This is a genomic window from Domibacillus robiginosus, assembly GCF_000966195.1.
Lineage (GTDB): Bacteria > Bacillota > Bacilli > Bacillales > Domibacillaceae > Domibacillus > Domibacillus robiginosus.
On sequence record NZ_LAHL01000003.1, the window covers coordinates 173,014 to 403,699 of the forward strand.

Genomic DNA, 230,686 nt, shown 5'->3' on the forward strand with positions numbered 1-230,686 from the left:
AATCAGCTATTCCCATCACAAATATGCAGCTGGCCTGCAATCTCCTGTTAGATAAGGGAAGTGATGCTGTGATTCCTCTTATTTCTTATAATGAAGAGCAGAAGGCAGCACAAATAAACGGAAGCGCCTTATTTAACGGGCGTTCGATGAGCGGAGAGCTGACAACAGAAGAAACCTCATCACTTTTAATTATGCTAAATCAAGCAAAACAGGAGCTGCCTCTTACATTCCGTGTAGAGGGAGGAGAGGATATCTCGGTTACACTTATAGATTCAAAAGCAAAGCTGAAGGTGAATGTGCCGAAAAACGGAAACCCGACGGCAGATGTGTCTGTAGATATGCAGGTACAGGTAATTGAGTATCCTCCTCAAAACCTAGAGAAAGAAAAGTTAATGAAGTCTTTAAATCAGCAGCTGACAGAAGAAACGGAAAAATTGCTTCAGAAAACGATCCGAAAAATGCAGGAGGCCAATTCGGACCCATTAGGCATCGGCCGAAGAATTATTGCTAAAGATCCAGACGCTTTTAAAAAGCTCGACTGGGGAGAAATATATCCCGACATGGATATAAAAGTTGAGACAAAAGTAAAAATTGAAAAAACGGGGGCCATCTTTTAATACACACAATTCCATCCCGTTATCTTTCAGACACCCAAAAGCGCTTATCCCAAAGCGCTTTTTTTATTGCCCATTTATGTCGGAAAATGTTACAAAAGGAAACGAATCTGTAACATATTCTTTTCATTGTGACAAAACAAACAGTGCTATAATGTTTTTTGGGCAGGCAGAAAGGGTATAAAAGCCGCCTTAATTGAAGAAACAAGGTGATCAGATGATTGACATGAAAGGCGTGACGAAAAAATACTCGAATGGAGTCACAGCGCTGTCAAGCGTTGACGTCACGATAAAGCAAGGAGAATTTGTTTACATCGTCGGTCCGAGTGGCGCCGGAAAATCGACGTTTATTAAATTAATTTACCGGGAAGAAAAGCCGTCCAGCGGAACTGTGACAGTCGGCGGCATCAATACGGCTACGTTAAGACAGCGCTCGGTGCCAGCCCTGCGCCGCAAAGTCGGTGTTGTATTCCAGGATTTTAAACTTTTGCCGCTTCTCACGGTTTATGAAAATGTAGCTTTCGCACTTGAGGTCATCGAAGAAGAGCCGAATATGATTCGCAAGCGGGTGATGGAAGTACTTGATCTGGTTGGACTGAAGCATAAAGCACGTATGCTGCCAACAGAGCTGTCCGGTGGTGAGCAGCAGCGCGTGGCGATTGCCCGCTCCATCGTTAATAACCCCAAGGTAGTGATTGCAGACGAGCCGACAGGGAATCTGGATCCGGACACTTCGTGGGATATTATGCGGCTGTTCGGAATGATTAATGAACGCGGTACGACGATCGTGATGGCTACACACAATAAAGATATTGTTAACACGCTTCGCCGCCGGGTTATTGCGATTGAAAACGGACGGATTGTCCGGGATGAACAGCGGGGTGACTACGGCTATGAAGCCTAGAACTCTACGCCGCCACTTCCGGGAAAGCTTTAAAAATCTCCGACGGAACGGCTGGATGACGTTTGCCGCGATTTCGGCTGTCACCGTTACGCTCCTGTTAACCGGTATTTTTTTAGTCATTATGCTTAACGTAAACAAAGCGGGAACCGATATTGAAAGAGATGTAGAAGTACGCGTTCATATCAAGCTTGATACAACGGAAGCAGAAAAAGAGCAATTAAAGCAGCAAATTAGCAGTCTGCCAGAAGTAGAAAGTATTACGTACTCTTCAAAGGAGCAGGAGCTGCAAAATCTGATTAAAGATATGGGCAGTGATTACGCTCTTTTTGAACAAAGTAATCCGTTATACGACGTATATGTAGTGAAAACAGCACGTCCACAGGATACACCGGACGCAGCACGGAAAATAGAACAATTTGCGCAAACCGAAAAAGCGGTATATGGAGAAGAAGAAGTGAAAAACCTGTTTAGCTTTATGAAAACAGCGCGCAATGTCGGTGCTGTCCTCGTTGCAGGCCTTCTGTTTACTGCCATGTTTTTAATCTCCAATACAATTAAAATTACTATTTTCGCACGTCGAAAAGAAATTGAGATTATGAAGCTTGTAGGAGCGACAAACTGGTTTATCCGCTGGCCGTTTCTTTTAGAAGGACTGTGGATCGGTTTACTTGGCTCGATTCTTCCAATTGCGGCGATTGCCATTGGATACTATTATGCCGAGCAGGCCTTTTCAGCACAGCTCGCATCGCAGCTGGTAGACTTTATCGACTATCTTCCGCTTGTTTTACCGGTCACAGCGCTTATGCTTGTCATGGCTGTATTTATCGGTATATGGGGCAGCTTTCTTTCAGTCAGACGGTTTTTGAAAATATAAAACAAGTATACAGGGACGAGAGGGGTCAAGCAGTTGAAGAAAAAATCATATGTGGCGCTTGCGGTGGCAGCGTCCATTGGGTTCAGTTTTACGGGAGGCGCTTCAGCAGAAAGCTTATCTGATTTACAAAAGCGCCAGCAGCAGATCCAATCAGAAAAATCCGGTATTGAACAAAATATCAATGAAAAAGAGAAAGCTATTTCTAATCTTCAGCAGCAGCAGGACAGTGTAAACGCGGAAATTCGTAAACTCGATGGTGCGATCACAGATTCCGAGTCAAAGATCCGGGCAAAACAGCAGGAAATTGCTGATACAAGAGCAGAAATTGAACGCTTAAGAGCGGAAATTGAAGAGTTAAAGATTCGTATTGCCGAGCGTACAGAAGTATTGGAAGATCGTGCTCGCTCGATTCAGCAAAGCGGCGGCTCAGCCAGCTACATGGAAGTGCTGCTTGGAGCCGAAAGCTTCAGTGATTTTGTCAGCCGCGCCACAGCGGTCACAACTCTTGTAAATGCAGACAAAGAGATTTTGCAAGAGCAGGAACGGGACAAAAAACAGCTGGAAGCCAGTGAGCAAAAAGTAAAAGAAAAGCTTGCAAGCCTGGAAGATATGCTGAAAGACTTGCAAGAAATGAAAGCAAAGCTGGAAAAACAGCGTGCAGCTAAAAACAATGTGATGAAAGGTCTTGTAGCAGATGAGCATGAAGCGCATGAGCAAAAGCTCAGCCTTGAAGAAGAGCAAAGCCTGTTAAGCTCGCAGGAAGCTTCGATTCAAGCAGCCATCAAGGCAGAACAGACCCGCATTGCCGAACAGAAGCGTTTGGCAGAGGCAGCCGCTAAAAAGAAAGCGGAGCAGGAAGCTGCAGCAGCAAAAGCCGCAGCGTCAAAAGCAGCCGCTGTATCTTCATCACCAGCGCCGTCCGCTCCGGCAGAAAAGGCGGCTCCAGCAGCACAACCGAAGCAGGAAGCCCGTTCGACAGCAGCGCCGGCTGATACGGGTGGTATGTTTATGCGTCCGGCACAAGGAACATTTACATCAGGATTCGGCCAGCGTTCGCTCGGCGATCATAAAGGTGTGGATATCGCCAACAGTGAAAGTGTACCGATTGTAGCCGCTGCGGATGGTGTTGTCAGCCGTTCTTATTACTCAGATTCATATGGAAATGCCATTTTTATCTCGCATTCTATTAATGGACAAGTGTACACGACTGTTTATGGACACATGTCTGAACGTGTTGTACAGGGCGGCAGTGTATCAAAAGGCCAGGTAATTGGCTACATGGGAAATACAGGACGCTCTTACGGGCAGCATCTTCACTTTGAAATTCATAAAGGTCCATGGACGTTAGGTAAAGAAAATGCGGTCGATCCGGCCCAATATATTGATTTATAAAAAAGTGCTTGTTTCTCTGCCCAAAAGCAGGAGGAAACAAGCACTTTTTTCTTCATCTGGGCGGCCGGCCCTTCCAGCTTCTTGCTTCATGCATACGCTGTAAGTGTAACGGACAAGGAGGTGGAGAAGCATGGGTGAATACAACGGAGGCGGAAACGGATACGGCAGCGGCTTTGCGCTTGTAGTCGTATTATTCATTTTGCTTATCATCGTGGGCGCAGCGTATATTGGCTGGGGTGCTTAATGCAGAAAAGCCGCTTTAAGAGCGGCTCAGGCTGTAAACAAACACTCGCTTTCGGCGTCACTTGCCGGCTGTGAATGCTCATGACCCGAAAAAAAGGTCACGCCGCTTCTCGGCCGGCCGCGTTCCTTGAAAGCCAGACATTTTCAAATAGCCTGTTTTCTAGCTTCATCTACACTCTTTAGCCGCTTTAAGAGCGGCTTTTTTTGTTTTTGCCTGTACTGCAGATAAGCGGCGAAAAGCCGTCATATGATATGATGAGAGGAGTGGAGAATGATTATGATCTGCTGGAGGAAAGCATATGTATAAAAAATGGTTAGGTATCGTACTTATCATTCTTTTAATAGGACTTGCCGGCTTTCGTTTATATGAAGACCGAAAAAAGGTAACCGATATTGGAGAAAAAGGCATTGCGGTGACGAACGACAAAAACGGTATCGCAGTTGGTGAAAAAGCACCGGACTTCAACTTGGAAACCCCAGAGGGGAAAAAGGTAAAGCTGTCAGATTATGAAGGAAAAAAAGTGTTTTTAAATTTTTGGGCAACGTGGTGTCCGCCATGTAAAGATGAGATGCCTCATATGCAGGCTTTTTATGAAGAAAAGGCAGACAACGTTGAGATTCTTGCAGTCAATATAGAAGAGAGCGCTGTAAAAGCAAAGGATTTTGCTGATCAATATGATTTAACTTTTCCGGTACCGCTTGATGAAAGCGGTGATATCTCAGAGGCATATGATATTTACACGATTCCGACTACATATGTACTCAACGAGGACGGCACTGTACATCAAAAAGTCGTCGGTCCAATGGATGAATCCATGATGCGAGAATTGATCCGCTCCCAATAGGGCGGATTGTTTTTATGAAATTTTCGGAATATAATGAACGGATAAAAAGGAGTGGACAACAATGGATTCGTTTAACACAAAAGCACTGCATGGCGAAAAGCTGCCAAAAAACATTCAAAGTAAGGCGACGCCGATTTACCAGACGTCGGTATTTTCATTCAATAGTTTAGAAGAAATGGAAGGCTATTATAAAGGAGAGTCACCTTACCTGTATACACGGGTCGGCAACCCCAATGCGGATGAGCTGGCTCATATAACAGCACGGCTTGAAGGAGCGCCAGAGGGGGTGGCAGCAGCATCCGGCCTTGGAGCGATTACAGCTGCGATACTCGCTGTAGCGAAAAGCGGTGATCATATTGTAGCGGCGCAGGATGTATACGGCGGTACCTTTTATGCAATGAAGGAAGAGCTTGCGCGGATGGGCATTGGAACCTCATTTGTGGATTTTGAAGACCTGTCAGCTGTTGAAGAGGCCATTCGTCCGGAAACAGTCATGCTGTATACAGAATCGATTACCAATCCATTCCTGCGTGTGGAAAATATGGCGGAGGTTTCAGCTCTCGCAAAGAAAAAAGAGCTTGTTTTAATAGTGGACAATACCTTTGCCACTCCGTTTTTAATCAAGCCGATCGAATTAGGAGCGGATCTTGTTGTTCACTCAGCGACGAAGTATATCGGCGGACACAGTGACGTGTCAGCGGGCGTCGTCGTTGGAAAGGAAGAATACATAAAAGAGGCACGAGCTCGCGTTGTAAATATCGGTATGAATTTAAGCCCATTTGAATCATGGCTTGCATGCCGCGGTGCCAAGACGCTTGGCCTGCGGATGGAGCGCCAGTCTGCCAATGCTGAAAAAGTAGCCGGCTGGCTTCGTGCTCATTCAAAAGTCGAAAAAGTCTTTTATCCAACCAATGTATCCGAGCGGGGCAACGGGGCGATCGTAACCATTGATCTGGCGAAGGATACAGATGAATTTGCTTTTTTCCGCTCACTTGGCTGGATTGGTATTGTGCCGTCGCTTGCAGGTGTTGAAACATCTGTTTCATGGCCGTTCGGCACTTCCCACCGTTCACTCAATGCAGAAGAAAAAGCAGCCGTTGGCGTTTCCGAAAAAACCATTCGTATCTCCATCGGCATTGAAGAAGCAGAAGAAATTATCGGTCAATTTGAACAGGCGCTCGGTGAAGCTTGATGAAAAAGCGCCATAAGTCTGTTAACGATTGCAGGAGCTTTCTGCTACAATAGAGAGAAAGACTTTTGTGCAACGCTCTGGAGGGACTTTTATGGCTTTGGACTGGCTCACGCAGCTTATCACAGCTGCAGGAAGATTACTGCTTCACCCTGTCTTTTATTTTTCCTTTGTTTTGGCTTTTGTTGTTGGCATGTTCCGTGTCACGCGTGAGCGCAAGGACTTCGGCACACGTGTATATGATATATATCAAGAGATTCGGTTTATTTTACCATCGAGTTTAGCAGTTGGCCTTGTGCTGTCCATTCTTTTTCTCGGCTTTGGCCTGGCTCTTCCGGCCGACCTGCTCAGCTTTATAGCGGCTCTGTTTATTATTTTCAGCATCGGCGGCTTTTTTCTCCTGTCGCCTGCCTGGACTTTAACCGCTGCATATGCTGTATTCCTTTTGGCCGATTACGCGGGATATTCGTTTATTTCCTATAAACCTTTGAAAATAGAAAGCATTTTATCTATTTTAGCCCTTGTTACGGCACTTCTGGTGATAGCAGAAGGGGTGCTTATTCATAAACGCGGTTATCAGGGAACGTCACCGCGCCTGGAAATGAGCAAGCGCGGACAGAAAACGGCGGTTCATCTGGCCCGGCGCCTCTGGCTCGTGCCTGTATTCCTGCCGGTCCCGGGTGCCCGTCCGCTTGAAGCTTTCGCAGATTGGTGGCCGGTTATTCCGCTTGGCGCAGATCATTACTACTTGATGCTGTTTCCATTTTTGGTCGGCTTTTCAATGACAGTCCGCAGTACGCTCCCGGCGCTTGCAGTGAGGGCGACAGGGAAAAGCGTGGTTCGGGCAGGCATGCTTGCCTTGGTTATTGCTGCTGGCTCCTACTGGGTATGGCAGCTGTCTGCAGCCGCCGTTCTTTTTGCGGCTCTGGCACGGATTGCGATTACCCGCCGTCATTTTAGCTATGAAAAGCACCGCCCGTACTTTTTTACAACACAGCCAAAAGGCATTATGGTCGTGGGCGTGCTTCCGGCAGCGCCTGCCCGAAAGATGGGGCTTGAGATCGGTGAAATCATTACAAAGGTAAACGGCATACCCGTTGGTACAGAACCAGAATTTTATAAAGCGCTGCAAAAAAACGCGGCATACTGCAAGCTTGAAGTTATTGGCACAAATGGACAGGTTCGGTTCACACAGGGCTCTATTTATGAAAATGAACACCATGAGCTTGGTCTGTTGTTTGCGCCGGAAGAAAAAGAATATCTGGATGACTCTGTGTTTTCTGATTAAACGCCCCTTGAAAAGGGCGTTTTTTTATCGTGAAAAATTTGTTGTATAACAATAGTTGACTTACCTTATCTGTTATAATACAATGAACGTACAGCAACACATCAACCAAAATAAGAAGGGGGACATGAGCATGATGCCGTTAGAATTTTACCGTAATATCCCGGGGAAAGAGTGCTGCCAGTGCGGGGCACAGATAACAGAGCAGCATGAGTCGTACCATACAGAATGTGAACGCTGTTTAAGTAAAATAGAAGAGTAACTGTTACCGTAAAATGTAATCGGATTCAATACAAAAATCCACCTGTTGTTCCATAACAGAGTGGATTTTTCTTTTTTTTCTGTTTATTTCCCGTTACAATAGTCATCATACCTTGCAGAAATAAACAGGTTTCTTCATTAGAAAAGGAGTGGGTGTCATGGGGGTACATACATATTTTAAAACACTATCGGATCTTGAGCATTTATATCGCCTGCCGGGGAAGTTTAAATTTCAAACCCACAATGTGGCGGCTCATTCATTTAAAGTAACGAAAATTGCTCAATTCCTAGGCACAGTCGAGGAAATGAAAGGCACAACCGTGGACTGGCGGTCCTTATACGAAAAAGCCCTTAACCACGATTATGCAGAGCTGTTTACCGGCGATATTAAAACACCGGTGAAATACGCGACCTCGGAATTAAAAGAGCTGTTTTCAGAGGTGGAAGAAAAAATGGCGCGCCGTTTTATTGAAGCTGAATTTCCACCCGAGTTTCACGAAGCATACTTCCGTCGTTTAAAAGAAGGTAAAGACAAAACACTTGAAGGGCGCATTTTATCTGTAGCTGATAAAGTAGATTTGCTTTATGAAGCGTATGGGGAAATTTTAAAGCGCAATCCGGACCCGCTTTTCTTTGAAATTTACGAAGAAGCGCTTAATACTATTTTGAAATTCCAGGATCTTCACTGCGTAAAATATTTCATCGATCATATCATGCCGGATATGCTGGCCGAGAAATTTATGCCGCACAGTGAGCTTCGTGATTTAACCGAGCGCATTATCAGCCGATCGTAGTAAAATCTGGTCTTTTCGAACAAAGAAAAATCCAGTATGATAAAAGAAAAAACTTAGGAGGACACGATGGTTGATAAGATGATTCTGGCGCTGTTTATGCCCGCTTTGCTTGTGTTGTTGTTTTCACGCGTAACATACAACCAGTTTCTTGGCGTTATCTTGACCGTCGCACTTATTGCCGCATCCGCCTATAAAGGATATACCCATACGTGGGAATTGATCGTAATAGACGCTTTCTCCATTACAGCCGGCCTTTGGATGGCCAATCGCATGATGAAACGGCTGAAAGTAAAGCTAAACTAGCACCGAACCAGGCTTCGGTGCTTTTTTATTGTGACAAAAACACGCATTACGAACAGGTGTGTGCTTTTTGTTGGCTTTTTTTGTTTCGATCATGATAAAATGGGAAGTATAAAAGAAAGAAGAACGGATACAGACAGGGGGACAATGCGTTGGCGCATGAATTTAATTTAGTTTCTAAGTATAAACCGGAGGGCGACCAGCCAGCAGCTATTGCGGAACTTGTTGAAGGCATTCGCAGCGGCAAAAAACACCAAACGCTGCTTGGTGCAACAGGTACGGGTAAAACATTTACCGTTTCAAATGTGATTCAGGAAGTGAAAAAGCCGACGCTTGTCATTGCCCATAACAAGACGCTTGCTGGACAGCTTTACAGTGAATTCAAAGAGTTTTTCCCGGACAATGCGGTCGAATATTTTGTCAGCTATTACGACTACTATCAGCCGGAAGCATATGTACCGCAAACCGATACTTTTATTGAAAAAGATGCCAGCATTAACGATGAAATCGATAAGCTGCGCCACTCGGCAACATCTTCCTTATTCGAACGCGATGATGTGATTATTATCGCGTCTGTGTCGTGCATTTACGGTCTCGGTTCACCGGAGGAGTACAAGGAAATGGTGATCTCACTCCGTACGGGCATGGAGGTGCCGCGGAATGATTTGCTTCGGCGCCTTGTCGATATTCAGTATGAACGGAATGATATTGATTTTAAGCGCGGAACGTTTCGAGTCCGCGGAGATGTTGTAGAAATTTTTCCCGCCTCAAGAGACGAGCGGTGCATCCGTGTTGAATTTTTCGGTGACGAAATTGACCGTATTCGCGAAGTAGATGCCCTGACAGGGGAAATTATGGGTGATCGTGAGCATGTCGCTGTTTTCCCGGCAAGTCACTTCGTTACACGCGAAGAAAAAATGAACATTGCGATTGGGAATATTGAGAGAGAGCTGGAAGAGCGTCTGGCAGAGCTTCGGGCAGAAGAAAAGCTGCTAGAAGCACAGCGCCTGGAGCAGCGGACTCGCTATGATCTGGAAATGATGCGGGAAATGGGTTTTTGCTCGGGCATCGAAAACTATTCAAGGCACTTGACTCTTCGTCCGCCAGGCTCTACCCCTTACACATTGCTGGATTATTTCCCGGACGACTTTTTAATGGTAATCGATGAGTCTCATGTTACGCTGCCGCAGATTCGCGGTATGTACAACGGAGACCAGGCACGAAAGCAGGTGCTTGTCGATCATGGCTTCCGTCTTCCGTCTGCCAAAGACAACCGGCCGCTTACATTTCCGGAATTTGAAGAGCACATCAATCAAATTGTTTATGTATCTGCAACGCCAGGCCCATATGAGCTTGAGCAAACACCGGAAATGACGCAGCAAATTATCCGGCCAACCGGACTTCTTGATCCAACAATTGATGTCCGGCCGATCGAGGGACAAATCGATGATCTTCTAGGTGAAATCAATGAGCGGATCGAACGGGACGAACGTGTACTTATTACAACACTCACGAAAAAAATGTCGGAGGACTTGACCGACTATTTAAAAGAAATCGGCATTAAAGTCCAGTACCTGCATTCGGAAATAAAAACGCTTGAACGAATTGAAATTATCCGCGATCTGCGTCTCGGCAAGTATGACGTTCTTGTCGGAATCAATTTGCTCCGGGAAGGGCTCGATATTCCGGAAGTATCGCTAGTGGCTATTCTTGATGCAGACAAGGAAGGATTCCTTCGTTCGGAAAGATCGCTGATCCAGACGATTGGCCGGGCCGCGCGTAATGCTGAAGGAAAAGTGATTATGTACGCTGATAAAATGACGGATTCTATGACAAAAGCGATCGAAGAAACAAAACGCCGCCGCGAAATTCAAGAAGCGTACAACGAGAAGCATGGCGTTACGCCAATGACAATTCAAAAAGGTATTCGCGATGTGATTCGTGCAACACAGGCAGCGGAAGAAACAGAAACATATGCTTCTAAAAACACCGGAAGAAAAATATCAAAGCAGGAAAGACAAAAGCTTATTACAAGCTTAGAAGCCGAAATGAAAGAAGCGGCGAAAGCACTCGACTTCGAGCGTGCTGCCGAGCTTCGCGATGCATTGTTTGAATTAAAATCAGAATAGAGGTGCCCGAATGGCCATTGATCATATATCTGTAAAAGGGGCACGTGCCCATAACTTAAAAAATATTGATATTACGATTCCACGAGACCAGCTTGTTGTATTGACCGGCTTGTCTGGTTCAGGAAAGTCGTCTCTTGCTTTTGATACGATTTATGCGGAAGGACAGCGGCGTTATGTAGAGTCGCTGTCTGCTTACGCCCGTCAGTTTTTAGGACAGATGGATAAGCCGGATGTAGATTCGATCGAGGGGTTGTCACCCGCTATTTCCATAGATCAGAAAACAACAAGCCGCAATCCGCGCTCAACAGTAGGAACTGTAACGGAAATTTATGATTACCTGCGTCTTTTATACGCACGAGTCGGCCGGCCTATCTGTCCAATTCATGGTATTGAAATTACCTCCCAAACCATCGGCCAGATGGTAGACCGTGTGATGGAGCTGGAGGAGCGGACAAAAATTCAGGTGCTGGCTCCTCTCGTTTCCGGCCGTAAAGGCACACACACAAAAGTGTTTGAGGACGTAAAGCGGCAGGGATACGTCCGTGTACGTGTGAACGGAGAAATGCGTGACTTGGAAGAAGATATTGAACTTGAAAAAAACAAAAAGCATTCGATCGAAGTGATTATTGACCGGATCGTTGTGAAAGAAGGCGTAGAAGCCCGTCTGGCAGATTCGATCGAAACGGCTCTTCGCCTTGGTGAAGGAAATGTCATCATTGATGTGATCGGCGAAGAAGAAATGTTGTTCAGTGAACATCATGCCTGCCCGCACTGTGGATTTTCGGTTGGAGAATTGGAGCCCCGCATGTTCTCGTTTAACAGTCCATTCGGCGCTTGCCCGTCCTGCGATGGACTTGGCATGAAGAAAAAAGTCGATGTGGATTTGGTGATTCCGAATAAGGAGCTGTCTTTAAACGAAAATGCAATTGCTCCGTGGGAACCGGTCAGCTCTCAATATTATCCGCAGCTGCTAAAAGCAGTTTGCACACATTATAAGATTGATATGGATACGCCATGGCAGGATCTGCCGGCTGAGCAGACGGATAAGCTGCTGAACGGCTCAGGCAAAGACCGCATCCGTTTCCGCTATGAAAATGACTTTGGCCAAATCCGGGATAATAAAATCCTATTTGAAGGGGTGCTCAGCAATGTAGAGCGCCGTTACAAAGAAACAAGCTCTGATTATATCCGTGAACAAATGGAAAAGTATATGGGTGAATCCAAGTGCCCAACCTGTAAGGGGCAGCGTTTGAAAAAAGAAAGCCTGGCTGTTAAAATCGACGGCCTGACCATTTCCGATACCACTGCTTTTTCGATTCAGGAAGCCGCGGACTTTTTTAAAGACATCGTGCTGACTGAAAAAGAAATGCAGATTGCCCGCCTTGTACTGCGGGAAATTTGTGAACGACTTGGCTTTTTAATTGATGTCGGTCTTGATTATTTAACGTTAAGCCGGGCAGCTGGCACCCTTTCCGGCGGCGAAGCGCAGCGGATTCGTCTGGCTACACAAATTGGCTCACGTCTGACAGGTGTATTATACATTTTGGATGAACCATCTATTGGCCTTCATCAGCGTGATAATGACCGGCTGATTCGCACGATGCAAAATATGCGTGATATCGGCAATACACTCATTGTTGTTGAGCATGATGAAGATACAATGATAGCGGCTGATTATTTGATTGATATCGGCCCTGGCGCAGGCGTACACGGCGGATCCGTTATTGCGGCCGGGACACCGGAAGAAGTTATGAAGGATGAAAAATCACTAACTGGCCAGTACTTATCCGGCAATAAGTATATTCCGCTTCCAGAGGAACGCCGTAAGCCGGATGGACGCTGGATCGAAGTTGTTGGTGCAAAAGAAAATAACTTAAAAAATGTAAAAGCAAAATTTCCGCTCGGCTTGTTTACAGCTGTAACGGGTGTCTCGGGATCAGGAAAAAGTACGCTTATTAATGAAATTCTTTATAAATCGCTGGCGCAAAAGCTGAATCGGGCAAAAGCACGTCCAGGAGCCCACAAAGAAGTAAAAGGCATCGAACAGCTCGACAAAGTGATTGATATTGACCAGTCGCCAATCGGCCGGACTCCACGCTCTAACCCGGCAACCTATACAGGTGTATTCGACGACATTCGAGACGTATTTGCGCAGACTAATGAAGCAAAGGTACGCGGATATAAAAAGGGGCGTTTTAGCTTTAATGTAAAGGGAGGCCGCTGTGAAGCGTGCCGCGGAGACGGAATCATCAAAATTGAAATGCATTTCCTGCCAGATGTGTATGTACCGTGTGAAGTATGCCACGGTAAACGGTATAATCGGGAAACGCTTGAAGTAAAATACAAAGGCCAAAACATTTCTGACGTGCTCGAAATGACCGTTGAAGATGCACTTGAGTTCTTTGAAAACATTCCAAAAATCAGTCGTAAGCTTCAAACAATTGCGGATGTTGGACTCGGTTATATTACACTCGGGCAACCGGCGACTACCCTGTCAGGAGGGGAAGCGCAGCGTGTGAAACTCGCATCCGAGCTGCATCGCCGCTCGACCGGACGCTCGTTTTATATTTTGGATGAGCCGACAACCGGCCTTCACACCGACGATATTGCCCGCCTTCTTCAAGTGCTGCAGCGCCTTGTTGAAAATGGCGACACTGTGCTGGTCATTGAACACAACCTTGATGTGATCAAAGCAGCGGATTATCTTGTTGACCTCGGTCCTGAAGGTGGAGATAAAGGCGGCACCATTGTGGCAGCCGGTACACCTGAAGACATCGCAGCAACAAAGGAATCTCACACGGGTTATTACTTAAAGAAAATTTTAGAGCGCGACCGTGAACGTATGGCTGTGAAAGCTGAATAAAATGAAACCTTTTCCTTGGGCATTCGTATAAACGAATAGAACAAAAAACGGGAGGTTTATAGGAATGAGCGAAGAGAAACTGCGTATTTTGAAAATGGTTGAATCGGGTGTGATCTCAGCGGATGAAGCAGTAAAATTGATTGAAGCCCTGGAGAAAAGCAGCACAGCTTCAAATGAAAAAGAAACGCGTTTTTCTAGAAAAGAAGAAGCAGAAAGCTCGAAAGGCTTAGGTCTAGGAGGTCTTTTTGAAGAGCTAGAGAAGTTTGGTCAAAAAATGGCCGGCCAGCGGCCGAAAACGGAAAATGTTACACAGTCGAAAGATAAACTATTTGAATTTATGCAGTCAGCTGTTAAGCGAATAAAAGATGTAGAAGTGCCATTTGTCGGAAAAGGAACTGAATTTACGCATGTTTTTCATGAGCAGAATGTAACACCACGCCGTTTAAAGCTTGAAACCGCAAACGGATCTGTTACCATCCGTCCGTGGGATGGCGAGGGTGTAAAAGCGGAGTGCCGTATTAAAGTATACGGGGCTTCCACAGAAGAAGAAGCAAAAGAATCGTTTTTGAAAAACAGTATTTTTTATGCACGCGAAGATAAATTGTCTTTTTCAATTGGTTTAAAGCTCATGAAAACAGATATTACGCTGTTTCTCCCTTCCAAAGAGTTAGAAGATGTGTCTGTGAAGTTATTTAACGGTGCATTCGACATGAGGGATATGAAAGCGGAGAAGCTTGAGGTTCGGTCTGGAAACGGCAAAATCGAACTGAAAAACAGCGAGATTGCCATCATCGAAGCAGAAACAGGCAATGGTCCTATTCGCTTGATCGATTGTGAAGGAGAGCGTGCGGAGCTTAATACATTTAACGGTGCGGTTCACATGGTGGGCACATACCGCTTTGCCGATCTGCAAACCTTTAATGGAAACATTTTATACGATGCGAAAAAGGATCAGGCAGAAGCGGTTCGTGCTGAATCAATGACGGGTAATATTGAATTATATGTACCGCAGAAGCTTGCTGTAAAAGGTGAAATTCGTACAACGGCCGGCCGGCTGACACTGCCGGAAACAGGGATGGGCCACGTTTCTGAAAAAGACGAGCGCATTCAAAAATCATTGAAATTCGAAAGTGAAAACCTGATGGATGAGCGGCAGCTTATGATTGATGCAGAAACGAAAACAGGCTCTATCACACTGCGGATGCCGACTTTACAACAAACATCGCTGCCAGGCTCGGAAGAGGATTCTTTCGGAGACGGCATTTAATTATTAAAGACGCAAGGGAGTTTTTAAAATGGGCTGGATAGCAGGTGTGCTTGTAAATGCTATTTTGTTTGTTGCATTGGCAGGCTATTTTCCAGGACTGCATGTGGATAGCTTCTTCTATGCATTTATTGCCAGCCTTGTATTATCCATTTTAAATCTAATTGTCCGACCGGTGCTTGTGATCTTAACATTGCCAATTACGATGGTTTCACTTGGCTTGTTTTTATTTGTGATCAACGCCGTTACACTTTTGATGACAGACAGTATTATGGGTTATTCATTCGAAATTGAAAGCTTCGGACTGGCGCTGGTGATCGCCATTATTATAGCATTAGTCAATATTGTACTGCAGACAACGATTCTGCGCAGAAAGTAAAGCAGGAAGCGGCCGGGCCGCTTCCTGCTTTTTTCTATAAACAAACTTGCCGAAGAGCTGCTGCAATGGCTTGTGCGCATGTTTTCCGGTAAGCCCTTGTTTGCAGCAGCGAAGCTTCCACTTTATTTGTCATAAAGCCGGCTTCGATTAAAACAGCGGACATGGCTGTTTGCCGCAATACATAAAAATCAGCTGTTTTTACACCACGATCATACAGGCTTGTTGCCGCTGTGAGTTTTTGCTGGACGGCATTTGCCACAGCCATTGCCCTGGCCGGACGGGAGGTGTGAATATACGTTTCGATACCGTGGGGACTTGTCCAGCCTGTGCCAAAAGCGTTCGCATGGATAGAAACGTAAAGATCTGCCTTTGCCCGATTTGCATGCCGTACCCGTTCTGCGAGAGGGCGGTCATACGCGTGGTGGTGAACAAAAAATACATCTGCTGCTGGCAGCTCTTCACGCAAAAACAGAGCGGTTTCGCTGTTAAACTCAAACTCTTTCATCCCGTTTGGAGACCGTTTCCCCGGTGTCTCTGGCCCGTGTCCGGCATCAATCGCAATTTTCATATGAATCACTCCTTTCACTTTCTATGTACAAGAGAACAATGAAAATCGATACCGAAACAGCTGTTTTAGGAGGAAACATGGTACAATGAAGGCAATTCGTTTTGGTGAAGAGGAGGGAATACGATGCCAAAAGTACGTGCAGTTGATCTTTTGGAGAAATTCGATTTAGAGCTTGTAAGTGGGGAAGAAGGGCTTCACCGTCCTATTAAATTAAGCGACCTGTCACGTCCGGGCCTGGAGATTGCAGGATTCTTTGATTATTATCCAGCGGAACGTGTACAGCTGATCGGCATGACAGAGCTGTCTTTTTTTCAGCGGCTCAAGCCGGATGAAAAAAAGGAGCGGATGGATAAACTTTGTGACTATGAAACGCCCGCCATTATCGTTTCGCGCAATTTAAGTGTACCAGTTGAATTGATTGAAGCATCAGAAGCATACTCGGTGCCGGTTATGCGCTCGAAAATGACAACAACTAAATTTTCAAGCCAATTAACCAATTACCTGGAATCGATGCTTGCACCAACAACAGCCATCCATGGTGTCCTCGTTGATATTTATGGAATTGGCGTGTTGATTACCGGCCAAAGTGGTGTCGGGAAAAGTGAAACGGCGCTTGAGCTTGTAAAACGCGGCCACCGTCTTGTGGCAGATGACTGTGTAGAAATTCGTCAGGAAGATATTGGACGTCTTATCGGTAGTTCACCAGAGCTAATTGAACACCTGCTGGAAATCCGCGGGTTAGGAATCATTAACGTTATGACGCTGTTTGGAGCGGGAGCTGTTCTTTCGCATAAACATATTACATTAAATGTAAATCTTGAACTGTGGGATCCAGACAAGCAATACGACCGTCTTGGCATTGAAGAAGACAAACTTCCAATTTTGGATTCAGAAATTACAAAAATTACGCTGCCGGTCCGCCCTGGACGAAACCTGGCTGTTATTATTGAAGTAGCGGCTATGAACTTCCGTTTAAAACGGATGGGTGTCAATGCAGCTCAGGAATTTACGGATAAACTGGCTGGTGCCATTAATGATGCAGGTATCGATGACAAGCAATAAGGAGTGAAGAGATTTTGGAGTATCCGTTAAACCCAATTGCCCTGGATCTGGGTGGTTTTCAAGTTCATTGGTACGGCATTATTATCGGTATCGGGATTGCCCTCGGTTTTTATTTAGCTTCAAAAGAAGGAAACCGGCTTGGCCTGCCCGAAGATACGTTTTCCGATTTGCTGATTTGGGCCATTCCAATCGCCCTGATTTCAGCGCGTGCCTACTATGTTTTGTTTGAATGGCCCTATTATTCGCAGCATCCGGAAGCCATTGTTCAAATTTGGAATGGTGGTATTGCTATTCACGGGGCGTTAATTGGATCGGTCATTACCGCGATTGTGTTTACAAGAAAGCGCCGCCTTTCTTTTTGGAAATTGGCGGATATTGCTGCGCCATCCATTATTTTAGGGCAGGCGATTGGCCGCTGGGGGAACTTTATAAACCAGGAAGCGCACGGTGGGGAAGTAACCCGGTCGTTTTTAGAGAATTTACATTTGCCGGATTTTATCGTAAATCAAATGTATATTGACGGTGCTTATTACCATCCTACCTTTTTATACGAGTCACTTTGGAACCTCCTCGGGTTCGCGCTTCTGCTATTTATGCGCAGGGTAAATCCAAAGCGGGGCGAGCTGTTTTTATCTTATGTGATTTGGTACTCCATTGGCCGCTTTTTTATCGAAGGCATGCGTACCGACAGCTTAATGCTACCGGGTGATTTTCTGCGGATTGCGCAAGTGTTGTCCCTGTCTTTAATCGTGATCGCAGTGGCACTTCTTTTGTATCGTCGCATTAAATATGCGCTGCCGCGTTATGCTGACAAAACAAATGAAGGGAAGACGGTATCGTGAGTCAGACCATTGTGAAAGGGCTGCAGACAGGCTGCCTGACAACATGGAAGCTCGGTAAAGTGATTTTTCCGATCACGCTTATTGTTACTATTTTGCAATTTACACCTGTTTTGCCATGGATTATTCACTTAATCAGCCCGCTTATGGGAATCTTCGGTTTGTCCGGCGATGCAGCAATCCCACTTGTGATTGGAAATGCACTTAATTTGTACGCGGGGATTGGGGCCATTTTATCATTGGATTTAACTGTGAAAGAAGTATTTATTCTAGCTACTATGCTGTCGTTTTCCCATAATTTATTTATTGAATCGACAGTTGCCGTTAAAGTCGGTGTAAAAATGTGGATTGTTTTAGCGGTCCGCATAGGACTTGCTGTAACGGCGGGGATTGTTATTAATCTTGTCTGGCAGGGCGGGGGAGAGCTTGCTCAATACGGGATGATTCCCGAGGCGGCCGCTCAGCCGGACACGTGGACGTCCATTGTCCTGCTGGGCCTGCAAAAAGCGGTTTTTGGTGTTTTGCAGCTGGCTGCCATTGTGATCCCGCTTATGGTCATGATTCAAATTGCCAAGGATTTAAGATGGCTCGATGCTTTTTCTAGAGCTGTCGCCCCCATCACACGGTTTCTTGGCATGAGAGAAAATACGTCGATGACGCTGGCATCCGGCCTGCTGATTGGTCTGGCCATGGGGTCAGCGGTGATGATACAGGCGGTGGAAGAAGACGGCGTCAGTAAACGTGATGTCACGCTCGCTTTCATTTTTCTAGTCGCCTGCCACGCTGTTATTGAAGATACGCTTATATTTATCCCACTTGGTATTCCGGTTTGGCCGCTTTTCCTTATTCGTGTGACGACGGCTGTTGTTTTAACGATGGCTGTTGCGCGCCTTTGGAGGCAGACAGAACCGGCAACAGGAAAGGAAGCTGTTCATTCATGAAAAACATTACAACTCTGCTGTTTGATTTAGATGGAACATTAATCAATACAAATGAATTGATTGTAGAATCATTTCTTCATACGCTGAATCATTATTATCCAGGTCAATACGAGCGTGAAGATGTATATCCATTCATGGGGCCGCCGCTGATTGATACATTTGAAGCACTGGATAAAGAACGGACGATGGAAATGGTCGCTCATTACCGCGCCTTTAACCATGAAAAGCATGATGCACTTGTAACAGAATTTGAAGGTGTATATGAAACAATCCGCACGCTGCATGAAAATGGGTTTAAAATGGCGATCGTCTCTACAAAAATCCATGAAACGATCCTTAAAGGTTTGAAGCTGACAAAGCTGGATGCATTTTTTGATGTTATCATCGGGCTTGACGATGTTGAACATGCTAAGCCTCATCCGGAGCCTGTCCAAAAAGCACTGGGCGCTCTTGGTTCCAAGCCGGAAGAAGCCATCATGATCGGCGATAACTATCATGATATCGAGGGCGGTCAAAATGCAGGGGTTCAAACAGCAGGCGTAGCCTGGTCATTGAAAGGGCGAGACTTCCTTAATACGTACAATCCGGATTATATGCTCGAGTCCATGGCGGATCTGCTTGACATTCTGCAGGTCGGAGCCAGCCAGAAATGAGGCGAACGAAACGGTACACGTTAAAAGGCGGAGCCAACCCGCTTTTTCACATTTATCAAACCGTTTCGTTCTGGAAGACATTCAAAAATACAGCCGTTATTGAAGTGAGCCGATTTGTTCCGTTTGCTCGCATGAAAAACACACTGTATAGGCGTCTGCTTGGTATGAAGGTTGGCGAAGGCACTGCATTTGCTTATAAGGTTGTACCGGATATTATGTTTCCGGAACAGATTACCGTTGGATGCAATACGATTATCGGCTACAACACTACGATTTTGGCACACGAGTATTTGACAGCTGAATACCGTATAGGCCCGGTTGTGATCGGCGATAATGTGATGATTGGCGCTAATTGTACCATTTTGCCGGGTATTCATATCGGTGATGGCGCCGTTGTATCCGCGATGACGCTTGTGAATAAGGATGTGCCGCCGGGAGCATTTGCCGGCGGAAACCCCATGGTGATAAAACCTGCTTCAGCAAAGAGCTGAAGCAGGTTTTTTGGGCTAAAATAAAAAAAGCACTGTGCCAGAAGCACAATGCTTAAAAAATGGATACAATAAAATCGCTTGTTTCAAGGGTACTGAAAAAACATATCGGCAGATGACGGCTTTAATGGACTGAGAGAATCGACTATATTTCTTGTTCCCCTGGCTTCTTTGCTTACTGGAGAAGCCAAATCAACAGCCGGGCCTGGTGTTTCGGCAGGAGAAGCAAAGAGAACGGAGTCGCCATTGTTGAAAACAGTAGAAGAAGATGCACGGCTAACGGTTATCGTACGGTTACTGCCGGATAAGTAATTATTTTTAATTACAAGTCCGGTACCGCCATATGTCTCAATACCGATATGCCCATTATTGAGTAATCTATTACTTATAATGTGGTTTCCATTTGCATGATTCAGCGCGTAAATGCCCCGCTGGACGTTTTCGGAGATTTCGTTACTGCTAATCACATTATTTTCTCCATTATTAATCAATATCCCGCTGCTCAAATACGGCTGTAAAAAGTTCCTGCCATTACAGCTAATCCTGTTTCCATGAATTGTATTGCTGTGGGCATTACGAAATAAAGCACCCCCTTCTTTATTGGATTGAATGATGTTGTATTCTGCCCGGTTATTGTTAGAGAAGGAGAATATCAATCCGTATCCTGCATTGTTTTCGATCTGATTGTGCCGAATCACTACGTTCTCAAGCGGCAGATTAAAGGGTTTATTACGTTTAAGCTCAATCCCAGCCGAAGGGGAAGCACCTTCTGTATTTTTAAAGAGGCTGTTTATTACGGTAATATTGCGCCCTGCGACAATAGACAGCCCTTGCTGCCCATTATGATCAGCTGTTACGCGGTCGAGTGTTACGTTATTAGGAACTTTCTTGACCGCACTAAAACTGTTTTCAATTGTAAAACCGGCACCTTTAAAATTTTTGGCTGTTACATCTTTCACATAAATAGAAGATGCGTTTCCTGCAATATGTATACCGCGTCCCCAACCGCCGCTGCCTGCCATATGAGCTCCACGGTCGCCAAGGAGCGTGCCGCCGGTGATGGTTGCATTTTGAATATCTGCTGCACTGATGAGACGATAAGCCTGCAGGTTACTGGGCTTCATTTTAAGTACCGTGTCATCATTCATACGCAGATGCACATTGCTTTTTATGATAATCCCATTGCCTGAAGCATCAATGCCGATATCAAATGTACCAGCTGGAATATCGACAATGCCGCCCGTTTGGGAAGCAATATTGATCGCTTTTTGAATAGCAGCCGTGTCGGGCTGGTTATCGTCGGCTTGCGCACCATATTGAATAACATTCACGGTCGTTGCTTCCGTCTGGTCTTCTCCGAAAAAGAAAGCCAAAAGAGATAAAGCTAAAAAGCCGGCTGTTCTGGCTTTTTTTACATACTTCATTGTTACGTACCTCCAGGATAGAGAAAAGCTTCTTTGTCATAAAGGCTGCCTTCCTTCTACAAAAATTCTTTTTTGCTCTGTTATAAATAAAAGCAGTTTCACATACATTCACACAGAACAATGCAAAAAGCCGGCCGGGACTACGGCTGCAGCCGTGTCTCTACGGTCGGTCTGGATAACGATTCTACACATTTTTCACATCAAAGCCAGTCCATATCATACAGGCTTTAGTGGCCAGACAAAAGATAGTAAGTTTCCTCATTCTAAAACAGAGGAGAAAAACGGTGCAGTGGTCCTGCTCCTTCAACATGATAGCATGAATGTCAGTACCAAAAAGCCCTGTTTTAAAAAAGCCGCGGTTAGTCCTATAAAATAGCCAACTGTTTCTAATTCCCCGCCATATGGAAAAACAGGGAAATATAGAAAAACAAATTACCTTTTGGAACTATTTTTCCACTTTTTTCGTATAGAAAGGAAAGGAGGCTGATGCAATGAACACGCAGCTGCTTGAAGAAAATACAAAAATTTTACGACAGACAGCAGGCAAATGGATCGACAAACGGCTGGTTTTGTTGACCGCCGCGCAATTCGCTGCCAGAGGTCAGCAAATTGACGAGGAAACATTTACAGCCCTGTCGACAAAAATTAAAAAATCTGGATCGATATTTTCGCCGCTTCGAACCATTCACTTTCCTATGACTGGCCTGTTACTGCTACAAAAAGGAAACGGGGAGGAGGGCGTGGATGAGCTTCACCTGAAATATGACCTTCTCCGCTCAGCCGGCTTTCGTTCTTCCCAATACACCTATATTGCTGCTTTTTTAATTGAGCCATCCACTCAGCCCGAGCGGGTAAAAGCGATTTATGATGAGCTGAAAAAATATCATATGTTTCTGACATCAAACGAAGATTACCCGGCAGCAGCGGTTATGGCGAGCCGTCCGGAAAGCGTGATAGAACTGGCAGATGCCTCTGAAAATTATTACCACTTTTTCAATAAAAACGGCTTTTGGAAAGGAAATGACCTTCAGTTTTTAGCAAACATGCTTGTTATGAACGGATTGTTTGAAGAGAGAACGGCTCATGCCGTATTGGAAGTAAAACAGGAGCTTGAGCAAAATGGAATTAAAGTGAGAAGTATGCATTATCCAGCGCTCGGCATCATGGCGCTGTCCGGAAACAAGGAAATGTGTGTACAGTTTGTTCATGAATTAAGAAGCTCGCCTTCCTTGAAATGGTATAAAGACATCGCTGTTACCCTTGCTGCTATCTTTGTTTCTCAAACGGTGATCGAAGCTTCGGCTGGATTGACTGCTGCTGTTCAAGCCATGATTCAAGCTCAGCAGGCTGTGATTGCAGCTTCCACGGCAAGCGCAGTAGCAGCTTCGTCATCATCAGGTGAATAAACCGGGACTTCCCGGTTTATTTGCGTTAAAAAAGGGCAGGTTTAAACTGATCAATCGCTCCGCATACGCAGATTTTTGCAGCAGGTTAATGGCTTTGCAGGATGCCGGTTTAAAAAAGCTGAAATAGTCCTGCTGAAAGCAAAAAAAAACCTCTAGCAGTACTTGTCTCCTGCTTGCTGCCGATAAACAGATGCCTTCTCATTTTAGGGCTTGACGTGAATTGTCAGAAACGTTAAACTACTACTAATATATCTTTAGTACATTAGCGAACTAAAGTAAAATACATATGATCGGGTGATAAAGATGTCGAAGCTGTTAATGTTTGAAAAGCCAGTTGGAATGCGGGATACGCTGCCGCACATTTATGAAACGAAACGAAAAGTAAAAGAAGCGGCTGAGGGTGCGATGAGAAGCTGGGGCTATCGTTTTATTGAAACACCGGCGCTTGAATACTATGAGACAGTCGGAGACGCATCAGCCATTTTGGACCGCCAGCTGTTTAAGCTTCTTGACCAGCAGGGCAATACACTTGTGCTTCGTCCCGATATGACGGCACCTATTGCCCGTGTGGCAGCAGCAAAATTATTGAAAGAACGCGTGCCGCTTCGCCTTGCTTATTCAGCCAGCGTATACCGTGCTCAGCAGCGTGAGGGCGGAAGGGCAGCGGAGTTTGAGCAAATTGGGGTTGAAATGATCGGCGACGAAACGATGAGCGCCGATGCGGAAGTGATTGCCCTTCTTGTATCTGTTATGAAGGAGACAGGCCTTGAGAAGTTTCAATTGTCACTGGGACACATTCGCTTTACGGACGAGCTGTTCCGTCAAATTCTTGGAACAGAAGAACGGTCTGAACAGCTGCGCCGCTTCCTATATGAGAAAAACTATGTGGGCTACCGTGAGCATGTGAAAAACCTGCCGCTGTCGTCTATTGATAAGCAGCGTTTGCTGCAATTCTTACACTTATCAGGCGGCATAAGCTGTCTGGATGAAGCAGCTAAGCTGATCGAGGGAAGTGCAGGTGCCGAAGCACTGGATGAACTAAGAACGGTGTTTGGACGTCTCCAGGAATACGGCGTAGACCAGTATGTAACATTTGACTTGCCGCTTGTCAGCCACATGAGCTATTATACGGGTCTTGTTTTTGAAGTGTATGCGGACGGCGTAGGAGCACCGGTTGGAAACGGCGGACGGTATGACGATTTGCTTGGCAAATTCGGTCATCCGGCAGGTGCAACTGGTTTCGGTCTTCGTGTTGACTTTTTACTTGAAGCACTCGGCCAGCTTGAAGACGAAGCAGGCGTTCATTGTGTACTGTTCAGTAATGAACGGCGTGTAGAAGCGATTGCAGAAGCACAAAAACGCCGCGCAGCAGGAGAATGCGTGCTGCTTCAGGATGTCGCTGGAGTAAAAGATGTAGATTCATTCACGGAATCATGCAAAAGTGTAACGTTTTTTGTCGGAAAATCATCAGGGGGGAACGTGTAATGTCCATGCTAACAATTGCGATGCCAAAAGGGCGGATCTTCGAAGAAGCGGCGGCGCTGATGCAGGAAGCAGGCTATAAGCTTCCGCCGGACCTGGATGAATCACGCAAGCTTATCATTGAAGTGCCGGAAGAAAATATGCGCTTTTTCCTGGCAAAACCGATGGATGTAGCGACCTACGTCGAACACGGGGTAGCAGACGTCGGAATTGCCGGAAAAGACGTGCTGCTTGAGGAAGAGCGGGATGTATACGAGCTGCTGGATTTGAAAATCAGTCCATGCTACCTGGCGGTGGCGGGTCTTCCAGATACAGCACTTAACGAAGTAGCACCGAAAATCGCGACAAAGTATCCAACGGTGGCTTCTGCTTACTTCCGTGAAAAGGGTGAGCAGGTGGAAATCATTAAGCTGAACGGTTCGATTGAACTGGCGCCATTAATCGGGTTGTCTGACCGAATTGTTGATATTGTGTCGACTGGACGGACGCTCCGGGAAAACGGGCTTGTTGAATACGAAACGATTGTCGGCATTACGTCCCGTTTAATTGTGAATCCAGTCAGCTATCGAATGAAAAACGAAGAGATTTCAACATTCGTCAATCGCCTGACGGATACGATTGAAGAAAAGGCGGTTCGGTAACATGATCGAGATCAAGCAGGTAACGCCGGGACTTTCGATCAAACGGTCAGTCGATGCAGGAACAGAAGAACAGCAGCGTATCGTGCGTGATATTATTCAAGACGTTCGTGAAAACGGCGACCGCGCACTGTTTGCTTATACAGAAAAGTTTGACGGCGCGAAGCTGTACAGCTTGAAGGTGACGCAGGATGAAATTAATGACGCCTATACCGAGCTGGATGATGAGATCATCCGAATTATCCGTGAAGCAGCCGAGAACATCGCCGCTTTTCATGCGAAGCAAAAGCGGGAAACGTGGCTGTACACAAATGAAGATGGCTCGATTTTAGGACAGAAAATGACGCCGCTTGATTCGGCAGGTGTGTATGTACCAGGCGGCACAGCTGCTTATCCGTCGTCTGTTCTGATGAATGTGATGCCAGCTAAAACAGCAGGCGTAGGGCGGATTGTCATGGTATCACCGCCAAGAAAAGATGGACGCCTTCCTGCAGGCGTGCTTGTTGCCGCTGATATTGCTGGTGTGAAAGACATCTTTAAAGTCGGCGGCGCCCAGGCTGTCGCGGCACTTGCATATGGAACGGAATCCATTCAGCCGGTTGATAAAATCACCGGACCGGGTAATATTTTTGTTGCGCTTGCGAAGCGGGAAGTGTTCGGCGATGTGGACATCGATATGATTGCCGGACCAAGCGAAATCGCGGTGCTTGCAGACGAAACCGCCTCCGCAAAAGAAGTGGCGGCTGATATGCTGTCGCAGGCCGAGCATGACACGCGTGCATCAGCGGTTTTAGTCACGACGTCTGAAACACTTGCAAAAGAAGTGGCAGACCAGATTGAACAGCAGCTTGCGGTACTGCCGCGGCAGGATATTGCGCGGCCTTCTATTGAAGAGCACGGAGCGATTTATCTTGCTTCAACATTGGAAGAAGCGGTTGAAACAATTAACGCCATCGCACCGGAGCACCTGGAAATCATGACAGAAAATGCACTGGAGCTGACGAAAGATATTAAGCACGCCGGCGCGATCTTTGTAGGGCGGTACTCATCGGAGCCGGTCGGTGACTACTTTGCCGGGCCGAATCATGTATTGCCGACAAACGGAACAGCCCGCTTTTCAAGTCCGCTTAACGTAGATGACTTTATGAAAAAATCAAGCATTATTATGTACAGCAAGGAAGCTTTCGACAAGCACGGCGCAAAAATTGCCGCGTTTGCGCGACTGGAAGGATTAGAAGCACATGCCCGCGCTATTGAAGCGCGCAATCAATAAAGGAGAGAGACTAAATGGGGAATCGAAGTGCAGAGCTGCAGCGTTACACAGGCGAAACGAAAATTGACCTGGCATTTGAGATAGATGGAGAAGGAAAGTCCGATATTCAAACAGGTGTGCCGTTTATGGACCATATGCTGGATTTGTTTACACGTCATGGTCATTTTGACTTAACGGTTAAAGCAGATGGCGATGTGGAAGTGGACGACCACCATACAACGGAAGACATCGGCATCGTACTTGGCATGGCGCTGAAGGAAGCGCTGGGTGATAAAAAAGGCATTAAGCGGTATGGAAACTTTTTTGTGCCGATGGATGATACCCTTGCACAGGTGGTGGTGGATTTAAGCAACCGTCCGCATTTTGAAATTCGTGGAGCGGACTTTCCATCACAAAAAGTCGGCACCTTTGATACAGAGCTTGTACATGAATTTTTATGGAAATTCGCGCTGGAGGCTCGTATAAACCTGCATGTGATTATTCATTACGGAACAAACACGCACCATATGATTGAAGCAGTATTTAAAGCGATGGCCCGCGCGATTGATGAAGCAGTCACAATTGACCCGCGTGTAAAAGGGGTACCGTCAACGAAGGGAATGTTGTAAATGATCGGCATCATCGATTATGGCATGGGCAATTTGTTCAGTGTATCCAAAGCGCTTGAGCGAATTGGCATCCCGTATATAATCAGTGAATCACCAGAAGAGTTAAACAAAACAAAAGGCGTTATTTTGCCGGGTGTCGGTGCCTTCAAAGATGCAATGGCCCGTCTTCGTGAAACGCAGCTCGACCAATTTATCCACGAGTATGTGGACAGCGGCCGTCCGCTTCTTGGCATTTGTCTCGGTATGCAGCTGCTATTTGAAGAAAGTGAAGAAAACGGCCGGTTTGAAGGGCTCGGTCTGCTCAAGGGACGAATTGTGCACATTCCGGACCGTGATGCGAACGGCGAGCGTTTGAAAGTGCCGCATATGGGATGGAACAAGCTTCATTTTCACCAGGATGCACCTGTACTTGAAGGCATTGAGGATGGATATGTGTATTTTGTTCATTCCTATTATGCAGACGGAGTAGACAAAAAAACCCTTCTTGCCAGTGCGGACTACGGAGTGCAGGTGCCGGCTGTTGTCGGGCGGGATAATGTATCGGGCATGCAGTTTCACCCGGAAAAAAGCAGCACAACCGGCATGCAGCTGCTGACCAATTTTGCAAAAGCGATGGAACGATCGGAGGATATGCTATGAGTTTTACTATTTACCCGGCTATTGATATGCGCGGCGGCAAATGCGTCCGCCTTGTGCAGGGGGATTACAATCAAGAAACGGTTTACGGAGACTCGCCGTTTGATATGGCAAAATCATTCGTGGAGCAGGGAGCCGAATGGATTCATATGGTTGATCTGGACGGAGCAAAGAACGGTCAGCGCGTGAACGATACGTTTGTGATCGAAGCAGCAAAAAAGCTAAATGCAAAGGTGCAAATCGGCGGAGGTATCCGGACAGAAGAAGATGTAAAGCATTATCTGGACAATGGTGTAGACCGCGTAATTATCGGCAGTCTTGCTGTGAAGGAGCCGGAGCTCGTGAAAGAGTGGCTTCGTACAAATGGAGAAAAAATTGCGATTGGACTTGATGCGAAAAATGGCTATGTCGCCACGCATGGCTGGCTTGAAACATCATCTGTAAAAGCGGTAGATCTTGCGAAAGAATTTGCCGAAGCAGGAGCCGAAACATTTATTTTTACCGATATCGCCAACGACGGTATGCTGTCCGGCCCAAACACGGAAGCGACAGCGGAGCTTGCACGGGAAACGGGAAAAAGCGTGATTGCTTCCGGCGGCGTTTCATCACTGGACGATTTGCGTGAGCTCGCGAAATGGAAAGAGGATGGACTTTCCGGTGCGATCTGTGGAAAGTCTATTTATACAGGCCGATTTACTGTGAAAGAAGCGCTGGAGGTGGCGGCCGAGTGATGACAAAACGCATCATCCCCTGCCTGGATGTAAAAGAAGGACGCGTCGTCAAAGGCATTCAATTTGTGGAGCTGCGTGACGCAGGAGACCCGGTGGAATTGGCGCGTGTGTACGACGAGCAAGGGGCGGACGAGCTCGTCTTTTTAGATATTTCCGCGTCTGTAGAAGGACGAAAAACGATGGTGGATGTTGTGCAGGCGGTTGCGTCAGAGCTTGCCATTCCCTTTACCGTGGGCGGCGGCATTAACGCGCTTGAAGATATGAAACGCATTTTACGTGCAGGCGCAGATAAAGTATCATTGAATACAGCGGCTGTAAACAATCCGGATTTGATCAATGAAGGAGCCGCGTTTTTCGGCTCTCAATGTATCGTGATTGCCATTGATGCAAAATACGATGAATCAATTGGAACGTGGCGCGTGTATACACACGGCGGACGCACGCCAACCGACCGGACCGTCATTGACTGGGCAAAGGAAGCGGTCGAGCGCGGTGCCGGGGAAATTTTGCTGACAAGCATGGATGAAGACGGGAGCAAGCAAGGCTTTGATATTGCCCTGACAAAAGCAGTCGGTGAGGCAGTACCGGTTCCGGTAATTGCTTCCGGCGGTGCCGGGGGAGCGGAACACTTTTTGGATGTGTTTACAGAAGCGAAGGCTGATGCAGCGCTTGCCGCTTCTATTTTTCACTATAAAGAAACCGGCGTTGGAGAGGTCAAACAATTTTTGCGAAATGCAGAGGTGAACGTCAGATGATTGACGAAGTAAAATTTGATGAAAAAGGACTCGTGCCTGCCATTGTACAGGATGCGACCACATACGAAGTGTTGACACTTGCGTATATGAACAAGGAATCTCTCGAAAAAACGATGGAAACTGGCGAAACATGGTTTTGGAGCCGTTCCCGTCAGGAGCTCTGGCATAAAGGTGCTACAAGCGGCCATACACAAAAAGTCGTTTCCATGCAGTTTGACTGCGACAAAGATGCGATCGTTGTAAAAGTGGAGCCGGCCGGTGCTGCCTGCCACCGCGGGACAACGAGCTGCTTTGATGAACCGTTTTATGGGGAAGACAGTGCATCCCTTCCGTATTCAATCCTGCAGCAGCTTGAGCAGGTAATTGCAGACCGTGAGCAAAACCGTCCGGAAGGCGCTTATACGACGTATCTGTTTGAAAAAGGCGTCGATAAAATTTTGAAAAAAGTCGGTGAAGAAGCGGCTGAAGTTATTATTGCGGCGAAAAACCGTGACAAGGAAGAACTGCAGTGGGAAGCTGCGGACCTGTTGTACCATCTGCTTGTTTTGCTTCGCGAACAAGATTTGGCTCTGGATGATGTGCTGTCCGTTTTGGCACGCCGTCACGAAGGAAAAAGCAAAGAATAAGAAAAAAGCCGGCCTCATTTGGGCCGGCTTTTCATCTGTTTTTCTGCCGGTGCGTATGCTATACTACATAAGTTAATCATATAGAACGTACGGAGGATTTTCATGGGAAATGACTCAATGGGCCGGAAACAAAGGGAGAACGTTGTCTCGTTTTTTCCGACAGGAGAGTTTTATTATATAAAAGGCATGAAGGCGCTGGAAAAAAGAGAGCTGCCGAAGGCGAAAAAATATCTTTCGCGCGCCATGGATCTTGAGCCGCTGGAACCGATTATTGCTTGTCAGCTGGCCATTGTGGAAACGGAGCTTGGGCATTACGAACAATCAAATGGTCTGCTTCATTTTGTGCTGGACGACCTGGACCCGCATATGACAGAGTGCCATTATTTTCTGGCAAACAATTATGCACATCTTGGTTCGTTTAAAGAAGCGTTTCGCCACGCGCAAATGTACCTGGATTTGGCCGAGCAGGGCGAATACCGCGAAGATGCAGAAGACCTGCTTGATTTAATTACACTGGACCATGAAGAAGAATTTGACGATTTGTCCGAACAGGATGAAATGATCGAAATGCAGGAAGAATCACGCTTTCTGCTGGAGAGCGGTCATTTTGCCAAAGCGGCTGCTCACCTGGAGGAAACAGTTAAGAAGTACCCGGATTTCTGGGCTGCATACAATAACCTTGCACTGGCCTATTTTTATCTGGGTCAATCAGAAAAAGCGTATGGGGTGCTGGAGGATGTGCTTGAGCGCAATCCTGGGAATCTGCACGCCATCTGCAATAAAATCGTGTTTTATTTTTACGAAAAAAAGCAGGAAGAACTCGACAACTTAGCGGACCAGCTGGCAAAAATTCAGCCGCTTATCCCGGATCAGCAATTTAAAATTGGCGCTACCTTTGCCCTGATTGGGCGGTATAAAGAAGCGTACCGCTGGCTGAAAAAATTGCAGCGGAGCGGATTTGAAGGGGAAGCAGGGTTTTATTACTGGCTTTCTTATGCGGCACATCATACAGGCCATCCGCAAACTGCTCGATCTGCCTGGAAAAAAGTGCTGCAGAATAATCCGGAAAAAGAAGGACTGGAACCGTGGGGAACGGGAAAAGCAGACAATGAAATGGAACGCAATCCAGAGGCGATTATCGGCTATTTAAATGGAAAGCAGGACGAAGAAAGATTGTTTGGTATCTTTTTGCTTTCCCTGGCCGCTGACCATAAGGAAATTATGACTCATCCAGACTTTTGCGACATTGAGAACCTGCAGCCATATGAAAAAATTTATCTGGCGGACATTCTTGGCATGCCGGTTGATCATTCACTTTTAACTGAAATGAACACACGCCTTGCTCATGAAACGGCACTCGTTTTATATCGTCATTTTCGCCCGCTTGGCCCGCAGGAAGCAGGACTGTTCCTTATGTGGTTTTCGATTTTTCTTGAGCTTCAGTATCAAAAAGCAAATGTGACAAAGCCGGCGGGTCTTGCGGCGGCAGTAGAATACGTATGGCGTAAGCTGCGCAACGAGCCGTTTAGTCAGTCCGAAGCGGGGGAAAAATACAGCGTGTCTGTTTCAACGGTTCAAAAGTATGCGAAATTTATTCGTGAACACTTGCTTTGAGCAGAATAATAGACGGAATGAATGAATTTCAGTACGATGAAGGTAACATCTTACTTATACGATTGAGGGTATTTATTTTAATCATAAAGGAGAATCAACTATGACAGCTGAAGAGAAAATTTATGATGTCATCATTATCGGTGCCGGCCCTGCGGGGATGACATCAGCCGTATATACATCACGAGCCAACCTTTCAACGCTTATGATCGAGCGCGGCGTGCCAGGTGGCCAAATGGCTAATACCGAAGAAGTTGAAAACTACCCGGGCTATGACCATATTTTAGGGCCTGAGCTTTCAACGAAAATGTTTGACCACGCGAAAAAATTCGGTGCTGAATATGCATACGGTGACATTAAATCCATTACAGACGGCAAGGAATACAAAACAATCCATGCGGGCTCCAAGCAGTATAAAGCGAGAGCGATCATCATTACAACAGGTGCCCAGTACAAAAAAATTGGTGTACCGGGTGAAAACGAACTGGGTGGCCGCGGGGTATCGTATTGCGCGGTATGTGACGGTGCTTTCTTTAAAGAAAAAGATCTTGTCGTTGTAGGCGGCGGAGATTCTGCAGTGGAAGAAGGCGTATACCTGACTCGATTTGCGAAAAAAGTAACGATCGTTCACCGCCGCGATGAGCTGCGGGCACAAAAAATCCTGCAGGATCGTGCGTTTGCGAACGAAAAAGTGGACTTTATCTGGAGCCATACAGTAAAAGAAATTAACGACAAAGACGGTAAGGTTGGCAGTGTAACGCTTGTTTCAACGGAAACAGGTGAAGAGCGTGACTTCCCGGCTGATGGTGTATTTATTTACATTGGTATGGTGCCGCTCACTAAACCGTTTGAAGATCTGGGCATTACCAATGAAGACGGTTATATTGTGACGAACGAAAAAATGGAAACGAAAATCCCTGGTATTTATGCAGCTGGTGACGTACGCGAGAAAATGCTTCGTCAAATCGTTACTGCAACAGGTGATGGAAGCATCGCGGCTCAAGCAGCCCAGCACTTTGTAGAGGAACTAAAAGAGGAATTGGGTGTAAAAGCGTAATCTTTTCTTTACGTTCTCGTCATCATTTTGAAATATTAGGGTGGTATAGTAAAGGGGTAATCAAACTGCCCCCTGCAGCTTTTTTACATGCGTCTGGTACTCAGTACCAGGCGCTTTTTTTTGAGGCCCACAGGATGTGGGTCACGAAGGCGTTGCGACAGGACGTCGCGCTCTTAGCCTTTGCTCCTTTGAGTAAAAAATTCTAATCATGTCTAGCTCCGGGCGCCAACGGCTCGAGATCATAAGTCAAAGCGGCTATGTGGCAAAGAGCGCCACATAGCCGCTCCGCCTTATGCTTCTCGCCGCTGAGCAGGCGCCCTGCGCTTTTCTTGAAAAAAACACCCGGCAGCGTTGCACTTATTCGGCTGTCACCGTATAATGAAGGAAATATCTGTTGGCAGTTTGACGGGGGTGTTATTGTGCAGCGTGTCACAAATTGTGTATTAATGAGAGAGGGACAGGTTTTATTAATGCAAAAGCCCCGCCGAAATTGGTGGGTTGCGCCAGGAGGCAAAATGGAGCCTGGTGAATCCGTGCGGGATGCAGTGATTCGAGAATATCGGGAAGAAACAGGTTTATACTTGCGCAATCCGAATGTAAAAGGAATCTTTACATTTATTATTAAAGACGGCGAAAAAGTAATGGATGAATGGATGATGTTTACATTTTTCGCTGATCAAGCTGATGGCAGTCCGCTTACCCATACAAGGGAAGGTGATCTTTACTGGAAGCCCATTGAAGAGCTGAAGGAACTGCCCATGGCAGAGGGAGATCGTCATTTGCTTGAATACATGGTTCATGGCACCGGCCTCCTTTATGGGGCTTTTACGTATACACCGGATTTTGAGTTAATCTCTTATCGCTTGGACCCAAGCTGATATGGGAAAAGGGGGGAAAACAATGGCAAATGATGTACAGCTTGTCATTATTACAGGAATGTCTGGAGCGGGAAAAACAGTAGCGGTTCAAAGCTTTGAAGACCTTGGTTTTTATTGTATGGATAATTTGCCACCGACGCTTTTGCAGCCGTTTTTAACACTGATGAAGGGTTCAGGGCAAAAGTTAAAAAAAGTAGCCATCGTGATGGATATGCGCGGCCGTGAATTTTTTGATCATCTGCAGCCGGCTCTTGATGAAGCGGCAGAAACGCTGAACACAGCACCAAGGGTGGTATTTTTAGACGCAGAAGACGAAGTGCTCGTGCGGCGATATAAAGAAACGCGCCGTACACATCCGCTATCCCGTGATGACCGTCCTCTTGATGGCATTCACCAGGAGCGGGAGCTGTTAAACGACCTTCGTGGCCGTGCGAATATGATCGTCAATACATCCAAAATGAAGCCAAAAGATTTGCGAGAAAACATTATGCAGGAATTTTCGCCCGATAAACAGGCCTCTTTTACTGTAAATGTCATGTCATTTGGCTTTAAGCATGGGCTTCCAATCGATGCCGATCTTGTATTTGATGTGCGCTTTCTGCCGAACCCACATTATATTGAACATATGCGTCCACGCACGGGGCTTGAGGCAGATGTGGCTGAATATGTCATGAAGTGGAATGATACACAAAAGTTTTTAGAAAAAGTGACGGATTTACTTACATTTATGCTGCCGCATTACAAAATGGAGGGTAAATCACAGCTTGTTATTGCGATTGGCTGCACGGGAGGCCAGCATCGGTCTGTAGCTTTGTCGGAGTATTTGTCAAAGTATTTCGCAGGTGATTATAAAACACGCGTTACACACCGTGACATAGACAAAAGAAAGGCTGCAAAAGCATGACCTTCAAGCAGCCAAAAGTTGTCATTATCGGAGGGGGAACGGGTCTTTCAGTCCTGCTTCGGGGGCTTAAGCGCCATCCGATTGACCTTACCGCCATTGTCACTGTAGCAGATGACGGAGGCAGTTCCGGAAGGCTCCGTTCGGAATTAAACATTCCGCCGCCCGGCGATATTCGTAACGTGCTGGCGGCGCTTTCAGACGTAGAGCCGCTCGTAGAGTCCTTGTTTCAGCACCGGTTTACAACAAACAATGAATTGTCAGGCCATGCGCTTGGCAATTTAATGATCGCCGCGCTGTCTTCGATTACAGGAGACTTCGGACATGCTGTTCAGGAGATGAGCAAGGTGCTCAATGTTCGGGGAAAAGTGCTTCCTGCTGCCAATCAAAGCGTTGTGCTTCATGCGGAGATGGAAGATGGGACCGTTGTTTCTGGTGAATCCAAAATTCCCTACTCTGGAAAGAAAATCCGCCGTGTATTTTTAACACCGGAGGAAATTGAGCCGCTTCCTGAAACAATCCGTGCCATTCGGGAAGCAGATATGATTATTCTCGGTCCGGGCAGTTTATACACAAGCATTTTGCCAAATTTGCTTGTGCCGGGAATCGGAGAGGAAGTCTGTGCGTCAAGTGCAAAGAAAGTATACATTTGCAATTTAATGACGCAGGCTGGAGAGACACTTGATTTCACCGCAGCAGATCATGTCCAGGCAATCTATGATCATTTGGACTGTTCGGCGATGGATACGATTTTAGTGAATAAGGAACCCGTTCCGGCAGATATACAGGAACTGTACAAAGAAGAGATGGCGAAACCAGTTGTGTATGATGTAGAGAGGCTGCGAGTACTTGGGCTGAATGCCATTTTTGATGACATTCTGACATTCGAAAACTCCACGATCCGTCATAATACAGCCAAGGTCGCTGAAATACTTGTGCGCCTCATCCCTAAACGGTAATCGGGTATCAAGAGAGGAGTGGATGATGGTGTCTTTTGCATCAGAAACAAAAAAAGAATTAACGACGATTGAAACGAGCGGATGCTGTGCGAAAGCTGAGTTATCCGCCTTGATCCGGATGAACGGCTCGCTGTCGTTTTCAAACCGGCAGCTTGTGGTAAATATTCAAACAGAAAACGCGGCCATTGCCCGGCGTATTTACGTGCTCATTAAACGCAATTACGACGCAGCGGTTGAATTGCTGGTCCGTAAAAAAATGCGCTTAAAGAAAAATAATGTGTATATTGTTCGGTTAAAAGAAAGTGCTCAGGCCATACTGGACGATCTCGGTATTATTGAAGAAGGCTTTTCGTTTATCCATCATATTGCTTCGCGAATGACTGAAAAAAATTGCTGCCAGCGCGCCTATCTACGCGGCGCTTTTTTAGCGGGGGGATCGGTGAACAATCCGGAAACCTCTTCTTATCATTTAGAGATTTTTTCTTTATACCAGGAGCACAATGACGCGCTGTGTACCTTAATGAATGAGTTTGGCTTGAATGCAAAAACGCTTGAACGAAAAAAAGGATTTATTACGTATTTGAAAGAAGCAGAAAAAATTTCTGATTTCTTTGGGGTGGTCGGAGCACACAGTGCGCTGATGCGATTTGAAGATGTGCGGATTGTCCGGGATATGAGAAACTCCGTCAACCGCCTTGTAAATTGTGAAACAGCGAATTTGAATAAAACGATCGGGGCCGCGTTGCGCCAGGTCGAAAATATAAAGTTTATTGATCGAACGGTCGGCCTCGGTATTCTGCCGGACCGGCTGCGTGAAATTGCCGAGCTTCGCGTTCTTCATCAGGATGTAACACTGAAGGAGCTTGGAGAAATGGTATCAGGTGCAGCGATCAGTAAATCAGGCATTAACCATCGCTTGCGTAAAATCGATGAAATTGCAGATAAAATCCGGGCCGGTGAAATGGCGGCTGTCGAAAAATAAAAAGGACGTGGCGACATGGCAGAGAAAAAAGTAAAGGTACAATTAAAATCCGGTTTACAGGCAAGACCAGCAGCTCTTTTTGTACAAGAAGCAAATCGGTTTCATTCAGAGATTTTTCTTGAGAAGGATGGCAGGAAATTCAATGCCAAAAGCATTATGGGTATTATGAGTATCGCTCTCAGCACTGGAGAAGAAGTGACAATCAGTGCAGAGGGCCGCGACAGTGAAGAAGCGGTTGAAACGATGGCGTCGCTTATTGAACGAGAAGAATGGATATAAAAAATCGTCCTGCTAAATTTGGCAGGACGATTTTTTTGAAGTTAAAAGGGATTGTTTGTTTTATTTATAAATTAAGCTTTTTATATACGTCATTTAGTATAAGGAGAGAATTCTTTTAAAAAAAGCAGCGTAATGGGCTGCAGCTGCGCTAACAGCAGGAGCAAACGCTGAAACAGCTATCGCTACGCGTTGCCTGTTTCAGTCTGTCCGCTCGTCCTGCAGGAGTCTCTGCCGCCACCCGTACGGACATACCTCCGTCCACTGCTTTTTAGGAAAGAAGCGATCACAAATAAATAGACACCGACTCTTTATTCCCTTGTGACATGAGAAGAATAATAAGCCAGTTTGACACTTGCCGTTTTTCCTTCCTACGAAACGCGCAGCCCTGCGAATGCCGCTGTTCTCATACGCTTTTTCTAAAAATTAGTATGCAAAATCATTTATTCAACTTATATATTATTTTTATTTAAAGTAAATTCATGATACCATACAAATGTTCGGTGCTCTTTTGTAGCTCGTTAATTCCTTAGTCAATAATCTTAAAAGTACGGAGGAATTTTAGTTATGGAAATGAAAAACACAAATTGGCATAGAGAAATTGTTTATAGGAATGAGCTGCTAGTTGAAAAGAAAAGCAGGAAAGGCCGCTCCTATTATTGTGACGCTCAAAGCTTTGACATTAAATATGTATGGTGTACTGGTTGTGAGTCAATGCATACAAAGGAAGACTTTGGCTTAAAAAAAGGGCGGGAGGGTGTTTCAGCATTTCATAATACTTGTAAAAATTATCGAAGAGGTGGGCCAGCGAAAGTAAGAAGCAGTCATAAACCAGATGAATCTGGCTGCTTAAAGTGTAAAAGTTGTTTAAAAAGGTTGCCAGCAGACTGTTTTTATCTAACTAGGAAAGAAAAAAATCAGTTTAGCTCATCTTGTAAGAAGTGTGAATTAGAAAGAAAACGTTTAAGAAGGCAAGCTATCAAACTAAATATATGGAATTCTAATAGAGTAGAATGGGATCAAGAAAAAGTAATAAATATAATTAAAAAGCTACACGAGGAAAATTTAGATCTGTCCGTAATAAGTATTCGAGCAAATAACAGCAATGTATATACAGCAGCAATACGACATTTTGAAAGTTGGCGAAATGCTGTTGAAAAAGCGGGCTTTAACTATCAAAAGATATGTAAACTGAATATGACTTGGAATGTTGATGAAATTAAAAGAAGATTAATTCTTCGGCAAGAGCAAAGCAAAACAATGCAAAGTTCCGTTTTGCGTTTGGAAGAACCAGATTTGTACGGAGCTTGTTTAAAGATTTATGGAGGTTATCGAGAAGCATTTGAAGATGTTTTTGGTAAAGGTTCTTTTTTAAACACTTTTCTTGAAAACAAGAAAGCCATTTCTTTTGGTTTTGAATTAGAAAAGTTAGTAAAAGAAGTTCTATATTCCTTAGACTATAAATGTGATTATCAGAAGAGGTTTGAAAATGGAACTTTACGTCCTGATTTTTATTCGGCAGAGTTAGATCAAATTTTCGAAGTTAAACTTTCAGAATATACGGACTTTAAGGGTTTCAACACATTTTTAAAGTATGGGCATCTTGCTGAATATATTATGATCATTTACTTGCAAGGAGAGCCAGGAATCAAGGGTAAAAACGAATATGGTATAGAAATGGCTTCAGTTACGCATTTGATTAATCAGGTGAAGAACGGCAGAAGCAGAAAAATATTAGAAGAAAAGGCAGAAGAATTAAAAAAGGCAATCACAGACAGAAAAATATAAAAAAACCAGCAAATTGAAGCAATTTGCTGGTTTTTGGGACGTCCTCGACAGGAATCGAACCTGTATTACGAGCTTCGGAGGCTCGTGTGTTATCCTTTACACTACGAGGACATATGATTTACGGTACAATTTAAGATTATAGAGTAAGGTTCAAATAAATGCAATAGCATTTCGAAAAAATATTCAAAGAAAGAAAAACAATTTCGTTTAGCAGGATTTTCCCGGGGGAAAGAAGAAAACGTACATAAACAAAAGCATAATGTTTGACCTTCACTGACCTTGAATTGTATGATGGTTAAACAGTAAAGCTATTATCCAAAGGAGGAACCACAGTATGAATTTAATTCCTACAGTTATTGAACAAACAAACCGCGGTGAGCGCGCGTATGACATTTATTCTCGTTTGTTGAAAGACCGCATTATTATGCTCGGAAGCGGCATTGATGATAATGTGGCAAACTCAATCGTAGCTCAGCTTTTGTTCCTTGAAGCGGAAAATCCGGAAAAAGACATTTCTATCTACATTAACAGCCCGGGCGGCAGTATCACAGCTGGTATGGCCATTTATGATACGATGCAATTCATTAAACCAGATGTACAGACGATCTGCATCGGCATGGCTGCATCAATGGGTGCCTTCCTTCTTGCTGCAGGGACAAAAGGCAAGCGTTACGCCCTTCCAAACAGTGAAGTCATGATTCACCAGCCGCTTGGCGGAGCACAGGGTCAGGCAACAGAAATCGAGATTGCGGCGAAGCGTATCCTATTCCTTCGTGAAAAATTAAACGGTATTCTATCAGAACGCACTGGTCAGCCGCTTGAAGTGATCGCACGCGATACAGACCGCGATAACTTTATGACAGCGGAACGTGCGAAAGAATATGGTCTTGTAGATCATATTGTTACGCGTAATGAAGTGACAAACAAAGAAGAAAAATAATGTGCATGAGGAGACCTGCTGCGGCGGGTCTTTTTTTTCATGCCAGCAATCTGTATAATAACGGGTAAGGGGGAGATGGGATGAACATGCAAATGAAACCGGGACTCTGGCAGCAGCAGACGATGAAGCTGACCATGACGCAGGAATTAACGCAGGCCATTACACTGCTTCAGTATTCGGCGCAGGAGCTGGCAGCATTTCTGGAAACAAAAGCGGTCGAGAACCCATTCATTCAATTAGAAGCGCCATTATTGAAAGCGCTTCACAAAAAAGAGCGTACTCAGTCAGGGATAAAAGCGCCGGACGATAAAAACTGGATCGAGCATATTGCCGATTCCTCTTATAAGATAACCGATTACGTGCAGGCGCAGTTTCAGCTAAAAGCACTGTGTGAAAAACAAAAGCGGATCCTTGGCTTTTTATTAAACAACATGGACGAAAATGGCTATATAATGATCAGCAGCGAGGAAGCAGCCGTTCTCATAGGGGAGAAAAAAGAGGCTGTTGAGTCTATACTGAATATGATCAAGTGGATGGAGCCGGCTGGAATTGGAGCCCGCAGCCTGCAGGAATGCCTCCTTCTTCAAGTGGAACGGCGCCTGGATGCACCTTTTTTAGCTGAAACGATTCTTCGCAGCCATTTTAATGAGTTTGCCAATAAAAAGTGGAAGCCGCTTGCCAAACAGCTTGAAGTAGAATTAAAAGATATTCAGCAGGCAGCTGATTTTATTAAAACATTAAATCCAAAGCCAGGTGCTTCTTTTGGAAAGAGCTCCTATGCCTATGTTCAGCCTGATGTGGCGGTAACTGTCAGCGGAGAAACAATAGAAGTCCATCTTTATGATGATGATTTACCAAAAGTTATTTTTGAAAAAGAATACTTCAATGAATTAGCTTCATATGCGGATAAAGAAGTGAATCGATTTATTAAAGAAAAAGAAAAGGACTATCAATGGCTGATGAGGAGTCTTGAACAACGGCAGCAGACCATTCAGCGGGTAGGGCTTAAAATTGTGGAAAAGCAGCGTCGCTTTTTTCTTGAGGGGCCGGGCTCACTTCAGCCGCTCAAAATGAAAGACATTGCAGAAGAGCTTAATATCCATGAATCCACAGTGAGCCGGACGGTACGAGGAAAGTACATGCAGACGCCCTTTGGCACTTATGAATTAAAATCCTTTTTTCCATCTGGCAGGACTGCTTCATCCCAGGCAGGAGAAGCGGCGTCTTCCAGCCAGATTAAAATGCGCATTCAAGCATTTGTTTCAGCAGAGGACAAACGAAAGCCGCTGTCAGATCAGGCGATTTGTTCTGCGCTTCTGGAGGAAGGATCGGCGGTTTCAAGAAGAACAGTCGCGAAATATCGGGAGCAGTTACATATACCGTCTTCTGCAAAACGTAAAAGGTACGAGTAAGGAGATCATATGATTATTTATTTTTATACACGGCCAGGCTGTCACTTATGTGAGGATGCACAAAAAGTAGTCAGCTCTATCGCCCAAAAATGGAAGGTAGAAATGGTGGAACGAAATATTGATACGAAGGATGAATGGACTGAAAAATACGGACTGATCATTCCAGCTGTAGAAGCAGGGGGAGAACTTATGGCTTACGGCCATGTTGAATATGAATCCCTTTTGGCAAAATTAAAACAACGAGTTAAAGAATAATTTAAAAAAGAACAGGCGCTTTTCATTGATTTTTAAATTTCGCCCTGCTACAATGAGTTTGTGAGCAGGGAAAAATTTTTTTCGTTGGAGTGGGACGCGTAACGTTTTGTCTGGGACGAAAGAGAACCCAAAAGACCGAAGAGGAGCGCAGGATATGAAACCGATCTTGAATATTCAACAGCAGCTCGTACCGGACCTGCTTGACATTATGCAAAAACGCTATCGCCTGCTGCAGGCGGTTCGGATTGCCGGGACGGCTGGAAGGCGGACGCTTGCCCAGTCGCTAAGCATGACGGAGCGTGTTGTCAGAAGCGAAGCGGAGTTTTTGAAAGAACGCGGATTGCTCGATTTCAGCGCATCAGGCATGAAATTAACAGAAACGGGTATGGATGTGGTGAGGGAGCTGGAAGAGCTGATGCTTGAGCTTAAGGGCATTGATTCAATGGCCGAAGAGCTGAAGGCTCGTTACAACTTATCAGAAGCTGTTATTGTGCCAGGCAATTGTGATGAATCGGCATTCGTGAAAAAAGCAATCGGTGAAGCGTGCGTAAGCCGCATAAAGAGCAGGCTCAGCGGTAACACTATCATCGCTGTAACAGGCGGCTCTACAATGGCAGAAGCAGCAAGAACGATGAAACCGGATTTTGCTGAAGGGAAACAAGTTTTATTTGTGCCGGCAAGGGGTGGTATTGGGGATGATGTCCGCAATGAAGCCAACACGATCGCCGCATTAATGGCACAAAACACAAACGGGTCACACCGCGTATTGTATGCACCGGAGCGAATCAGCCCGGATGTGCGGGAATCTCTTCTTCAGGAGCCGGCAATCAAAGAAGCTGTCAGCATGATCCAGTCCGCAGACATTGTTTTACACGGTGTCGGGAATGCGATCTCAATGGCAAAACGCCGTCAAACACCAGAAGCGGAACTTGCGATGCTGGAACGAAATGAAGCAGTGGCTGAAGCATTCGGCTACTATTTCAACAATGAAGGCGAAGTTATTCAAAAGTTATCAACAATCGGCTTGAAGCTGGATGATCTGCAGCATGCCAAGGTTGTCATCGCGGCAGCAGGCGGTGCATCAAAAGGAAAAGCCATCCGTTCCTATTTGAACGGATCACCAAAGCTTGATATTTTAGTGACAGACGAAGCAGCCGCAAGAGAATTGCTTGAAGACCTATCTTAACGCGAACATCCGGCAGCTCTCATTTGAACTGGCGGTTTGATAAACAATTTCGAGGAGGAAATCACTCATGGCAGTAAAAATTGGTATTAATGGTTTTGGACGTATTGGACGTAACGTATTCCGCGCAGCACTTAACAATCCGGAAGTTGATGTAGTAGCAATCAACGACCTTACAGATGCAAACATGCTTGCACACCTTTTAAAATACGATACAGTTCACGGCACACTTAACGCAGACGTAACAGTTGACGGCGATACAATCGTTGTAAACGGCGAGCGCGTAAAAGTAACAGCTGAACGCGATCCAGCGCAAATTCCTTGGGGAGCTAACGGTGCGGAAGTAGTTGTTGAATCAACTGGCCGTTTCACAAAACGTGCAGACGCAGCGAAACACCTTGAAGGCGGCGCGAAAAAAGTCATCATCTCTGCTCCGGCATCTGATGAAGATATCACAATTGTTATGGGTGTTAACGAAGATAAATACGATGCAGCAAACCACCAGGTTATTTCAAATGCATCTTGTACAACAAACTGCCTGGCTCCATTTGCAAAAGTATTGAACGAAAAATTCGGTATCGTTCGCGGTATGATGACAACTGTTCACTCTTACACAAATGACCAGCAAATCCTTGACCTGCCGCACTCTGACTACCGTCGTGCGCGTGCAGCAGCAGAAAACATGATTCCAACTTCTACAGGTGCAGCGAAAGCCGTTTCTCTTGTGCTTCCTGAATTGAAAGGCAAACTAAACGGTATGGCTATGCGTGTTCCAACACCAAACGTTTCTGTTGTAGACCTTGTAGCAGAATTGAAGCAGGATGTAACAGCTGAAGAAGTAAACGAAGCGCTAAAAACAGCAGCTGAAGGCGAACTTAAAGGTATTCTTGCTTACACTGAGCTTCCACTTGTATCTTCTGATTACAATGGCTCACCAGCTTCTTCAACAATCGATGCACTTTCAACGATGGTTATGGAAGGCAATATGGTAAAAGTTCTTTCTTGGTACGATAACGAGAACGGCTATTCAAACCGTGTAGTTGACCTTGCTCAATACATCGCTGCAAAAGGTCTTTAATTAAAACACGCTGTTTTTCAAGCTATAACTTGGAAATCAACAGTTCACCATCTATAATAAAAAGGTGAAACGGGGAGCGGGATACAATCCCCGCTCCCTTTTTTTGTGTGTAAGCCGTTATGCGTCGGCTGTTTAACAGCGTCGAACGGTGCCGGCAGAGTGCTGCACGCTTAGCTTTCGCTTTTCAATTACACTGGGAGGTCTTCTCGATGAACAAAAAAACGATTAAAGATTTGGATTTGAAAGGCAAACGCGTTTTTTGCCGCGTTGATTTCAATGTTCCAATGAAAGATGGCAAAATCACGGACGACACACGTATCCGTGCGGCGATTCCGACAATTGAGTATTTGTCTGAACAGGGAGCCATCGTCCTTCTGGCAAGCCACCTTGGCCGTCCAAAAGGAGAAGTAAACGAAGAGATGCGCCTGACAGAAGCTGGACGCCGCTTGGCTGAGCTTACAGGCAAACAAATCGCCAAAGTAGATGAAGCTTATGGCGACAGTGTGAAAGAAGCGATTTCTGGTATGAAAGAAGGCGACATTCTTCTTCTTGAAAACGTTCGTTTCTATCCGGGCGAAGAAAAGAATGATCCAGAGCTGGCAAAAGAATTTGCTTCGCTTGCAGACATCTATGTAAATGACGCGTTTGGTGCGGCTCACCGTGCTCACGCTTCTACAGAAGGAATTGCTCATCTTCTTCCATCTGCTTCTGGCTTCTTGATGCAAAAAGAATTGGACGTGCTTGGAAAAGCCCTGTCTGAGCCGGATCGTCCGTTTACAGCAATCGTCGGCGGAGCGAAAGTAAGAGACAAAATCGGTGTGATCGATCACTTGCTTGATAAAGTAGATAACTTGATCATTGGCGGCGGTCTTGCGTACACATTCGTAAAAGCACTTGGACATGAAATCGGCAAATCTCTTTTAGAAGAAGACAAAATGGATCTGGCAAAAGAATTTATGAAAAAAGCCGAAGAAAAAGGCGTGAAATTCTTGATGCCGGTTGATGTAACCGTAGCAGACGATTTCGGTGAGGATGCGAACACAAAAATCGTTCCAATCAACGAAATTCCAGCTGACTGGGAAGCGCTTGATATTGGCCCGAAAACGATTGAACTGTACGCAGAAACAATCAAAAATTCAAAGCTTGTTATTTGGAATGGCCCAATGGGTGTATTTGAACTTGATACGTTCGCTAAAGGTACAAGAGGAGTCGCACAAGCTCTGGCTGATTCAGATGCGTATTCTATCATTGGCGGCGGCGATTCAGCAGCAGCGGTTGAAAAATTCGACCTTGCTGATCAAATGAGCCACATTTCAACAGGCGGCGGCGCGAGCCTTGAATTTATGGAAGGTAAAGAGCTTCCAGGCGTTACAGCACTTGACGACAAGTAATTTCGAAGCAGCAGAAGGGAGATTTATTCATGCGTAAACCAATTATTGCAGGTAACTGGAAAATGAATAAAACGCTTAGCGAAGCAATTGAATTTGCGAGCGACGTAAAAGGAAAAGTACCATCATCAGAACGAGTGGACAGTGTCATTGGTGCACCTGCCCTGTTTCTTGGCCAGCTTGTTGAAGCAGTAAAAGGAACAGACTTGAAAATTAGCGCGCAAAACGCTCATTTTGAAGACAACGGTGCTTTCACAGGTGAAACAAGCCCAAAAGCACTTGCGGATCTTGGCGTTGAATATGTGATTATCGGCCATTCAGAGCGCCGTGAACTGTTCAATGAAACAGATGAGTCTGTAAACAAAAAAGCAAAAGCAATTTTTAACCATGGCATGACACCAATCATTTGCTGTGGTGAAACGCTGGAACAGCGTGAAGCAGGCGAAACAAATGCATTTGTTTCAGGCCAGATCAAAGCAGCACTTGAAGGCCTGTCAGAAGAGCAAGTAAGCAGTTCTGTCCTTGCTTATGAGCCAATCTGGGCAATCGGCACAGGTAAATCGTCTTCATCAAACGATGCAAACGAAGTATGTGCAGAAATCCGTGAAACAGTTCGCGGTCTTTACTCAGAAAAATGTGCTGATTCTGTCCGCATTCAATACGGCGGCAGCGTGAAGCCTGAAAACATTGCAGAATACATGGCACAGCCGGATATCGACGGCGCACTTGTCGGCGGCGCAAGCTTGGATGCGGCATCGTACCTTGCTCTTTTGGAGGCTGTAAACAATGGCTAAAGGACCGGTTGCGCTCATTATTCTCGACGGGTTCGCCTGCCGGGCTGAAACGAGCGGTAATGCGGTTGCACAGGCCAATAAGCCGAATTTTGACCGCTATTGGAGCCAATTTCCTCATGCGCAGCTGACAGCAAGCGGGGAAGCAGTTGGTCTTCCGGATGGCCAGATGGGCAACTCGGAAGTAGGTCATATGAATATTGGTGCTGGCCGAATTGTGTATCAAAGTTTAACAAGAATCAACATCGCGATTCGCGAAGGTGATTTTTTCGAAAACGAGCAATTCATCAAAGCAGCTGATTATGCGAAGGCGAATGGCACAGCCCTTCATTTATTTGGATTACTGTCTGATGGCGGCGTACATAGCCATATTGAACATTTAAAAGCGCTGCTTGAGTTCGCAAAACGGCAGGGACTCGAAAAGGTGTTTGTTCACGCTTTTCTGGACGGCCGTGATGTGGGACCTAAAACAGCAAAGAGCTACATTGAAGATGTACAGGCGAAAATGGACGAGCTTGGCGTTGGCCAGTTTGCGACAATTTCTGGACGCTATTATGCAATGGACCGCGATAACCGCTGGGATCGTGTTCAAAAGGCATATGATGCAATTGCGCAAAACGATGCACCAAAGTTTGCCGATCCGCTTGAAGCACTTGAAGCCTCTTACGCAGCGGATGTTGTGGATGAATTTTTCATGCCGGCTGTTATGACCGACAAAAACGGTCAGCCGATTGCGAAAGTTCAAGATAATGATGCCGTGATTTTCTTTAACTTCCGTCCTGACCGGGCGATTCAGTTAGCGAATGTGTTTACAAACGAAGACTTTATGGGGTTCGATCGTGGCGAATTCCGTCCTAAAAACTTGTTTTTTGTTTGTATGACACCATATTCGGAAACAGTTAAGGGAGTCATCGCGTATAACAAAACAGATTTATCAAATACTGTCGGTGAAGTATTAGCCAACAACAATCTTCGCCAGCTCCGCATTGCGGAAACAGAAAAATATCCTCACGTAACGTTCTTTATGAGCGGCGGACGTGAAGGTGAATTCCCGGGAGAAAAACGCATTCTGGTAAATTCACCGAAAGTGGCAACCTATGATTTGCAGCCGGAAATGAGTGCATATGAAGTAACGGACGCGTTACTTGCCGAAATCGAAGGCGACAAGCAGGATGCGATTATCCTTAACTTTGCAAATCCGGATATGGTTGGCCATTCAGGTCTTTTAGAACCGACGATCAAAGCGGTAGAAACAGTGGATGAATGCCTTGGACGGGTCGTGGATTTGATCATCTCAAAAGGCGGCACAGCGATTATTACAGCCGACCATGGCAATGCTGATGAAGTAGTAACAGTAGACGGTAATCCAATGACAGCTCATACGACCAACCCTGTACCAGTGATAGTCACAAAAGAGGGCGTAACACTTCGCGAGGGCGGTATTTTGGGCGACTTGGCACCAACAATGCTTGATTTATTACAGGTAGAACAGCCAGTTGAAATGACTGGAAAAACACTTATTAACCATTAAGGGAGAGAATAAACAATGCCAGTAATTACAGACGTTTATGCACGCGAAGTACTTGATTCACGCGGAAATCCAACAATCGAAGTAGAAGTATACACAGAGTCCGGCGCATTTGGACGCGCACTTGTTCCATCTGGTGCATCAACAGGTGAATACGAAGCAGTAGAACTTCGTGATGGTGACAAAGGCCGCTACCTTGGTAAAGGTGTTGAGCAGGCAGTTAAAAATGTAAACGAAGTAATCGCTCCAGAAATCGTAGGCAGCTTCGTTGTTACAGATCAAATCGGCATTGACAAAGCGATGATCGAGCTTGACGGTACAGAAAACAAAGGCAAATTAGGCGCAAACGCAATTCTTGGTGTATCTATGGCCGTTGCACATGCAGCAGCTGATTACCATGGTGTATACCTTTATGAATACCTTGGCGGCGTAAACGGCAAGCAGCTTCCAGTTCCAATGATGAACATCGTAAACGGCGGTGAGCATGCGGATAACAACGTTGATATCCAGGAATTCATGATCATGCCTGTTGGCGCGCCTACATTCAAAGAAGCGCTTCGTACGGGAGCGGAAATTTTCCATAACCTAAAAGCAGTTCTTCATGAAAAAGGCTTGAACACAGCAGTTGGTGACGAAGGTGGTTTCGCGCCAAACCTTGGTTCAAACGAAGAAGCTCTTCAAACAATTATCGAAGCAATCGAGCGCGCTGGCTACAAACCAGGCGAAGAAGTGAAATTGGCAATGGATGCTGCTTCTTCTGAGTTCTACAACAAAGAAGACGGCAAATACCATCTTTCTGGCGAAGGCGTTGTGAAAACATCTGCAGAAATGGTTGACTGGTACGAAGAAATGGCAAACAAATACCCAATCGTTTCAATTGAAGACGGTTTGGATGAAAACGACTGGGAAGGCCATAAATTGCTTACAGAGCGCCTTGGCGATCGTGTACAGCTTGTTGGTGATGACTTGTTCGTTACAAACACGAAAAAGCTTGCAGAAGGTATTAAAAACGGCGTAGGTAACTCAATCCTAATCAAAGTAAACCAAATCGGTACATTGACTGAAACATTCGATGCAATCGAAATGGCAAAACGTGCTGGCTATACAGCGGTTATCTCTCACCGTTCTGGTGAAACAGAAGATGCAACAATTGCTGATATCGCAGTTGCAACAAACGCTGGTCAAATCAAAACAGGTGCACCGTCACGTACGGACCGTGTAGCAAAATACAACCAGCTTCTTCGCATCGAAGACAACCTGGCTGAACTTGCCCAGTACCTTGGCAATGACACATTCTACAACTTGAAAAAATAATAACGCATGAAAAGCCCGGCGGCCGCCGGGCTTTTTGCGCCTGTGCAAAAAGTATGATATAATTCACTCATCTATAGGCTCGTCTTTGATGGAGGTAAAATTATGTTGCATACAGTGCTTATTGTACTGCTTGTGGTTGTGGCAATTGCGCTTATCGCGGTTGTTTTGCTGCAATCGGGGAAAAGCTCCGGACTTTCTGGTGCGATTTCCGGTGGTGCAGAGCAGTTGTTTGGAAAACAAAAAGCGCGTGGGCTCGATCTGGTGCTGCATCGCTTGACAGTCGTTCTGTCTGTGCTGTTTTTCGTTTTAACAATTGCGCTTTCTTACTTTGGTTTATAATAAAAAAGGCGATTCGGCTGAATCGCCTTTTTTGTGCTTTAAACCCTCCATCGCTTTTAAAAAAGAAAGGATTGATTTACATGAAATTAACACTGCCAACACCTTTTACATTTGAAGCCGGTAAGCGGGCTGTTTTGCTTTTGCACGGTTTCACTGGAAATTCAGCTGATGTGCGCATGATTGGTCGTTTTCTTGAGAAAAATGGATATACATCACACGCACCGCACTACAAAGGACACGCGGTTCCGCCTGAAGAACTGGTGAAAACAGGTCCGGAAGATTGGTGGAAAGATGTTGAAGACGGGTACAATCATTTGCTTGGCCTTGGCTACGAAGAAATTGCTGTATGCGGACTGTCGCTCGGCGGTGTTTTTGCATTGAAACTCGGTTATACTAAACCTGTAAAGGGTATTGTTCCAATGTGCGCCCCGATGTCGATGAAAGATGAGCAGACAATGTACAATGGAGTAGTGGAGTACGCGCGCGGATTCAAGAAATTTGAAGGGAAATCCGCTGATGTTATTGAAAAAGAAATAGAAGCCTTTAAACAAACACCAATGAACACGCTGGCGGCGCTTCGTGAGCTTGTACAGGACGTACGCAGCCATATCGACCACATCTATGCACCTGTTTTCGTGGTACAGGCACGCAATGATGAAATGATTGATACAAACAGCGCCAATGTGATTTTCGAAGGCGTAGAAACAGACGAAAAACAATTGAAGTGGTACGAAGAGTCCGGTCATGTGATCACACTGGATAAAGAAAAAGAGCAGCTGCATGCAGACATTCTTGCTTTTCTCCAAACACTTGATTGGACCGTGTAACCTTCGCAAAAGGAGGCGGGTTCCGGATGGACCAGCACATAGAGAAAATCGTCGATCGATTATTGACGTACATGAAAGAAGAATCATACAAGCCGCTTACTGTGCAGGAGCTTGAAGAAGTACTTGGCATTGAAGGATCGGAAGGGTTCCGAGACTTTGTAAAGTCGCTCGTGTACATGGAGGAGCGCGGTTTAGTCGTTCGGACGCGCGCAAACCGGTACGGTCTGCCAGAAAAAATGAACCTTGTACGCGGGAAGATTTCCGGTCATCCAAAAGGGTTTGCTTTCCTGCTGCCGGATGAGCAGGGAATGGATGATGTATTCATTCCGCCGCATGAAACAAACGGCGCTCTAAACGGTGACACGGCGCTCGTCCGCGTCACAAAAGAAGACCAGAGCGGAACGCGCCGGGAAGGAACTGTTGTCCGCATTTTAGAACGCGGCCAAACAGATATCGTCGGTACGTTTATCGACAAAAAAAGCTTTGGTTTTGTTGAAACAGATGACAAAAAATTCACGGCGGATATTTTTATTCCCAAGGAAAAAACCGCCGGTGCCATTGACGGCCACAAAGTGGTTGTCCATATTACACGCTGGCCGGAGGGACGCCAGGCGGCAGAAGGCGAAGTAAAAGAAATCATCGGGCATAAAAACGATCCTGGCGTTGATATTATGTCGATTATTTATAAACACGGCCTGCCGCAGGAATTTCCAGAAGAAGTGCTGGAGCAGGCGAATGCAGTGCCGGATGAAATTGATCCGAAAGATATTGCCAACCGCCGTGATCTCCGCGACGAAGTGATTGTGACCATTGACGGGGCGGATGCAAAAGATCTGGATGATGCTGTAATGGTCACAAAGCTTGAAAACGGCAACTATAAGCTCGGCGTTCACATTGCTGATGTCAGCCACTATGTAACAGAAAATTCTCCGATCGATAGGGAAGCCTATGAGCGCGGTACAAGTGTTTATCTGGTGGACCGTGTCATTCCGATGATTCCACACCGCCTGTCAAACGGTATTTGCTCGCTGAATCCAAAAGTGGATCGTCTGACTATGTCTTGCGAGATGGAAATTAACGCATCTGGTGAGGTTGTCAGCCATGAAATCTTTGACAGTGTGATTCGAACAACAGAACGAATGACGTATTTCGATGTAAACCGAATTTTAGTTGACAAGGACGAAGAGCTGCGTGCGAAGTACGAGCCGCTTGTGCCGATGTTTGAACGAATGGAAGACCTGGCGGCGATTTTACGTCAAAAGCGGACTGACCGCGGCGCAATTGACTTTGATTTCAAGGAAGCGAAAGTGCTTGTTGACGAGGACGGCCACCCAACGGATGTTGTGATTCGGGAACGTTCTGTTGGTGAAAAGCTGATTGAAGAATTTATGCTGGCAGCGAACGAAACTGTAGCAGAGCATTTCCACTGGATGGATGTTCCATTCTTGTATCGGATCCACGAAGATCCAAAAGAAGACAAATTGCAGCGCTTCTTTGAGTTTTTGACGAATTTCGGATTAAATGTAAAAGGTACCGCCAACTCTGTTCATCCGCGTGCCCTGCAGGAAATTATTGAAAATGTAAAAGATACACCGGAAGAAACCGTTATTTCCACGGTTATGCTGCGGTCTATGCAGCAGGCAAAGTATAACGCAAACAGCCTGGGGCATTTTGGGCTTGCAGCAGAGTTTTACACGCATTTCACATCGCCGATCCGCCGCTATCCGGATTTGATTGTTCACCGGTTGATTCGTACCTATTTAATCAATGGTGATTTAACACCGCAAACACAGGAAAAATGGGACGCACGCCTTCCTGAAATTGGAGACCATACATCCAGTATGGAGCGCCGGGCGGTTGAGGCGGAGCGTGATACAGACGAACTGAAAAAAGCAGAGTTTATGCTTGATAAGATCGGGGAAGAGTATGACGGTGTCATCAGCTCCGTAACCAACTTCGGCATGTTTGTAGCGCTCGAAAACACGATTGAAGGTCTGGTTCATGTTTCTTATATGACAGATGATTACTATCGTTATGACGAACGCCATTTTGCCATGATTGGTGAGCGAAGCGGTAACGTATTCCGCATTGGAGATGAAATTACAGTCCGCGTGCGCGACGTCAATAAAGAAGAGCAGTCAGTGGATTTTGAAATCGTCGGCATGAAAAAACAGCGTGAGCGTCCAAAACGAACAGATGGAGCTGCTGAAAAAAAACCGCGCGGTCGTGGTAAAAAAGCACAGGCCATTAAGCGGGAAGAACGGCCAGCAAGAAAATCGGCACGTTCCGATACGAAAGAGAGCGGCGGTGAATGGTCAAATCAGCCGCCGAAGAAAAAGAAAAAACGTAAATTTTACGAAGGAATTGCAAAGAAAAAGAAACGCAAGTAAGAAAGTGGGGATGAGCGGATGCCAAAGGGAGAGGGAAAGGTGGTCGCGCAAAATAAAAAAGCGCGCCACGACTATTTTATTGAAGAAACATACGAAGCCGGTCTTGTGCTTCTAGGAACAGAAATTAAAGCAATCCGGGCGGGACGAGTGAATTTAAAAGATTCATTCGCCCGCATTCGAAACGGTGAACTATTCGTTCATAATATGCATATCAGTCCATACGAGCAGGGGAATATTCATAACCATGAGCCGCTTCGCACACGGAAGCTTCTTTTGCACCGTAAGCAAATCAATACACTGATTGGGGAAACGAAAGAAGCCGGCTACTCGATCGTTCCGTTGAAGCTATATTTAAAGGATGGCTATGCGAAGCTGTTAATTGGCCTTGCAAAAGGGAAAAAGAAATACGATAAGCGGGAAGACTTAAAGCAAAAAGAAGCAAAACGCGACATTGAACGTGCATTCCGTGATCGACAAAAAGGTTGAATAACTAGTTTGTTTGTGGTATGATAGATTCTGTCACGATGAAGCAGCTATGCTTCGATACTACTTATATCCGGGGACGTTACGGATTCGACAGGGGTAGTTCGAGCCTGGGCTGCGGGCCAGAGGGTCGGCTCTGTCAAAACGCACTTGCCTATAATAACTGGCAAACAACAAACTCAACTACAAGCTGCCTAATTAAATTTAGGTTAGCCTGTGCTCCTCCCGCTGTTGTCCGTGCAGTCGGGTAAGGGGCTCACTCTTAGCGGACTACGCTTGATTCCTCCGTCTGGGGATGAGAGAAGAGACTAATCAGACTGGCCGATTCAAACGCCTGCTGTGCGGCAGTTGGACCGGCGAGACCGAAATAGTACAGCTATGCCCGTAGACGCTCAGGTGCCGTTATCTTTGGACGCGGGTTCGACTCCCGCCGTCTCCATATTTTATATGGAGCACCTCTTTTAAAAAGCCTTGCGAATCATTCGCAAGGCTTTTTTTATTTTTATTTTTATAAAAGCACCTTGTCAGTGCTTAGACGTAAATCACTTTTTAGTAAAGAGCATATAGTAAGAGAGTCGGCATACATTGTTAAAACAATGCGAGGTGATTGGTGTGAAAAAAATCATCATCATCGGTTCAGGTGGACATGCGAGCGTTATTATCGATGCCATTGAAAAAGAAAGAAAATACTCTATATACGGGATTGTTGACCCTATTCGTCCCGTTAACACGATTATATATGGATATCGGGTTGTTGGAACAGAATCCACTTTGCTTAAATTAGGCAAACAGGTATATGGAGGTATTGTGGCTATTGAAGACAATTGGGGACGAAAAAACACAATTGCTGCGATTCGCAAGCTAATGCCTGATTTTTCTTTTGTTTCGGTTATACACCCATCCGCATGTATTAGCAGCAATGTCAAAATAGGGGATGGTACGGCTGTGATGGCAGGGGCGATCATCAACCGAAACACGATTATAGGAGAGCATTCGATCATTAATACAAACTCTTCGGTTGATCATGACTGTATACTTAGTGACTTTGTCAGTGTGGCTCCGGGCGCTGTGCTGGGCAGGAATGTTAAAGTAGGAAACGGTGCAGTTGTATCGCTCGGTGCCAGGGTGATTCATTCGGTGAGCATTGGAGAGCATACGGTCATTGGAGCTGGATCAACCGTTTTGCAGAGCATCGGTTCGTATGGCGTGGCCTATGGAACTCCTGCAAAGGTAGTCAGAACAAGAAAACAAGAAGACAATTACTTGTCGTAAAAACGAGAAGTCTGCTTTGTTACGAAAAAAAGAAATCAATTTGATAAGAAGGCACGATTTCTTTTAGAATCGATTTGATGGCAGCGTCTGTTTCCTCGTCTCCTGGTCCGTAAACAAGCTGCTCCAGGCGGTTCAGCCAGAATGGCAGATTGGTCTTTGTGCTATTCGTCGTTCTGGCTGCGTAAATCAATTCGTGCTTGGAAGCGATATGGCCTTCTTCTGTAGTAAACAGTTCCTCATACAGCTTTTCTCCTGGCCGCATACCTGTATAGCGGATCTCAATATCCTTGTCTGGTGTCAGGCCGGATAAGGTGATTAAATTTCGAGCCAGCTCGCTAATTTTAACCGGCTTGCCCATATCTAAAATAAAAATTTCCCCGCCTTTTGCCAGTGCCCCTGCCTGGATGACCAGCTGCACCGCTTCTGGAATCGTCATAAAATAACGGGTCATCTCCCGATGGGTGACTGTAACAGGACCGCCGTTTTGAATTTGTTTTTTAAACAACGGGATCACACTGCCTCTGCTTCCGAGTACATTTCCGAACCGGACAGCAACAAAATTTGTTTTGCTCTGCTGATTCAAGTTTTGAATAATTAGCTCAGCAACCCGCTTTGTCGTTCCCATCACGCTTGTTGGGTTTACCGCTTTGTCTGTTGAAATTTGAACATACGTTTCAACATTGTATTGATCGGCGCATTCCGCCAGGTTTTTTGTTCCAAAAATGTTGTTTTTAACTGCCTCAGTCGGATTATGCTCCATTAAAGGTACATGCTTGTGGGCAGCTGCGTGAAAAACAACCTGCGGACGGTAAACGGAAAAAATATGTTCAAGCCGGGTTTTATCTTGGATATCTGCGATAAGCGCTTTGACAGAAAGGTTCGGATAAAGCTGCTCAAGCTCCCTTTCAATCATGTAAATACTATTTTCACCGTGGCCCAGCAGCAATACTTTTTTGGGGTGAAACGAAGCAATTTGCCGGCAGATTTCAGATCCAATGGAGCCGCCAGCGCCAGTAATGAGCACCGTTTTTTCTTGTACATAATGGGAAATTCCGGGAACGTCCAGCTGGATCGGCGGGCGTCCAAGCAAATCCTCCACCTTTACCTCTCGGATCATACTGAGTGTAACCCGTCCTTGAATAATATCCGTAATACGTGGCAGGATTCTCACGGGGATGCCGCATCTCTGGCAGCTTTTCACAATACGCGTAATATCACTACCGGAAGCGGACGGAATCGCAATAATTGCCATTTCAATATTGTATTGCTTAATAACCCGCTCGATCTCGGAGCTTGTGCCGGCAACCGGCATGTTCCGGACGTGAAGGCCGACTTTTTCTGAATCGTCATCAATAAACGCGACAGGGTACAAAGGAGGGTCGATCGACTTTTTCAGCTCTTTCACCACTAAAATACCTGCATCGCCGGCTCCGATGATAAGGGTTCGTTTCCCTTTTTTATTGGGAACGCCTTTATTTTCATTCAAAGACCATAAAATCAGTCTTGAAAATAAAAAGGCAGCCAATGCCACCGTCCAGGTCATAAAAAGAAGAGAGAACGACAAAGTGGTGACGCGCCAGACTGAAAAAAGAAGGTGCAGCAGACCGCCTGTTACAAAAGCAAAGGTGAAGCTTTTTCCAATAACCTTTGTTTCCCCCATACTTGCAAAACGCCACAAGTGACGGTAATGGTGAAAGTAATGAAATCCGATCGTCAGCACAGCCCAGAGTAACCCGAAGAGATAGACGGCTTCCAAAAACGTAATCCCTCTATGGTTTTCATAGAAAACGAAGCAGGAAACGGCGACAGCAAAAAAGAGAATCCCAAAATCCATTAAAAGTGCCAGAGCGTATCGTTTTGTTCGGTTCACACCAAAGCTCCTTTCTATACTTTTTAGCTCTTTACTTTATATGAATTTATCGAATGAAATGTGAGGGAATTAGTAAAAAAAAGGAAGAGAGGGAATGGGCTGTTAAACCATGCACGGAATGAAGGTATGCTTACTTTCATTCCGTGCACGGTTTTTTAGCGTAAGAGGAAGCGCGCGGCTCGCTTTGTACCTTTCTTTTTTCTTTATACATTTCCTGATCGGCCATTTCAAGCAGCTCCTCAAGGGAAATATTCATTCCGGGGTGATAATAGCAGATGCCGTGGCTTGCTGATAATTCATATGGCTGCTGGGAAATTTGGTTGGCGCGATCAAATTCGGTCCTAATCGCGGCCCAGGTTCTATTGGCGGCTTCTGGCGGCTGATTGGGAAAAAGAATAATAAATTCATCTCCGCCCAGGCGAAATAAAACATCTTCTTCATGAAGTGCTTTTTGAATCGCCTGACAAATCTCCTGGATAAACTGATCGCCTTTGTTATGACCGTACCGATCATTGACTGTTTTTAAACCGTTAATATCAATGTAACAAAGTGTAAATGGGCTGGCCTCGCGGCTGTGTAACAAGCTGGAAAGAATATTGAGCCCTTTTCGTCTGTTCATGATACCGGTCAATTCATCCAGAAAAGCATGGGCTGACAGTTTTTCTTCCTCTGCTTTAAAGCTAGTAACGTCTGTTGTGCCGATCAACAAGCACGCCTCTCCAAAATACTCAACTAATTCTACATTCAGCATAATCCAGATATCCTTTTTTGCCGGATCAAAATGAGGTGTTAAATACCCCTTAATGCTTTTTTGATCCTTCAAAATATTGATCATATTACGCTGTTCATAGGAATCTTTGAAAAAAAGGCCTGCCCCTTTCTCAAGCAGCTGACTTCCCTCATAGTAAGCATAAGCCCGCTGGTTAAGCAGCAAAATTTCATTGCCTGAAAGCCTGGCTAAAATGAGCGGGTGTGGATTCAAATCAAATAAAAGGCGAAACGTTTTTTCATTTTTTTGGAGCAGCAGCTGGCTTTCTGTTTCCCTTTTTCGATAAAAATAAAAAGTAGCTGACAGAAAAAAAGCAATCCCTGCTGTAGCGGTGGAATTAATCATATTCATAATCGATGTAAGAGAAAAACCGTCGATTTTCATTAAGCCTGCTAGAAACAAAAGGTGAATGCCGATCAGTATACCCGCTGATTTCGAGGGAGGGATTGGAAAAACAACGGATGCCGCCAGTAAAATCACTAAATAAGCATAAATATTGTTCGTGAGAAACTGGCTGTTCAGTGAGCCGGCCGCACCGATGAAAAGATAAAAGCAATAGTAACAGCATACATAATGCAAAAAAACACTTCGGTCATCCTGGTGGCGCTGGGTCACCCACTTGCGAACGAGCAAAAAAAGAAGGGATATAAAAAATGAAAGAAAATGCAGGGAAGCGAGAATCGCTAAATTCAAACGTTTTTCTCCTGTTGTTAAAAAATAAATATCCAAAGCGAGATAAAGTGGATAGGTGATCACAATCATAAAACAGACAGTCCGGAGCCTGGTAAACAGCAGCTCGCCGTGCTGACGCTGGAAAAGTTGTTCATCTGCATGCTGGCCTGGTTGTAAGAAAGCCTGGAAAAAAGTACTCCATTTTGTTTTCTTCATATAAATAAATCCTTTTTTACTTGCATTTTACCACAGCTTTATCAGACATTTAATAGATTCAACATTGTTTTAAACAAGCTGTTTACAAGCAAAAAAAGGTTCCCGGGAACAGCGTTTCCGGGAACTTTCATTTGAATTTGTTTTGAATGCCAAATCGTGCATTCAGCTGTCCTTTGATCATGCTTCGTTTCAATTTGTCCTGGTCTGGTTTTTTCTTCATTTCCTGTCTGATTTCAAATGTTCGGACACCATCTTCCATCTGATTGGCAATATCCATTAGTGTTTCCACATCGCCAAATGAATATTTTCGTGTACCCCGCTCTGAGCGGTCTGGGAAAATAAGCTGGCGTTCTTCATAGTAGCGAATCTGACGTTCAGACAAGCCGGTTAATTCGCTCACAATTCCAATTGTAATAACCTTTTTCGTCTTATAGCTTTTTTCTTCATCTGTCATGGAATCACCTCGAAATGAATTACCTTTACTATTATATATCAATGAGTTAATTTATGTAACAATTATATGTAATATTTTCTTACAAATAATTATTATGTTAGATTATATAACATTTATTGTGACTACTTCTTTTAAGTCTCCTATAATCAACACTATCAACAGCCACCAAGGAGGATGTTCAGATGACAAAAGAAAAAATTGTATTAATCGGAAATGGGATGGCCGGTGTCAGATCCATTGAAGAATTATTAAAAATAAATTCAGATCGCTTTGATATTACGATTTTCGGCGAAGAGCCTTATCCAAACTATAATCGCATCCAACTATCAAAAGTGCTTCAAGGTGATACGGAAATTGCGGACATCACATTGAACGACTGGAACTGGTATGCAGAAAACAATATTCATATTTATGCTGGAGAAAAAGTAAGTCGAATCGATACAGAAAAAAAGATGATTTATACCGATAAAGAACGCGTAGTCGTATACGACAAATTAATTATTGCCACAGGTTCCGTTCCCTTTATTATCCCGGTGCCGGGTCACGAAAAAAAAGGCGTGACTGCGTTCCGCGATATTAAAGACTGTGAAAAAATGATTAACGCATCGAAACAATATAAAAAAGCATCAGTGATCGGTGGCGGCCTGCTTGGCCTGGAAGCGGCACGCGGGCTTTTAAATCTTGGTATGGAAGTGAATGTGATTCACCTGGCTGACTTTTTAATGGAGCGCCAGCTGGATGAAACAGCCGGTAAAATGCTGCGAAAAGAGCTCGAAAAGCAGGGCATGAATTTCCTGATGAATAAGCAGACAGCCGAGATTGTAGGTGGAGAAAGAGTAGAAGGCATCCGCTTTAATGACGGGGAAGAAATCGAAACGGATCTTGTGGTTATGGCAGCTGGTATCCGCCCGAATACGTCCCTGGCGAAAGAAAGTGGCATTGCCGTAAACCGGGGCATCCTCGTCAATGACTACATGGAAACGAATATTCCAGACGTGTATGCAGTTGGGGAGTGCGCAGAGCACCGTGAAGTGGTGTATGGTCTTGTCGCACCGCTTTATGAACAGGGCAAAGCGATGGCGGCACATATTTGTGGTACAGTAGCTGCCGGCTATGAAGGTTCGGTTCTATCGACACAGTTAAAAGTCTCGGGTGTAGACGTATTCTCGGTCGGTGAAATTGTCGAGGACGAGGAAACAAAGACCATTAAAATGTTTGATGATTGGAAAGGCACATACAAAAAGGTCTTAATCCGCGATGGGAAAATGGCCGGTGCTGTCCTGTTTGGAGACACAGGTGAAGGAAACAAGCTGCTTCGCTTAATTAATAAGAAAGCGGACGTGGAGGACTACATGGGTGCAGCAGAAGAAACCGATGGCGGTGGAAGTCTGGTGGCATCAATGGATGACAGTGAACTGATCTGCGGCTGTAATGGTGTATCCAAGGGTGACATTGTTTGTGCCATTAAAGAAAACGGCTTAACAACCGTGGATGAAGTAAAAGGGTGCACAGGCGCTTCCCGCTCATGCGGCGGCTGTAAACCGCTTGTGGTTGACCTGCTGGCACATACGCTTGGCGACAGCTTTGACACCTCTACTCAAAAAGAAGCGATCTGCGGCTGCACGGCGCTGTCCCGCGACGAAGTGGTCGAAGCGATCCGTGAAAAAGGGCTGAACCATACAAAAGAAGTAATGAATGTGCTTGGCTGGGAAACAGACGGCGGCTGCTCCAAATGCCGTCCGGCGCTGAACTATTATTTAGGCATGATCAACCCGACAGAATACGAGGATGAAAAAGCCTCCAAGTTTGTGAATGAGCGTATGCACGGAAACATTCAAAAAGACGGCACGTATTCGGTGGTGCCGCGTATGTACGGCGGCGTCACATCAGCGGACGACCTGCGGAAAATTGCCGATGTAGCAGATAAATACAGCGTACCGCTCATTAAAGTAACCGGTGGACAGCGGATTGACCTGTTCGGCGTGAAAAAAGAAGATCTGCCGGGCATGTGGGCCGATCTGGATATGCCATCGGGCTATGCGTATGGGAAAACATTACGAACGGTGAAAACATGCGTCGGTGAAAGCTTCTGCCGCTTCGGCACCCAGGACTCCATGAGCATGGGGATCGAAATGGAAAAGAAATTCGAGCGAATCGGTACACCGCATAAAGTAAAAATGGCCGTATCTGCCTGCCCGCGCAACTGTGCCGAATCGGGCATCAAGGATATTGGCGTCGTGGGTGTAGACGGCGGGTGGGAAATATACGTTGGCGGAAACGGCGGAACACACCTGCGGGCAGCGGATCTTTTCTGCAAAGTAAAAACGAACGAAGAAGTCATGGAAATGACGGGTGCCTTTATGCAGTATTACCGGGAGGATGCGGTATATCTTGAGCGGACGGCGGCCTGGGTGGAGCGTGTCGGCCTTGATCACATTAAACAAGTGCTGTCTGATAAAGCGACAAGGGACGCGCTGAATGCCCGTATTGACGAAGCACTGTCTGCCACAAAAGAGCCGTGGAAGGAAGTTATCGAAAGCGAGAAAATCCGAAAAGAACTATATGAAACAGAGCTTGTGAGCACAACCAAATAAAAGGGGGACATGAACATGGAAAAAACACTGGAAAAAGTACGGATCGCCTCGATTCATGAGCTTCCGGAGAGAATGGGCAAAACCGTCCGAATTGGAGACCTCGAGCTGGCGGTGTTTAAACTGGGCAATGGCCAGGTTCGGGCAATTGAAAACCGCTGCCCGCATAAAGGAGGGGTGCTCGCTGAAGGGATTGTCAGCGGCGAGCACGTTTTCTGTCCGATGCATGACTGGAAAATTTGCACAGCCGATGGAAAGGTGCAGGCGCCGGATACCGGCTGTGTCTCTACGTATAAAGCCGTTATTGAAGATGACGACATATACTTATTTATTTAAAGATGGAGGTGGACGAAGGTGGGCGTATCGATTGTAGGAGCAGGGCCGGGAGATCCGGAACTTATTACTGTTAAAGCATTAAAAGCCATTCAAACGGCCGACGTTATTTTATATGACCGGCTTGTAAACAAAGAGCTGTTGAAGGAGTCAAAGCCATCGGCCGTCCGCATCTTTTGCGGAAAGTTTCCGGGTAATCATGTGATGACTCAGGACCGGATTAATCGGCTGATGGTAAAGTTCGCTTCCGATGGAAAAAGTGTTGTACGTTTAAAAGGAGGGGACCCGTTTGTATTCGGGCGCGGCGGTGAAGAAGCTGCTTATGTAAGAAGCTTTGGCATTTCAGTAAACATCATACCGGGCATTACAGCGGGTATTGCGGCACCCGCTTATGCGGATATCCCCGTCACCCATCGAGAATACGGAAATTCGTTTGCGATCGTCACAGGTCATCAAATGGAAGGCAAGGAAGAAACAGATTGGTCAAAGCTCGCCACGTCTGTTGATACACTTGTGATTTATATGGGTATGAAACATTTAGCGCATATTACGAAAGAGCTGATTTATCATGGACGAAGCAGCGCTATGATGGCAGCGGTGATTGAACAGGGTACTACAAGTGCGCAGCGCGTTGTCACAGCGCCGCTCTGCCGTATTGCAGAAGAAGCGCAAAAACAGGATATAGGAAATCCTGCTGTCATCGTCATCGGTGATGTGGTGAACTGCCGAGAGCAGCTTGAGCGTGAAATGGAGCTGGCTGCTGCTTACTAGTTGTAAATAAATTGACTCATTCCTTTTCCTCCTGTACCATTATCTTTAATTCGAGATAATGGAAACAAAAGGGGTGGAAGCAGAATGAAACATATATTTCAAAAAGGAGAAAATGACCGTGTTTTGCTCCTGCTGCATGGAACAGGCGGCACAGAGCATGACCTGCTGCCGCTTGCCGACAGTATTGATCCGGCTGCGTCTGTATTGAGCGTGCGGGGAAATGTGCTTGAAAACGGCATGCCGCGCTTTTTCAGACGGCTGGCAGAAGGGGTATTTGATGAGGAAGATTTAGTGTTCCGCACAAATGAATTAAATGAATTTTTAGCCCAGGCGGCACGCGATTACGGGTTTAACCGGGATAAAGTGGTGGCGATCGGCTACTCGAATGGCGCAAACATTGCCGCAAGTCTATTATTTCATTTGAAAGATTCTTTAAAAGGTGCAATTCTTCATCATCCGATGGTGCCGAGAAGAGGGATTGAACTTCCAGATTTAACAGGCACTCCTGTTTTGATTACAGCCGGAAAAAATGATCCTATTTGTCCGGCAAAAGAAACCGATGATTTAGCGGCGCTGCTGGCTGGCGCCGGCGCAGAAACAGACGTTCACTGGGAAATGAATGGCCATATGCTGACAGCTACAGAAGTGCAGGCAGCAGCACAGTGGTTTAAAACCCATCTCGCTTAATTGTTCTGATAAAAAACGTTTTGTTCGCAAGGCGTTCCAGACTGTGGACAGTGATATGGATGACTGTCCACATGAATGGACGAATCGGCGGTGTCCAGGCAGTCCGCTTTCCATGGAGCCTGCGCCGCCCTCCCACCGCCAAGTGGCTTGCGACAAGATTGTATAGGTCATATCTTTCTGTTTAAAAAAGAGAACATTTCTATTCAGTCCATGCTTATGGATCTTCAACACCACTTAGTGAAGCCTGCCGGACGAAGACTCCTGCGGTAAGTACAGTGAGTCGGGAGACACCGCAGGCGCAGCCGAGGAAGCTCCCGCACTGCCCTAAGGTGCGCGCAGTCTGGCCGGCTTCACTGATCGGCTCTTTTTTAAAAGCGGAAGACTTTGTCCAGACACTGAAACGCCTTGTTCGCAAGGCGTTTTTTGTTTTATATTATTGTGATCTGGTTTTCTTTTGACTGGCAGAAGATTGAGACAAATCGTTAAGCTGTTCATGCATTTTCTCTACATCCGTAAATTAGAGTTGAAAAATAAGGATGTAGGGAATAAGAAGAGCTGATAAAGCTGCTGTTACAATTCTAAAACTTGGTTTTCAAAAGGTGAGGCGTTCATTTTGGTCCCCTTTTTTCAACACAAGATATATATAGAAGCTTTTTACATTATTTAAAATCATATATTTTTAACATTAATTGTAAATAAGGTAAATTTAAAATCTTTATGCGATTTATATAGTCTTTTAGATCTATTTAATATAAAAAGTAAGTTTGAAGATTCATTTTAAAATTAGTTAATTAGGTAATAGGATCTTATGGGAAGTATCTTTTTTGTTTTTTTCCTTATTTATCGTGTTTTGACTAAAAAAGGAAAGGGTGAAATAGTAGTCATATCTTACTAAAAGAGGTGAAGTACATGATTACGGTGAAGTCAAAGCGAATTATGGATGCACAGGGGCGGGTGGTACTCCCTAAACCGGTGCGGGAGGAGCTTGGTATTTCTCCGGAAGACCGTGTGCGAGTTATAGGAAAGCAGGATGAAATTGTGATGGAAAAGTACATAGAGGAGCAGATCGAAGAAGCACAAATGTGCTATGTAACAGGCAGCGCTTCACCAGATTGCCAGTCATTTAGCGGCGGTATTCGCTTAAGCAAAGAAGCGGCTCTGATGATTCTTGAAGAATGGAAGTCTAAACAGTAATCGATTGGCGTATAGTGAAAAGTATGCTACTTTAGAGAGTGGAAATCTGACAAAGGAGAATAGGAATGGATTTTATCACTCTATTAAAAGCGGTGATCCTTGGACTTGTCGAAGGGATGACTGAATTTGCCCCGGTTTCTTCAACAGGGCACATGATTATTGTTGATGATATGTGGCTTCACTCCAAAGAATTTTTAGGAAAGTACGCAGCCAACACGTTTAAGGTTGTGATTCAGCTCGGTTCGATTTTAGCTGTAGTTGTTGTTTTCAGGCAGCGGTTTATTGATTTGCTTGGCTTAAACAAAGAAACACGCGGCAAGGAAGACCGGCTTCGGCTTGGCCAGGTGCTTGTTGGATTGATTCCAGCCGGGGTTTTAGGTGTTTTGTTTGAAGATACGATTGATAAGTATTTGTTTACGACTGAGACCGTATTGATTGGCCTTGTGGCCGGCGCTGTCCTAATGATTATTGCAGATCTTTACAGAGGCAGAAAACAAACGGCCAATATTGCTGAGACTGTCGATCAAATAACGTACAAGCAAGCATTTCTTGTTGGTATTTTTCAATGTCTTTCTGTTCTGCTTCCTGGTTTTTCACGTTCTGGATCTACCATCTCTGGCGGGGTTCTTGTTGGCATGGGTTATCGTGCTGCATCGGACTTTACGTTTATTATGGCCGTGCCAATTATGGCTGGGGCCAGCTCTATTTCGCTGTTGAAAAACCTTGAATATATTTCAAGCTCTGATCTTCCTTTTTACGCAGTCGGTTTTATTAGTGCTTTCGTTTTTGCTTTGATTTCCATCAAGTTCTTCTTAAAATTGATTAGTCGTATTAAATTAATCCCGTTTGCCATTTATCGTATCATTCTGGCAGCGGTCATTTATTTCGTCTTTTTGTAAGCGGGGTGTATACCCCGCTTTTTTTATATGGAAAGAAGTGTTCACAGCGTTTGATTTAAAAGACGCGGGCGTGGTAAACTAACAGCACGAAACCGAACCGCAGGCTGATGTCTGCGGTTTTTTGAGAACGGAGGCTCACATGAACGAAACAAAAGTCGAACAACTCAAAGGCATTACAGCAGGTGTGAATACAGATAGTGGCGGGGACTTTCATTACTCAATGGAAGAGCTGAAAAATTTGGCAGAAGCATGCGGTATTGAGGTAAAGGGCGAGCTGACTCAAAATCTGCCGCGTGCCCATCCGGCGCTTTATATGGGAACAGGGAAAGTGGAGGAGCTGCAGCATCTCGTTGAGCAAATGGAAGCAGATGTCGTTATTTTTGACAGCGAGCTATCGCCGTCGCAAATTCGCAACCTTGAAAAAGAGCTTGACTGCGAAGTAATCGACCGAACGATGCTGATTTTAGATATTTTTGGACGGCGTGCCAAAACAAAAGAAGCCCAGCTTCAGGTGGAAATGGCCCGTCTTCAATATATGCTGCCGCGCCTGGTCGGCACTTATGTGGCACTCGGGCGCCAGGGGGGCGGATCTGGTTTTAAAAATCGTGGTGCCGGGGAAACGAAGCTTGAGCTTGACCGGCGGAAAATTGAGTCGAAAATTGCTTATTTGCGCAGAGAACTGACTAAAATTTCAGAGCAGCGGACCGTACAGCGCAGACAGCGGCAGAAAAACAACCTGCCTGTTGCCGCCCTGGTTGGCTATACAAATGCGGGGAAATCAACAGTTATGAATGCCATGCTTGGAACGTATGGCGGAGATGGGGCAGAGGTATTTGAAAAAGATATGCTTTTTGCCACGCTTGATACATCGGTTCGCAGCATTGAGCTGCCGGATAAAAAAGAGTTTCTGCTGGCGGATACAGTTGGATTTGTTAATAAACTGCCACACCACCTTGTAAAGGCCTTTCGTTCAACACTGGAGGAAGCGGCTTTCGCGGATGTACTTGTTCATGTTATTGACGTATCAAGCCCACAGTTTGAGACGATGATGGATATTACTGAAAAAACGCTGGCAGATATTGGAGCGGAAAACATGCCGGTTGTATATGTATACAATAAAGCAGATCTAGCCGGTGTTGAGTATCCGCGGGCAGCTGGCGATTCTGTTTATGTATCTGCTAAGGAAAGGGCCGGTATAAGTGAACTAACAGAGGTCCTAAAGGGACATTTATTTAAAGATTATATTCGCTGTACACTGCTTATCCCTTTTCATGAGGGCGATGTGGTTTCTTATTTCAATGAGCATTCAGCTGTTCTTGAAACAAAATATGAAGAAAGTGGAACAAAGCTAATTGTTGAATGCAATCGAAAAGATTATGAAAAATTCAAATCCTTTGTCATCAGCTGAAGTGATCAGTTTTTATTTTAAAAAGGTCATCACCTAACCGTGATGACCTCAGTGTGTAGACAAAATCTTTTCCTTTTAAAAAAGAGCCGACAAGTGAAGCCTGCCGGACTTCGCGCATCCTAAGGCAGTGCGGGATCTCCCAACTCACTGTACGTCCCGCAGGCTTCACTAAGTGGTGTTAAAGATCAATAAGCAAGGATGGAGCAGCCATTTTCTCTTTGTCAAAGGAAACATACAACCAAATTAGCTCCATCCAATTTTGGCGCAAGCCACTTGGCGGTGTCCGGGCAGCGTAGACTCCTATGGGACGAGCGGGCAGCTGAGACCGATGGAGCCGCCAGGCGCAGTCGGGCTCGGCGCCTGCCCCATGGAAAGCAGAGCTGCCCGGACGCCGCCGACCGAGTCTGTTCATGTGCGCGGTTCACAATAATAGTTTGTCTACACACTGAAAGGTCATCACCTAAACGTGATGACCTTTTTTATTTTGTTTACCATAAGAAAAGTGCGGACGCTAAAGCAAATCCAGCAATAGCCCCTAACGCGATTGGATAACCATATCCGTACCCATATCCATACCCGCCAAAAAAGCCGTATCCAAATCCGCCAAAACCGCCAGAAGGGCGAATCCATACGTGGCTTCTTGTTACGCGTGTAATCGTGCCAGTGTGTACTTTGCCGTCATGGCATGTAATTCTTGCTTTTTTTCCCATGTGCTGCGAGCAAAGGCGATAATAGTTTGTCTGAGACATCATTCTCCTCCTCTCTTTGTTTCATAGTTTATGCAGGAGAAAAAAAGCTGGCTAAACCAAAAGTCTATAACTTACACTTTTTTTCTATGAAAAAAAGGCATGGCTGTCTGAAAATGAACCTGTTCATATATATATAAGAAGTTCACAGGAAAGGAGGCAGCACGGTGCCTGTTTTAAACAGCAGAATCTGGTTGGATCAGTTTGCTAAAGAATGTGAAAAAAGTGGGGGGAAGAACGCTTATTTTATTCAATGTCAAGAGTTGTGTACACCGATTCAGCCTTTTTTTCCGGCTCTTAGCCGGGAGGAGCTTCATTATCACCTGCTTGCGAGCGGGCTTTTTGAGCCAGCCCAATGGAGAGAGACGCGGCAGAAAGTACATGAAATGGAGAAAAGCGGCCTGTGGGTGCTCGTAAACCATGAATATAAAGAGCTAAGAAAGAAATGGAGGGGGCCTGAAGTCGAGATTGTTCTTTTTCCAGTGCGGACGGTACGTTCACAGCGAAAAAAAACAGATATAAAGAAAAATGGGATCGCCGTTGGGAATGTAATTTTTTTATTTTTGACACCGGGTTTGCAAAGGGAAGAGGTAAAAGCACTGCTTGCACATGAATATAGTCATGTGTGCCGGCTCTTTCACATGAAAAAGGAGGATGAAGCTTTAAATTTAAAGGAAGTGCTTGTTTTAGAAGGGCTTGGTGAGATTGCAGTAAAAAAATTGTACGGAGAAAAGTGGCTGGCTCCCTGGACCGGTTTTTACACGCCTGAAAGAAGAATGGCAGTATGGGAGAAAATGTTTGTACCCGCTTTAGAGCTAGTAGGGAGAGATCAGTATGACCGCTTTTTATATGGGAATAAGCAGGAGGGTATCCCCAAATGGATGGGCTATTGCATCGGCTTTCATCTGGTCGATTCTTTTGATAGGCGCTGCGGTCCTTTTGATATAAATGAGCTGCTGCATAAAACAGCCCATGAGATAGTGGCAGGATCGGCTTTTCACTTGTAACAGCGAGCAAGATTAAAAAGCAGTCTCCCTTAGGAAGACTGCTTTTTGCGTTTCGTTTGAAATGGCATCCACCAGTTGGCTGCACCGAGAAGCTTCATTAAACTTGGTACAAGCAGCAGCCGCACAATCGTTGCATCAAGTGCAATCGCAATGGCAATCCCGATGCCAATTTGTTTAACAGGCACCACACCGGTAAAAGCAAAAGCACCTGTAATGGCAATCATAATTAAAGCAGCAGAGGTGATGATTTTGCTGGTGCTTGCCAGCCCTTCTACAGTCGCATGTGTATTATCGTTTGTGGCCAGATAAAATTCACGAATTCGCGAGATCAGAAACACTTCGTAATCCATGCTAAGGCCAAATACAAGACTAAAAACGAGCACCGGTAAAATAAGAGAAACAGAGGCCGGCTCCATACCAAGATGTCCGCCTTGAAACAGCCAGACGAGAATGCCGAATGTGGCAGCGAGGCTTAAAACATTCATCAGAATTGCTTTGAGTGGAATGAAAATCGATCGGAATGCAATCATTAAAATGAAAAAGGTAGAAATCAAAATAACCGCCAGCACAGGCACCACTTTGTCGAAAATTTCATCATACAGCTCCTGATTAAATTTTGGCTGGCCGCCAAATGTAACGGTTGCCGGCCAGTCCTCTTCGCTCCAATTTCGTACTACAGTTTGTGCTTCATCAGAAGCTGCTTCCGCATTAAGCGAGATAGGAAGCAAAAGCTTGTCCTCTTGAATAAAGCCTTCGATAGCTGGCTGAAGCTGAGCGGACAGCTGCGGATTTTGAAGAGAAGTTGCCAGCTCTTCTGGATCACTTTGACCGCTTACGGAAAACAGGGTTTCTACGCCGCTGACCGTCCCGCTCTGTTCAAATTCTTCCTGCAATTCTTTCATAACGGCTAGCCCATCGACGCTTAGCCAGCCGCCATTTCGTTCGGCAACCGCGTATACCGTTGAAGCAGTATCCTCCATAAAATTCTTTTCAATTTTGTCATAGGCCGTTCTTGATTCGAACGTGGTTGGCAGCGAATCAGCTGCTGGAATAGCGAGCTGCATATTTTTCGCAGGGATGAGCGCTGCACCAAGAAGAAAAAGAGCCAGCAGCGCAACTGCAACCGGACGTTTCATTACAAAGCCGGCAAATAAGCGCCAACGGCTGGAGGAATCTCCAGAGGTTCGCAGGATTCGTCCTTTGTAAATACGGTCGCCAAGCAGCTTTAAAAGGGCCGGAAGCAGTGTCATTGATGCAAGCACTGCAATGGCAATCACAGTCATACCGCCAATAGCGACGTTTTTGAAAATATCAATGTCAATCAGCAGGACAGCACCGAGTCCAATAAACACGCATAGCGCAGAAAAAAGAATGGAGTGGCCGGCTTTTGCTTGTGTAATCCGGATCGCTTCCTCAAGTGACCGCCCATGAGCGCGTTCTTCTTTATAGCGGTTAATAAATAAAAGAGAAAAGTCGATCGACAGCGCCAGTCCAAGCATTGGTGCAATATTCAAAATGAAAATAGCCAGGTCAACTGAATCCGCGATAAAAGATAAAACTCCAAAGCCGACTACGATGGTGATGCCGCCGATAATAAGCGGAAGAACTGAAGCAACAACTGTTCCGAGCGCGAGGAGCAGTACAATGAGCGCGACGGGCAGACCAATTAGCTCCGCCCGTTTTAAGTCATCCTGGCTGGCCTGGTTAATATCTTTTGAAATAACCGGTCCGCCAGTCAGTGATACGCCGTTTTCTTTTGCCAAAACAGCCCGGACGTCTTCGATCACCGGGTCCATTGGCCTCGATGGATCGTCAAAGTGTATTGCTCCATATGCTATTTCTTCTTTCAGCCATTCCTTTTTTGTAAGCGGTGAATCGATGGCAGAAGGTAATACAGATCGCTCGATATCTGTTAACACGGTATTGATTTTTGATTGAAAATCCTCAGAAGATTCGCCGCTGCTTTTTTCGAATAAAACAAGCAGCGTGTTTTCCGGAAAATGAAACGTTTCATGCAGCTCCTGCTGAACCGCCTCGTAATCACCATCTGTTCGAAAGCCGTCTCCTTCGAGTTTAGAAGGAAGCTTGGCAGCAAAAAATCCGAATACGACTGCCATAATCAGCCAAAGAACAAGGATAGATTTCCAGAATGATATAACAAATGATTGATTCTTCATGGAAGCAGCTCCTTTTTTCTTTCTCGCTTCATCATAAAGGAAAATCTGCCCAACTGTGAAATAATTCGTTTAGTAAAGTTGGTGTTGACACTGAAAATCATTATCAATATAATATAAATGTATAAACAGTTAAATTTTCAAAAAAGGAGGGAGAAACGTGTTTGTTGAAATGAAAACCATTACTGTAAAGCCGGGAACGTCCCACCTGATCGTAGAGAACTTTCAAGGGAAAAATGCCATGGCGGAAATGGAAGGTTTTATTGAAAAGAAAATCTGGGTGCGCTCACGCAGTAAGGAAGAAGAAAAAGTGATTGTCGCCATCCATTGGGAATCAGAAGCAGCGTACAAAGGGTGGAAAAAAAGTCCTGTTCACATTGCTGGCCACCGGGCTAAACGGGAAAAACCAGATTATATCCTTGATTTTCAAAATGAAACGTTCGTAGAGGCAGCTTCTCCAGCATCCGTATAGTATAGTGTGATATATGCTTGCGCCGACAAGTTCTTTCCTTTACAATTAAAGGGATAAGCTGTCAGAGGAGAATGGCTATGTATAAGCTGGATGATTCAATCGGATATAAGCTATTTCAGAGTTCACGTCTTATGACGAACAGACTGAATCAGCTCTTTCGGTCCAACGGATGTCCGATTACTCATGAACAGTGGCAGCTGTTAAGCCGCTTATTTGAAAGAGACGGACAAACGCAGCAGTCACTCGCTGTTTTAAACGAGCGGGATGAACCGAGCGTATCACGACTTATCGCAAATATGGAACGAAGCAGTCTTGTTGAACGGCGCCCACATCCGACGGACAAACGTATAAATCTTGTTTTTTTAACAAAAGAAAGCAAGCGGATGAAGGATGAATACACTGCTCTGGCTCTTCAAACGATCGAAGAAGCATCCGCCGGAATTGATCCGGCTGAATGGGAACAGTGTTTGCGTACGTTAGATCGCATCCGCCGCAATTTGTCGTAGACGTGGTGTCGATTTCGGATCGGCATTTATCTTTCTTTTCAATTGAGAATGAATCTCTCTATCACCAACTGCCTGACAGCAATACAAAGGGTAGGGCAAATGAATGAAAAAACGTTACTTAGTAATACTGCTTGTTTTATTGTCTTTTGCTTCATTGTTCGTCGGTGTAACCAATATTTCACCGCTTGATTTATTCCGATTTAGCGATCATCAAACCCAAATTTTTTGGCAGAGCCGGGTGCCGCGGCTCGTTAGTATTTTAATTGCCGGTGTCACGCTCAGCATCAGTGGTTTTATTATGCAGCAGCTAAGTCGTAATAAATTTGTTTCACCGACTACGGCAGGAACAATGGATTCGGCCCGGTTTGGTATCCTGGTCGCGCTGATTGTCTTTACTTCAGCCGGTCCGCTTGAAAAAATGGTTATTGCCTTTATATTTTCGCTTGCGGGCACATTTTTGTTTATGAAGGTTCTAGACCGGATTAAAATGAAGGATCCTATTTTTATTCCGCTTGTCGGGCTGATGTTCGGTAACATTATTAGCTCTATCACGACATTTTTCGCTTACAAGCATGACTTGATTCAAAATATGTCGGCCTGGCTGCAGGGTGATTTCTCCATGATTACTGCCGGCCGCTATGAAATGCTATACATAAGTGTTCCGCTCGTGGTCATTGCTTACTTTTTCGCTGACCGGTTCACCATTGCCGGGATGGGAGAAGATTTTGCGAAAAACCTTGGTTTAAATTACAAGCAGGCCGTAAACGTAGGTCTGATTATTGTAGCCCTGTCCACCACGCTTGTTGTGCTGACCGTCGGGCTTATTCCGTTCCTTGGACTTGTTGTTCCGAATATTGTGTCGATTTACCGTGGAGACAACTTGAAAAACAGCTTGTTTGATACAGCGCTTTTAGGTGCCGTCTTTATCTTGTTCTGCGATATTCTCGGACGAATCATCATTTTTCCATATGAAATTCCAATTGGCTTGACGGTTGGGGTCATTGGAAGCGGGATTTTTATTTACTTGCTGATGAGGAGACGGGATTATGCGTGAAAAGGGCAAACTGACGATATTAATTGTGCTAGCGGCCGCTTCCATTGTCGGCTATATGTTTATTGAACTTGGACCAAACTGGGATTACGCATTGCCAAGGCGGGCAGAAAAAATAGCAGCGATTGTGCTGACAGGAACGGTTATTGCGATTGCTACACTGCTGTTTCAAACAGTGACAAACAACCGGATTTTAACGCCGAGCATTATCGGTCTTGATTCCCTGTACATGCTGGTGCAAACAACACTTGTATTTTTCCTTGGTTCTACCAGCCTAACAGTCATGAATAAACAAGTGAATTTCGCGATTTCAATCGGCTTTATGGTCGTGTTCGCTCTTATTTTATACCGGCTGCTGTTTCGCCGGGAAGGACAGAACATTTACTTTTTACTGCTGCTTGGCCTTATTTTTGGTACATTTTTCGGCAGCTTCACCTCATTTATGCAGGTGCTAATTGACCCGAACGAATTTCAAATTATTCAAGACCGGATGTTTGCGAGCTTTAATAATATCCAAACAGAGGTTTTAGTGATGGCAGCAGTGATCACTGCTGCAGCGCTTGTTTACTTAATGAAGTTTTTTAAATATCTGGATGTATTGTCACTTGGGAAAGAAACCGCTATTAACCTTGGTGTTGATTATGACTACACGGTAAAACGGCTTCTAGTCGTAATTGCGATTTTGATTTCCGTAGCCACAGCGCTCGTTGGCCCGATTACGTTTCTTGGGCTGCTTGTTGTAAACGTCGCTTATGAAATGTTTAAAACATATAAGCATTCCGTGCTGATTTTTGCTTCGACGCTCGTATCGATCGTGGCACTTTCCGGTGGTCAAATGCTCGTTGAACATGTATTTACATTTTCTACGCAGCTCAGTGTCATCATTAACTTTGTTGGCGGCATTTACTTTATATACTTATTGTTAAGGGAGAGTAAAAAATAATGGTAGAAGTGCAGTCTATCTCGAAATCATACGGATTAAAAGCAGTTGTTGATGATGTGTCAGTCAATATTCAAAAAGGTAAAATCACATCGTTTATCGGTCCGAACGGTGCCGGGAAAAGTACGCTTTTATCCATTATCAGCCGCTTGATGAGTGCAGATACCGGTGAAGTGCTGATTGACGGACAAAAAGTAAATGAAACAAAAAGCCGGGACCTGGCCAAAAAAATGGCGATTTTAAAGCAGGCCAATCATTTAAGCCTGCGCTTATCAGTGCGCGATCTTGTTGCGTTTGGCCGTTTTCCTTACTCACAGGGGAAATTAACGAAAGAAGATCACGTTTTTATTGATGAAGCACTTCGCTATATGGAACTCGAAGACCTGCAGGACCGCTATTTAGATCAGCTGTCCGGTGGTCAAAAGCAGCGGGCATTCATTGCCATGACTATTGCTCAAGATACTGAATACATTCTCTTAGACGAGCCCTTGAATAATCTGGATATGAAGCATTCTGTTCAAATTATGAAGGTGCTGCGCCGGCTGGCTGATGAGCTGGGCAAAACCGTTTTAATTGTTATTCACGATATCAACTTTGCTTCTGTGTATTCCGATTATATCGTCGCGCTTAAGGACGGAAAAGTCGAAGCACAGGGGACGGTTAACGAAATTATTACCACATTGACACTCAAGCAGGTATATGGGATGGATATGTCTATTCAAGAAATTAACAATCAAAAAATCTGCGTTTATTTCAGCTGATAAAAGGAGCGTATCATGAAAAAATATTTATTATTTATCGTTATGGCCGTTTTTGCGGTAATTGCAGCGGCATGCAGTTCATCCACTTCCGGTGAAAAAGCCGAAACAGAACCGGCAGAAGGCAATGAAGCACCAAAAGAAGTAACCGTTACACATGAGCTTGGTGAAACAACAGTACCTGTAAACCCGGAAAAAGTAGTCGTTTTCGACTTTGGTTCACTTGATACAATGGCAGAGCTTGGCATTGAGCCGGTCGGTCTTCCAAAAGAAAATATTCCAGATTATTTATCACAATTTGAAGACGAAAAATATGAAAATGTAGGCAGCTTAAAAGAACCGGATTTTGAAAAAATCAATGAACTGGCTCCGGATTTGATTGTTATTTCAGGCCGTCAAATGGATTTGTATGACCAGTTCGCAGAAATTGCCCCGACTGTTTACCTGGCTGTTGACGCAGCGAACTACATGGAATCATTCAAGAAAAATGCAACAACAATCGGACAAATTTTTGATAAAGAAGCAGAAGTAGAAGAAAAACTTTCAGCTATTGATGAAAAAATTACCGCATTGAATGAAAAAGCATCAGCAATGGAAGAAAAAGGCCTTATCATTCTAGCGAACGAAGGCAAAATCAGCGCTTATGGCCCAGCTTCACGCTTTGGTATTATCCATGATGTATTTGGTGTAAAAGCGGCTGATGAAAATCTTGAAGTATCTACGCATGGCCAGAGCATTTCATTTGAATATCTTGTGGAAAAAGATCCGGACTACTTGTTTGTTGTTGACCGCGGTGCGGTTGTAACTGAGGGCGAATCCTCTGTGAAACAGGTTGTAGAAAATGACCTTGTAAAAGACACAAAAGCTGTGAAAAACGATCATGTTGTTTACCTTGATCCAAATGTCTGGTACTTATCAGGCGGCGGCTTGCAGTCTGTTTTAGCACAGGCAGATGAAATTGAAAAAGGAATCAGCAAGTAATAAAAAACAGGACTGATGCAAAAGCATCAGTCCTGTTTTTTTATTTTAATGGTAAATGTGGTGCCGAGAGAGGATGTTTCCTTCAGCTCTAAATCGCCGTCCATCGCCCGGGCAAGAAGCTGACTGAAGGGAAGGCCGAGGCCAAGGCCGCGAACTTTGTATTTTTTATTTTCTCCCCGGTAAAACCGTTCGAAAATCAGCATTTTTTCAGCTTCCGGGATGCCGATTCCTGTATCAGAAACGTCAATGAGCGCACATGATTCATCGTTCCGAATTGTGACAAACAGCTGCCCTTTTGTTTCGATCGCATGGGCTGCGTTATTCAGCAAATTCATCATAATTTGCTGAAGGCGGTCAGGATCAGTCAGAACAATCAAATCCCGTTCATATGGCTGGAAGTGAACAGGAATGCCGGCTGGATTGCGGGCCAGATTCCATTCGTGAACGATGTCGCCTGTCAGTTCGTTGAGTTCATGCGGAGCGGTTGAAACGGGCAAGGCATTCGCCGCAAATGTATTAAATTCGAGCAGATCATTGATCATATTCTGCATTCGTTCCGTTTCTTTCAAAGAAATGGTCAGGAATTCCTTTGCTTCTTCGCCAGTAACGACATCGTCTTTCACAGCTTGAAGCAGGCCGCTGATTGAGGTAACAGGTGTTTTTAATTCATGAGTAACACCCGCAAGCAGTTCAGCACGAATTGATTCAAGCTGCTCGAGGCGGACAGCCATATCGTTAAATGAGGTGACAAGATCGTATACTTCCTGTTCTTTCGCCCTCGAAGGCTTTAAATGTACACCATAGTTGCCATTGCGGATTTCCTTGGCAGCAGCTGCTGCTGCGCTGATTGGGCGGGAAAGCCGGCGCGACAGAATGTAAATGGCTGCCCAGCCAAGCAGTCCGCTGCCAAGAATGAGCATGGCGAGCAGCCGGTACTCGTCATTTAATTCTGCAAACTCATCCTCCGGCTGAAGCATGACAACCCAGCCGAATGTCACATCATTTACGATAATCGGTTTTTTGATTAAGTAAACAATAGCATCGTTGTTTATGCCGGAAAAGGTTTGCACGGCATTATTTTTTTCAAGCACAGCAGTCGGAAATGAACTTTCTCTGTACAAGTCATCATCGCCGGAAGACAGGATCACACCATTGACATCGGTAATAAAAATGGAAGGAGGAGAGTCCATTTTCATTAGTTCATCACGCACATCCAGCATGTCCCGGTCCAGGTAGGCTGTTTGTGCAGAGTTTTCATCAGTCTGCTGGCTGCCAGCAATACGGCCGGCAAGCTCTGCCGCTAAAAATTCAGACACATCCAGCCGATTTTGAAGCGTTGTATGCTGAATCCAAACGACTGACAGCAAAGCTAGAAACAAAAGACCGAGTGCGAGCGTGACGGCATAGCGCGTCGTCCAGTAACGAAGCAGGGAAATGCGCCGGGTTCTATTCCGCCGTAACAAATTGATATCCCAGGCCGCGCAGCGTTTTAATTTCCCCCTCGGATGACGGCCACTTTGCAAGTGCTTTGCGAATTCTTTTAACAGATAAATCGACTGCACGATCACTTCCATCGTAATCATGTCCCCATACTTCATCAAGAAGCTGATCTCTCGTAAATGTCCGGTTTGGTGCCGCAGCCAGAAACAGGAGCAGGGACAAATCACGCGGTGTCAGCGTGATATCTTTATTGGCTAAGAGAACACGATGGGCTGTAAAGTCAATAGCCAGGCTGCCAAAGTGACGGATACTGTCATCAGTCTGCTTTTCATTGGAGCGACGCAGCACTGCCCGTACACGTGCTACCACTTCGTCGGCAATAAACGGCTTGGAAATATAATCGTCCGCACCGCCATTTAAGCCGTCGAGTCGGTAATTTACATCATTTAAGGCAGTCAGCATAATAACGGGACAGCTGCTGTTTTCCCGAATTTCTTTTAATACAGTCCAGCCGTCTTTTCCGGGCATCATTACGTCCAGTAAAACGAGCGAAGGGGAAGCCAGATGAAACTTTTCTATCGCTTCTGTTCCGTTAAAGGCCTGTACTACCTCAAATCCGGCTTTCGCTATATACACTTTTAATACCTGGCTGATCGCCGGTTCATCTTCTGCAATTAAAATGGTCTGCATAACAATTCTTCCTTTCTGACAGCAGTCATTTTCAAATAAAAGCGAAAATGGCTGTGTTTTGTAACAAATTATATCGCAAATGGGAGGATTCGATAAAAAACCGGCCAAAAGAGGCCGGTTTTTTTAATAAAATCCATTTAATTGTTCAGCTGCTGCTCCGTTTACCTTTGCAATCGCGGCAATAATTTCTTTTGTACGCTGTCCATCTGTTTCGATGCCAAAGCGATCTGCTGCTTTATATACCGCGGTTTTATGTGTCTCTTTTACCTCAAGACGCAAGGCTTTTTCTGTTTTGCCATCTGTGTTTATATTCAGCTTCTCTGCCAGGCTTTGAAGCTTCGCCATTCTCACCTTTTTTGCGGCTGTTTCTAAATCGTCTCCTTCAATGTGAAGACCATATTCAGCTGCCTGGGCGGCAATAACATCCGTAAACTTTTTCGTACCGGCTCGTGCAACAGACGGCGCCGTTTGTATTTTCGTTAATTGTGGAGAAGCAGCTTGAGCTGGAGAAGAGGGGACACTGCTTAAAATAGTAAAGGACAGTGCACCGGTCATTACATATGACATGGTTTTCTTCTTCATGATTGATCCTCCTAGTTCATAAACAACAATATAATGACAGTGTACGCAAGAATTGTGTCAACTGAATGTCAAATATATAAAAAATTAATGACTTTATTAATTTCGAGATAAAAAAGCAGAAAAACAAGCTCAGAAACGTTTGGATTGCTGTATAAAAATCTGTTTGGGCAAAATCTTGAGCATGTGTATGGATTCTTCTTTAATATGACTATTGTTACTTTTGTAAACTAAGAGTGTTAAATATAAAATAGATATTTAAGTAACTAATTATTGAAAAGTGGAAAGATATCATCTTTTATCAAAATGGTGTATACTAGGGGTATACAAAAGAGGTGAAAGAATGATGGAGCTTTGTCCAAAAGTAGAAAAAGCCATGCAGCTGTTAGGGAAGCGATGGACTGGTCTTGTGATTAAACAGCTTTTGGAGCGGCCGCAGCGATTTTCTGAAATCAAAGCCGGGTTTCCAATCAGCGGCAAGCTGCTGACAGAGCGGCTGAAAGAACTCGAAGAAGAAGGCATGGTCACACGGAAAGTATATGCAGAAGTGCCGGTTCGGGTTGAGTATACATTAACAGAAAAAGGCCGTGCCTTAAAAGCGGCTATTACAGAAATAGAGCATTGGGCGCATGAATGGGTTGAGCTTGAGGAACACGTCTAAAGCAAATTAAGGCTTTTGCACCGTTTGATTGGGCGGCCTGACGGGAATGGGACATGTATTATGATTAAAGGAGAACCAATATGTCCCGTGAACAGCAGGTGCTACTTGAAGCGATGCAGGCAGCCTACTCTCAGAGTGAGCGGCAGGATGCAAGTGTTGATGCCGTCATGACGCTTATTATTGAAAAACTAGAATGGATGGCAAATCCGGACGAAGCAGTGGATGCTACTGCTCTTAACATGCAGAAAAAGTAAGAAAGCAGGGGCAGGCTCCTGCTTTTTGTTTTGGCAAAAAGGAAAAGAGCATGTACAATAGAAATCGTGTATTCAATCGGAATTGAACGGATTTGGGAAAGGATTAAACGATGAAAACAGAACTTTATATTATTGGAGGCTTTCTTGGCAGCGGGAAAACGACACTGCTGTTGAAGCTGCTTCAAAGGGAAAAAGAAGCAGGCAGAAAAGCAGCTGTTCTAATGAATGAAATTGGAGCGCTTTCGGTTGATTCAGCCCTTATCGGTGAAGATACAGCTGTACGGGATATGCTGAATGGCTGCATTTGCTGTACAATCAAAGACGAAATTGAAGTAGAGCTTTTAAACTTGTATCGGGAACACCGCCCGGATGTTATTTATATTGAAACAACGGGTGCTGCCCATCCGATGGAAGTGCTTGATGCCTGCACGTCTCCATCCATCGCTATGCAAATTGATGTAAAAGGCATCCTGACACTGGTTGACTGTGCACGCTGGATAGAGCGGGATCGGCTGCCGATCGCACACCGAAAGCTGATGGAAGACCAGGCGCGCTGGAGTGACGTTGTTGCTCTGACAAAAACTGATTTGGTTACTGAAGAAACACTCGCTGTTATCCGCAGGGATATTCGCTCACTCAACCAAAAGGTTCGTTTAATTGAAGTAGCGCACGGAGAAGGGAAAGCGATTTTTGGCGGCGGCGGCCGTCCAGAAGAAGCACATCATGCCCATCACCATCTGCACGTCCGAACCTTCGCTTATGAGTTTGTCAATCATGTACCGCGTGCTGCTTTTAGGAAGTGGGTAGAAGGCTTGCCTGATTCCGTGCTGCGAATCAAAGGGTTTGTTGCCTTTGAAGATTCCGGCGGCCGTCCAGAGCTGTTCCAGTATGCCTATGGTGTTCCGTTCTTTCAGCCGCAGCCGATCAAACGGCCAACGGTTATTGTCGTAATTGGAGAAGAGCTGGATGAGAAAGCATTGCGAAGTGAATTAAATAAGCTGGAAGGCATTTTTTAAAAAGCCGGCCCATAAACGGACCGGCTGAGGGTGTAGACAAAGTTAGAAAACAGGCCGAAAGTAAACGTTTGTCAACAGCCTGAGCCGGCCCATAAACGGACCGGCGGGCTGTTACACTGGAAGATTTTGCAGGTAGTCCCGCACTTCTTCTGGTGATTTGGCATTGGCACTATGCAGATGAGCTAATTTTTCGCCGTCTTGAAAAAGAAGCAGGCTTGGAATGCCCATTACATCATTCTTTTGGGCTGCCTCCGGAAAGTCATCCCGGTTCAGTTCAAACCAGCGGTATTGGCTGTAGTCTGCGATAATCTCATCAATAAACATATCCATTCTGGTGCAATCCGGGCACCAGCCGGCATAAAATTTAATGATGACCGGCTCGCTGCCAGCAATAATTTCTTCGAATTGTTCGTTTGTTTTAATGGCTTCCATTTTAAACTTCCTTTCTTAATTTGTTCATCAGCTTTTGCAATGGGCTCATTTTGGAGCAGTATGCAGTGGCCGGAACATTTTGTTCAAGCTATTGTAACATGGTCTCGCTCAGATTTCTTCTAACTGAATCGTTTGACTGTTGTAGAATGGAACAATAACGTTATAATAAGAATTGGTCTATTTTTACGAGAAAGAGGAGTTTACATGAATTCTCAACAACAATCAAGCCGGATTGACTACGGATTGATTTTAATTTTGCTTATGCTGTTTGTAGTGAGCTGTGCGGCGATTTACAGTGCGCAGACAACCGGTCAATATGAAACAAACTTTGTTGTCCGTCAAGTTGTCTGGTACGCCGTTGGAATTGGTATTATTGCGGTGTTAATCCGGTTTGATTCAGACCAATTTCATGGCATGGCCTGGTATTTGTATGGCCTGGGTATTTTGCTGCTGATCTTTTTAATTGTCGCTCCGTCTTCGATTGCTCCAACCATTAATGGTGCGAAAAACTGGTTTGTGCTTCCGGGAATCGGATCGATTCAGCCATCAGAGTTTATGAAAGTATTTTTAATCTTAACGTTATCGAGGGTAATGGTGAATCACCATACTAAAAGCCCAATTAAAACATTACAAAGTGACTGGATGCTTCTCTTGAAGTTGGGAGCGATTACCGCTCTGCCGCTTGCGCTTGTTGTTCGGCAGGACCTTGGAACGTCGCTCGTTATGATTTCTATTTTGCTCGGGATCATTTTCGTATCAGGAATTACATGGAAAATTCTACTCCCTCTTTTTGGAAGTGCCGGCGCGCTTATTTCCCTTGTGTTTTATATGGTGCTCTGGCAGCCGGAGGTGTTAGAAAAATATCTCGGCGTTAGACAATATCAATTTGACCGGATTTACTCCTGGCTGGACCCTTATAACTATGAAAGCTCCATCGGCTTTCACTTAACCCGGTCTTTGCTTGCGATCGGCTCAGGGCAGACGATGGGTAAAGGGTTCGGCTACCGGGAAGTCTACCTGCCGGAAAGTCATACCGATTTTATTTTTAGTATTATCGGAGAAGAGTATGGGTTTATTGGTGCCTCTATCGTCGTCAGTTTGTTTTTTGTGCTGATCTATCATATTACAAAACTAGCACTCACAACAAAAATTCCCTATTATTCTTACATGTGCGCCGGTGTGATCGCGATGATTACCTTCCACGCCTTTCAAAATATCGGTATGACAATCGGCTTGCTGCCAATCACCGGTATTCCACTGCCGTTTATTTCTTATGGCGGCAGCTCAATGATGGGGAATATGATGGCTCTTGCCCTCATTTTCTCTATTACGTACAATGAACGTCATTACATGTTTTCATCAGATCGATCGTAACCCGCTTTTAAAGCGGGTTTTTTTATTTTTGCTGACCATTTATAATGAAAAGTATAGGAATAGAAGGGAGGCGATGGAATATGAATAGGTCTGCTATCTCAGGTATTCGGCGCCGCTACCTGCTTTTATCGCTGTCTATTTTACTACTATTGACAGCTGCAGGCACCGGTGCTTTTCTTTATATGAAACACTCACAGGATGAATTGAGAGCAGAAAGAGAGAGACTTTATGACAAGCAGGTAAAGCTGGAAACGCTGCGCGATTCATTAAATGATATGTTTTTCCGGGCGCGGGGATATGCGGCGTTTCATCTTGAAGGTGAGCTCGATCAGGTTTATACGGATTTAGGGCAAGTGGATGCCGCACTTAGAGAATTACAAGATATTCAATTAAGCCCAAAAGAACAGCAGCTTACCCAGGAACTAACGTCTTTTTTAGCTACATACAGACAGCAGACTCTGCCTGAATTAATTGAATTAGTGAGGCAAAATGATTATGAAGGGCTGCAGCAGTTTGCGAATAATGGTGTAACCAATTCGGTCAATCAATTTATGGCATATGCCAAGCAATATAAAACCGATATTGATGATGAGCTGGAGGCACTGTCACTAGAAATGATTGAGCAGGCCAATCAGTTTACACTTATGATGGTTGTTTTTCTCTTTTTATTGTTTGGATTTATTGCGTATTTGATCTGGCGCATGATGAAGGAAGTGGTCCGGCCGCTTGAACAGCTAAGGCAGGCTACAGATGATTTTTCAGCAGGCCACAGCTTTTCTCTGCTGCCCGTTCAGCGAAATGATGAAATCGGTGTGCTGTTTTCTTCGTTCGGTTCAATGATTCGAATGATTCAAGAAAAGGAAGAAGAGTTGATTGCTCAAAACGAAGAACTGATTATGCAGCAGGACGAGCTACAGGAGCATCAAGAGAAAATAGAAGAATCCCTTTATGAAACAAAACAAACGAAAGAACGACTGGAGCGGTATAACGACTTGAACCATGTTCTTTCTTTTACGTTAAACAAGCAAGAGCTTGCTGATAGTGTACTAGAGTATTTGGATTCCACCTATGAACTGGATTTAGGAATGTTCTGGATTCGGGAAACCGGAGAACGGGCGCTAAAAGGCATGACGACTGATTTGTTCGAAGAGTTTTCAACGAAACGAACTGATTACATTGATCAGCGTTTAAAAGAAGACACGTTCTTTACCGTAACGAGAGAAGCTGCTCATGAAAAAGGACTCGCTGCAGATCCTGTCATGGTGCATGATTATTTTTCCGGCGTGAACAACCCGGAAGGCGAAATGGTTGCACTTTTCGGTGCTTCCCGAATCGGCCGTGCTTTTTCTGAAAAAGAGCAAAATGAACTTCGCGGCTTACTGAATAGAATTTCACTGGCCATTGAGCGCATACAATTGTATGAGCGTAACGTAAAGGAACGGGTGTTAAACGAGCAAATTGTCAACAACATCAATGAAGGTATTCAATTTGTGGGAACGGATGGACACATGCTGCAGCGTAACGAAGCGGTTTGTGCTATTTTCAACTGTGGCAATGTAGTACTGGATGAAGAAGTCGAACGAGAGTATTGGATCAATCAGCTGTCTAACCAAACCGATGATCCCTCTGGCATGAAGGACTTCCTGGAAGGGTGTATTCACCCTGAAGCGTTCCACGTGCAAGAATACCGATATCGGGTTTTAGAACCGTCGGAGCGTGTTATTGATGTATATAGTGCACCTGTTTTAATCAATGGTGAAAAAACAGGTACCATCCTTGTACATCGTGATATTACAAAAGAGTATGAAGTAGATCAAATGAAAACAGAGCTTGTCAGCACCGTCAGCCATGAGCTACGGACACCGCTTTCGAGTGTGCTCGGGTTTACAGAATTGCTGCTTCATAAACAGCTGAAACCCGAAAAGCAGAAAAAGTATTTAGAAACGATTTATAAGGAAGCAAAAAGGCTTACGAACTTAATTAATGATTTTCTTGATTTACAGCGCATGGAGTCTGGAAGCCAGGTTTATCAAATGGAGCCACTTAAGATGAACGAATTGGCTGTAGAGGCAGTGACCCGCTTTCGTACAGAAAGCAGCCATCCGCTCATTGTGGTAGATGAAGCGAGCAATGTGCAGGTGGAAGGAGACAAAGAACGTCTCGCCCAGGTGTTAACAAATGTGATCGGCAATGCCATTAAGTTTTCACCAAATGGCGGTCATGTAACATTAACACTCTCAAATAATGAAAATCATATCGTCGTGGCTATTAAAGATGAAGGAATTGGTATCCCGGCTGAAGATATACCAAAGCTGTTCAGCAAGTTCCAGCGGATTGACAACAGTGCCCGCCGAAAAATTGGTGGAACAGGACTTGGACTGGCCATTTGCCGTGAAATTATCGAAAAGCATAACGGGACGATTACAATTGAATCAGAAGAGGGAAAAGGGACAACTGTACGCTTTTCACTGCCGCTCCTTTTACCTGAAACGCATCGCATTGCACATCCAGAAGGGAAGGAGAACAGCCCCTCTGTTATGATAGTAGAAGATGATATGAGTCTTGCTCTTTTACTATCAGAAGAATTAAAGATGAGTGGTTTTAAAGTAATCTATCATACGAACCCAACCGAAGCATTTGAAGAAGCAAAACGAACATCACTCGTTGGCATCGTGGTTGATCTTATGCTTGGAGATGACTTGAATGGCTGGGATCTGGTGGAGCTTTTGAAGAAAGAGGATGCAACCCGGGATATCCCGATCGTCATCTCTTCTGCTCTTGACCAGGCTGAAGGAGAAGAAAAACTAAATCAAATCGACCATTACTTAACAAAACCATATCCGCCGACACAGCTGTCTAAAGCCATACTTGGATTTTTAACCGAACCCGCACAGCAAGGAGTTATTTTCTATCCGGAGAAAGGTTCTGATGAAAATGAAAGTGAATAAAAAATGGATAATCCTTTCGGGTGTTCTGTTGCTGCTGCTCCTGCCCTGGATCATATGGGAGCTCAGCAGCACGAGAAGCGAAAAAGTTGTCGTTTTAGATAAAACCGTTCCAACGGATAATAAACGAGAACATCGTGCTCTGACATGGGTACTAGAGCACCTTCGTTTTGAAACATTCGGCGGTGAAGATGACTATTACGGTTATTTTCCCGAAAGAAAAACAAAAGAACGGGCACTGCCGGATGAACTTGAGGACGCAGATGTGATTTACGTGGCCGATACATACGGCGTGTATGATCAGCAAAATGACCTTGTGTATGGCGGTCTCGAAATGAATGAATGGGAAACGATCAAACAGCAGACGGCCGACCACCCGACCACTTTAATTATGGAGTTTAATACATTCGCTTCTCCGACAAAAGCGGAGGTGAGAGACGATGCAGCCTCTTTTCTACATACAAAACCGACTGGCTGGACCGGACGAGCGTTCAGCGATTTGAGCAGAGGTAATGAAGAGTTGACGGATGGAATTTTGTCGCTTTATGAAGCAGGCGGCAAAAAGTGGTCATTCGAGGGCGCCGGCTTTGTACTTGTGAATGAAGAGGAAGAAAAAGTGATTGTGCTCTCCGACAGAGGAGGAGAAGTGAATGACGAACGATTAACGATGGAATTTACAGAAGAAGGCGAACGGATCACTGGTCTTCAAAAAGGTGCACCTTATACGTATTGGTTTGATATAACCGTACCGGACAATCAAGAGGACATTCTGGCAAGCTACAAATGGGATTTGTCCGAAAAAGGAAAAGATAGGCTGGAGAAGGAAGGAATTCCTCTTTCGTTCCCAGCGGTTACCCATCATTCGTATGAGCAGTCTGATCTCTTTTATTTCGCCGGAGATTTTGCGGATACAGAAGATGTATCCTCTGTTTACCGGTACGCCGGTTTCCCTTTGATCCGTGCACTGATTACACCATCTACACTGTATCCGGAGCAGGCTTTTTTCTGGAAAACCTATGTACCGCTTATCAAGGGCGTGCTTTCGATGGAGAAAAAATCGGAAAAAGAAGCGGCGACAGTATCAGTAGAAGAAAAGAATGGTCTTTCCCATACAGCCCGTTTAAATGGAGACCGATTTGAAGTGCTCCAGGATGGCGAATGGAAAAAGATGACCGTCAAAGGGGTAAATATTGGAATGGGGAAGCCGGGCGCTTTTCCTGGAGAGGCTGCCATTTCTGAGAAAGAATACTATGACTGGCTGACAGATATCGGAAAGTTAAATGCCAATACAATTCGTGTTTACACACTTCATCCGCCAGGCTTTTACAATGCGCTAAAGCGGTATAACGAAGAGCATGCGGACAAACCCATTTATGTTCTTCACGGCGTCTGGATTGATGAAGGACCTTTGGAAGAAACATTAGATGCTTTTACGCCTGAAATTACAAAAGAGTTTCAAGCGGAAATGAAACGGCTGGCTGACGTGATTCATGGCAATGCCGATATTGCCAAACGAACAGGACATGCATCTGGTACGTACCGGGCGGATGTTTCCCCTTACGTAGCCGGCTGGGTGCTTGGGATCGAGTGGTACCCGTATATGGTCGATAATATGAAAAACAAATATGCCGGTCTTGCTCAATATGATGGGGAATTTGTCCGGACAGAAGATGCCGAACCGATGGAAATCTGGCTGGCGGAGCAAATGGATGAAATGATGAAATATGAAGCCGATCAGTACAAATGGACACGGCCAATGAGCTTTACCAACTGGGTAACGACCGACCTGCTGGATCACCCGGCAGAACCGCAGGAGCAGGAGGATTTGGTGTCGGTTGATCCGAACAGGATTAAACCGAAAAAAGATACGCAAATGTTTGCTTCCTATCATGCGTATCCTTACTATCCTGACTTTTTGAATTTAGAAGAAAAATATTTAACGTACAAAGACGAAAGAGGAGAAAATAACAGCTACGCCGGCTACCTGCATGATTTGCGGGCGGCACACGATATGCCTGTCCTCATTGCGGAATTTGGGATTCCAGCTTCACGTGGTATGACGCACCGAAATGCTTTTGGCTTGAATCAGGGCTTTATGAGTGAAACACAGCAGGGTGAAGGTCTTGTTTATCTGTATGACGATATAATAGCAGAAGACATGATGGGCGGACTGGTGTTTACGTGGCAGGATGAATGGTTTAAGCGGACGTGGAACACAATGGATCTGGATGATCCGGAACGCCGTCCATTCTGGTCCAACGCCCAGACGAATGAACAGCAATTCGGTCTTCTCAGCTTTGACCGCCAGCTGATCAAAACAGATGGCAGCGTAGAAGACTGGAAAGGCATTGAGCCGTTATACAAAGAAAATGACGATTTGTATGTGACGCATGATGAGCGTTACTTATACATTCGAACAAAGCAGCAAAATGGCAGCATGCCGACTCTCTACTTTGATGTACACCCATCGATCGGAAGCAAAACGGCTGAAGGTATTGCATTTGAAAATAATGATCCTGACTTTGTTCTTTCATTTGATGGAGCAAAAGAAGGACAATTGAGAGTAGATGCTTACTATGACACGTTCTTGTACCAGTACGGTTTTGACGTGCCGATGTTAAAGCCGGCACCGAAAAAGCCCGCCAATGACAGCAGCGTCTTTCATCCAATCCGACTGGCCTTAAACAAGGAGATTACTCGTCCGGATACGGGTGAAGTGCTTCCGTTTGATTACTATGAAACAGGCGTGATGCGGTTTGGCAACGGCAACCCGGAATCGCCTGATTACGATTCTTTATCTGACTACTATGTAAATGAAGAAACAGGAGAGATTGAAATTCGCATTCCGTGGCTGCTGTTGAATATAAAAGACCCAAGCAGCCTGCAGGCAACAGGGGATGTGTTTAAAGAAGGAATCGAAGCGGAGCAAGAAATCAAAGGAATTGGCATCGCCGAGTCGTTTGATCAAAAAACAACGGTTCCCGAAAAAGCTCTTTCCAACATGAATATGTATACATGGGAGAGCTGGGACGAGGAAGTTCAATCAAAAGAACGATTGAAAAAATCTTACTCCATTGTTCAAAAACGCTTCGCGCAGGAAGACCAATAAAAAAGACAGCCTCTTGCAGGCTGTCTTTTTTAGCCTACCCAAAAGCCTCTCCTTTTGAAAAACAATGTCAGTGGGCTGCGGACTGGCGACTGCGCTTTCCTGCGGGGCGAACGATGAACCAGCCACCGCTTCGCGCTGTCTGTTTCATCCTGTCCGCTCGTCCCGCGGGAGTCTGCGCCGCCAGCCCTCCGCTCTTTGTATTTCTAAAAAATAACGAGGCTGAAAGGTTTTCTGTTCTTTCCAGCAAAGAAAAACATACTGGGTTTCACTAACTTATTTTCCTCCCCACAAAGGCGGCAGGCGCGGGGTGTAGAATTCTAAGGAATGAGCTACCGCCTGCCTCATGGAAAGCGAATCCGCATGTCTGCTGTCAGTGAGTTTAAACGAACTAGTACGGAACTAATGGCCTTGGTTGAAGTGCTCTTCTCATTGATGAAAGCCAGAAACAAAAGACCGTTCATGCTCCTTCTGTTCAAAACTATCTGGTGAAGCCGGCCGGACGAAGACTCCTGCGGGAAGTACAGTGAATCGGCAGGTCCCGCAGGCACAGCCAAGGAAGCTGCCGCACTGCCCGCGGAACGCGAAGTCCGGCCGGCTTCACTTATCGGCTCTTTTTTAAAAGCGAAAGACTCTGTCTACACACTAAAAGGACAGCCTCCATATGGCTGTCCTTTTTTAATCAAGAATGCTTTCAACGAGCGACAGGAGTTCGATTGGGCTGAACGGCTTTGCCATAAAGTAATCGGCGCCGTGTGACATAGCGAGCTCTCGATCAGCTTCCTGTGCTTTTGCGGTAAGCATCATGACCGGTGTTTCGATGCCGTCTTTACGAATTTGTTCAAGCACCTCCATACCGGTTAAATGAGGCATCATGTAGTCTAAAATAATTAAATCATACGTACCGGAGCGAATGCTGCTGAGCGCTTCCCAGCCGTCTTCTGCCTCGATAACATTAAAATCATCTTCAAGTGTATCTGTGATTAACATACGCAAAATGTCTTCATCGTCCGCTACTAAAATCTTTTTCATCTTTGTCTGCCTCCATTCCGTTTATGTGGAAATTCCTTTTCGTTTCATGTCACCCCAATTGTGCTTTTTACGGAAAGCGGCAAAAATCCCTTGAATTCGCCAAACAACCATAAAAGGCCGATACCAGAAAGTTTCTGTCAGCGCCCAGAAGTACAGCCGGACCAGGTGAGAAATTTTCGGATATTTATGGAGAGTCATTTCCTCCAGCAGCACAGCCAATGCAGAAATAAATGACCCGTAAAAAATGGTTACTAAAAATAAAACACCGGCTGTTTTCGGATCAATAAGAGAAAAAAAGAACCCGCCAAAAATCATAAAATATCCACCCAGTTCAAAAACAGCGCCCAGCAATTCGACAAGCAAAAAGTAAGGCATCGATAGGAGACCAACTGAACCATAGGCAGGATTAAATATCATCTTTTTATGTGTCCAGAGTGTTTCCCATAATCCCCGCTGCCACCGAACGCGCTGGGAACGCAATACCTCGAGGGACTCAGGGGCTTCTGTCCAGCAGACAGGGTCCGGAATATATTCGATCCGCTGTTTGGACTTTTCTTCGCGTAGCAGCCGGTGCAGCCTGACCACAAGCTCCATGTCTTCACCGACTGTTTTTTTGTTGTATCCGCCGGCGCGAATTACCCGCTCTTTATGAAAAACGCCAAACGCCCCCGATACAATAAGCAGGATGTTCAATCGGCTCAGTGCGAGACGGCCGATTAAAAACGCTCGGAAATACTCAATGATCTGCATTAACACGACCGGGTGGCTCGGCAGATTAATTGTTTCTACTTTACTTCTTGAAATGGTTGAGCCGTTAGCAATTCGGACTGAACCGCCTGTTACGATAATTTGGCCATCAGATTCAATAATTGGTTTCATCGTTTTTAAAAGAGCATCATTTTCCAAAATTGAATCTCCATCAATCGCACAAAAATAGGGGTAAGAGGCCAGATTAATACCGGCATTCAGCGCATCTGCTTTTCCACCGTTCGCTTTTTTAATTAAGCGAATGTAAGGAAAAATAGAAGATTGATAGATTGTTTTGATTTCGGCTGTTTCTAAATAAGCACGTACTGCAAAAGCCACTTCAGTCATTTGAAATTCTTCAATCATGCGCGCTGATGTCTGGTCTTTCGAACCGTCGTCAATTACAATAATTTCTTTTTCCGGATACTCCAGCGCCAGAAGAGAGCGGACTGTGCTGACGACGCCCACTTCCTCATTATAAGCCGGGACCAGAATAGACACCGGAAACGTCCGTTCATTTCCGGCTATATCCTCCGTTGTTTCACGTGGATCCAAATCACTTTCTCTGTATACTTTTCGAAAAGCAATCATAAACAAAAGAATATAACTTAAGCTGGAAAATAGCATATAAGCAATAATGATGTATGAAAAAACGAGAAAAAATGTTTGCATTATCGGGCACCTCCAGGTCGAAATGTCTGCCACTGGGCAGCCATATCACGGCCATAGCGGTCAGGATGATTTTCAGACAGATGGGCCAAAATTACGTCGCCATCTGAAAAATGAGTATAGGCTTCAGCCGCTGAATAACGTACCCACCAGACAGAATCGCCAAGCAGTGTGCTCAATGTTTGTTTATAACGGGAAAACTGCATAATTCCCGCAATCCGTGCAGCAAACATTCGCTCCGTCCAGAAAGAAGAATCGAAAAAAGGAGCAAGCAAATCCGGATCTGACATGTATTCAAGCCGGTAAATCGTTTTGAGCGCCTGAATTCTTATTTCGGTATGAGAGCTCGCCAGTTCTCTTTCTACATCCGGCAAAAATGAAAGGGCCCCGGAATGGGCGATATAAGCGAGCGCCGCATGCTTGGCTGCTTCATCCGAACCTTCAAGAGCCGTCTTGATTTGTTCATTTGCATTCGCTTTATCGAGCCGGTTAAATACGTCGATAAACAAGCGGACGGGTACATTTAAAAATCGTTTTAATTCATCAACAACGGCTGTTTCATTAAGTGAAGCAAGGGTCCTGACAAGCTGCTGGGTTTCTACATCGAGCGTTCCAGCGTTTTTAAGTCGTTCCAGCAAAGCCGGAGCTAAAGACCGCATATGAAAATCTTCAATATAATGCAGCGTATTGATTCGTCTCGCCCAGTTTCGCTGGCCCAGTATGCGTGTGTAAGGGTCTGTTAAAAACTCTTCTGAGAGCTGTTTCACCAGGGGAGAAGCATTCGCTCCTTTGGTAAAAGCTACATAGCCATTTAACAGCCGCTCCAGCACGATTTGCTGATGATCAATCGATTTGACAGCATACAAAAAGCGTACGTCTGAGGAATCTGTCATATAGGAAGCGAACGGTTCGGTTAAGTGAGCGTACTCATTTTCTGTTTCTTCTTCCAGCCGCTGCCGCCGCTTCTTGCGAACGATTAAGTAAAGCAGCAGCCCCATTTGAAACAAAAGAAGAATCGCTGTCAGGACCAAGAAAAAAGAAAGTGTCATTTGAACATCCTTTTTGTCAGGCGCTGCACCCGCGCGACCACTTCCTGTGGATGAAATGGCTTTACAATGTAGTCATCTGCTCCACTTTTTAGTGCTAACACGATATCCGATTCATGGGTTCGCGCTGTCAGCATGGACACGACAATATTATCATCAGGGAACCGTTTGCGGATATGAGACAGCACTTCAAGACCATCCATTTTCGGCATAATGCCATCTAAGAGAATCATATAGTTTTCATCTGCTTTGTACCAGTCGGATTCCAGGAAGGTGATGCCATCCGGATATTCATGCACAATTACATCAATTTCACTTGGTTTCCATCCGGAAAATTGCTTTGAAAGCATTTTTCGCACAAGCAGGTCATCATCAATAATCATAATATTCAAATGGCGTTTTACATCACTGCTGTCAATTTCATAAATAACAGTCTGATTTCGGCCATTTCGCTTCGCTTTGTATAACGCCTGGTCTGCTTCTGCCAAAACAGTAGATTCGTTTATACGGTACTCGGCAGCGCCGGCAGAGAATGTCACGTAAAACGGGTCCATAGCCGGGACAGTAAAAGTTGTTTGAGCCATTTTTTCCCGAATGCGTTCAATTAATACCGTAGCTTCTATCGGTGCTGTATCAGCCAGAATCAAAGCAAATTCCTCTCCGCCATAACGAAAAAAGTAATCTGTTTCTCTCTTCAAGGTTAAAACAAGGGAGCTGAAACGACGGAGCACTTCATCACCGGCCGGATGACCGTATTGATCATTTACTTTTTTAAAGTAATCCAAATCCAGCATAACAAGTGTATACGTATGCCGTTTTCTTTCTGCCAGGGCTGACATTTGGGTAAGTGTCTGGGCAAACTGACGCCGGTTTCCTGCACCCGTCAACTCATCCGTCAGGGCAGATTGTGAAATGGCTGCTTTATTCCGCAGACGATTAAAAATATAAGGTATAAACATGCTCATATTGAGCGGTTTCTCAATAAAGTCCATGGCGCCCATTTCATAGGTGCGAATTTTATTATCAATTACATTGTCTGCACCAATCAGTGTCACCGGAACATAACGACTGCGGGCAATATCGCCGATTTGTGCGAATACATCAAACCCACTCATATCGGGAAGTTGAACAGCAGCAATCACCATATGAGGCTGAAGGGTATAAAATAATTCAACTCCTCGTTTGCCGTTTAAAGCAATTACTACTTGTATTCCGTTTTCTTCCAATGTTTCTTTAACAAAAGAAGCAAACTCGGCATCTTCATCAATAAGTAAAATAAAACCGCTGTTTTCTTCGATGGAAGGAAGCGAATTTTGAGGCTGCTTTAATTCAGTCTCGGCTGTTAGCTCTTTTTTATTAAAAAAACTTCTCATTAAAAAAATAAAGTTTTTCAATGACCGGACTGGAATCGTTGCCTCGCTTGCTTCAGAAAGTGTTTCCAGCTGTGAGGCGCAAAAAGAGGACATTTCTTCCATTCCAATTGTACCTGCTGTTCCCTTCATGGTATGTAAAAAACGGTATAAATCCCGTTCTTGAATGTGATCTTGCTCGAACCAGCTGGAAAACTCCTTTTCCATCCGCTTAGAAAGCATTGCCTGGTAATCATTGCGAGCCATAATACGTCAATCCTTTCAAAAGTAGTGAAAAGGTTCTGTTCATATTCTACCCTATTATACTATAGGTCACATCTTGTCGAACACATTGAGGAAACGTTTGTTTGAGAAAACAAGAGATAGGGAACTAATGTTAAAAACGGCAAAAGTAAAGGAGATGGCGTTTTGAAAACAATCGGCACTGCGTTAATTGGATACGGATTTTCAGGGTCAACTTTTCACGCTCCATTTTTGGAGGAAATGGAAGAATTTCAGCTTATGAGTATTTTGTCGTCTAAAAAAGAAAAAGTGAAAGAGAAGTTTCCAGCTGTCCAGGTAGTGCAACAAGTCGACGATATTATAAATAACCCGGAGATAGAGCTTGTCGTTGTAACAACGCCGAGCAGCCTTCATTTTGAGATTACCAGGCAGGCGCTTGAAGCAGGGAAGCATGTGATCGTTGAGAAACCGATGGTGCCGACAGTCGAAGAAGCAGAAGCGCTGTCTGCCTGTGCAAAGGAATATAATGTGATGCTAAGTGTGTTTCAAAACCGCCGGTACGATGGGAATTTTCGAACGGTAAAAAAAATGATAGAAGAAGGCCGGCTTGGTGATGTTTATATGTATGAAGCACATTATGATCGATTTGAGCCAGTTGTGGGAAAAGGGTGGCGTGAGGAGAAAAAGCCAGCTTCAGGTGTTTTATATGATCTTGGTGCTCATTTAATCGATCAGGCTCTGTCGCTGTTTGGCATGCCGGACAGCATAACAGCAGATCTTCAAAAGCAGCGTCCCCATGCGCTCGTAGATGACTATTTTCATCTGGTGTTAACATACGGGACAAAGCGGGTCATCTTACATAGCGGTATGGTGACAGTGGAACAGGGTGCAAAATATAAAGTGCATGGTACGGAAGGGACGTTTATGAAGCGGGGAGAAGACCCGCAGGAGGAGCAATTGATAAAAGGAGAGCCATTATCGAGTGCTGAATGGGGAATGGACCGCCTTGATCAGTACGGTACGCTTTATACAAAAGAAGGAAACGAAAAAATTGTCACACTTCCGGGAGATTACCGGCAGTATTATAAAGGTATTTACCATGCTATTCGTGATGGACAACCTTGCCCTGTCCCGTGTGAAGACGGCATTCGAACAATTCGTATCATTGAAGCGGCCCAGCAAAGCAGCCGGGAAGGAAAAACGATTCAATTATAAAAAGAAAAAAACAGGGCATAAAGAGCCCTGTTTTTTGTTTTGCAAAAATGATCAACAAAAGGGTTGAAAAAACGCTTACATTGATTTATACTTTGATAAACCGGTTTAGTAAATCGATTTATAAAATGAGGTGACCAAAATTGATTGTGATTCCCATGAACGCATTTGGTGATGCACAAGTAAAAGAAAGGGGTCAAGTTTCTCTTTTTCATCAGCTGATTGAAAGAGGGATCGAAGGAATAGAAATTCGCCGCGAGCTCCTGCAGTTTTCTGACAGACCGCTTGCGCAATTCCGTACGGAGCGTTATACCGTGTACTCTGCTCCCATTGAACTGTTTAAAAAAGATGGAACCTTTAATCAAGAAAATTTGGAAATAGTCGTTCAGGAAATGAAAGAAATAAAGGCGGATACATTAAAGCTTCCTCTTGGCAGCTTTACCGACATGCATTCAGATGTAAAGGAAATGGATCGTTTTTTTCGCCGTACACTTCCGACTGGAGCGCGCTGGCTTGTTGAGAACGATCAAACAAAGGAAGGAGGAAAGATTGAGCCATTGGCCGCTTTTTTCCGCGTATGCGTGACGGAAGGAGTTGTTGCCGGCTTCACTTTTGATACAGGGAACTGGCAGTATACTGGTGAATCGGTTCAGGAAGCGTTTCATGTATTAAAAGATCATATAAAATACCTTCACGTAAAGCATGTAAATGAAACAGGGCAGGGACTTCAAACAGTTCCCGTCCCGCTGGGTGAGCAGGCAGACTGGGAAGTGATCATGGATCTTCTGCCTGCAGCAATTCCGATTGCGCTTGAGTTTCCTCTGTCTATGGAAGATATTTCTTCATACAAAAACTATATCGAAAAAAAGAAGGCGGTTGTACAATGACAACAATAGATGTTGTAACATTTGGCGAAGCAATGTCGATGTTTATGGCTCAAACGCCTGGTCCCATCCATAAAGTAACGGGATTTACTCAGGCACTTGCCGGTGCAGAAACAAACGTGGCGATTGGTCTCGCACGGCTCGGTTTCGGAAGCGGGTGGGCAAGCAAAGTCGGGCAGGATGCCTTCGGTGCATTTGTTTTGGCAGCGCTTCAAAAGGAAGGCGTCAACACAGACCATGTGCTGCTAGATCAACAGCATCCGACCGGATTTCAATTCAAGTCCAAAGTAACAGAAGGCGATCCGTATGTGCAGTATCATCGAAAAGGATCGGCGGCAAGCCATTTAACCGAAGAAGAAATAAATCCCGCTTACTTTTTACAGGCAAGCCATTTGCATATGTCCGGTATTCCGCTTGCTTTATCATCAAAAATGAGAGCGTTTTCTCTCGCCGTTTTATCTACTATGAAGAAAGCAGACAAAACCATTTCATTTGATCCGAATTTGCGTCCTTCCTTATGGACGTCCGAGGAAGAAATGATCCGGGTGACCAATGAAGCCGCTTATCAGGCAGATGTAGTGCTACCAGGAATTGAGGAAGGAAAGCGACTGACCGGGCACGATGATCCTGCCGAAATCGCAAACTTTTATCGAGATCGCGGTGTACCATGCGTGATTGTGAAGCTTGGCTGTAAAGGAGCGTATGTGAAAACAGATGCTGAAGAAATCGTTGTACCGGGTTATGAAGTAAAAAAAGTTGTCGATACGGTTGGTGCCGGTGATGGGTTTGCCGTTGGGATTGTAAGCGGTCTGCTTGAAGGCCTGCCTATTCGAGAGTGCGTACAGCGAGGCAATGCAATTGGTGCGCTGGCAGTTCAGTATGCGGGCGACCATGAAGGCTATCCAGACCGTCTGGCATTGGCAAAATTTATGGAAAAATTCGAAAAAGAGGTGGCATACCATGAAAACACAGCTCGCTAAATCAAGATGGCTTCGTCTTATTCCAATCGTTTTTATTACGTACAGTCTTGCTTATCTGGACCGGGCTAATTACGGATTTGGCGCAGCCGGAGGCATGGCGGAGGATCTGCAAATTACCGCATCTATGTCGGCGTTGCTTGGCTCTCTGTTTTTCCTTGGTTATTTCTTTTTCCAGGTACCGGGTGCCCATTACGCTGAAAACAGAAGTGCCAAGAAACTTATTTTTTGGTCGCTGATTTTATGGGGCGGGCTAGCAACCGCAACGGGTATGGTGAGTGACGTCCGCTTTTTGATCGTCATCCGGTTTTTACTTGGTGTTGTGGAAAGTGCCGTTATGCCATCAATGCTTGTATTTCTGAGCCACTGGTTTACAAAAGCTGAACGCTCCCGGGCCAATACGTTTTTGATTTTAGGAAATCCGGCCACCGTTTTATGGATGTCGATTTTGTCCGGTTACTTGATTGAATCGGTTGGATGGCGCTGGATGTTTATTTTAGAAGGGCTGCCGGCTGTGATCTGGGCATTTCTCTGGTGGAAGCTCGTTGTAGACGAACCGAAAGATGCGAAGTGGCTGTCAGACGGAGAAAAGCGGGACTTGCAGGCAGAGCTTGAAAAAGAGCAGCAGGGAATCAAACCGGTTAAAAATTATGCAGAAGCGTTTCGTTCAAAAACAGTTATTCTTTTAAGTGCACAATATGCGCTTTGGAGTATTGGTGTATATGGCTTTGTTATGTGGCTGCCGTCCATTTTAAATGCTGCACCGAACATGGATATTGTCAAAACCGGCTGGCTCGCGTCTGTTCCATATGTGTTAGCCATTATCGGTATGCTGAGTGCCTCTCATTTTTCGGATAAAATGCAAAACCGGACTGCATTCGTCTGGCCGTTTCTTTTGATCGGAGGACTGGCATTTTTAGGGTCCTACTTGGTCGGCACAAGTCATTTCTGGCTGTCATTTGTCCTGCTGATTATCGCGGGTGGTGCCATGTATGCGCCGTACGGACCGTTTTTTGCGATTATTCCAGAAGTGCTGCCGCGTAACGTCGCAGGCGGCGCGATGGCTTTGATTAACAGCATGGGCGCACTTGGATCATTTGCGGGGTCATACCTTGTCGGTTATTTAAACGGCGCTACTGGCGGTTTTGGTGCTTCTTACATGTTTATGTCCGGTTCTCTGTTCCTGTCGGCTGTCCTGACGATTATTGCGGTAAAAGGGGCAAAGCCAAAAAAACGTTCTGAGTCTGCTTCCTCTCTTGGAATTACGCAAAAAGAAGCGTAATATAAAAGAAAATTCAATGAATTAAAGGAAGAGGACATATGAAACGGGTAACAATGGCGGATGTGGCAAAAGAAGCAGGTGTGTCAAAAAGTACCGTATCTCAATTTTTAAACGGACGATTTGAATATATGAGTGAGGAAACCAAAAAAAAGATTGAGAGAGCCGTTCAACAGCTTTCATACAGTCCAAATGTTGTCGCTCGCAGTTTAAAGCAAAAAAGGACATCAATGATTGGCATTATCGCAGCAAATATTGTACACGGTATTTCCACTGAAGTATGTCAGGCCATTGAGGATTACTGTCAAAAGCAGGATATGCACGCAATCCTTTGCAACACGTATGATGATCCGGAAAAAGAAAAAAAGTACATTAGTATGCTGCGCGCACGTCAGGTAGACGGGCTGATCATTTTTCCATCAGGAGGCAATCAAGAATTATACCGCCAGCTGGAAAAGGAAGCATATCCTGTTGTTTTTGTTGACCGTAAAATAGAAGGTGTGGATGTCAGCGCGATCGTAGTGGATAACCGCAGCGCTGTTCGCCGGGCAGTCGCCCATTTGATTGAAAGGAACCATCATAACATTGCACTTGTTACACCGCCGCTGACTACTTACACAAGAAAAGAACGGCTTGAAGGGTATAAGGAAGCATTAAAAGAAAGAGGGCTGCCGTTTCAGGATAAAAATGTAAAGTCTGTTCCGTACGAGGCGATTGTACCGGCTATGGAAGAGATGTTTCGGGAAGATCCGCCGACAGCGCTCGTTGCTGCAAATGATTTGTCTTTTATGGAAGTGATGAAGTTTGCAAAGGAAAATGGGCTGAAGATTGGCCAGGATCTGGCCATCATTGTTTTTGATAATATTAAATTTGCCGATATTTATGAGCCGGCTGTCACAACGATTTCGCAGCCGGCATACGAAATGGGAACGAAAGCGGCAGAACTGCTGATCGAGCAAATTATGAAACAGCCAGTTGAGCCGCAAACCCATGTGTTAAAAACGAGCCTGCTGGTTCGTGAATCTTCTAATAGAGCTTTTTCTTAAAAGCTCTTTTCTTTTCATTTTTTAATAAACCGATTTAGTTAGGAGGAACAGGATGATGATTCAGCTGGCATTGGACCGAATGACAATCGAAGAAGCGATAGATATAGCAGCCGCAGCCGGAAAACATATCGACTGGATTGAAGTCGGCACGTCCCTTATTAAAGAGTTTGGCATGGAAAGTGTCCGATCGATGAAAGCGGCTTTTCCGAATAAAGTCATTGTCGCAGACATGAAAACAAATGACAACGCTCACTACGAATGCCGGATGTGCTTTCAGGCAGGAGCTGACGTAGCGACTGTAATGGGAACAGCCCCGCTTATAACCATCGAAGCGTGCATAGCGGAAGCTGAAAAAAATGGCAAACATATTATGATCGACCTGCTGAATACAAACCCTATTCAGCAGGAGGCGTTAAGCCGATACAATGCGATTCTCTGCCTGCATACGGGGAAGGATGAACAGGAGCTTGGCACTGGAAAAAGAAATAAAAGCGCTCTTCAGGCTGGTTTAAAAAGAGCGGTAGCGGGCGGCATTACAGTAGAAAACCTGCCTGCTTATAAAAAAATAAACCCGGACGTTTTCATTATCGGTTCAGCCATTACAAAAGCAGACGATCCTGCTCAGGCAGCTGCGGCATTCAAGCAGCAGCTTAAAAAGGAGGAAACAAGATGAAAGAAAAAATACAAGCCGTTTTGACGGAAATAGAGGATGTTATGGTAAACGTGGAGGAAGGGGAGCTAACGGAAGCGGCCAGCCGCCTGGCAGCAGCGAAACGGATTTTTGTTTTTGGCGAAGGCCGCTCAGGGTTTATGGCAAAGTCATTTGCTATGCGTTTGATGCATTTGGGGGCCCATTCGTTTGTCATTGGAGAAACAACAACGCCGTCCATCCAAAAAGGAGACGTGATTGTCCTTGTGTCTGGCTCGGGAAAAACAAAAAGCGTATGCTGGACTGCGGAAAGGGCGGCAGAAATGGGGTGTGTGGTGATAGCTGTCACGACGGATTCTGCTTCTCCGCTTGCTTCCCGGGCTGATATGATTCTGCACATACCAGCCGCTACAAAATACCGCAAAGAAGGAGAAAGGGAAAGCATTCAGCCGCTTGGTTCCCTTTTTGACCAAAGTACGCATGTGCTGTTTGATGTGCTTTGCCTGGATTATGCAGAAAAGAAAAATCGAACACACGAGCAAACGTTTAAGCTTCATAGTAATGTAGAATAACAGCCATTAGGATTGTTTCAGGCTGTAGACAAGTGATTGATAACCGTCACATGAATGGGGATAGATCGGCGGCGTCCGGGCAGCTCCACCGGTCTCTGCTGTCCGCTCGTCCCACAGGAGTCTGCGCTGACCCGGACGCCGCTAAGTGGCTTGCGCCAAGGGGGTATAGAACTAAAAAGGTCGCATTTTTTCTTTTAAAAAAGAGAAAAATGTCTATCCAGTCCCTGGTTGATTGATCTTCAATACTACTTAGTGAAGCCAGCGGGACGAAGACTTCTACGGGACGTACAGTGAGTCGGCAAATCCCGTAGGCAGAGCCGAGGAAGCTGCCATACTGCCCGGGAACGCGAAGTCCATCGTCTCCCATTAGAAAACGATGCCCCGCACAAGCTGTTTTTTTTAAGAAAGCTGATTTTGTTTACACTCTCTAACAGCCGCCAGGGCTGTTTTTTTATGCACTTACATGTGAAAAAGAGAGCAATCGTTTGCGTGAAATATTCCGAATTTTCTTTGTATATACAAGAATTTAAATCTTATTAAATGGGCAATGAAAGGCTTTTCAAAAAACATGCAAACGATTTCTCGAAAAGTGTTGACGCTTTCATAAGGGCGATGGTATAGTAACCTTAGAAGTTGAAAGCGGTTACCGTTTTTAGCCGAATAAAAAGACTGCAAAGGGGTAGATGACGTGTTTACAAAAAAAGCATTTGTACTTTCATCCGCATTGTTTCTAGGTCTCGCCGGCTGCTCAACAGCTGAGAAAAAAGAAGAATCGTCTGGCAGTTCGGGTGGAGGAAGCGGTGATCAAACTGTCGTTGATGTTTTCCAATTTAAAGTAGAATTCAAAAGCCAGTTTGAAGAGCTTGCAAAGCAGTATGAGGAAGACCATCCGGATGTTGATATAAATGTTCAAACCGTAGGAGGCGGTAACGATTATGCTTCAGCACTTAAATCGAAATTTGCCTCGGGCGACGAGCCGGCTATTTTCAATATTAATGGGGCTGTTGATGTGCAGCAGTACCGCGATAGATTGGTAGATGTAAGCGATACAAAAGCAGCAGGTGCAGCGCTCGAAGGAACGCTTGAGAGCGTAACAGAAGGGGAGCAGGTATTAGGTCTTCCTTACAACCAGGAAGGATACGGTTTTGTTTACAACAAGCAAATCTTTGAAGACGCAGGGGTAGATGCGGATTCTATTAAATCAATGGAAGATTTAACAAAAGCAGTCGAGACACTTGACGGCAAAAAGGACGAGCTTGGCATTGATGCAGTATTCGCATTTGCCGGAAAAGAGAAATGGACAGAAGGAAATCATGGGTCAAACTCTTTTATCGCTGATGATTTCAATGGCAGTGTGATGGAAGCCTTCGAAGCGAAAGAAATTCCATTCACAAAAGCAGAGCAATATAAGGAATACGTTGACTTGCAAAACAAATACTCCGTACAGCCAGTGCTGAGCCTTGATTACTCACAGCAGGTAGAAGAGCTATTTTCAACTGGTCGTGTTGCGATGATCAAGCAAGGAAACTGGGTATACCCTACAATTGAACAAATGGACCCTGAGCTTGCCGAAAACGTTGGTATCTTCCCGATCCCAGTTAATGGTGAAACAAAAATGCCGGTTGGCGTTCCTCAGTATTGGGCTGTCAATAAAAATGCAGATGAAGAAGCACAAAAAGCCGCAAAAGAATTTCTTGACTGGCTTTACACATCTGACGAAGGAAAAGAAGCTGTTTTAACACAATTCAAATTTATTCCGGCTTATGAAGGCTACGATGCCGATAAAATTGCTGACCCACTTTCGAAAACCATTTACGAATATGCTGAAGCAGGAAATACGCAAGGCTGGGTTTTCCTTGGCTATCCAGTCGGCTGGAGCGACATTCTAGGGGCACACCTTCAAAAGTATCTTGCGGGTGAAGCATCTTGGGAAGAAGCCATTGAAGCCGCGAAAAATGACTGGAAAAAAGCGCGTCAGTAATTCTATGAAAAGAAAAAAGATAACAGGCAGTTTCGGCTGTTATCTTTTTCTTTCTCCAAATTCAACTGAAATGAGGTTTAGGCAGCATGAGAAATAAAGACTTTATGTTTTGGCTTTTTCTAGCGCCGGTTTTGTTCGCGCTTGGCACTGTTGTCCTGCTCCCGCTTATTTACGGAATCTTCTATTCGTTTACGGATTGGGATGGAGTGAATGCGGCGGAATTTATCGGAGTGAAAAATTACGTTGAATTATTCAGTGATCAAGGATTTTTAAACTCCCTCTGGTTTACATTTAAATTCTCCATTGCTTCTGTTATTGTCATCAACATTATGGGGCTCGGCCTCGCCATGCTTGTTACATCGTACATCAAATCCAAAAATGTACTTCGGACCATCTTTTTTATGCCAAACTTGATTGGTGGATTGATTCTCGGCTTTATCTGGCAGTTTATTTTTACAAAAGTGTTTGATGCAGTCGGGCGGGCAACGGGTATTGAATGGCTGCAGGGCTGGCTGTCTGATTCCCAGACAGGCTTCTGGGGAATGGTTATCCTGATGAGCTGGCAGATGGCCGGCTACATTATGATTATTTACATTGCATACTTGGAAAATGTACCGAAAGATTTGCTTGAAGCAGCGGAAATTGACGGCGCGAATGGATGGCAGCGATTCCGGAACATTACGTTCCCACTTGTTATGCCAGCTTTTACCGTTAGCTTATTCTTGACACTTTCAAATGCCTTTAAAATTTACGACCAGAACCTGTCACTGACAAACGGCGGTCCATTTGACTCGACGAAAATGGTTGCGATGGACATTGTCCAAACGGCGTTTCAGTTAAACCAAATGGCAGAAGCGCAGGCCAAAGCCGTTATTTTCTTCATCATCGTGGCGATTATTTCTTTAACACAGGTATACATTAACAAGAAAAAGGAGGTGGAGATGTAATGAAAAAGTCAGGAAAACGCTGGATGCTGGAGATTATTGGCCTTTTACTGGCTCTTCTTTGGATCTCTCCTTTCTATTTAATGATTGCCAATGCATTTAAAACAAAACGTGAAATTTTCACCAATACAATGAAGCTCCCAGAAACATTCACCTTTGATAACTTTGTGCAGGCTTTTGAAGAATTAACTTTTTTACAGACATTCATGAATTCTGTACTTGTCACTTTTTTGAGTGTAGCCATTATTTTGTTTTTCTCTGCGATGGCTGCTTATGCGCTGTCACGCAACGGAAGCAAGCTCAGCAATATCATCTTCTTCGTTTTTGTGGCGGCTATGCTGATTCCGTTTCAGTCGGTTATGATTCCGCTTGTCACTATTTTCGGAAAAGCCAATGCGCTTAACTTTTACGGACTGATTTTTATGTATCTCGGTTTCGGCTGCAGTTTGTCAATTTTTCTTTACCACGGGGCACTTAAAGGAATTTCCAAGTCGCTTGATGAAGCGGCAACCATTGATGGATGCAATCGGCTGCAGGTGTTCTGGTACATTATTTTCCCACTATTGAAACCGATTACGATTACCGTTGGAATTTTAAATGTGATCTGGATCTGGAATGATTTCCTTCTGCCATCGCTTGTCATTAGCGGAGATGGCACAGATACGATTCCATTAAAGCTGTTCTTGTTCTTCGGCCAGTATACGAAGCAGTGGCATCTAGCGCTTGCCGGTTTAACGATTTCCATTATTCCAGTCATCATCGCGTACTTCTTTGCACAAAAACAAATTATCAAAGGAGTTTCTGATGGTGCAGTGAAATAAGCCCATTCGACTGCCGTAGTGCTTTTGAGACCCCGCTTGTGTGGGGTCTCAGCATAAACGGATAAGAAACGATATACTTTCTTATTTTTTTTGAAAAATGGTACTATAAACTTGAAAAGGGAGGAATCGGTCATGGCTGTCACAATTAAAGATGTAGCAAAAAAAGCGCAGGTTGCACCGTCGACCGTCTCCCGTGTTATTGCAGACCATCCAAAAATTACACAAGAAACAAAAGAAAAAGTAAGGAAAGTCATGCAGGAGCTTGGCTATCATCCGAACCTGCTGGCGCGTAAGCTCGTTACGCAGTCCTCTCAAACAATTGGGATTATTCGCAAAACGTCCACGAAGCATTCACTGTCCGACCCGTTTTTTCCGGCGGCGCTTCAAGGGATGAGTGACCTGCTGCATCAAAAGGAATACAGCATTTTAATGACATGCGGAGAATCCGATGAAGATATCTACCGGGAAGTTGTAAACATGGTTCAGGGCAAAAGTGTCGACGGCATGATTATGCTTTATTCACAGGACCATGATCCTGTTCTGGAGCTGCTTTTAGAGCAAAACTTTCCGTTTGTCATGATCGGCAAACCGTCGGAGCATACTGACAGGGTGATGTATGTAGATAACGACAATGTCAAAGCTGCACGTGATATTACAGACTATCTGATTCGGGCCGGACATACGCATATCGCATATGTCGGAGGCGACCCGAGGTTTGAAGTGCATAAAGATCGTGAAGAAGGATATAAACAGGCATTAAAACTTGCGAATATTCAATCAAAATTTCTTTTCAGAAAAGAAATTTCAAAAGAAGATGCACAAGAAACCATTGATGAGATGCTGAAGCTGGATCCAAGACCAACGGCTATTGTCACAACAGATGAGCTGATGGCTATGAGCCTGCTGTCTGCTTTGTACGAGCGGCATTTGCGGGTGCCGGATGATATGGCTGTTACAACCTTTATGGATTCTATGCTTTCAGCGCTGTCAAGTCCTCCACTGACGACGGTAGACATTCATGCGTTTCAGCTCGGCTATGAAGCAGCAAAAACACTGGTAGACCTTTTGGAAAACCCAACCATGATGAAGCGGAACATTTTAGTGCCAACCTCGATTGTTGTGCGGGAATCATGCAAAAAAACGAAGAATGGAGCGATTCTATGAATATCACAGTATGGAATGAATTTCGACATGAACGTAACAAGCAGGCAGTCAAAGACATTTATCCGGAAGGCATTCATCAAGTAATCGCCGACTTTTTAAAGGAAGAAGGACGGACCGTTCAAACGGCCACATTGGATGAAGCGGAGCACGGGTTGACAGATGATGTATTAAATAATACGGATGTCCTGCTTTGGTGGGGACATGTAGCACATGAAGAAGTAAGTGATGAGATTGTGGAGAAAGTACGGCAGCGTGTGCTTGATGGCATGGGCCTTATCGTCCTTCATTCTGGTCATTTCTCAAAAATCTTTAAAAAGCTAATGGGTACGTCATGTGATTTAAAATGGCGTGAAGCAAAGGATAAAGAACGTCTTTGGGTTGTTGACCCAGCACATCCGATTGCGGAAGGCATTGGCGAATATTTTGAGCTTGAACAAGAAGAAATGTACGGCGAACATTTCGATATTCCGGCTCCAGATGAGCTCATTTTCATGAGCTGGTTTACGGGCGGAGAAGTATTCCGAAGCGGTGTCACGTACAAACGGGGCAACGGGCGGATTTTTTACTTCCGTCCTGGACATGAAACACATCCTACATACTTTAACGAAAACGTTCAGCGAGTGATTCAAAATGCAGTAAAATGGGCAGCTCCTGTTAAGCGGGAACGACCTGTATACGGTAATGCACAACCAATTGAAGAGTTAAGGGGAGAATAAAGAGATGGGGAAAATTAAAGTAGGAGTCATTGGCTGCGGGAGCATTGCTCAGCACCGCCACATTCCAGAGTATGCTGCAAATGAGAACGTCCAAATTGTGGCATTTTGCGATATAAAGGAAGAGCGTGTGCAAAAATACGCTGAGCATTTTAATGCCAAAGCGTATACAAGCTATGAAGAATTATTGAAAGACAAAGACGTAGAGGCAATCAGCGTCTGTACGCCGAATGTGCTGCATGCGCCCATTACAATTGCGGCGCTCCAAGCAGGCAAGCACGTGCTTTGCGAAAAGCCAATGGCTACATCAAAACAAGAAGCGGATGCCATGATTCAGGCTTCAGAAGCAAGCGGCAAAAAGCTGATGATTGCCCACAACCAGCGTTTTGTCGCTTCCCACCAAAAAGCCCGCTCTATTATTGAAAGCGGCTCTTTAGGTAAAATTTATAGCTTCCGGACAGCATTTGGCCATGGCGGGCCAGAAGGCTGGAGCGTAGATGGAACGAACAGCTGGTTTTTCAAAAAGGAATTGGCGTTTATCGGTGCCATGGGTGACCTTGGCGTTCATAAAACCGACTTGCTGCGCTATTTGATTGGTGAAGAGTTTGTAGAAGCGGCGGCGTTTGTTGAAGGGTCAGCAAAAGAAAATTCAACAGTGGATGATAATGCAGTATGTATCTTAAAATCGGAAAGCGGCATGATCGGTACACTGGCTGCAAGCTGGGCGTACAATGGCGGTGAAGATAATTCAACTGTTTTTTACGCGGAAAATGGAATCATGCGTTTAGAGGACGATCCGGACTACTCACTTATTATTCAATACAAAAATGGCAATAGCGAACGTCACAGCCTCGGTGCCATTCAGTCAAATGAAGAAGGCAAGCAAACCAATTCCCAGGTTGTAGAGCAATTTATTAATAGCATTTTAAACGACACAACACCGCCTGTTTGCGGAAACGAAGGCAAAAAGTCCCTGCAGGTGATCCTGGCTGCATTAGAATCAAGTGAAACAAAAAGAACTGTCCGTATTTAATCAAAGAGGTGACAAACATGACGAAACTGAGAGTCGGCGTTTTAGGCACAGGCGGCATTGCAACAGAACGGCATATCCCGGCTTTTAAACATGTAAAAGAAGCAGAGATCACGGCCGTAATGGATGTGAACGAGGAGCGGGCGAGAGAAACAGCCGAAAAATTTGGCATTGAGCATGTCTGCAAGAGCTTGGAAGAGATGCTTGAAAAAATTGATGCGCTCATTATTGCTACCCCAAATAAATTTCACGCTCCTGCCGCAGTCCAGGCGCTGAATGCCGGTGTTCATGTCATGTGTGAAAAACCGATGGCACTGAATACAAAAGAGTGTGAGGAAATGGTCGCCGCGGCTGAAAAGTCCAAAAAGGTACTGCTCATTGCGTATCACTGGCGGTTTTTAAAAGAATCCCGCGCAGCCAAGCGCTTGATTGACAGCGGTGAGATTGGCCGGCCGCTCGTGATTCGGATTAAATCCATGCGGCGCCGGAAAGTACCGGGCTGGGGCGTATTTACAAATCGTGAACTTCAGGGCGGCGGTGCGTTGATCGACTACGGCTGCCACCTGCTTGATCTGGCTATGTGGCTGACTGGCAGTTCAAAGCCGTTTGAAGTGAGCGGCGCCACCTTTAACCATTTAAGCATGCAAAAGGATATGGTCAATGAATGGGGAACGATTAACCCGGCCACCTTCGAAGTAGAAGACCATGCCACCGCTTTTATTAGACTCGAAAATGGAGCGATTGTCATGTTTGAAACATCGTGGGCAGCCAATATTCCAAAAGACGAAGAAACGATCAGTATTTCTGGCACAAAGGGCGGTATGGACGTGTTTCCGCTTCGCTTGAATAAAGCGGAGCATGGTGTGCTGATCAATTCGGATGTTGCCTGGATTCCCGAGGAAAAACCTTTTGCGATTTTACAGGCAGAGCATTTTGTTTCCTGCTGCTTTGGAGAAAGCTCACCGATGTCAAGTCCGGAAGAATCGATGTACGTATCAAGCATTATTGAATCTGTTTATGAAAGCGCCAAGATTGGACGCAGCGTCAAAATCAGATAAAAGGAGCGATTCCATTGAAACTAGGTGTATTTACTGTTCTTTTTTCCAGCAAGTCTTTTGAAGACATGCTGGATCACGTGAAAGCAGCCGGCTTAGACGCGGTTGAAATTGGTACAGGCTGTTATCCGGGCAATGCCCACTGTCCGCTTGATGAGCTGCTTGAAGACGAGAAAAAACGGGCTGATTATCTGGAAGCTGTGACGTCACGCGGTTTGACCATCAGTGCCTTTAGCTGCCATGGCAATCCGCTTACACCAGACAAGGCGTTTGCGGAAGAATCCGATTCTGTACTCCGTAAAACGATTAAGCTCGCTTCTCTTTTAAACGTGCCGGTTGTCAACTGTTTTTCCGGCACGCCGGGAGACTCCGAGGAAGCCAAGCAGCCGAACTGGCCGGTTGTGCCATGGCCGGCAGAATACCATGACATATTAAAGTGGCAATGGGAGAAAAAATTAATTCCTTATTGGAAAGAAATCGGTGAAATTGCCCAAAGCCATAATGTGAAAATTGGACTTGAACTGCATGGCGGCTTTCTTGTTCATACTCCTTACACGATGCTGAAGCTTCGCGAGGAAACATGTGCGGCCATTGGGGCCAACCTTGATCCAAGCCATATGTGGTGGCAGGGCATTGACCCGGTGGCAGCAATTAAAATTCTTGGTAAAGCCGGCGCCATTCATCATTTTCATGCAAAGGACACATACATTGACCAAGACAACGTCAACATGTACGGCTTAACCGATATGCAGCCATATGGCAATGTGCAGTCACGCGCCTGGACGTTCCGAAGCGTCGGCTGCGGACACAGTGTACAGGAATGGTCTGACATGATGAGCGCGCTTCGTATGTACAACTACGATTATGTTGTCAGCATCGAGCATGAGGATGCCATTATGTCGATTGATGAAGGCTTTAATCGCGCTGTGAAAAATTTAAACGATGTGCTGATCCGCGAATCCGCCGGCGAGATGTGGTGGGCATAACAAGACGAGCTGAAAGGGTGAAATCAAACAGATTTCATCCTTTCAGTGTGTAGACAAAGTCTTTCTCTTTCAAAAAAAGAGTCGATAAATGCTTCGCGTATCCTAAAGCAGTGCGGGAGCTTTTTCGGCTTGCACCTGCGGGATATCCTGACTCACTGTACTTCCCACAGGAGTCTTCGTCCGGCAGGCTTCAACCCAGTGGTGTTGAAGACCAATCAGCCAAGGATTGGATATATATTTCCTCTTTTTTTAAAAGAAAAAATACGACCTTATTCGCTCTGTACAATCTTGTCGCAAGCTACTTGGCGGCGTCCGATCAGCGCAGACTCCTATGGGCTCAGCGCCTGCCCTATGGAAAGCGGAGCTGCCCGGACGCCGCCGATCTATCCGATTCATGTGACAGTTATCAATCACTTCTCTACAGTCTGAAAGGATGAAATCAAACAGATTTTATCCTTTTTCGCATATGTGCAAGCGGGACATCTTTGTAAATGTTTTTTAATAGAGTTCTCTGTTTTTTTAACTTGTTTTTCCTATCTCATTCGGTATGATTTTTTGTATCGGAAAGGGGAGGGGAAAAATGAAACAGCACCGAATCGTTTTAGCTGGCTGTGGCAGTATGGCGAATGCGTGGCTCGATGAGATCGAGAAACGAAAAGATGCGGAAATTATCGCTTTGGTAGATGTGCGCAGGGAAGCCGTACTCGAGATGGCAAAGCGGCGGACATTATCCATTCCTTGCTTTGAAAGCCTGGAAGAAGCGCTGGCTGCAACGAATGCAAATCTTGTTGTAGATGTGACTATTCCAGCTGCGCATAAGCAGGTGGTTACCACTGCCTTGCAGTCTGGATGCAGTGTACTAGGTGAAAAACCAATAGCTCAAACGCTGGAGGATGCAGAAGAAGTGGTACAGCTTTCGCAGCGTACCGGCCACTGGTATGCGGTCATGCAGAATCGGCGATACACAAAGCTAATTCGTACGCTTCGCCAGCTGCTGGCTGACGGAAAAATTGGTACGATCAGTTCCATTCACGCAGATTTTTTTCTGGCACCGCACTTTGGTGGATTTCGCGAGCAAATGGACAGTCCGCTCATTGTAGATATGGCTATTCATACCTTTGATCAGGCGCGCTTTTTAACTGGGGCAAATGCCGTATCGGTTTTTTGCCATGAATACAACCCGCCTGGCTCCTGGTATGAAGGGAATGCAGCGGCCCTCTGTTTTTTTGAAATGAGTGATGGATCGGTTTTTTCGTATCGCGGCTCCTGGTGTGCCGATGGAAAGCCAACCTCCTGGGATGGAGAGTGGCGAATCACCGGCACACAAGGCAGTGCCGAATGGGACGGAGAATCAGCACCGCGTCTGTACATAAAGAAAGAGCCGTCTGAAGAGGCTTTTATTTATCCGTATCAAACTGAAATCGCCGTCAACTCCTGGACAGGACGGGAAGGACATGCTGGCTGTCTGGATGAAATGTTTGCTGCGCTTGAGGAAAACCGCCCGGCAGAAACGGACTGCCATGATAACATGGAAAGTATGAAAATGGTGTTTGGGGCGCTTGAAAGTGCGGCCAGCGGGAAAAAAATTATTTTGTAAAATGAACACGGGCCGCGCAGAGGTTAGGAATTTGTGGTCCGTATTGCAAGGGAAAATTAATGGAGGCAATTCATTTTTGACGGATGGCTTCCAGCCGTTGAAAGAAGGAGGATAGGATGCAAAATATCGAAATGATTTACGAGAGAGCAATCGTGACAGAACAGCCTGAAGCCGATAAGAGCCGCCTGCATTACTACGATAAAGGGCGAAATCGCTATATTTCTATTCCGAAAGAAGATGTATCGGGAAGAGAAGAGCAGCTTCTTTCACACTTTTTTGTCCCGATCAGCCAGGATGGGGAAGCAAGCCAGTCCTCTTCTTTAGAACAGGCATGGTGGGCATTTTTAATTAAAGACGGAGAGTGTCCGGCCGCAGGAGCACAGCGGATCCGCTTTTTATATATGAAATTGACAGAGCATGACCGTGACGGTTTTTTAAAAGCTGTTGACACGTTTTTTGATCATGCTCTTTTAGTCGTCTGGACAGGAGATCGGGAATGTATCCTTATAGAAGAGGCTTCGGATTATCCTATTCAAAAAGAAGATGGACAAACATTTTTAGATGTACTCGCCGGTGATTTTTACATAGCGGGCCGGCTGTTTATTGGACGGTTTGGACAAGCGGCGGACTCATTAAGAGATACATATAAGCGGGAGACGGAAGCGGCACGTAAAGCCGCCCTGTTCATACCGGAACAGCGGGTAACAACGATTGAAATGGTTGTTCCCCATCTGTTTTTGGCGGGCAGCCGCGCAGAGCTGTCGAGTTTGTTTGCGGAGGAACAGGAATGGTTTGAAGCGGATGAGGATTTACGGAATACCCTTCAATTGCTTATACAAAACCATCTGAATGTAAGCCAGACGGCCAAGCAGCTTCACCTGCACCGCAACAGCCTGCAGTACCGAATTGATAAATTTGTTGACCGAACAGGGATTGATGTTCGTTCCTATGAAGGTGCTATGCTTGTTTACATGATTTGCTTGATGAGCGCGCAAAAGTAAGGAGGACAAGGTGCACAATGAAGAACTGCCCATCTTTGTGCATCATGTCCATTTTTATTTTTATTGTAAGCGAATACAATGTAATTAAGAAAACGGTTACAGGAGGAAATGGAAAATGGCTGAACTTCAATTAAACAACATTTATAAAGTATATGATGGAAATGTAACGGCGGTAGAAGATTTTAATCTTCATATTCAAGACAAAGAGTTTATCGTATTCGTTGGCCCGTCTGGCTGCGGAAAATCGACAACACTACGGATGATTGCCGGACTTGAAGAAATTTCTAAAGGTGATTTCTTTATTGATGACCGCCGCGTAAATGATGTGGCCCCGAAAGATCGCGATATTGCGATGGTTTTCCAGAACTATGCCCTTTACCCGCATATGACCGTTTATGATAATATGGCATTTGGCTTGAAGCTTCGTAAAATGCCAAAAGAAGAAATCAAGCAGCGTGTTGAAAATGCCGCCCAAATTCTTGGCTTGACTGAATACTTGAAGCGGAAGCCAAAAGCCCTTTCAGGTGGTCAGCGCCAGCGTGTTGCTCTGGGCCGTGCGATTGTCCGTGATGCAAAAGTATTCTTAATGGATGAGCCGCTTTCCAACCTTGATGCAAAGCTTCGGGTACAAATGCGTTCAGAAATTATTAAACTGCACCAGCGTTTGCAAACAACGACGATTTACGTAACGCACGATCAAACAGAAGCGTTAACAATGGCGACACGGATCGTCGTTATGAAGGCCGGTAAAATCATGCAGATCGGTTCGCCGAAGGAAGTATATGAAAATCCAGAGAATGCATTCGTGGCAGGCTTTATTGGATCACCACCAATGAACTTCTTTAATGCAGAGCTTGGTAATGGCTTTGTTAAAATTGGAGCGCAGTCGCTTGATGTGCCCGAAGGAAAAATGCGTTACCTGCGTGACCAGGGCTATGTAGGAAAGCAAATTATCCTCGGCGTTCGTCCGGAAGATATTCATGATGAATTGATTTTCCTAGAAGCTTCCCAGCAATCTGCGTTCGATGCAACAGTATCCGTATCGGAGCTTCTCGGTGCAGAAATTATGGTGTATTCGGATATTGAAGGACAGAACTTTGTGGCACGTCTTGACTCACGCCTTGATATTGCAGCAGGTGAAAAGCTGCAGCTTGCTTTTGATATGAACAAAGCCCACTTCTTTGACGCTGCGTCAGAAGTACGGATTCGCCCATAACAATTTTGCAGCAGGGAGCGGAAGATGCTTCCTGCTTTTTTACTTTGAAGGATTATGATACATATGAAAAAGCAGCTTATTTTATTTGTTAGCCCGCTTTTATCACATTACCAGCTGCATAGTTCTTGTTTTACCTGATCAATTCGGTAGAACAAAAGGATGAAAAATAAGAAAAAATATTTAAAAAAGCGGTTTCATTTTGAGAAGAGCGGGTATTGTATCACTACAGAGGCAGCCAAATGGAAGCTCCAAAGGCATTGAAAGCATCCAGATCGGGTGATCGGATGAAAAAATGATTGGAATAGCCTTTGTTCCATCAAGAGTGAATAAGCAAATTTGTATTCACGCTGGTGCACTCTGTACAGGATGAATGATTTGCTTAAAGCGGCGAAGCTTTGAAAACCGCCGGCCGAATCCATTTAGCGGTTCCTGCGAATAGGCAGAGTAGACTGCTGAATATAAGCAGATCTTCTCCAGCAAATTTCCACTTCAGAACGGGAATGGAAGAAGCCTATGCCGGGAGTCTGGCGCAGGCTTTTTTCATATTAAACAAATGTGTCGGCTGAACGCCGGCACGTTTTTTTGTTTGTTGGTGAAAGAAAACAGGGTATAAACAAAAAGAATCAAACAATAAAGGAGCGGTGAAAATAATGAAAACAGCTGTTATCACAGGTGGTGCTTCTGGTATTGGCAAAGCCGCAGCCCTTCGTCTTGCAGCGGATGGAGCAGCAATCAGCCTCGTTGATGTGAACGCCGAACGACTAAGCATTACAGCTGAAGAGATTCGTCTTGCTGGTGGAGAAGTGATGGTGTTTCATGAAGATATCACAAATGAACAGGGAATGGCCCAGGTCATGAAAAAAACAGCCGAAGAGTCAGGCGGTATTGACTGTGTATTTGCCAATGGCGGTATTTTAGGCACGGTTTCCCCCATCGAATACTTCTCCAAGGAGGATTGGATGAACACGATTGAAAACAATGTGGCGGGTACCTTCGTAACGGTAAAATCAGCTGTTCCTTATATGAAGGAAAAAGGAGGAAGCATTGTGCTAACCAGCTCCGTCAGCGGCAGCCGCCAGTTTGCACAGGAGGGATTCAGTGCGTACAGTACCTCGAAAGCGGCCATTGCTGCATTTTCTAAAATGGCGGCGCTGGAGCTTGCTCAGTACGGGATTCGAGTCAACACAATCTGTCCTGGCTCAATTGACACCAATATATTTGAATCAATGGAAGCGTCTGAGCGAACGAATGAAATACAGTTTCCACTCGACATTCCGAAAAATGCGATTCCCCTTACAAAAAAACCAGGCCAGCCAGAGCAGGTTGCCGGGTTGTTTGCTTTTTTAGTATCGGATGACGCTGCACATATTACTGGAACAGAAGTGTACGTGGATGGAGCAGAAGCATTAGTAAAAGGGTGAGTGTAAGCCCCTCAGCTGCTTAAACAGCTGAGGGGTTTTTTATATTTCAAAAGAAATCAAACAAAAAACAAAAAACATATTCAAAAATAAACAAATATATAGTACAATAAAACAAACATAAATAAAGATAAAAGGTGGAGGGAAACAAGATGGTTAAAAACTTGTGGGATTCAAACGAAGCGGCATCAAAATCAGGCGTTGAAGAGCTGGTTTACCGTTCTAATTTAATTGGCTCCGACCGGGCAGTATGTAACTGGGGCGGCGGCAATACATCAATGAAAACAGTAGAAAAAGATTTTCGCGGCCGCGATGTAGAAGTTATGTGGGTAAAAGGAAGCGGCTCCGATTTAGCGACGATGAAAGCAGGTAACTTCACCGGCCTGAACCTGGAGGATATCCGCCCCCTTATTGAACGTGATGAAATGCCGGATGCGGAAATGGTTGAATACTTAACGCACTGCATGATTAACAGCGCACACCCACGTATGTCGATTGAAACATTGCTGCATGCTTTTCTTCCATTTAAGCATGTGGATCATACACATCCAGATGCAATTATCAGCCTTTGCTGCGCGGACAATGGAAGAGAAATTGCTCAAGAAATTTACGGAGACCGTTACGTATGGGTTCCTTACGTACGACCGGGCTTTACATTATCAAAAATGATTGCGGAAGGCGTAAAAAACAATCCAAACGCTGAGTTGGTACTAATGGAAAAACACGGGCTCGTTACATGGGGAGACACATCGGAAGAAGCGTACAACCAAACAATCAATATCATCAATGAAGCAGAAAGCTATATCCAAAACAAACAAAAAGAAACAGAAGTATTTGGCGGCCAGGCGTATCAGTCACTGCCACAGGAAGAGCGTGAGCAAGTACTCGCAGCGGTTATGCCGATCATTCGTGGCGCTGTTAGTGACGAAAAGAAAATGATCCTTACGTATGACGATGCAGAAGACGTACTCGAATTTGTAAACAGCCATGATGCCGGCACTCTTTCACAGATAGGTGCAGCCTGCCCGGATCACCTCGTTCATACAAAAATGAAACCTTTGTATATCGACTGGGATCCGCAAAATGGTTCAACGGAGGACTTGATTGATCGTGTAAAAGCAGGAGTTGAGCAATTTAAAGCCGAATATAAGGAGTACTTCGAACGCAACAAAAACGAAGGTGATGTGATGTTTGAAGCGGCGCCGCGAGTAACACTTATTCCAGGTGTTGGCATGATAAACTCAGGTAAAAACATTACGATGGCTAATGTAAGTGGAGCTCTTTACCACCGGGCCATCTCTGTAATGAAAGGGTCAACAGCGCTTGGCCAGTTTGTTTCTCTCAGTGAAAACGAGTCTTATAATGTAGAATACTGGCCGCTTGAATTATACAAATTGTCATTGGCACCGGCTGAAGCAGAATTTTCTCGCAAAGTTGCTTTTATTACAGGCGGAGCCGGCGGAATCGGAAGCGCAACAGCGCGCCGTTTAGTATCTGAAGGTGCTCACGTTGTGCTGGCTGACTTAAACCTTGAAGGCGCAGAAAAAGTTGCGGCCGATATCAATGAACAATACGGGGAACAGCGTGCCATTGCAGTCCAAATGGATGTGACGAGCGAAGAGCAGGTGCAGGCGGCATTTGCCAGAGCGGCAGTGACATTTGGCGGGGTGGATTCAATTGTAAATAACGCCGGACTTGCCACATCAAGTCCGTTTGATGAAACATCCTTAAAAGAATGGAATTTAAACATGAATGTGCTTGGCACAGGCTACTTCCTTGTTGCCCGTGAGGCGTTTAAGCAAATGAAGCAGCAGGGCATTGGCGGCAACATGGTATTCGTCGGCTCGAAAAACTCGGTGTATGCCGGTAAAAATGCATCGGCCTACAGCTCCGTTAAAGCATTAGAAACGCATTTAGCCCGCTGCATTGCTGCAGAAGGCGGTGAGTTTGGCATCCGTGTAAACTCCGTGCTTCCGGATGCGGTACTGCAGGGCTCAGCGATTTGGGGATCCAACTGGCGCAACGAGCGTGCGGCAGCGTATGGCATTGAACCAGATCAGCTCGAGGACCATTACAAAAAGCGGACAACGCTTTTAGTGAATATTTATCCGTCTGATATTGCTGAATCCATTGCGTTTTTCGCATCATCCAAAGCGGACAAAACAACAGGCTGCATGATCACTGTGGACGGTGGTGTACCAGCGGCATTTACACGATAAGGGCGATCTGTAAGCATGGAACGGTTTTGGGCTGCCGGCCAGAGCCGTTCCTCTGTTTATAAGAGGTAAGGGAGTGAACAGAAATGGCGCATATTGCGGTAGACATCGGTGCATCAAGTGGCCGCCTTGTCGTCGGTGAAATCAAAAGCGGAAAGCTGGTCATAGAAGAAATTCACCGGTTTGCCAACGGTTTTGTAGAAAAGAATGGAACATGTTACTGGGATATCAACCACTTGCTACATGAAATTGTAAAAGGACTCGCTGAAGCGAAAAAGCAGGGCTATCAATCGGTTACCGTTGGTGTTGATACGTGGGCGGTTGATTACGTTCTCGTTGATGAAAACGGTAACCGCTTGCAAGAAGTAGTGGCATACCGGGACAGCCGAACAGACGGAACGATAGAGAAAGTAAGCCAGCATATTGATAAAAAAGAGATTTACCAAAAAACCGGGGTCCAATTTTTATCGTTTAATACGCTGTATCAATTGTATGAAGAGGACAAGGAGCTGCTGCAAAAAGCAAAGCACATTTTGCTCGTACCGGATTATCTCGGCTATTGCCTGACGGGGCGTGCCGTTACAGAAGTAACCAATGCCTCCACGATGCAGATGCTGAATGTGAAAACACGTGATTTTGACCAGGACCTGCTAAATCTTTTATCTCTTAAAAGAAGTCAGTTTCCGCCGTTTGCAGAGCCGGGCGAGGAGCTTGGCCCTCTTTTGGCGGAGCGTTTTCCAGATGTGGATCTGCCGGAGTGCCGGGTCATGACCGTAGCCTCGCATGACACAGCGTCTGCAATAGCCGGTACACCGGGGCAGGGCGAAAACTGGGCGTACTTAAGCAGCGGTACATGGTCGCTGCTTGGCATTGAGTCAGCCGACCCAGTCGTTAGCGAGCTGTCTCTTGAGGATAATTACACGAATGAGTGGGGCGTTTTTGGCACCTACCGCTTTTTAAAAAATATTATGGGCATGTGGATTATGCAGGAAGTGCGCCGTCATCTGCCGGTTGATTTCACATTTGCGGAATTTGTAGATGAAGCAAGGAATGTGGAACACTTTCGCCAGTTTGTCGACTTAAATGATGACCGCTTCTTAAACCCGTCCAACATGGTTAAAGAAATCCAGGCGTACTGTCAGGAAACAAACCAGCCGGTTCCAGAAACAGCGGGTGAGCTGGCCGCCTGTGTATATGATAACCTTGCCATTATTTACGCGATGGCCATCAGGGGATTAGAAACGATGACCGGGCAGGCCATTGACCGCCTTCACATTGTCGGGGGAGGAGCAAACAATGCTCTTTTAAACCAGCTGACAGCCGATATGAGCGGCAAAACCGTTTATGCCGGACCGTTCGAAGCAACAGCAGTCGGTAATATAATGATGCAGATGATTGCATCGGGCGACATCGGCAGTCTTGAGGAAGGCAGAGAATTAATCCGGCATTCTTTTCCGCTTCAATCCTTTGTGCCAAAAGAACAGCAGGCAGCAAAACGAATCGAACAGTTTGATCAACATCGGAAGGGTGAAAAAGTATGAACGTAAACGAACAATACGAAGCAGCAAAGCAAGCCTATGCGAAATGGGGCATCGACGTAGATAACGCAATCGAAACATTAAAAAAAGTGCCCATCTCTATTCATTGCTGGCAGGGTGATGATATCGGCGGGTTTGAAGTAAATAAAAGCGAGCTGTCCGGCGGCATTGATGTAACCGGTAACTATCCGGGCAAAGCGACCACACCGGAAGAGCTGCGGGCGGATCTTGAAAAAGCGCTGTCGCTTATTCCCGGCAAACACCGCGTTAATTTGCATGCTTTGTATGCAGAAACAAACGGGGAAGCAGTTGATCGCGATCAATTGAAGCCGGAGCATTTTGACAACTGGGTAAAGTGGGCGAAAGAAAATGGACTTGGCCTTGATTTTAACCCGACGCTTTTCTCACATGAAAAAGCGGCAGATGGCCTGACACTGTCACATCCAGACAAAGAAATCCGTCAGTTTTGGATCGATCATTGCATTGCGTCCCGCAAAATCGGTGAGCATTTTGGGCGCGAGCTTGGCACCCCGTGTTTAACAAACGTCTGGATTCCGGATGGATACAAAGATATTCCGAGTGATCGTCTGACGCCGCGTAAAAGATTAAAAGAGTCGTTGGATCAAATTTTTGCAGAAGACATTGATGAACAGTACCATTTAGATGCGGTAGAAAGCAAAGTGTTCGGCATTGGCTCTGAATCGTATGTGGTAGGGTCTCATGAATTTTACCTCGGCTATGCACTGAAAAACAATAAATTGTGCTTGCTGGACACGGGCCACTACCATCCAACTGAAACGGTATCGAATAAAATTTCATCAATGCTGCTGTACTCGGATCGCCTGGCGCTGCATGTGTCACGCCCGGTGCGCTGGGACAGTGACCATGTCGTGATTTTAGATGATGAGCTTCGCGAAATCGCGCTTGAAATCGTCCGTAATGATGCACTCGATAAAGTGATTATCGGCCTCGACTTTTTTGATGCAAGCATTAACCGTGTAGCAGCGTGGACGATTGGTACACGCAATATGGTTAAAGCGCTTCTATACGCGCTTCTTGTACCGAATGAGCACTTAAAGCAGCTGCAGGAGGAAGGAAACTTTACGGACCGTCTTGCCCTGATGGAGGAGTTTAAAACCTACCCATTCGGCGCTGTGTGGGACTACTACTGCGAGCAGATGAACGTACCGGTAAGAGAAGCCTGGCTCGATGAAGTAAAACAATATGAAGAAGCAGTCCTATCGAAGCGTTAACCAAAAGAACAAGAGGGTTTATTCAGCCCTCTTGTTCTTTTGCATATTTGTTAGGTATATTGGCTTGTGAAAAACAGACAGAAGTGACCGAATCAGTTCTTCCAGTCAGTCTGTACCAGCCGTTTCTGAAGAAGCTTCGGCAAATATTCAGCAGACAGCTGCTTCCTCACAGCAGCTTGCCGGGTCCATCGAACAAGTAGAAGCAAATGCAGATGGGCTTCTTTAGTTGTCGGAGGAATGAGAGAAGACAGTCAAACACTTTACACTTTAAGCTCCACAGTCAGTATATTTTTGGTGCATATCTCCTTGCGAAACAGGGAATAAAACGATTGAACGGAAAAAAGGAAGGTGTGTAGAGAATATGTACGAACATTTAGTCTCTTTCAAGTTTAAAGAAGAAGTGACAAAGGAAAAGCAGCAGGAGCTTGCGCTGCAGCTGTTAAAGTTCCAGGGGGAGATCCCAGGTGTCATGAAAGTAACAGCTGGTGTGAACGCAACGGAGGAAGTGGAAAATATTCATGGATATACACTGGGGCTGCATGTGACGTTTAAAGACAAGGAATCACTGGATGGCTACCAGACACATCCACTGCATGAAGAATTCGTTTCTGCTATTGAAGGGTTAATAGACAACGTAATCGTCATCGATTATGAGGTTGCCTGGTAAAAGTACAATGAGAAAAGGTAAGAAAACCAGACTTTTTTTAAAAAGTCTGGTTTTTTGTTTTGAAAGGGTATTCAAAAATAAACAAAAATAAGTTATGATTAAACAAAAAGAAACGGAGTGTGGAAGATGATTCGCAAAGCAACTGTAATGACGGTGTACAAGGACCAATATGATGAGTATAGACGGCGCCATGATGAGATTTGGCCGGAGCTGGCGGAAGAGCTTCGAGCACATGGAGCACGAAATTACTCTATTTTTTTAGAAGAAGCAACGGGCAAGCTGTTTGCGTATGTGGAAATTGAAAGCGAAGAAAAGTGGGCACAAATGGCAGATACGGATGTCTGCCAGCGGTGGTGGGCGTTCATGGAACCAATTATGGAAACAAACCCGGACAACAGCCCGGTGGCGGTGGAGCTGAAAGACGTTTTTTATTTGGCATGATAAAATGAACAAAAACAAACAAAGGTCAGGTGCAAAAGGATGCTGGTAGCAGAAAGACATCAAAAAATTGTGGAGCTGGTAAATGAGCGGGCAAGCATACGCGTATCAGAGCTGAGTGATATTTTTTCTGTCACGGAAGAAACAATTCGCCGTGATCTTGAAAAGCTGGAGCGGGAAGGCAAGCTGCAAAGGAGCCACGGCGGTGCGGTCAGCCTTCAGGACGAAGAATCGGAAGTGCATTTTTCTGAGCGAGTGATTACTAATGTACAGGAGAAAAAAGCAATCGCCTATGAAGCGGCCAGGCGGGTGCAGGAAGGCGACCGGATCATTTTAGATGCGAGTACAACAGCATGGTATATGGCAAAGGCACTGCCAAATATGACATTGACGGTTATTACGAATTCGATGAAAGTGGTCATGGAGCTCAGTAAAAAAGAGCGGATTAATGTGATTTCCACCGGAGGAATTCTTCTGCCAAAATCTCTTTCGTTTGTAGGCCCGCTGGCAGAACGCTCTCTTGACTTGTACCATGTAAATAAAACCTTTTTGTCATGCAAAGGGGTTCATCTAGAAGCGGGGCTGAGTGACTCAAATGAGCAACAGGCGCTTTTAAAAAAGAAAATGATGGAGCAGTCGGATGAAGTGTTTTTAATGGCTGACTCGAGCAAATTTGGCAAGCGTGCTTTTTCATCGATCGGTCCGCCCACCGGCATCCATAAAGTGATCACGGACAGCGGTATCGATGACACGACGAAAAAAGGATTGGACGAGCGGCAAATCAGCGTTGCCCTGGTTGAATAAATGCAAAAGCCTGCTTTCGTAAAGAAAGCAGGCTTTTGCATACATTAAAGAGCTGTTTCATCCAGAGGTATATTGTTTTTTTCTTTTGCCATTTTGCGTTGTTTCAAGGCACCGGCCAGCAAAATACCCGCTACGACGACAATTTCAAAGCCGTATTTGATAAAGGGATTGGCAAAATATCCATTCATAAACGGTTCGCCAACAATCATTTTCGATGCTGTCCAGCCAAGGATTGCCGCTCCGATCATAATGATCACCGGGTAACGCTCAATCATTCTTAAAATCAGCGTGCTGCCCCACATTACAACTGGAATCGACACAAGCAAGCCGATGACCACAAGCCACATGTTTCCGTGAGAAGCACCGGCAACAGCCAATACGTTATCCAGACCCATCAAAGCATCTGCAATAATGATCGTTTTAACTGCACCCCACAGGGAATCAGCTGCATTCACTTCATGCTCTTCTTCTTCGACAAGCAATTTATAGGCGATCCACACAAGCAGGATACCGCCAATCAAGTGCAAGCCCGGGATTTCAAGCAGATACACGACAAGCAATGTAGCAATTGCACGAATCACAATAGCCCCGATCGCTCCCCAGAGGATTACTTTCTTTTGCTGTTCTTTCGGCAGCTTGCGTGCAGCAAGGCCGATCAGGATGGCGTTATCGCCGGCAAGAACAAGGTCAATCATAATAATAGCAAATAATGCGGTAATAAATTCTGTTTCCATTTGCCCCATCTCCTTTTCTATTTTTAATCAAAACAAAAGAGACCTCTGCCATAGGTATATGGCAAAGGTCTCGCTAAACACTAAATCATTAGGTCAATAAAGCCGGAGGAACAAATTCCACGTAATGACGACTTTATTTCAGTTTCCTGACGCTACTCCCCTTTACGGATGAAGGCGATATTCAGTTGGCTGTGCTTGTTGCTTTATTGTAACAGCTGTCCATACAAAAGGAAAGATGCTTTATGATGAAATTTTTTTATGGCTGACCTTTTATTCTGGGAATAGTATGTGTGATCCCGCACTTTTTCATCGTTCCGTTCTTCTTAATAAAAAGGGATTAAGATGCTTGACTTTCTTTCATTCTCATTTGTATAATATGTTACATAAAGTAACTAAAAATAAAAAGGTAACAAAAAAGGAGAAAAAGCATGAATCATTTTCATGAAAAGCCGCATACATTTGTGGGAGAAGTGTGCATTCGTGTAACCGATTTGGATCGTTCGATCACATTTTACACACAGATTATCGGGTTAAAAGTATTGTCCAAGTCTGAGCGTCAGGCGGTGCTGACAGCAGACGGACAAACGGCACTTGTCACACTCGAGCAGCCAGAAGGTGTAAGATCGAAACAGGGCCGTACATCCGGCTTGTATCATTTTGCAATCCTGCTGCCGGAGCGAAAGGATTTGGCCCAATTTTTACGCCATCTCCTGCAAACTGGCTACCGTTTTGGCGCAGCCGATCATTATGTGAGCGAAGCACTTTATTTGGATGATCCCGATGGCAATGGGATTGAGGTGTACTGTGACCGTCCGGCCTCCGAATGGACCTGGAACGACGGACTGGTCGACATGGCGACTGTACAGCTTGATGGAGACAGTATTCTTGCGGAAAGTGACAAAGAATTCACCGGTCTGCCGGCCGAAACGATTATGGGGCATATTCATCTGCATGTTTCAAGCATTCCTGAGGCAGAACGTTTTTACACGGAGGGACTCGGATTTGAAATCGTCAGTCATTATCCGCAGGCAATCTTTACTTCAACAGGCCGTTACCATCATCATATTGCCCTAAACACATGGCAGGGCACGGGTGCTCCACGTCCAGACGAAAAAAGCGCAGGGCTTCACTGGTATACAATTGTGTTTCCAAGTGAAGAAGCAAGAGAAGCAGCAGCAGCACGTCTCCAGAAAATCGGTGCCAGAGTCGATGAGTACGTAACGGAAGATCCGGCAGGCAACCGGATTCGCCTTCTTGTTTAAACCAAACAGCCAGCCCGCTGCTTGAAAAATGCAGCGGGCTTTTTACTGTTGATAGTTATTAAAAAATATAATGTTATTATTTTTAATAACAATAGAGGTGAAAACATGATTGCATCTATTTTAAAAGTCGTGCTGCACCCGGTCCGCATGAAAATCATCCAATCGTTTATCGGTGGAAAAAAGCGGACGGTGCAGGAGCTGGCCCAGCGTATACAGGACGTGCCGACACCTTCTTTGTATCGCCATATCAATATGCTGCTCGAAGCGGGGCTCGTAGAAGTGGTGGAAGAGCACCCGATCCGGGGAACAGTGGAAAAAGTCTATGCTTTAAAGGAACAGGCACCGGATACTTTTTTAAAGATGACGAAAGAAGAACACATTGATTTGTTTACCGCATTTGCGGCGCAGCTGATTGCATCGTTTGAGCAGTACGTAAGTGGAGAAGGAGCCGACTTGCAGCGGGACGGCGTCGGCTATCGGATCGACGAGCTGCATGTGACCGACGAGGAATTTCATGAGCTGGTTCAAAAAATAGGCGGACTTATTGTGGAAGCGATGCAAAATGAACCAGCACCGGAGCGGAAAGTAAAACGGCTGGCGACGATTATAATACCGGAGGCGAAGCATCATGATTGAAAAAGAGGTAGTCATTGAAAACGAGCTGTATGGTACGTGGACACAACCTGAAAAAAACGGTTCGCAGACAGCGATTTTACTCGTTGCCGGCTCAGGGCCGGTTGACCGTAATGGCAATGGGCCAAAAGGAAAATTTCAAACAAATCTATATAAGGATTTGGCTCATTTTTTTACAGACATTGGCTTTATGACGTTTCGTTACGATAAGCGGGGAACAGGAAAAAGAAGCGGCTCATGGATGGACGCGGGCTTGTTTGATTTGATCCATGACGCCAGACAAGCAGCTGCTTTTTCAAAAGCACAGCCACATGTAAGCCGCCTGATCGTCTGCGGTCACAGCGAAGGCACGATTATCGCAACAGAGCTCGCAGCATCAGGCGATGTGGATGGCTGCATGCTTCTTTCTGGTGGTGTTGATAACTTAATGGAGGCGCTCCATCATCAGCGCCAGCAGGCATACCGGGAGTTGTTCGCACTGCCGAGCTGGAAGGGCTGGGTTAACCGAAAGCTGAAAATCGATGAAAAAAATGAGAAAAAAACAGAAAAAATGATGCAGAAGATGAAAACCTCCCGTGCAGATATCGTGCGTATTGGCGGCCTGAAGCAGCCAGCCAAATGGTTCCGCGAGCATGACGCGTATGACACACGGGCTGCACTGCGTCAGGTAGCGTGTCCGGTATTTGCGCTGCACGGTGACAAAGATCCGCTTGTTGAAAGCTCAGTTTTAACGGAGCTGGAAGAGCTGGTGCAGGGAAAAAGCGAATTTCACATTGTTCCTGATATGGAGCATGGACTGCGGGTGCAGACGGAGCCGAAAAGCTTGTTAAACATGAAAAAGTTAATGAAAATTACAGCCGGACGCCCTCTTCATAAGACGGGCTGCCAAAAAATGAGCGGGTGGCTCGCATCATTTGGACAGTAGCGGATTGCACAGCAGCTTGTCTATTCTTGAATGACATATGCATTGTGCAAAAGCTGATAGCAAAAAAACAACGTGCCGATTGCTTCGGCACGTTGTTTTTTTATGGATTGGTCGACCAGAGTCCGGCTGATTTGATGAATGTCCGGCTGTTTAGCTTCAGCTGTGCCACGACGAATTCAGCAATGTCTTCCGGCTGCATCACTTTTTCCGGATTGCCGTCCGTCAGCTCATTTTCAACGGCAAGATCCGTTGCGACGGTGCTTGGTGTCAGGGCGCTTACACGAATGTTGTGCTTGCGTACTTCAAGCGCCAGCGATTCGGTCAATCCGAGAACGCCAAATTTCGAAGCGCTGTACGCGCTTGTGACAGGCGCTCCTTTTTGGCCGGCCGTCGAAGAAATATTAATAATGTCACCTGACTTTTGTTCGATTAAATCGGGTAGAACGGCGCGCGTAACGTTGTACACACCCATCAGGTTTACATCAATGATTTTTTTCCATTCCTCTGGGTCAAGGTCCATAAAGCCGCCGAATTTCGCGATACCAGCGTTATTGATCAAAATATCAACACCGCCAAGCTCGGCTTTTACCTTTTCAACTGCTGCCGTAACCTCTTCCAGGCTGGAAACATCAGCCGCTGCATAAGCTGTTTTAATTTCTACTTTAGACGGCATCAGCACAGGGCGTCCGCACATGTCGCGCGTCTCCACCTCCGGGTTTAATCCGAGGTCCTCTGCCACTGCTTGTACATGCTCTTCTGTTCGGCCGATCAAGCCGATATGAACGCCCTCCGCTGCCAGCGCTTCTGCAATCGCGCGTCCAATGCCGCGTCCGCCGCCTGTAATAATAGCTCGTTTTCCTTGTAGTGATTGTGCCACAATATACTCCCCCTTCAATGTATCTCTTCGCTTTATCTTATCAGCCTGCCGCTGAGCCGACAACGGATTTGCTTTTCATTGCTTTTCTTCATATGGTTTAATAAGGAAAAAAGGGGGGGTTCCTTGTTTTTAAGAAAAGTAACGCTTTTGAGGGAGCATGTACATTCATTTGAACAGTATCCGTACTCGATTCCATCGATCCGCAGTATGACAGAGGTTGAAATAAAAAAGCCGATTACCTTTTTTGTCGGAGAAAATGGAGCTGGAAAGTCCACGCTGCTTGAAGCAATAGCGGACAAATGCGGCTTTCATACTGCGGGCGGCGGGCGAAACAATGTTTATCAGGTAGACCGTTCGAACGCCGACCTATCGGATGCAATTCGTCTTTCCTGGCTGCCAAAAGTGACCGACGGTTTTTTTCTGCGGGCGGAGTCGTTTTACCAGTTTGCTTCGCATGTGGAAGCAGTTGATAGTCTTCGTGCTTACGGTTACAAGTCCCTCCATGAACAATCGCATGGGGAATCTTTTATGTCTTTGTTTTTAAATCGGTTTCATGATCGAAACGCGATTTATCTGCTGGATGAGCCAGAAGCGGCCCTGTCTCCGCAGCGTCAGCTTTCGTTTTTACGCATCATGCACGATTTAACAATGGACGGAAGCGCGCAGTTTATTATCGCAACTCACTCACCGCTTTTGCTCGGATTTCCGGGTGCCGATATTCTCAACTTTGATGACCATATGAATAAAGTGGATTACGAGGACACCGATCATTATCAAATTACCGCTTACTTTTTACGGCACCGCGAAAAAATGATCGCCGATTTATTTGAAGACAAAAAATAGGAGTGAACAGGATGATATTAACAACAACGGCATCACTTGAAGGATACCGTATTGAATCGTACGAAGGCATCGTCAGCTCAGAAATCGTAATGGGTGCTAATATTGTACGTGACCTGATGGCGGGTGTACGGGATGTGATTGGCGGGCGCAGCGGCGCCTATGAAGAAAAGCTTGCAGAAGCACGCCATATGGCTACGGAAGGAATAAAGAAGCAGGCCGAATCGCTTGGGGCAGAAGCTATTGTCGGCATTCGCTATGATATTGAAACGATCGGACAGGGGATGCTTATTTGTGTGGCCACAGGGACGGCAGTTCGGGTTGTTTGCCAGTAAATGGGGGATTCCGATTCTTTTTCTTGTACACAACGTGGAAGAATCGTTTGGCATGATATCGTTTTTGGGCAGTCGATTTGGCATTCACTTTATTTCACAGCGCCAGTTTACGGCTGCCGTTGTTTTGTTGACCGTTTTCGTGTTTATACTTGTTTGGTTTTTCGGAAAACGGATGGCTTTCCTGCTGTTTGTACAGGGGGCGATTTTTTTTAATGCAGTGCAGCACGTGGTGCTTTTTGGAGTGTTTAAACAATACAATCCCGGTCTTGTATCCGCTTTTGCATTGATTGCGCTTTTTTTAGTTTCGCTTTCTCTTATCCGGCCTCTTCTGGAAAAAAGGACGGTGCGGCTGATCCTGCTTGGCAGCCTGCTTTCGTATCCTATTATTACATGGACAGCTCTGTGGGTTGGTCGCTTTCTATAGAAAAAGCGAAAAAGCCGCTCGCATGGATTGGCTTTTTGGTTTTTGGTCCCGATGCCCCTGCTGGCATGGGCTGGGAAAACTCAAAGCCCCATAGTTGCGGGAAGGACGCCCCTTCGATAAAGTAAAGGTAACAAAAACATGGGGGACAAACTATGCATCTAGTGGAATATGCGCTTATTTTTTTAGCGGCAGCGATTCCGTGGATTGAGATTGTGCTCGTCATTCCAGTCGGCATTGTCCGGGGCCTGTCTCCATTTTGGGTGATGCTGCTTGCATTTGTGGGCAACCTGCTGACAGTGCTTCTGCTGATTGCCGGCTTTTCCAAAATAGAAGGATGGCTGAAAAAGCAGGTTGAGCGGACGGGCTTTAAGCAAACGAAACAGCTCGACCGTGCCAGACGGATTATGGCAAAATACGGCCTGCCGGGGCTTGCGCTGCTGGGACCACTGTTTATTGGTGCGCATATCGCCGCGTTTATCGGTCTGTCATTTGGGGCGGGCAAGGGATGGACAACACTCTGGATGATTATTAGTCTCATTCTTTGGACGCTCATCATCGGTATTGCCACGATGCTTGGTTTTGACTTTTTTCTCCAACACACGAAAGGATGATTACGTATGCTAGATTTGCTGAAATCACATGCTTCTGTTCGAAAGTACACGGATGAACCGGTAACAGACGAACAGCTTCACGAATTAATCGAAGCGGCTCAAGGTGCCGCCTCCTCGCACTTTGTTCAGGCCTATTCCATTGTAGATGTCACAGACACAGAGAAACGTGAGCAGCTTGCCCAGCTGTCGAAAAACCCGGTTCAAATTAAGGGAGCGGCACGTGCGCTTGTGTTTTGCGCAGATTTAAAACGGCTTGACTATGCAGCCCAAAAGCATGGTGAAAAAATCGAAGCAGGAACCGCGGAAAACTTTATGGTCGCCGTGATTGACACGGCGCTTTTTGCTCAAAACTTCGTCGTAGCAGCTGAATCAAAGGGCTATGGTATCTGCTATATTGGCGGCGTCCGCAACAATCCGGAGCCGATCAGCGAGCTTTTGAGCTTGCCCGAGCATGTCATTCCGCTGTTCGGTTTAACCTTTGGCGTTCCGGCTGAACGAAATGAAGTAAAGCCGCGTCTGCCAGTTCAGGCAATTTTGCATACGAACGAATATGATGAAGCAAAATACGAGACGCTGCTGGATGAGTACGATGATGTTATTCGGGCGTACTACGCCAGCCGTTCTACAAACAACAAGTCAGCCGGTTGGACAGAGGGGATGGCTGATTATTTATCCGTGCCGCGTCGTGCTTACATGCTCGATTTTGTTCAGGGGAAAGGATTTTTAACGAAGTGATAAACAATCAGTTAGCAGAATGGATTGAGAGGATCCGGGTAAAATTTGTCCTTGATGGCTATACGTGTTTTGATACCATTACAGCGTATGAAAAAAATGACTGGAACAAAACAAGCTACCGGTTTATAACCGAGTGGCTTCCGCCGGGTCATACGACGCGGAAAGAAGATGAATCAAATCCGGCAGGCACGGCTGTAGTAGAACTGGATGCCAAAACGGGCCGGCTCAACAGCGCTGTTTTTGTTGACGGTCAGGCACCGGAGCACGGGCTGTCTTTTTTTAGCGGCAATAAAGAAGAAATTATCCGGTTTGTAGAGCAGGAAACGGGCTGGACATACGGGCACCAATTTATCGATGCAGCTTCAGCTAATCACGACTTTGAGTTTCAAACGGCTTACAAGGGCATTCCACTGTCACCCGAAGGATATATTCACGTATCCCTTGATGATCAAAAAAAGCTGACCTTCTTTTCTGTGTCTGGCCTTGTACCGGACAAAGTAGAAGAGTCGTCCTTTCGTCTAGATACAGCATCTGTTGAGCGGCTGGCTAAAGAACGGTTTTTATTTTTGGAATATCCCGTTACGAAAGAAGAAAAGTGGCTGCCGCTGTTTATGATCGATGATGTATTTGTCGATAACGAAACGGGACAGGTGATAGAGGACAAGCCGGACATTTTAACGTGGAAAACAGCGAAAAATCAAAAAGTAAAGCGAAAGCTTGTTCAGATGGCCCCGGCTGATATTGATCCAGAGAAAATGTTCCAATTTCCTCCACACCCGGATACAAAGCCGATTACAAAAAAAGCACAGGCGAAAATCCGTGAAGCTGGCACCGAATTTTTGCAGACGTATGCATCGAGAGAAAGCGGTGAATGGGCGATCGTCGATGTGCAAAGAGCCAATTACATGATCAAAGCAAGGTTGGTGAATACAAAAGACAATACGGTCATCCCAAGAATGTTTAACCTGTTTATTGATCCTGACTCCTATAAAGTGGTGAACTATGTTGATCAGGGAAGCTGGATCACTGATATGAAGCGCGACTTTCAAAGAGCAGAGCCGCCCGTTTTATCCAAAGAAGAAGCATTTGAAAAAATAAAGCCGTATATTATCATCACCCCGGTGTATGTTTACAATGGCGATACGTACCGGCTGCAGGGAAAGCTTGATGCTCCAGTGGCGGTTCATGCGGTGACAGGTGACATTATTCATCCATAAAAAGCAAAGCCTTCCATCAAAGGAGGCTTTGCTTTTTTTGTTTAAAAAACAGATCATCCTATTCTCCTGCCGAATGTAAAAAAAAACTAGAAGCTCATCTTTCTGTCATAGTGCTATGTTTCTATTATTGAAAAAACAGCAGTCTATGTCTGCTTTTTAAACAATCACAACTGTTTTTTAACTATTCAAATGATAGATTCGTGATTACGATGTTTATTGTAAGTGCTTACATAAAGGAGGAGGGACAAGATGGGGAAGAAACACAAAAGAGCAGCCGCCGCCATGATGGGGACGATGCTGGCAGTTTCAAGCGTACCGCCGCTTGCCATGGCAGAAGAAACAGCAGCGGAAAAAACGTTTGATTTCGGTACAGCAGCCAGTCCAGTAAGGGAAGGAGCTGTACAGGTAACGGAACAAAGCCTGTATGATGACAGTGCTGGTTTTGGCTTTGAGGATGCTGCTTCTCTGTCATCTATTGAACGAACAGGAGATGACCCGCTCAAGTCAGATTTTGTCCGGCCCGGTACTTCCAAATTTCAGGTGGATCTGCCCAATGGGGATTATGCCGTAACGGTTACATCTGGTGATACGGTGGAGCAAACGGAAACCGGTGTCATCGCAGAAAGCATTCAAAAAGTACAAAATACAGTGGCAGCCGCTGGAGAGTTTACGGAACGCACTTTTGAAGTCGCGCTTGTGGATGGCCAGTTGACGCTGCAGTGGACCGGGACTGCGCCGGTTATTAACGGATTGTCGATTAAAAAGCTTCCGGAGCGGACGGCGGGAGAAAAGCCAACGGTTTATATGGCAGGAGATTCGACCGTGCAAACGTATGATGAATACTGGCGTCCAGAAGCAGGCTGGGGCCAAATGCTTCCACGCTATTTTAACGATAAGGTTGCTTTTTCCAATCAGTCGATTGGCGGCCGAAGCTCCAAGACGTTTATTACCGAAGGACGGCTAGACAACATATTACGAAGCATCCGTCCGAACGATTATTTCCTCATTCAATTCGGGCATAACGACGCCACAATCAGCCGGCCTGAGCGTTACGCGTCTGTGCCAGACTACAAAAACTACCTCAAGACCTACATCAACGGAGCACGCCAGCGCGGAGCTGAACCTATTCTTGTCACACCAGTTGGACGACGCGATTTTCAAGAAGCAACGGGACAATTTAATATCAGCTTTCCTGAATATGTACAGGGGATGAAAGAAGTAGCGGAGGAGCTGGACGTCGAGCTTGTGGACTTGAGTGCCCGAAGCGTGGAATATTTCAACGAAATCGGCCCGGAGAGCACGCTTGCTGTGTTTCTTCATACCGATCCCGGTGTATATCCAGCTTTTCCAAGTGGCTCACAGGATAATACCCACTTCCAGGAATACGGAGCGATTCAAATCGCCCGGCTTGTAGCGGGTGAAGTGGAAGAAAGCAATAGTAGTTTAAAAGAGTATGTCACCTCCGTCGAGCCGCCAGCAGCGGTACCATCTGTGCCGAAAAATGTAAAAGCCGGCAATATCAGCAATGCAGGCGCGCTTCTTACATGGGATGAAACGGAAAACACAGATATTTATAAAGTATACCGGAAAGAATCAACGGCAGATTCATATTCACTGATTGGCACAAGCACATTGCCACGTCTGACGCTTTCTGGCATGGAAGAAGGGAAATCATACAACCTTTACGTAACAGCGGTAAACGCGAAGGGTGAATCAGATCCATCGGAAGCGATCACGGTGCAGACAAAGCAGGCTGCTTACAAGTATGACTTCGGTTTGGCAGGCGCACCTGTAGCAGAAGGCTACAACGAAGTGAATCTATCAACCGTTTACTCAAAAGAAAAAGGCTTCGGTATTATTAATCCAACCGGCATGATCGGACGCGACCGCGGTGCAGCGGGCAATGATATCGTTCGTGACTGGCTTGGCTTTTTTAATAACAAGTGGGAATTTGCCGCGGATGTGCCGAACGGCTCTTATTCTGCCAAAATCTATGTCGGCGATCTTACCGGCACGGCACGTACAGATGTAAAGTTAGAAGGGGTGAGCTACGGCACGGTTTCAGCATCGAAAAACAATTACACAACAAAAGTGATTCCTGAAATCTCCGTAAAAGACGGGCAAATTAACTTTGAATTCAGTGGGGCGACAGGCATTGTCAACGGTATCGAGCTGACACCGATTTTAACGGCTCCATCAAAGCCGGAAGCAAGTGACATTTCTCTCGACCCATCAGCTTCATCTGTTTCTTTAAAATGGATGGAAGCAGGCGGTGCAAAAGAGTATAATGTGTACCGGACAATGGCCGGCACGGCTCAAACAGAAAAAGCAGGCACTGTGTCAGCAACAGAATTTACGGATAAAACCGCCCATGTTGGCTACACATACACATACTCTGTTACAACAGTAGACGAAAGCGGACAGGAAACCGCTCCGTCTGCACCAGTGGAAGTGTCACTGATTGATCCGAATATAGCGGCGCCTTTAAAGCCGGCGGGACTGAATGTAACCAATATCGACAAAAATGACCTGGCGTTCACATGGGATGCGGTAGAAGGTGCTTCGTCTTACGCAGTTTACCGGTCCGAATCGGCAGACGGTGAATTTACCTTTGCTGGCGTGACGAAATTTGCTTCATTCACAGACAGCACAGTACTGACAACGATTCCGTACTTTTATAAAGTAGCAGCGGTGAATGCAGGTGGTGCGTCCGAAGAATCTGACGTGCTTAAAACCGAAGCGGTAACCGTTTTGAAACGGCAGGCAGAATCACTAAAACGGTCTCCTGTTGCCGTGAAAACAGATGAAGGCGTATTTGTCAGCTGGCGCATGCTCGGCACTGATCCGAAGAACATTAAATTTCATGTGTTCCGAAATGGGAAAAAATTGAACAAGCAGCCGATTTCTGAAGCCACTAACCTGGTTGACCCGAAAGGAAAAGCGGGGGATACGTACGAAATCCGGCCGATTGTAGCTGGAAAAGAAAAAGGATATGAAACGGTCACGGCCATTGAAAAGAATTATATGGATATCCCGCTTGATAAGCCAAAACCAGGTGTGACGCCTCTTGGTGATCCATATGAATACCGGGCGAACGACACAAGCATTGGTGATGTCGACGGCGACGGTGAGTATGAGTATATCGTCAAGTGGGACCCTAGCAATGCGAAAGACAATTCGCAGTCAGGCTACACAGGAAATGTATACATTGATGCTTACAAACTTGACGGCACAAAATTGTGGCGCATTGATCTTGGCAAAAATATTCGTGCTGGCGCCCATTATACCCAAATGATTGTGTATGATTTTGACGGCGACGGCAAAGCGGAAGTCGCTATGAAAACAGCGGATGGCACAATTGATGGTCAAGGAAATGTGATTGGCCGTGCGGATGCAGATCACCGCAACTCAAGCGGTTACGTGCTGCAGGGCGATGAATTTTTAACGGTATTTGAAGGGGCAACAGGCAAAGCGATGACAACTATTCCATACACGCCGGCACGTGGAGATGTAGCCGCGTGGGGTGACGCGTACGGCAACCGGGTCGACCGCTTCCTGGCCGGCGTGGCGTATCTGGACGGAGAAACACCAAGCTTGATTATGGCGCGCGGCTATTACACACGCACGGTCGTATCCGCATATCAATTCAAAGGCGGCAAATTAACGAAGCAATGGACATTTGATTCAAATGACGGCAAGCAGGACTATGCCGGACAGGGTTATCACGCGCTCAGTGTCGCGGATATAGATGGTGACGCCAAGGACGAAATCGTCTATGGACAAATGGTCATTGACGACAGTGGAAAAGGACTGTATGCAACAGGTCTTGGACACGGAGACGCACTTCATGTGAGTGACCTTGTTCCATCAAACCCGGGACTTGAAGTATTTGCGACACAGGAAAATAAAACGGGACCATACGGCTATGACATGCGCGATGCCAAAACAGGCAAGATTTTGTGGGGTGTGCATACAGGCCAGGATACTGGACGTGGTGTCGCCGCTGATATTGATCCGCGCCACGAAGGAGCGGAAGCATGGGCAGTTTCCGGTGCGTGGAACAGCCGTGCAGGCGGTCTTCATACCTCCACAGGAGAAAAGATTTCCGACTCGATTCCATCTGCCAACTTTGCGATTTGGTGGGACGGCGACCTGCTGCGGGAACTTGCCGATCACACATACAATGAATCGGCGGCAGCCGGTGTCGGGACGATCGACAAATGGGATTACGAACAAAACAAGCTTGTGAATCTATTAACGGCAGAAGGCACTTTCTCGAACAATACAACAAAAGGAAATCCGGCGATTCAAGCTGATCTGTTTGGCGACTGGCGGGAAGAAATTGCCTGGCGCACAGAAGACAGCTCGGCGCTTCGTATCTACACCACAACAGATGTCACAGCGCACAAGCTGTACACATTGATGCATGATTTGCAGTACCGACAGGCCATTGCCTGGCAGAATGTTGGCTACAACCAGCCGCCTCACCCATCTTTCTTCTTAGGAGAGGGAATGGACGAACAGCCGGAAGCGCGCATTGAGCTGACAAAGTAAAAAAAGAAGCGGCAGTACGCCGCTTCTTTTTTTGTGGATAGAAACAAGAAAATGATGTGTAAATGAATTCGCAAGATTTTGACAATGCTCGTGTTTGCTCGAAAACTACTATATAATGACGGTATTCCAAACGATCAGGAGGAAAAAGAATGGTAAAGTGGGCATTTGTTTCTGATTTTGACGGTACGATTTCGAAACGGGATTTTTACTGGCTTGTGATTGATACGTATTTTCCAGAAGGACGTGATTTATATCCGAGATGGAAAAGCGGTGAATGGAAGGACATTGATTTTCTCGCAAAGGTATTTGCATCGATTCACCAGAGTGAAGAGCAGATCGCCAAAGACATTTTATCGATTCCCATTGATGAAGATGTGCCAGATTTTGTGCGGGCTGTGCAGGCAGCCGGCGGTGATTTTTACATTTTAAGTGCCGGCACCGACTACTATATCAAGCCGATTGTAGAAAACCGGGGACTTGAGAATGTGACGGTGCTATCAAACAAAGGTGCTTTTCGTGACCAGAACATCCACCTTGACATTGACCCGGCGCACTGGAGCTATTCGGAGCGGTATGGGATTGATAAAGCCATTGTTATTCAACGGATGAAAGAAGAATATGACGTTGTATATTTTGCTGGAGACAGTGAGCCGGATTCGCATCCAGCCGCTTTTGCCGACCGGACGTATGCGAAAGAAGCTCTTCCGGCTATATTAGATGAAAAAGGAGTACCGTACGTCCGGTTCGACCGCTTTAACGACATTAAAGCAGACTTGATTCAAGAAGGAAGACTGCCTGAGTAAACCGTGCTGTTATGGACAGACAAGTCCACATCAACAGTGAAAGAAATAGCAGAGTAAGTGCTTTATCCACTGGACAGGTGCTGTCGGAAGCATGCATTCCAGCGGATAACTGTAAGCCCGCTGTATAAATTGTGCTTACATTGCTAGAAAAACGGTTGTTTTTTCAACAAAGATTCTCTATAGTGGTGGAGTAATAACATCTGTAAAGACAGGAGAAGGGATCAATGGCAGAAAAAACAATTTCTCAAAAAAAATTGCTCGGCATTGCCGGCCTCGGCTGGATGTTTGATGCAATGGATGTTGGCATGCTGTCGTTTATTATTGCGGCGCTGAAAGTGGAGTGGGACTTAACACCGGAGCAAATGGGCTGGATCGGCAGTGTGAATTCGATCGGCATGGCCGTCGGTGCGCTTGTGTTCGGTATTTATGCGGACCGGATTGGCCGAAAAAATATCTTTATCATTACGTTGCTGCTGTTTTCACTTGCAAGCGGCCTGTCCGCCCTGACCACGACGATTACTGCTTTTTTAATTTTACGTTTTTTTGTTGGAATGGGTCTGGGCGGCGAGCTGCCGGTTGCATCAACGCTCGTATCGGAAAGTGTGCCGGCGAAGGACCGGGGCAGAGTAGTAGTGCTGCTAGAAAGCTTTTGGGCATTCGGCTGGCTGCTCGCTGCGGTCATTTCCTACTTTGTCATTCCTTCATACGGCTGGCAGATCGCACTTGTGATTGGGGCACTGCCGGCATTATACGCACTGTATTTACGGCTGAAGCTGCCGGATTCGCCAGCGTTTTCTCCGTCCAAAGCTCAAAGACGAAGCATTGGACAGAATATCCGCGACGTCTGGTCGAAAAAGTATGCGCGTTCAACATTCGTGCTGTGGGTAGTCTGGTTTACTGTTGTGTTTTCGTATTACGGTATGTTTTTATGGCTGCCGAGTGTCATGGTCATAAAAGGGTTTGATTTAATTCAAAGCTTTGGCTATGTACTCGTGATGACACTGGCGCAGCTGCCCGGCTATTTTACAGCTGCCTGGCTGATTGAACGGATGGGCCGGAAGTTTGTTCTGGTCGTTTACCTGCTTGGAACAGCTGCGTCTGCACTTGTTTTTGGAAACACAGAATCGACGACTATGCTGATTGCTTCAGGCATGCTGCTTTCTTTCTTTAACCTGGGCGCATGGGGAGCGCTGTACGCTTATACACCAGAGCAATATCCGGCAGTGATTCGCGGCACCGGGTCCGGTATGGCCGCCTCTGTCGGACGAATTGGAGGCATCCTGGGACCGCTTCTGGTTGGATCGCTTGTGGCATCCGGTCAGTCGATTGGTTTTATATTTGGCTTGTTTTGCGCAAGTATTGTGATTGGTGTGCTGGTGCTGGCGCTGCTCGGCCGGGAAACAAAGCAAATGGAGCTTGAGTGATCGCGTTTTATATTTCATGTGTTCATCAAACCGTAATGTAACTTAATCACTTTGTCATACGCATGTAACGCGCTAACGTTATACTAACCTCATGAAATGATGTGAGAGGGGCGTATAGCAAAATGAACTTTTTTCTGATTATGTTTGTAACATTTGTTGTTGCTATTGCAATCGCCAGCGGCGGGCTTCATCTGCTGTTTAAGCAGCTCAACCGGTATTTAAAACAAGACGAACGATAATATAAAAACCGCCGTTTATGGGCGGTTTTTTTCATATGTATTTCTGAAAAATAACAAGGCTGAAAGAACTTTTCTGTTCCTTTCAGCAAAGAGGAAAAGCATACCGGATTTCACGAGCTTTTATGCCTTTCCATAGGAAGTACAGTGAATTGGCAGATACCGCAGGCAAAGCCGGAGAAGCTACCACACTGCACGACCCGTGGAATGCGAAGTCCGGCTGGCTTCCCTTATCGGTTCTTTTTTTGAAAGAGAAAGACTTTGTCTACACACTGAAACGGCCATTTACGGGCGTTTTTTCTTTATGCTAGAAAAACAAAAAAGAAGGTAACGAAAAAAACGAGAGCAAATAAAATAATGAAAATCATTCGCTGTTTCTTGTCTGCTCTTTTCATAAAGCGATCTTCAATGGTCATAAAGATGGCAATAACCGCTACAAGCAGTGCAAATCGGCTCCAGCCGTCCGGGTAAGCAGCAATTCCGTAAAAAAGCGCAAAGACGATCAGTACAATTCGGTATCCGAGTCGGAATGACGAAGTTTTCAATGAATCACTTCCTTTTAGTTACTATTTTACGAAACGATATTGAAGATGTACAGTTATTGGGTAAAATGTCTTATATATACGGAAGAAATTGTCCGTGTTACAATAGATTGAAAAACATATCCAAATGAGGGATCGCTTATGAGCCTGTCAAATGACCTTGTGTACCCAAAAGTGGCGTTAACAAAAAATATGGAATTAATAAGTGGAGCCCACATTTTATATTTGTACGCAGAACGAGAGATGTATTGGGAAAACATACTTTCCTTTGCTGCAACAGGCTTGGAGCTGCAGCATCAGGTCGTCCTGCTCGAATCAGCAGAGAGGATTGAAAAAATCAAGCAGCAGCTTGCCCGAAAAGGATTTTCCGATGAACAAATCGCATCTATTGGTCTTATAGATCACCGTCAATTTTACGATGTCCATCAATCATTTGAAACGGAAAAAGTGCTGCAGGAGCTTAATGCTTCCCTTCAGCATTACGTAGCCAGGGGTGCGCCTATTCGCATATGGAGCCGTGTTATATGGAACGAAGATACATGCTGCAACAAGGAAATTCCACTTTATGAACAAAAAGCAGATGCCGTTTTAAAGCCATTCCACGTCTTTACTGTTTGCGCCTATGACGGCAACGAGGTTGCGGCGAATTTTTCCTTACAGCTCATGAAGGGCCACTCGCATATTATGACAGATAACGAGATTAAGAGTTCACCATACTATGAAAATAAACAGAAAACACCTTCACTGTTTATGGAAGACTTTTTGCAGGAAAAAGTCCAGCATTACAAACATGTCATCAATGAAATGCCGGATGCTGTATTTATTTTTTCAGGTGAGAAAGTAGTTTATGGGAATTATGCCGCTTTAAATATGCTGAAGTGTAAAGAAAGCGATTTGCGGCAGGCTACTGTTTGGGAGATTTTTGCAGAAGTAAGCCATCCCATTATTCAACAAAACACAGAAAAGCTATTGAGGAATGGTCGGGTTCCGCTTGAGGAAATGCAGATCAAAACCTATGATGGACAAATTTTGGATGTTGAAGTGGCCGCTTTTCCGTTTTCATATGATCTTCAAAATGATTTTACGGTGATCCTTATTATCCGCAGCATTCAGGACCGAAAAGCGCACCAGCAACTGACCATCAAAACAGAAAAGCTCAGCCTTGCCGGACAGCTGGCTGCCTCCATTGCCCATGAGGTTCGCAACCCTCTCACATCAATCAAGGGATTTATTAAGCTGGCCCGAGAAGACGTTATGCATGAGGCCTACTACACGATTATCGAAGAAGAAATTGACCGGATTGAAACCATTGCGAGTGAGCTACTTGTGCTCGGCAAGCCAATGTCGGTGGAAATGGAAACGTGCGATGCCGGGAAAATGCTGAAGGATGTATCGATGCTGCTTCAATCGCAGGCGGTTATGCGCAAAGTCGACATTCAGTACAGCGAGATAGAAGCAAATTGTTTTATTCGGTGCAATGCTGGCCAGATGAAGCAAGTATTTATTAATATTATAAAAAATGCGATTGAAGCGATGGAAAATGGCGGAGTGATACGAACTTCTGCTCATTTGAATGGTGATAAAGTGGAAATCATCATTAAAGACGAGGGCAAAGGAATGCCGGAAAGTGTGTTGAAAAAGCTGGGAGAGCCTTTTTATTCTACAAAAGAAGATGGGACCGGTCTTGGCTTAATGGTGTGTTTTAATATTGTGGAACAATACGAAGGCACGATTCGTGTAGAGTCAAAAGTCGGCGAGGGTACAATTTTTACGATCGAGCTTCCACTTTTCCTGAGTTAAAGTCGTCTGTTGAAGGCGTCTTTTTTTTTCACTCATTTTTCATAAAAACATGGTATAACAAAAGAAGTGAAAGGAAGTGGACCGGATGAATGTACTGCTTGCAGAAGATGATTTGCAGCTTGGAGAATTGGTCAGCTTTATGCTGAAGAAAAAAGGCGGCTACGGGGTAGAATGGGTGAAAACAGGAGAAGATGCTTATGATTATGCATCCTCTGCTCATTATGATGTTCTCGTTTTAGACTGGATGATGCCGAATGGCACTGGAGTGGATGTTTGCCGGGATCTGCGCAAAGAAGGATACGGCGGAGCTATTTTAATGCTCACAGCAAAGGATGCAGTAGAAGATCGGGTAATGGGGCTTGATGCAGGAGCGGATGATTACCTGGTAAAGCCGTTTGAAATCGATGAGCTGCTGGCACGGCTGCGGGCGCTCACCCGCCGCAATTACGCCCCTATTGTGGAAGAAACGGTAGCGATTCAAGGGGTAGAGCTGAACCGAAATAGTCAGAGCATTCAAAAGAACGGCCAATCTATTCAGTTAAGCCCGCGTGAGTTCCAGCTTTTAGACCTGCTTGTGCAAAATAAAGGACAAGTATTAACCCGGGATGTGATGCTTGACCGCATTTGGGGATATGATGCGGACGTAACGACCAAAACGATCGATGCAACGGTAAAGCTGCTGCGTAAAAAGCTCGATCTGGTTGACCGTCCGGATATTGTACAAAGTGTACGGGGAGTCGGATACAAGGTTGAAGAATAACGGGTTAAAGATAAACTGGTTTAAGAGCAGCAGCGACTTGTTTCAACAGACGCAGCGGAAACTTACCATACAATACAGCAGCTTGATTATGATGTTTCTCGTGCTGTTTATCGTCGTTGTGTATACGTTGTTGTATATTGTAATTTTACGTGATCAGCACCGGGAGCTTGAACAACTGACCCGACAGGAAACACGGGTCATCAGTAATTATCTGGCGGAAAGTGCCCGAAATGAATTGCAGGGACTCGGCAGTCAGGAGCTGGTGCTTGCCGGAGTGGACCAGTTTTTTTATTACGTAACCGATACTGACGGAAATTTTGTCATGGGAAGTGAAACGGTTCCGCCTATGCGGAGCCAATTGTTTCGTCTTGTATCTGGATGGGAGCCGGAGCGCAATGAAATTCGGGAAGAATCCATCAAGGTCACATTCGATGAGCGGCGTATTGGCGGAAGGGAAATTGAAGAACAGCCAAAATCGGATACCGTTCGTTTAATGATTGATGGCAGCCCAATTTTTTATAACGATCAGTTTGTCGGCATGATTTATATTGGCAAGGATATCTCTTTTGCTTATCAGCTGTTTCACTGGCTGCTTATTGTACTCGTTAGCTTAACAGTGCTGTTTGCAGGAGTAGCCGTGTTTATCAGCTTTATGATGTCGAAAAAAGCGATGGGGCCGATTTCAAGCGCTTTTAACCGGCAGAAAGAATTTGTGGGTGATGCATCACATGAGCTGCGAACACCGCTCAGTGTCATGCTGTCGTCGATTGATGCCATTCAAATGACAGACGGTGTAGAAGCCGATCCTTTTGCGCAGAAGCTGCTGCGAAATATGAAGTCGGAAGTCAAAAGAATGACGGGCCTTGTTAGCGATCTGCTCGTGCTTGCCCGGGCCGATTCAGGCGGAGTGGAGCGTACATCGGATCATGTTGATCTGCGGGAAGAAGCAGAAAATGTCATCGAATCATTGCTGCCGCATGCCAAAGCAAACGGCGTTTCACTCGGAATGGAAGCACCGGAAAGCCTGCCGGTAACCGGTGACCGGGCGCGTTTAAAACAGCTGATGGTTATTTTATTGGACAACGCAGTAAAGTATTCACCGGATGGGGGCCGTGCCAGTCTGCAATTGACTGAGAGCGGCCGCCACTGGACGATGAAGGTCACGGATGAAGGCATTGGGATTCATCCTGATGATCAGCCGCGCATTTTTGACCGATTTTATCGTTCTGATAAATCACGGACCCGTACCGTTGGCGGGCATGGACTTGGCTTATCGATCGCAAAATGGATCGTCGATATTCATCAGGGCGCGATTTCTGTTGAGAGCGAGCCGGGCAAAGGAAGCACGTTTATTGTCACAATACCAAAAGAAAAGGCTGCTTCCACATAACGTGGAAGCAGCCTTTTTTAGTGTTGAAAAACAAAGAGGCCAAGAGGAAATTCGTTTTTCAAAAAGTGTGTGTGGCATGTTTCTTTTTTAGCTTGCCTGAAAGCCTCCTGCTTTTGAAAAACAGCGTCAGCGGGCTGCCGGCTGCGCTAACAGTAGGGGCGAATGATGAAACAGCCATCGCTTCGCGCTGTCTGTTTCATCTTGTCTGTTCGTCCCGCGGGAGTCTACGCAGGCAGTCCTCGGCCCGTTGTGTTTCTAAAAAACAGAGAGGAGGAAAGGGTTTTCTATTCTTTCCAGCAAAGAAAGGGAAACAGACCGGGTGTCACTGGCTTTCTTTCCTTCCCGCGAATGCCGCTTCTTCTATGCTTCGGCTAAGAATGGTCACTAAACATGTAGATTTTGAGGATGATGTAGCCGGACATGAAAAGGGCTGCTGCTCGTCGACAAATAAAAACAAAAAATACTTTTTGGGTGCTTTCACCGTCTTTTCACTTTTCTTTTTTACAATATGGCTAACAAATAAATCAGTGATGTAAAAGGAGCGGATAAATATGGAAACAGAAGGACGTTACACACCAGAGCCAGAGAAAAAAGGAAAAAGTGGATTGATGAAGGTAGCCGCCGCTTCATTCACAGGTGTTTTGGCCGGCGGTACAATGATGTTTTATATGGCGCCGTCCCTGCTTGATTCAACCGCAGCAACTGGAACAAAGTCATCAGATACAGCAAATGAAATCAATGTACAGCCTGCTTCTACAGCTTCTTCCTCACAAAACGATTTGATGACCGCCATTGATTCGATTGATGAGGCAGTGGTAGGTGTAGTGAATTTACAGCAGCAGACACAATTTAACCCGTTTGGCGGCCAGTCCATGGCAACGGCAGAAGAAGAGACGCAGGAAGCCGAGGCTGGAACAGGTTCAGGTGTTATTTTCAAAAAAGGAGAAGACGTAAGCTACGTTGTGACGAATAACCACGTAGTAGAAGGCGCTGATACAGTGGAGGTTGCGCTCTCGGGAGGCGAACGAATCAGTGCGGAGGTGGTGGGGACTGATGCGCTGACAGATCTGGCCGTCTTGAAAATTTCCAGTGATCACGTAACAGAAGTAGCTGATTTCGGTGATTCAAGCGCCCTTAAATTAGGCCAGCAGGTTGCAGCGATTGGAAATCCGCTTGGGCTCGATTTATCAAGCTCTGTAACAGAAGGCATTGTCAGTGGGATCAACCGGACTGTACCTGTTTCCACATCGGCAGGTGAATGGGAAGCAACGGTGATTCAAACGGACGCTGCCATCAATCCGGGCAATAGCGGTGGGGCGCTTATTAACAGTGCCGGCCAGGTGATTGGCATTAACAGTATGAAAATTGCTCAGGAAGGGGTAGAAGGCCTTGGCTTTGCCATCCCATCAGAAGATGCCATTCCGGTTATTCAGGAATTGATGGAGGATGGAAAAGTAGATCGTCCATACCTCGGCGTAGGCTTAGCAGATGTGAGCTCCCTGTCGCTTGACATTGCACAAGATCAATTGAAGCTGCCTGCAAACGTGACAGAAGGAACCGTCATTTCCCAGGTGGAAATGGGCTCTGCAGCCGCAAAAGCTGGATTCGAAACAGGCGATGTTATTGTAAAAGTAGACGACACAAAAGTCGCAAGCACGTCGGAGTTCCGGAAGTATTTGTACAACAAAGCGGAAATAGGCGATAAAGTCACCATGACCGTTTACCGTGATGGCAAGCAAAAAAACATTTCGATTACACTGTCTGCACAAAGTGAATAACTTTCACCAATTTTTCACCAGGGCTGGTTACAGTATGAGCAGGGCCCAAAAAGCCTAAATTTAAAGGAGGAAAGTGAATGAAAAAAAGTGTGTTTAACGTGGTGATGACAGGCGCGCTATCACTCGGCGTTCTCGGTGCAGCAAGTCTGCCGGTATTTGCGGCAAGCAATTCTACACTGGACAGCAGCACGCAGGCAAAGGTAGAAACGATTATGGATAATCTGCGGACAAAGCTTGAAGCCATTGGCGTTGATATCCCAGAAAAAGGCGATATGTTCGCAAACCTCGATGACGAAACGAAAGCAAAAGCAGAAGCCATTATGGACAAAAAGAAAGCCGGTGAAATCACGGAGGAAGAAGCCAAAACACAGCTTGAAGCATTAGGAGTAAAAATGCCAGAGCGCGGTGCCAGAAGAGGCGGAGATCATCTGGCGCAGGATGTAGAAAGGGCAAATTTGGATGAATCTACACAGGCAAAAGCCGATAAAATTCTTGTCCAGGTTGAAGACGGAGCCATTACGCATGATGAAGCAGAGGAGCAGCTGACTGCACTCGGCATTACAATCAATGAGCGGGGCGGCAGGGGTGATTTCCTTTCAAGCTTAGATGACGAAACGAAAGCGAAAGCAGAAGCGATTCTGGAAAAGAAAAAGAATGGCACCCTGACAGAAGCAGAAGCTGAAACACAACTTAAAGCACTTGGCGTCAAGCTTCCAGAGCGTCCAGATCGATTTGCCAATTTGGATGAAGAAACAAAAGCAAAAGCAGAAGCGATTATGGAAAAACTGAAAAGCGGCGATGTAACACGTGAGCAGGCGGCCGAGCAGCTTGAAGCGCTTGGTGTTGATCTTCCTGAACGCGGTGGGCATGGCGGCAAAGGCCGCGGTGACATGCTGCAGGGGCTGGACGACGAAACAAAAGCGAAAGCAGAAAGCCTCATTGAAGACGCAAAGACACAGCTCGAAGACCTCGGCGTGGACAAAATGCCATTGCATTAAAGAAAAGCGCAAGGCGGCCGTTCAGGCCTGAAGGCATAAGGTGGACCAGCAAAGCGGCGCTCCTTGCCGCATAGCTGTGACAGCTTATGACCAAGGGCCTGGCCGCCTGAAGCTGGACAATAAGAAAAGCGCAAGGCGGTCGTTCAGGCCTGAAGGCATAAGGTGGACCAGCAAAGCGGCGCTCCTTGCCGCATAGCTGTGACAGCTTATGACCAAGGGCCTGGCCGCCTGAAGCTTAATAGTGAGAAAAGCAAAAATCAATTGTCCGGATCAAAGGCTGGAGGCCAGCGGCCGGCAGCCAGCCCTTGTACCCTGGTTTCGATCGGTTGAACAGCATGAAAAAGCCCTGAGGAGCCAGGGCTTTTTTGTTTTGGAAGAAACTTGTATACTAAAGGGAAAGATCGGAGGCTGCTATATGAGTGAGATTAATACTGGAGATGTTTTGTTTCAAATCATCATGCTGCTGCCGCTTGTGGTACCGGTCGTTTTGATTTTTTTGGGCGTGCGGTCATGGCAGAGACGGTCAAGGCAGCTGGACCGAATCGAGAAAAAGCTGGATGAGCGCCGATGATTATGGACGGCTTTTATACTTTTGGCCTTGGGATTTTGCTCGGGGTGCCAATGCTTATTTTACTGGCGGCATTGATTAAAATAGGAAAAGGGGGAAGTTGAATCCAGTCAGCTTCCTTTTTTACGCTTTTGAAAAGTTTGTGAAGGACTGAAATCCGGGTAAAGAGGGAGAAAGAAAGGTGGCATCAGAATGAATCTTACACGAGTAAGCCAGACACCGGACCATATTTCGCTCAGCTGGAGCGGAGAGGGACCGGTACGCATTTTAAAAGACGGCAAGGAAGTGTACAGCGGGAATGATACGACTTTTACAGATACGGGCCTGGAGCCGGGAACCACATATTCTTATTTGATGAAAGGAGAAAAAACGATCAAGGTTCAAACGGCTACAGCAGTCGAGCGCGAAGAGAAAAATGAAGACATTCCGCTGCAGGAGCTGATTGTGTCCACTGTTGTTGAAGATGGGAAAATAGCAATGGCCTGGGAGCCGATTCGCGGTGTAGAAGAGTATGCTATTTATCGCAATGACGAATATGCAGGAACAGTCACGGAGCCGGGTTTTCATGACACAAACATAGAAATGAACAGCGCTTATGTATACGGTATCAAAGGTGTCAGGCCGCTTGAACTGGGCGATGAAGAAGCGAAAAAAAAGCCATCTCCGCTTGCCAAAGTGATTGATGTTCTAAAAGTAAAAAAAAGTGAAGACGATATGCTTGTTGAAACCTTTTTGTTTTTCAAGGATATTGGCCGTCCAGCTGACACGTTAAAAGAACAGCCAGGACAAAATCATGACAATCATGTTCTCCGCTATACCACTTTTTTAGAGGATGAATGGGTGGAAAACCCAAATGTGTTGTCGCAAATGAGGTTTTTCATAGGAGACGGCCGAACGTTTGACCCGGAAGCGGACCGGTATCGTACACGTGCGGAAGTGAAAATTAAAGGCCAGAATGTAAAGCTGTCACGAAGCGTCGGTGCTTCAGAAGGCTATACAAGAGAAAAAGAGCTGGTTGAGCGTGATCATGCTTCAGATGAAGGCATTGTAGTGAAAAGTGTGCAGACGGACGAGGAGAAAGTATCGTTTCTGCTGGACCACTCCGTCGGCAATCCATTAATGCCATCCCCGGATATTGTATATGAGGTGCATGCTGCTTTTTACAAAAACGGGTTAATCGAAATAAGCGGTGAGCATGACGAAGCTCCGCATCACGAAATTTATTTGAAAAGTGGAGACGGAGAATGGAAACCGCTCCACCGGTCTGAGAGCCGCGGGCTTGAGCGGCTTGCTCCGCCAACCGCCAACCGCTTCTGGCGGTATTCAAATATAGTTTGAAAAAAGCAGCCTTTCAGCAGGCTGCTTCAGACTGTAGACAAATGATTGATAACCGTCACATAAGTGAGATAGATCAGCGGCGTCCGGGCAGCTCCGCTTTTCATGGGGCAGGCGCTGAGCCCGACTTCGCCTGGCGGCTCCACCGGTCTCAGCTGCCCGCTAGTCTCATAGAAGTCTGCGCTGACCGGACGCCGCCAAGTGGCTTGCGACAAGATTGTATAGAACGAATAAGGTCGTTTTTTTCTTTTAAAAAAGATGAAATATATACGCAATCCCTGGCTGATTGATCTTCAACACCACTTAGTGAAACTGGCCGGACGAAGACTCCTGCAGGAAGTACAGTGAATCGGCAGATCCCGCAGGCGCAAGCCGAGGAAGCTGCCGCACTGCTCGTGGAATGCGAAGTCCGGCAGGCTTCACTTATCGGCTCTTTTTTGAAAGAGACAGACTATGGAAAGACCATTTTTTGAACTTTACGTTCATAAATGAAAGCCGTTCAGAAAAATAGTCTGAACGGCTTTTTTACGAAAAGCTTAAGAAGGGGTTTTTTTCATGAGACTTTCCCATTCATTTTTTACAAGATTCCACGTATCTTTTGGAAGGCGGTCTCTGTATAAATATTGCTCATAATGGGCGGTAAGATGGCTCATTATGCTGCTGGAAAACCGTGTGTCAATTTCTTTCGCATATTCGCTCAGCGTTTGCCCAGTTTTTCTTTTTAGCCCGGAGCGGTCCAGCTGGGCAAGAAGAACAAGGTATGCTTCTGGAAAGTAATGATCCTCTTTCTTTTGCTTAAACATGAAAATGTAATAGAAAGGCAGCCATTTTCTCCGGTATCGGTAGCATAACGCAGTAAGAAAAAGCACTGCTCCAGCGATAAAAGCAATAAGCTTCCCATTTGTTTTGAGAAATGATTCTGTAGTCACCTCTGCTGCTTCTGTGGAATCCTCGCCAAGGCTCTCTTCTGCCTGTGTCGGTTCTTCCGCTGCAGGCTGCTCCGGTGTTTCGGCCGGTGTTTCTGTATTTTCCGGTGTTTGTTCATTTACAGGTGTTTGGGGTGTTTCCTCTAATTCAGGCACATCTGCATTGGTAAATCCCTGTGTTGGTTCAAAAGGCACCCAGCCGATATCTGGAAAATATACCTCGACCCATGAATGTGCATTTTCGCTTGTGATCTGATACAGCTGTTTTCCAGATTCCGTCGTTTCCAGGTAGGTTCCTTCTGTGTAGCCCTTTACCCAGCGGGCAGGGATGTCAAGTGTCCGTAGCATAACAGCCATCGAGGTTGAGAAGTTGTCACAGTAGCCACGTTTTGTATCAAATAAAAACTGGGCCACGTAATCTTCATCCTCTGAAGGAACAGGTACATCCACCTGCTCATACGTAAAGCCGCTGGAGCTAAAATAGGATTCAATTGCTTTTGCTTTATCAAACCATGTTTCCTGTCCCTCTGTAATATCCAGCGCCAGTTCTTTTATCTCTGGCGGTATATTTTCAGGAAGCTGTGTGTACCTGTTGGCAATACCTTGAAAAGGACGGACGGCTTCCTCTGACGAACTGTTTTGAAGCTCCTCCGATTGAAAAGAGGGGTGTTTATACTGAACGGAATACGAGACAGGAGCTCCCTGTTCATCCTCGTTGAACGCTGTAATTTTATCGGTTCCTTTATTCAGCGCATACTGGTAGGAGGATGCTGCTTCAATTCTTTCCAGGCCGTGTGGGTATTGAATATGGCCGTAATTGGCTTCGTTATGAACAATGCTTGTCCTTTCCTCTGAAGGGACTTCGTCTGTAAACGAGAAAAGGGAAGGAGGTACGTGTCGCCTGAAAGTGAGCGGCTGCTCGTCTGAACGGGAAGAAACCCATCCTTTGCCGGTGTATTCATCTCTCGTATCAACCTTCCAGTAATGTTCTTCTTCCACTTCGGCTGTAAAGACCACTGCAGTATCAGGCAGAAACGGACCGCCAAGCTCAGAATCATCAGAACGAAATCCACTTCCTCCTGTTTCATCTGTCAACGTATTGCCCGAACCGCCCAGTGACTCCATGAACGGAACAGGATTAGGCCAGATGGGGTTCGCTTTTGGGGCAGCAAACGCAATGGCTGCACTCCCGGCAACGAAGACGGCCAGCGAAACCATCCATTTCAGCTTGATCCTGTTTTGTTTGAGAATCGTTTCAGCGTTCGTCAGGCGCCGGAGGGCTAATAGACCCATCATGGCAAAACCAATCACAACGGACCGGATGATCGCTGTATGTGCCGAGTAGGGGGAAAACGTATCTAAAATCGTAATAAACACAATCGTAGCGAAAAAAAAGAACAAAATATTTCTGCGGGTCATCAGCCAATAGTGAATTAAATACACCGTGATCCATAAAAGAGAAAAGAACAGCAGCGTTCGGATGGAGTTGGACAGCTCTGCCCACTGACCTTTTAATATGAGCTCTATATTTTCGATGATATGGCTCAAAAACAAATTCATCATTCCGCTGAAGCTACCATAGTGAATAAATTGGATACAAAACAGAATATAGGCCCCTTTTAAAACAACAGAGACAGGGCGGGGCACTCCCAAAAAAGCCAGCAGCAGTGAACCGCCAATAAAGCCGAGAAAAAGGCCGATCCAGTTTATGCCGGCTAACTGTTCGACCGGACGCAGCCACTCCCATAGAAGAAAAAAGCTGAGAACATACAAAAGAAAAGAATCAATCGTCCATTTTGCGCGCTGTTGATTCATGCACTGCTCACCTCCGAAAAGGCCTTCGCAAATTGACCTTTACGTACGATACAAACGCTAATTCCGCCCCACTGCTGGGCCGGCCTGCTCTCCGAAGTGGCTTGGCTGCCGTCAGCCAGAAAGACGATGACAGACTGGCCCTGACTTGAATAATAGCGGGCTCGTTCGAGCGCTCCTTCAGTCAGTTGCGAGGTCACCAGTAAAAGCGTACTGCTCTGCTGGATAATCGCTGCTTCATTTTCCAGGATGCTTGCAAAAGAAACCGTGCTTGTTTCTTTAATGGTCGCCAGGTGATAAAAAAGCTGCTGCTCATGTTTCTCGCCGCCACGAACGCCAAAATGGCGGCGATCATCGTCTGCTGTCAGCAGTCCCACTTGTGCACCGGACGGGATGATCCCCTTTATAGCAGAGGCAGTAAATGAAACGACTGTTTCAAACTGCGCTGAAGGCGTGCAATCCATCACAATCATAATATTGTGAGACTGGTGCTGTTCAAACTCCTTCGTCATTAAGCTGTTCCGTTTCGCTGTTGCTTTCCAGTTGATCAAGGATAACCTGTCACCCGGCTGATAGCTGCGAATACCGACGGACATAGACATGTCCTCATTTTGATATCCCCTTCTTGCTCTTGCTGCAGAGCCGTAAGCAGCCGATCCGGAAAGCGGCCGGTATTGAAGCTCTTCAAAAGAAGGGTACACGACTATTTTATTTTCGATCGGAATCTGTTTTTCTTTTTCAATAAAACCGAATAAATCGCCTGTTTTCACACGAATTCCCGTGAAATGGTGTTCTCCTCTCGGCATCCGGCTAATCTCATAGTCGAAGGTGAATTCTTTTTTAAATCCCGGAACCAGAGCCCTCTTTCTCTGCTGTTCAGAAAGTAAGGGGGAGTTTTCAATCATTTCTTCTGCGACGATATAAAAAAGCGGGAATCGATTTTTCCTTAAAAGCGTGATTTGAATACGAACCTGCTCATCAAAAAGAAACTCTTGTTTCGAAAATGTTCTTTTCCCTTTGAGAGACAAAGGATAAAAAAACAATATGAACGCATAAAAAGCGGCTGGAAGAAAGCTGTAAAATAAGAACCAGCTGACAAATCCTCCTTGGAACATGGCATACGAAAAAGCAAGAACAGTCAGGGCGATTAAAAGTAGGAAGCGACGAAATTCTTTCGTTTTCGAAAATGCTTTACTCATATTTGGCCACGTGCCTTTGAACCGGCACTGAAATCAGGCCAATCAATTGTTCAATTACATTTTCAGTATGGATCCCTTCAAAACGGGATTCCGGTTTTAAAATAATCCGATGGGCAAAAACAAACGGAGCGAGATACTGCACGTCATCAGGAAGCACATAGTCTCTGTTATGCATAAAAGCCAGCGCCTGTGAGGCTTTCATGAGGGCAATGGAACCACGGGGGCTGACGCCTAGAAAAACATTTTTATGAGAGCGGGTGGCAGCAGAAAGTTCGGCAATATACCTTCTGACGGATTCATCTACATAAACGTTTTTAATGCCAAGCTGCAGCTGCCGAAGTTCGGGAAGGCTGACAACCGGCTGAAGGTCTTCAATAGGCGGTACAGCTTGAGCTCTTTTTAAAACATCTATTTCTTCCTCTAATGTAGGGTAGCCCATTTTCATTTTTAATAAAAAGCGGTCAAGCTGGGCTTCTGGCAGAGGATACGTGCCTTCGTAGTCGATTGGATTTTGAGTAGCCATAACAAAAAAAGGCTTTTCAAGCACATGCGTCACACCATCCACTGTAATGCTATTTTCCTCCATGCTTTCGAGGAGCGCAGACTGGGTTTTAGGCGATGTTCGGTTAATTTCATCAGCGAGAATAATGTTTCCCATGATTGGACCTGGATGGAACTGAAAATCCATATCCCGCGGGTTATAAATAGATACACCCATAATATCGGATGGAAGCAAATCGGGTGTAAACTGGATTCTCCGTAACTCCGCACTCATGGACTTTGCCAGTGCTCTGACCATCATGGTTTTCCCGACGCCGGGCACATCTTCAAGCAGTACGTGGCCCTCGGCAAGAAGCGCCACCAGTGTCAGCTTTGCCACCTCTTGTTTACCTGCTATTACCTTTTCAATATTTTGAAGGATTCTATGAATCTCAGGATGCAGCTGGTTCATCAATTTTGTCCTCCCCTGGTTTTATGACACAATCAATCCATCTCATAAAATAGATTGATAAATGATCAGAAATTTCTATTATTTCTCCTGCTTATAAGTGTAACGTATGTGCTCTGTGCGGAGTCAAATTTTAACTATTGAATCAAGAAGAAAAACAAAAAAAGGGAAAAGAAGGTTAATTCTTATCCCAGTTTTATTTATTGTAAAGCAGCTAGCAGCTCTTTAAGAGGCTGCTTTCATTCTGTTGAAATAAGAGACTGGCTCTATCTTTTCTAGTTTAAATCCAACATATTTGTGAACGTTTAGGTCTCTGGCAGTATGGGTCACCGTGCTTGGTCCAGGCGTAGAAGAGGCGGCATCCGCGGGGCTCCGCTTTTCGCGGAGCAGCCGGTGAGGCGCGGCAAAGCCTGATTGATTCAGTGTGTAGACAAAGTCTTTCGCTTTTTAAAAAGAGCTGATAAGTGAAGCCGGACGGACTTCGCGTTCCACGGGCAGTGCGGGAGCCTCCTCGGCTACGCCTGCGGGGTCTCCCGACTCACTGTACTTCCCGCAGGAGTCTTCGTCCGTCCGGCTTCACTAAGTGGTATTGAAGATCAATCAACCAAGGATTGCGTATAAATTTTCTCTTTTTTTAAAAGAAAAAATACGGCCCTTTATACAATCTCGTGGCAAGCCACTTGGCGGCGGTAGGGCAGCGCAGACTCCTATGGGACGAGCAGGCAGCTGAGACCGGCGGAGCCGCCAGGCGCAGTCGGGCTGAGCGCCTGCCCCATGGAAAGCGGAGCTGCCCGGACGCCGCCGATCTATCCCGTTCATGTACATGGTTACCAATCATTTGTCTACACCCTGAAGCAGCCCTTTAGGAGGCTGCTTTTATATGTGAAGAAAGGGCATATTTAGCTGGTCCGGAAAGCGCCAGGTGAACAGCGATCGCCAGCAGGACGATGTCGAGCTCCAATCCGCCCAAAAAGCCTGAAGATAGCTTGACCGTAAAAATGGCGCCTAATAAAATAACTGCAAATAAGATTGATATGATCCTTACGCCCAAACCGAGCATTAAAGCAATGCCTCCTATAAGCTCGATGGCAGCAACAATATAAGCCATAAAACCTGGAATACCTACGCTGTCAAAAAAACCTGCTGTACCAGCAATGCCGCCTTTCCATTTGTCCAGTCCATGCATAAAAAAGGTAAATCCAAGAATAATCCGTAAAATCAGTGTTCCTTTTTCCATTGTGCAACCTCCTTTAATTTGTAACTACAATGTGTAGTGTCGTAACACTATGCTTTGTAGTTTACTACGAAACTGGCGAAATAATTGTTAAGATTTTGTTTCAAAAATGTTACATAAAGGAATCTTGACGCAGCTCTTGCCTGCACACTACAATGGGTAATGTAGGGAGGTCCGAAAATGAAAATTCAATCGTTTAAATTTAATGAACGCGGGCTGAATCGTTTTTTTGGACCGCTTGAGGCAAAGATTATGGATGTACTCTGGTGCGGCGGTGAAAAGTCGATCAAGGACGTGCAGCATGAGCTGGAAAAGGAGAAGGCGACGAATTTTAATACGGTAATGACCGTGATGAACCGCCTTGTTGACAAAGGCATCCTGACAAAACGCCTGGAAGGAAGAACGTCTATGTACTGGCCGGTTCTTACGCGTGAAGAATTCGTGAACACTCAATCAAAGGAAATGACGCAGGAGCTCGTAGATGAATTCGGCAGCGTGGTTGTCAGCCATATGATCGAAGCGCTTGATGAAGCGGATGATCAATTGGTCGCGCAGCTAGAGCAAAAAATAAAAGAATGGAAAAAGGACCGATAATATGAGGACCACACATCCATCAAAAGGTTTGTTTCTCATCAGTCTGCTGGCCTCGGGTACCATTTTGTCCCAGATGGTGTTATATGCCTTATCGATTTTTGCCGGCTGGGATGTGCGATTAAATCTTGTATTTATTTGCCACAGCGTATTTCAATGGATTGGTTTTGCTTTCCTGGAGTATGCACTTGATGCGCTTGTATTCAGCACACTAGTTTTATTTTTCTGGAAGATCGGGGAGCAGTGGCTCCAGGCTTCCAGGCTGAGACGCTCGTTTCGTGCGTATGAAATGCGGACGCTGACAAACGAATGGTCCAGGCGCCACCGGGCTGATATCCGCTTGATTTCATACCCGGCTCCCGTGGCGGTCACAATGGGTTTTTTCCGTCCGGTTATTGTGCTGTCTACCGGATTGAAGGATATGCTGACAGAATCAGAGTTTGAAGCGGTTGTGTACCATGAGCTGTATCATTATCGAAGTCGCGACCCGCTGAAAGTATTTTCCCTGTTGATGTCAGCGACTGTATTATGGTACATGCCGATTTTAAGGTGGGTCCAGGAGCAGTATCGGCGTGACAAGGAGCTACTGGCAGATGCATATGCGATTGAGCGGACAGGCTCTGCAGCAAATCTTGGAAGTGCGCTTGTAAAAATGATTAAAGCAGGAAAACAGGTTCATGTGCCACTTTCATGCGTATCATTTGCTGATACGTCTGTCAACGAGCGGATTCATCGTTTGCTTAATCCCGCAGCAGAGCGGCCGATTTCGGTGCCCGTTCAGTCGGCTTTTTGGTCGCTGTCTGTTTTTTCTTTTATTTGCTTTCTGTTCATTTACGCGCTGTCGTAAATGAATCTTTTTTAATAAAACACTACAGTTTGTAGTTTAAGGAGTGGAATGAGTTGGCAAAAGGTGTTTTTTGGGTTGTTGGTTTTTTTGCCATTTGTATGGCAGGCGTCGTCCTGTTGTCCAATGTAAGTGAAAAAAGTGCGGATATTAATTATGAGAACGAACCGTTTATAGGAGAGGAAGCAGCGCCAGTATCCATCGTTGAGTTTGGCGATTATAAATGCCCGGTCTGCAAGGATTTTAATGATTCTTTTTTTCCGCTGATCAATGAGCAGCTAGTGGAAACCGGCAAAGCAAAGTTTTATTTTATGAACTATTCATTTATTAATGTGGATTCCAATCGCTCAGCCCAGTTTGCTGAAGCAGTCTATCAAACACTGGGAAGTGAGCGCTTTTGGGAATTTCACCATTTAATGTACGAGAAACAGCCGGATGATTTGTCCTTTGAAAAAGTAGATTTATACACAAATGACTTTTTAAAGAAGGCGCTGGCAGAGATGGCAACGGATGAGGAAGTAGCCAAAGTAATGGCGGTTGTAGAAAAAGAGGGATCGATGACAGCATGGGAAAAAGATGCCGCCGCAGCAAAAGAGCTTGGTGTAGCCGGCACACCGACGCTGTTTGTTAATGGGAAGGAATTCAAAGGAAATTCATTTGAAGACCTCGTGAAAATGGTGGATGAGGCTGCGGCTGATGCTGAATAAACCGCTTCTCGCTGCCTGGCTCACTGCCATCACAGCTACAATCGGCAGCTTGTTTTTCAGCGAGCAGATGGGATTTATTCCGTGTACGTTATGCTGGTATCAGCGTATTTTCATGTACCCGCTTTGTGTGTTTATCGGCCTTGCGTTTTATTGGGGAGATACGCGCATGTACCGCTACATTCTGCCTGTCAGCATTTTGGGCATGGGGCTTGCCGGCTATCATTATGCCCTGCAGAAAATACCGGCTATGAAACATTTTGAAATGTGTACAAGTGGAGTTCCCTGTTCGGGAGAGTACATTAACGCACTTGGTTTTATCACCATTCCGTTTTTAAGTTTTTGTGCGTTTACGATCATTACCATTTCCATGCTCGTTCTTCGTAAAATGTCCGTTTAAATAAACGGGCATTTTTTCATATATTTTTCACGCATTATTCACATCTGACCTGTATAATGCCTCACTAGGTGAATAAAAAGAAGGAGGCAAACTAGATGGAGCAACAGCGAAGGCACTATCAGTGGATTTGGCGCTGGCATTTTTACGCCGGGCTTATTTTTGCGCCGTTTCTGCTTGTGCTGGCTATTACAGGCGGTATCTACTTATTCAAAGCAGAAATTGAGCAGGCTCTTTACAAAGATTTATATAGTGTAACGCCACAGTCAGAAGAGATGCCGGCGAGTCATATGTTTTCGGCGGTCAAAGAGGCGTATCCACAGGTAGCGATTACGCGTTACCGCCCGGCGGATGCGCCGGACCGGTCAGCGGAAATCGGCATTACGAATTCCAATGGAACAGCGATGACAGTGTTTGTCGATCCATACACGATGAATATTATCGGAACGCTTGATGATGCAGACCGTATTATGGACAAGCTTGAAAAAATTCATGGTGAACTAATGGCAGGTACAATCGGGGACCGGCTGGTAGAGCTTGCAGCGTGCTGGGCCTTGATTTTAATCATTACAGGCGCTTACCTGTGGTGGCCGCGCAAACGAGAAAAAGTGTGGGGCGTCGTGCTGCCGCGTATGTCAAAAGGAAGCCGGACGCTTGTGCGTGATCTGCACGTAGTACCGGCCGCCTGGATTTCTGCCGGCATGTTTTTTTTGATTATGACCGGACTGCCGTGGTCTGGCTTTTGGGGCACGCAGATGCAAAATGTAGTAACAAACTCAGGAGAAGGCTACCCGCCATCCATCTGGGTTGGACAAGCACCGCTTTCCAACCTGAAAACAGAAGATGTGGCCGATGTTGGCTGGTCGGCAGAAAACCTGCCGGTACCGCAGTCGGTTCAATCCGCTTATATGCCGCTGTCGATCGATGATGCCATGCAGGTCATAGACGAACGGGGGATAAAGCCGGGTTACGATTTATTCATCCCGCAGGATAAAACAGGTGTCTACACGGTTTCGGCATTTCCGCCAAAAGCGCAGGATGAAGTGACAATGCACATTGACCAGTATACCGGAGCGGCGCTCGCCGACTATCGTTATGATGATTATGGTCCAGCCGGAAAAGCCATTGCGCTTGGCATCACTTTGCACAAAGGATCACAATTTGGCATGATTAATAAACTTATTGGGCTTGCTGTCTGCATCGGCATGGTGCTTGTGATTGTGAGCGGTATGCTTCTATGGCGCAAGCGAAAGCATGGAGCACCGGCCCGGCCGGCTGTGGGAGTCGCAAAAGGACTGTGGGTGCTGATCATCCTTCTTGGACTCCTGTTTCCACTTGCGGGCGCGTCCATGCTCGTTGTATTCGTTATAGATCTAGTTGTAAAACGAGCGAAAGGAGGCCGGACAACATGAACAAGTGGATCCTTCTTGGCAGTTTACTGTTGTTGTCCGGCTGTGCGCTTGATCCTGATGTGGCTGACGAGTACGTAGTCGAAGAAAAGCTGGATGCGGAGATTGACGTGAAAAACGGGCTGATTCAAGTGACCACGTCACAGGAGGCGGATGTATCGGTTTCGTTTTGGGCAGAAGGAGAAGAAGCAGAGAGACTCAACCTGACAGAAGAAAAAAACGGTGTGTATACCGCTGAAAAAAAGCTGACGGACAAAGGTGCGTATTTTGTCAAAGCAGATATTCAAACGGATGGGCAGCATATTATGCCGACGAAGAAAATATGGGTAGGCGTAGAGCCTGATGTAGAGCAGGACGAGCCTTCCATGGATAAAAAGCATCACCATTGATCCCCTATTTGTGCCTGAAATGTAGTATAATGGCATAAATAGGGATCAGGGGGATTAGGTAAATCATGGTAGAGCAAAGAAGGGCACAAAGACGGAAGCGGCGCCGGCTGAAGCGCTGGGTCAGGTTGACGCTTCTCGGTTTGTTTTTAGCAGCTATAGCGTCTGTTGCGGTCAATATGATTGTTACAAAAGAAGAAGCGGTGCCTCAAGGAACACCTAAAGGCATTCTTGACGAAGCGACAAATTCCGAAGTATCAGAGGTATCAAAGGAACCGTCTGCCTCGATTACCATTAGTGCAGCAGGGGATTTTACGCTGGGGACCGATGAAACCTTTACATATGCCGGGTCGTTTCCCGATGAAGCGGAGCGGAATGGGCTGGCTCATTTTACAAAAGGATTGGATGGTATCTTTCAGCAGGATGATGTCACAACGGTGAATCTCGAAACAACGCTGACCGAAGCGACGGAAAAAGCAGTGAAAAAATTTCGTTTCAAAGGAGATCCGGGCTATACGCAGATTTTGACGGATGCCGGGATCGAATCTGTCAATCTGGCAAATAATCATATTTTTGATTACCTGGAACAGGGGTATGAAGATACAAAAGCGAATTTAAGGGCGGCAGACATCGGCTTCTTCGGTTATGACGATTCTTTTGTAACGGAAGTAAAAGGCGTGAAGGTAGGCGCACTCGGCTATGAAGGCTGGGCCGATACAGCAGAAATCCGTGAGCAGGTCGAAGCCGATATAGCTAACCTGCGCGAGGAGGGCGTCGCCATTGTGGTTGTGCATTTTCATTGGGGCGTGGAAAGAAGCTACGTGCCGGAGCAATCACAGCAGACGCTGGCCCGGTTCGCTGTTGATGCCGGTGCGGATCTTGTAGTGGGGCACCATCCTCATGTCGTACAGGGAATTGAAGAGTACAACGGTAAATTTATTGTGTACAGCCTCGGCAACTTTATGTTTGGCGGCAACCGCAATCCAGCTGATAAAGACACATATGTGTTTCAGCAGACGTTTGAAATCAAGGATGGAAAACAAACGGATCAAAAAGAAATTAACGTGGTGCCGTTTTCGATTTCCTCACAAACCACTCGGAATGACTACCAGCCGACACGTCTTCAAGGAGCAGAAGCGGAGCGGGTCATGGAAAAAATCATCGATGTATCCAATCAAATCAAGCCGGCTGACTGGGTGCAATATATGAAAAAAGAGCCATCCTGATAAAGGATGGCTTTTTTTTGAAAAAAAGGTTTAATAAGAGATATAGAAAGGTATACCTCTTTTAGAAGGGGGAAGAGTGCAGTCATGAAAGAACAAACTGATGAATTTATTGTAGAAGCGTATAAAAAAGCATTGGAACTAAACTTAGAGCCGGATTTTCTATTGCTGCTCGAAAAAGAGCTCGAGCGCAGAGAGCTGGCTATACATAGAGAAAAAGTTTACTAAAGAAAAAGGGTATCTCATGATGAGACACCCTTTTTTATTTGTGTACAGCTGCGCTGCATTCTTTTCGTACGCAGTGTATGTCCGAAAAAATCATTGTCGTATTGGGCTGTACAGGTGAAGCCTCTTGACATATAAAACTGCTCTCCCGACACGTTGCCCGTCTCTACCTCGGCAGTGATAGAAGATGATTTCGGCAGTTCGTTAAGAATGGCATAAAGCAGCCAGGTGCCAATTCCTGCACCCTGTGCATCGGGATGAAGATAAATGGCCTGCAGCGCCGCGCTTCTTTTCTCCAGCACAGCATCTGCAAAGCCAATGACCTTTCCACCCCGCTCCGCCACCCAGAACAAGCTTTCCATTCTTTTCGTGAGCCGGTCGGGTTCATAGGCTTGATCCCAAAAAGCATCCTGCACATCCCGTGGAATCAGGCCTTCGTATATACGATGCCAGGCAGCCCGCGCCACTTCCTGAACAGAGGGAATATCACGGGTAGATGCGAGACGGACAAGCGGAAAATGAGCCCGGTGCACGACGTTTAACAGGCATGGCTGCTTTTCCTTTTCTTCGAGCGCCGCATGCATCTCTGGGAAGTCTGCTTCGACGTTCCACGTGATAAAGGGTAATTTTTTTTGCGCTGCCTGCGAGCGTTTATTTACAAGGCGCGCGCCGATAAATACTCGCTTAAGCCCAAGCTCCGCAAAAGCTATTTGTAAAATGGCATATTTTGCGGATACATTATACCCCTGTCCCCAGTACTCATGACCGATCCACGTGCCGAGGCTGCACGTACCTGACTCACGGTTTATAAACATCAGAGTTGTAATGCCGATCAGGTCGCCGTACTCATTTATTATTGCCCGCGAAACGGTTTTGCCGTCGAGTTCTTCCGCCATCACCGCCTGCAAAAAGTCAATGGTATCATCAACTGTGTCCACCTGTAGACCGAGCGCCTCCTTTACTTCAGGAGCGGACGTTAAGGAAAAAATCCGGTCTGCATAGGTCAAGCTGTGCGGCTGTAAGGCGATCCTTTTCATTCGCCCCATACCTCCTTCAGTGTCCGGCGGAACAAATCGTTTAATCGATCGGTTGCGTTTTCGGTTTGCCGGTCCAAATCAGCAGCGCGGCTTCGAAGTTTTTCTATTTCCTGCTCAAGAAACACATCAATGACCCGGATGCTTTGTCCGGCGCTTAGCTCTTCACCGGCTTTTTTTCGTGCCAGCAGCTGTTCAATCGTTTCAACCAGCAGCGGGTCCTGTACCATCGCCGCAAGCAGCTGGTCGAACGACAGGGGCGGAATATCCTGCCGCTCTGCAATCCATTTCGCTGCCAGCACCGGGCGCAGCATATAAAAATACTTTTTTAGTTTTACTTCGTCCCGCCCCTGAACGGCTCGGTAGTTGTTGGCTGCCATATTAAGATAATGATGCATACAGGAAACCGGTGAAAACACGCTGCGGCTCATCGCTCTCATTTGCGCAGCTGTTTTGTATGCTTCCTCATAAACGATATCGGAAAACAGCCACTCTAAAAGCGGTGGATTGGATTTTCGAAACAGCTTAAGGGCTTTGGTTAAATCCCAGCCGCTCACATCAAGAAGGTCGTGAATCGGACGTTCGATTACATCACGTTTTTTTCCGACGCCGACCGGGTCAATGCTCAGATATACTTCTGGACGGTGCACGTAAAAAAAGCGTACATCCCAGTCACTGTCCCTGGACGGAAACCCCCATGCGCGGCTGCCTGACTCGCAGGCGTACAGTACTTTTACCTCGTATTCCTGTTCGATGCTTCGCAAAGACGCCAAAATATCTTTTTCCATCCTTTTACACCCCCGTTTGCGGTAGTGTACTTTCTTTTCGGATTCTTGTAAAGCAGGAAAGAGGGGGAAAAGAAAGGAGGAAAAGGCAGCTGTGAATTTGAATTTAATGATATCGTTGTTCCAGTAATTAAATAGGAAAATCGCTAAGAAGAAGAGCTCAGGCTTTTCTTCTTTTTTCTCTCAAAAAATATATTGGTTTTCACTTTTCTTTCACCAACGACGTTTATACTTCACTGTATCGAAAGAAAAAATGGAGTGTGAAGAAAATGAAGAAACGGTTTGATCCGTGGCTGGCCGTGATTCTTGCGCTGTCAGCAGTATTGAATTTTTATAAGATCGGAGTATCGGGTTCTAATTCGTATTACACGGCAGCCGTAGAAAGCATGACGACCAACTGGAAGTCGTTTTTCTATGCATCGCTCGACTCGGGCAATTTTATTACAGTAGATAAGCCGCCGGTTGCACTTTGGGTTCAGGCGATCAGCGCGAAGATTTTTGGCGTCAGTGACTGGAGTGTGCTGCTTCCGGAAGCAATCGCCGGTGTGCTGTCCGTTTTTGTTTTATATATGATCGTCAAGCCGGCATTCGGTGTGAAAACAGCACGCTGGGCCGGGCTTGTACTGGCAGTGACACCGATTTTTGTGGCGGTAACCCGGACGAACAATACCGATGCCATGCTTATTTTCACGCTGCTTCTGGCGGTGTGGGCACTGATGAAGTCGATTCAGGAGAAAAAATTCGGCTGGCTGCTCGTTTCCATGGCCCTGATCGGAGTTGGCTTTAATATTAAAATGCTGCAGGCATACATGGTCGTACCGGCTTTTTATCTTTTTTATTTGATCGCTGCGCAGCACAATTGGAAAAAGCGGATCGTTCATCTGGTGATGGCGACCGTTGTCCTGCTTGGCGTGTCGGTTTCTTATGCGACAGCGGTGCAGCTGACGCCGGAGGAAGACCGTCCGTACATCGGCGGCAGCCAGACAAATTCTGTTTTAGAGCTGGCATTTGGCTATAACGGGATTCAGCGGCTGACCGGGGATCAATCAAAGAGCGGCGGTACCGATGATAAATCAAGCGGTTTGCTGAATAACAATTCTTCCCGGGGGGCCGGCGGTGAAGATATTGGCGAAGCGGGCGTTCTGCGCTTGTTCTCAGATTCGATGTCCGGACAGGCAAGCTGGCTCATTCCCTTTGTTTTATTTGGCTTAATAGGGCTTGGGGTTTCGATCAAGCGTCAACGTGCTCTTACCATGCAGCATAAATTTGCGATTTTCTGGCTGGCATGGCTGCTGCCGATGATGGGCTTTTTCAGCATCGCAAGCTTTTACCATCGCTACTATTTAAGTATGATGGGACCTGCTGTTGCAGCTTTAACCGCTATTGGCGGCGCAGTGCTTTGGAGTTTGTACAAAGAAGAGAAAAATGGGAGCCGCCTCCTGTTTCCAATCGCGCTGCTGCTTACATTCGCTTTTGAAGCATATGTGCTTTACCAGAATATCGACTCAATTCAGCCATGGCTGATCGGCGTGGTGCTCGCTTTTGGACTGATCGTCTGCATTTTGCTGCTGCTGACAACCAAATACGCACCCCACGTGCGGACAGCAGCGATGCTGGGACTCCTGCTTATGCCCGCTTACTGGACGGCTATACCAGTCATGGCCGGCACGACAAACAGTGTGATGCCAGCAGCCGGTCCTGCTTCGACGGGTGGACCTGGCGGCGGTGTATTTGGCGACCGCGGTATGGCGATGGCAGCAGACGGTGAATGGCCGGAAATGCCGGCAAATATGGAAGTACCAGAAGATGGAGAAATGCCAGAAGGAATGGAAGCTCCTCAGGATGGCGAGATGCCCGCTGGAATGGAGCGTCCGGACGGCGGCGGTATGAATGGCCGCGGCGGTGGCGGCATGGGTGGCCAGATGAGTGAAGAGCTGCTCAGCTACCTGAAGGAAAACCATAGAGGTGAAACGTACCTGGTTGCAGTGCAAAATGCCAATTCTGCTGCCAGCATCATTTTGGGTACGGAATACACAGCCCTGGCTATGGGAGGGTTTGGCGGCTCTGATCCGGCTATGACGGTTGAAAAGCTGGAAGAGATGACCGCAAATGGCGAAGTGAAATTTTTCATGACATCGGGCGGCGGACCGGGCGGCAGCCAGAACAGTGAAGTAACCGAATGGATTCAGGAAAACTGCAAAGAAGTGACATCCGATGAATGGAGCGGTTTATATGTTTATGAAGGAGCGTGAGCATATGAAATATTCAATTATTATCCCCGTATACAATGAAGAACTGGTCGTTCGTGAAACGTACAGCCGCCTGAAAGCAGTGATGGACAAAGCAGATGGATCATATGAACTCCTGTTTGTAAATGACGGCAGCCAGGATAAAACAATTGATATTTTAAAAGAGCTTGCGGTGCAGGACCGTCACGTGAAATACCTTGATTTTTCCCGCAATTTTGGTCATCAGATTGCGATTACAGCCGGCATGGATCATGCCACCGGCTCCGCCATTGTGGTGATAGATGCGGACTTGCAGGACCCACCGGAGCTGATTTTGGACATGATTGAGAAATGGAAGGAAGGCTATGAGATTGTTTATGCCAAACGGACAAAAAGAAAAGGAGAAACCTTTTTTAAAAAACAGACGGCAAAAATATTTTACCGGCTGCTGCGGGCCTCGACAGACATTGAGATTCCACTTGATACCGGCGATTTTCGTCTGCTCGACCGGAAAGTATGTGATCAGCTGAAGGGGATGAAGGAGCAAAGCCGCTTCGTCCGCGGTCTGGTAAGCTGGGTTGGATTTAAACAAACAGCGATTGAATACGAACGGGACGAACGGCTGGCGGGAGAAACGAAATATCCATTGAAAAAAATGCTGAAGTTTTCGATGGATGGGATTACCTCCTTTTCTTATAAGCCGCTGAAGCTGGCCAGCCTGCTTGGTGTGATGCTGTCTGCGGCGAGTTCACTCGCCATTTTGATTGTGTTGTACCAGCGCTTATTTACCGATACAACCATCCCTGGCTGGTCCTCTCTGCTGCTGACGATGCTGTTTTTCAATGGTGTGATGCTGATTATGCTTGGCGTGATCGGAGAATACATTGGCCGCATTTACGATGAAGCCAAAAACAGGCCGCTTTATATTTTGCGTGACAGCCGCCAGTCTGAACATGAAAGCGATACTGTGACCCGTTATGCGAAATTTAAATGAAATCATAAAATTTGGGGCAGTAGGTGTATTAAATACAGCGATTGATATGCTGCTCTTTTTCACACTCTGGTCGATCGGTGTACCGTACCTGCTGGCGCAGGTCGTTTCCTACGGCGCCGGCATGCTTAACAGCTTCGTCTGGAACCGATCATGGACGTTTGGAGTCAAAGAGCGGACGAGTGCGGAGGAAGTGAGCAAATTTATTGTTTTGAACGTGACAGCTCTTTGTGTTTCTGCATCTCTATTATTCCTTTTGAGCGGGCAGCCGCTTTTTGTTAGTAAAATCATTGCCACACTCAGCGGCCTGGCCATCACATTTAGCGGCAGCCGCTTCTGGGTATTCAGGCAGCAAAGGAGAAAATCAATATGACTGTTAAAAAAGCGGTTATTCCCGCGGCGGGACTTGGCACAAGATTCCTGCCTGCGACAAAAGCACAGCCGAAAGAAATGCTGCCGGTGGTCGATAAGCCGGCTATTCAATATATTGTGGAAGAAGCGGTGGCTTCAGGTATTGAAAGCATCATTATTGTGACCGGACGCAACAAGCGGTCGATCGAGGATCATTTTGACCGGTCGGTTGAATTGGAGCAAACATTAGAGGAAAAAGGAAAAAATGAGATATTGGAAGAGATAAAGGGTATTTCGAATTTAGCTTCCATTCATTATATCCGGCAAAGGGAGCCGCTTGGCCTCGGGCACGCTGTTCTTACTGCCCGTCAATTTATCGGCGATGAACCGTTTGCGGTACTTTTGGGCGATGATTTAATGATGGCAGAAAAGCCGGCGCTTCGCCAGCTGATGGATGTACACGAGCAGACAGGGACGGATGTTGTCGGTGTGCAGCACGTCGCACCGGAGGACGTTTCCAAGTATGGGATCATTGACACGCGTACAAGTAGAGGCCTCGTATACGAGCTGGCGGATTTGGTTGAAAAACCATCTGTTGACGAAGCGCCGTCGATGATTGCGGTGATGGGCCGCTACGTGCTCAATCCGTCTATTTTTCCGATACTGGCATCTTTAGAAAAAGGCGCAGGAGGCGAGATCCAGCTGACAGATGCGCTCCGGAAGCAGTGTACCGTTTCCCCGATTCATGCTGTTTCGATTCAGGGGCAGCGCTATGATATTGGCGATAAGTTCGGCTATCTGCGCGCTGGGCTTGAAATGGCACTCAGCCGCCCTGAAATGCGCGGACAGGTGCTTAGCTTTTTGAATGGACTTTGCGGAAAAATCGCTGTCCGGCAAAAAACGCACCTTTAAAAAGGACGTTTAACGCTCGGCAAATCGGGAACAGTTCTATCAAAGGAGTGATATTTCATGGAACATCCGAAAGAACTAAACAACAAACAAAAGGAAAACATGAAAGAAGCCCAAAAGCAGGAAGCCCAAAAAGCGGCCGATAAAAACCGAATCCCTGATGAGCAAAATCGTTTAAAAGACACAGAGACGAGGCTTCCATAAGGGGCTGCTCCCCGTCCAAACGAAACCGATTCCCTTTCACCAGGGAATCGGTTTTTTTGTCCTTTTGCTTTTTTTCGACAAAAGTTTCTTCTTACACAAAAAACGGCCTGCAAAACAGGCAGACCGTTTTTTTATGATAGGACGATCAGCAATTGATAGCAGGCTGCGACCGGATGATAATCTGCTTTTGGTGCAACACTTTTTTCGCCTTCGTACCGTTCATTTTGTACATTCAACAGCGTATACCAGCCGCCGTGCGTGTGATCGACAAAATAATTGGAAGCGTAATCAAATAATTCGCGATAATGGTCCCCGTACGGATCATGACCGGTTTTCGCACTTAAAAGAGCAGCGGCGCTGATCGCTTCTGAGATGACCCAGTAGTTTTTGTCTGAGTCAATCACTTCATGTTTAGGGGAAAGAGCATAGTACACGCCTCCACGCTCGGCATCATATCCATATCCCCAGCCGTTCCGATACAGATCCTCGGCTGCTTCAAGCATCCAGGCTTCAGAACGATGCCGGTCTAGCCAGAGAAGCAGCTTGCTCCATTCCAGCTGGTGGCCGGGTATAAACCCGTACGGGCGGAATTCATCTTTTGTGTTGCCTTTATTATAATCCCAGTCCGGCTGCCAGTCCGGTGTGTAATGCTCCCAGATCATGCCGCCGGCCTTGTTCCGCAGTCCCACCGCTACATTTTCAGCAAGCCGATACGCCCGGTCAAGATACTTTGCTTCACCAGTTGCTTCGAACGCGGTCAGCATTGCTTCACACATATGCATATTGGCATTTTGTCCCCGGTAGGAAGATAATGTCGACCAGGAAGCATCCCATTCATCCCGATATAAGCCATGCTCCTCATCCCAAAAATACTGCTCTGTTGTTTTATAAACGGTCTCGAGTAATTGTTTGGCGCCCGGTACGCTGGCCTGGTGGGCGATTGAAGCGGCCAGCAGCACAAAAGCGTGTCCATAGGCCATTTTCGTATCGTCCTTGACATGAAGGCCGTCCAGCTCAAAAAAGAAGCCGCCATGCTGGGGGTCTTGATGGTGCTCGTTCAAAAAACGAATGCCGTGTTCTGCTGCGTTGCGGCACCAATCCGGCCCATTTGTCAGCACGCCAATACTAAAGATATACACAAACCGGCTCGTGCCAACCAGATGCTTTGTCCGGCTGTCGGTGATTGTGCCGTCATCCAAAAATCCGCTTCGGTACCCGCCGTTTTCTGCGTCGATGCAGGCCGGGTAGTAAAAGCGGAGAATATCGTGAATATGGGAGACGAGCGTTTGTTTCTGTGTAAAATCCATTCTGTTCCCTTCCTTCCAGGCAAAAATAAAAAGACAGAAAAGCGGAACGCTTTTCTGCCTGCATGTGTTAAGAAGACATCGCCATACCGCCGTTGATATGAATGCATTGTCCGGTAATATAAGCGCCCTCGTCAGATGCCAGCAGAACATAAGCACCTGCGTGATCTGCTGGCTGTCCAGGACGGCCAAGCGGGGTATTAGTACCGAACTCTGCTACTTTATCGCCTTCAAATGTGGCCGGAATGAGTGGCGTCCAGATCGGACCCGGTGCGACCATATTGACACGGATTCCTTTTGAAGCAAGGTTTTGGGCCAGGCTGCGTGTGAAGCCGACAATTGCTCCTTTTGTTGACGTATAGTCCATTAGGGTCGGATTGCCGATATACGGATTAATAGACGTTGTGCTAATAATCGCGCTGCCTTGTTTTAAATGCGGCACCGCATGCTTGCTCATGAAAAATACGGAGTACATGTTAGTGCGGAATGTTTTGTCCCATTGCTCTGCAGTAATGTCTTCGATGTTTTGGGTTGGGAACTGAATCGCTGCATTGTTCACAAGAATATCCAGCTTGCCAAGCTCACTCACTGTTTTTTCGACAAGCTCCTTGCAGGTTTCTTCTTCAGAAACATCACCGGGAAGAAGCAGGCAGCGGACACCTTCCGCTTCGACAAGCTGCTTTGTTTCCTCCGCATCACTATGTTCATCGAGGTAGTTGACGGCTACATGAGCTCCTTCTTTTGCATAAGCAATCGCAACAGCACGGCCGATTCCGCTATCGCCGCCTGTAATGAGCGCCACACGGTCCTTTAGCTTGCCGCTGCCTATGTAATTTGTCGGCTGAACAGGGCGGGGTTCCATTTGGGACTCAATACCTGGCTGTTTCGGCTGTGACTGTGCCGGCTGTCCATTTTTTTGCTGTTCATAAATATTCATGCAGATCTCCTCCTTCTTTTTTTACACAATAGTACCTTAACCTTTCCAGAAGCTGGCTAAACATGCTCCTGCACTTTGGGGAGTGATTCTGGCATAGAAAGGATTTCTTTTGATACAATAAAAAAAAGTCATTGCTAAAGAAGCGCAGGAAGGAAGAGCAGCATGAATCGAAGCGAAATCATGTCATGGATCAAGTCTATTGCGATGGCAGTCATCATTGCAGGTGCTGTACGGTATTTTTTGTTTTCTAGTATTGTCGTGCATGGAGAATCAATGTCACCGACATTTGCCGATGCAGACAAAGTCATTATTACAAAAACAACAAACATTGACCGCTTTGACCAAATTGTCTTTGACGCACCGGATACAGATGAACACTACATCAAGCGGGTCATTGGCGTGCCGGGTGACTCTATTGAAGTAAAAGATGATGTGTTATACGTGAACGGAAAAGCAACAGAGGAGCCCTATTTAGCCGAAAACCGGTCCCATCTAATGGAAGGGGAAAAACTGATGGGTGACTTTACCTTAAAGGAAAAAACCGGGCATGACCGGGTGCCGGACGGTTACTTGTTTGTAATGGGGGATAATCGCCGCGTCAGCAAAGACAGCCGCATTTTCGGCCTTGTTCCGGAAGACAGTGTGAATGGAGAAGTACAGCTGCGTTTTTATCCGCTGTCATCCATTAAAGCATATTAAAAAACCGCCCGGGTATCGGGCGGTTTTTTTATACGGCAAAACGGCGGGTGGTCTCTTGAAGCAGCGCAGCCATTTCGGCTAAAGAACGGGCCGAAGCAGCAATTTCCTCCATGGAGGCCATTTGTTCTTCTGATGCAGCAGACACATTTTCGGTGCTGGCTGCAGCGTTTTCCGATATAGAGTGCATTTGATTCATGCTGGCTACTACCTGATCGGTGCCAGCTGCCATTTGCTGAACAGCAGCAGACACTTCTTCAATTTGGCCGGTTACATCGCCAATTGCCGAAGTAATGTCGGCGAAAGAGCCGCCGGCGTTATGCACGACTTCGATTCCATCCTGCACTTCAGCTGTAGCGGATTTCATCGCTTCCACGGCCCGGGCGGTTTCAGCTTGAATAGCAGAAATCAGCCCGGAAATTTGTTTGGCAGATTGAGCGGATTCTTCGGCGAGCTTCCGAACTTCATCAGCCACAACTGCAAATCCGCGGCCTTGTTCACCAGCCCGCGCCGCTTCAATGGCCGCATTCAGCGCCAGCAAGTTTGTTTGAGCCGCGATCGACGTAATCGAATCAATAATTTGGCCAATTTCATTGGAGCGCTGGCCCAGCCCCTGGATCACATCGGACAGCCCGTCAAAGGTTGTATGAATGGACCCCATTTGATCAACCGCCTGGCGAATAGATTGATTGCCGGAATCCGCTCGTTCAATGGCACCAGCAGCTGTTTCCGATACTGATTGTGCATTTCGGGCAATCTGCTGAACACCGTCTGCTAGTTCATTCATTGTTGTAGTTGTATCAGACACCTGGCGAAGCTGGTGCTCCGAACCGCTTGCCATTTCTTCCATTGTGCCTGCGATCAGTTCGGTCGCCCGTGTGGTTTCTTCCGAGTTTGCGTTCAGCTCTTCAGCTGAAGCTGCTACCTGCTCAGCTGTTTCCGCCACCTGCCGGATCACCTCGCGCAGCCCGTTTGTCATATCATTAAAAGACGTTGTCAGCTGACCAAGTTCATCTTTTGATGTGTACGTGCCGGCTGCCGTCAAATTACCTTTTTCCGCCTGACTCATTAATTCTTGGATCGTGCGGATCGGCTTGGTAACCATGCGGGTAATCAAGGTGCCAAGGGCGATAAAAAAACCAGTGGAAAGCAAAGCAAGAATAAGGAGGATCGTATTTGCCTGACTGGCGCTTTTCTGATTTTCATTACTTAATGCACCGGCAGTATCACGATTGTAATCGCTTAATTTTGTACCGAGAGCCGTCATTTTTTGACGGGATGGTTCGACTTCAGTAAGGTACTGCTCATATGCTTCTGCGTTTTTGTCCTGGGCAGCCAGAATTTGCACATCCACGGCCCTTTCAGAAAAGGTTTCGAATTCTTCTACAAATGGCTGTGCCAGCTCCATTTCTTTTGGATCATTTTTGCTTTTGTTTAAGTAGTCCTCCAACAGCTGGTTGTTTTCATCTATCAATTCTTCCGTTGTTTCACGCAGCTTATTATTTAGGGCGGCTTCTGTCGTAATCATTAATTCAAGAGTAGAAGCGGTAATCGCCCGGTTATTTGTCCGGATTTGTCCGATATTTTGGACAGAAACGAGCTTGTTTTCATACATTTCTTTTGAACGATGAGCAGCCTGGTTTAAAAAGGTATAGCTTATACTGCTAATGACTAACAAAAACAGCACAGCGGCTGCGATTAACACGGTCATTTTTTGACTGATCTTTAAATTCCTCATGGGTATAACCTCCTAATTTTTTAATTTTTGCAGGGATTCATATTTACTATTTCGACATTAAAAGTCCTTTTTTTAGTACTTTTTTATTTTTTTTTGAAGAAGAAAAACAATTTCTTTGTTTCAGTGTGTAGACAAAGTCTTTTTCTTTTAAAAAAGAGCCGATAGGTGAAGCCGGCCGGACTTCACGTTCCGCGTGCAGTGCGGGAGCTTCCTCGGCTTGCGCCTGCGGGATCTCCGACTCACTGTCTTCCTGCAGGAGTTTTCGTCCGGCCGGCTTCACTAAGTGGTGTTGAAGATCAATTAGCCAAGGATTTGGATAGACATTTTCTCCTTTTAAAAAGAAAAAATATGACCTTATTTGCTTTATACACTCTTGATGCAAGGCACTTTGGTGGCAGGAGGGCAGCGCAGACTCCTATGGGACTAGCGGGACAGGTGAGATCGGCTTTTCCGCGAAGTGGTAAAGACGAGCTCAGCGCCTGCCCCATGGAAAGCGGAGCTGCCCGGACGCCGCCAATCTATCCCATGCATGTGACGGTTTATCACTCATTTGTCTACAGTCTGAAATAATTTCTTTGTTTATTTGAAAATAATATGGTGAAGGTTCCGGGATAAAGAGAGATTCTTCAAAAGGGAAAACATAAACACAAAAGTGAAGTAATTTGTTCTTTATACAGTGAAAAAAAGGGAGACGATGATCATAGCCCAAAGATGTTCCTTGTGAAGGGACTCCATTATACAGTTCAGTCGGCTTCACAAACGGATGCAGAAGAATTGTCTTGATTAACAGTCCTATAACGCTGTGGTAGTGGGCCGGCTTCGAGACTGAAGGATGGAAGCGTTTAAAAGAGAGCGCCGCTTTTTAAAAAAATGTTCAAACGAATGGTGAAATGATATACTACGGTCATCTAACATGAAAAGAGGCATACCATGCTTACATTTGAAGAAAAAAAAGCTATTTTGGCGACATTTCCCCAGCTAACTGCGAAGGATGTATCCTTAAAGCGCGTGAATTATCATTTTGAGGAAAGTTTATATGAAAAAACGGTGGTTGTTTACCACTTGCATCCGAACGGCAATGGGTTTGTATTTGTCGGCGATATGCCTGGTTACCAGGCTGATTCAAAAGGACTTGTGAACATCCGCGATTTTTCGGAAACGGAAATCCGGGCAGCAGTATCTGATTCCATCCGATATTTGTCAGATAAGCCGGAGGATGAACCCATTGAGCAGGAAGAGCTTGTGAAAGAAACAGAGTGGAAAAACCGGGAGGGCCATGTGCTGGTGCTCGCAAATGAAGATGAATTGTGGAACGTTTACACTGGCTTGAATTTAGAAGAAAGCTTTGAATCGTTTAAAGAAGCGGAGCGTTATTTACTTGAAGAGGGATTTCGTCCCCAATCAAAATAAGAAAGAGCCCTGGCAGCGCATGCCGGGGCTTTTCCTATGGACTGAATCCTCACATTCACTTTTTAGCCAGGTTTGGAATAGTCTTTCATGGTGCGCATAAACTCGTGGAGTCTGGGTTGTTCTGACAAGGTGACAAGCATGCCGCACAGCACGGTCTGGCGCGGTTCACTGCTTTCGAGCTCCTGGCCAATGATTTCATGGAAAGCGAAGCGTCGCCGGACTAGTCGTTTCCTTTTACATTAGACAGGCAGAGAACGGAAGAGTTCGTGGTTCAACATGATGGGCATACACAGGTTATTAGTACGATCAAGCAGGAATCCAATGAGGGAATGAACGTTTAATTCCGCTTCATCCACAAGCGTCATGTTTAAAAATAGAGAACAAATCCCAAAAGTACGGTTCAGCCTCACGTCCATACATACCAATCAGCCGGTTTCCATAAAAGTTGATGCGTTTCTTTACGCATTTTGAAAATAAATGCTTCAATGTCGTTATGAATGGAAGGGCATTTTCGCGCAGTTGACATTCCATTTGCCGGGTGCGTTTTTCACGAGGAGGCAGGTCTTTGGTTTCAATCGCCTTTGTGCCGCTTGCAGTGGCAATTTCTTGTGTAAAATGAGCTACAAAACCTTTTTACGTGAATTATTTAATGGATTTTTTGATAATACGTCGTTCTTTTTCAGTCATGATTGTTCACCCTATTGAATCACTAAATGATTTGACCGCTGACCAATCAGTCACGAGTAGTAGAATCAAAACTGACCAGTTGGTCATAGGGGAGAGGAAATATGAACGCGTTCATTCATTTCGTCTTGAAAAACAAATTTGCCGTGTGGCTGATGACCCTCATTATTACAGCGGCTGGTTTGTATGCAGGGCTTTCCATGAAGCTCGAGACGATTCCAAATATTACGCCGCCTATTGTTACGGTGACGACCGTGTACCCGGGTGCGACACCGGAAGAAGTGGCGGACAGCGTATCAGAACCGATTGAAAAGCAGCTTCAAAATGCAAACGGCGTAAAAGTTGTCAGCTCGACTTCCTATCAAAATGCGTCGTTTGTGCAGGTGGAATATACCTTCTCCACCGATATGGAAAAAGCAGAGCAGGAAGCGAAGGAAGCACTTGGGGATGTGGAATTTCCGGAAAACGTGCAGGAGTCGGACGTATCCCGCTTGAGTATGGACGCGTTTCCGGTGATGGCGCTCAGTCTTTGGGATGAAAACCTGTCGTTAGAAGAGCTTACCACACTGGTAGAAGAAGAGATTGTACCAGAAATTGAAGGAACAGAAGGAGTAGCGTCTGTTCAAATATCCGGCCAGCAGGTGGAGGAAGCCACTGTTGTGTTCGACCAGGCAAAGCTAGCACAGCTGAAGATGGCTGAAGAAACGGTTACCCAAATGATTCAGAGCGCTGACATGAAAGCGCCGCTGGGACTGTTTGAGTTTAGCGATACAGAAAAATCCGTAATGGTAGACGGCAATATTACCACAATGGAAGATTTGCAGAATCTGCAAATTGGGCCGGCCCGGCTGTTGGACATCGCCGAGGTTAAGCTGAGTGGAAAAGCTGAATCCATTTCCCGCACGAATGGCCAGGAATCAATCGGCGTACAAATTGTCAAAGCGGCTGATGCCAACACGGTGGATGTCGTCAATGCCGTCAAGGAAAAGGTCGATAAGTTTGAAAAAGATATGGACGGCCTAACGATTACCTCTACGTTTGACCAGGGCGGTCCAATTGAAGAGTCAGTGAAAACGATGCTGAGCAAAGCGCTGTTTGGTGCATTTTTTGCGGTGATCATCATTATGCTGTTTTTGCGTGATGTACGCTCGACTGTGATCTCGGTTATTTCTATTCCGCTGTCGATTTTAATTGCTTTAATCCTGCTGAAGCAAATGGACATTACATTGAATGTCATGACGCTTGGGGCAATGACTGTTGCCATTGGGCGGGTCATTGATGACTCGATTGTTGTCGTGGAAAATATTTACCGGCGGCTTTCGCTCAAGGACGAAGCGCTGCGCGGCCAGGAACTTATCCGCGAAGCAACAAAAGAAATGTTTATACCCATTATGTCTTCCACGATTGTTACCATTGCCGTATTTGTACCACTTGGCCTAGTGGAAGGAACGGTAGGCGAATTGTTCCTGCCATTTGCGCTTACTGTTGTGTTCGCCTTGCTTGCCTCCCTGCTTGTAGCTGTAACCATCGTGCCGATGCTGGCGCATACGATGTTTAAGCACGGTGTAAAAGCGAAGGCGCATGAAGAAAAGCCAGGACGGCTTGCAGCGGGCTACCGCTCTGTACTGAACTGGACGCTGGATCATAAAATCATTACGTTTGTAACAGCCGTTGCGCTTCTTGTCAGCAGCTTTTTCCTGGTACCGAAAATCGGTGTCAGCTTCCTGCCGGGTGAAGAAGAAAAAATGGTGATTGCCACCTATGCGCCGGAGCCGGGGCAGACACTTGAGGAAGTGGCGGACATCGCCGGGAATGCCGAGGACTACTTTATGGACCTCGCGGATGTAGAGACCGTGCAGTATTCAGTCGGAAGTGAAAATCCAATGAGTCCCGGCCAGTCAAACAGCGCCATGTTTTATGTGGTGTACAAGGAAGATACTGAGAATTTCACAAAGAAAAAAGAAGAAGCTATTGCGGACCTGCAGGGCTCTGTGGCAAAAGGGGAATGGGTATCACAGGATTTCTCGGCGAGCGCCGGAAGCAACGAAGTCGCGGTCAACATTTATGGTGAATCTGTCGAAGATATTGAGCCAGTTGTCGCAAATGTAGAAGAAATCATGAAAGACAGCGGCGATTTTAAAAAGGTGGAAACCGGCCTTGCTGATTCGTATGAAGAGTACACACTTGTAGCAGATTCAGAAAAAATGGCGGAAGCGGGCCTTACTGCTGGCCAAATTGCGATGGAATTAAGCCCGGTGCGGGAACGCCCTGTGTTGACGACCATTGAAAAAGACGGGGAAGACGTAACCGTATATGTAGATGTACCAGCGGAAACGTATGAATCTATTGACGATATGACCAATCGTTCTGTTCCATCCATGACGGGCACGCCCGTGAAAATTGGCGATGTAATGACAGTGGAAGAAGGAGAAACGTCGGATACTGTTTCCCGTCGTGATGGAAAGGTATTTGTGGCTGTGAGCGGTGAGCTCCAGGGGAAGGACGTCTCTGCTGCCTCCACTTCACTGCAAGAGGAAATTGACAGGCTTAAACTGCCATCCGGTGTTGAGGTAGAAATGGGCGGCGTTACGCAGGACATTAACGAATCATTTACACAGCTTGGCCTGGCGATGCTGGCAGCTGTTGCCATTGTTTATCTTGTGCTCGTTATTACGTTTGGCGGCGGGCTGGCGCCATTCGCAATCTTGTTCTCACTGCCATTTACCATTATCGGCGCGCTTGTAGCGCTCTTGATCGCGGGTGAAACCATCAGTGTTTCATCAATGATCGGCGCGCTTATGCTGATCGGGATTGTGGTAACGAACGCGATTGTCCTGATTGACCGCGTAATCCACAAAGAGCATGAAGGTCTGTCTACACGTGAAGCCCTGCTGGAAGCGGGAGCCACGCGCCTGCGTCCGATTTTAATGACAGCACTGGCGACCATTGGGGCCTTGTTCCCGCTCGCCCTGGGCCTTGAAGGCGGCGGCTTGATTTCAAAAGGGCTGGGTGTAACCGTCATTGGCGGCCTGACAAGTTCAACCTTGCTGACATTGGTCATTGTGCCGATTGTATATGAAATTTTGTCCAAATGGAGGAAAAAACAAGCGTGATAAAAAGCTCGATTTTTTGTAAGCTGCCTGCGACCTGCTGTCATGAGAGACAAGGTCAGAAAAAGCCCCGCTCACTGAGCGGGGCTTTTTCCTGTTAATGGCGGTCTTTTGCGTGACCGATACGGTCCTGCACTTCGCCTTTTACTTTATCTGCTTTGCCGTCTGCCTGCATTTTCGCATTGTTTGTTGCATTGCCGACCTGGTCTTTTACTTCGCCCTTTGCTTTATTCACGGCGCCTTTTAGCTTATCGCCAAGTCCGTTGTTGTCATGTGCCATGGTAAAACATCTCCTTTTATATATTTAGTAGATGTTTACCCGGAGTATAAAGCATTAAACGTCGTCAACCTCGTCATCAGCTTCAATCACCGCGTATTGATCGTCAGCTTTTTCTGTAAAACGGTTATAACGAGCTTTAAATAAGCCAAACATATACTGAACCATTACTTTCAGAAGTGCGTAAGTCGGCAGGCCGATCAACACGCCGATAACGCCGTACAGATGAGCAGCTGTCAGCAGGACAAAAATGATGGTGACCGGGTGAATCTGCAGCGATTTCCCCATGATTTGCGGTGAAATAAATTTACCTTCTAACAGCTGGACCACTGTCCAAACGAGGGCAAGCTTCACCACCATAAACGGTGAGGTCACGATGGCGATGATGATGGCTGGTGTGATCGCAATGACCGGGCCAAGATAGGGCACCACACTTGTAACACTGGCAATCGCCGCCAATAAAAGAGCATAATCAAGGCCGATAATCAAAAAGCCGATATACATCATGATACCGATACAAAGACTGACTAGCATTTGCCCTTGAATGTAAGAACGGAGCTGCTCATCCATTTCAATTAGCATAGCGCCTGTACGGCCGCGCATTTTTGGCGGCAGCACGTGTAAAAAACCGCTGTACAGCTTATGGCCGTCTTTTAACAGGTAAAACAAAATAAACGGCACAGTTACAAGAGATACGATAAAATTAGTCAGCGTGGCAATAACGTTCGTAATACTGTCGAGCGTATGGCCGGCAAAATCAGAAAAGTTTTGCGTAATCGAACCGAGAAACTGCTCAGCGTTCGTCTGCATATTTTTTGAGATTTCCATATACTGTGCTTCAAATGGAGAATTGCGTGCCCACATATCGATATCCATGCCGAGCTGGCGGGCATAGCTTGGAAAGGAAGCAATCAGCGCTTCTGTCTGATCCCGCAAAAAAGGCAGGATGGTGACAAGCAAAATCGTAATTAAACCGGACAGCGCCACAAAAACAATTAAAATTCCCCAGCCGCGCTGTATTTTATAGCGCTGCAGCAGATTCACAAGCGGGCTTAGCAAGTAGTAGCCAACAATGGATAAAATAACGGGGAGGGCAACCGTGCCGATAAAGCCCAAAATCGGGTCAAAAATAAAGGAAACCTGGGCATATACCATAATAATAAGCCCGAGCAAAAGCGCAAGGCTCAAGACGAATAGGGCTGTGCGTCCGCCTAAAAAACGGACGAGCGGGGATTGTTCATTCATTCGGGTCCACTCCTCTGGCAAATCACAAGGGCGAACGAAGCTGCCTTTGATTCCTTCTATTATACAATAAGAAGGGAAAAAACACGCATTTGTTGATTTTCTGAAAACACTATTTTTAAAGGAACTGCCAGTTTTTCTCTTATAATAAAGAAAAAAAGGGGAGCTGTTTTATGCACATTTTGCTTGTACTGGCAGGTTCCGTATTAGTTGCCATTGCGTACAACTTCTTTTTGATTCCACACGAGATTTTAAGCAGCGGCTTAAGCGGCATAGCGATTATGCTAGGTATCGTCACTCCGCTTAATACGGGATTGCTGAACTTCTTATTAAATCTACCGCTGCTTGTGCTCGGTGTGATGAAACTTGGCAAGAAATTTATTGCGTACACGATTTTATCGGTTGTCTCGCTGTCTGTGTTTCTTTATATGGTTCCGGTCACGCAGCTGTCGACAGAACCGATCCTGTCTTCTTTGTTCGGCGGTGTGTTAACCGGTGCCGGTGTAGGCCTGACTTTCCGGGCATCTGCTTCATCAGGCGGTTTCGATATTATTGCGATGCTGCTGGCACGCAAGCGGGACTTCCCGCTTGGTACACTTCTGTCAATTATGAATGCAGTTGTTATTATCGCGGCAGGCTTCCTGTTCAGCTGGGACGCAGCGCTCAGTACGCTTATTGCCATTTACGCTACTGGTAAAGTTGTCGATACCATTCATACAAAGCATATTAAACTCACATTGCACATTGTCACCTGTAAAGGCGATGAGCTTTGTGCGAAAATGCTGAAAAACCTGTACCGCGGCATTACCGTCACGGAAGCAAAAGGTGCATACTCCGGCGAAAGCCGCTCCGTCCTCATGACTGTCATTACCCGTTATCAATTAAATGAAGTGAAACAGATGATTCAGGAAGTCGACCCCCATGCGTTTGTGAACATTACGCAGACTGTTGAGGTAATGGGGCTGTTTCACCGCGAATAAAAAACCGATCCGCCAAAAGCGGATCGGTTTTTTATATTGCCCTTTTTATATAATAAAAGCATGAACGAGTTCATGGAGTAACAATTTTTCCTGTCTGATCAAATTCTGTCCAGCCTTCTGCAAGTGGAGGGTGATTCATTCCTCTGCTGATTGTCCTTCCTCCATTCATACGCGGATCATCAAAAACAAACAGTAAAACTCTGTCTTGTGATTTATCATACATATATTGATATCTTATCTTTTTTTCATCTTTAAATTTGTAAGAAATTTCCCATCTTCCTTGTTTGGAATCCCTGGATGATCTTTTTTTCCATACTTTGCTTTTATCGATTCCTTGTAATTTCATATACTCGTTTATCCGGGCCTCTGCAAGTTTTTCGTGGGCAGGATATTCAATATACCAATACAGAGTACTTCCAATCGTAAAAATGAGTAGAAAAATGGTTATTTTGAACCGTTTCATAATATAGCCTTCTTTCGTTCTTTACTTTCTTGCTTTGGTACAAATGAAAAGCAGGATGAGCGTCCGGCAGAAATAAAACAATCAAGATCACTTGCCATCTTGCTATATTTATCACCCCAATTTGCTTTTTTGCTGCCTAAACGGGTACAAGGCCTGTCTTTAGAATAGCGAGCAAAAATAAAAAACAAAAAGCCAGGCTGTTTAACCCAATGCTGATAAGTACAGTCCATCCTCTTTTTCTTAAAAGAGCACAAAGAATACCAAGCAATGAAAACAGCCCCCATTAAAAAATGGAGAATTCACCGAACGTATAGAAAAAACACACCGCTCATTATAAGAAAAGAAAATATAATATTTTTCATTAAAAACTCTCCTTTAGTGTAAAAATACACTAAAGGAGAGTTTTTGTAAATGGGTATTTTTAAAATTAATTTTATTCGTACGAAAAAGCCTGCCGGATCAAACCGGGCAGGCTTCTGCTTTTATAAAATCTCTGTTACTTCCCGGTCAATCAAGCTGGCGCCTTTAATCGCCACAAGGGAACCGGTCGCAGCGGCAAAAACATCAGATGCGATAATCGCGTTCATCGCCTGCTCCACAGCTGAGGCATTTACCGGCTCAACCGGCGTATCGATCGTCATGCTCGACGTACTGCCCCCTGTTGTGGTGAACTGAAGCTGCAAGGTTTTAGCCATCATCTATTCCTCCTTTCTTGTGTAGCATAACTTCTTTTTACTCTTGAATTGTCGATGTGTCATTTCGCTCAATCGATGCAAGCGGTCGTGCAGACAGTCCGGCAATTGCCGCAGCGGCAGCACTGAACTGGTCAGGTGTAGCATCCGGCTTGACGTTTGAATATGTTTTCGTTTGAAACAGCTGTTTGCCGGCTTCATCGATGCCATTGTCAAAGACGAGGCGCATGGAAGATTTCATTAAGGTCGCTTGTGCCATTGTTTTCCCCTCCCTTCACCTTTTATGTACAAAAGATAGGAAAAAATCGATACCCTAATATAAAAAATAACAGCCCATCTGCTTCCAGCAGGAAAGGAAGCGAACATAACCGAAAAGGGAAGAGGGGCTCAATACAAAAAAGCCATCCCAAAGAAAAAGGATGGCCCGCTCTTACACGTTTGCTTCACGTGCTACGATCAACTCAATTTTATTGAGCTCTTCCGGAGAAAAATGAAGGTTGTCGAGTGCTTTCACATTTTCTTCAATCTGGCTCACTTTGCTGGCGCCGATCAGGGCAGAAGTGACGCGTTCACCGCGGAGCACCCAGGCAAGCGCCATTTGGGCAAGAGACTGACCGCGCTCTGCTGCTATATCGTTCAGGGCACGAATTTGCGCCCGGACTTCGTCGGTAATCCGGTCTTTTTGCAGGAAGCCGGTATTTTTAGCGGCCCGGGAACCCTCCGGTACATCCTGTATATATTTATTGGTCAGCAGCCCCTGGGCCAGCGGGCAAAAAGCGATGGACCCGATGCCGTTTTCGTCCAGTACATCCTGCAGGCCGTCTTCAATCCATCGTTCAAATAGGGAATAAGACGGCTGATGAATCAAAATCGGTGTACCAAGATCTCGGGCAATTCTGGCCGCTTCAGCCGTTTGTTCGGCGGAATAGCTGGAAATCCCGACATACAGTGCTTTCCCCTGACGAACAAACAGATCGAGCGCACCGATGGTTTCTTCAAGCGGTGTATCCGGGTCCGGCCGGTGTGAATAAAAAATGTCGACATAATCAAGATTCATCCGCTTTAAGCTTTGGTCGAGACTGGCGGTTAAATATTTTTTCGAGCCCCATTCACCGTAAGGGCCCTCCCACATATAGTAGCCGGCTTTGGTTGAGACGATCATTTCATCACGATACGGAGCGAAATCAGTGCGCATGATTTGGCCAAACATCGATTCAGCGGAGCCTGGCGGCGGCCCATAGTTGTTCGCAAGGTCGAAATGCGTAATCCCGAGATCAAACGCCCGGCGCAGCATAGCCCGTCCGTTTTCAAACGAATCAACGCCGCCAAAATTATGCCAGAGACCTAGTGAAATGGCAGGCAGAAGCAGACCGGATTTTCCGCTTCGGCGGTACTGCATGTTTCCTTTGTATCGATCAGGACTTGCCGTGTAACGATCCGTATTGGTTAAGTAGGACATATTCAAAATCTCCTTTGTCTTATAGTCTATTCTTAGTGTAACGCTTTCATTTTTCACTGAAAAGTAGTGAAATTTTTAAAAGGTAATATGGTATGGTATAGGTACTATCGAAAAGATAGTAAGGAGGATGCGTATGAAAAAGGAAGAGCTGATCATTGAATGTTCAATTGAAAGGGCCCTGAATATCATTGGGTCCAAGTGGTCTTTTTTAGTCCTGCGGGAACTGTTTTGCGGAACGAAGCGGTTCGGGGAACTCGAACGCGCTGTACAGGGGATCAGTCCCAAATCGCTGACCGATACGCTCCGCCATTTAGAAGCGAATGACATCGTTGTACGAGACGTGTATCCGACTGTACCGCTCCGGGTCGAGTATACGTTAACAGAAAAAGGACAGGATTTTCATAAAATAATTAAAGAAATGAAGCTGTGGGGGGCAAAATGGGGCTGAGAGGGCAGAAACGGCCATTTTCGGCCTTACAGTAAAAAGCAGCCTCCTCTAGAAGCGGGGCTGCTTTTCTCTTATTCTTTCATTTTATCGGGCAGGTTTTGAATAGACTGAATGACACCATCAAGCTTCGTTTCAATCCGGTACAAAAGATAAAAAGTCACGGCAACTGGAAAGCCGACGTCTTGAATAAGCGGCAGCACCGTCTCCATCAAACAATCCCCCCTTTCTAGTCGTTATATACAAGAAAGAAAGGAAAATCGAAACCCATTTACATAAAAAAACACGGTGAACGTGCCCTTCACAGGGTAACAGATTCATAGATTGTTGTTCGGGCGCGTCCTTTACGCTTCGATGTATAAAGGGCTTCATCTGCTTTTCGTATTAAAAGAGACGGCTGATCACCAGGCTTTGGCGTAAGAATGGCACCCCCAACACTTACCGTAATGACGCCATGATCATGATTCTCATGCAAAATGCCAAGATGTTCAACGGCACACCGGATCCGTTCAGCGAGTTCAAATTCCCGCACACTCACCTCTGGCAGCAAAATAACGGCCAGTTCCTCCCCGCCGTAACGTGCAGCGGCAGCCCCGGCTTCTTTTGCAATTTCGTCTACGACTTTCGCCACACGCTGCAGTGCCCTGTCTCCAGCATCATGACCGTACCGATCGTTATATTTTTTAAAAAAGTCAATATCAAGCAAAAGAAGGGACATCGGCCTTTGGTCATCTATCGCCCTTTGCCAGGAAAGCGCCAGTACATCGTCAAAGTAACGCCGGTTGCCAATGCCAGTTAAGCCATCACTGAAAGACAAGCGCCGCAGCTGCTCATTGGTCCGCCGCATTTCCTTTTCTGCTTCCAGGCGGAGAGCGTGCTCTTTTTGAAGGTCGCCTGCCATATCGTTATAGGCTCCGCACAGCTCGCTGAATTCTTTTGACGCATTCACAAACACGTCATCCTCAATTCGATGGCTGTAATGCCCCCGGCGCAAAATGGCTGTTCCTTCGAGAAGAGCTTGAAGCGGCTCGGTCATTTGCCCAATGAGGCGGCGTATAAAAAAATAAGAGATAACAAAAACCAGCAGCAAAATAATCCCCATGAAAAAGAGCGTATCCCGGAATGGCTGTTGGATTTCAGCAGTGGATACTTCGCTAATCAACACCCATTCATCTCCATTAATCCACGTATACTGGCCGATCGATTCTATCCCATTTGCATTTCTATACGATTCGGTTCGTTTTTTTCGCTTCAGGGCGTCTTGAAACAGCTCGGTGTTTTTTAAGGAAGCAGGAAACGTACGGGAAGAGGCACTGAGGACAGTCCCTTTTTTGTCCACCAGGTATACTGTGCCTGTTTTTCCGTATGCAAAGTCGCCGACAATATGGCGAATATCATCTGCCAGAACAATGCCAGCGAGAATGCCGCCAAACCGTCCATTTTCTTTTGTAACAGGAGCGGAAAAAATGATCGAGCGAATGCTTTTTTCCCCAATCAGCCGTACACCGGTTGTAAACGTATGCCACTCCATACCTTCCCGGAAATAAGGTGTATTGGACACATTGATTTTCCTTGTTTCTGCCTGCGGATTTGTGTTGTACAGGATGCGGCCGCTGCTGTCTGCGTAAAACAAGTCGTAAAACAGCGTGCGGTTGCTGCCAAGCAGCTCAAGCTTTTCATAAAATCCTTTATCGGCATTCGAAGCTTCCGGCAGCTCGCTCAAGTAATTGATATCACGTATCAGCTCGTCCTGCCATTCACTGATCAATTCGTTTTGCGCCTCCAGTACTTTTTCCAAATTCCGAAGGGCATCTTCTTCACGCTGCTCTTGAACAAAAATCAATAAAGGGAAAATAGATAGCAGTCCGCCGAACAAAATAAGGGCGGTAATACCAGTAAAAAAGCGTCCTTTAAGCGTCTTTGTTATCCAGTTGTACACTCGTGAAAAGGGCTTCATATTTTCTCCCCCCCACTGTCTCTCTCTTTTTTTATTGTAACAAATTCACTGGAAGGGTATCGATTTTTCTTCCACTTTTGTACATAAAAAGAAAAGGAGTTTTTCTTATGACCAAGCTGATTGAACATGAACGGCCGCTTTTGATTTTACCGGAGCTTGCAGCTGATATTGGCTTAAAAGAAGCAGTGGTGCTGCAGCAAATTTATTATTGGACAAGCAAAAACAAGCACGTGATTGACGGGAAAAGCTGGGTGTACAATACGTACGAAGACTGGCAGAAGCAATTTCCTTTTTGGAGCGTCGCAACCATTACCCGAACGCTGAAAAGTCTGGAGAAACAGGGACTCATTCAAACCGGCTGTTTTAATACAATGGCTTTTGATCAAACAAAATGGTATGCCGTTTGTCTGGATGCAATCAGTCAATTTGCCCGGGCGGAACCGTCAGATAGCCGGATGGATCCGGTCAAGCTGAACAGCCCAATACCAGAGAATAACCAACAAAAAATAACAACAGCAGATTCTTTTTCTTTTTGGGGGGAGCGTGCTCGCTTTGAAGAGCGGCTTGGTAGAAAAAAGGTGGAGGAAGCTTTTTTAATTGCAGGCGAAAAAGGCATCACTTCCTGGTCGTACATACGCAAAATTTTGTTGAACTGGGAAGAAGAATACCGCTCAAAAGGATCACATTGGCATTAAAAAAAAGCAAAAAAAAAAAACGGAAAAAGAATGAGGAAGCTGTTTGGTTTTGTTTTATGCTTCAGGCAGAAGATCGGTCCTACAAACGGCCTGACACAGGCAGCCTGGTTGAACAGCTACAATCACTGGTTCTATGGATCTTATTATATGTTTGTGTGTTATATGACCTATTTTCTTTTTGCGGAAAAGAGTGTGTTGATATTTTTGTGAAAAAAAGACTGTTTATTTTGAAACTTTTATCCTTTTTTATTCGTATTCATTTTTGACTAATAGTATAAAGGAACTGAATAGGAAAAATATTTACTGTGGAGGAAATAACGTGAGACACAGCGTAAAAAGAAAAATGGTGATTGCTTTTTCAATGATCGTTCTGCTGGCCTGCCTGATTATTTCAGTAGTCAGCTATTATTCAGCTGAGCGGCTGGCGAAGGATTCACTCAGCAGTGTGACGGAAAACATTGTCGGCCGCGCAGCGAACATAGTTGATGTGGAACAGTATGAGGAAATAACTGTTCAATCGGGTGAGACAGCTTATTACGAAGAGCTGCGCGCTGCTTTAAACGAATTAAGAGAAACGACGGGATTGGATTATTTATATACAATGTCCCGGGAGAAAGAAGGAGATCAATACCGCTATTACTATGTAGTCGACGGTATGCCGAAAGGGGATGAAAACGCGTCTGCTCTCGGGGAAAAAGAAGAAAACACCCAGTACTATCCAATGATGGACAAAGTGTTTGAAACCGGGGAAGCTCTGACAGAAATGAGCAGCTCTGATGATTATGGAGCGCTTGTTACAACGTATATGCCCATTAAGTCCAATGATGGACAGGTGATTGGCTTCGTTGGTGCTGATTTTAACGCGAGTGAAGCATACAAAACGATGCAGGACAACAGAATTCATTTGATCATATGGACACTCGTGATCCTGACCGTCAGTCTGCTTGTGATTTTCGGATTTGCCCATTATTTGACCAATCCGTTAAAACGCCTGACGAGAGAAGTAGAGCGCGTGAAAAGCGGGGATTTATCTTTCTCTCGTATTGAGTCCAGCTCGAAAGATGAATTTGGTGTGTTAACCGAGGCGTTTTATGGGATGGTTCACGACTTAAGACAGGTAATTGGCGGAATCAACCGCAACGCGGATCAATTGGTGAAGACGTCCGGCGGTCTGTTAAACAGCGCGCATGAAATCAATAAAGGCAGCCGTCAGGTTACAGCGTCGATGCAGCAAATTGCTTCAGGCACAGATATTCAGCGCAGCCGGTCTGAAGAAGGGGCCCGGGTAATGGCTGAGCTGTCTCGGGGCATTCAGCATGGGGCAGCTTCGAGTGCAGTTGTTTTTGAACGGGCTTCTTTAACGCTGGATGAAGCTGAAAGCGGATTTCAAAAAGTGACAGATGTCGTCGGGCAGATGAACAGCATTCAAGAATCAGTCCGACAGTCAAGTGAGGCAATCCGGCAGCTTGAAAAACAATCGGCTGAAATAACGGATATTCTTCATGTGATTCAGGAGATTTCCTCTCAAACAAATCTTCTCGCCTTGAATGCGGCCATTGAAGCGGCACGGGCTGGAGAACATGGAAAAGGCTTTGCGGTTGTAGCCGAGGAAGTACGCAAATTGGCCGAGCAGTCGGCGCAGTCAGCCAAGAACGTATCAACACTGATTGCCAACATGAGTAAAGATACAGTTCGATCCGTTGACACGATGAATGTAGTAGTAGATAAAGTACAGGACGGCATTTTGATTGTACAGGAAGCGGGAGAATCGTTTGAAACGATTTTATCTTCAATCAAAGAAATTACACGCCAGACCGAGGAGGTGTCCTCCGTGTCCGAAGAAATGTCTGCTTCTTCCGAGGAATTTGCGGCATCTGTCGCTGATTCCGTGCATGTGGCTGCACAATCAGCAGACAATACAAAAAAAGTGATGGCGATCACACTTGATCAAAATGAGCTGACAAGCCACATGTCAGATTCAATCCACTCTCTGGCCGAGATGTCAGCAGAGCTGGAACGGCTGGTGCAAAAGTTTAAAATATAAAATAAGTGGCACTCTTTTTACAGAGTGCCGCTTATTTTGTTTAAATACGACGGTTTTCCACGCTTTTCATCCGGTTTTGATCATCAGGCAGCCGGCTTTTGTCCTCCAGGCGCTCGTTTTTTTCGATTTGAATCTGCTTTGTGTTTTCTTCAAACCGTTCATCATACGTTTTTTTCTCCACAGGTGATCACCCCTTTTGAGCAGTGTCCCCGTTTTGGCCAATGGTATGCGCAATTTGCTGTCCGTTTTGGATGCAGGCGCCGATGCCAACGCCGAAGTATGAACAGCCGGCCAGGTGAAGGTGCGGGTGATACCTGCTGAGTTCAGCGGACAGTCCCGCTACTGCCTGGCCGTGACCGAGATGGTAGTTTGGCATCAAGTCCGTCCATGGCGTCACTTCTACCGTCACGGGTGCTTCATGAATGCCAAGGCTTTTTTGAAGATCCGAAAGTGCCACCTTTACAAGTTCTGTTTCGCTTAGGCGTGCAAGAGAAGCGTAGTGCGGGTTCGTACTTTTATAAAAAAATCGAACGAGCAAATTCCGCTCCGCTGATGTATGCATCCACTTGCGGCTCGTCCACGTGCAGGCATCACATGTTAAATCGGTGCCGTCTGTGACAATAAAGCCTGTGCCATCTGACGGCAGCTGCTCATCCGGCAGGTGAAACCCTACATAAACCGAAATAAGCGACGAATTTTTCAGCTCGTTAAAGTGGAGATCCAGTGCCGGCTCATTCAAAAGCTTTTGGGCCGCATCATGTGGAATTGCCAGTACAACATCATCAGCTTGGATCAATTCACCATTGTCGAGCGAAACGGAAAGCAGGCCTTCTCTTTTTTCAAGACGTATGACCTTCGTGCCTGTTAAAATGCGGGCCGACGGAGACCGCTCTGCAAGCCGATCGATCAAGGTGCCCAGTCCGCCCTGAAATGAAATGAATTTTTTTCGCGCTTTGTCACCGAGAAATTTCTCTTTGTTGGCGGAAAATCCTTTGATAATGCTGCCATATTCGTTTTTATAATCAAGCAGATACGGCAGGGTCGATTTCATCGTTAAATTGCTCAGACTTCCGGAATAAACGCCGGAGAGAACGGGGGCAATTTGCCGTTCGACGATTTCGGAGCCGAGATAGTATGTTAAAAAGTCACCAACCGAGTCGTCGGGTCCAAACGGATTGTCCGTTTTTTCCAAGTCCAGCAGCGCTGCTTGCTTGCCTTCCTCGGATAGAAGAGTGCTTTCGTTCAGTGATTCGATGCTTGTTGGAATACCAAACACTGTTTCTTCCGGGATTTTATGCAGGGTGTTATCTGTATATAAATACGATACACCTGTTTCGTTATAAACAAGCTCTGTCCCAAGCTCCAGTTCTTCTATAAGCGGCAGCACGCCGGCATTTCGGGCAACGATCGAATCTGCGCCAGTTTCAATTGTAAAGCCGTTTTCTTTTACTGTCCTGATTTTGCCGCCGAGCGTCTCGTTTTGTTCTACGAGCACAATGTTCCAGCCTGGCTGCTCCTTTGACAGGTGATAAAGTGCGGTCACGCCAGTGATACCACCGCCGATTATAACAACTGTTTTCATGATTTCATCTCCTCAAGACGATGATAGCACTTTTTCAACTGTGGGCTGCAGGTCAATTTCAACATTTCCTTTAACAGCGCGGCTGATCATACAGGATGATTCTGCTCTTTCTGCGAGCCGGTGCGCTTTATGGATATCTGCCTCTGTTGCATTTGCCGAAAGCACGATATGCGGCTTATGAACAATGCGCTCGTACGTAATGACACCATTGGTGACATCGACAATCCCTTCTGATGTCATCGTCAGAGACTGTTTGGCGAGGCGGCTTCGCTCCATCATGGCGGCAAGCGTAATAATATAGCACGTAGCCGCTGCGCCGAGCAGCATTTCGTCCGGGTTGGTACCAATACCGGGACCGTCCATTTCAGGCGGGATTGATACATCTGTTTTCAGCTGTCCGGCCTCGATTGTACCGCTGTCGTTTCGTCCGCCGGGCCAGTCGGCGGTTAACGTAAATACATGCTTTGCCATCCTTTTCACTCCTTTTGTACAGTGTAAAGCATTTGGGGGAAAATATCGGGAGAGACGCTTTTGCTTCCTGTTTATGTTATATTTTGGAGAAGTAAGGAGGAGTGAATATGATGTTAGTGAGCTCGTGCCTCGCGGGCATGAAAGTGCGTTATAACGGAACAGACCGGCTGGATGAACGCATCCGCCAGCTTGTTCAGGAAAAAAAAGCAATCATGGTGTGTCCGGAATTGCTCGGTGGATTCCAAACACCACGCCCGCCGGCAGAGATCGTCGGCGGCACCGGGGAAGATGTGCTCGATGGACGAGCAAAAGTGATAAACAAGTTCGGACACGATGTAACCGATATGTACGTGGCCGGTGCAATGAAAACACTTCAAACGGCACAGGAGGTTGGAGCAACAACTGTTGTGTTAAAAGAAAACAGCCCGTCGTGCGGCAGCAGTGAAATTTACAACGGAAGCTTCTCAGGTGAAAAAAGGGCAGGAGCGGGTGTCACAACAGCCCTTTTGCGGCGAAATGGTATTCGTGTTTTGTCGGAGGAAAAGATGGCAGAGGCGATACGCGATCATTTCGAGTAAAAACGATAAGGAAAACGGAAGGATGGATGGCATGAAAAATGGCTTGGTCGGCCTCCTTTTACTGGCAGAGTGTGTTCTCGCCGTTCTGTTTATCGTCGATTTTTCACTGCTTTTCGAGCGAGGCTGGCTGGCTGCTGGCTTTGTAGCGGCCGTCATTGTTATCTTTGTGATCCTGCTTGCTCAATTCAAAAAACAGCTGGTGATCTCACTTATTCTGTCGATCGGTACTTTATTTCTTGGCCTTGGCCTGCTCGGGGCAATGGAGGCGTTTTACGGATTCGCCCGGATTATGGGAGGTTGAGGTAAGGCAAATGCTCTGGCAGCAGGCGGAAAAATTGTGGGTAGAGAGGAAAAAACGCGCCATAATAGGAAAGACTATACCGGAAAGAAACATCAAAGAAAAGCCGGTATAGGGGGCAAATCTTCCGGCTCAGTCGACAAGGAGGAGAAAAAGTGGACCGAATCATTGGTACATATGAATCGAAGGACTATACCGTTGAGTATTCACGAGTGGGGCATGGAACGCCCATCCTTGTTATGCATGGAGGCCATTCCAACTGTTACGAGGAATTTGGCTACACCCCATTGGTTGAGAGTGGCTTTGAACTGATCACACCATCTCGGGCGGGCTACGGCGCCACATCACCCGCTCCGTTAAAAGAAGCGGCTGGCCGTTATGCTGAACTGCTGGACCATCTGGGAATCGACCGGGTGCATGTGATCGGCATCTCGGCGGGCGGCCCAAGTGCAATTACGTTTGCGGGCGCTTTTCCAGAAAAAGTATGTACCTTAACGCTGCAAAGCGCCGTAGTGAGCAAGTGGCTAATGGCCGAGCACACGGAATATCAAACGTCACAGCTTATTTTCCGTCCTCCGTTTGAATGGCTTACGTGGAAAATGCTCGCATGGACCGGCACGGCTTTTCCCCGCTTGTCGTTTCGGCCGATGTTTTTCTCGCTCAGTACGCTCCCTTATGCAGAAGGCAGGCATCTGGTTGAGGAAGAGGATATCGAAGAAGTGCGGAAAATGAATTGCCGCCAGCGCTCCGGTGCTGGATTTTTGCAGGATTTAAAAAGTCCTTCCCTTCTCACAGAAAGAGATCTTTCCCGGCTGTTATGCCCGGTGCTCGTACAGGCCAGCGTAAATGACCGCTCTGTTTCAACCGCGCACGCATATTTTGCCAAAGCGCATATCCCAAATGCTGAGCTGAAATTTTATAACACATGGGGGCATTTAATCTGGCTCGGCAGGGGCTCACAGCAGGTGCATGAAGACGCCGTTTCATTTTTGAAAGCGCATCAGGAGCATATGTAGATAAGTGAATAGCTGCTGAAACCAGCCGACAGGAGGGAGTAAGCGAGTTGGAGTGAAATAGAAATGGGCCTAGCATGAGCGCATCCAGGCCGTGGTAATGAATAGCTCACGTGTGAATGACCGGGCGCCGAAGGATGAGTTTCAGGATTATAATGTTGTTTACGCAGTCACCGATATCGATTTTTTCTTAAAAAACCCAGCCTGGCAGCCGTTTTTCCTATTTAATGCTTTTTACAGACAGCAACCGGATTGATTTAACTCTTGTGCCGCTGGAGGGGTTTCACATGTATCTGCAAGAGGACGCGCTGACAAAGATCCTGCTCACTTTTGGCTCTAACATACACCGGGGGATCGTCTCCGTCCTACTTTACAAAAAATAAACAGTACGGATGTCCCGTAAAATGAAGGCCCTTTCAACCAGTAGCAGATTTTATGTGCTTTCTTTATCATTCTAAATCTGTTTATTCCTTAATATACCATTTACGGGAAATTTAAATTCCACTATATTTATAAGAAAGGAAACAGCAAAAGGGTTTTTTGCTACTACATCTACAGAGGAGGATAAGAAATGGAAAAAGCTTTTCAGCCTTCAATCAAATTGAAAATGTTTTTTGAAGCAAACAAAGAGTCATTCGAGGAAACATTGCTATCAGAAGCAGGGAGTGTAAGAAACAAAATCGATGAGATCCTGAAGATCGGTAATATTGATCTTGTTAACAATGCCCACCGGTTAACCGGGTTTATCATTGAGAGGCAGGAGCCGGAGCTTCAGGCTTTTGCGAAACAGGAAGGGATTGCCTGGGCGACTCATTCCATTGAGCTTTCATTTAAACTAGAATGGGTACAGGCGATTCGCCGGACACTCTGGATATTTATTGAAAAGTACAATCAATCCATTGAAGAAACCATTTCAGTTGACTTTTTCCATCTAGAGAAGTACATAAACACACAGGTTGATACTTTTTTAAATACGTTTTTTATTAGTTATTCTACATATAAGGACGCCTTGATTCAGGCGCAGCGGGAAATGGTTGAAAATTTATCGGTCCCGATTATTCCTGTTAACACCTCCGTCTGCATTTTGCCGGTGATCGGCACAGTAGACACATTCCGGACATCAATTCTTGAGGAAAAAGTGCTTACAGAAATTGGAGTTTCTCGTATTCAAACGTTAATTATGGATTTGTCCGGCATTGCTGACATGGAAGCGGACGTAATCGATCATTTAATGAAGATTATTGATGGCACTGCATTAATGGGATGTCGAACGATTATTACAGGGCTGCGGGCGGAAGTCGTCAGAAAAATGATCCACTTAGGACTTTCATTCGATTCAAACACGGAAACACTCGGCACCTTGCAGCAGGCATTAAATAAATACTTAATTCATCAGGCCATATAGTAACCTCAGTTTTCGAAGCCGTCTTTAGCAGAAGAGTCTTTTCCCTATTTGTATGAGGAAAATAGGGAAAAGAGCTGTTTTTAAGAACAGTCCCAGTTGTACCATACCTTTTCAAAGTTCTTCGCTTTTAAATCCTCTGGTGAAATAAAGAAGTTGCCAATGCCGGCATCTCCCCACATAATTTCCCAGTCCTGTCCCCTGCCAAAGCATGAATCAAGCTGAAACAAAAGAATATCCTTTTCTTTCCCATCTTCCAAATATTCACGCGGGTCTGTCTGGGTAAAGCTCGGGTAGCCGCCAAGCTGTGTACCGAATCCCATAAGCGGCTCGTATTTGTCATCATAGGTGTCAAAGCCCTTAAAGTCATATTTCCCTGTTTGGAAAGCCCGCTCGAATTCAACAGAATCAGTCATCAAAATTTGCTTTGACAGAGATGGAATCATGGCCAGCTCTGTATCAACGATCGGATATTTTTCTTCATCCTCATACGGTTCATGCATTGCGGCCTGCTCTTCGCGTGAGTAGCTTTCTTCGTGAAACGACTCAAAGTAAAACACCCGGTAGCCGTTTTTATTATCATAATCATCAAAATCCGCGCCAATCAAATCATCATAGTAATCTACATAAAACGCCAGCAAGCCGTGTGGTGGGTACGGGTCAAGCGCCGGCATTTCTGCAAAGTTAATTTGTGCCAGCAGCGACAAGGGCATCCCATCCGGATTTACCGGAAATGTCATGCTTTTCGGAATGTACCCAACACCGCCCGCCTTGGATGTGGTCAGCGGAAGCTCCCCGTCTGTCATAAAGGAAAATTCCACAATGTCCTTTTGTGTATTTAAAAAAGCCTCCTGCCATTCTTTTGGAATCAGTGCTTTCACTTGCTGCTCGACATTTTTCATAGGTACACCTCGATTTTGATTATTTGTTCCTCAAAATCATAACAAAAAAAGAAAAGAAACCCAATTACTTGCTAGATTAAAAGAAAGAAAATAAAGCATGGGTACATTCCAGAAGAACTTGAGCACTGCCTTGCTGTATACGATAAAAAAGAAGGACGGACTGCAGTGGAAGAATACTAGAATTGGGCTGAAATATTGGACGGGCAGCTGTGCTGCTGGAGCTTGGAGCAGCCACAAAAAACCAATTCGCCGACGGCTATATTACAAAAGTACAAGTATATGGAAAATAAACGAGAGAGCAGTCTTCACAGAAGGCAGCTCATATGAGGTTATCCAGCTGCATCATTCTCAAAATCTACTTATTTAGTGACCGTTCTTAACCGAAGCATAGAAGAAGCGGCATTCGCGGGGCTCCGCTTTCCAAGGGGCAGGCGGTGAGCTCGTCTCCACCGCTTCGCGGCAAAGCCGATCTCACTTGTCCCGCTAGTCCCATAGGAGTCTACGCCCCGCGCCTGCCGCCTTTGTGAGGAGGAAAAGAAGCCAGTGAGACCTAATGTGTTTCCCTTTCTTTGCTGGAAAAAACGGAAAAACCCTGTCAACCTCTCCGTTTTTCAGAAGCACAACGGGCGGAGGGCTGCCGGCGCAGACTTCCGCGGGACGAGCGGACAGGATGAAACGAACAGCGCGAAGCGATGGCTGGTTCATCGTTCGCCCCGCAGAAAAGCGAAGCCGCCAGCCCGCAGCCCACTGACGCTGTTTTTCAAAAGGAGAGGCTTTCGGGCAGGCTAAAAAAGAAACACGCCACCTATACTTTTTGAAAAAACAAATTTCCTCTTGACCTCTTTGTTTTTCAACACTAAGAGCTGTCTTCACGGAAGGCGGCTTTTTTACAAAAAACTGTTTACATTATTTTCAAAAAACAGTACTTTAGGAAGAGGAGGAGACCAAATGAAGGCAATTAAAACAGCATTAGCCATTTTCCTGTTTATTGTTTTTGGTTTGTTTATGGTTGGGTTTCGGATGACACCGGCCCCGGGAACGTCATCCGGCAATGGCAACCCCGCCTTGATCCTACTCATCGGGCTTATTCCGCTGTTTCTTATCATAACGGTGCTCTGGTGGTCATGGCTGCGTTTTTATGCGATTCAAGCAAAAATGTACCTGGTTGCCGCAGTGATCCTAATTGCCCATTTAGCAGCTGCGTTTTTTTATCGCCACCACTCGCTCCAGGCACACCGGGAAACCATCCGGCAGGCTCTTCTTGATCGAAACAGTAGAATCGATGAGCAATACGTAGAGAGCATCACCACCGGACTATCCATTCATATCAATAACCAAAATTTCAATGTAAATACGTTTTTTATGTTCCTGTCTGCCACGCTTCTGGCAGCGATCCTGTTCCGGCTTTGGGACTGCTGGGACAAAAGCGATTCACAGAAGCAGTCACAATAGTGTTAGTGTAATTTCCAGAAATGGTATAAAATGAACGTAACGCCAATAGAAGGGAGCAAGCAGATGCCAATTCTTTTTATTGTAATAATCGCAGTCATTGCCGCCTTTCTGATTTTGAGATATATGAAAAAGAATTCTGTGCCGAATAATTATTACACGCCTTATGATGATATTGAACTAAACCGATCGCTTACATCAAACCGCGAAAAACCACCCCATGAAACAAAACACCAGATCCCTTACGAGGAAAAACAGCGTGATGAAAAAACTGATAGTCTTTAAAAAAGAATGCAGGAACAGCGTAAGTAACATGTTTTTGAGTTTGCTTTCCGCAGCTCAATTGATATGGTTCCTTTTTTTCACCTGTCTTCTTTTTAAAAAGAATATCAGTTATTCAGCAAGAGACAGCCTGCACGGAGTCAGCTCAAGGTATTTTTTGTCCGCATCGCTTCATAGGAAGGAAACTCGTTGTGTTTATTGTGTTTGATCCTGTTACATTCGATATATAAGCCTTAGGTCGTGCAGGTAGAAAAGATAAAAAAGTCCATTTTAAATAGATAAATCAAAAAGAAGTCCAATACTGGATTTCTTTTTTTGTATGTAAGAAAATCTGACGTAATTTTTGGTTAAGATGCTTATGTTATGTAAGAAAATCGCTATAGATTGTTATTTTATCTAATAGACGAATGATGAAATTAGTGATTTTAACCATTGTTCGTCCTTTAAGAGCCGCTTATGATGTTACTAGAAATAACATAAGAAAAAGCAACCGCTTCAAATAATCTGAATTTTTAGACTAAAAAAGAGGTGAATGAGTTGGAGGAAAAGCTGCATCAAACAGTGAAAGAACCGGCTTTTATAAAAGACGAAAATATCATTGCCCGGCTGTCTAAAGATTATTACTGGTATTCTCCTGTACTGGAACAGGAGCTGGCAGGTAAAACCGCCGATTACGTCGTCATACCGGAAACGGAGGATGAATTAAAAGGAGCGCTGCGTCGCGCTGTTGCTGAGAAAATGCCAGTCACCATCCGTGGCGGTGGCACCGGAAACTACGGCCAGTCTGTGCCGATGACCGGCGGACTCGTTATTGACTTGAGCCGGCTGACCAGCGTGTTAGAAATCGGTGACGGCTTTGTGCGTGTGCAGGCAGGGGCCCGGTTAAGAGAAATTGAAAAAGCCATTCATGAAACCAGGCAGGAGCTGACCATTTATCCATCCACGTTTGTAAAAGCAACGGTTGGCGGTTTTGTTTCAGGTGGATCAGGCGGGATCGGCTCGGTTGCATGGGGAAATTTGTGGGATGGGAATGTCATAAGTGCCAAAATGTTAACGATGGAAACCATTCCTCAGGAGCTGACTGTATCTGGAGACGAACTCCAGCCGTACATTCATAGCTACGGCACAACCGGCATTATGACGGAAGTCACCATTCCCATTAAGCCAAAATCAAATTGGATGCAGCAAATATACGCGTTCGAGAGATTTGACGACGCACTTCGTTTTTCACAGAAAATCGCGGAGGAAGCGCGGTGGAAAAAAAGGCTCGTCTCTGTAATGGAAGCGCCTATTTCTGCTTTTTTCAAGCCGCTTCAAAAGCAGATTGGTACACCTGACCGGGCCCTGATTCTTATAGAAATTGAAGAAAGCCAGCAAGCCGTACTGCAAGAAGAAGCTCATCATTTCGGAGGAGAAGCGGTCTATACCGTACCTGCTCATGCGTACCGGAAAGGGATCGGCATTTCTGATTTTACATGGAATCATACGACGCTGTGGGCGTTAAAAGCGGATAAAAGATGGACGTATTTACAAAACTTTTTTTCGATTGATGAGCTTTACGATCAGGTGAAAAAAATCAAAGACCGATTCGGAGACGAGGTGCTCCTCCATTTTGAATGGCTGCGTGATAAAGGCCGTCTTGTACCGGCTGCGCTGCCGCTGGTAAAGTTCAAGTCAAAGGCGCAGCTGTATGAAGTGATTCGCTACTTTGATGATATCGGTGCAAAAACCAATGATCCGCATACGTATTTGCTTGGTGCTGGCGGCTGGGATATGCAGATGGAGGCCATTGCACAGAAAAAGAAAGAAAACGATCCGTTTGATTTGCTGAATCAAGAGAAGATTCCGGATGACAGGCAGATTCGCGGCATGACAAAGGGATAACCGCTTTTTCCTTACATAGGAGAGAAATGGAGGATGGAGAAATGGAAAAAAGATCATTTTCGGCATGGAAAGCAATGCGATCAGCAGTAGCGGTTTTATCAATCGCGGCATTAACTGCCTGCAGCGGAACGGCATCCGATGGCACTTCGGGTGAAAAAGAGGCGGAAGCAGGAAGTGAAGAGCTTTTTAAAATGAAACAGATTACGAGCTGGTTTCCGCAGGTGGAAAACGCGGGGCAGTATTACGCCCAAATGGAAGGATTTTATGAAGAGGAGGGCATTGAGATGACGACAGAGCCAGGCGGCCCGCAGGTATCCTCTATTTCAATTGTTTCCTCCGGCAAAGCGCAGTTCGGCATGGCGCAGGCGGACCAGGTGCTGTACGCCATTGATGAAGGTATTCCGCTCGTGGCCGTTTTCGCCAACTTCCAAAAAACGCCGCAGGGCATTATGTTTCATAAAGACCAGCCGATCAAAACGTTTGATGATCTGGGCAAAGGCTATGAAATTTATTCGGCACCGGGCTCCGGTTACTCGAAGTACCTCGTCAGTGAGTATGATATCGACGATTCACAGCTGCGTACTTATACAGGAGACAATAAAGTGTTCATGGCCAACAAAAAAGCAGCTTCGCAAATGTACGTTACATCGGAACCGTATTACTTAAAAGAGCAGGGTGTTGAAACCGGCCATTTACTCATCGCAGATTCGGGCTACTCGCCTTATGGAGACGTCTTGTTTACAACAAAAGAATTTATGGAAGAAAACCCGGAAATGGTGCAGGCATTTGTAAATGCAACAAAACGAGGCTGGGAAGCGTTTCATGAAGAGCCGGCCAAAGTATACGATTATATTAAAACGTTAGATTCAGAAAAAACGGATGAACAAATGAAATACGCGACGGGTGAAATGGAAGAGCTTGTGTTTGGTGGCGATGCCAGGGAGCAGGGTGTCGGCATTATGACAGAAGAGCGCTGGCAAACCTTGATTGACCAGGTGTATGAGCTTAAATTAATCGAGAAAAAATTGGAGCCAGCTGACGTATACACGACTGAATTTTTAGAAAAAGCAGAATAAAAAGGAGCGAGTGCGCATGAGCCGTCAGCAGCAAAAGGCGTGGCAGGAATTTTTCCTGCCGCGCCTTACTACAAAAGAGATAAAAGAGATGAACAAAGAAAAAGGAGCGGTTGTGCTGCCAGTTGGCGCTATCGAACAGCACGGCCCTCACCTGCCGGTATACACGGACACCCTTATTGCAGAAGGAATGGTCACCTCTGTATTTGAACATTTTACGCAGGATGATTCGATTTGGCTGCTGCCGCCTATTCCGTATGGAAAAAGCAATGAGCATTTTGGGAAACCAGGCGTAATGACTCTATCAGCGAGCACACTTCAGCAGGTGGTGCTCGACATTGGCAGAAGCATAAAGGCGAGCGACTTTCGGCGTCTCGTTTTGTTTAATACGCACGGCGGCAATCTGGATCTTTTAAATATGATGGCAAGGGAAATCCGGATCGAAACAGGGCTGATGGTGTTCCGGATGAATGTCATGGATTTTAAAGCCACGCTTTCCGATTTGTATTCAAAGGAAGAGCTGCAATATGGTATTCACGGCGGCGATGTGGAAACGTCCATAATTTTAGCTTTAGAGGAAGAGTGGGTGCACATGGAGCAGGCCCCGGTAGAGTTTTACCATTATAAACAGGCGGTCGATATAAAAGGCGGTCCTTACGCTGCCTGGCTCATTGATGATCTGTCTGTCTCGGGTATCTCTGGTGAAGCAGCGTATGCCACAAAAGAAAAAGGAATGGAGACGATCGAGAGGCTCGGGATGCAAATGGCAGATACGCTGCGCCAGATCAGCACATTTGAGATGAAAGCGTTCCGGAAAAATTCCGTTGAAGCAAAGGGATAATGAAAAAGGAGGCGTATGATGAATAGGATTCAATCACTCCAGCAGACATTTGGCGAAGAGGTCATCCGTTTGGATGAACCCTATGTGAAAAAGATGTCCCGGGACTACTATTGGTATTCCCCCGTATTGAAAAAGCAGCTGTCTGGGTATGCAGGGGACTGTGTAGCAATTCCGAGGAATGAAGATGAATTAGAAGAGCTGCTGTCATTTGCCGCCCGGCACCGAATACCTGTTGTGCCTAAAGGGGGAGGCACGGGTAATTACGGTCAGATTGTACCGCTTCAGGGCGGGATCATTCTTGATACAACGAAGCTGAATGAAGTAAAAAACATCGAGAAAGGCTTTGGAACATTCGGAGCAGGCATCACACTCGGCAAGCTGGAGAATCTGTTAGCCGAAACAAACCAGGAGCTGCGATTTTACCCGTCTACTTATATGAAATCGACACTCGCAGGCTTCATTGCGGGGGGTACAGGCGGAATCGGCTCCATTGAATACGGCACTCTTTGGGATGAAGGGAATGTACTTGGACTAACGGTCATGACACTGGAGGAAAAGCCGAAGCGGCTTACGGTACACGGCAAGGAAGAGCTGGCCAGGTATATTCATAACTATGGTTTGTCCGGTGTAATCGTCGATGCTACCATCGCTCTTGCGCCAAAAACAAGCTGGCAGAGCATGATTGCTGAGTTTGAACGCTGGGAGGATGCGCTGTTCTTTTCTGAATATGTTGCGAAGGGGAAGCACATTCAAAAGCGGCTTGTTTCAGTAAGTGCTGCGCCGCTGTCGGCTTCTTTTCAGCCGCTTCGCTCTTTGCTGTCGGGAGATCAGCATATTGTGCTGCTGCAGATAGCCCCTCAGGATGTAGACTATGTTCAACAAATCGGCCAGTCCTATCAAGGGAAGTGGGCAGTAGATTTCAATACTTTTCTAGCTTCACAGCGTCTTCGAGCAACCGATTTTAGCTGGAATCATGTTACCCTCTGGAGAATGAAAGATTATCCTGATGATACGTACGTACAGGCACGCTTTGACCCTGAAAAGTTCCGGCTGCAAATGAACGAGCTGTCAGCTGCTTTTCCGGATGACATTTTTATGCATGTGGAATGGATCAAAGCAGGCGGGCAGGTGGTACCGAGCTCTCAGCCAGTGATCTGCTACAAAGCAGATGAGCAGCTGTTTGCCATCATGGAGAAATGCCGTCAAATAGGTATTCGCATCAGCAATCCGCATACGTATATATTGGAAGAAGGCGGAAAGGATGATTGGATTGAGCACATTTGCGCGGCAAAGCGGGTGAACGATCCATATAATCTGCTGAATCCCGGTAAAACAAAGCGCGTGGAGGTGACGGACCGTGTATGATCTTTTGATTCGAAATGTACACCTTCTTTTTTCAGAAACCAAATGTGATATTGCGGTTCAAGACGGAAAAATCGTAAAAATTGGCCAGCTTGCCGCACCGGCTCGCCAGGTGATTGAGGGAGAAGGGAGGGCCGCGCTTCCCCCTTATGTAGAGTCGCATATTCACCTTGATACAGCACTCACCAGCGGTATCCCCCATTTGAACGAGTCGGGGGAGCTCTTTGAAGGCATCGAGCTCTGGAATACATATAGAAGCCGCTTTTTAACAGAGGAAGATGTGAAAAAAAGAGCTCGAACCGTTATTAACGAAATGGTCCAGCAGGGTGTACTGTACATGCGGACAATGGTAGATGTGTCAGACCCTGATCTCACCGCTCTGCGTGCTCTTTTGCAGGTGAAAAAGGAGGTTGCTTCTTTTTTAACCCTGCAGCTCGTTGCTTTTCCGCAAAATGGGTTAACCGGAGACGGTGCCAGCCAGCTTCGCCGGGCGCTTGAGCTGGGGGCAGACTGCGCCAGTGCAGTCCCGCATCTTGAGCCGACGCGTGAGAAAGGAGTGGAATCTCTTCGGCTTTGTTTTGAGGTGGCAAATGAATTTGATGCAGATATTCATCTTTTTTGTGATGAAATCGATGATGGTGCCTCCCGTTTTGTAGAGACAGCTGCTGACCTTGCCCGGGAAAACGGAATGGGAAGAAGGGTGACCATCAGCCATGCAAATGCAATGGCGTATTATCCCGAGGCATATACGCGCAGGCTGATCGGCTCAATAAAAGCATCCGGCATTCAGATCGTTACCTGCCCGCTTATTAGTACCGCTGTGCAGGGCAGACTGGATAGCTGGCCGAAAGGACGCGGCTTAACACGAGTAAAAGAACTGCACGCAGCAGGGATCAATGTAGCCGTTGCGCATGATGATTTTTTAAGCCCTTTTTACCCGCTCGGAACAGGGTCGCTTTTATCAGCCGGTCATATGCTTTTGCATCAAGCGCACATGACGGGAGCCGATGATTTTGATGCGGTTTATAACATGATGACTGTTAATGCAGCGCGTGTTTTGGGCATTGAAAACTACGGTATGGCAGAAGGGCACCCGGCTCATTTGATTATTGTATCAGCCCAAAATGCTCATGACCTGCTGCGGCGCCAGCCTCCAGCAGAGCTTGTTTTATCTCGCGGGCGCATTATTAGCAAAACAATTCCAGCCAAAACAACGCTGATGATTGAACGGGCCTTTATATAAAAGGGAGTGAAGAAGATGGAGATGACGATCTTAAACGCACGCATACCGATTTGGGATGAAAATCTGTATTATAACGTAACGATCAAAGACGGTGCGATTATTTCAGTGGATGCACAGGAAGAGATGAAAAGCGGAGGCCTTCTTTTCTCGTTTTCACCGGCTGTGCAGGCAGAAAAAAATGGCGTGTGGGACGCGGCTGGCGCTATGCTGCTTCCAGCTTTTTCTGATATTCATATGCATCTTGATAAATCGCATTCACTTCCCTTCGCGCATAACGTCAGCGGTACACTGCAGGAAGCCATTGCAAGCTATGGGCAGGCTTCTCAATTTGTAACAGACGAAAATATGAAAGCCCGTATGAGGAAAACGGTACTTTCCGCACTGGCTCACGGAACACGGTCGATTCGAACCCACATTGATTTTCACACCCGGCTAAGTGAGGATGTGACCTTTCGCGGTGTTCGTATGGCGCTTGAGCTAAAAAAAGAATTTGAATCGATTGTTGATATTCAGGTTTATCCGCTTCTCCCCTATTATCCATATGATGAGCAGGATCGGGCCCGTATTGATCAGCTTTTTCAATTGGACATCGATGGCATCGGTGGCGCTCCACACATTGGCGAGGAGCCGCATGAAGGCGTTCGCGAGCTGTTTAAATATGCGGTACGGCACCATCTGCCGCTTGATATTCACACAGATGAAAGTGACGATCCGAATGTCGACACCATTTTTACCATTGCTGAAGAAACCATTAAACATGGCTATGAGGGAAGGGTGAATGTCGGACATTTATGCTCGCTTGCTGCGATGGATCAATCAAAAGCCGACCGTGTGATGGAAAAAATGAAAGAAGCCTCTTTAACCGCCGTCACGCTACCGGCAGCAAACCTTTATTTGCAGGGAAGAGGAGATAAGGGAACGGTCCGGCGCGGTGTTACACGGATAAAAGAGCTGAGGGAGGCTGGTATTCTCGTTGCAACGGCTTCTGATAATGTGTGTGATCCCTTTCATCCATTCGGGCGGGGCGATTTGCTTCAAATTGCTCAAATTACGGGCTATGCTGCGCACATGGGCGGAAAAAGGGATGTCATTGATCTTCTGCGTATGATTTCAGAAGATGCCTCGGCGATTATCAGGCAGCAGGAAAAAGGACTTCGAGTTGGAAATGAAGCGAGTTTTGTCCTTATTCACGCTTTTTCGGTGGAAGAATTATTCACCGAGCTGACGCAGACGCGTGCCGTTTTCGGAAATGGAAAATGGCTGTCTGTTATGGATACAAACGTGTCCTATAACTGGTCGGCTGTGAACATTCCATTGTGAGAGGCGGGGAAAACGATGACATCCATTACGGTCATCTACTATAGCGCATTTGGCCATATTGCTGCCCTAAGTGAGGCTGTAGCAGCTGGGGCTGAAAGGATAGAAGGCGTCACCTGCAAAAGGGTGCGGATCCCTGAGTTTTCGGATCCTTCCCTTCAGGTTGCCCGGCAGCGGCGTGAAGAAGTGCCTTCCGAACTTGGCCAGCATTTTCAATTAACAAAACGCATAGAGGATTACGAATTCGTTCAAAAAAAACAAGCAGACATTCCCGTTGCCACAATGGACGATCTGCGCGAAGCTGACGGCATTGTGTGGGGTTTTCCCACTTATCTGGGCACGATGCCGGGTCAGGTTAAATCTTTTTTAGATCAAGCAGGCGGGTTTTGCACCACGGGGGAGCTGGAAGGCAAACCAACCGCCGTGTTCACAAGTGCAGGTTCAATCCATGGAGGACATGAGGCGACAATCTTAACCTCGCTCGTTCCCCTTCTTCATCTTGGAATGATTTTTGTGGGACTGCCCTATACAAAAAATCCTGAATATTTGACGGACCAGGCGATTGGCGGATCACCATACGGAGCTTCTACACTCGCCGGGCCGGATGGGTCGCGGCAGCCATGCGAAGGAGAACAAACAATGGCGGCCCGTATGGGAGAGCGGGTGGCGGCGATTGCCCATTCTTTAAAACAAAGTCACAGACTGTAGACAAATGATTGATAACCGTCACATAAAGGGGATAGATTGGCGGCGTCCGAGCAGCTCCGCTTTCCATGGAGCAGGCGCTGAGCCCGACTTCACCTCGCGGCTTCCCCGGTCTCAGCTGCTCGCTAGTCCCATAGGAGTCTGCGCTGCCATCCCGCCTCCAAGTGCCTTGTGCAAAGGTTATATAGAGCTACAATGTCATATTTTTTCTTTAAAAAAAGAGAAAATATCTATCCAGTCCTTGGCTGATTGATCTTCAAAACCACTACGTGAAGTCCGGCAGGCTTCACTTAGCGGCTCTTTTTTTGAAAGAGAAAGACTTTGTCTACACACTGAGCGGCTGTCTCACTAAAAGACAGCCGCTGTTTGCATGTATTTAGTTCGCATTTGATGCCGCTGAAAAATGAGTTTGCCATTCAGCCAGCTCGTCCGGCACCATTGGCTTTGCATAGTAGTATCCCTGCACGATAAGCGACCGGGCCGTTCCCGTCAGGAAATCAACTTGTTCGGCTTTTTCCACACCTTCAATGACAATGTGTAAATTCAGCGACTGGCCAAGCGTGATGATCGCATTTAAAATCGCGGAATCTTTGTCTGACAGTGGAACCTGATCGACAAATGACTTATCAATTTTCAATGTGGTGATGGGCATCTGCCGCAAAAAGGAAAGGGAGGATACACCTGTTCCAAAATCATCAAGTGCTACTGGAAATCCCTGGGCACGGAATGAGCCAATGGCCCGAATGGCACTTTCGGCAGACTGGGCCACACTCGTTTCTGTAATTTCAAGCTCAAGCTGCTCCGGGTTTATGTGGTAGCGTTCCAATGTCTTTTTCAAAACTGTCTTTAGACGGGGAGATGTTACATATTCACCCGGAATGTTTACGGCGATTTTTTGATTCGGCAGGCCGCTTTTTTCCCACTCGGCAATTTGCCGGGCCGCCCGGTCAATGACCCAGTCGGTCAGCTCATTAATGCGGTGATGCTGCTCTAAAATAGGAATGAAAATGCCTGGCGACAGCATGCCGTGTTCCATGTGGCGCCAGCGAATGAGTGCTTCAAAACCGGCAAGCCGGTGGGAGTCCGCCATAATTTTCGGCTGATAAACAAGAAAAAGCTCATCTTTTTTCATTGCCCGCGTCAGCCCGCTTAAAATCTCCTGCTCAAAAGAAAAGCTGTGAACAGACGGGTTGAACAGCACAACCTCGTGTTCATATGAAAGAAGCGGATATTCCAGCACAGCCAGTGCTTCAGCATACAGCTGATGAGGATTGTCCGTACCGCTGACTGAAGAAACAGAGCACACCGAAGAGAGTTCAATCCATTTTTCTTCAATCTCAATCGGTTCCTTCCATTTTAATGCAATGGCCTTCATCGCCTGGACCAAAATGTCCGGTTCTACGGAAGGTGCAAGAAAAGCAAATCGATTTGTGCCGATCCGATACAAATCAGTAAAGCCCGGATGTGCCTCCCGCAATGTACACGCAATCTGCTGGAGCACTTTTTCACCAAACGAATAGCCATAGCTCTGGTTGATTTGTTCAAGGTTCTGAAAGTGCCAGATAGCCAAACTGCAGCGTTCAGTCGGTTTATTTAATGTTTTTTCAAATAACCGCCGGTTGGGCAGGCGGGTAGGACCATCGAAATAGCTGATCCGGTAGTCGATATAGCGGTCTAATACACTGGAAAACAGCAGCAGGATAAGCAGAAAAGACATGCCGAAAGCTATTGGGATGATGAGCATATTTGTATTGGCGTGCGCAGTGTGGCTGCCCGCCATATCAGAAGGTGAAGCGAAAAAAGTGATCGCCTTCATACCCGTGTAATGCATGCTTGAAACAGCCAGCCCCATTAAAAGAGAGGTGAAAAGCTTTATCGGCCATTTTTCCATCCATTTTCTCAGCTCGGAAAAAATAAACAGCGCTACAAAAGATACGACAACAGCGATCACAATGGATAAAACAAACAGGCCGGGATGGTACCGATAAACGGCATTTGTGGCCATAGCAGCCATACCCGTGTAATGCATTGTTGCAATGCCAATCCCGAGCGTAACGCCGGCAAGAGCAAAGGAAAGAACAGAATGCTTGGGCCGGCTCACTAAATAAAACGCTAAAAAAGAAGCGAGAATCGCAGGTGCGATCGAAAAAAAAGTCCACAGCAGATCAAAATGCATCGACATCGGCATAGAAAAAGCGCTCATACCAATAAAATGCATCGACCAGATACCAAAGCCCATCGAAAAAGAAGCGAGAAGAAGCCAGAGCGCCGGATGGAAAAAGCCGTTTTTTCGAACTCGTTCATTTAACGAAAGTGCTGTATAAGAAGCCAGACACGCAATAAAAACCGACAATAGTACTAATGAAAGTGAATGATCCCCAGATATCTCCACATATCCTGATGGAGGAGAAGATGTAAACATAAAGAATTCCTCATTTCTGCACAGTCCTATTTGTATTATCGGACAATTCTCCTTATTATTCTAGGATAAACATCCTATTTTTCGAAAAAAGATGATAAAAAGGAACATTATTCTACATAGCTGCATTCAAAAAGAAAAAATATTCATAAGATAAGCAAATATGTTAAAATGCGGAAAAATTTTTTCGTGCATTCTTATCATGCTTTTGTATGCTGAAAAAGGGGGAGGAGCATGAAGGGAAGAACTGAAACAGCATTTTGTATCTGCTACGATGGAGAACTATATGCTTTTAAACGCCAAGCTGCTTCAAGCAAAAGGAGAGCTTGGACAGTTTAAATAAGCACTTCAATCGGTCACAATATGGGAATGAAGAAGGAAATGTGATCTATGACCACATGTCAGAAAAAGAAAAAAACGGGCAAGGCAGGTGTTGATGGAGGCGCAGTCTTATTTTGATCAATTAAACGGACAGCCTTCAAGCAAGGATGTACTGACGGATGCTGAGTACGAAGCATATATTGATGCGCTGATCACCTATGAAAATATCACCGCCCAAAACAAAAGCGGCAATGCGGCCGAAGCTGTCCGAATCATCGATGAAGTAAACGCTAAACAGGCGGAGGCCTCTTTTCAGCAGCAACCGCAATAGGGAAAATCAGTCCTGCTTGTAGCAAGTGCCATTAGACCCTGCAAGCATACTCATTTTTCCAATGCTAGCGAACTATTTACGTAATTTCCTCTAGATGCTAAAATCAGCTCAATACACCTAGATAGGAGACTAGCATACTTGAATAAGTACACATTTTTTACCGCCGCTACTGCTGCCACTGTCACTGTTGCAAGCTTTACAGCCCCTGCAAGCGCAGATTATGATTATGAGTTCCCATTTACAGACGTGGGGGAACGGTATGCAGAAGCGGTTGAGTTTTTATATATCATTGACGCGATTAACGGTGTTTCTGAAACGAAATTCGGCACTCAGCAAACACTTACACGTGGAGATGCAGCTGTTATTCTGGCATATGTGCTTGATCTGGACACAGAAAATGCCCCGGATGCTGGGTTTAAAGATTTAAATAACCGTGTAAAAGGCTCTGTTAATGCGCTTGTAGACTACGGCGTTGTGTCTGGCGTAACCAAAACACAATTTAAGCCGGGCGAACCGCTTAGCCGCGGCGCAATGGCTAAATTTCTTGTAACCGGTTTTGAACTGGAAGAATACGCAGAAGAAACGCCGTTTACGGATGCAGGAGGCGTATTCCAGCCTTATATTGAAGCGCTATACGGCACAGGCATTACAAGCGGAAAAACAGCGACATCCTACGGCACCAACCAGAACATTACCCGCGGCGAGTTTGCGAATCTGCTTTACGCCACGTTTATGTTCGGTTCTTATGCCACAACAATAACAGGAGCACAGGTGACGTCCGCTACATCAACGAGTATCTCGCTTGAAGAAGAGGTACCAGAGGAGTATTCAGCAAGAGATGTGGCAGCCCAGCTTTATTTCTCTATTGTATACAGCGATCAGACGCAGACCGACTTTGAACCAACATCTTACTCCCTGTCGCCGGACCGTAAAACATTGACGATCAATCATAAAAATGAAGATTTAACCGGCAAAAAAGGAATCATGGAAGTTGATGACTTTGAGAAAGTAATCGAGGCGCCATTTGACTTTACAGCAACCGCTACAACGTCTGGTGCAAGTATAGCTGATTCATTCGAGCAGCCAGCTGGCGTACCGGCAACTAAAGCCGTTCAATAAAGAAGACAAAAAGCACTCCGAATAGGGAGTGCTTTTTTCATTCTGTTGAAATAGGATGTTATTCAGCTGAATCACCCTCAAAATCTATATATTTAGTGACCGTCCTTAGCCGAAGAATGGAAAAAGCGGCATTCGCGGGGCTCCGCTTTCCAAGGGGCAGGCGGTGAGCTCGTCTTCATCGCTTCGCGGCAAATCCGATCTCACCTGTCCCCCGTCTTTACGGTAGTTTAAAAGGATACGTTCAAATGGGCGTGCAAGCTTGATGGCTCTTCTCATTTGAGAGACGATGCCTTGATCGGTGTCTGCCCCCTGAAGAAACCGGCAATTTCTACCGACTGCTTCTTGTTTAGAATAACCGGTTACACGCTCAAATCCTTTGTTGACGAACACAATAGGATTATCCTGCTTGGACGTGTCTGTCATAACAGCGCCTGCTTCGATCAAATCCAGAGTGTGAATCAATAATGAGGAAGCGTGTTTTTTAGGTGAAAGTTCCATAAGGCTCTCCTTTATGTGTGCCTGTTCCTTTTAGATTGGCAGCTTAACAATCGTTGCTCAGCCGTGGGTTTATACCCTTTTTCCTATATTGTCAAACGTTTAAATAGTTTAAAAGCAGGAGGTTGGAGCAGTTAAAACGGAAAAAATGGGATATGTAGAAGGGGAAAAGTGATATAGTATGGTATAAGCAGCTGTTTCGAGAAAAAAATAAAAAGCCATTCTTTCTACTTAAAGAATAATAGAAATAAAGAGTCCAGACTAGCGTACCACTCTTTTTTACTTATACAAACGAGGAGGCTGTTCTATTTACAGCTGTCGTTTGTACATAAACCAATTGATAAGGAGCTGAGCGATGATGAACATCCGACTGCTTCAGCCTGGTGAAAAACCGCCCTATAGCCTTCTGCTGCTCGCTGATCCGTCCCGTCACCTTGTCGAACAATATGTGAGCAGAGGCCGCTGCTTTCTGTTTGAAAAAGGAAAGGAAGTCATCGGTGTGTATGTGCTTTTGCCAACCAGCCCCCGCACAATTGAGCTTGTCAATATTGCGGTAAAGAAATCCTGTCAGGGTAATGGGTTTGGAAAAAGGCTTATTGCTCATGCGATCGAGCAGGCAAGAGGCGAAGGGTACCGGACGATAGAAGTTGGTACCGGAAATTCAAGTTTTGCACAGCTGGCTCTTTATCAAAAATGCGGTTTTTCCATAACCGGGATCGATCATGGCTTTTTTCTCCGTCATTATGAGGAAGCCATTTTGGAAAATGGTGTTCAGTGCCGAGACATGGTTCGGTTAGCGAGGGAGCTGTAACAGGAAGCCTTTAACAGAGGGCTTTTTTTTAGGTTAAAATACCGGCATGTTTCTTTAAAAAATGCCATAAAAGCCGATGTAATAAAAGAGAGCGCTGAACAGGCGATTGAGTGAGGAGGAACAGAATGAAAAGAAAAAAAACAGGATCTCTGAAACAAACCGTCATCGTGCTTGTAACAGTGCTGTTGATCGGTTTGTTTCTTATGATTGGGTCCTTTATGTACATGAATACAAAAAAAGCGATAGACCAAACTGTCCGGGAAACATCGATCCTGCATGCTGAGCGGATTGCCGATAGTATTGAACCCGAGCAATACGCCGGTTTTTTAACAAATCCGAAAAAAGATGAAACGTACGAAAAACTTCGTATTCAGCTTAATGACTACCGGGAAAAAGTGGGAGCGATGTATGTATACACATTGCAGGCAGACGGCGAGTCACTTGGGATTATGGTGGATGGCATGGCCAAAGCGGAAGACGCGGTTGCGATTGGTGAGCCGACCACTGCAACGACGTTTGAGGATGTGGCGCCTGTATTCAAAGGAGAAACAGCCGCAACAGAAATCGTCAGTGATCCAGACTATGGTGACTATATGTCCGCGTTTGCTCCTATTAAAAATCTCGATGGTCAGGTAATTGGCGTTCTCGGTGTAGATATGGAAGCCAGTCTTGTTCAGTCAATCGTGAAAAATGTACTTCAGGAGTCGCTTCCCTTGCTTGTGGCTGGACTTCTAGGAACACTTGCTTTGCTGCTGGGGATTTTATTTTGGTTCCTGACAAAACGACTAAACCCGCTGACAAAGCTGAACGCGGCAGCTGCCCTTGTGTCAAAGGGGCATATTGGTGAAGCCAAAAGAGAAATGGATGCATCCGGGATCACATCAAACGATGAAATTGGTTTATTGGGCCGGTCAATCCAAACGATGATCGATACGCTAGAAAGCATGCTAAAAGATATCCAGCTTCATTCCACTGATGTAAAGGAACATAGTGAGGCGTTACAGGATATGTCCCACCATATGAAAGAATCAAGCGGTCAAATTGCGGTGACGATGGAAGAGATGGCGACTGCCACGGAACAGCAGGCCCGGGCTGCAACGGGTATTTCAGAAGAAATGAACCGCTTTTCTTCTCTTATTTCAGAAACGGTCAAGCAGGGGGATGCGATCTCCGGCTCGTCCAATGAGATGATGCAGCGCACAAAGGAAGGCGAGGCAATGATGGCCGAGGCAATCAGTCAAATGGATGAAACCCGTGCAATGGTGCACCAGTCCGTTCGGAAAGTGACAGAGCTGGAAGAAAAAACGAATGAAGTGCATGCACTTGTTTCCTTTATCAGCGGGGTCGCAGACCAAACAAACCTGCTCGCACTCAATGCGGCCATTGAAGCGGCGCGAGCCGGTGAAGCGGGCAGAGGGTTTGCGGTAGTAGCAGAAGAAGTCCGTAAGCTGTCCGACCAGGTTTCCACATCTGTTCAAGGAATTCAGCGCATCGTCCAAAGCGTGAATGAAACGACCAATGAAATGGCCGCTTTTTTGGAGAAGAGCCTCCAGCAGGTTGAAGCGAGCAAAACCGGTCTGGACCAAACTGGTGCTGCTTTTGGAAGCATGGCAGGCGAGATTCAGTCCATGGACCAGTCGATCAAACAAATGCAAAGCCGCCTGCAGGAAGTGCTGAACCGCCAGAGTCAGATGACTAGTTCTCTTTCAGAGGTGGCAGCCATTTCCGAGCAAAGTGCAGCTGGCATCGAAGAAGTGACGGCATCCGCTGAACAAATGAATGGGCTGGCACATACAACACAGGACCAGGTAAACAAATTGCAAATGATGTCTGGCGAGTTAAATGAATTAAATCAAAAATTTACGTTGTAATTACAAATAATGCGCAGTCCTTTGAGAAAGGGCTGTTCATTATTCCAGAAAAGAACAGGTTCGTTTACGTTATCTTTACAATTGGCTCACAGCACCTGCTGTAGAGCCTTTTTTGGTTTTCCACCTATTTACAAGAATTCAACATAACTTTTATTTCCCTTTTACTCTTCGTTCACAATGAACCGCTACAATAAACGATAAGTAAATCGAGTTAGAAGAAGTGGAGGAAATTTTTATGCGTAAATATGTTTTGCCAGTAATGGCAATTGCAGCCCTGTCAGCAGGCTGTTCACAAGAAGCGTTGCAGTCCGGTGAAGCGGCTGAAGAACAAAAAGAGGGCGGTGTATCCGGTACGCTTAGCTTTTACACGTCGCAGCCGGACCAGGATGCGCAGGCACTTGTAACAGCATTTCAAGACAAATATCCGGAAGCAAAAGTCGAAACGTTCCGCTCTGGCACCGAAGAAGTGATTTCCAAGCTGCAGGCGGAACAGCAGGCGGGAAGTGTTCAGGCGGACGTCCTGCTTGTAGCCGATTCAGTCACGTTTGAAAGCTTAAAAGAATCGGATATGCTGATGGATTATAAATCACCGGAAGCCGCCCATATTCCAGAGGAGTTTGTGGATCCGGACGGCGCCTACACGGGCACAAAGGTCATGGCGACCGGGCTTGTCGTAAATACGAACGAAGCAGAGGGCATGCCTACAAGCTGGAATGTGCTGACAGACGAACAATCAAAAGGAAAAAGCATCATGCCGAGCCCATTTTATTCAGGTGCCGCCGCTTATAACCTGGGCGTGATAACGAGGCAGGAAGAATTAGGCTGGGATTTTTACAAAAGCTTGAAAGAAAGCGGAATGGGCATTACCAAAGGGAATGGCGGCGTGCTTGAAGCCGTCGCATCTGGTGAAAAAACGTACGGAATGGTTGTTGATTTTGTAGCGGCACGTGCAAAGCAGGAAGGCTCGCCGGTGGAGCTTGTTTACCCGAAAGAAGGGGTGCCGGTTATCACTGAGCCGATCGGTATTATGAAAAATACAGACAACGAAGAAACAGCCAGAGCGTTCGTGGACTTTGTTTTGTCCGAGGAAGGACAAAAGCTGGCCTCGGAAATCGGCTACACACCAATCCGGGAAGGAATTGAAGCGCCGGAAGGACTTCGTACACTGGATGAAATGAAGGTTTTGAGCGCCGACACAGCTGAATTATTGAAAGCACGTGAAGAGGACAAGGAACTGTTTGGCGGCATGTTTGGTCAGCAGTAGAAGGAGGTTATCATGATTTCACCTCAATCGGTTGCACCGGAAAGAAGAAGAGAAGCCCCTTCGTTCTCTTCTTTTTTCGCAATAAAAAAATGGTTTATGATACTCGGCCTTCTGCTTGTCATCCTTGTGTTTGCTGTACCGGTTCTTCGCCTTCTCCTGCTCAGCGTGCTGGAGGATGGGGCATGGTCGGCGGCTCATTATACTCATGTACTCCGTGAAGCAGCTACATGGACAGCCGTTAAAAATACGCTTTACACGGTTACCGGGTCAACCTTGCTGTCGCTTGTACTGGGCGTATCAATGGCCTGGACAATGGCTTATGTGCACCTGCGTGGAAAACGGTGGATCCAGCTGTTTATTTTTCTGCCGTTTATTATTCCATCGTATATTACGACACTGGCCTGGATTCAGTTTTTGGGCAAAAGCGGGCCGGTATTTTCGTTGTTTGGCTGGGCACCTAACCTGTACAGTATGGGCGGCATTATTTTTCTGCTCGGGATTTCTCATTATCCGCTTGTGTACTTGTTTACGGTCGATGTATTCCGCAAAATTCCGCGAGAGCTGGAGGATGCAGCGAGAACAGCTGGAGCCGGCAGAAAACATGTCCTGATGAAAATTGTGCTGCCGCTTGCATTGCCCGGTATTGCTGGCGGAGGCCTGCTGGCGTTCTTAACGAACCTGGATAATTTCGGGATACCTGCTTTTTTGGGTATTCCTGCCAATGTTCGTGTGCTGAGCACCTACATTTATGAGCAGATTGCCGGATTCGGTCCATCTGCTTTTGCCCGGGCGGCAGTTTTATCCGTTTTGCTCGGTACCATTGCACTCGCTGGCACCCTTGTACAGTGGCTGCTGCTAAAAAGAAGCCGGGTGACGGAAACGGCTGTCCGTGACACATCGCCGCGCATTTTCCTGACAGCGTGGCGCCAGCGGCTTCTTGAAGCCAGTATATGGCTATTTTTAGGAATGACCAGCCTGGTGCCATTTCTGGCTATGGGAGCCCTGTCACTTGTAAAAGCATATGGACTGCCGTTTCGACCAGAGAATCTATCCCTTAAAAATTATCATTATGTATTTTTAGAAGATGCTAAAACCGGCTCTGCCCTGTGGAACAGTGTATCTCTGGCGGTTGTCACAACAGTCATCTGTTTAGTAGCAGGAACCGCTCTGGCTTATGTACGCTACCGGGGAGGAGGCTTTCTGCCAACATTGATGGAGCTGTTTGTAACGATTCCATACGCACTGCCGGGAACGGTGCTCGCCCTTTGCATGATTTTCGCCTGGATGCAGCCAATTCCTGGCTGGAATCCTGGCCTGTATGGCTCGATTTGGATCCTGCTTATCGCGTATGTAACTCGTTTTTTTGTCCTGCAGGTAAGAGGAAGCTACACCGCACTGCTGCAGGTAGATCCATCGATGGAAGAAGCGGCGAGAGTGTCCGGCGCACACGGCTGGACCAGGTGGAGGCGGATTTTACTGCCGCTGCTGTTTCCGGGGCTTGCCGGCGGCGCCCTGCTCGTTTTTTTAATGGTGCTGACAGAGTTAACGGTTTCGAGCCTGCTCTGGTCGACCGGCTCGGAAACGATTGGTGTCGTTATTTTTAATTATGAGCAGTCGGGCTATACAACGTATTCCACTGCTTTTGCAAGTGTGCTTGTGCTGGCCATTTTGGCAGGAGGCTTATCTTTTACTGCTTTCGGCAGGCAGTGGGAGCGAAAGGTGATGAAAAAGCAATGATTCAAGTAAACAATGTAACAAAAAAATACGGTTCCTTCACGGCCTTACATGAGGTGAATTTTCACATACGAAAAGGAGAATTTATCGCAATTCTTGGACCGTCCGGCTGTGGAAAAACAACCCTTTTAAAGCTTTTGGCCGGCTTTATGGAGCCATCTTCAGGAGATATTCACATAGACGGCCGGCTGACGGCTTCAAAAAATCGGATTATTCCGCCCGAGAAGCGAAACATCGGCATGGTTTTTCAGTCGTTTGCGCTCTGGCCGCATATGACGGTATATGAACATGTCGTGTTTCCGCTGCGCCATCACCGCCACACACGCGATGAATGGAAGCAGGACATGGTCGCACGTGCGCAGCATGTATTGAAGATGGTCGGGCTCGAGCAATTATTTGATCGCTATCCGTCCAAGCTGTCCGGCGGCCAAAAGCAGCGGGTAGCACTTGCACGAGCGATTGCGCCGCTGCCGGACGTGCTGCTTATGGATGAACCGCTCAGTGCGCTTGATATTGAACTGCGCATGGAGATGCGCAATGAAATTCAGCGCATTCACCGTGAAACCCATGCCTCGGTTGTGTATGTTACACACGATCAGGGGGAGGCGCTCGCGATGGCAGATCAAATTATCGTCATGAATAACGGCAAAATCGAGCAGATCGGCTCACCCGAAGAGGTGTACACAAAACCGGAAACCGCCTTTGTCGCTTCATTTGTCGGCAAGTGCAATATGGTAAAAGGAAAGTGGCACCAAAACCGTTTCGTCCCGAATGAATTTCCTTGGGAACAGTGGCCAGATATTGGCATTGCGGACTCTTTAAAACAGCAGGGACTATGTCCGGTTCGTCCGGAACAGTGGCATATGACGGGCCACAAAGGAGAAGGATTGAAAGGCACGATTCTGTCTGTTCAGTATCAGGGCAAAGAAATTCATTACATGGTTGAAGTAGAAAATGAGAACTGGACGGTCCATCAATCTGTTTTTCAGCCGAAATACAGAATAGGCGACACCGTCAGCTTAAGCTTAAAAGCAGAAAAAAACATCCATGCAGCTACTCTTTAAGGAGAGAGCTGCTTTTTAGTAGACAAAAGCCTGAAGAAAGGCCGGATTCTACTTTCTGGCCATTGATTACTGGAATCCAGCCCTAAAAACCCGCTCCCAGTTAGGAGCGGGTTTTATGACTTGCTTATTTTGCTGCCGCGAAGCGTTCCTGCTCCACTTTTAGCAAGTTGTTTACAGCACTGAAGAGCGCTTTAACAGAAGAGTTCATAATGTCCGGATCGATGCCGCAGCCCCAATAAACAGTGCCGTTGTCAGATGTGATGCTGACATAGGAAACGGCATTGGCCTGCGAGCCAATTTCCTGTGCATGTTCTTTGTACGTTAAGTCTTTGTAAGAAATACCAAGCTCTTTTTGAATCGCGTTATTCACCGCATCTAAGCGGCCGTTTCCGCTGCCATGCCACTTGTTTGACTGGCTGTTCACATTCACGTCAATCGTGATGTTGATCGTGTCTTTTCCTTCAAACGTATAGTCGACAAGCTCGGCCGGTGCGCTGACATTGACAAACTCCTTCATAAAGATGTCATGAATTTCATTTGTCATCAACTCTTTTTGATTGCGGTCAGACACATCTTTCACTTTATATCCAAGCGCTTCACGCATTTTCGGCGGAAGCTCGAAGCCATACGCCTGTTCAAGCAGGTAGCCAATGCCGCCTTTGCCGGACTGACTGTTGATTCGGATCACTTCACCTTCATATTCGCGGCCGATATCTTCCGGATCAACCGGCAAGTAAGGAACGGTCCAATGCTCGCGCTCTTGCTGCTCGCGCCATTTCATTCCTTTAGCAATCGCGTCCTGGTGGGAACCGGAGAAAGCGGTAAAAACGAGCTTGCCGGCATACGGCTGGCGATCTGGCACGGTCATACGGGTAACGCGCTCATATACTTCCTGAATGGCTGGCAGGTTATCCAGGTTTAACTTTGGATCCACGCCATGTGTGTACATATTCAGCGCCAGTGTAACGATATCGACGTTTCCAGTCCGTTCGCCGTTTCCAAACAGCGTACCTTCTACGCGATCTGCACCAGCCAGCACACCAAGCTCTGCATCTGCTACGCCGGTGCCGCGATCGTTGTGCGGGTGAAGGGAGAGAATGACGTTTTCCCGATACTTCATATTTTCGCTCATAAATTCAATCTGGCTCGCGTATACGTGCGGCATCGACATGGATACGGTTGCCGGCAGGTTAATAATAACCTTGTTATCGGCCGTTGGCTCCCATACATCAAGGACGCTGTTGCACACATCAAGTGCGTATTCAATTTCTGTACCTGTAAAGCTTTCCGGCGAGTACTGGAACTTAAAGTTACCTTCGACTTCCGCTGCATATTTTTTTAATAGCTTTGCACCGCTGACAGCAATTTCCTTGACTTCTTCCTTCGAGCGTTTAAATACCTGCTCGCGCTGCGCGAGTGACGTAGAATTATACAAGTGAACAACCGCGCTTTTTGCGCCGCGAAGCGATTCGAAAGTTTTCTGGATAATATGCTCACGTGACTGTGTTAATACTTGAATCGTTACGTCATCTGGAATCAAATCTTGTTCAATCAATGTACGAAGAAATGTGTACTCGGTTTCTGATGCAGCCGGGAAGCCTACTTCGATTTCTTTAAAGCCGACATCAACAAGCACCTGAAAATACTCCAACTTTTCCTGAAGATTCATCGGGATAATCAAAGCCTGGTTGCCATCACGTAAATCAACGCTGCACCAGGTCGGCGCTTCGGTAATATATTCTTTTTGCGTCCATTTCAAGCTTGTTGCCGGCGGCATAAAGTAATTGCGCGTATATTTGTTTACATTTTTCATCGGTTGTCATCCTTTCATATATCGAACTCAATAAAAAACGCCCGCCATCTCTGTAAAGAGACGACAGGCGTTAACCTTCCGTGGTACCACTCTTGTTGGCTTATGCATCTACATAAACCCGCTTAAAGGCTGATTACGGGGCGTCCGTCAAAGCTTACTTTGTTTCAGCTTTGCCGCTCATGGGCGAGTTGGGGAAGCGATTGACTGCCTTTCACCAAAGCGGCAGCTCTCTTGACAATCACAATTCCTTAATGCTCCCAGTCGAAGCGTTTTATCGTTTCATTTTTTCCATCGTATTATCGATTGGCGCTTTTGTCAATGCGAATTGAAGAAATTGTACGAAAATTTCACGAAAACAGTTTATTTACCGCTGCCAGAGCCACATGGCAAGCCATAAAAAAACAGCTGTCCAAACAAGCAGCACAACAATACCGGCTTTCCAGTTTTTCGGTTTTCCCTTTTTCATCAGCTCCTGTGCTCGCACTTCGCAATCAGCCCTGACCTGTAGTGGAATCATTTTTAAGGAAAGAAAAATACCGAGCGGAACGAGCAGAATGTCATCCACAAAGCCGAGCACCGGTATAAAATCGGGAATCAGGTCAATAGGGCTGAAGGCGTAAGCGACGACGCAGGCAGTAAAGGCTTTTGCATACCAGGGCACCCGCGGGTCACGGCAGGCAAAATAAAGGACGAATAAATGGCGTTTTAACTGCCTTGCCCACTCTTTTAAACGTTTCATCCTGTATCTCCTTTTGTTTTTTTCATCATACCATGAAAAAAAGACGTTCAGTTCTTTTGGAGGAATCTTGTCATTTCGCTTTCTGCTTTTGAACAGGTGCAGAAAATGAAAGCGGGTGTCACTTTGCTGATGGGAATGAATATGAAAAAGCGTGGGTATATTGGAAAGATGTTGAATAAGCAAAAGTAAAGTGAAAAAGGAGCGGTTCACATGTATTTTGTGAATGATGATCACGCTGTCAATTTTAAATTAACAAAAATTCAATGGGAGTTTGCTCAATATGATTTTGAATATGCAGCTGCCTGCTATGTGCTTGCGGTGCCGATGATATTTGAGCATATTGTTTCTGAGCTCGATACACATGAAACACCGGTTGACTGGATCCTTCAGTGGGAAGAGGACGACTCTAGCTATAATCTGAGTGCCAGCGCGGTTGAACTCGGGCGGCTCGCTCTTCATCTTTGGAATGGATCAGGCCCTTTTCATTTGCTGCAATGTTTAGAGAGCCTGCAGAGCCACCACCATGATGTCGTTAAAACGGCGATGGATGTTCGGATGGGAAGGGCGGTATAAAAGCCGCTTTGACAAAGGAACAATGTGATAAGAAAAAGGAGTTAAGAGGGGGAAATGATGGATAGATGTACAGCAGGACATAGCGAAGGATCAGGTAAAGAAACAGCCGTTTTAATCCAGCAAAGCGGCATTTGCAGATTAATCTATCAGATGTAACGAAAAGAGGCAGTGACGGCCTGTCCCTCGTAAACCCTCTTATAACAGCAAAAGATATGCCGTCTCACAAAGCAGGACATCCTTCCTCCCTTTTCTCGATAGATTAGGATGACACTGCAGGACAGCGGAGGACGTTTTATAAAAAAATAATAAAAAAAGGTTTAACTGTAAATCTATCAGGGTATAAAAAGAAAACCACACAATAAGTGTGTGGATAAGCAGGATGGCGAGAACAGCTGTTACTGTATGCGGCTCAAACAAGTCTGGTGCAAAAGTAGATTTCGGGAAAATGTCGAGTTTCTTTCATTCTTTCAGTAGGTAACATGATAAATAAAACTGAACTAATAAGGAGGAAATGAAAATGACTTCGTTACATGAATTTGATCCTGGTGCAGCAGACCTTCAGTCCATGCATATTTTAACAAAAATGGCCGCAGAAGACGACGGAGTCTATATTCTAGCCCGTGAACGAGATATTACGAGAGATACAGCTGACAAATCTGATGAAGAAAAATTAAGAGATCAATATATTTTGTTTAGTAGCTTGTTTTAACACAGTGAATCACTCAAAAAAGAACATCCGAACCCGTTCGGATGTTCTTTTTTATGGTTAAAGGCCCATACAACCTGAAAAATCTAGTTAGCAGACGAAAACGTCATAAAAAACATCTGTTTCTCTTCAATTCCAAAAGCAGACTTTGGATTGAAAAAAGGAGATTCGATTTCTAATGAAGACAACAATTTTCCTAGAGTTTTAAAAAATGGGTCCATATCAAGTCATTTTGCTAATTTTTGCTTTTTTTAGTAAAGTTTTAAAAAACAGAGCAAAAGGAGAGGTAAGATGATATTGGAAGCCGTTATGCTGCAAGGTACGGCCAGGAATGGAAGAAGAATATGAGAATGCCTTTCGAGAGGCGTCATCGATCATTGCCTCCATGAAGAGGTGTATAGAGCATGAATGGCAGCGCTGCATGGAAGAGAAGGGGAAATATTTGCTTTTAGTCCAGTGGGAGCGGCTGGAGGATCATATAGTCGGATTTAAAGAATCTTATCGTTTTTACGATCCATTCCCGGTCGTCGAGCATTTTGAGCGGGTGAGCATAAAGACAGGAAAAACAGACGGATGAAACAGGATGCTGTGGTGATTGTTTTGCATGAAATATGGGGAGTGAACTTGCATATAAAAGGGGTATGCCGGACACTTTTGGCATGTCAGCTCGACGTATATTGTCCAGATTTACTCGGAAACAGCACGCACTTTACATATGGGCAGGAGAATGAGGCCTATACCTTTTTTAAGGAGCAGGTTGGCTTCGAAAAAGCAGCTGGGCAGGTAAAAGCACTCATTGCCGAATGCAGGCAGCAGTATAAAAAAGTGTTTTTGGTTGGGTTTAGTGCAGGAGCTGCCGTTGCCTGGATATGCAGCGGGGAAAAAGGGGTTACAGGTGTGATCGGTTTTTACGGATCCCGTATCCGTGATTACTTGTTTGTTACGCCGGCCTGTCCGGTTTTATTATTTTTCCCGGAGAGCGAACCGGCTTTTAAGGTGAGTGAGGTTATAAAAGCACTTGATCACCCGTTGGTCCAAACAGTTCAATACAAAGCGGCCCACGGATTCAGTGATCCTTTTTCATCGAACTATAACCAGGAGACAGCAGAACGAGCATTCAGCGAAGTATTTGCTTTTATTCGTAAAAGAAGGGAAACGGATGATGCGCTATAAGGAGCATGGGAATAGAAGAGCACCCATACTTGTTTTTTTACACGGCGGCGGAATCGGCGGCTGGATGTGGGACAGGCAGGTCGATTATTTTAATGATTATCACTGTTTTGTGCCCGAGCTGCTGGAAAATGACAAGCCCTTTTCCATATCCGGCGCCGCAGATGAAGTCAGTAAGCTGATAGAAGAAAAGGGTGCGGGCAAACGTATTATTGTAATTGGCTTTTCCCTTGGTGCTCAAGTGGCGGTGGCGCTGCTCGGGCAAAAGCCAGATTTAGTGGATAGGGCTATGATTAACAGTGCGCTCGTCAAGCCCCTCCCCTTTTCTAATCTGACTCAAACGATGGTAAAGTACTCACTGCCGCTCATTCAAGTAAAAGCATTTGCCCGTCTGCAGGCCAGATCAATGTATATTAACGCAGATTATTTTGACAGGTATTACAAAGAAAGCTGCCAGCTGCCGGCATCTGTTTTTCTCGCAATGATAAAAGAAAATCTATCCTTTTCAATCCCGTCCTCGTTCGGCCAGGCAAGAGCCAATATATTTGTAACGGTAGGTGCAAAAGAAAAAAACGTGATGAAGCAATCGATGCAGGCGCTCGTCCAAACGCATTCCAATGCCAGAGGCTATATGATCCCGAATATGGGACACGGCTTTTCGCTGGCCCAGCCCGAACAGTTTAACCAAATGCTGGCGCAATGGCTGTCTATAAAAGAGTGATCTATTTATAAAGAGGAGGCTGAAAGAAATGAATGAACAATTTCCGATTGGGCCATTTATGCGTCCGGAACACGTAACAGTCGATACGATAGAGAGCTGGAAAAGGGATATACAGGCTTTTCCTGCGCTGCTGCGTCAAACAGTGGAGGACCTAACAGACGAGCAGCTTGATACCCCGTATCGAGACGGCGGCTGGACGGTTCGGCAGGTTGTCCATCATCTTGCAGACAGCCATATGAATGCGTTCATTCGCTTTAAGCTCGCATTAACAGAAACCATGCCGGTTATTAAGCCGTATGACGAAGCAGCATGGGCGCGGCTTCCGGACAGCTGTCTGCCTGTTGACGTGTCTCTTTCCCTGCTTGAAGCGCTCCATGCAAGATGGACGGCTCTTTTAAACGGACTGCCAGACAGTGACCTGGAAAAAAGCTTTATTCATCCTGATTCCGGCCAGGTAACTGTCGGCGAAAACATTGGTATATATGCCTGGCACGGCCGTCATCATCTGGCACATATTACTTCACTGTGCGAGAAAAGGGACTGGGTGTAAAAAATAGAGTAATAGCAAGGAGGCTTTCTTCATGTACCAAAATGGATGGCAAAGAATTTATTTTAACGACAAGAATAACCTGTTTGAAGACCGAAACGGCTTTAATGTGCCGTCGGATGTACCAAATCCATTTCTTGGCTTGCAGACATTGCTTCGCGGGGCAAGTGAAGTAGACCTTATTCATCCCATCACCGGGGAGCCGCAGCGTTACAAGCTGATGGAATATCAGTTCGGCGATTATGTGCTGAAATATGCGACCGCCGATTTGGATGTGGATGGAGAAATATTTACGTGTGTGTGGCGCAAGACCGAGCCGTTTCCACGAATGAACGAAGCAAATCAATTGATGCCAGAAACAGAAGCGGGGCAATATCCGCATTCATATGGTGTGTATCATTCTGTCCCGGGAATGAAGGCGTTTATTGAGCGCTACGAAAATGTATCATTCGCTCATTTGTGGGCGGAGTATGATGCATTTTTAAACGAAAAATTCGGCCGGCTGTGTATACCGCTGCTGCCGGGAAGAGAGAAAAAACAAGTGTTAGCGGCTTTTGAAGTGTACGGGTCAGAACCAATCGGGGATTTTGTCACCCTCTACACACTTTGTGATGGAAATGATACCGATGCCTGGCTCGATCAAATTGATGAAGAAGGATATGCATACGCGCATATCGGTGGAAATCTGCTCATGAACCTGAGTGAAATCCTTAATGAAGTAGAGCACGCCGGACGCAGTGTGAAAAGCCAATATCCGATCGAGTCGATTCCAGCAGGATATGTTAAAAACAATGAAATGCTTTCAAGCAAAATTCCGATTCACCATGATGGCGGCGGAAACTTTATCGCGATTGACCTTGATCCGGATGCAGAAGGGCAGTACGGGCAAATCGTCGAAGTGGATCATGAATACAGCGAGCGGGTTGTCCTTGCCTCAAGCTTAAAAGAATATGTGACCATTTTATATTACTTCGTCAAAGAGCTCGGTATCATTGATAATGGAGAAGACTTTGAAGGAGAAAACCCTTTATCTTTCTATATAAGGAGAAAATAAAAGCAGCGGATTTATCCGCTGCTTCAGGCTGTTGACAAACGCTCACTTTCGGCGTCACTTGCCGGCTGTGAATGCTCATGACCATTAAAAGGTCACTCCGCTTCCCAGCCGGCTGCGTTCCTTGAAAGCCAAACGTTTTCAATCAGCCTGCTTTCTAACTTTGTCTACACTCTCAAGCAGCGGAGCTATCCGCTGCTTCAGGCTCTTCTTTTTCCGTAAATCCAGTCTTTTTCCCGTTCATGCTGCTGTATAAATCGGGCAGTGTCTTCGAAGGTCTTTTGCTTCGTTTCCTCATCCCAGATAAAACCTGGCGCGGGGGAGCCGGTATTCCTTTTCAGGATTATCGGCTTTTTGTTTAGCAGAGCCGCCTGGTACAGCAAATCCTGGATCGCGCTTTCTTCAAGAGCGCCCGGTTCATCGATGAATAGAAAAAAATAACTGTCTCTTACGGGCGTGGGCCGCAGTGTTCTTAAGCATTCCCTTTTTGCCCTTTCTTCATCAGCCGGCATGGAATAGGTGATGCCGTATTGATCGAACACACGGAAAAGCTCCTCTGCTACTGCCTGATCCTTCGGCTGAAACGCTACAAACACATCATACTTTGGCTGTGCGGCAATACCATCAAGCCATTGCTGGCGGTAGTCTGTCATTTTTCCCCTCACACTCCTTCGTTTTTATCATTGTATCAAAACCGCCGCATTAGAAAAAAAGAATAAAAGAAAAAGGGCTGCCTCAAAAAAGAAAGCCCTTTTTCCTTTACCCTTTTACATCAACTGATTGTCCAAGCGTCGGGTGTGGCGCCGGCAGCATCTGCACCATTTGACTGGCATTTTGCTGTGCGGTATCCATCGTTTTTTTCGTCAGCGCAAGGCTGACGCTTTGGCTGAGGGAAGCCTGGCTCATGCCAACTGATAAAGCAGCGATATCCATCGTATCACCTCCCTTTTTATTATCGGCTGCCTAGTTAAAAAGTATAGGAAAACAGCGGAAACAGCGCCAATCCACCAGTAAACAGGTAATTTAATAGAATTATTGACATAATGTCTATTAGATATCAAAAGTAACAATTAGATTACAATTAAAGTTAAATTATAGAAAAATGACGATTAACATGTAAAAATAACCAGGAGAGATGGAATTTGTAACAAAAGAGAACTGGAGGAAAAGGTTTGAAAAAGCAAGCAATGATTCTTGGCTTGGTACTGGCTCTTATTCTATCGATGGCTGGTTTTGGGCTTCCTGCTCAAGCAGCAGGCTTTGTCGATGTACCGGGCCGGGCAGCAAAAGAAGTGAACTATTTAGCCGAAGGAAAAATCGCGAACGGGTCATCCGCCACTGTATTTGGTGCGGACAAAACAGTTACGCGAGCAGAGGCAGCAGCGTTTATCGGACGGGCTTTGCAGCTTGATGGAACAAAACGGGCTACGAATTTTGTCGATGTCGGTTCAGGAAACTTTTCGTCCGGGTACATACAGTCAGCGGTAGACAAAGAGATTTTCTCTGGATATGACGGCGGCCGCTTTTTGCCGGACAAACCAGTGACGCGCGGTGAAATGGCTGTTATGATGGCGAAAGCATTTGATTATTCGTTCGGCGGTACATTGTCAGGTGCGGCCAAAGCATTAACGTCGCGGGGCATTGCTCAGGGAGTGGAGGATGGTACATTTGGTGCGGATCAGCTGTTAAAGCGGGCGGATTTTGCTGTTTTCCTTGCACGTGCCATCAATCCGGAATTTCGTTTAGTTGAAACAAATGAATTTAAAACAACGATGTGGGCAAATGTCGGCGATTTGAATGTTCGCTCAGGCCCGTCAACTTCTTATGAGTCAAAAGGAAAGCTGAACGAAGATGCACGCGTTGCAGCTGCACACAAAGTAGGTGACTGGATGTACATCCAGTCAGGAGAAGTGGTTGGATTTGTGAACGCTTTTTATCTGCGCGATACAGAGATCAAAAGCGCGACAAGCGATCCGCGTCTGCCGAATCAAACCATCATTTTGGATCCAGGACACGGCGGGCATGATTCAGGAGCAGTTGGGTTCGGACTGAAAGAAAAAGATGTAGTGCTGGAAACAGGATTAAAGGTAAATGAATTGCTGAAAAAAACCCCGTTTAATGTAAAAATGACTCGTTCAACCGATACATTTATTACAATCAACAACCGGGCGAAGTTTGCGAGCCAAAACAACGGAAACGTCTTTGTCAGCATTCACGCGAATGCATCCACTAATCCAAGTGCGAATGGAACGGAAACACTTTATTACAGCGCGACGAACAAGGCAAATGGGGCAGACAGCAGGCTGCTTTCTGAAAAGCTGCAAAAACGCATGCTTGAAGCCTGGAACCTAAGAGACCGCGGTTTAGTAAGAAGAGACAATTTAGGTGTTTTAAAATATAATACGGTGCCTTCTGCATTAGTAGAACTCGGCTTTATCTCGAACAAAGCAGAGAATGATAAGCTGAAATCGGATTACTGGCAGACAGCGATGTCTAAAGCAATCTACTATGGTATCCTGGACTACTACAATGCAAAAGGCTACGAGGTTGATTCTTTATATGATTTAGCGAAATAATGCTTTAGGGAAAGCCGGCCGGCTTTCCCTTTTTCTTTTTCAGGCTGCTAAACAAGCGAAAAATAAAGCCGAAGAAAAGAATAGGAGTACGATTCTTTTTCCATTATGATGTATAATAGGAATGATTTGAGAGTTCAGCAGGATAAAGGCGCGCAGACGTACATACTAGATAATCAGTGAGGGGAGTTTTAAGAGAGAATGAAAAAAATAGGTTCATGTGTGCTGGCAGTCAGTTTATTGTTTCCACTTTTGCCTCCGTCTGAAAACAACGTACAGGCAGCCGGCGATTCGCTTGGCAGGGAGCTAAGCGCCATTATTGACGCCGGTATTATGAGTGGATACGAGGACGGCTCGTACAAGCCGGACAACAGTGTCACGCGTGAGGAGTTCGCAACATTTTTAGCGCGCGCGCTGCAGCTGCCGGAAGGACCAGCCAAATTCAAAGACGTATCCCCTTCCTCGAGTCTCGCTCCTTATGTTAATGCAGCAGCGGCGGCCGGTATTATCAACGGTGGTTCGGACGGAAACTTTTCGCCAAAAGCAACGATTACCAGGCAGGACATGGCTTTGATGATCAGCAATGCACTGAAGTATTTAGGAAAAGATGCAGCATATGTGAAGCCTCCTTTTCCCGATGTGGATAATCTCAGCTCAGCGTATCGCACAGCAATCGGTAAAAGCGTCAGCTTAGGCATTATTTCCGGCTATACAGATGGCCGGTTTGGTCCGCTTGACAATGCACGCCGCGGACAGGCAGCTGCATTCATTTACCGGATGCTTCAAGGAAATCTGCCGGAGCCGGCTGTAAAACCATTTGAGACAGCGAACATTGATGCGGCGGGCACTATTACGCCTTCTTCCGTTTCGTATGAATCATTTGACATGGCCAGACAGGCAATGAACAAAAATGGTGCTGAGCTGCTGCTTAAAAACGGAAAAATTATGTATATGAAAGAGTACGGAGGCATGGTGTTTGCCAAGCCGGAAAGCAACGCCACCATTGCAAGGCTGTATGCGGACGAGCAATTTAAAAATGAAAAAACATATGTTACCGCCAATGCGGCCGCAAGCAGCGGTATCCCGGCGGAATTACAGTACATTACGTCAACTGATTCCTATGTAAACGTATATATTGGCGGAAGTGAATATTATATGAAGCCGGAAGATGCCAGGCTTGTACCGTATGAAGGCGCCAGCGGACGCAGTTACTACTCTGTGTCGAATGGTTTGCTTGTTCATCATATCTATAATATTGATACAAACAAAACAGCCGCATACACAGCTGGACCTGCACCGTCATTTATGCAGGCGGGCGGGACGTATTACAGCTGGGATGGCTTTTCGTTTTACGATGAAGCAGGCCAGCAGGCGGGGCGTGAGTATCAATACTTCCAGTTCTTGTCCGGCCGCACAAAAACGAATTACACGGCCGCCGAACTGGACGCCTACATCGTAAAAGTCCTGGCCGAGCGGCAGGCGCTGTATCCTTCTAAATATGCCAATGCGACCACAAAAAGCAAGCTGATTGGCCTTGGCACGATGGCGAAAAAAGCAGAAAGCCTGTTCAACGTAAATGCGCTTATGATTGTTAATCTCGCCATTCATGAAGGTGACTACGGTATGAGTCCGATTGCACAGGAAACAAACAACTTGTTTGGCTTGAAAGTGACCGATTCCAATCCTGCCGGAGGGTCAGTATTCAAAACCGTCGAAGACAGTGTAACGGCTCTGGCGAAGGATTATTTGGGCATGGGGTATTTCACACCGGGTCAGTGGAAGTTTAATGGAGCGGTACCAGGAAACAAAACGACTGGGATTAATGTAAAGTATGCGTCTGATCCACACTGGGGCGCAAAGTTTGCCGGCCACATGTACACCGTTGACCGGGAAATGGGTGGAAAGGATTTTGGCCGCTACACAATTGGTTTTACCAATACGAACGGCTTAAATGTGCGTACAGCACCGAGCACAAGTGCAGGCATTCTCTACACATACAAAGCAAGCGGCATGCCGGTTACGATTGTGAGAGATGGTGAGTGGGCTGAGATCATCTCGGACAACCCCTCCCAGACAGGGTACGTTTACAGCTCTTATGTGAACAAGCTTCCTGTCGCAAACCAACAGAAATAATTTGAAAATCCGGCTGCCTTGGACAAAGGTATGCCGGATTTTTTTTGAAGCGATTTAACGGCTCACGCGCAGAACGCGCTGAACGAATGGATAAAGGACATATCCAAGGCATACGCCGATTGTGTTTAAAAGAAGATCATCGATATCTAAACTTCCTCGGCGAGTCATAAACTGCACGGTTTCAATACAAGTAATGACTGCAAGCGGTATGACTATTTTTTGCAGGGGGGAAGGCGCTGACACAAACAGCCAGAATACACCGTAGGGAATGAACAGCACGACATTTGCGGCTATATTGTAAAAAGCGACAAATGCGTCTGCTTCGCCACTCAGAAAAAAGCGAATAGTGTGAAGCGGTATCACATTTACTTCTCCATACGATTGATTCGAGGGGCGGAAAAACAGCAGAACAAGCAGTGTGGCGGTATAAAAGCCCATTGCCCATGTTAAAACACTTGCCGGTACATTGATCGTCTCCTGATGAAAGCTGTACACGAGAAAGAAAACAAGGGCCGTCAGCGTCGCCCATACAACAATAATTACTACCGGGTGAAGATACGAAAAAAGCATAAACCAAATAGGAAGAAAAGCGAGAAATAGTCCCTGGGACAGCAAAATAGAAAAACCAGACGATGTTTTCACCTGCACTGTCCCGGCTTTTCCCTGTGTCTTTTTTTAAATCGATCTGTCATGCTAGTGCCTCCTTTTAAACCAGTGTATCACGGCGCAGAACGATTTTCTTCAGGATGAATAAACCAGAAGCCGGAGTCGCTGCGCAATGAGCTGCTTCATTAACGAAACAGCCGGTCCATCGCTTCACGATCGTAATCAAGCAGCCACCCGTTATATTTGTTGTATAACGGGCGCAGCGAGTGAGCAGAAGCTGCAGCGATATCAAGACCACGGTCATCGTATAAGTGGTACACGATCCGCTTGATGGGATGGATAAAAAAACATTCCTCCGCCACAGCTGGTTTCAGACCCACATCTACATGGGAAAGGGCGCGGATCAAGTGGCGGTAGCGCATATGACGGACCTGGCCTTTACCGATCAGCCGGTCCGTTTTTGCCCCATCCTCTTCCCGCCACAGCCCTCCTTCTATAACAGACCAGGCAGGCTTGTGTACATAGGTACGGAAAACGGATGTGCGCTTGTGTCTGCTTCCTAACCTATGCTTGTAAACCACCATCCATATTTCCTCATGGGGCTGAAAGATCTCTTCAAATAATGTAAATGACCGCTCGTAAACTCGATTCATATAGTTCGGTGCTCCAAACGAGCCAGGCTTTCCAAGCTCAAAGCGAAGCGCCGCCGGAGCGTGATAAAAAAACGGCTTCTCAAGCGGCAATCCCCCGAACAGTTCCCTGTACGTTTTATCAAACATTCTCTCCATCTCCGTTCCTAGTATGTTTCCTGCATTATATAATAAGAAAAAAGAATGGATCAAAAAAGGAGGAAAAAGAGGTTTACAGGGACAAAACGGGGGTAAGAGGAAGTCATACTTAACAGAGCATGGGCTCTCTATGTAACAATGATACATAATGGATCGCTTCTTTTGGAAAGAGGATCAATGGGGGAAAGGAGCGATAAGATGGACAGTCAAAACATCTTGTTTACGCTATTGTCGAGCGCAGTGATTATGATGATTCTTGGTATTTGGACGTACAAAAAAACAAAAGGTGCCAATTCTACAACAGAAGGCTATTTTTTGGCCGGCCGGGGCATGGGCGGCGGTTTTATTGCCGGCGCACTGATCCTGACAAACTTGTCTGCTGAACAAATGGTTGGATTGAATGGACAGGCGTATGGAACGAATATGAGCAACATGGCGTGGGAGGTCACGGCCGTTTTAGCCATTGTGATCATGGCGCTTGTGCTGCTGCCCCGTTATTTAGGCGGAGCGTTTACCACGCTGCCGCAATTTTTATTGAATCGGTATGATGAAGGCGTGCGCCGGCTGACGGTCATTTTATTTATGTTTGGATACGTGCTGGTCACCATTCCGTCGACTTTATACTCGGGTGCATTAGGTGTGATGAAGCTGTTTGATATACAAAGCCTGCTGGGCATTTCCTATACGGAATCAGTTTGGCTGATGGTATGGATGATCGGCATTATCGGAGCTGTTTTTGCCATTTTTGGCGGAATGAAAGCAATTGCTGTGTCAGACACGTTTATCGGTGTTGGTCTGCTTGTTGTTTGTGCGATTATTCCTTTGCTGGCGCTGCATCAGCTGGGCAGCGGCAGTATGGCAGAAGGCTTCCGGACGATGGCGACCACCAATCAGGAAAAGTTAAACGCTTTTGGATCAAGCACGGATTCCGTTCCGTTTGCGACGATTTTTACCGGTATGATCTGGGCCAACCTTTTTTACTGGGGTACGAACCAGTATGCGATTCAGCGCACACTCGGCGCCCGAAACCTGGCAGAAGGGCAAAAAGGGGTGCTGTACACAGGCTTTTTTAAATTACTCGTTCCCGTTTTTATGATGCTTCCCGGCGTGATGGCTTTTCACCTGTACGGGGGAAAGTTAGAATCAATTGATCTGGCGTACCCGACACTTGTAGCCAATATTCTGCCATGGTATTTACAGGGACTTTTTTTAGTCGTGCTGCTCGGTGCTGTTTTCAGTACGTTTAATGCGCTGATCAATTCAGCCGCAACCATGTTTGCTCTTGATGTGATTCAGCCGCTGAAGCCGGATTTATCAGATGCCCGGCTGCTCAGCTTAAGCAAATGGTTTACAGCGGTGCTTGCGCTCATCAGCTTTTGTGTATCGCCGCTTTTAATGTATGCACCGGATGGCTTATGGGAGCTGATTCGCCGTTTTACCGGATTTTTTAATATTCCTATTATCGCTATTGTGCTGATTGGCATTTTTGCCCGGCGTGTACCTCCGATTGCGGCTAAAACAGTCATTGTTTTTCATGTGATTGCATATTACATGATGATCTGGGGAACGAACCAGCTTTTTGGCCTCCCGCTCGATATCCATTACATTCACGTATACGGTATTTTATTTGCGGTGGAAATCGCGATGATGCTTATCATTGGTCAAATAAAACCGGCAAGCGAAGCATGGAGCTACAAGCCGCGTCCAAAGATTGAGATGAAGCCGTGGAAATACGCACTGGCAACCGCTATTATTCTGATTGGTCTTATGTTTGAATTGTATATTGTCTTTTCCCCAATCGGCCTCGCTTATGAGAAGGGCATCGTCTCGCCATCGTTCTGGCCGGCTTTAGCAGGACTGGCTCTTTTAACCGCTTTTGTTGCCATATGGTCCGTGAAAAAATGGAACGAAAAATATGGACGCTATATTGAAGGGCAAAACAGCGAGCAGACAGCTGAAGAACGGCCGCTTAACACAGCAGAGATACGGAAGTAAAAGACGGCACAAGCCGTCTTTTCTTAGTGTTGAAAAATAAAGAGGTCAAGAGGAAATCCGTTTTTTCAAAAAGTGTAGGTGGCATGTTTCTTTTTTAGCCTGCCCCTTGGAAAGCGGAGCCCCACAAATGCCGTTTCTTCTATGCTTCGGCTAAGAACGGTCACGAAACATGTCGATTTTGAGGATGGTGTAGCTGGACAATATCATAATTCAACAGAATGAAAACGCGGCAGCAGCCGTCTTCTTTATTATTTATTTAGAAAAAAAGGCGTAAAAGAAAGAAGAAAGGCTGGAAAAAGACGTAGCGGCCGATTAATGTTTTCAGGCCGCCATTTATCTTATTGAATCAAAAATGTAACATGAAATGAGGGAAGCAAAGCGGATATGACGATAAACCGCCTCCATACGGTCATATATGTACTTTTGTTAGCCGGTCTTGGTATTACGCTTTTTCTCGTTTACACTGACAGTGACAGCGCGTGGGCTTTTCCATTTCTTGTCGGATACGTCGTTTTTTTTGTTTCTATCTATCTATGCTTTATTTTGCGGTGCTGGTTCTTTTTCGCATGCGCAGGCTGAAAGAAAGCGAAATTCGAAAAAGGATTGGCAAAGCGGCGGGATATTTTCTTTCTATCATAGCTTTTCATTTCTTGATGCGCTTAATCGGATGGAAAGAAGCTGAATGGCTTAGTGTAATCATTACGACTCTCGGTATTTCCTTAAGCCTGTCTTTTTTGGATCTTATTTTTATGAAGGGGCAGGACAAACACGCGGATGGCAGAAGGTAAGAGTGTGCGGATAAAGCAGGGCGAGCCCTCGCCAGGTGAACATAAAGCAGCCCTTTTCCTGTTGCATGGGAAGAGGGCTTTTATTCAGGTGGTTTAGTTGTCATCCATAACTCCTTCAGGCGCATCGGTTGTGTGAATCGGGTCGTCCCGCTCTGGAAGGAATAGGGCATCGCGCAGCTCAATAATTTGGGCGGCTGCGGTGTTCAGTTTATTTTCTGCATCAACGGTTTCAACCGTAACGTTGCCAGACTGTCCGGCTATATCATTGATTTTCCTTGTGGCTGTATTTGTTTGATAAAGAAGTGAATGTAAACGGCTGAGAGAGCGGACGCGTGTTTCTTCAGAAATGGATTTTTCACGGGTAAGATCCGCGTTAATATCTGCAAATTTTTGGTCAATCACCGTGATTTGATGCTGAATGGTTTGCAGGGATTGCGTGTTTGCTTCCGGGGAAAGAGAAGCGCTGGCGGCTCCACCCTGCGCTGAAAAAACAAGTCCGGCTGCCAGAGCGGGCGCTGCTGCTTTAAAGAATAAACGTTTCATGATGAGCCCTCCTTGAATGTTATATCTTTTCAGTACCTTGTTTTTTACTGCTTAATCAGATTTTTAAGCCTTTTAAATAAATTGAAACGGTCCTGTAACGACAGCGAAATATTGTTCAAAAAATCATCACTGCGTGGGCAAAAGGAGAAAGCATACCGTTATGTCGTTACGGAAAATAGGAAGGCGAGACGAAATTTGAACGGCAGACGAATCTATCAATATATTGACCAAACGTTACTGGCAGACAGGGAATGGAAGGGACTGCTGCGGCAATGAGTGGCCCGCTGCAGCCATGTCGGGCGTTGGCATAGCCGTATGGATACTTGAAAAATAAGAGGGAAAATAATCTGATGATAAAGAACTAATGTTCCATTTTTGTTATCTGTATTTACCAATTCTGTGCTATAATGAAAGGGCGTAAGAATTGCGTCTCAAGGGTGGACAGCATCTTTATAATCGGCTGGCAGACAAAGAGCGCCGATTCCTGGGGCAGTGTCTGCACTACCTGCCCTGCGCAGGCCCGGGGGGTGCTGCCTATGACGACTTTTCAATCGCTGATGCTGATGATCGGCTTTGCAAGTTTGGTTGTATCCATCATTGCATTAACACAAAAAAAGTAATCCACCCTTGAGCCGACAAGCAGGGGAGTGGATTACCTTTCACTTTTATTTGCTGATCCCCCTTGAAGGGAATTCTGCGCAGGGCCACTGGTGTTTGCCGCACCAGCGGTCTTTTTTTAATATGTTGCTTTGCATACCAATTATACCCCAATCCAGTACAAATGAAAATCAATTTAATGAAGGAAAGGGCAAGCTATCTGCTCTGGCTGCTCGCATTGTACAAAAAGGAGTAACAAAATGAGAAACAAATCTTTGTATCAAAAAATCAATTGGTCACTGATCATTCTGCTTTTCCTTGCAGCTCTCTGGTCGATTGTTTCTACATTTGCAGGGCTCGCCGCCGGTCCTGGACAAGAGTCACAGCTGCTGGCTGTTTTGGGACCGGATCAAATGGCAGGATTGGTCATACTTGTCGCACTTATGGCGCTGCTTATTTGGAAATGGAAGCGGCTTTTTCCCTTTAGCGGTCCGCTCGCTTTAGTGCTGGGCGGTATTGTTTATGCCTGGATCTTTTTCACGTTTACAACAGGCTGGGTACGGATGACAGGTATCTTCGGCTTTATGCTTGCCGCTGGAATAGGCTTTTTACTCGTTCTGATTTATGCTCTTTTATCTGTTTTCCAAAAAAGTAAATAAAAACAGGAGTCTGACAGTGTTTGTCGGGCTCTTTGTTTTTTTATTAAAAAAATTTCAATGAAAGTGTTTACAAATAAAAAAGAGTATTGTACACTTTCAATATAAAGTTTTGAAGGTTCAGAAAAGACTGAATGAAATCGATTTCAGTTAACGTTTTCATTCTCCCTTAAATAATCAGGTTATTCTTTATTTGATCCTTGCAAAACGTAAACAAGCTATTCTAATGATGATGAATGAAATCGATTTCAGTTACATTTTTCAACAAGGCGATAAAAAAGTATTGGAACTCCTTATATAAAAGAAATGAAAACGTTACATTAAGCTGGTATTTTTCTTAATGAATGTAATTATTTTTAAAATAAGGTGAAATCGATTTCAGTCAAATGATCTTTCATTCAATGGCTCGTACTTCTTATTTGTTAAAAAACCGACTTTTCAAGGAGGAATAAAACATGTCAGCAGTAAACTCAGAAGTGAAAACGTTACAAAATTACATAAATGGAGAATGGGTGGATTCCCTATCCAGCCAGACCGAAACGGTTGTAAATCCAGCAACAGGCGAAGAAATCGCTCAGGTGCCGCTTTCTATAAAAGAAGACGTAGACCGTGCGGTGCAGGCCGCAAGCGAAGCGTTTAAAACATGGTCACAGACAGCAGTACCAAAGCGTGCACGCATTTTGTTCAAATACCAGCAGCTTCTTGTGGACAACTGGGAAGAGCTGGCGAAGTTGATCACGATTGAAAACGGAAAAAGCCTGTCAGAAGCGATGGGTGAAGTGCAACGCGGGATTGAATGCGTAGAATTTGCAGCTGGTGCACCGACCTTGATGATGGGCAGCCAGCTTCCAGACATCGCCACAAACATCGAATCAGGTATGTACCGTTACCCGATTGGTGTAGTTGGCGGCATCACACCATTCAACTTCCCGATGATGGTGCCTTGCTGGATGTATCCGCTGGCAATCGCATGCGGTAACACATTTGTCCTGAAGCCGTCCGAGCGCACACCGCTGCTGGCAGCTAAACTCGTAGACTTGTTTAAAGAAGCGGGCCTTCCAGACGGCGTACTAAACATTGTAAACGGGGCGCATGACGTAGTAAACGGCCTTCTTGAGCACCCGGAAGTAAAAGCCATCTCATTCGTTGGCTCACAGCCGGTTGCAGAATACGTATATAAAACAGGCGCAGCGAACTTGAAACGCGTACAGGCACTTGCCGGAGCGAAAAACCACTCGATCGTGCTGGCAGATGCAAATCTTGACCTGGCCGCAAAAGAAGTAACAGCCGCCGCTTTTGGTTCAGCAGGTGAGCGCTGCATGGCCGCAGCCGTTGTAGCAGTAGAAGAGAGCATTGCTGATGAGTTTATCGCGAAGCTAAAAGAAGCAGCTGACAACATTCAAATTGGTAACGGCCTGGATGACGGCGTGTTCCTTGGCCCAATTATCCGCGAAAATGCAAAAGAGCGCACAATCGGCTACATTGAAGCCGGCATCGAGCAGGGTGCAACGCTTGTGCGTGACGGACGTAAAGACGAAGCCGCGAACGGTGACGGCTACTTCCTTGGCGCGACGATCTTCGATAACGTAACACAAGAGATGACGATCTGGCAGGATGAAATCTTTGCACCGGTTCTTTCCATTGTCCGCGTAAAAGACCTGGCAGAAGGTGTGGAGACAGCGAATGCTTCCACTCTTGCAAATGGTGCGTGCCTGTACACAGACAGCGCAGCCGCTGTACGCCAGTTCCGTGAAACGATCGATGCAGGAATGCTTGGCATTAACGTCGGGGTGCCGGCGCCGATGGCATTCTTCCCATTCTCAGGCTATAAAAATTCATTCTATGGCGATCTTCATGCGAACGGTAAAGACGGCGTTGAATTCTTTACACGCAAGAAAATGGTCACAGCACGCTACGTGAAGTAATATCTTGAATTTGTCCTGGCTGTCCGGCTCAACCCGGACAGCAGGCCATTCAAGAAAAAAACAGGAGGTACATCACATGAGCCGCTTGCTTCAAAAACCAATGAAAACAGAACAGTCAGAAGGCGTCACGCTCGTTCATGACGTGACACAAGAAAATTCTCCCCTTGAATATGTCGGATTTAAAGTCATTGACCTGGCTCCCGGCGCCACGTACACCGAATCATTAAACCAAACAGAATGCTGCATTGTCGCCCTGACAGGCAAGATTCATGTCACCGAGGGAAGCGAAGAATTCCGCGACCTTGGCACACGTGAAAATGTCTTTGAGAAAGTGCCGACAGACAGTGTGTATGTGTCCAACGACAAAACATTCCACGTAGAAGGCGCAACGGCTGCCCGCGTAGCATTGTGCTACTCGCCCTCTCAAGAGCAGCGTCCGACCAAACATATTAAAGCATCGGATGTCGGTATTGAAAACCGCGGTATTTTAAGCAATAAACGGATGGTGCACAACATTTTGCCGGATTCTGATCCAACCGCCAACAGCCTGCTTGTGGTAGAGGTGTACACAGAAAGCGGCAACTGGTCGAGCTATCCACCGCACAAACATGATCAGGATAATCTGCCGGATGAGTCGTTCCTCGAAGAATCTTACTATCATGAAATGAATCCGCCGCAGGGCTTTGTATTCCAGCGTGTGTATACCGATGACCGGTCGATTGATGAAACAATGACCGTTGAAAATGGCGACGTTGTGCTTGTTCCAGCTGGATATCATCCAGTCGGCGTCCCGGATGGCTATGAAGCTTATTACTTAAATGTCATGGCTGGTCCAACTCGTATTTGGAAATTCCACAACGACCCGGATCACGAATGGATCTTAAATCGTCAACCAAAATAAAGGAGCGGTGAAACCGGATGAACTATACATTCAACAATGACAAAGAACTTGATG

At 45.9% G+C, this 230,686-nt stretch carries 221 protein-coding genes, 1 tRNA gene, 1 other RNA gene, 3 pseudogenes and 1 other annotated feature (2 of these 227 running past the window's edge); of the genes and pseudogenes, 176 read left to right on the forward strand and 50 right to left on the reverse strand.

Translation table 11 applies throughout. The annotated features are described in order from the left end of the window. The 15 genes from VP97_RS01595 to VP97_RS01655 all read left to right on the forward strand — a co-directional run. Positions 1 to 617, forward strand: partial view of a Ger(x)C family spore germination protein gene (locus VP97_RS01595; RefSeq protein ID WP_050179903.1) — the 3' portion only. It extends 508 nt beyond the left edge of the window; the window shows 617 of its 1,125 coding nt (coding positions 509-1,125); the start codon falls outside the window, past its left edge; it ends in the stop codon at positions 615 to 617. A 214-nt stretch (positions 618 to 831) separates the two neighbouring features. After that, a complete protein-coding gene (gene ftsE / locus VP97_RS01600) occupies positions 832 to 1,518 on the forward strand; it encodes a cell division ATP-binding protein FtsE (protein WP_050179904.1) in 687 nt (228 codons plus the stop codon). Further along, positions 1,508 to 2,392, forward strand: a complete 885-nt coding sequence (ftsX, locus tag VP97_RS01605; RefSeq protein ID WP_050179906.1) for a permease-like cell division protein FtsX — start codon at positions 1,508 to 1,510, stop codon at positions 2,390 to 2,392. The genes ftsE and ftsX overlap by 11 nt, the downstream gene beginning before the upstream one ends. A 33-nt stretch (positions 2,393 to 2,425) precedes the next feature. Continuing rightward, positions 2,426 to 3,784 (forward strand): murein hydrolase activator EnvC family protein, encoded by a 1,359-nt coding sequence (locus tag VP97_RS01610; RefSeq protein ID WP_050179907.1) that lies wholly within the window; start codon positions 2,426 to 2,428, stop codon positions 3,782 to 3,784. 130 nt (positions 3,785 to 3,914) lie between these two features. Continuing rightward, complete coding sequence (locus VP97_RS23090) at positions 3,915 to 4,028, forward strand: YjcZ family sporulation protein (protein ID WP_082220183.1); 114 nt, start codon at positions 3,915 to 3,917, stop codon at positions 4,026 to 4,028. Positions 4,029 to 4,326: 298 nt separating this feature from the next. Further along, complete coding sequence (locus VP97_RS01615; RefSeq protein WP_050179909.1) at positions 4,327 to 4,872, forward strand: redoxin domain-containing protein; 546 nt, start codon at positions 4,327 to 4,329, stop codon at positions 4,870 to 4,872. Between the two features lie 61 nt (positions 4,873 to 4,933). Next, positions 4,934 to 6,064, forward strand: coding sequence for a trans-sulfuration enzyme family protein (locus VP97_RS01620; RefSeq protein WP_050179911.1), 1,131 nt, complete (start codon positions 4,934 to 4,936; stop codon positions 6,062 to 6,064). A 91-nt stretch (positions 6,065 to 6,155) separates the two neighbouring features. After that, positions 6,156 to 7,349, forward strand: a complete 1,194-nt coding sequence (locus VP97_RS01625) for a PDZ domain-containing protein (RefSeq protein ID WP_050179913.1) — start codon at positions 6,156 to 6,158, stop codon at positions 7,347 to 7,349. Positions 7,350 to 7,479: 130 nt separating this feature from the next. Continuing rightward, complete coding sequence (gene yhfH, locus VP97_RS23095; RefSeq protein ID WP_082220184.1) at positions 7,480 to 7,608, forward strand: protein YhfH; 129 nt, start codon at positions 7,480 to 7,482, stop codon at positions 7,606 to 7,608. Positions 7,609 to 7,765: 157 nt separating this feature from the next. Then, the gene (locus VP97_RS01630) at positions 7,766 to 8,401 is read left to right on the forward strand and encodes a YfbR-like 5'-deoxynucleotidase (protein WP_050179914.1); all 636 of its coding nucleotides are present in this window, start codon (positions 7,766 to 7,768) and stop codon (positions 8,399 to 8,401) included. Positions 8,402 to 8,467: 66 nt separating this feature from the next. After that, complete coding sequence (locus VP97_RS01635; protein ID WP_050179915.1) at positions 8,468 to 8,704, forward strand: CsbA family protein; 237 nt, start codon at positions 8,468 to 8,470, stop codon at positions 8,702 to 8,704. Between the two features lie 149 nt (positions 8,705 to 8,853). Beyond that, positions 8,854 to 10,830 (forward strand): excinuclease ABC subunit UvrB, encoded by a 1,977-nt coding sequence (gene uvrB / locus VP97_RS01640; RefSeq protein ID WP_050179917.1) that lies wholly within the window; start codon positions 8,854 to 8,856, stop codon positions 10,828 to 10,830. Between the two features lie 10 nt (positions 10,831 to 10,840). Next, positions 10,841 to 13,693, forward strand: a complete 2,853-nt coding sequence (gene uvrA, locus VP97_RS01645) for an excinuclease ABC subunit UvrA (RefSeq protein ID WP_050179919.1) — start codon at positions 10,841 to 10,843, stop codon at positions 13,691 to 13,693. 64 nt (positions 13,694 to 13,757) lie between these two features. Beyond that, positions 13,758 to 14,960, forward strand: coding sequence for a DUF4097 family beta strand repeat-containing protein (locus VP97_RS01650; RefSeq protein WP_050179920.1), 1,203 nt, complete (start codon positions 13,758 to 13,760; stop codon positions 14,958 to 14,960). 28 nt (positions 14,961 to 14,988) lie between these two features. Next, positions 14,989 to 15,336: a phage holin family protein gene (locus tag VP97_RS01655; RefSeq protein WP_050179922.1), complete on the forward strand. Its 348-nt coding sequence runs from the start codon at positions 14,989 to 14,991 to the stop codon at positions 15,334 to 15,336. A 34-nt stretch (positions 15,337 to 15,370) separates the two neighbouring features. On the opposite strand, the gene VP97_RS01660 is transcribed toward VP97_RS01655, so the two are convergent. Then, entirely contained in the window at positions 15,371 to 15,904 is a 534-nt protein-coding gene (locus VP97_RS01660) for an N-acetylmuramoyl-L-alanine amidase family protein (RefSeq protein ID WP_050179924.1), read from the reverse strand. A gap of 123 nt (positions 15,905 to 16,027) precedes the next feature. On the opposite strand from VP97_RS01660, the gene hprK reads away from it, so the two are divergent. Genes hprK through VP97_RS01685 form a run of 5 tightly spaced genes read left to right on the forward strand, consistent with a single transcriptional unit; the run spans position 16,028 to position 19,890 of the window. Then, the gene (hprK, locus tag VP97_RS01665; RefSeq protein WP_050179925.1) at positions 16,028 to 16,966 is read left to right on the forward strand and encodes an HPr(Ser) kinase/phosphatase; all 939 of its coding nucleotides are present in this window, start codon (positions 16,028 to 16,030) and stop codon (positions 16,964 to 16,966) included. Positions 16,967 to 16,980: 14 nt separating this feature from the next. After that, complete coding sequence (lgt, locus tag VP97_RS01670) at positions 16,981 to 17,808, forward strand: prolipoprotein diacylglyceryl transferase (RefSeq protein WP_425388425.1); 828 nt, start codon at positions 16,981 to 16,983, stop codon at positions 17,806 to 17,808. After that, positions 17,805 to 18,746 (forward strand): nucleoside recognition domain-containing protein, encoded by a 942-nt coding sequence (locus VP97_RS01675; RefSeq protein WP_050179929.1) that lies wholly within the window; start codon positions 17,805 to 17,807, stop codon positions 18,744 to 18,746. Before lgt ends, VP97_RS01675 begins: the two co-directional genes overlap by 4 nt. Continuing rightward, positions 18,743 to 19,399 carry a pyrophosphatase PpaX gene (gene ppaX / locus VP97_RS01680; protein ID WP_050179932.1) on the forward strand — a complete coding sequence of 219 codons (657 nt, stop codon included), beginning with the start codon at positions 18,743 to 18,745 and terminating at the stop codon, positions 19,397 to 19,399. Before VP97_RS01675 ends, ppaX begins: the two co-directional genes overlap by 4 nt. Next, entirely contained in the window at positions 19,396 to 19,890 is a 495-nt protein-coding gene (locus VP97_RS01685) for an acyltransferase (RefSeq protein WP_050179933.1), read from the forward strand. The genes ppaX and VP97_RS01685 overlap by 4 nt, the downstream gene beginning before the upstream one ends. An 83-nt stretch (positions 19,891 to 19,973) precedes the next feature. Here VP97_RS01685 and VP97_RS01690 read toward each other — a convergent pair whose 3' ends face one another. Beyond that, positions 19,974 to 21,311: a right-handed parallel beta-helix repeat-containing protein gene (locus VP97_RS01690; RefSeq protein ID WP_050179935.1), complete on the reverse strand. Its 1,338-nt coding sequence runs from the start codon at positions 21,309 to 21,311 to the stop codon at positions 19,974 to 19,976. Positions 21,312 to 21,802: 491 nt separating this feature from the next. On the opposite strand from VP97_RS01690, the gene VP97_RS01695 reads away from it, so the two are divergent. From VP97_RS01695 to VP97_RS01775, 17 genes are all read left to right on the forward strand, one after another. Beyond that, entirely contained in the window at positions 21,803 to 22,717 is a 915-nt protein-coding gene (locus tag VP97_RS01695; RefSeq protein WP_050179937.1) for a DUF4003 family protein, read from the forward strand. A gap of 303 nt (positions 22,718 to 23,020) precedes the next feature. After that, positions 23,021 to 24,202 (forward strand): ATP phosphoribosyltransferase regulatory subunit, encoded by a 1,182-nt coding sequence (locus tag VP97_RS01700; RefSeq protein WP_050179938.1) that lies wholly within the window; start codon positions 23,021 to 23,023, stop codon positions 24,200 to 24,202. Next, complete coding sequence (hisG, locus tag VP97_RS01705) at positions 24,202 to 24,840, forward strand: ATP phosphoribosyltransferase (RefSeq protein ID WP_050179939.1); 639 nt, start codon at positions 24,202 to 24,204, stop codon at positions 24,838 to 24,840. The genes VP97_RS01700 and hisG overlap by 1 nt, the downstream gene beginning before the upstream one ends. 4 nt (positions 24,841 to 24,844) lie before the next feature. Beyond that, positions 24,845 to 26,110, forward strand: a complete 1,266-nt coding sequence (gene hisD, locus VP97_RS01710; RefSeq protein ID WP_050180193.1) for a histidinol dehydrogenase — start codon at positions 24,845 to 24,847, stop codon at positions 26,108 to 26,110. Between the two features lie 14 nt (positions 26,111 to 26,124). Continuing rightward, the gene (gene hisB / locus VP97_RS01715; protein WP_050179940.1) at positions 26,125 to 26,718 is read left to right on the forward strand and encodes an imidazoleglycerol-phosphate dehydratase HisB; all 594 of its coding nucleotides are present in this window, start codon (positions 26,125 to 26,127) and stop codon (positions 26,716 to 26,718) included. Next, positions 26,719 to 27,357, forward strand: a complete 639-nt coding sequence (gene hisH, locus VP97_RS01720) for an imidazole glycerol phosphate synthase subunit HisH (RefSeq protein WP_050179941.1) — start codon at positions 26,719 to 26,721, stop codon at positions 27,355 to 27,357. Next, positions 27,354 to 28,085 carry a 1-(5-phosphoribosyl)-5-[(5-phosphoribosylamino)methylideneamino]imidazole-4-carboxamide isomerase gene (hisA, locus tag VP97_RS01725; protein ID WP_050179942.1) on the forward strand — a complete coding sequence of 244 codons (732 nt, stop codon included), beginning with the start codon at positions 27,354 to 27,356 and terminating at the stop codon, positions 28,083 to 28,085. Before hisH ends, hisA begins: the two co-directional genes overlap by 4 nt. After that, entirely contained in the window at positions 28,082 to 28,840 is a 759-nt protein-coding gene (gene hisF / locus VP97_RS01730; protein ID WP_050179943.1) for an imidazole glycerol phosphate synthase subunit HisF, read from the forward strand. The genes hisA and hisF overlap by 4 nt, the downstream gene beginning before the upstream one ends. Beyond that, complete coding sequence (gene hisIE, locus VP97_RS01735) at positions 28,837 to 29,466, forward strand: bifunctional phosphoribosyl-AMP cyclohydrolase/phosphoribosyl-ATP diphosphatase HisIE (protein ID WP_050179944.1); 630 nt, start codon at positions 28,837 to 28,839, stop codon at positions 29,464 to 29,466. Before hisF ends, hisIE begins: the two co-directional genes overlap by 4 nt. Positions 29,467 to 29,568: 102 nt before the next feature. Then, positions 29,569 to 31,080: a tetratricopeptide repeat protein gene (locus VP97_RS01740; protein ID WP_050179945.1), complete on the forward strand. Its 1,512-nt coding sequence runs from the start codon at positions 29,569 to 29,571 to the stop codon at positions 31,078 to 31,080. 100 nt (positions 31,081 to 31,180) lie between these two features. Beyond that, a complete protein-coding gene (gene trxB / locus VP97_RS01745; protein WP_050179946.1) occupies positions 31,181 to 32,134 on the forward strand; it encodes a thioredoxin-disulfide reductase in 954 nt (317 codons plus the stop codon). Between the two features lie 419 nt (positions 32,135 to 32,553). Then, the gene (locus VP97_RS01750; protein WP_050180194.1) at positions 32,554 to 33,012 is read left to right on the forward strand and encodes an NUDIX hydrolase; all 459 of its coding nucleotides are present in this window, start codon (positions 32,554 to 32,556) and stop codon (positions 33,010 to 33,012) included. 22 nt (positions 33,013 to 33,034) lie between these two features. Beyond that, the gene (gene rapZ / locus VP97_RS01755; protein WP_156153379.1) at positions 33,035 to 33,916 is read left to right on the forward strand and encodes an RNase adapter RapZ; all 882 of its coding nucleotides are present in this window, start codon (positions 33,035 to 33,037) and stop codon (positions 33,914 to 33,916) included. Then, entirely contained in the window at positions 33,913 to 34,872 is a 960-nt protein-coding gene (locus VP97_RS01760) for a gluconeogenesis factor YvcK family protein (protein ID WP_050179948.1), read from the forward strand. The genes rapZ and VP97_RS01760 overlap by 4 nt, the downstream gene beginning before the upstream one ends. A 28-nt stretch (positions 34,873 to 34,900) precedes the next feature. Further along, positions 34,901 to 35,854: a DNA-binding protein WhiA gene (gene whiA / locus VP97_RS01765; protein WP_050180195.1), complete on the forward strand. Its 954-nt coding sequence runs from the start codon at positions 34,901 to 34,903 to the stop codon at positions 35,852 to 35,854. Between the two features lie 15 nt (positions 35,855 to 35,869). Further along, entirely contained in the window at positions 35,870 to 36,133 is a 264-nt protein-coding gene (locus VP97_RS01770; protein ID WP_050179949.1) for an HPr family phosphocarrier protein, read from the forward strand. Positions 36,134 to 36,697: 564 nt separating this feature from the next. After that, positions 36,698 to 37,918 carry a hypothetical protein gene (locus tag VP97_RS01775; RefSeq protein ID WP_050179950.1) on the forward strand — a complete coding sequence of 407 codons (1,221 nt, stop codon included), beginning with the start codon at positions 36,698 to 36,700 and terminating at the stop codon, positions 37,916 to 37,918. Between the two features lie 39 nt (positions 37,919 to 37,957). On the opposite strand, the gene VP97_RS01780 is transcribed toward VP97_RS01775, so the two are convergent. Beyond that, positions 37,958 to 38,029: transfer RNA gene (locus tag VP97_RS01780), tRNA-Arg, on the reverse strand. A 223-nt stretch (positions 38,030 to 38,252) separates the two neighbouring features. Here VP97_RS01780 and clpP point away from each other — a divergent pair. The 15 genes from clpP (at position 38,253) to VP97_RS01850 (ending at position 53,118) form a co-directional block, all read left to right on the forward strand. Next, positions 38,253 to 38,858: an ATP-dependent Clp endopeptidase proteolytic subunit ClpP gene (gene clpP / locus VP97_RS01785; protein WP_046174353.1), complete on the forward strand. Its 606-nt coding sequence runs from the start codon at positions 38,253 to 38,255 to the stop codon at positions 38,856 to 38,858. Between the two features lie 80 nt (positions 38,859 to 38,938). Further along, a complete protein-coding gene (rpoN, locus tag VP97_RS01790) occupies positions 38,939 to 40,270 on the forward strand; it encodes an RNA polymerase factor sigma-54 (RefSeq protein ID WP_342667307.1) in 1,332 nt (443 codons plus the stop codon). A gap of 9 nt (positions 40,271 to 40,279) precedes the next feature. Continuing rightward, a complete protein-coding gene (locus VP97_RS01795) occupies positions 40,280 to 40,525 on the forward strand; it encodes a glutaredoxin family protein (RefSeq protein WP_050179951.1) in 246 nt (81 codons plus the stop codon). Positions 40,526 to 40,679: 154 nt separating this feature from the next. After that, positions 40,680 to 41,711, forward strand: a complete 1,032-nt coding sequence (locus VP97_RS01800; protein WP_050179952.1) for a sugar-binding transcriptional regulator — start codon at positions 40,680 to 40,682, stop codon at positions 41,709 to 41,711. Between the two features lie 67 nt (positions 41,712 to 41,778). Then, on the forward strand, positions 41,779 to 42,786 hold the full coding sequence (gene gap, locus VP97_RS01805; protein ID WP_050179953.1) for a type I glyceraldehyde-3-phosphate dehydrogenase: 1,008 nt from the start codon (positions 41,779 to 41,781) through the stop codon (positions 42,784 to 42,786). Between the two features lie 209 nt (positions 42,787 to 42,995). Next, on the forward strand, positions 42,996 to 44,177 hold the full coding sequence (locus VP97_RS01810; protein WP_050179954.1) for a phosphoglycerate kinase: 1,182 nt from the start codon (positions 42,996 to 42,998) through the stop codon (positions 44,175 to 44,177). A gap of 29 nt (positions 44,178 to 44,206) precedes the next feature. Continuing rightward, positions 44,207 to 44,968 (forward strand): triose-phosphate isomerase, encoded by a 762-nt coding sequence (tpiA, locus tag VP97_RS01815; protein ID WP_050179955.1) that lies wholly within the window; start codon positions 44,207 to 44,209, stop codon positions 44,966 to 44,968. After that, entirely contained in the window at positions 44,961 to 46,496 is a 1,536-nt protein-coding gene (gene gpmI / locus VP97_RS01820; RefSeq protein WP_050179956.1) for a 2,3-bisphosphoglycerate-independent phosphoglycerate mutase, read from the forward strand. Before tpiA ends, gpmI begins: the two co-directional genes overlap by 8 nt. Before the next feature lie 15 nt (positions 46,497 to 46,511). Beyond that, on the forward strand, positions 46,512 to 47,807 hold the full coding sequence (gene eno / locus VP97_RS01825; protein WP_050179957.1) for a phosphopyruvate hydratase: 1,296 nt from the start codon (positions 46,512 to 46,514) through the stop codon (positions 47,805 to 47,807). A 105-nt stretch (positions 47,808 to 47,912) separates the two neighbouring features. Next, positions 47,913 to 48,146: a preprotein translocase subunit SecG gene (gene secG, locus VP97_RS01830; protein WP_050180197.1), complete on the forward strand. Its 234-nt coding sequence runs from the start codon at positions 47,913 to 47,915 to the stop codon at positions 48,144 to 48,146. Between the two features lie 80 nt (positions 48,147 to 48,226). Next, a complete protein-coding gene (locus VP97_RS01835) occupies positions 48,227 to 48,973 on the forward strand; it encodes an alpha/beta hydrolase (protein ID WP_050179958.1) in 747 nt (248 codons plus the stop codon). Between the two features lie 26 nt (positions 48,974 to 48,999). Beyond that, positions 49,000 to 51,363 carry a ribonuclease R gene (rnr, locus tag VP97_RS01840; protein ID WP_050179959.1) on the forward strand — a complete coding sequence of 788 codons (2,364 nt, stop codon included), beginning with the start codon at positions 49,000 to 49,002 and terminating at the stop codon, positions 51,361 to 51,363. Positions 51,364 to 51,381: 18 nt separating this feature from the next. Continuing rightward, positions 51,382 to 51,849, forward strand: coding sequence for an SsrA-binding protein SmpB (gene smpB / locus VP97_RS01845; RefSeq protein WP_046174343.1), 468 nt, complete (start codon positions 51,382 to 51,384; stop codon positions 51,847 to 51,849). A 72-nt stretch (positions 51,850 to 51,921) separates the two neighbouring features. Beyond that, positions 51,922 to 52,288: a transfer-messenger RNA gene (ssrA, locus tag VP97_RS23100) on the forward strand. A 170-nt stretch (positions 52,289 to 52,458) separates the two neighbouring features. Next, a complete protein-coding gene (locus VP97_RS01850) occupies positions 52,459 to 53,118 on the forward strand; it encodes an acetyltransferase (RefSeq protein ID WP_050180198.1) in 660 nt (219 codons plus the stop codon). 19 nt (positions 53,119 to 53,137) lie between these two features. Here the strand turns inward: VP97_RS01850 and VP97_RS01855 are convergent, their stop codons facing one another. The 3 genes from VP97_RS01855 to VP97_RS01865 all read right to left on the reverse strand — a co-directional run bounded on the left by VP97_RS01855 (position 53,138) and on the right by VP97_RS01865 (position 57,099). Next, positions 53,138 to 54,988: a polysaccharide biosynthesis protein gene (locus tag VP97_RS01855; RefSeq protein ID WP_050179960.1), complete on the reverse strand. Its 1,851-nt coding sequence runs from the start codon at positions 54,986 to 54,988 to the stop codon at positions 53,138 to 53,140. A 136-nt stretch (positions 54,989 to 55,124) separates the two neighbouring features. Then, positions 55,125 to 56,645 (reverse strand): sensor domain-containing diguanylate cyclase, encoded by a 1,521-nt coding sequence (locus VP97_RS01860; protein ID WP_050179961.1) that lies wholly within the window; start codon positions 56,643 to 56,645, stop codon positions 55,125 to 55,127. A gap of 127 nt (positions 56,646 to 56,772) precedes the next feature. Then, positions 56,773 to 57,099 carry a MerR family transcriptional regulator gene (locus VP97_RS01865; protein ID WP_050179962.1) on the reverse strand — a complete coding sequence of 109 codons (327 nt, stop codon included), beginning with the start codon at positions 57,097 to 57,099 and terminating at the stop codon, positions 56,773 to 56,775. A gap of 182 nt (positions 57,100 to 57,281) precedes the next feature. On the opposite strand from VP97_RS01865, the gene nirB reads away from it, so the two are divergent. The 7 genes from nirB to hflX all read left to right on the forward strand — a co-directional run bounded on the left by nirB (position 57,282) and on the right by hflX (position 64,982). Then, positions 57,282 to 59,693, forward strand: coding sequence for a nitrite reductase large subunit NirB (nirB, locus tag VP97_RS01870; protein WP_050179963.1), 2,412 nt, complete (start codon positions 57,282 to 57,284; stop codon positions 59,691 to 59,693). A 15-nt stretch (positions 59,694 to 59,708) separates the two neighbouring features. Further along, the gene (nirD, locus tag VP97_RS01875) at positions 59,709 to 60,026 is read left to right on the forward strand and encodes a nitrite reductase small subunit NirD (protein WP_050179964.1); all 318 of its coding nucleotides are present in this window, start codon (positions 59,709 to 59,711) and stop codon (positions 60,024 to 60,026) included. A gap of 18 nt (positions 60,027 to 60,044) precedes the next feature. Then, positions 60,045 to 60,794 (forward strand): uroporphyrinogen-III C-methyltransferase, encoded by a 750-nt coding sequence (gene cobA / locus VP97_RS01880; RefSeq protein WP_050179965.1) that lies wholly within the window; start codon positions 60,045 to 60,047, stop codon positions 60,792 to 60,794. A gap of 84 nt (positions 60,795 to 60,878) precedes the next feature. Further along, the gene (locus VP97_RS01885) at positions 60,879 to 61,481 is read left to right on the forward strand and encodes an alpha/beta hydrolase (protein WP_050179966.1); all 603 of its coding nucleotides are present in this window, start codon (positions 60,879 to 60,881) and stop codon (positions 61,479 to 61,481) included. 909 nt (positions 61,482 to 62,390) lie between these two features. Next, positions 62,391 to 62,675, forward strand: coding sequence for an AbrB/MazE/SpoVT family DNA-binding domain-containing protein (locus tag VP97_RS01890; protein ID WP_050179967.1), 285 nt, complete (start codon positions 62,391 to 62,393; stop codon positions 62,673 to 62,675). A 65-nt stretch (positions 62,676 to 62,740) separates the two neighbouring features. Then, entirely contained in the window at positions 62,741 to 63,574 is an 834-nt protein-coding gene (locus VP97_RS01895; RefSeq protein ID WP_050179968.1) for an undecaprenyl-diphosphate phosphatase, read from the forward strand. Positions 63,575 to 63,713: 139 nt separating this feature from the next. Then, positions 63,714 to 64,982, forward strand: coding sequence for a GTPase HflX (hflX, locus tag VP97_RS01900; protein ID WP_050179969.1), 1,269 nt, complete (start codon positions 63,714 to 63,716; stop codon positions 64,980 to 64,982). A gap of 178 nt (positions 64,983 to 65,160) precedes the next feature. Here hflX and VP97_RS23630 read toward each other — a convergent pair whose 3' ends face one another. After that, positions 65,161 to 65,394 carry a hypothetical protein gene (locus VP97_RS23630; RefSeq protein ID WP_156153380.1) on the reverse strand — a complete coding sequence of 78 codons (234 nt, stop codon included), beginning with the start codon at positions 65,392 to 65,394 and terminating at the stop codon, positions 65,161 to 65,163. A 76-nt stretch (positions 65,395 to 65,470) separates the two neighbouring features. Further along, positions 65,471 to 65,731, reverse strand: a complete 261-nt coding sequence (locus VP97_RS01905; protein ID WP_050179970.1) for a hypothetical protein — start codon at positions 65,729 to 65,731, stop codon at positions 65,471 to 65,473. Between the two features lie 164 nt (positions 65,732 to 65,895). Between VP97_RS01905 and VP97_RS01910 the strand changes: the two genes are divergently transcribed. Then, positions 65,896 to 66,735, forward strand: coding sequence for a DUF2268 domain-containing putative Zn-dependent protease (locus VP97_RS01910; RefSeq protein WP_050179971.1), 840 nt, complete (start codon positions 65,896 to 65,898; stop codon positions 66,733 to 66,735). A 29-nt stretch (positions 66,736 to 66,764) separates the two neighbouring features. Here the strand turns inward: VP97_RS01910 and VP97_RS01915 are convergent, their stop codons facing one another. Next, the gene (locus VP97_RS01915) at positions 66,765 to 68,912 is read right to left on the reverse strand and encodes an MMPL family transporter (protein WP_050179972.1); all 2,148 of its coding nucleotides are present in this window, start codon (positions 68,910 to 68,912) and stop codon (positions 66,765 to 66,767) included. Between the two features lie 157 nt (positions 68,913 to 69,069). Here VP97_RS01915 and VP97_RS01920 point away from each other — a divergent pair, with 157 nt between their 5' ends. The 6 genes from VP97_RS01920 (at position 69,070) to VP97_RS01945 (ending at position 73,617) form a co-directional block, all read left to right on the forward strand. Next, positions 69,070 to 69,381: an antibiotic biosynthesis monooxygenase family protein gene (locus VP97_RS01920; protein ID WP_050179973.1), complete on the forward strand. Its 312-nt coding sequence runs from the start codon at positions 69,070 to 69,072 to the stop codon at positions 69,379 to 69,381. Between the two features lie 77 nt (positions 69,382 to 69,458). Next, positions 69,459 to 69,887, forward strand: a complete 429-nt coding sequence (locus tag VP97_RS01925) for a MarR family winged helix-turn-helix transcriptional regulator (RefSeq protein ID WP_050179974.1) — start codon at positions 69,459 to 69,461, stop codon at positions 69,885 to 69,887. Between the two features lie 103 nt (positions 69,888 to 69,990). Further along, positions 69,991 to 70,941: an ABC transporter permease gene (locus VP97_RS01930; protein WP_050179975.1), complete on the forward strand. Its 951-nt coding sequence runs from the start codon at positions 69,991 to 69,993 to the stop codon at positions 70,939 to 70,941. After that, complete coding sequence (locus tag VP97_RS01935; protein WP_050179976.1) at positions 70,934 to 71,881, forward strand: iron chelate uptake ABC transporter family permease subunit; 948 nt, start codon at positions 70,934 to 70,936, stop codon at positions 71,879 to 71,881. The genes VP97_RS01930 and VP97_RS01935 overlap by 8 nt, the downstream gene beginning before the upstream one ends. Beyond that, a complete protein-coding gene (locus tag VP97_RS01940) occupies positions 71,881 to 72,639 on the forward strand; it encodes an iron ABC transporter ATP-binding protein (RefSeq protein WP_050179977.1) in 759 nt (252 codons plus the stop codon). The genes VP97_RS01935 and VP97_RS01940 overlap by 1 nt, the downstream gene beginning before the upstream one ends. Positions 72,640 to 72,654: 15 nt before the next feature. Beyond that, a complete protein-coding gene (locus tag VP97_RS01945) occupies positions 72,655 to 73,617 on the forward strand; it encodes a siderophore ABC transporter substrate-binding protein (protein WP_050179978.1) in 963 nt (320 codons plus the stop codon). A 26-nt stretch (positions 73,618 to 73,643) separates the two neighbouring features. On the opposite strand, the gene VP97_RS01950 is transcribed toward VP97_RS01945, so the two are convergent. The 3 genes from VP97_RS01950 to VP97_RS01960 form a co-directional block, all read right to left on the reverse strand. Next, the gene (locus tag VP97_RS01950; RefSeq protein ID WP_245629816.1) at positions 73,644 to 75,179 is read right to left on the reverse strand and encodes a sensor histidine kinase; all 1,536 of its coding nucleotides are present in this window, start codon (positions 75,177 to 75,179) and stop codon (positions 73,644 to 73,646) included. Beyond that, positions 75,064 to 75,747: a response regulator transcription factor gene (locus VP97_RS01955; RefSeq protein ID WP_050179980.1), complete on the reverse strand. Its 684-nt coding sequence runs from the start codon at positions 75,745 to 75,747 to the stop codon at positions 75,064 to 75,066. Before VP97_RS01955 ends, VP97_RS01950 begins: the two co-directional genes overlap by 116 nt. Positions 75,748 to 75,870: 123 nt before the next feature. Further along, entirely contained in the window at positions 75,871 to 76,329 is a 459-nt protein-coding gene (locus VP97_RS01960) for a hypothetical protein (RefSeq protein ID WP_050179981.1), read from the reverse strand. A 340-nt stretch (positions 76,330 to 76,669) separates the two neighbouring features. Here VP97_RS01960 and VP97_RS01965 point away from each other — a divergent pair, with 340 nt between their 5' ends. The 3 genes from VP97_RS01965 to VP97_RS01970 all read left to right on the forward strand — a co-directional run bounded on the left by VP97_RS01965 (position 76,670) and on the right by VP97_RS01970 (position 78,257). Then, positions 76,670 to 76,987: a winged helix-turn-helix transcriptional regulator gene (locus VP97_RS01965; RefSeq protein ID WP_050179982.1), complete on the forward strand. Its 318-nt coding sequence runs from the start codon at positions 76,670 to 76,672 to the stop codon at positions 76,985 to 76,987. An 80-nt stretch (positions 76,988 to 77,067) separates the two neighbouring features. After that, a complete protein-coding gene (locus VP97_RS23635; protein WP_156153381.1) occupies positions 77,068 to 77,241 on the forward strand; it encodes a hypothetical protein in 174 nt (57 codons plus the stop codon). Between the two features lie 110 nt (positions 77,242 to 77,351). Beyond that, the gene (locus VP97_RS01970) at positions 77,352 to 78,257 is read left to right on the forward strand and encodes a CobW family GTP-binding protein (protein ID WP_050179983.1); all 906 of its coding nucleotides are present in this window, start codon (positions 77,352 to 77,354) and stop codon (positions 78,255 to 78,257) included. Positions 78,258 to 78,368: 111 nt separating this feature from the next. Here VP97_RS01970 and VP97_RS01975 read toward each other — a convergent pair whose 3' ends face one another. Continuing rightward, on the reverse strand, positions 78,369 to 78,689 hold the full coding sequence (locus VP97_RS01975; protein ID WP_050179984.1) for a thioredoxin family protein: 321 nt from the start codon (positions 78,687 to 78,689) through the stop codon (positions 78,369 to 78,371). Between the two features lie 204 nt (positions 78,690 to 78,893). Here VP97_RS01975 and VP97_RS01980 point away from each other — a divergent pair, with 204 nt between their 5' ends. The 3 genes from VP97_RS01980 to VP97_RS01990 all read left to right on the forward strand — a co-directional run bounded on the left by VP97_RS01980 (position 78,894) and on the right by VP97_RS01990 (position 86,117). Continuing rightward, positions 78,894 to 80,063, forward strand: coding sequence for an FtsW/RodA/SpoVE family cell cycle protein (locus VP97_RS01980; RefSeq protein WP_050179985.1), 1,170 nt, complete (start codon positions 78,894 to 78,896; stop codon positions 80,061 to 80,063). An 80-nt stretch (positions 80,064 to 80,143) separates the two neighbouring features. Further along, entirely contained in the window at positions 80,144 to 83,011 is a 2,868-nt protein-coding gene (locus tag VP97_RS01985; protein WP_050179986.1) for an ATP-binding protein, read from the forward strand. After that, on the forward strand, positions 82,992 to 86,117 hold the full coding sequence (locus VP97_RS01990; RefSeq protein ID WP_342667308.1) for a hypothetical protein: 3,126 nt from the start codon (positions 82,992 to 82,994) through the stop codon (positions 86,115 to 86,117). The genes VP97_RS01985 and VP97_RS01990 overlap by 20 nt, the downstream gene beginning before the upstream one ends. A gap of 675 nt (positions 86,118 to 86,792) precedes the next feature. On the opposite strand, the gene VP97_RS01995 is transcribed toward VP97_RS01990, so the two are convergent. From VP97_RS01995 to VP97_RS02010, 4 genes are read right to left on the reverse strand one after another with little or no spacing between them, the layout of a single operon-like run. Beyond that, a complete protein-coding gene (locus tag VP97_RS01995; RefSeq protein ID WP_050179987.1) occupies positions 86,793 to 87,146 on the reverse strand; it encodes a response regulator transcription factor in 354 nt (117 codons plus the stop codon). 21 nt (positions 87,147 to 87,167) lie between these two features. After that, positions 87,168 to 88,565, reverse strand: a complete 1,398-nt coding sequence (locus VP97_RS02000; RefSeq protein ID WP_050179988.1) for a glycosyltransferase family 2 protein — start codon at positions 88,563 to 88,565, stop codon at positions 87,168 to 87,170. Beyond that, positions 88,565 to 89,611: a HEAT repeat domain-containing protein gene (locus VP97_RS02005; RefSeq protein ID WP_050179989.1), complete on the reverse strand. Its 1,047-nt coding sequence runs from the start codon at positions 89,609 to 89,611 to the stop codon at positions 88,565 to 88,567. The genes VP97_RS02000 and VP97_RS02005 overlap by 1 nt, the downstream gene beginning before the upstream one ends. Next, entirely contained in the window at positions 89,608 to 91,224 is a 1,617-nt protein-coding gene (locus VP97_RS02010; protein WP_050179990.1) for a diguanylate cyclase, read from the reverse strand. Before VP97_RS02010 ends, VP97_RS02005 begins: the two co-directional genes overlap by 4 nt. 162 nt (positions 91,225 to 91,386) lie before the next feature. Here VP97_RS02010 and VP97_RS02015 point away from each other — a divergent pair, with 162 nt between their 5' ends. The 25 genes from VP97_RS02015 (at position 91,387) to VP97_RS02140 (ending at position 118,661) form a co-directional block, all read left to right on the forward strand. After that, positions 91,387 to 92,415 (forward strand): oxidoreductase, encoded by a 1,029-nt coding sequence (locus VP97_RS02015; protein ID WP_050179991.1) that lies wholly within the window; start codon positions 91,387 to 91,389, stop codon positions 92,413 to 92,415. A gap of 140 nt (positions 92,416 to 92,555) precedes the next feature. After that, entirely contained in the window at positions 92,556 to 93,299 is a 744-nt protein-coding gene (locus VP97_RS02020) for a sugar phosphate isomerase/epimerase family protein (protein WP_050179992.1), read from the forward strand. Then, positions 93,296 to 94,276: a sugar kinase gene (locus VP97_RS02025; RefSeq protein WP_050179993.1), complete on the forward strand. Its 981-nt coding sequence runs from the start codon at positions 93,296 to 93,298 to the stop codon at positions 94,274 to 94,276. Before VP97_RS02020 ends, VP97_RS02025 begins: the two co-directional genes overlap by 4 nt. Continuing rightward, positions 94,257 to 95,555, forward strand: a complete 1,299-nt coding sequence (locus VP97_RS02030; RefSeq protein ID WP_050179994.1) for an MFS transporter — start codon at positions 94,257 to 94,259, stop codon at positions 95,553 to 95,555. Before VP97_RS02025 ends, VP97_RS02030 begins: the two co-directional genes overlap by 20 nt. Positions 95,556 to 95,593: 38 nt before the next feature. Beyond that, the gene (locus VP97_RS02035) at positions 95,594 to 96,598 is read left to right on the forward strand and encodes a LacI family DNA-binding transcriptional regulator (RefSeq protein WP_050179995.1); all 1,005 of its coding nucleotides are present in this window, start codon (positions 95,594 to 95,596) and stop codon (positions 96,596 to 96,598) included. Positions 96,599 to 96,650: 52 nt separating this feature from the next. Further along, entirely contained in the window at positions 96,651 to 97,271 is a 621-nt protein-coding gene (gene hxlA / locus VP97_RS02040) for a 3-hexulose-6-phosphate synthase (protein ID WP_050179996.1), read from the forward strand. After that, positions 97,268 to 97,819, forward strand: a complete 552-nt coding sequence (gene hxlB, locus VP97_RS02045; protein ID WP_050179997.1) for a 6-phospho-3-hexuloisomerase — start codon at positions 97,268 to 97,270, stop codon at positions 97,817 to 97,819. Before hxlA ends, hxlB begins: the two co-directional genes overlap by 4 nt. A gap of 688 nt (positions 97,820 to 98,507) precedes the next feature. Beyond that, complete coding sequence (locus VP97_RS02055; RefSeq protein ID WP_050179999.1) at positions 98,508 to 99,800, forward strand: ABC transporter substrate-binding protein; 1,293 nt, start codon at positions 98,508 to 98,510, stop codon at positions 99,798 to 99,800. An 86-nt stretch (positions 99,801 to 99,886) separates the two neighbouring features. Then, on the forward strand, positions 99,887 to 100,747 hold the full coding sequence (locus tag VP97_RS02060) for a carbohydrate ABC transporter permease (RefSeq protein ID WP_050180000.1): 861 nt from the start codon (positions 99,887 to 99,889) through the stop codon (positions 100,745 to 100,747). Further along, positions 100,747 to 101,565, forward strand: coding sequence for a carbohydrate ABC transporter permease (locus VP97_RS02065; RefSeq protein WP_050180001.1), 819 nt, complete (start codon positions 100,747 to 100,749; stop codon positions 101,563 to 101,565). The genes VP97_RS02060 and VP97_RS02065 overlap by 1 nt, the downstream gene beginning before the upstream one ends. Before the next feature lie 132 nt (positions 101,566 to 101,697). Continuing rightward, the gene (locus tag VP97_RS02070; RefSeq protein ID WP_050180002.1) at positions 101,698 to 102,729 is read left to right on the forward strand and encodes a LacI family DNA-binding transcriptional regulator; all 1,032 of its coding nucleotides are present in this window, start codon (positions 101,698 to 101,700) and stop codon (positions 102,727 to 102,729) included. Then, complete coding sequence (locus tag VP97_RS02075; protein WP_050180003.1) at positions 102,726 to 103,445, forward strand: ThuA domain-containing protein; 720 nt, start codon at positions 102,726 to 102,728, stop codon at positions 103,443 to 103,445. The genes VP97_RS02070 and VP97_RS02075 overlap by 4 nt, the downstream gene beginning before the upstream one ends. 4 nt (positions 103,446 to 103,449) lie before the next feature. Beyond that, positions 103,450 to 104,475: a Gfo/Idh/MocA family protein gene (locus VP97_RS02080; RefSeq protein ID WP_050180004.1), complete on the forward strand. Its 1,026-nt coding sequence runs from the start codon at positions 103,450 to 103,452 to the stop codon at positions 104,473 to 104,475. Between the two features lie 17 nt (positions 104,476 to 104,492). Then, the gene (locus VP97_RS02085) at positions 104,493 to 105,530 is read left to right on the forward strand and encodes a Gfo/Idh/MocA family protein (protein WP_050180005.1); all 1,038 of its coding nucleotides are present in this window, start codon (positions 104,493 to 104,495) and stop codon (positions 105,528 to 105,530) included. Positions 105,531 to 105,544: 14 nt separating this feature from the next. Beyond that, the gene (locus VP97_RS02090) at positions 105,545 to 106,513 is read left to right on the forward strand and encodes a sugar phosphate isomerase/epimerase family protein (RefSeq protein WP_050180006.1); all 969 of its coding nucleotides are present in this window, start codon (positions 105,545 to 105,547) and stop codon (positions 106,511 to 106,513) included. A gap of 580 nt (positions 106,514 to 107,093) precedes the next feature. After that, positions 107,094 to 108,110: a Gfo/Idh/MocA family protein gene (locus VP97_RS02095; RefSeq protein ID WP_050180007.1), complete on the forward strand. Its 1,017-nt coding sequence runs from the start codon at positions 107,094 to 107,096 to the stop codon at positions 108,108 to 108,110. A 116-nt stretch (positions 108,111 to 108,226) separates the two neighbouring features. Further along, positions 108,227 to 109,111, forward strand: coding sequence for a PucR family transcriptional regulator (locus VP97_RS02100; RefSeq protein ID WP_050180008.1), 885 nt, complete (start codon positions 108,227 to 108,229; stop codon positions 109,109 to 109,111). Between the two features lie 115 nt (positions 109,112 to 109,226). After that, entirely contained in the window at positions 109,227 to 110,327 is a 1,101-nt protein-coding gene (locus VP97_RS02105; protein ID WP_050180009.1) for an ABC transporter ATP-binding protein, read from the forward strand. Positions 110,328 to 110,977: 650 nt separating this feature from the next. Then, positions 110,978 to 111,748, forward strand: coding sequence for an SDR family oxidoreductase (locus VP97_RS02110; RefSeq protein ID WP_050180010.1), 771 nt, complete (start codon positions 110,978 to 110,980; stop codon positions 111,746 to 111,748). Between the two features lie 149 nt (positions 111,749 to 111,897). Further along, positions 111,898 to 113,964 carry a bifunctional rhamnulose-1-phosphate aldolase/short-chain dehydrogenase gene (locus VP97_RS02115; protein WP_050180011.1) on the forward strand — a complete coding sequence of 689 codons (2,067 nt, stop codon included), beginning with the start codon at positions 111,898 to 111,900 and terminating at the stop codon, positions 113,962 to 113,964. An 83-nt stretch (positions 113,965 to 114,047) separates the two neighbouring features. Further along, complete coding sequence (gene rhaB / locus VP97_RS02120; RefSeq protein ID WP_050180012.1) at positions 114,048 to 115,502, forward strand: rhamnulokinase; 1,455 nt, start codon at positions 114,048 to 114,050, stop codon at positions 115,500 to 115,502. Then, positions 115,499 to 116,752, forward strand: coding sequence for an L-rhamnose isomerase (gene rhaA / locus VP97_RS02125; protein WP_050180013.1), 1,254 nt, complete (start codon positions 115,499 to 115,501; stop codon positions 116,750 to 116,752). Before rhaB ends, rhaA begins: the two co-directional genes overlap by 4 nt. Positions 116,753 to 117,113: 361 nt before the next feature. Beyond that, on the forward strand, positions 117,114 to 117,419 hold the full coding sequence (locus VP97_RS02130; RefSeq protein WP_050180014.1) for a Dabb family protein: 306 nt from the start codon (positions 117,114 to 117,116) through the stop codon (positions 117,417 to 117,419). 126 nt (positions 117,420 to 117,545) lie between these two features. Then, a complete protein-coding gene (gene rhaM, locus VP97_RS02135; RefSeq protein WP_050180015.1) occupies positions 117,546 to 117,860 on the forward strand; it encodes an L-rhamnose mutarotase in 315 nt (104 codons plus the stop codon). Between the two features lie 39 nt (positions 117,861 to 117,899). Next, entirely contained in the window at positions 117,900 to 118,661 is a 762-nt protein-coding gene (locus VP97_RS02140) for a DeoR/GlpR family DNA-binding transcription regulator (RefSeq protein WP_050180016.1), read from the forward strand. A 44-nt stretch (positions 118,662 to 118,705) separates the two neighbouring features. Here VP97_RS02140 and VP97_RS02145 read toward each other — a convergent pair whose 3' ends face one another. Continuing rightward, positions 118,706 to 119,404, reverse strand: coding sequence for a TerC family protein (locus VP97_RS02145; RefSeq protein ID WP_050180017.1), 699 nt, complete (start codon positions 119,402 to 119,404; stop codon positions 118,706 to 118,708). Positions 119,405 to 119,823: 419 nt separating this feature from the next. On the opposite strand from VP97_RS02145, the gene VP97_RS02150 reads away from it, so the two are divergent. The 3 genes from VP97_RS02150 (at position 119,824) to VP97_RS02160 (ending at position 122,215) form a co-directional block, all read left to right on the forward strand. Then, on the forward strand, positions 119,824 to 120,657 hold the full coding sequence (locus VP97_RS02150; RefSeq protein WP_050180018.1) for a VOC family protein: 834 nt from the start codon (positions 119,824 to 119,826) through the stop codon (positions 120,655 to 120,657). A gap of 105 nt (positions 120,658 to 120,762) precedes the next feature. Continuing rightward, positions 120,763 to 121,293 (forward strand): helix-turn-helix domain-containing protein, encoded by a 531-nt coding sequence (locus VP97_RS02155; RefSeq protein ID WP_050180019.1) that lies wholly within the window; start codon positions 120,763 to 120,765, stop codon positions 121,291 to 121,293. Continuing rightward, complete coding sequence (locus tag VP97_RS02160; RefSeq protein ID WP_050180020.1) at positions 121,286 to 122,215, forward strand: alpha/beta hydrolase; 930 nt, start codon at positions 121,286 to 121,288, stop codon at positions 122,213 to 122,215. The genes VP97_RS02155 and VP97_RS02160 overlap by 8 nt, the downstream gene beginning before the upstream one ends. Positions 122,216 to 122,315: 100 nt before the next feature. Here the strand turns inward: VP97_RS02160 and VP97_RS02165 are convergent, their stop codons facing one another. Continuing rightward, positions 122,316 to 123,092 carry a 3-ketoacyl-ACP reductase gene (locus tag VP97_RS02165; protein WP_050180021.1) on the reverse strand — a complete coding sequence of 259 codons (777 nt, stop codon included), beginning with the start codon at positions 123,090 to 123,092 and terminating at the stop codon, positions 122,316 to 122,318. A gap of 123 nt (positions 123,093 to 123,215) precedes the next feature. Here VP97_RS02165 and VP97_RS02170 point away from each other — a divergent pair, with 123 nt between their 5' ends. The 10 genes from VP97_RS02170 to VP97_RS23640 all read left to right on the forward strand — a co-directional run bounded on the left by VP97_RS02170 (position 123,216) and on the right by VP97_RS23640 (position 134,582). After that, positions 123,216 to 123,935 (forward strand): AAA family ATPase, encoded by a 720-nt coding sequence (locus VP97_RS02170; protein WP_050180022.1) that lies wholly within the window; start codon positions 123,216 to 123,218, stop codon positions 123,933 to 123,935. 11 nt (positions 123,936 to 123,946) lie between these two features. Further along, positions 123,947 to 124,267, forward strand: a complete 321-nt coding sequence (locus VP97_RS02175) for a YbjQ family protein (protein WP_050180023.1) — start codon at positions 123,947 to 123,949, stop codon at positions 124,265 to 124,267. After that, a complete protein-coding gene (locus VP97_RS02180) occupies positions 124,227 to 124,691 on the forward strand; it encodes an HXXEE domain-containing protein (protein ID WP_172656725.1) in 465 nt (154 codons plus the stop codon). Before VP97_RS02175 ends, VP97_RS02180 begins: the two co-directional genes overlap by 41 nt. A 152-nt stretch (positions 124,692 to 124,843) precedes the next feature. After that, on the forward strand, positions 124,844 to 125,302 hold the full coding sequence (locus tag VP97_RS02185) for a small multi-drug export protein (RefSeq protein WP_050180025.1): 459 nt from the start codon (positions 124,844 to 124,846) through the stop codon (positions 125,300 to 125,302). A 6-nt stretch (positions 125,303 to 125,308) separates the two neighbouring features. Then, a complete protein-coding gene (gene nfsA, locus VP97_RS02190) occupies positions 125,309 to 126,037 on the forward strand; it encodes an oxygen-insensitive NADPH nitroreductase (protein WP_050180026.1) in 729 nt (242 codons plus the stop codon). Further along, positions 126,034 to 127,254 (forward strand): hypothetical protein, encoded by a 1,221-nt coding sequence (locus VP97_RS02195; RefSeq protein WP_050180027.1) that lies wholly within the window; start codon positions 126,034 to 126,036, stop codon positions 127,252 to 127,254. The genes nfsA and VP97_RS02195 overlap by 4 nt, the downstream gene beginning before the upstream one ends. A 249-nt stretch (positions 127,255 to 127,503) precedes the next feature. Further along, complete coding sequence (locus VP97_RS24675) at positions 127,504 to 131,808, forward strand: rhamnogalacturonan lyase family protein (protein ID WP_050180028.1); 4,305 nt, start codon at positions 127,504 to 127,506, stop codon at positions 131,806 to 131,808. 149 nt (positions 131,809 to 131,957) lie between these two features. Beyond that, positions 131,958 to 132,611, forward strand: a complete 654-nt coding sequence (locus VP97_RS02205) for an MtnX-like HAD-IB family phosphatase (RefSeq protein WP_050180029.1) — start codon at positions 131,958 to 131,960, stop codon at positions 132,609 to 132,611. Between the two features lie 224 nt (positions 132,612 to 132,835). Further along, positions 132,836 to 134,035, forward strand: a complete 1,200-nt coding sequence (locus VP97_RS02210) for an MFS transporter (protein WP_050180030.1) — start codon at positions 132,836 to 132,838, stop codon at positions 134,033 to 134,035. 388 nt (positions 134,036 to 134,423) lie between these two features. Further along, positions 134,424 to 134,582: a hypothetical protein gene (locus tag VP97_RS23640; protein ID WP_156153384.1), complete on the forward strand. Its 159-nt coding sequence runs from the start codon at positions 134,424 to 134,426 to the stop codon at positions 134,580 to 134,582. Here VP97_RS23640 and VP97_RS02215 read toward each other — a convergent pair. Further along, positions 134,574 to 134,816 carry a hypothetical protein gene (locus tag VP97_RS02215; protein WP_050180031.1) on the reverse strand — a complete coding sequence of 81 codons (243 nt, stop codon included), beginning with the start codon at positions 134,814 to 134,816 and terminating at the stop codon, positions 134,574 to 134,576. The genes VP97_RS23640 and VP97_RS02215 overlap by 9 nt on opposite strands. Positions 134,817 to 134,954: 138 nt before the next feature. Here VP97_RS02215 and VP97_RS02220 point away from each other — a divergent pair, with 138 nt between their 5' ends. The 9 genes from VP97_RS02220 (at position 134,955) to VP97_RS24680 (ending at position 143,915) form a co-directional block, all read left to right on the forward strand. Further along, the gene (locus VP97_RS02220) at positions 134,955 to 136,613 is read left to right on the forward strand and encodes an ATP-binding protein (RefSeq protein ID WP_050180032.1); all 1,659 of its coding nucleotides are present in this window, start codon (positions 134,955 to 134,957) and stop codon (positions 136,611 to 136,613) included. Between the two features lie 85 nt (positions 136,614 to 136,698). Next, the gene (locus VP97_RS02225) at positions 136,699 to 137,373 is read left to right on the forward strand and encodes a response regulator transcription factor (RefSeq protein WP_050180033.1); all 675 of its coding nucleotides are present in this window, start codon (positions 136,699 to 136,701) and stop codon (positions 137,371 to 137,373) included. Further along, the gene (locus tag VP97_RS02230; protein ID WP_050180034.1) at positions 137,363 to 138,763 is read left to right on the forward strand and encodes a sensor histidine kinase; all 1,401 of its coding nucleotides are present in this window, start codon (positions 137,363 to 137,365) and stop codon (positions 138,761 to 138,763) included. The genes VP97_RS02225 and VP97_RS02230 overlap by 11 nt, the downstream gene beginning before the upstream one ends. A 20-nt stretch (positions 138,764 to 138,783) precedes the next feature. Then, positions 138,784 to 139,299 (forward strand): hypothetical protein, encoded by a 516-nt coding sequence (locus VP97_RS24335; RefSeq protein WP_050180035.1) that lies wholly within the window; start codon positions 138,784 to 138,786, stop codon positions 139,297 to 139,299. A gap of 15 nt (positions 139,300 to 139,314) precedes the next feature. Beyond that, the gene (locus VP97_RS02240) at positions 139,315 to 140,541 is read left to right on the forward strand and encodes a S1C family serine protease (protein WP_082220188.1); all 1,227 of its coding nucleotides are present in this window, start codon (positions 139,315 to 139,317) and stop codon (positions 140,539 to 140,541) included. Between the two features lie 77 nt (positions 140,542 to 140,618). Next, on the forward strand, positions 140,619 to 141,539 hold the full coding sequence (locus tag VP97_RS02245; RefSeq protein WP_050180037.1) for a hypothetical protein: 921 nt from the start codon (positions 140,619 to 140,621) through the stop codon (positions 141,537 to 141,539). A gap of 415 nt (positions 141,540 to 141,954) precedes the next feature. Beyond that, complete coding sequence (locus tag VP97_RS24170; protein WP_172656726.1) at positions 141,955 to 142,110, forward strand: hypothetical protein; 156 nt, start codon at positions 141,955 to 141,957, stop codon at positions 142,108 to 142,110. A 189-nt stretch (positions 142,111 to 142,299) separates the two neighbouring features. After that, positions 142,300 to 143,445 (forward strand): DUF3238 domain-containing protein, encoded by a 1,146-nt coding sequence (locus VP97_RS02255; protein WP_050180039.1) that lies wholly within the window; start codon positions 142,300 to 142,302, stop codon positions 143,443 to 143,445. 341 nt (positions 143,446 to 143,786) lie between these two features. Further along, positions 143,787 to 143,915: a hypothetical protein gene (locus tag VP97_RS24680; protein ID WP_281175067.1), complete on the forward strand. Its 129-nt coding sequence runs from the start codon at positions 143,787 to 143,789 to the stop codon at positions 143,913 to 143,915. A gap of 63 nt (positions 143,916 to 143,978) precedes the next feature. Here the strand turns inward: VP97_RS24680 and VP97_RS02260 are convergent, their stop codons facing one another. The 4 genes from VP97_RS02260 to VP97_RS02275 form a co-directional block, all read right to left on the reverse strand. Then, positions 143,979 to 146,183, reverse strand: coding sequence for a transglutaminase TgpA family protein (locus VP97_RS02260; RefSeq protein ID WP_050180040.1), 2,205 nt, complete (start codon positions 146,181 to 146,183; stop codon positions 143,979 to 143,981). Further along, positions 146,180 to 147,379: a DUF58 domain-containing protein gene (locus VP97_RS02265; protein ID WP_050180041.1), complete on the reverse strand. Its 1,200-nt coding sequence runs from the start codon at positions 147,377 to 147,379 to the stop codon at positions 146,180 to 146,182. Before VP97_RS02265 ends, VP97_RS02260 begins: the two co-directional genes overlap by 4 nt. Continuing rightward, positions 147,372 to 148,331 (reverse strand): AAA family ATPase, encoded by a 960-nt coding sequence (locus tag VP97_RS02270; RefSeq protein ID WP_050180042.1) that lies wholly within the window; start codon positions 148,329 to 148,331, stop codon positions 147,372 to 147,374. Before VP97_RS02270 ends, VP97_RS02265 begins: the two co-directional genes overlap by 8 nt. 859 nt (positions 148,332 to 149,190) lie before the next feature. Next, complete coding sequence (locus VP97_RS02275) at positions 149,191 to 149,565, reverse strand: DoxX family protein (RefSeq protein WP_050180043.1); 375 nt, start codon at positions 149,563 to 149,565, stop codon at positions 149,191 to 149,193. Positions 149,566 to 149,742: 177 nt separating this feature from the next. Between VP97_RS02275 and VP97_RS02280 the strand changes: the two genes are divergently transcribed. From VP97_RS02280 to sda, 8 genes are all read left to right on the forward strand, one after another. Next, on the forward strand, positions 149,743 to 150,156 hold the full coding sequence (locus VP97_RS02280; RefSeq protein WP_050180044.1) for a BlaI/MecI/CopY family transcriptional regulator: 414 nt from the start codon (positions 149,743 to 149,745) through the stop codon (positions 150,154 to 150,156). A gap of 1 nt (position 150,157) precedes the next feature. Beyond that, positions 150,158 to 151,000, forward strand: a complete 843-nt coding sequence (locus tag VP97_RS02285; RefSeq protein WP_050180045.1) for a M56 family metallopeptidase — start codon at positions 150,158 to 150,160, stop codon at positions 150,998 to 151,000. A gap of 53 nt (positions 151,001 to 151,053) precedes the next feature. Then, a complete protein-coding gene (locus VP97_RS02290) occupies positions 151,054 to 151,704 on the forward strand; it encodes a DsbA family protein (RefSeq protein WP_050180046.1) in 651 nt (216 codons plus the stop codon). Next, positions 151,697 to 152,101: a disulfide oxidoreductase gene (locus tag VP97_RS02295; RefSeq protein ID WP_050180200.1), complete on the forward strand. Its 405-nt coding sequence runs from the start codon at positions 151,697 to 151,699 to the stop codon at positions 152,099 to 152,101. The genes VP97_RS02290 and VP97_RS02295 overlap by 8 nt, the downstream gene beginning before the upstream one ends. Positions 152,102 to 152,196: 95 nt before the next feature. After that, on the forward strand, positions 152,197 to 153,510 hold the full coding sequence (locus tag VP97_RS02300; protein ID WP_050180047.1) for a PepSY-associated TM helix domain-containing protein: 1,314 nt from the start codon (positions 152,197 to 152,199) through the stop codon (positions 153,508 to 153,510). After that, positions 153,507 to 153,896 carry a FixH family protein gene (locus tag VP97_RS02305; RefSeq protein WP_050180048.1) on the forward strand — a complete coding sequence of 130 codons (390 nt, stop codon included), beginning with the start codon at positions 153,507 to 153,509 and terminating at the stop codon, positions 153,894 to 153,896. Before VP97_RS02300 ends, VP97_RS02305 begins: the two co-directional genes overlap by 4 nt. A gap of 65 nt (positions 153,897 to 153,961) precedes the next feature. Continuing rightward, a complete protein-coding gene (locus VP97_RS02310) occupies positions 153,962 to 155,119 on the forward strand; it encodes a CapA family protein (RefSeq protein WP_050180049.1) in 1,158 nt (385 codons plus the stop codon). An 84-nt stretch (positions 155,120 to 155,203) separates the two neighbouring features. After that, complete coding sequence (sda, locus tag VP97_RS02315) at positions 155,204 to 155,344, forward strand: sporulation histidine kinase inhibitor Sda (RefSeq protein WP_050180050.1); 141 nt, start codon at positions 155,204 to 155,206, stop codon at positions 155,342 to 155,344. 14 nt (positions 155,345 to 155,358) lie between these two features. Here sda and VP97_RS23105 read toward each other — a convergent pair whose 3' ends face one another. Together VP97_RS23105 and VP97_RS02325 are read right to left on the reverse strand one after the other, a co-directional pair. Beyond that, positions 155,359 to 156,378, reverse strand: a complete 1,020-nt coding sequence (locus VP97_RS23105) for a GNAT family N-acetyltransferase (RefSeq protein ID WP_082220189.1) — start codon at positions 156,376 to 156,378, stop codon at positions 155,359 to 155,361. Further along, positions 156,375 to 157,163: a nucleotidyltransferase domain-containing protein gene (locus VP97_RS02325; protein WP_050180051.1), complete on the reverse strand. Its 789-nt coding sequence runs from the start codon at positions 157,161 to 157,163 to the stop codon at positions 156,375 to 156,377. Before VP97_RS02325 ends, VP97_RS23105 begins: the two co-directional genes overlap by 4 nt. A 266-nt stretch (positions 157,164 to 157,429) precedes the next feature. On the opposite strand from VP97_RS02325, the gene VP97_RS02330 reads away from it, so the two are divergent. The 5 genes from VP97_RS02330 to VP97_RS23645 are packed head-to-tail and all read left to right on the forward strand — an operon-like array spanning position 157,430 to position 161,843. Next, complete coding sequence (locus tag VP97_RS02330) at positions 157,430 to 159,412, forward strand: ArnT family glycosyltransferase (RefSeq protein ID WP_050180052.1); 1,983 nt, start codon at positions 157,430 to 157,432, stop codon at positions 159,410 to 159,412. Positions 159,413 to 159,416: 4 nt separating this feature from the next. Next, a complete protein-coding gene (locus VP97_RS02335; protein ID WP_050180201.1) occupies positions 159,417 to 160,382 on the forward strand; it encodes a glycosyltransferase family 2 protein in 966 nt (321 codons plus the stop codon). Next, positions 160,366 to 160,752: a GtrA family protein gene (locus VP97_RS02340; protein WP_050180053.1), complete on the forward strand. Its 387-nt coding sequence runs from the start codon at positions 160,366 to 160,368 to the stop codon at positions 160,750 to 160,752. The genes VP97_RS02335 and VP97_RS02340 overlap by 17 nt, the downstream gene beginning before the upstream one ends. After that, the gene (gene galU / locus VP97_RS02345) at positions 160,749 to 161,642 is read left to right on the forward strand and encodes a UTP--glucose-1-phosphate uridylyltransferase GalU (RefSeq protein ID WP_050180054.1); all 894 of its coding nucleotides are present in this window, start codon (positions 160,749 to 160,751) and stop codon (positions 161,640 to 161,642) included. The genes VP97_RS02340 and galU overlap by 4 nt, the downstream gene beginning before the upstream one ends. A 57-nt stretch (positions 161,643 to 161,699) precedes the next feature. Beyond that, on the forward strand, positions 161,700 to 161,843 hold the full coding sequence (locus VP97_RS23645) for a hypothetical protein (RefSeq protein ID WP_156153385.1): 144 nt from the start codon (positions 161,700 to 161,702) through the stop codon (positions 161,841 to 161,843). 131 nt (positions 161,844 to 161,974) lie between these two features. Here the strand turns inward: VP97_RS23645 and VP97_RS02350 are convergent, their stop codons facing one another. Together VP97_RS02350 and VP97_RS02355 are read right to left on the reverse strand one after the other, a co-directional pair. Then, positions 161,975 to 163,150, reverse strand: coding sequence for an AGE family epimerase/isomerase (locus VP97_RS02350; protein WP_050180055.1), 1,176 nt, complete (start codon positions 163,148 to 163,150; stop codon positions 161,975 to 161,977). A 67-nt stretch (positions 163,151 to 163,217) separates the two neighbouring features. Beyond that, positions 163,218 to 164,084 (reverse strand): SDR family oxidoreductase, encoded by an 867-nt coding sequence (locus VP97_RS02355; protein WP_050180056.1) that lies wholly within the window; start codon positions 164,082 to 164,084, stop codon positions 163,218 to 163,220. Positions 164,085 to 164,246: 162 nt separating this feature from the next. Here VP97_RS02355 and lepB point away from each other — a divergent pair, with 162 nt between their 5' ends. Next, positions 164,247 to 164,783: a signal peptidase I gene (lepB, locus tag VP97_RS02360; RefSeq protein WP_050180057.1), complete on the forward strand. Its 537-nt coding sequence runs from the start codon at positions 164,247 to 164,249 to the stop codon at positions 164,781 to 164,783. 28 nt (positions 164,784 to 164,811) lie between these two features. Here lepB and VP97_RS02365 read toward each other — a convergent pair whose 3' ends face one another. Next, complete coding sequence (locus tag VP97_RS02365) at positions 164,812 to 166,518, reverse strand: methyl-accepting chemotaxis protein (RefSeq protein WP_050180058.1); 1,707 nt, start codon at positions 166,516 to 166,518, stop codon at positions 164,812 to 164,814. Between the two features lie 930 nt (positions 166,519 to 167,448). Here VP97_RS02365 and VP97_RS02375 point away from each other — a divergent pair. Then, complete coding sequence (locus VP97_RS02375) at positions 167,449 to 167,928, forward strand: hypothetical protein (protein ID WP_050180060.1); 480 nt, start codon at positions 167,449 to 167,451, stop codon at positions 167,926 to 167,928. A gap of 788 nt (positions 167,929 to 168,716) precedes the next feature. Beyond that, entirely contained in the window at positions 168,717 to 171,725 is a 3,009-nt protein-coding gene (locus VP97_RS02380; RefSeq protein ID WP_050180061.1) for an efflux RND transporter permease subunit, read from the forward strand. A 94-nt stretch (positions 171,726 to 171,819) separates the two neighbouring features. Here VP97_RS02380 and VP97_RS02385 read toward each other — a convergent pair whose 3' ends face one another. Both VP97_RS02385 and VP97_RS02390 read right to left on the reverse strand, forming a co-directional pair. Beyond that, a complete protein-coding gene (locus VP97_RS02385) occupies positions 171,820 to 172,002 on the reverse strand; it encodes a CsbD family protein (RefSeq protein ID WP_050180062.1) in 183 nt (60 codons plus the stop codon). A 54-nt stretch (positions 172,003 to 172,056) separates the two neighbouring features. Continuing rightward, positions 172,057 to 173,244, reverse strand: a complete 1,188-nt coding sequence (locus VP97_RS02390) for an AI-2E family transporter (protein WP_050180063.1) — start codon at positions 173,242 to 173,244, stop codon at positions 172,057 to 172,059. Between the two features lie 170 nt (positions 173,245 to 173,414). Here VP97_RS02390 and VP97_RS02395 point away from each other — a divergent pair, with 170 nt between their 5' ends. Next, on the forward strand, positions 173,415 to 174,221 hold the full coding sequence (locus tag VP97_RS02395) for a YitT family protein (protein WP_050180064.1): 807 nt from the start codon (positions 173,415 to 173,417) through the stop codon (positions 174,219 to 174,221). A gap of 70 nt (positions 174,222 to 174,291) precedes the next feature. Here VP97_RS02395 and VP97_RS02400 read toward each other — a convergent pair whose 3' ends face one another. The 4 genes from VP97_RS02400 to mgrA form a co-directional block, all read right to left on the reverse strand. Further along, entirely contained in the window at positions 174,292 to 174,684 is a 393-nt protein-coding gene (locus VP97_RS02400; RefSeq protein ID WP_050180065.1) for a DUF3139 domain-containing protein, read from the reverse strand. A gap of 482 nt (positions 174,685 to 175,166) precedes the next feature. Then, positions 175,167 to 175,379: a DUF2922 domain-containing protein gene (locus VP97_RS02410; RefSeq protein WP_050180067.1), complete on the reverse strand. Its 213-nt coding sequence runs from the start codon at positions 175,377 to 175,379 to the stop codon at positions 175,167 to 175,169. Between the two features lie 37 nt (positions 175,380 to 175,416). Beyond that, the gene (locus VP97_RS02415) at positions 175,417 to 175,635 is read right to left on the reverse strand and encodes a DUF1659 domain-containing protein (RefSeq protein ID WP_050180068.1); all 219 of its coding nucleotides are present in this window, start codon (positions 175,633 to 175,635) and stop codon (positions 175,417 to 175,419) included. Between the two features lie 171 nt (positions 175,636 to 175,806). Further along, positions 175,807 to 176,835, reverse strand: coding sequence for an L-glyceraldehyde 3-phosphate reductase (gene mgrA / locus VP97_RS02420; RefSeq protein ID WP_050180069.1), 1,029 nt, complete (start codon positions 176,833 to 176,835; stop codon positions 175,807 to 175,809). A 133-nt stretch (positions 176,836 to 176,968) separates the two neighbouring features. On the opposite strand from mgrA, the gene VP97_RS02425 reads away from it, so the two are divergent. Next, positions 176,969 to 177,283 (forward strand): winged helix-turn-helix transcriptional regulator, encoded by a 315-nt coding sequence (locus tag VP97_RS02425; protein ID WP_050180070.1) that lies wholly within the window; start codon positions 176,969 to 176,971, stop codon positions 177,281 to 177,283. Between the two features lie 71 nt (positions 177,284 to 177,354). Here the strand turns inward: VP97_RS02425 and VP97_RS02430 are convergent, their stop codons facing one another. Both VP97_RS02430 and VP97_RS02435 read right to left on the reverse strand, forming a co-directional pair. Further along, a complete protein-coding gene (locus VP97_RS02430; RefSeq protein ID WP_050180071.1) occupies positions 177,355 to 177,492 on the reverse strand; it encodes a YvrJ family protein in 138 nt (45 codons plus the stop codon). Positions 177,493 to 177,581: 89 nt separating this feature from the next. Next, a complete protein-coding gene (locus VP97_RS02435; RefSeq protein ID WP_050180072.1) occupies positions 177,582 to 179,237 on the reverse strand; it encodes a sensor domain-containing diguanylate cyclase in 1,656 nt (551 codons plus the stop codon). Between the two features lie 107 nt (positions 179,238 to 179,344). Between VP97_RS02435 and VP97_RS02440 the strand changes: the two genes are divergently transcribed. Then, on the forward strand, positions 179,345 to 179,932 hold the full coding sequence (locus VP97_RS02440) for a DnaD domain-containing protein (protein WP_050180073.1): 588 nt from the start codon (positions 179,345 to 179,347) through the stop codon (positions 179,930 to 179,932). 319 nt (positions 179,933 to 180,251) lie between these two features. Then, positions 180,252 to 181,976 carry a methyl-accepting chemotaxis protein gene (locus VP97_RS02450; RefSeq protein ID WP_050180075.1) on the forward strand — a complete coding sequence of 575 codons (1,725 nt, stop codon included), beginning with the start codon at positions 180,252 to 180,254 and terminating at the stop codon, positions 181,974 to 181,976. A gap of 40 nt (positions 181,977 to 182,016) precedes the next feature. On the opposite strand, the gene VP97_RS23650 is transcribed toward VP97_RS02450, so the two are convergent. From VP97_RS23650 to VP97_RS02460, 3 genes are read right to left on the reverse strand one after another with little or no spacing between them, the layout of a single operon-like run. After that, positions 182,017 to 182,157: a hypothetical protein gene (locus VP97_RS23650; protein WP_156153386.1), complete on the reverse strand. Its 141-nt coding sequence runs from the start codon at positions 182,155 to 182,157 to the stop codon at positions 182,017 to 182,019. A 6-nt stretch (positions 182,158 to 182,163) separates the two neighbouring features. Further along, the gene (gene hemG, locus VP97_RS02455; protein WP_050180076.1) at positions 182,164 to 183,558 is read right to left on the reverse strand and encodes a protoporphyrinogen oxidase; all 1,395 of its coding nucleotides are present in this window, start codon (positions 183,556 to 183,558) and stop codon (positions 182,164 to 182,166) included. A gap of 12 nt (positions 183,559 to 183,570) precedes the next feature. Continuing rightward, positions 183,571 to 184,029 carry an OsmC family protein gene (locus VP97_RS02460; RefSeq protein ID WP_050180077.1) on the reverse strand — a complete coding sequence of 153 codons (459 nt, stop codon included), beginning with the start codon at positions 184,027 to 184,029 and terminating at the stop codon, positions 183,571 to 183,573. A gap of 107 nt (positions 184,030 to 184,136) precedes the next feature. On the opposite strand from VP97_RS02460, the gene VP97_RS02465 reads away from it, so the two are divergent. The 5 genes and pseudogenes from VP97_RS02465 to VP97_RS02480 all read left to right on the forward strand — a co-directional run bounded on the left by VP97_RS02465 (position 184,137) and on the right by VP97_RS02480 (position 187,323). Then, on the forward strand, positions 184,137 to 184,607 hold the full coding sequence (locus tag VP97_RS02465) for a 2-thiouracil desulfurase family protein (RefSeq protein ID WP_050180078.1): 471 nt from the start codon (positions 184,137 to 184,139) through the stop codon (positions 184,605 to 184,607). 31 nt (positions 184,608 to 184,638) lie between these two features. Then, a complete protein-coding gene (locus VP97_RS02470; protein WP_156153387.1) occupies positions 184,639 to 184,908 on the forward strand; it encodes a hypothetical protein in 270 nt (89 codons plus the stop codon). Between the two features lie 152 nt (positions 184,909 to 185,060). After that, entirely contained in the window at positions 185,061 to 185,921 is an 861-nt protein-coding gene (locus tag VP97_RS02475) for an alpha/beta fold hydrolase (RefSeq protein WP_050180080.1), read from the forward strand. Positions 185,922 to 186,018: 97 nt separating this feature from the next. After that, positions 186,019 to 186,301: pseudogene (locus VP97_RS23110) on the forward strand (aminoglycoside 6-adenylyltransferase). 188 nt (positions 186,302 to 186,489) lie between these two features. Next, positions 186,490 to 187,323, forward strand: a complete 834-nt coding sequence (locus VP97_RS02480; RefSeq protein ID WP_050180081.1) for an STAS domain-containing protein — start codon at positions 186,490 to 186,492, stop codon at positions 187,321 to 187,323. 80 nt (positions 187,324 to 187,403) lie between these two features. On the opposite strand, the gene VP97_RS02485 is transcribed toward VP97_RS02480, so the two are convergent. Next, complete coding sequence (locus VP97_RS02485) at positions 187,404 to 188,222, reverse strand: YwqG family protein (RefSeq protein ID WP_050180082.1); 819 nt, start codon at positions 188,220 to 188,222, stop codon at positions 187,404 to 187,406. 543 nt (positions 188,223 to 188,765) lie between these two features. Here VP97_RS02485 and VP97_RS02495 point away from each other — a divergent pair. The 10 genes from VP97_RS02495 to wrbA all read left to right on the forward strand — a co-directional run bounded on the left by VP97_RS02495 (position 188,766) and on the right by wrbA (position 198,381). Next, entirely contained in the window at positions 188,766 to 189,011 is a 246-nt protein-coding gene (locus tag VP97_RS02495) for a hypothetical protein (protein WP_050180084.1), read from the forward strand. A gap of 159 nt (positions 189,012 to 189,170) precedes the next feature. Next, on the forward strand, positions 189,171 to 189,674 hold the full coding sequence (locus VP97_RS02500) for a hypothetical protein (RefSeq protein ID WP_050180085.1): 504 nt from the start codon (positions 189,171 to 189,173) through the stop codon (positions 189,672 to 189,674). Between the two features lie 63 nt (positions 189,675 to 189,737). Then, positions 189,738 to 189,956 (forward strand): hypothetical protein, encoded by a 219-nt coding sequence (locus VP97_RS02505; protein WP_050180086.1) that lies wholly within the window; start codon positions 189,738 to 189,740, stop codon positions 189,954 to 189,956. 534 nt (positions 189,957 to 190,490) lie between these two features. Next, on the forward strand, positions 190,491 to 191,837 hold the full coding sequence (locus VP97_RS02510; RefSeq protein WP_425388427.1) for an FAD-binding oxidoreductase: 1,347 nt from the start codon (positions 190,491 to 190,493) through the stop codon (positions 191,835 to 191,837). A 41-nt stretch (positions 191,838 to 191,878) separates the two neighbouring features. Beyond that, positions 191,879 to 192,913: an ABC transporter substrate-binding protein gene (locus VP97_RS02515; protein ID WP_050180202.1), complete on the forward strand. Its 1,035-nt coding sequence runs from the start codon at positions 191,879 to 191,881 to the stop codon at positions 192,911 to 192,913. A 16-nt stretch (positions 192,914 to 192,929) separates the two neighbouring features. Further along, complete coding sequence (locus tag VP97_RS02520) at positions 192,930 to 193,751, forward strand: creatininase family protein (RefSeq protein WP_050180088.1); 822 nt, start codon at positions 192,930 to 192,932, stop codon at positions 193,749 to 193,751. Positions 193,752 to 193,769: 18 nt separating this feature from the next. Next, entirely contained in the window at positions 193,770 to 195,116 is a 1,347-nt protein-coding gene (locus VP97_RS02525; RefSeq protein WP_050180089.1) for an FAD-binding oxidoreductase, read from the forward strand. Continuing rightward, on the forward strand, positions 195,109 to 196,356 hold the full coding sequence (locus VP97_RS02530; protein ID WP_050180090.1) for an amidohydrolase family protein: 1,248 nt from the start codon (positions 195,109 to 195,111) through the stop codon (positions 196,354 to 196,356). The genes VP97_RS02525 and VP97_RS02530 overlap by 8 nt, the downstream gene beginning before the upstream one ends. Positions 196,357 to 196,371: 15 nt before the next feature. Next, a complete protein-coding gene (locus VP97_RS02535; RefSeq protein WP_050180091.1) occupies positions 196,372 to 197,676 on the forward strand; it encodes an amidohydrolase family protein in 1,305 nt (434 codons plus the stop codon). 15 nt (positions 197,677 to 197,691) lie between these two features. Continuing rightward, complete coding sequence (gene wrbA / locus VP97_RS02540; protein ID WP_050180092.1) at positions 197,692 to 198,381, forward strand: NAD(P)H:quinone oxidoreductase; 690 nt, start codon at positions 197,692 to 197,694, stop codon at positions 198,379 to 198,381. Between the two features lie 373 nt (positions 198,382 to 198,754). On the opposite strand, the gene VP97_RS02545 is transcribed toward wrbA, so the two are convergent. Next, the gene (locus VP97_RS02545; protein WP_050180093.1) at positions 198,755 to 200,800 is read right to left on the reverse strand and encodes a bifunctional diguanylate cyclase/phosphodiesterase; all 2,046 of its coding nucleotides are present in this window, start codon (positions 200,798 to 200,800) and stop codon (positions 198,755 to 198,757) included. A 244-nt stretch (positions 200,801 to 201,044) separates the two neighbouring features. Between VP97_RS02545 and VP97_RS24425 the strand changes: the two are divergent. Beyond that, positions 201,045 to 201,449 (forward strand): annotated as a pseudogene (locus VP97_RS24425) (DUF3600 domain-containing protein). 138 nt (positions 201,450 to 201,587) lie between these two features. Continuing rightward, on the forward strand, positions 201,588 to 202,568 hold the full coding sequence (locus VP97_RS02555; RefSeq protein WP_050180095.1) for an S-layer homology domain-containing protein: 981 nt from the start codon (positions 201,588 to 201,590) through the stop codon (positions 202,566 to 202,568). Positions 202,569 to 202,673: 105 nt separating this feature from the next. Here the strand turns inward: VP97_RS02555 and VP97_RS02560 are convergent, their stop codons facing one another. Beyond that, entirely contained in the window at positions 202,674 to 203,066 is a 393-nt protein-coding gene (locus VP97_RS02560; protein ID WP_050180096.1) for a PAS sensor domain-containing protein, read from the reverse strand. 355 nt (positions 203,067 to 203,421) lie between these two features. Between VP97_RS02560 and VP97_RS02565 the strand changes: the two genes are divergently transcribed. From VP97_RS02565 to VP97_RS02585, 5 genes are all read left to right on the forward strand, one after another. After that, the gene (locus VP97_RS02565) at positions 203,422 to 203,874 is read left to right on the forward strand and encodes a GNAT family N-acetyltransferase (protein ID WP_050180203.1); all 453 of its coding nucleotides are present in this window, start codon (positions 203,422 to 203,424) and stop codon (positions 203,872 to 203,874) included. 125 nt (positions 203,875 to 203,999) lie between these two features. Then, positions 204,000 to 205,745: a methyl-accepting chemotaxis protein gene (locus tag VP97_RS02570; protein WP_050180097.1), complete on the forward strand. Its 1,746-nt coding sequence runs from the start codon at positions 204,000 to 204,002 to the stop codon at positions 205,743 to 205,745. 235 nt (positions 205,746 to 205,980) lie between these two features. Continuing rightward, a complete protein-coding gene (locus VP97_RS02575; RefSeq protein ID WP_050180098.1) occupies positions 205,981 to 207,009 on the forward strand; it encodes an ABC transporter substrate-binding protein in 1,029 nt (342 codons plus the stop codon). Positions 207,010 to 207,021: 12 nt separating this feature from the next. Continuing rightward, complete coding sequence (locus VP97_RS02580) at positions 207,022 to 208,746, forward strand: ABC transporter permease (RefSeq protein WP_050180099.1); 1,725 nt, start codon at positions 207,022 to 207,024, stop codon at positions 208,744 to 208,746. Beyond that, positions 208,743 to 209,807 carry an ABC transporter ATP-binding protein gene (locus tag VP97_RS02585; RefSeq protein WP_050180100.1) on the forward strand — a complete coding sequence of 355 codons (1,065 nt, stop codon included), beginning with the start codon at positions 208,743 to 208,745 and terminating at the stop codon, positions 209,805 to 209,807. The genes VP97_RS02580 and VP97_RS02585 overlap by 4 nt, the downstream gene beginning before the upstream one ends. A gap of 124 nt (positions 209,808 to 209,931) precedes the next feature. Here the strand turns inward: VP97_RS02585 and VP97_RS02590 are convergent, their stop codons facing one another. Together VP97_RS02590 and VP97_RS02595 are read right to left on the reverse strand one after the other, a co-directional pair. Continuing rightward, positions 209,932 to 211,620, reverse strand: coding sequence for a 2-isopropylmalate synthase (locus tag VP97_RS02590; protein ID WP_050180101.1), 1,689 nt, complete (start codon positions 211,618 to 211,620; stop codon positions 209,932 to 209,934). Positions 211,621 to 211,673: 53 nt separating this feature from the next. Beyond that, positions 211,674 to 211,894, reverse strand: a binding site (T-box leader). Between the two features lie 90 nt (positions 211,895 to 211,984). Beyond that, the gene (locus tag VP97_RS02595; protein ID WP_050180102.1) at positions 211,985 to 212,359 is read right to left on the reverse strand and encodes a YkvA family protein; all 375 of its coding nucleotides are present in this window, start codon (positions 212,357 to 212,359) and stop codon (positions 211,985 to 211,987) included. Between the two features lie 210 nt (positions 212,360 to 212,569). Between VP97_RS02595 and VP97_RS02600 the strand changes: the two genes are divergently transcribed. The 7 genes and pseudogenes from VP97_RS02600 (at position 212,570) to VP97_RS02630 (ending at position 217,130) form a co-directional block, all read left to right on the forward strand. Further along, positions 212,570 to 212,932 carry a DUF2538 family protein gene (locus VP97_RS02600; RefSeq protein ID WP_050180103.1) on the forward strand — a complete coding sequence of 121 codons (363 nt, stop codon included), beginning with the start codon at positions 212,570 to 212,572 and terminating at the stop codon, positions 212,930 to 212,932. Between the two features lie 517 nt (positions 212,933 to 213,449). Next, complete coding sequence (locus VP97_RS02605; RefSeq protein ID WP_050180104.1) at positions 213,450 to 213,641, forward strand: hypothetical protein; 192 nt, start codon at positions 213,450 to 213,452, stop codon at positions 213,639 to 213,641. Positions 213,642 to 213,929: 288 nt separating this feature from the next. Beyond that, positions 213,930 to 214,215 (forward strand): annotated as a pseudogene (locus VP97_RS02610) (antibiotic biosynthesis monooxygenase family protein). Further along, positions 214,212 to 214,811, forward strand: coding sequence for a dienelactone hydrolase family protein (locus tag VP97_RS02615; protein ID WP_050180105.1), 600 nt, complete (start codon positions 214,212 to 214,214; stop codon positions 214,809 to 214,811). Before VP97_RS02610 ends, VP97_RS02615 begins: the two are co-directional and overlap by 4 nt. Beyond that, the gene (locus tag VP97_RS02620) at positions 214,798 to 215,529 is read left to right on the forward strand and encodes an alpha/beta fold hydrolase (protein WP_082220191.1); all 732 of its coding nucleotides are present in this window, start codon (positions 214,798 to 214,800) and stop codon (positions 215,527 to 215,529) included. The genes VP97_RS02615 and VP97_RS02620 overlap by 14 nt, the downstream gene beginning before the upstream one ends. 28 nt (positions 215,530 to 215,557) lie before the next feature. Further along, entirely contained in the window at positions 215,558 to 216,079 is a 522-nt protein-coding gene (locus VP97_RS02625) for a YfiT family bacillithiol transferase (RefSeq protein ID WP_050180106.1), read from the forward strand. A 31-nt stretch (positions 216,080 to 216,110) separates the two neighbouring features. Further along, positions 216,111 to 217,130, forward strand: a complete 1,020-nt coding sequence (locus VP97_RS02630; protein WP_050180107.1) for an SMI1/KNR4 family protein — start codon at positions 216,111 to 216,113, stop codon at positions 217,128 to 217,130. A gap of 197 nt (positions 217,131 to 217,327) precedes the next feature. Here the strand turns inward: VP97_RS02630 and VP97_RS02635 are convergent, their stop codons facing one another. Both VP97_RS02635 and VP97_RS23120 read right to left on the reverse strand, forming a co-directional pair. After that, positions 217,328 to 217,780 (reverse strand): hypothetical protein, encoded by a 453-nt coding sequence (locus VP97_RS02635; protein WP_050180108.1) that lies wholly within the window; start codon positions 217,778 to 217,780, stop codon positions 217,328 to 217,330. Positions 217,781 to 217,886: 106 nt separating this feature from the next. After that, positions 217,887 to 218,060 (reverse strand): YjfB family protein, encoded by a 174-nt coding sequence (locus tag VP97_RS23120; protein WP_082220192.1) that lies wholly within the window; start codon positions 218,058 to 218,060, stop codon positions 217,887 to 217,889. Between the two features lie 239 nt (positions 218,061 to 218,299). On the opposite strand from VP97_RS23120, the gene VP97_RS02640 reads away from it, so the two are divergent. Then, positions 218,300 to 219,703: an N-acetylmuramoyl-L-alanine amidase gene (locus VP97_RS02640; protein ID WP_245629812.1), complete on the forward strand. Its 1,404-nt coding sequence runs from the start codon at positions 218,300 to 218,302 to the stop codon at positions 219,701 to 219,703. Positions 219,704 to 219,901: 198 nt separating this feature from the next. Next, entirely contained in the window at positions 219,902 to 221,833 is a 1,932-nt protein-coding gene (locus tag VP97_RS02645) for an S-layer homology domain-containing protein (protein WP_050180109.1), read from the forward strand. Positions 221,834 to 221,887: 54 nt separating this feature from the next. Here the strand turns inward: VP97_RS02645 and VP97_RS02650 are convergent, their stop codons facing one another. Further along, complete coding sequence (locus VP97_RS02650) at positions 221,888 to 222,481, reverse strand: VanZ family protein (protein ID WP_245629813.1); 594 nt, start codon at positions 222,479 to 222,481, stop codon at positions 221,888 to 221,890. A gap of 143 nt (positions 222,482 to 222,624) precedes the next feature. Then, positions 222,625 to 223,218, reverse strand: coding sequence for a DUF3885 domain-containing protein (locus tag VP97_RS02655; RefSeq protein ID WP_050180110.1), 594 nt, complete (start codon positions 223,216 to 223,218; stop codon positions 222,625 to 222,627). Between the two features lie 207 nt (positions 223,219 to 223,425). Here VP97_RS02655 and VP97_RS02660 point away from each other — a divergent pair, with 207 nt between their 5' ends. Beyond that, the gene (locus VP97_RS02660; RefSeq protein WP_050180111.1) at positions 223,426 to 225,222 is read left to right on the forward strand and encodes a solute:sodium symporter family transporter; all 1,797 of its coding nucleotides are present in this window, start codon (positions 223,426 to 223,428) and stop codon (positions 225,220 to 225,222) included. Positions 225,223 to 226,103: 881 nt separating this feature from the next. Here VP97_RS02660 and VP97_RS02670 read toward each other — a convergent pair. Further along, positions 226,104 to 226,553: a hypothetical protein gene (locus VP97_RS02670; RefSeq protein WP_050180113.1), complete on the reverse strand. Its 450-nt coding sequence runs from the start codon at positions 226,551 to 226,553 to the stop codon at positions 226,104 to 226,106. 536 nt (positions 226,554 to 227,089) lie between these two features. Between VP97_RS02670 and VP97_RS24865 the strand changes: the two genes are divergently transcribed. The 5 genes from VP97_RS24865 to iolC form a co-directional block, all read left to right on the forward strand. Further along, positions 227,090 to 227,173 carry a putative holin-like toxin gene (locus tag VP97_RS24865; protein WP_425388434.1) on the forward strand — a complete coding sequence of 28 codons (84 nt, stop codon included), beginning with the start codon at positions 227,090 to 227,092 and terminating at the stop codon, positions 227,171 to 227,173. A gap of 237 nt (positions 227,174 to 227,410) precedes the next feature. Next, positions 227,411 to 227,809, forward strand: coding sequence for a hypothetical protein (locus VP97_RS02675; protein WP_050180114.1), 399 nt, complete (start codon positions 227,411 to 227,413; stop codon positions 227,807 to 227,809). A gap of 452 nt (positions 227,810 to 228,261) precedes the next feature. Then, positions 228,262 to 229,731 (forward strand): CoA-acylating methylmalonate-semialdehyde dehydrogenase, encoded by a 1,470-nt coding sequence (locus VP97_RS02680; RefSeq protein ID WP_050180115.1) that lies wholly within the window; start codon positions 228,262 to 228,264, stop codon positions 229,729 to 229,731. Positions 229,732 to 229,807: 76 nt separating this feature from the next. Continuing rightward, positions 229,808 to 230,632, forward strand: coding sequence for a 5-deoxy-glucuronate isomerase (gene iolB / locus VP97_RS02685; protein WP_050180116.1), 825 nt, complete (start codon positions 229,808 to 229,810; stop codon positions 230,630 to 230,632). A 17-nt stretch (positions 230,633 to 230,649) separates the two neighbouring features. Continuing rightward, positions 230,650 to 230,686: the 5' end (the start) of a 5-dehydro-2-deoxygluconokinase gene (gene iolC, locus VP97_RS02690; RefSeq protein ID WP_050180117.1), read on the forward strand. Its footprint extends 947 nt past the window's final position; only the first 37 of its 984 coding nucleotides appear in the window; the start codon lies at positions 230,650 to 230,652; the stop codon falls past the right edge of the window.

What these genes read in the sequence shown, in the direction of transcription:
- ftsE (WP_050179904.1), top strand. Translation starts at nt 832, where the DNA reads ATGATTGACATGAAAGGCGTGACGAAAAAATACTCGAATGGAGTCACA.
- ftsX (WP_050179906.1), top strand. Translation starts at nt 1,508, where the DNA reads ATGAAGCCTAGAACTCTACGCCGCCACTTCCGGGAAAGCTTTAAAAAT.
- VP97_RS23090 (WP_082220183.1), top strand. Translation starts at nt 3,915, where the DNA reads ATGGGTGAATACAACGGAGGCGGAAACGGATACGGCAGCGGCTTTGCG.
- VP97_RS01615 (WP_050179909.1), top strand. Translation starts at nt 4,327, where the DNA reads ATGTATAAAAAATGGTTAGGTATCGTACTTATCATTCTTTTAATAGGA.
- VP97_RS01620 (WP_050179911.1), top strand. Translation starts at nt 4,934, where the DNA reads ATGGATTCGTTTAACACAAAAGCACTGCATGGCGAAAAGCTGCCAAAA.
- VP97_RS01625 (WP_050179913.1), top strand. Translation starts at nt 6,156, where the DNA reads ATGGCTTTGGACTGGCTCACGCAGCTTATCACAGCTGCAGGAAGATTA.
- yhfH (WP_082220184.1), top strand. Translation starts at nt 7,480, where the DNA reads ATGATGCCGTTAGAATTTTACCGTAATATCCCGGGGAAAGAGTGCTGC.
- VP97_RS01630 (WP_050179914.1), top strand. Translation starts at nt 7,766, where the DNA reads ATGGGGGTACATACATATTTTAAAACACTATCGGATCTTGAGCATTTA.
- VP97_RS01635 (WP_050179915.1), top strand. Translation starts at nt 8,468, where the DNA reads ATGGTTGATAAGATGATTCTGGCGCTGTTTATGCCCGCTTTGCTTGTG.
- uvrA (WP_050179919.1), top strand. Translation starts at nt 10,841, where the DNA reads ATGGCCATTGATCATATATCTGTAAAAGGGGCACGTGCCCATAACTTA.
- VP97_RS01650 (WP_050179920.1), top strand. Translation starts at nt 13,758, where the DNA reads ATGAGCGAAGAGAAACTGCGTATTTTGAAAATGGTTGAATCGGGTGTG.
- VP97_RS01655 (WP_050179922.1), top strand. Translation starts at nt 14,989, where the DNA reads ATGGGCTGGATAGCAGGTGTGCTTGTAAATGCTATTTTGTTTGTTGCA.
- VP97_RS01660 (WP_050179924.1), bottom strand. Translation starts at nt 15,904, where the DNA reads ATGAAAATTGCGATTGATGCCGGACACGGGCCAGAGACACCGGGGAAA.
- hprK (WP_050179925.1), top strand. Translation starts at nt 16,028, where the DNA reads ATGCCAAAAGTACGTGCAGTTGATCTTTTGGAGAAATTCGATTTAGAG.
- ppaX (WP_050179932.1), top strand. Translation starts at nt 18,743, where the DNA reads ATGAAAAACATTACAACTCTGCTGTTTGATTTAGATGGAACATTAATC.
- VP97_RS01685 (WP_050179933.1), top strand. Translation starts at nt 19,396, where the DNA reads ATGAGGCGAACGAAACGGTACACGTTAAAAGGCGGAGCCAACCCGCTT.
- VP97_RS01690 (WP_050179935.1), bottom strand. Translation starts at nt 21,311, where the DNA reads ATGAAGTATGTAAAAAAAGCCAGAACAGCCGGCTTTTTAGCTTTATCT.
- VP97_RS01695 (WP_050179937.1), top strand. Translation starts at nt 21,803, where the DNA reads ATGAACACGCAGCTGCTTGAAGAAAATACAAAAATTTTACGACAGACA.
- VP97_RS01700 (WP_050179938.1), top strand. Translation starts at nt 23,021, where the DNA reads ATGTCGAAGCTGTTAATGTTTGAAAAGCCAGTTGGAATGCGGGATACG.
- hisG (WP_050179939.1), top strand. Translation starts at nt 24,202, where the DNA reads ATGTCCATGCTAACAATTGCGATGCCAAAAGGGCGGATCTTCGAAGAA.
- hisB (WP_050179940.1), top strand. Translation starts at nt 26,125, where the DNA reads ATGGGGAATCGAAGTGCAGAGCTGCAGCGTTACACAGGCGAAACGAAA.
- hisH (WP_050179941.1), top strand. Translation starts at nt 26,719, where the DNA reads ATGATCGGCATCATCGATTATGGCATGGGCAATTTGTTCAGTGTATCC.
- hisA (WP_050179942.1), top strand. Translation starts at nt 27,354, where the DNA reads ATGAGTTTTACTATTTACCCGGCTATTGATATGCGCGGCGGCAAATGC.
- hisIE (WP_050179944.1), top strand. Translation starts at nt 28,837, where the DNA reads ATGATTGACGAAGTAAAATTTGATGAAAAAGGACTCGTGCCTGCCATT.
- VP97_RS01740 (WP_050179945.1), top strand. Translation starts at nt 29,569, where the DNA reads ATGGGAAATGACTCAATGGGCCGGAAACAAAGGGAGAACGTTGTCTCG.
- trxB (WP_050179946.1), top strand. Translation starts at nt 31,181, where the DNA reads ATGACAGCTGAAGAGAAAATTTATGATGTCATCATTATCGGTGCCGGC.
- rapZ (WP_156153379.1), top strand. Translation starts at nt 33,035, where the DNA reads ATGGCAAATGATGTACAGCTTGTCATTATTACAGGAATGTCTGGAGCG.
- VP97_RS01760 (WP_050179948.1), top strand. Translation starts at nt 33,913, where the DNA reads ATGACCTTCAAGCAGCCAAAAGTTGTCATTATCGGAGGGGGAACGGGT.
- VP97_RS01770 (WP_050179949.1), top strand. Translation starts at nt 35,870, where the DNA reads ATGGCAGAGAAAAAAGTAAAGGTACAATTAAAATCCGGTTTACAGGCA.
- VP97_RS01775 (WP_050179950.1), top strand. Translation starts at nt 36,698, where the DNA reads ATGGAAATGAAAAACACAAATTGGCATAGAGAAATTGTTTATAGGAAT.
- clpP (WP_046174353.1), top strand. Translation starts at nt 38,253, where the DNA reads ATGAATTTAATTCCTACAGTTATTGAACAAACAAACCGCGGTGAGCGC.
- rpoN (WP_342667307.1), top strand. Translation starts at nt 38,939, where the DNA reads ATGAACATGCAAATGAAACCGGGACTCTGGCAGCAGCAGACGATGAAG.
- VP97_RS01795 (WP_050179951.1), top strand. Translation starts at nt 40,280, where the DNA reads ATGATTATTTATTTTTATACACGGCCAGGCTGTCACTTATGTGAGGAT.
- VP97_RS01800 (WP_050179952.1), top strand. Translation starts at nt 40,680, where the DNA reads ATGAAACCGATCTTGAATATTCAACAGCAGCTCGTACCGGACCTGCTT.
- gap (WP_050179953.1), top strand. Translation starts at nt 41,779, where the DNA reads ATGGCAGTAAAAATTGGTATTAATGGTTTTGGACGTATTGGACGTAAC.
- VP97_RS01810 (WP_050179954.1), top strand. Translation starts at nt 42,996, where the DNA reads ATGAACAAAAAAACGATTAAAGATTTGGATTTGAAAGGCAAACGCGTT.
- tpiA (WP_050179955.1), top strand. Translation starts at nt 44,207, where the DNA reads ATGCGTAAACCAATTATTGCAGGTAACTGGAAAATGAATAAAACGCTT.
- gpmI (WP_050179956.1), top strand. Translation starts at nt 44,961, where the DNA reads ATGGCTAAAGGACCGGTTGCGCTCATTATTCTCGACGGGTTCGCCTGC.
- eno (WP_050179957.1), top strand. Translation starts at nt 46,512, where the DNA reads ATGCCAGTAATTACAGACGTTTATGCACGCGAAGTACTTGATTCACGC.
- VP97_RS01835 (WP_050179958.1), top strand. Translation starts at nt 48,227, where the DNA reads ATGAAATTAACACTGCCAACACCTTTTACATTTGAAGCCGGTAAGCGG.
- rnr (WP_050179959.1), top strand. Translation starts at nt 49,000, where the DNA reads ATGGACCAGCACATAGAGAAAATCGTCGATCGATTATTGACGTACATG.
- smpB (WP_046174343.1), top strand. Translation starts at nt 51,382, where the DNA reads ATGCCAAAGGGAGAGGGAAAGGTGGTCGCGCAAAATAAAAAAGCGCGC.
- VP97_RS01860 (WP_050179961.1), bottom strand. Translation starts at nt 56,645, where the DNA reads ATGAAGAAAACAAAATGGAGTACTTTTTTCCAGGCTTTCTTACAACCA.
- VP97_RS01865 (WP_050179962.1), bottom strand. Translation starts at nt 57,099, where the DNA reads ATGACAGATGAAGAAAAAAGCTATAAGACGAAAAAGGTTATTACAATT.
- nirB (WP_050179963.1), top strand. Translation starts at nt 57,282, where the DNA reads ATGACAAAAGAAAAAATTGTATTAATCGGAAATGGGATGGCCGGTGTC.
- nirD (WP_050179964.1), top strand. Translation starts at nt 59,709, where the DNA reads ATGGAAAAAACACTGGAAAAAGTACGGATCGCCTCGATTCATGAGCTT.
- VP97_RS01885 (WP_050179966.1), top strand. Translation starts at nt 60,879, where the DNA reads ATGAAACATATATTTCAAAAAGGAGAAAATGACCGTGTTTTGCTCCTG.
- VP97_RS01890 (WP_050179967.1), top strand. Translation starts at nt 62,391, where the DNA reads ATGATTACGGTGAAGTCAAAGCGAATTATGGATGCACAGGGGCGGGTG.
- VP97_RS01895 (WP_050179968.1), top strand. Translation starts at nt 62,741, where the DNA reads ATGGATTTTATCACTCTATTAAAAGCGGTGATCCTTGGACTTGTCGAA.
- hflX (WP_050179969.1), top strand. Translation starts at nt 63,714, where the DNA reads ATGAACGAAACAAAAGTCGAACAACTCAAAGGCATTACAGCAGGTGTG.
- VP97_RS23630 (WP_156153380.1), bottom strand. Translation starts at nt 65,394, where the DNA reads ATGAACAGACTCGGTCGGCGGCGTCCGGGCAGCTCTGCTTTCCATGGG.
- VP97_RS01905 (WP_050179970.1), bottom strand. Translation starts at nt 65,731, where the DNA reads ATGTCTCAGACAAACTATTATCGCCTTTGCTCGCAGCACATGGGAAAA.
- VP97_RS01915 (WP_050179972.1), bottom strand. Translation starts at nt 68,912, where the DNA reads ATGAAGAATCAATCATTTGTTATATCATTCTGGAAATCTATCCTTGTT.
- VP97_RS01925 (WP_050179974.1), top strand. Translation starts at nt 69,459, where the DNA reads ATGTATAAGCTGGATGATTCAATCGGATATAAGCTATTTCAGAGTTCA.
- VP97_RS01930 (WP_050179975.1), top strand. Translation starts at nt 69,991, where the DNA reads ATGAAAAAACGTTACTTAGTAATACTGCTTGTTTTATTGTCTTTTGCT.
- VP97_RS01935 (WP_050179976.1), top strand. Translation starts at nt 70,934, where the DNA reads ATGCGTGAAAAGGGCAAACTGACGATATTAATTGTGCTAGCGGCCGCT.
- VP97_RS01940 (WP_050179977.1), top strand. Translation starts at nt 71,881, where the DNA reads ATGGTAGAAGTGCAGTCTATCTCGAAATCATACGGATTAAAAGCAGTT.
- VP97_RS01945 (WP_050179978.1), top strand. Translation starts at nt 72,655, where the DNA reads ATGAAAAAATATTTATTATTTATCGTTATGGCCGTTTTTGCGGTAATT.
- VP97_RS01955 (WP_050179980.1), bottom strand. Translation starts at nt 75,747, where the DNA reads ATGCAGACCATTTTAATTGCAGAAGATGAACCGGCGATCAGCCAGGTA.
- VP97_RS01960 (WP_050179981.1), bottom strand. Translation starts at nt 76,329, where the DNA reads ATGAAGAAGAAAACCATGTCATATGTAATGACCGGTGCACTGTCCTTT.
- VP97_RS01965 (WP_050179982.1), top strand. Translation starts at nt 76,670, where the DNA reads ATGATGGAGCTTTGTCCAAAAGTAGAAAAAGCCATGCAGCTGTTAGGG.
- VP97_RS23635 (WP_156153381.1), top strand. Translation starts at nt 77,068, where the DNA reads ATGTCCCGTGAACAGCAGGTGCTACTTGAAGCGATGCAGGCAGCCTAC.
- VP97_RS01970 (WP_050179983.1), top strand. Translation starts at nt 77,352, where the DNA reads ATGAAAACAGAACTTTATATTATTGGAGGCTTTCTTGGCAGCGGGAAA.
- VP97_RS01975 (WP_050179984.1), bottom strand. Translation starts at nt 78,689, where the DNA reads ATGGAAGCCATTAAAACAAACGAACAATTCGAAGAAATTATTGCTGGC.
- VP97_RS01980 (WP_050179985.1), top strand. Translation starts at nt 78,894, where the DNA reads ATGAATTCTCAACAACAATCAAGCCGGATTGACTACGGATTGATTTTA.
- VP97_RS01985 (WP_050179986.1), top strand. Translation starts at nt 80,144, where the DNA reads ATGAATAGGTCTGCTATCTCAGGTATTCGGCGCCGCTACCTGCTTTTA.
- VP97_RS01990 (WP_342667308.1), top strand. Translation starts at nt 82,992, where the DNA reads ATGAAAATGAAAGTGAATAAAAAATGGATAATCCTTTCGGGTGTTCTG.
- VP97_RS01995 (WP_050179987.1), bottom strand. Translation starts at nt 87,146, where the DNA reads ATGAAAAAGATTTTAGTAGCGGACGATGAAGACATTTTGCGTATGTTA.
- VP97_RS02000 (WP_050179988.1), bottom strand. Translation starts at nt 88,565, where the DNA reads ATGCAAACATTTTTTCTCGTTTTTTCATACATCATTATTGCTTATATG.
- VP97_RS02005 (WP_050179989.1), bottom strand. Translation starts at nt 89,611, where the DNA reads ATGACACTTTCTTTTTTCTTGGTCCTGACAGCGATTCTTCTTTTGTTT.
- VP97_RS02010 (WP_050179990.1), bottom strand. Translation starts at nt 91,224, where the DNA reads ATGGCTCGCAATGATTACCAGGCAATGCTTTCTAAGCGGATGGAAAAG.
- VP97_RS02025 (WP_050179993.1), top strand. Translation starts at nt 93,296, where the DNA reads ATGACAACAATAGATGTTGTAACATTTGGCGAAGCAATGTCGATGTTT.
- VP97_RS02030 (WP_050179994.1), top strand. Translation starts at nt 94,257, where the DNA reads ATGAAAACACAGCTCGCTAAATCAAGATGGCTTCGTCTTATTCCAATC.
- VP97_RS02035 (WP_050179995.1), top strand. Translation starts at nt 95,594, where the DNA reads ATGAAACGGGTAACAATGGCGGATGTGGCAAAAGAAGCAGGTGTGTCA.
- hxlA (WP_050179996.1), top strand. Translation starts at nt 96,651, where the DNA reads ATGATGATTCAGCTGGCATTGGACCGAATGACAATCGAAGAAGCGATA.
- hxlB (WP_050179997.1), top strand. Translation starts at nt 97,268, where the DNA reads ATGAAAGAAAAAATACAAGCCGTTTTGACGGAAATAGAGGATGTTATG.
- VP97_RS02060 (WP_050180000.1), top strand. Translation starts at nt 99,887, where the DNA reads ATGAGAAATAAAGACTTTATGTTTTGGCTTTTTCTAGCGCCGGTTTTG.
- VP97_RS02065 (WP_050180001.1), top strand. Translation starts at nt 100,747, where the DNA reads ATGAAAAAGTCAGGAAAACGCTGGATGCTGGAGATTATTGGCCTTTTA.
- VP97_RS02070 (WP_050180002.1), top strand. Translation starts at nt 101,698, where the DNA reads ATGGCTGTCACAATTAAAGATGTAGCAAAAAAAGCGCAGGTTGCACCG.
- VP97_RS02075 (WP_050180003.1), top strand. Translation starts at nt 102,726, where the DNA reads ATGAATATCACAGTATGGAATGAATTTCGACATGAACGTAACAAGCAG.
- VP97_RS02080 (WP_050180004.1), top strand. Translation starts at nt 103,450, where the DNA reads ATGGGGAAAATTAAAGTAGGAGTCATTGGCTGCGGGAGCATTGCTCAG.
- VP97_RS02085 (WP_050180005.1), top strand. Translation starts at nt 104,493, where the DNA reads ATGACGAAACTGAGAGTCGGCGTTTTAGGCACAGGCGGCATTGCAACA.
- VP97_RS02095 (WP_050180007.1), top strand. Translation starts at nt 107,094, where the DNA reads ATGAAACAGCACCGAATCGTTTTAGCTGGCTGTGGCAGTATGGCGAAT.
- VP97_RS02100 (WP_050180008.1), top strand. Translation starts at nt 108,227, where the DNA reads ATGCAAAATATCGAAATGATTTACGAGAGAGCAATCGTGACAGAACAG.
- VP97_RS02105 (WP_050180009.1), top strand. Translation starts at nt 109,227, where the DNA reads ATGGCTGAACTTCAATTAAACAACATTTATAAAGTATATGATGGAAAT.
- VP97_RS02110 (WP_050180010.1), top strand. Translation starts at nt 110,978, where the DNA reads ATGAAAACAGCTGTTATCACAGGTGGTGCTTCTGGTATTGGCAAAGCC.
- VP97_RS02115 (WP_050180011.1), top strand. Translation starts at nt 111,898, where the DNA reads ATGGTTAAAAACTTGTGGGATTCAAACGAAGCGGCATCAAAATCAGGC.
- rhaB (WP_050180012.1), top strand. Translation starts at nt 114,048, where the DNA reads ATGGCGCATATTGCGGTAGACATCGGTGCATCAAGTGGCCGCCTTGTC.
- rhaA (WP_050180013.1), top strand. Translation starts at nt 115,499, where the DNA reads ATGAACGTAAACGAACAATACGAAGCAGCAAAGCAAGCCTATGCGAAA.
- VP97_RS02130 (WP_050180014.1), top strand. Translation starts at nt 117,114, where the DNA reads ATGTACGAACATTTAGTCTCTTTCAAGTTTAAAGAAGAAGTGACAAAG.
- rhaM (WP_050180015.1), top strand. Translation starts at nt 117,546, where the DNA reads ATGATTCGCAAAGCAACTGTAATGACGGTGTACAAGGACCAATATGAT.
- VP97_RS02140 (WP_050180016.1), top strand. Translation starts at nt 117,900, where the DNA reads ATGCTGGTAGCAGAAAGACATCAAAAAATTGTGGAGCTGGTAAATGAG.
- VP97_RS02145 (WP_050180017.1), bottom strand. Translation starts at nt 119,404, where the DNA reads ATGGGGCAAATGGAAACAGAATTTATTACCGCATTATTTGCTATTATT.
- VP97_RS02150 (WP_050180018.1), top strand. Translation starts at nt 119,824, where the DNA reads ATGAATCATTTTCATGAAAAGCCGCATACATTTGTGGGAGAAGTGTGC.
- VP97_RS02155 (WP_050180019.1), top strand. Translation starts at nt 120,763, where the DNA reads ATGATTGCATCTATTTTAAAAGTCGTGCTGCACCCGGTCCGCATGAAA.
- VP97_RS02160 (WP_050180020.1), top strand. Translation starts at nt 121,286, where the DNA reads ATGATTGAAAAAGAGGTAGTCATTGAAAACGAGCTGTATGGTACGTGG.
- VP97_RS02175 (WP_050180023.1), top strand. Translation starts at nt 123,947, where the DNA reads ATGATATTAACAACAACGGCATCACTTGAAGGATACCGTATTGAATCG.
- VP97_RS02185 (WP_050180025.1), top strand. Translation starts at nt 124,844, where the DNA reads ATGCATCTAGTGGAATATGCGCTTATTTTTTTAGCGGCAGCGATTCCG.
- nfsA (WP_050180026.1), top strand. Translation starts at nt 125,309, where the DNA reads ATGCTAGATTTGCTGAAATCACATGCTTCTGTTCGAAAGTACACGGAT.
- VP97_RS24675 (WP_050180028.1), top strand. Translation starts at nt 127,504, where the DNA reads ATGGGGAAGAAACACAAAAGAGCAGCCGCCGCCATGATGGGGACGATG.
- VP97_RS02205 (WP_050180029.1), top strand. Translation starts at nt 131,958, where the DNA reads ATGGTAAAGTGGGCATTTGTTTCTGATTTTGACGGTACGATTTCGAAA.
- VP97_RS02210 (WP_050180030.1), top strand. Translation starts at nt 132,836, where the DNA reads ATGGCAGAAAAAACAATTTCTCAAAAAAAATTGCTCGGCATTGCCGGC.
- VP97_RS02220 (WP_050180032.1), top strand. Translation starts at nt 134,955, where the DNA reads ATGAGCCTGTCAAATGACCTTGTGTACCCAAAAGTGGCGTTAACAAAA.
- VP97_RS02225 (WP_050180033.1), top strand. Translation starts at nt 136,699, where the DNA reads ATGAATGTACTGCTTGCAGAAGATGATTTGCAGCTTGGAGAATTGGTC.
- VP97_RS02240 (WP_082220188.1), top strand. Translation starts at nt 139,315, where the DNA reads ATGGAAACAGAAGGACGTTACACACCAGAGCCAGAGAAAAAAGGAAAA.
- VP97_RS02245 (WP_050180037.1), top strand. Translation starts at nt 140,619, where the DNA reads ATGAAAAAAAGTGTGTTTAACGTGGTGATGACAGGCGCGCTATCACTC.
- VP97_RS24170 (WP_172656726.1), top strand. Translation starts at nt 141,955, where the DNA reads ATGAGTGAGATTAATACTGGAGATGTTTTGTTTCAAATCATCATGCTG.
- VP97_RS02255 (WP_050180039.1), top strand. Translation starts at nt 142,300, where the DNA reads ATGAATCTTACACGAGTAAGCCAGACACCGGACCATATTTCGCTCAGC.
- VP97_RS02260 (WP_050180040.1), bottom strand. Translation starts at nt 146,183, where the DNA reads ATGAATCAACAGCGCGCAAAATGGACGATTGATTCTTTTCTTTTGTAT.
- VP97_RS02265 (WP_050180041.1), bottom strand. Translation starts at nt 147,379, where the DNA reads ATGAGTAAAGCATTTTCGAAAACGAAAGAATTTCGTCGCTTCCTACTT.
- VP97_RS02270 (WP_050180042.1), bottom strand. Translation starts at nt 148,331, where the DNA reads ATGAACCAGCTGCATCCTGAGATTCATAGAATCCTTCAAAATATTGAA.
- VP97_RS02275 (WP_050180043.1), bottom strand. Translation starts at nt 149,565, where the DNA reads ATGGAAAAAGGAACACTGATTTTACGGATTATTCTTGGATTTACCTTT.
- VP97_RS02280 (WP_050180044.1), top strand. Translation starts at nt 149,743, where the DNA reads ATGAAAATTCAATCGTTTAAATTTAATGAACGCGGGCTGAATCGTTTT.
- VP97_RS02285 (WP_050180045.1), top strand. Translation starts at nt 150,158, where the DNA reads ATGAGGACCACACATCCATCAAAAGGTTTGTTTCTCATCAGTCTGCTG.
- VP97_RS02300 (WP_050180047.1), top strand. Translation starts at nt 152,197, where the DNA reads ATGGAGCAACAGCGAAGGCACTATCAGTGGATTTGGCGCTGGCATTTT.
- VP97_RS02305 (WP_050180048.1), top strand. Translation starts at nt 153,507, where the DNA reads ATGAACAAGTGGATCCTTCTTGGCAGTTTACTGTTGTTGTCCGGCTGT.
- VP97_RS02310 (WP_050180049.1), top strand. Translation starts at nt 153,962, where the DNA reads ATGGTAGAGCAAAGAAGGGCACAAAGACGGAAGCGGCGCCGGCTGAAG.
- sda (WP_050180050.1), top strand. Translation starts at nt 155,204, where the DNA reads ATGAAAGAACAAACTGATGAATTTATTGTAGAAGCGTATAAAAAAGCA.
- VP97_RS23105 (WP_082220189.1), bottom strand. Translation starts at nt 156,378, where the DNA reads ATGAAAAGGATCGCCTTACAGCCGCACAGCTTGACCTATGCAGACCGG.
- VP97_RS02325 (WP_050180051.1), bottom strand. Translation starts at nt 157,163, where the DNA reads ATGGAAAAAGATATTTTGGCGTCTTTGCGAAGCATCGAACAGGAATAC.
- VP97_RS02330 (WP_050180052.1), top strand. Translation starts at nt 157,430, where the DNA reads ATGAAGAAACGGTTTGATCCGTGGCTGGCCGTGATTCTTGCGCTGTCA.
- VP97_RS02335 (WP_050180201.1), top strand. Translation starts at nt 159,417, where the DNA reads ATGAAATATTCAATTATTATCCCCGTATACAATGAAGAACTGGTCGTT.
- VP97_RS02340 (WP_050180053.1), top strand. Translation starts at nt 160,366, where the DNA reads ATGCGAAATTTAAATGAAATCATAAAATTTGGGGCAGTAGGTGTATTA.
- galU (WP_050180054.1), top strand. Translation starts at nt 160,749, where the DNA reads ATGACTGTTAAAAAAGCGGTTATTCCCGCGGCGGGACTTGGCACAAGA.
- VP97_RS23645 (WP_156153385.1), top strand. Translation starts at nt 161,700, where the DNA reads ATGGAACATCCGAAAGAACTAAACAACAAACAAAAGGAAAACATGAAA.
- VP97_RS02350 (WP_050180055.1), bottom strand. Translation starts at nt 163,150, where the DNA reads ATGGATTTTACACAGAAACAAACGCTCGTCTCCCATATTCACGATATT.
- VP97_RS02355 (WP_050180056.1), bottom strand. Translation starts at nt 164,084, where the DNA reads ATGAATATTTATGAACAGCAAAAAAATGGACAGCCGGCACAGTCACAG.
- lepB (WP_050180057.1), top strand. Translation starts at nt 164,247, where the DNA reads ATGAATCGAAGCGAAATCATGTCATGGATCAAGTCTATTGCGATGGCA.
- VP97_RS02365 (WP_050180058.1), bottom strand. Translation starts at nt 166,518, where the DNA reads ATGAGGAATTTAAAGATCAGTCAAAAAATGACCGTGTTAATCGCAGCC.
- VP97_RS02375 (WP_050180060.1), top strand. Translation starts at nt 167,449, where the DNA reads ATGCTTACATTTGAAGAAAAAAAAGCTATTTTGGCGACATTTCCCCAG.
- VP97_RS02380 (WP_050180061.1), top strand. Translation starts at nt 168,717, where the DNA reads ATGAACGCGTTCATTCATTTCGTCTTGAAAAACAAATTTGCCGTGTGG.
- VP97_RS02385 (WP_050180062.1), bottom strand. Translation starts at nt 172,002, where the DNA reads ATGGCACATGACAACAACGGACTTGGCGATAAGCTAAAAGGCGCCGTG.
- VP97_RS02390 (WP_050180063.1), bottom strand. Translation starts at nt 173,244, where the DNA reads ATGAATGAACAATCCCCGCTCGTCCGTTTTTTAGGCGGACGCACAGCC.
- VP97_RS02395 (WP_050180064.1), top strand. Translation starts at nt 173,415, where the DNA reads ATGCACATTTTGCTTGTACTGGCAGGTTCCGTATTAGTTGCCATTGCG.
- VP97_RS02400 (WP_050180065.1), bottom strand. Translation starts at nt 174,684, where the DNA reads ATGAAACGGTTCAAAATAACCATTTTTCTACTCATTTTTACGATTGGA.
- VP97_RS02410 (WP_050180067.1), bottom strand. Translation starts at nt 175,379, where the DNA reads ATGGCTAAAACCTTGCAGCTTCAGTTCACCACAACAGGGGGCAGTACG.
- VP97_RS02415 (WP_050180068.1), bottom strand. Translation starts at nt 175,635, where the DNA reads ATGGCACAAGCGACCTTAATGAAATCTTCCATGCGCCTCGTCTTTGAC.
- mgrA (WP_050180069.1), bottom strand. Translation starts at nt 176,835, where the DNA reads ATGTCCTACTTAACCAATACGGATCGTTACACGGCAAGTCCTGATCGA.
- VP97_RS02425 (WP_050180070.1), top strand. Translation starts at nt 176,969, where the DNA reads ATGAAAAAGGAAGAGCTGATCATTGAATGTTCAATTGAAAGGGCCCTG.
- VP97_RS02430 (WP_050180071.1), bottom strand. Translation starts at nt 177,492, where the DNA reads ATGGAGACGGTGCTGCCGCTTATTCAAGACGTCGGCTTTCCAGTTGCC.
- VP97_RS02435 (WP_050180072.1), bottom strand. Translation starts at nt 179,237, where the DNA reads ATGAAGCCCTTTTCACGAGTGTACAACTGGATAACAAAGACGCTTAAA.
- VP97_RS02440 (WP_050180073.1), top strand. Translation starts at nt 179,345, where the DNA reads ATGACCAAGCTGATTGAACATGAACGGCCGCTTTTGATTTTACCGGAG.
- hemG (WP_050180076.1), bottom strand. Translation starts at nt 183,558, where the DNA reads ATGAAAACAGTTGTTATAATCGGCGGTGGTATCACTGGCGTGACCGCA.
- VP97_RS02460 (WP_050180077.1), bottom strand. Translation starts at nt 184,029, where the DNA reads ATGGCAAAGCATGTATTTACGTTAACCGCCGACTGGCCCGGCGGACGA.
- VP97_RS02465 (WP_050180078.1), top strand. Translation starts at nt 184,137, where the DNA reads ATGATGTTAGTGAGCTCGTGCCTCGCGGGCATGAAAGTGCGTTATAAC.
- VP97_RS02470 (WP_156153387.1), top strand. Translation starts at nt 184,639, where the DNA reads ATGAAAAATGGCTTGGTCGGCCTCCTTTTACTGGCAGAGTGTGTTCTC.
- VP97_RS02480 (WP_050180081.1), top strand. Translation starts at nt 186,490, where the DNA reads ATGGAAAAAGCTTTTCAGCCTTCAATCAAATTGAAAATGTTTTTTGAA.
- VP97_RS02485 (WP_050180082.1), bottom strand. Translation starts at nt 188,222, where the DNA reads ATGAAAAATGTCGAGCAGCAAGTGAAAGCACTGATTCCAAAAGAATGG.
- VP97_RS02500 (WP_050180085.1), top strand. Translation starts at nt 189,171, where the DNA reads ATGAAGGCAATTAAAACAGCATTAGCCATTTTCCTGTTTATTGTTTTT.
- VP97_RS02505 (WP_050180086.1), top strand. Translation starts at nt 189,738, where the DNA reads ATGCCAATTCTTTTTATTGTAATAATCGCAGTCATTGCCGCCTTTCTG.
- VP97_RS02515 (WP_050180202.1), top strand. Translation starts at nt 191,879, where the DNA reads ATGGAAAAAAGATCATTTTCGGCATGGAAAGCAATGCGATCAGCAGTA.
- VP97_RS02520 (WP_050180088.1), top strand. Translation starts at nt 192,930, where the DNA reads ATGAGCCGTCAGCAGCAAAAGGCGTGGCAGGAATTTTTCCTGCCGCGC.
- VP97_RS02525 (WP_050180089.1), top strand. Translation starts at nt 193,770, where the DNA reads ATGAATAGGATTCAATCACTCCAGCAGACATTTGGCGAAGAGGTCATC.
- VP97_RS02535 (WP_050180091.1), top strand. Translation starts at nt 196,372, where the DNA reads ATGGAGATGACGATCTTAAACGCACGCATACCGATTTGGGATGAAAAT.
- wrbA (WP_050180092.1), top strand. Translation starts at nt 197,692, where the DNA reads ATGACATCCATTACGGTCATCTACTATAGCGCATTTGGCCATATTGCT.
- VP97_RS02545 (WP_050180093.1), bottom strand. Translation starts at nt 200,800, where the DNA reads ATGTTTACATCTTCTCCTCCATCAGGATATGTGGAGATATCTGGGGAT.
- VP97_RS02560 (WP_050180096.1), bottom strand. Translation starts at nt 203,066, where the DNA reads ATGGAACTTTCACCTAAAAAACACGCTTCCTCATTATTGATTCACACT.
- VP97_RS02565 (WP_050180203.1), top strand. Translation starts at nt 203,422, where the DNA reads ATGAACATCCGACTGCTTCAGCCTGGTGAAAAACCGCCCTATAGCCTT.
- VP97_RS02570 (WP_050180097.1), top strand. Translation starts at nt 204,000, where the DNA reads ATGAAAAGAAAAAAAACAGGATCTCTGAAACAAACCGTCATCGTGCTT.
- VP97_RS02575 (WP_050180098.1), top strand. Translation starts at nt 205,981, where the DNA reads ATGCGTAAATATGTTTTGCCAGTAATGGCAATTGCAGCCCTGTCAGCA.
- VP97_RS02580 (WP_050180099.1), top strand. Translation starts at nt 207,022, where the DNA reads ATGATTTCACCTCAATCGGTTGCACCGGAAAGAAGAAGAGAAGCCCCT.
- VP97_RS02585 (WP_050180100.1), top strand. Translation starts at nt 208,743, where the DNA reads ATGATTCAAGTAAACAATGTAACAAAAAAATACGGTTCCTTCACGGCC.
- VP97_RS02590 (WP_050180101.1), bottom strand. Translation starts at nt 211,620, where the DNA reads ATGAAAAATGTAAACAAATATACGCGCAATTACTTTATGCCGCCGGCA.
- VP97_RS02595 (WP_050180102.1), bottom strand. Translation starts at nt 212,359, where the DNA reads ATGAAACGTTTAAAAGAGTGGGCAAGGCAGTTAAAACGCCATTTATTC.
- VP97_RS02600 (WP_050180103.1), top strand. Translation starts at nt 212,570, where the DNA reads ATGTATTTTGTGAATGATGATCACGCTGTCAATTTTAAATTAACAAAA.
- VP97_RS02605 (WP_050180104.1), top strand. Translation starts at nt 213,450, where the DNA reads ATGACTTCGTTACATGAATTTGATCCTGGTGCAGCAGACCTTCAGTCC.
- VP97_RS02615 (WP_050180105.1), top strand. Translation starts at nt 214,212, where the DNA reads ATGAAACAGGATGCTGTGGTGATTGTTTTGCATGAAATATGGGGAGTG.
- VP97_RS02620 (WP_082220191.1), top strand. Translation starts at nt 214,798, where the DNA reads ATGATGCGCTATAAGGAGCATGGGAATAGAAGAGCACCCATACTTGTT.
- VP97_RS02625 (WP_050180106.1), top strand. Translation starts at nt 215,558, where the DNA reads ATGAATGAACAATTTCCGATTGGGCCATTTATGCGTCCGGAACACGTA.
- VP97_RS02630 (WP_050180107.1), top strand. Translation starts at nt 216,111, where the DNA reads ATGTACCAAAATGGATGGCAAAGAATTTATTTTAACGACAAGAATAAC.
- VP97_RS02635 (WP_050180108.1), bottom strand. Translation starts at nt 217,780, where the DNA reads ATGACAGACTACCGCCAGCAATGGCTTGATGGTATTGCCGCACAGCCA.
- VP97_RS23120 (WP_082220192.1), bottom strand. Translation starts at nt 218,060, where the DNA reads ATGGATATCGCTGCTTTATCAGTTGGCATGAGCCAGGCTTCCCTCAGC.
- VP97_RS02645 (WP_050180109.1), top strand. Translation starts at nt 219,902, where the DNA reads ATGAAAAAAATAGGTTCATGTGTGCTGGCAGTCAGTTTATTGTTTCCA.
- VP97_RS02655 (WP_050180110.1), bottom strand. Translation starts at nt 223,218, where the DNA reads ATGTTTGATAAAACGTACAGGGAACTGTTCGGGGGATTGCCGCTTGAG.
- VP97_RS02660 (WP_050180111.1), top strand. Translation starts at nt 223,426, where the DNA reads ATGGACAGTCAAAACATCTTGTTTACGCTATTGTCGAGCGCAGTGATT.
- VP97_RS02670 (WP_050180113.1), bottom strand. Translation starts at nt 226,553, where the DNA reads ATGAAACGTTTATTCTTTAAAGCAGCAGCGCCCGCTCTGGCAGCCGGA.
- VP97_RS24865 (WP_425388434.1), top strand. Translation starts at nt 227,090, where the DNA reads ATGACGACTTTTCAATCGCTGATGCTGATGATCGGCTTTGCAAGTTTG.
- VP97_RS02675 (WP_050180114.1), top strand. Translation starts at nt 227,411, where the DNA reads ATGAGAAACAAATCTTTGTATCAAAAAATCAATTGGTCACTGATCATT.
- VP97_RS02680 (WP_050180115.1), top strand. Translation starts at nt 228,262, where the DNA reads ATGTCAGCAGTAAACTCAGAAGTGAAAACGTTACAAAATTACATAAAT.
- iolB (WP_050180116.1), top strand. Translation starts at nt 229,808, where the DNA reads ATGAGCCGCTTGCTTCAAAAACCAATGAAAACAGAACAGTCAGAAGGC.